The organism is Candidatus Manganitrophaceae bacterium (genome assembly GCA_016200325.1).
Classification (GTDB): Bacteria; Nitrospirota; Nitrospiria; order SBBL01; family Manganitrophaceae; genus Manganitrophus.
Map to the genome: position 1 here is coordinate 115,344 of JACQEZ010000019.1, position 230,686 is coordinate 346,029.

The 230,686-nt window shown below is 57.4% G+C and carries 213 protein-coding genes and 3 pseudogenes (1 of these 216 running past the window's edge); 97 read left to right on the forward strand and 119 right to left on the reverse strand.

Annotated elements, in window-relative coordinates:
- Positions 1-335: 335 nt before the first annotated feature.
- The 5 genes from HY282_15485 to HY282_15505 form a co-directional block, all read right to left on the reverse strand.
- Positions 336-1,010, reverse strand: coding sequence for a response regulator transcription factor (locus HY282_15485; GenBank protein MBI3805151.1), 675 nt, complete (start codon positions 1,008-1,010; stop codon positions 336-338).
- The gene (locus tag HY282_15490; GenBank protein ID MBI3805152.1) at positions 1,010-3,673 is read right to left on the reverse strand and encodes a GAF domain-containing protein; all 2,664 of its coding nucleotides are present in this window, start codon (positions 3,671-3,673) and stop codon (positions 1,010-1,012) included. Before HY282_15490 ends, HY282_15485 begins: the two co-directional genes overlap by 1 nt.
- 290 nt (positions 3,674-3,963) lie before the next feature.
- Positions 3,964-5,040, reverse strand: coding sequence for a response regulator (locus HY282_15495; protein MBI3805153.1), 1,077 nt, complete (start codon positions 5,038-5,040; stop codon positions 3,964-3,966).
- Between the two features lie 215 nt (positions 5,041-5,255).
- Positions 5,256-5,636, reverse strand: a complete 381-nt coding sequence (locus HY282_15500; protein ID MBI3805154.1) for a c-type cytochrome — start codon at positions 5,634-5,636, stop codon at positions 5,256-5,258.
- A 79-nt stretch (positions 5,637-5,715) separates the two neighbouring features.
- Positions 5,716-6,159 carry a c-type cytochrome gene (locus tag HY282_15505; protein MBI3805155.1) on the reverse strand — a complete coding sequence of 148 codons (444 nt, stop codon included), beginning with the start codon at positions 6,157-6,159 and terminating at the stop codon, positions 5,716-5,718.
- Positions 6,160-6,446: 287 nt separating this feature from the next.
- Here HY282_15505 and HY282_15510 point away from each other — a divergent pair, with 287 nt between their 5' ends.
- The 4 genes from HY282_15510 to HY282_15525 are packed head-to-tail and all read left to right on the forward strand — an operon-like array spanning position 6,447 to position 10,430.
- The gene (locus HY282_15510; GenBank protein MBI3805156.1) at positions 6,447-7,259 is read left to right on the forward strand and encodes an SUMF1/EgtB/PvdO family nonheme iron enzyme; all 813 of its coding nucleotides are present in this window, start codon (positions 6,447-6,449) and stop codon (positions 7,257-7,259) included.
- A 21-nt stretch (positions 7,260-7,280) separates the two neighbouring features.
- Positions 7,281-8,003 (forward strand): orotidine-5'-phosphate decarboxylase, encoded by a 723-nt coding sequence (pyrF, locus tag HY282_15515; protein ID MBI3805157.1) that lies wholly within the window; start codon positions 7,281-7,283, stop codon positions 8,001-8,003.
- Positions 8,000-9,523 carry an anthranilate synthase component I family protein gene (locus HY282_15520; GenBank protein ID MBI3805158.1) on the forward strand — a complete coding sequence of 508 codons (1,524 nt, stop codon included), beginning with the start codon at positions 8,000-8,002 and terminating at the stop codon, positions 9,521-9,523. The genes pyrF and HY282_15520 overlap by 4 nt, the downstream gene beginning before the upstream one ends.
- Positions 9,524-9,578: 55 nt before the next feature.
- Positions 9,579-10,430 (forward strand): aminotransferase class IV, encoded by an 852-nt coding sequence (locus HY282_15525; GenBank protein MBI3805159.1) that lies wholly within the window; start codon positions 9,579-9,581, stop codon positions 10,428-10,430.
- On the opposite strand, the gene HY282_15530 is transcribed toward HY282_15525, so the two are convergent.
- Together HY282_15530 and HY282_15535 are read right to left on the reverse strand one after the other, a co-directional pair.
- Positions 10,397-12,589, reverse strand: a complete 2,193-nt coding sequence (locus tag HY282_15530; protein MBI3805160.1) for a GAF domain-containing protein — start codon at positions 12,587-12,589, stop codon at positions 10,397-10,399. The genes HY282_15525 and HY282_15530 overlap by 34 nt on opposite strands.
- A gap of 225 nt (positions 12,590-12,814) precedes the next feature.
- Positions 12,815-14,143: an HlyC/CorC family transporter gene (locus tag HY282_15535; GenBank protein ID MBI3805161.1), complete on the reverse strand. Its 1,329-nt coding sequence runs from the start codon at positions 14,141-14,143 to the stop codon at positions 12,815-12,817.
- A gap of 131 nt (positions 14,144-14,274) precedes the next feature.
- On the opposite strand from HY282_15535, the gene HY282_15540 reads away from it, so the two are divergent.
- The 8 genes from HY282_15540 (at position 14,275) to HY282_15575 (ending at position 22,306) form a co-directional block, all read left to right on the forward strand.
- Positions 14,275-14,736: an Rrf2 family transcriptional regulator gene (locus HY282_15540; protein ID MBI3805162.1), complete on the forward strand. Its 462-nt coding sequence runs from the start codon at positions 14,275-14,277 to the stop codon at positions 14,734-14,736.
- Positions 14,737-14,811: 75 nt separating this feature from the next.
- On the forward strand, positions 14,812-16,527 hold the full coding sequence (locus tag HY282_15545; protein MBI3805163.1) for an adenylyl-sulfate reductase subunit alpha: 1,716 nt from the start codon (positions 14,812-14,814) through the stop codon (positions 16,525-16,527).
- A gap of 56 nt (positions 16,528-16,583) precedes the next feature.
- Positions 16,584-16,970 (forward strand): 4Fe-4S binding protein, encoded by a 387-nt coding sequence (locus HY282_15550; GenBank protein MBI3805164.1) that lies wholly within the window; start codon positions 16,584-16,586, stop codon positions 16,968-16,970.
- Positions 16,971-17,075: 105 nt separating this feature from the next.
- Complete coding sequence (sat, locus tag HY282_15555; protein MBI3805165.1) at positions 17,076-18,248, forward strand: sulfate adenylyltransferase; 1,173 nt, start codon at positions 17,076-17,078, stop codon at positions 18,246-18,248.
- Between the two features lie 108 nt (positions 18,249-18,356).
- Positions 18,357-19,274: an Mrp/NBP35 family ATP-binding protein gene (locus HY282_15560; protein MBI3805166.1), complete on the forward strand. Its 918-nt coding sequence runs from the start codon at positions 18,357-18,359 to the stop codon at positions 19,272-19,274.
- 51 nt (positions 19,275-19,325) lie between these two features.
- The gene (locus tag HY282_15565) at positions 19,326-20,039 is read left to right on the forward strand and encodes a PCP reductase family protein (GenBank protein ID MBI3805167.1); all 714 of its coding nucleotides are present in this window, start codon (positions 19,326-19,328) and stop codon (positions 20,037-20,039) included.
- Between the two features lie 21 nt (positions 20,040-20,060).
- Positions 20,061-20,747, forward strand: coding sequence for an iron-containing redox enzyme family protein (locus HY282_15570; protein MBI3805168.1), 687 nt, complete (start codon positions 20,061-20,063; stop codon positions 20,745-20,747).
- Positions 20,748-21,010: 263 nt separating this feature from the next.
- A complete protein-coding gene (locus HY282_15575) occupies positions 21,011-22,306 on the forward strand; it encodes a hypothetical protein (protein MBI3805169.1) in 1,296 nt (431 codons plus the stop codon).
- Between the two features lie 80 nt (positions 22,307-22,386).
- On the opposite strand, the gene HY282_15580 is transcribed toward HY282_15575, so the two are convergent.
- Complete coding sequence (locus HY282_15580) at positions 22,387-23,562, reverse strand: anhydro-N-acetylmuramic acid kinase (GenBank protein MBI3805170.1); 1,176 nt, start codon at positions 23,560-23,562, stop codon at positions 22,387-22,389.
- Positions 23,563-23,678: 116 nt separating this feature from the next.
- Here HY282_15580 and HY282_15585 point away from each other — a divergent pair, with 116 nt between their 5' ends.
- The 4 genes from HY282_15585 to HY282_15600 all read left to right on the forward strand — a co-directional run bounded on the left by HY282_15585 (position 23,679) and on the right by HY282_15600 (position 26,847).
- Positions 23,679-24,029 (forward strand): 4a-hydroxytetrahydrobiopterin dehydratase, encoded by a 351-nt coding sequence (locus HY282_15585; protein ID MBI3805171.1) that lies wholly within the window; start codon positions 23,679-23,681, stop codon positions 24,027-24,029.
- Positions 24,030-24,113: 84 nt separating this feature from the next.
- Positions 24,114-25,088, forward strand: a complete 975-nt coding sequence (locus HY282_15590) for a zinc ABC transporter substrate-binding protein (GenBank protein ID MBI3805172.1) — start codon at positions 24,114-24,116, stop codon at positions 25,086-25,088.
- Positions 25,088-25,915 (forward strand): metal ABC transporter ATP-binding protein, encoded by an 828-nt coding sequence (locus tag HY282_15595; protein MBI3805173.1) that lies wholly within the window; start codon positions 25,088-25,090, stop codon positions 25,913-25,915. Before HY282_15590 ends, HY282_15595 begins: the two co-directional genes overlap by 1 nt.
- A gap of 104 nt (positions 25,916-26,019) precedes the next feature.
- The gene (locus HY282_15600; protein ID MBI3805174.1) at positions 26,020-26,847 is read left to right on the forward strand and encodes a metal ABC transporter permease; all 828 of its coding nucleotides are present in this window, start codon (positions 26,020-26,022) and stop codon (positions 26,845-26,847) included.
- A gap of 59 nt (positions 26,848-26,906) precedes the next feature.
- On the opposite strand, the gene HY282_15605 is transcribed toward HY282_15600, so the two are convergent.
- From HY282_15605 to HY282_15630, 6 genes are all read right to left on the reverse strand, one after another.
- Positions 26,907-29,042, reverse strand: a complete 2,136-nt coding sequence (locus tag HY282_15605; GenBank protein MBI3805175.1) for an alkaline phosphatase D family protein — start codon at positions 29,040-29,042, stop codon at positions 26,907-26,909.
- A 123-nt stretch (positions 29,043-29,165) separates the two neighbouring features.
- Positions 29,166-30,653, reverse strand: a complete 1,488-nt coding sequence (locus HY282_15610; GenBank protein MBI3805176.1) for a hypothetical protein — start codon at positions 30,651-30,653, stop codon at positions 29,166-29,168.
- Between the two features lie 507 nt (positions 30,654-31,160).
- Positions 31,161-33,854 (reverse strand): HDOD domain-containing protein, encoded by a 2,694-nt coding sequence (locus HY282_15615; protein MBI3805177.1) that lies wholly within the window; start codon positions 33,852-33,854, stop codon positions 31,161-31,163.
- A 233-nt stretch (positions 33,855-34,087) separates the two neighbouring features.
- Positions 34,088-35,518: an NAD-dependent malic enzyme gene (locus tag HY282_15620; GenBank protein ID MBI3805178.1), complete on the reverse strand. Its 1,431-nt coding sequence runs from the start codon at positions 35,516-35,518 to the stop codon at positions 34,088-34,090.
- 27 nt (positions 35,519-35,545) lie between these two features.
- Positions 35,546-36,352 (reverse strand): prohibitin family protein, encoded by an 807-nt coding sequence (locus HY282_15625; protein ID MBI3805179.1) that lies wholly within the window; start codon positions 36,350-36,352, stop codon positions 35,546-35,548.
- 114 nt (positions 36,353-36,466) lie between these two features.
- A complete protein-coding gene (locus tag HY282_15630; GenBank protein MBI3805180.1) occupies positions 36,467-37,051 on the reverse strand; it encodes a methylated-DNA--[protein]-cysteine S-methyltransferase in 585 nt (194 codons plus the stop codon).
- 119 nt (positions 37,052-37,170) lie between these two features.
- On the opposite strand from HY282_15630, the gene HY282_15635 reads away from it, so the two are divergent.
- Positions 37,171-37,929, forward strand: coding sequence for a hypothetical protein (locus tag HY282_15635; protein MBI3805181.1), 759 nt, complete (start codon positions 37,171-37,173; stop codon positions 37,927-37,929).
- 4 nt (positions 37,930-37,933) lie between these two features.
- On the opposite strand, the gene HY282_15640 is transcribed toward HY282_15635, so the two are convergent.
- The 5 genes from HY282_15640 to HY282_15660 all read right to left on the reverse strand — a co-directional run bounded on the left by HY282_15640 (position 37,934) and on the right by HY282_15660 (position 43,954).
- Positions 37,934-39,307 (reverse strand): dihydrolipoyl dehydrogenase, encoded by a 1,374-nt coding sequence (locus HY282_15640; protein ID MBI3805182.1) that lies wholly within the window; start codon positions 39,305-39,307, stop codon positions 37,934-37,936.
- 214 nt (positions 39,308-39,521) lie between these two features.
- Positions 39,522-40,688: an ABC transporter permease gene (locus HY282_15645; protein MBI3805183.1), complete on the reverse strand. Its 1,167-nt coding sequence runs from the start codon at positions 40,686-40,688 to the stop codon at positions 39,522-39,524.
- 76 nt (positions 40,689-40,764) lie between these two features.
- Positions 40,765-41,937: an ABC transporter permease gene (locus HY282_15650; protein MBI3805184.1), complete on the reverse strand. Its 1,173-nt coding sequence runs from the start codon at positions 41,935-41,937 to the stop codon at positions 40,765-40,767.
- The gene (locus HY282_15655) at positions 41,937-42,524 is read right to left on the reverse strand and encodes an ABC transporter ATP-binding protein (protein ID MBI3805185.1); all 588 of its coding nucleotides are present in this window, start codon (positions 42,522-42,524) and stop codon (positions 41,937-41,939) included. Before HY282_15655 ends, HY282_15650 begins: the two co-directional genes overlap by 1 nt.
- A gap of 206 nt (positions 42,525-42,730) precedes the next feature.
- A complete protein-coding gene (locus tag HY282_15660; protein MBI3805186.1) occupies positions 42,731-43,954 on the reverse strand; it encodes an efflux RND transporter periplasmic adaptor subunit in 1,224 nt (407 codons plus the stop codon).
- Between the two features lie 832 nt (positions 43,955-44,786).
- On the opposite strand from HY282_15660, the gene HY282_15665 reads away from it, so the two are divergent.
- The 4 genes from HY282_15665 to HY282_15680 all read left to right on the forward strand — a co-directional run bounded on the left by HY282_15665 (position 44,787) and on the right by HY282_15680 (position 47,821).
- On the forward strand, positions 44,787-45,542 hold the full coding sequence (locus HY282_15665; GenBank protein ID MBI3805187.1) for an alpha/beta fold hydrolase: 756 nt from the start codon (positions 44,787-44,789) through the stop codon (positions 45,540-45,542).
- 190 nt (positions 45,543-45,732) lie between these two features.
- Positions 45,733-46,362, forward strand: a complete 630-nt coding sequence (locus HY282_15670) for a superoxide dismutase (GenBank protein ID MBI3805188.1) — start codon at positions 45,733-45,735, stop codon at positions 46,360-46,362.
- Between the two features lie 375 nt (positions 46,363-46,737).
- Positions 46,738-47,244, forward strand: coding sequence for a urate hydroxylase PuuD (locus tag HY282_15675; GenBank protein MBI3805189.1), 507 nt, complete (start codon positions 46,738-46,740; stop codon positions 47,242-47,244).
- Between the two features lie 85 nt (positions 47,245-47,329).
- Entirely contained in the window at positions 47,330-47,821 is a 492-nt protein-coding gene (locus HY282_15680) for a urate hydroxylase PuuD (protein MBI3805190.1), read from the forward strand.
- Positions 47,822-47,830: 9 nt separating this feature from the next.
- On the opposite strand, the gene HY282_15685 is transcribed toward HY282_15680, so the two are convergent.
- From HY282_15685 to HY282_15710, 6 genes are all read right to left on the reverse strand, one after another.
- Positions 47,831-47,989 carry a carbohydrate porin gene (locus tag HY282_15685; GenBank protein MBI3805191.1) on the reverse strand — a complete coding sequence of 53 codons (159 nt, stop codon included), beginning with the start codon at positions 47,987-47,989 and terminating at the stop codon, positions 47,831-47,833.
- Positions 47,964-48,134 carry a hypothetical protein gene (locus tag HY282_15690; GenBank protein ID MBI3805192.1) on the reverse strand — a complete coding sequence of 57 codons (171 nt, stop codon included), beginning with the start codon at positions 48,132-48,134 and terminating at the stop codon, positions 47,964-47,966. The genes HY282_15685 and HY282_15690 overlap by 26 nt, the downstream gene beginning before the upstream one ends.
- Positions 48,131-49,099 carry a superoxide dismutase gene (locus tag HY282_15695; GenBank protein ID MBI3805193.1) on the reverse strand — a complete coding sequence of 323 codons (969 nt, stop codon included), beginning with the start codon at positions 49,097-49,099 and terminating at the stop codon, positions 48,131-48,133. The genes HY282_15690 and HY282_15695 overlap by 4 nt, the downstream gene beginning before the upstream one ends.
- 160 nt (positions 49,100-49,259) lie before the next feature.
- Complete coding sequence (locus tag HY282_15700; GenBank protein ID MBI3805194.1) at positions 49,260-50,036, reverse strand: hypothetical protein; 777 nt, start codon at positions 50,034-50,036, stop codon at positions 49,260-49,262.
- A 126-nt stretch (positions 50,037-50,162) separates the two neighbouring features.
- Positions 50,163-51,002 (reverse strand): ATP-dependent Clp protease proteolytic subunit, encoded by an 840-nt coding sequence (locus tag HY282_15705; protein ID MBI3805195.1) that lies wholly within the window; start codon positions 51,000-51,002, stop codon positions 50,163-50,165.
- 82 nt (positions 51,003-51,084) lie between these two features.
- Positions 51,085-51,822: a rhomboid family intramembrane serine protease gene (locus tag HY282_15710; protein ID MBI3805196.1), complete on the reverse strand. Its 738-nt coding sequence runs from the start codon at positions 51,820-51,822 to the stop codon at positions 51,085-51,087.
- Between the two features lie 767 nt (positions 51,823-52,589).
- Between HY282_15710 and HY282_15715 the strand changes: the two genes are divergently transcribed.
- The 7 genes from HY282_15715 (at position 52,590) to HY282_15745 (ending at position 58,555) form a co-directional block, all read left to right on the forward strand.
- Positions 52,590-53,051: an ester cyclase gene (locus tag HY282_15715; GenBank protein MBI3805197.1), complete on the forward strand. Its 462-nt coding sequence runs from the start codon at positions 52,590-52,592 to the stop codon at positions 53,049-53,051.
- A 40-nt stretch (positions 53,052-53,091) separates the two neighbouring features.
- Entirely contained in the window at positions 53,092-53,553 is a 462-nt protein-coding gene (locus tag HY282_15720) for an ester cyclase (protein ID MBI3805198.1), read from the forward strand.
- Between the two features lie 120 nt (positions 53,554-53,673).
- Complete coding sequence (ygiD, locus tag HY282_15725) at positions 53,674-54,453, forward strand: 4,5-DOPA dioxygenase extradiol (protein ID MBI3805199.1); 780 nt, start codon at positions 53,674-53,676, stop codon at positions 54,451-54,453.
- Between the two features lie 64 nt (positions 54,454-54,517).
- Entirely contained in the window at positions 54,518-56,050 is a 1,533-nt protein-coding gene (locus HY282_15730) for an aldehyde dehydrogenase family protein (GenBank protein MBI3805200.1), read from the forward strand.
- A gap of 38 nt (positions 56,051-56,088) precedes the next feature.
- Positions 56,089-56,643 carry a DoxX family protein gene (locus HY282_15735; protein MBI3805201.1) on the forward strand — a complete coding sequence of 185 codons (555 nt, stop codon included), beginning with the start codon at positions 56,089-56,091 and terminating at the stop codon, positions 56,641-56,643.
- Between the two features lie 64 nt (positions 56,644-56,707).
- Positions 56,708-57,652, forward strand: a complete 945-nt coding sequence (locus HY282_15740) for an NADP-dependent oxidoreductase (protein ID MBI3805202.1) — start codon at positions 56,708-56,710, stop codon at positions 57,650-57,652.
- A 321-nt stretch (positions 57,653-57,973) separates the two neighbouring features.
- Positions 57,974-58,555 (forward strand): NAD(P)-binding domain-containing protein, encoded by a 582-nt coding sequence (locus tag HY282_15745; GenBank protein MBI3805203.1) that lies wholly within the window; start codon positions 57,974-57,976, stop codon positions 58,553-58,555.
- Positions 58,556-58,597: 42 nt separating this feature from the next.
- Here the strand turns inward: HY282_15745 and HY282_15750 are convergent, their stop codons facing one another.
- From HY282_15750 to HY282_15760, 3 genes are all read right to left on the reverse strand, one after another.
- The gene (locus HY282_15750) at positions 58,598-58,795 is read right to left on the reverse strand and encodes a hypothetical protein (GenBank protein MBI3805204.1); all 198 of its coding nucleotides are present in this window, start codon (positions 58,793-58,795) and stop codon (positions 58,598-58,600) included.
- A gap of 41 nt (positions 58,796-58,836) precedes the next feature.
- Positions 58,837-59,262 carry a hypothetical protein gene (locus HY282_15755; GenBank protein ID MBI3805205.1) on the reverse strand — a complete coding sequence of 142 codons (426 nt, stop codon included), beginning with the start codon at positions 59,260-59,262 and terminating at the stop codon, positions 58,837-58,839.
- Positions 59,263-59,474: 212 nt separating this feature from the next.
- Complete coding sequence (locus tag HY282_15760; GenBank protein ID MBI3805206.1) at positions 59,475-60,128, reverse strand: Crp/Fnr family transcriptional regulator; 654 nt, start codon at positions 60,126-60,128, stop codon at positions 59,475-59,477.
- 478 nt (positions 60,129-60,606) lie between these two features.
- Here HY282_15760 and HY282_15765 point away from each other — a divergent pair, with 478 nt between their 5' ends.
- On the forward strand, positions 60,607-69,207 hold the full coding sequence (locus HY282_15765; GenBank protein MBI3805207.1) for a cyclic beta 1-2 glucan synthetase: 8,601 nt from the start codon (positions 60,607-60,609) through the stop codon (positions 69,205-69,207).
- Positions 69,208-69,390: 183 nt separating this feature from the next.
- Positions 69,391-69,672 (forward strand): hypothetical protein, encoded by a 282-nt coding sequence (locus HY282_15770; GenBank protein MBI3805208.1) that lies wholly within the window; start codon positions 69,391-69,393, stop codon positions 69,670-69,672.
- Here the strand turns inward: HY282_15770 and HY282_15775 are convergent.
- On the reverse strand, positions 69,669-70,196 hold the full coding sequence (locus HY282_15775) for a GNAT family N-acetyltransferase (protein ID MBI3805209.1): 528 nt from the start codon (positions 70,194-70,196) through the stop codon (positions 69,669-69,671). The two genes, HY282_15770 and HY282_15775, sit on opposite strands and share 4 nt — an antisense overlap.
- 61 nt (positions 70,197-70,257) lie before the next feature.
- Positions 70,258-71,166: an SDR family oxidoreductase gene (locus HY282_15780; GenBank protein MBI3805210.1), complete on the reverse strand. Its 909-nt coding sequence runs from the start codon at positions 71,164-71,166 to the stop codon at positions 70,258-70,260.
- 197 nt (positions 71,167-71,363) lie between these two features.
- On the opposite strand from HY282_15780, the gene HY282_15785 reads away from it, so the two are divergent.
- Complete coding sequence (locus tag HY282_15785) at positions 71,364-71,861, forward strand: peroxiredoxin (GenBank protein MBI3805211.1); 498 nt, start codon at positions 71,364-71,366, stop codon at positions 71,859-71,861.
- On the forward strand, positions 71,854-72,414 hold the full coding sequence (locus HY282_15790) for a thioredoxin domain-containing protein (GenBank protein ID MBI3805212.1): 561 nt from the start codon (positions 71,854-71,856) through the stop codon (positions 72,412-72,414). The genes HY282_15785 and HY282_15790 overlap by 8 nt, the downstream gene beginning before the upstream one ends.
- A 92-nt stretch (positions 72,415-72,506) precedes the next feature.
- Here the strand turns inward: HY282_15790 and HY282_15795 are convergent, their stop codons facing one another.
- From HY282_15795 to HY282_15830, 8 genes are all read right to left on the reverse strand, one after another.
- Complete coding sequence (locus HY282_15795) at positions 72,507-73,220, reverse strand: FKBP-type peptidyl-prolyl cis-trans isomerase (protein MBI3805213.1); 714 nt, start codon at positions 73,218-73,220, stop codon at positions 72,507-72,509.
- A gap of 211 nt (positions 73,221-73,431) precedes the next feature.
- A complete protein-coding gene (locus tag HY282_15800; GenBank protein ID MBI3805214.1) occupies positions 73,432-74,343 on the reverse strand; it encodes a transglutaminase domain-containing protein in 912 nt (303 codons plus the stop codon).
- A gap of 229 nt (positions 74,344-74,572) precedes the next feature.
- Positions 74,573-75,061 carry a cupin domain-containing protein gene (locus tag HY282_15805; GenBank protein ID MBI3805215.1) on the reverse strand — a complete coding sequence of 163 codons (489 nt, stop codon included), beginning with the start codon at positions 75,059-75,061 and terminating at the stop codon, positions 74,573-74,575.
- A 31-nt stretch (positions 75,062-75,092) separates the two neighbouring features.
- A complete protein-coding gene (locus HY282_15810; protein MBI3805216.1) occupies positions 75,093-76,076 on the reverse strand; it encodes an isopenicillin N synthase family oxygenase in 984 nt (327 codons plus the stop codon).
- 6 nt (positions 76,077-76,082) lie between these two features.
- Entirely contained in the window at positions 76,083-76,505 is a 423-nt protein-coding gene (locus HY282_15815; protein ID MBI3805217.1) for a VOC family protein, read from the reverse strand.
- A 51-nt stretch (positions 76,506-76,556) separates the two neighbouring features.
- A complete protein-coding gene (locus HY282_15820; GenBank protein ID MBI3805218.1) occupies positions 76,557-77,567 on the reverse strand; it encodes an AAA family ATPase in 1,011 nt (336 codons plus the stop codon).
- 105 nt (positions 77,568-77,672) lie between these two features.
- Positions 77,673-78,626, reverse strand: coding sequence for a formate/nitrite transporter family protein (locus tag HY282_15825; GenBank protein ID MBI3805219.1), 954 nt, complete (start codon positions 78,624-78,626; stop codon positions 77,673-77,675).
- Positions 78,627-78,687: 61 nt separating this feature from the next.
- Positions 78,688-80,649 (reverse strand): ATP-dependent helicase, encoded by a 1,962-nt coding sequence (locus HY282_15830; protein MBI3805220.1) that lies wholly within the window; start codon positions 80,647-80,649, stop codon positions 78,688-78,690.
- Positions 80,650-80,966: 317 nt separating this feature from the next.
- Here HY282_15830 and HY282_15835 point away from each other — a divergent pair, with 317 nt between their 5' ends.
- The 14 genes from HY282_15835 (at position 80,967) to HY282_15900 (ending at position 93,611) form a co-directional block, all read left to right on the forward strand.
- Positions 80,967-82,334 (forward strand): sigma-54-dependent Fis family transcriptional regulator, encoded by a 1,368-nt coding sequence (locus HY282_15835; protein ID MBI3805221.1) that lies wholly within the window; start codon positions 80,967-80,969, stop codon positions 82,332-82,334.
- A gap of 388 nt (positions 82,335-82,722) precedes the next feature.
- Complete coding sequence (locus HY282_15840) at positions 82,723-83,406, forward strand: Crp/Fnr family transcriptional regulator (GenBank protein MBI3805222.1); 684 nt, start codon at positions 82,723-82,725, stop codon at positions 83,404-83,406.
- A gap of 87 nt (positions 83,407-83,493) precedes the next feature.
- Positions 83,494-84,480 (forward strand): NTP transferase domain-containing protein, encoded by a 987-nt coding sequence (locus tag HY282_15845; protein ID MBI3805223.1) that lies wholly within the window; start codon positions 83,494-83,496, stop codon positions 84,478-84,480.
- A 129-nt stretch (positions 84,481-84,609) separates the two neighbouring features.
- Entirely contained in the window at positions 84,610-84,978 is a 369-nt protein-coding gene (locus HY282_15850; protein ID MBI3805224.1) for a response regulator, read from the forward strand.
- Between the two features lie 46 nt (positions 84,979-85,024).
- On the forward strand, positions 85,025-85,225 hold the full coding sequence (locus HY282_15855) for a hypothetical protein (GenBank protein ID MBI3805225.1): 201 nt from the start codon (positions 85,025-85,027) through the stop codon (positions 85,223-85,225).
- A gap of 663 nt (positions 85,226-85,888) precedes the next feature.
- Positions 85,889-86,851 (forward strand): thiamine pyrophosphate-dependent dehydrogenase E1 component subunit alpha, encoded by a 963-nt coding sequence (locus tag HY282_15860; protein MBI3805226.1) that lies wholly within the window; start codon positions 85,889-85,891, stop codon positions 86,849-86,851.
- Between the two features lie 66 nt (positions 86,852-86,917).
- Positions 86,918-87,898 carry an alpha-ketoacid dehydrogenase subunit beta gene (locus tag HY282_15865; protein MBI3805227.1) on the forward strand — a complete coding sequence of 327 codons (981 nt, stop codon included), beginning with the start codon at positions 86,918-86,920 and terminating at the stop codon, positions 87,896-87,898.
- Positions 87,899-87,914: 16 nt separating this feature from the next.
- The gene (locus HY282_15870) at positions 87,915-89,330 is read left to right on the forward strand and encodes a 2-oxo acid dehydrogenase subunit E2 (protein MBI3805228.1); all 1,416 of its coding nucleotides are present in this window, start codon (positions 87,915-87,917) and stop codon (positions 89,328-89,330) included.
- Positions 89,331-89,369: 39 nt separating this feature from the next.
- The gene (locus tag HY282_15875; GenBank protein MBI3805229.1) at positions 89,370-90,224 is read left to right on the forward strand and encodes an ABC transporter ATP-binding protein; all 855 of its coding nucleotides are present in this window, start codon (positions 89,370-89,372) and stop codon (positions 90,222-90,224) included.
- Between the two features lie 49 nt (positions 90,225-90,273).
- Complete coding sequence (locus HY282_15880) at positions 90,274-91,233, forward strand: ATP-binding cassette domain-containing protein (GenBank protein MBI3805230.1); 960 nt, start codon at positions 90,274-90,276, stop codon at positions 91,231-91,233.
- Between the two features lie 100 nt (positions 91,234-91,333).
- Entirely contained in the window at positions 91,334-92,269 is a 936-nt protein-coding gene (locus HY282_15885) for a sigma-54-dependent Fis family transcriptional regulator (GenBank protein ID MBI3805231.1), read from the forward strand.
- Positions 92,270-92,513: 244 nt separating this feature from the next.
- A complete protein-coding gene (locus HY282_15890; GenBank protein ID MBI3805232.1) occupies positions 92,514-92,894 on the forward strand; it encodes a hypothetical protein in 381 nt (126 codons plus the stop codon).
- A 52-nt stretch (positions 92,895-92,946) separates the two neighbouring features.
- Entirely contained in the window at positions 92,947-93,114 is a 168-nt protein-coding gene (locus HY282_15895; GenBank protein ID MBI3805233.1) for a hypothetical protein, read from the forward strand.
- 242 nt (positions 93,115-93,356) lie between these two features.
- Positions 93,357-93,611, forward strand: coding sequence for a hypothetical protein (locus tag HY282_15900; protein MBI3805234.1), 255 nt, complete (start codon positions 93,357-93,359; stop codon positions 93,609-93,611).
- A gap of 299 nt (positions 93,612-93,910) precedes the next feature.
- Here the strand turns inward: HY282_15900 and HY282_15905 are convergent, their stop codons facing one another.
- Positions 93,911-94,303 carry a hypothetical protein gene (locus tag HY282_15905; protein ID MBI3805235.1) on the reverse strand — a complete coding sequence of 131 codons (393 nt, stop codon included), beginning with the start codon at positions 94,301-94,303 and terminating at the stop codon, positions 93,911-93,913.
- Positions 94,304-95,056: 753 nt separating this feature from the next.
- Here HY282_15905 and HY282_15910 point away from each other — a divergent pair.
- The 4 genes from HY282_15910 (at position 95,057) to HY282_15925 (ending at position 97,284) form a co-directional block, all read left to right on the forward strand.
- Positions 95,057-95,299, forward strand: a complete 243-nt coding sequence (locus tag HY282_15910; protein ID MBI3805236.1) for a BON domain-containing protein — start codon at positions 95,057-95,059, stop codon at positions 95,297-95,299.
- 7 nt (positions 95,300-95,306) lie between these two features.
- Complete coding sequence (gap, locus tag HY282_15915) at positions 95,307-96,308, forward strand: type I glyceraldehyde-3-phosphate dehydrogenase (protein ID MBI3805237.1); 1,002 nt, start codon at positions 95,307-95,309, stop codon at positions 96,306-96,308.
- A 37-nt stretch (positions 96,309-96,345) separates the two neighbouring features.
- Positions 96,346-96,540, forward strand: coding sequence for a hypothetical protein (locus tag HY282_15920; GenBank protein ID MBI3805238.1), 195 nt, complete (start codon positions 96,346-96,348; stop codon positions 96,538-96,540).
- 441 nt (positions 96,541-96,981) lie between these two features.
- On the forward strand, positions 96,982-97,284 hold the full coding sequence (locus tag HY282_15925; protein ID MBI3805239.1) for a hypothetical protein: 303 nt from the start codon (positions 96,982-96,984) through the stop codon (positions 97,282-97,284).
- Between the two features lie 14 nt (positions 97,285-97,298).
- Here the strand turns inward: HY282_15925 and HY282_15930 are convergent, their stop codons facing one another.
- Positions 97,299-98,507, reverse strand: coding sequence for an FAD-binding oxidoreductase (locus tag HY282_15930; GenBank protein MBI3805240.1), 1,209 nt, complete (start codon positions 98,505-98,507; stop codon positions 97,299-97,301).
- Between the two features lie 617 nt (positions 98,508-99,124).
- Between HY282_15930 and HY282_15935 the strand changes: the two genes are divergently transcribed.
- Entirely contained in the window at positions 99,125-99,583 is a 459-nt protein-coding gene (locus HY282_15935; protein MBI3805241.1) for a type II secretion system protein, read from the forward strand.
- Between the two features lie 15 nt (positions 99,584-99,598).
- The gene (locus HY282_15940) at positions 99,599-102,499 is read left to right on the forward strand and encodes a PD40 domain-containing protein (protein ID MBI3805242.1); all 2,901 of its coding nucleotides are present in this window, start codon (positions 99,599-99,601) and stop codon (positions 102,497-102,499) included.
- A gap of 40 nt (positions 102,500-102,539) precedes the next feature.
- On the opposite strand, the gene HY282_15945 is transcribed toward HY282_15940, so the two are convergent.
- The gene (locus HY282_15945; protein MBI3805243.1) at positions 102,540-103,079 is read right to left on the reverse strand and encodes a type II secretion system protein; all 540 of its coding nucleotides are present in this window, start codon (positions 103,077-103,079) and stop codon (positions 102,540-102,542) included.
- 86 nt (positions 103,080-103,165) lie between these two features.
- The gene (locus HY282_15950; protein MBI3805244.1) at positions 103,166-105,769 is read right to left on the reverse strand and encodes a hypothetical protein; all 2,604 of its coding nucleotides are present in this window, start codon (positions 105,767-105,769) and stop codon (positions 103,166-103,168) included.
- Positions 105,770-105,908: 139 nt separating this feature from the next.
- Between HY282_15950 and hemL the strand changes: the two genes are divergently transcribed.
- A complete protein-coding gene (hemL, locus tag HY282_15955; protein MBI3805245.1) occupies positions 105,909-107,192 on the forward strand; it encodes a glutamate-1-semialdehyde 2,1-aminomutase in 1,284 nt (427 codons plus the stop codon).
- 1 nt (position 107,193) lies between these two features.
- The gene (locus HY282_15960) at positions 107,194-107,589 is read left to right on the forward strand and encodes an ATP synthase subunit I (protein ID MBI3805246.1); all 396 of its coding nucleotides are present in this window, start codon (positions 107,194-107,196) and stop codon (positions 107,587-107,589) included.
- A gap of 138 nt (positions 107,590-107,727) precedes the next feature.
- Here the strand turns inward: HY282_15960 and HY282_15965 are convergent, their stop codons facing one another.
- From HY282_15965 to HY282_15990, 6 genes are all read right to left on the reverse strand, one after another.
- Positions 107,728-108,369 carry a hypothetical protein gene (locus tag HY282_15965; protein MBI3805247.1) on the reverse strand — a complete coding sequence of 214 codons (642 nt, stop codon included), beginning with the start codon at positions 108,367-108,369 and terminating at the stop codon, positions 107,728-107,730.
- 97 nt (positions 108,370-108,466) lie between these two features.
- Entirely contained in the window at positions 108,467-109,234 is a 768-nt protein-coding gene (locus HY282_15970; protein MBI3805248.1) for a slipin family protein, read from the reverse strand.
- 9 nt (positions 109,235-109,243) lie between these two features.
- On the reverse strand, positions 109,244-110,554 hold the full coding sequence (locus HY282_15975; protein MBI3805249.1) for a nodulation protein NfeD: 1,311 nt from the start codon (positions 110,552-110,554) through the stop codon (positions 109,244-109,246).
- Positions 110,555-110,740: 186 nt separating this feature from the next.
- Positions 110,741-111,211: a 50S ribosomal protein L9 gene (locus tag HY282_15980; GenBank protein MBI3805250.1), complete on the reverse strand. Its 471-nt coding sequence runs from the start codon at positions 111,209-111,211 to the stop codon at positions 110,741-110,743.
- A gap of 67 nt (positions 111,212-111,278) precedes the next feature.
- Positions 111,279-112,241: a hypothetical protein gene (locus tag HY282_15985; protein ID MBI3805251.1), complete on the reverse strand. Its 963-nt coding sequence runs from the start codon at positions 112,239-112,241 to the stop codon at positions 111,279-111,281.
- Positions 112,234-112,935, reverse strand: a complete 702-nt coding sequence (locus HY282_15990; GenBank protein ID MBI3805252.1) for a 7-cyano-7-deazaguanine synthase — start codon at positions 112,933-112,935, stop codon at positions 112,234-112,236. Before HY282_15990 ends, HY282_15985 begins: the two co-directional genes overlap by 8 nt.
- Before the next feature lie 241 nt (positions 112,936-113,176).
- Between HY282_15990 and HY282_15995 the strand changes: the two genes are divergently transcribed.
- Entirely contained in the window at positions 113,177-113,908 is a 732-nt protein-coding gene (locus HY282_15995) for an SDR family oxidoreductase (protein MBI3805253.1), read from the forward strand.
- Positions 113,909-113,942: 34 nt separating this feature from the next.
- Positions 113,943-114,344, forward strand: coding sequence for a 6-carboxytetrahydropterin synthase (locus HY282_16000; protein ID MBI3805254.1), 402 nt, complete (start codon positions 113,943-113,945; stop codon positions 114,342-114,344).
- Between the two features lie 6 nt (positions 114,345-114,350).
- Here the strand turns inward: HY282_16000 and HY282_16005 are convergent, their stop codons facing one another.
- Both HY282_16005 and HY282_16010 read right to left on the reverse strand, forming a co-directional pair.
- Complete coding sequence (locus tag HY282_16005; protein ID MBI3805255.1) at positions 114,351-114,785, reverse strand: GNAT family N-acetyltransferase; 435 nt, start codon at positions 114,783-114,785, stop codon at positions 114,351-114,353.
- Complete coding sequence (locus HY282_16010; GenBank protein MBI3805256.1) at positions 114,786-115,253, reverse strand: phospholipase; 468 nt, start codon at positions 115,251-115,253, stop codon at positions 114,786-114,788.
- A gap of 93 nt (positions 115,254-115,346) precedes the next feature.
- Between HY282_16010 and HY282_16015 the strand changes: the two are divergent.
- From HY282_16015 to HY282_16025, 3 genes and pseudogenes are all read left to right on the forward strand, one after another.
- Positions 115,347-119,891: pseudogene (locus HY282_16015) on the forward strand (DEAD/DEAH box helicase).
- Between the two features lie 33 nt (positions 119,892-119,924).
- On the forward strand, positions 119,925-120,134 hold the full coding sequence (locus tag HY282_16020) for a hypothetical protein (GenBank protein ID MBI3805257.1): 210 nt from the start codon (positions 119,925-119,927) through the stop codon (positions 120,132-120,134).
- A 137-nt stretch (positions 120,135-120,271) separates the two neighbouring features.
- Positions 120,272-120,475 (forward strand): zinc ribbon domain-containing protein, encoded by a 204-nt coding sequence (locus tag HY282_16025; protein ID MBI3805258.1) that lies wholly within the window; start codon positions 120,272-120,274, stop codon positions 120,473-120,475.
- A gap of 76 nt (positions 120,476-120,551) precedes the next feature.
- On the opposite strand, the gene HY282_16030 is transcribed toward HY282_16025, so the two are convergent.
- The 6 genes from HY282_16030 to HY282_16055 form a co-directional block, all read right to left on the reverse strand.
- Positions 120,552-120,923 (reverse strand): peptide chain release factor-like protein, encoded by a 372-nt coding sequence (locus HY282_16030; GenBank protein ID MBI3805259.1) that lies wholly within the window; start codon positions 120,921-120,923, stop codon positions 120,552-120,554.
- 23 nt (positions 120,924-120,946) lie between these two features.
- Positions 120,947-121,498: a dCTP deaminase gene (locus HY282_16035; protein MBI3805260.1), complete on the reverse strand. Its 552-nt coding sequence runs from the start codon at positions 121,496-121,498 to the stop codon at positions 120,947-120,949.
- Between the two features lie 85 nt (positions 121,499-121,583).
- Entirely contained in the window at positions 121,584-122,693 is a 1,110-nt protein-coding gene (locus HY282_16040; protein ID MBI3805261.1) for a KamA family radical SAM protein, read from the reverse strand.
- A gap of 46 nt (positions 122,694-122,739) precedes the next feature.
- Positions 122,740-122,976 (reverse strand): glutathione S-transferase N-terminal domain-containing protein, encoded by a 237-nt coding sequence (locus tag HY282_16045; protein MBI3805262.1) that lies wholly within the window; start codon positions 122,974-122,976, stop codon positions 122,740-122,742.
- 39 nt (positions 122,977-123,015) lie between these two features.
- The gene (locus HY282_16050; protein MBI3805263.1) at positions 123,016-124,455 is read right to left on the reverse strand and encodes a hypothetical protein; all 1,440 of its coding nucleotides are present in this window, start codon (positions 124,453-124,455) and stop codon (positions 123,016-123,018) included.
- A 65-nt stretch (positions 124,456-124,520) separates the two neighbouring features.
- A complete protein-coding gene (locus HY282_16055; GenBank protein ID MBI3805264.1) occupies positions 124,521-125,261 on the reverse strand; it encodes a glycerophosphodiester phosphodiesterase in 741 nt (246 codons plus the stop codon).
- A 167-nt stretch (positions 125,262-125,428) separates the two neighbouring features.
- Between HY282_16055 and HY282_16060 the strand changes: the two genes are divergently transcribed.
- The 3 genes from HY282_16060 to HY282_16070 are packed head-to-tail and all read left to right on the forward strand — an operon-like array spanning position 125,429 to position 127,852.
- Positions 125,429-126,550 (forward strand): DNA recombination protein RmuC, encoded by a 1,122-nt coding sequence (locus HY282_16060; protein ID MBI3805265.1) that lies wholly within the window; start codon positions 125,429-125,431, stop codon positions 126,548-126,550.
- A gap of 30 nt (positions 126,551-126,580) precedes the next feature.
- Entirely contained in the window at positions 126,581-126,898 is a 318-nt protein-coding gene (locus tag HY282_16065; GenBank protein MBI3805266.1) for a DUF3467 domain-containing protein, read from the forward strand.
- Positions 126,899-126,901: 3 nt separating this feature from the next.
- The gene (locus tag HY282_16070) at positions 126,902-127,852 is read left to right on the forward strand and encodes an alcohol dehydrogenase catalytic domain-containing protein (GenBank protein MBI3805267.1); all 951 of its coding nucleotides are present in this window, start codon (positions 126,902-126,904) and stop codon (positions 127,850-127,852) included.
- A 335-nt stretch (positions 127,853-128,187) separates the two neighbouring features.
- Here the strand turns inward: HY282_16070 and HY282_16075 are convergent, their stop codons facing one another.
- Entirely contained in the window at positions 128,188-129,327 is a 1,140-nt protein-coding gene (locus tag HY282_16075; GenBank protein MBI3805268.1) for a hypothetical protein, read from the reverse strand.
- Positions 129,328-129,671: 344 nt separating this feature from the next.
- On the opposite strand from HY282_16075, the gene HY282_16080 reads away from it, so the two are divergent.
- The 3 genes from HY282_16080 (at position 129,672) to HY282_16090 (ending at position 130,899) form a co-directional block, all read left to right on the forward strand.
- Positions 129,672-129,857 (forward strand): hypothetical protein, encoded by a 186-nt coding sequence (locus HY282_16080; GenBank protein ID MBI3805269.1) that lies wholly within the window; start codon positions 129,672-129,674, stop codon positions 129,855-129,857.
- 123 nt (positions 129,858-129,980) lie between these two features.
- Positions 129,981-130,247, forward strand: a complete 267-nt coding sequence (locus HY282_16085) for a hypothetical protein (protein ID MBI3805270.1) — start codon at positions 129,981-129,983, stop codon at positions 130,245-130,247.
- A gap of 166 nt (positions 130,248-130,413) precedes the next feature.
- Positions 130,414-130,899, forward strand: coding sequence for a hypothetical protein (locus HY282_16090; GenBank protein MBI3805271.1), 486 nt, complete (start codon positions 130,414-130,416; stop codon positions 130,897-130,899).
- Between the two features lie 95 nt (positions 130,900-130,994).
- Here the strand turns inward: HY282_16090 and HY282_16095 are convergent, their stop codons facing one another.
- The 5 genes from HY282_16095 to HY282_16115 all read right to left on the reverse strand — a co-directional run bounded on the left by HY282_16095 (position 130,995) and on the right by HY282_16115 (position 138,225).
- Positions 130,995-133,967: an ATP-dependent helicase gene (locus tag HY282_16095; protein ID MBI3805272.1), complete on the reverse strand. Its 2,973-nt coding sequence runs from the start codon at positions 133,965-133,967 to the stop codon at positions 130,995-130,997.
- A gap of 282 nt (positions 133,968-134,249) precedes the next feature.
- Entirely contained in the window at positions 134,250-134,528 is a 279-nt protein-coding gene (locus HY282_16100; protein ID MBI3805273.1) for a hypothetical protein, read from the reverse strand.
- Between the two features lie 274 nt (positions 134,529-134,802).
- On the reverse strand, positions 134,803-135,033 hold the full coding sequence (locus HY282_16105; GenBank protein MBI3805274.1) for a hypothetical protein: 231 nt from the start codon (positions 135,031-135,033) through the stop codon (positions 134,803-134,805).
- Between the two features lie 238 nt (positions 135,034-135,271).
- Entirely contained in the window at positions 135,272-136,672 is a 1,401-nt protein-coding gene (locus HY282_16110) for a sigma-54-dependent Fis family transcriptional regulator (protein ID MBI3805275.1), read from the reverse strand.
- The gene (locus HY282_16115) at positions 136,669-138,225 is read right to left on the reverse strand and encodes a HAMP domain-containing protein (protein MBI3805276.1); all 1,557 of its coding nucleotides are present in this window, start codon (positions 138,223-138,225) and stop codon (positions 136,669-136,671) included. The genes HY282_16110 and HY282_16115 overlap by 4 nt, the downstream gene beginning before the upstream one ends.
- A 317-nt stretch (positions 138,226-138,542) precedes the next feature.
- Here HY282_16115 and HY282_16120 point away from each other — a divergent pair, with 317 nt between their 5' ends.
- Entirely contained in the window at positions 138,543-140,405 is a 1,863-nt protein-coding gene (locus tag HY282_16120) for a chloride channel protein (protein ID MBI3805277.1), read from the forward strand.
- A 42-nt stretch (positions 140,406-140,447) separates the two neighbouring features.
- Here the strand turns inward: HY282_16120 and HY282_16125 are convergent, their stop codons facing one another.
- The 6 genes from HY282_16125 to HY282_16150 form a co-directional block, all read right to left on the reverse strand.
- On the reverse strand, positions 140,448-141,173 hold the full coding sequence (locus HY282_16125) for a DUF481 domain-containing protein (protein ID MBI3805278.1): 726 nt from the start codon (positions 141,171-141,173) through the stop codon (positions 140,448-140,450).
- Between the two features lie 69 nt (positions 141,174-141,242).
- On the reverse strand, positions 141,243-141,692 hold the full coding sequence (gene mscL / locus HY282_16130) for a large conductance mechanosensitive channel protein MscL (protein MBI3805279.1): 450 nt from the start codon (positions 141,690-141,692) through the stop codon (positions 141,243-141,245).
- 110 nt (positions 141,693-141,802) lie between these two features.
- Entirely contained in the window at positions 141,803-142,948 is a 1,146-nt protein-coding gene (locus HY282_16135) for a polymer-forming cytoskeletal protein (protein ID MBI3805280.1), read from the reverse strand.
- Positions 142,949-142,964: 16 nt separating this feature from the next.
- Positions 142,965-143,117 (reverse strand): hypothetical protein, encoded by a 153-nt coding sequence (locus HY282_16140; protein ID MBI3805281.1) that lies wholly within the window; start codon positions 143,115-143,117, stop codon positions 142,965-142,967.
- A gap of 212 nt (positions 143,118-143,329) precedes the next feature.
- Complete coding sequence (locus HY282_16145; protein ID MBI3805282.1) at positions 143,330-144,652, reverse strand: VCBS repeat-containing protein; 1,323 nt, start codon at positions 144,650-144,652, stop codon at positions 143,330-143,332.
- Between the two features lie 196 nt (positions 144,653-144,848).
- Positions 144,849-146,177 carry an MATE family efflux transporter gene (locus HY282_16150; GenBank protein ID MBI3805283.1) on the reverse strand — a complete coding sequence of 443 codons (1,329 nt, stop codon included), beginning with the start codon at positions 146,175-146,177 and terminating at the stop codon, positions 144,849-144,851.
- Between the two features lie 178 nt (positions 146,178-146,355).
- Between HY282_16150 and HY282_16155 the strand changes: the two genes are divergently transcribed.
- The 5 genes from HY282_16155 to HY282_16175 all read left to right on the forward strand — a co-directional run bounded on the left by HY282_16155 (position 146,356) and on the right by HY282_16175 (position 153,542).
- Positions 146,356-147,141, forward strand: coding sequence for an inositol monophosphatase (locus HY282_16155; protein ID MBI3805284.1), 786 nt, complete (start codon positions 146,356-146,358; stop codon positions 147,139-147,141).
- Complete coding sequence (locus tag HY282_16160) at positions 147,138-148,424, forward strand: MFS transporter (protein MBI3805285.1); 1,287 nt, start codon at positions 147,138-147,140, stop codon at positions 148,422-148,424. Before HY282_16155 ends, HY282_16160 begins: the two co-directional genes overlap by 4 nt.
- 243 nt (positions 148,425-148,667) lie before the next feature.
- A complete protein-coding gene (locus tag HY282_16165) occupies positions 148,668-149,852 on the forward strand; it encodes a hypothetical protein (protein ID MBI3805286.1) in 1,185 nt (394 codons plus the stop codon).
- A gap of 11 nt (positions 149,853-149,863) precedes the next feature.
- Positions 149,864-152,062: a hypothetical protein gene (locus tag HY282_16170; GenBank protein MBI3805287.1), complete on the forward strand. Its 2,199-nt coding sequence runs from the start codon at positions 149,864-149,866 to the stop codon at positions 152,060-152,062.
- The gene (locus HY282_16175; GenBank protein ID MBI3805288.1) at positions 152,055-153,542 is read left to right on the forward strand and encodes a response regulator; all 1,488 of its coding nucleotides are present in this window, start codon (positions 152,055-152,057) and stop codon (positions 153,540-153,542) included. The genes HY282_16170 and HY282_16175 overlap by 8 nt, the downstream gene beginning before the upstream one ends.
- A gap of 33 nt (positions 153,543-153,575) precedes the next feature.
- On the opposite strand, the gene HY282_16180 is transcribed toward HY282_16175, so the two are convergent.
- The 3 genes from HY282_16180 to HY282_16190 form a co-directional block, all read right to left on the reverse strand.
- A complete protein-coding gene (locus HY282_16180; protein MBI3805289.1) occupies positions 153,576-154,544 on the reverse strand; it encodes a site-2 protease family protein in 969 nt (322 codons plus the stop codon).
- 8 nt (positions 154,545-154,552) lie between these two features.
- Positions 154,553-154,720 (reverse strand): hypothetical protein, encoded by a 168-nt coding sequence (locus HY282_16185; GenBank protein ID MBI3805290.1) that lies wholly within the window; start codon positions 154,718-154,720, stop codon positions 154,553-154,555.
- Positions 154,721-155,011: 291 nt separating this feature from the next.
- A complete protein-coding gene (locus HY282_16190) occupies positions 155,012-155,314 on the reverse strand; it encodes a hypothetical protein (GenBank protein MBI3805291.1) in 303 nt (100 codons plus the stop codon).
- A 194-nt stretch (positions 155,315-155,508) separates the two neighbouring features.
- On the opposite strand from HY282_16190, the gene HY282_16195 reads away from it, so the two are divergent.
- From HY282_16195 to HY282_16215, 5 genes are all read left to right on the forward strand, one after another.
- Entirely contained in the window at positions 155,509-156,324 is an 816-nt protein-coding gene (locus HY282_16195; GenBank protein MBI3805292.1) for an outer membrane lipoprotein-sorting protein, read from the forward strand.
- A gap of 174 nt (positions 156,325-156,498) precedes the next feature.
- Positions 156,499-159,138, forward strand: coding sequence for a PAS domain S-box protein (locus HY282_16200; protein MBI3805293.1), 2,640 nt, complete (start codon positions 156,499-156,501; stop codon positions 159,136-159,138).
- Between the two features lie 2 nt (positions 159,139-159,140).
- The gene (locus HY282_16205) at positions 159,141-160,109 is read left to right on the forward strand and encodes a hypothetical protein (GenBank protein MBI3805294.1); all 969 of its coding nucleotides are present in this window, start codon (positions 159,141-159,143) and stop codon (positions 160,107-160,109) included.
- Positions 160,110-160,173: 64 nt separating this feature from the next.
- On the forward strand, positions 160,174-161,277 hold the full coding sequence (locus HY282_16210) for a DUF763 domain-containing protein (protein MBI3805295.1): 1,104 nt from the start codon (positions 160,174-160,176) through the stop codon (positions 161,275-161,277).
- A gap of 96 nt (positions 161,278-161,373) precedes the next feature.
- Positions 161,374-162,033 carry a DUF4412 domain-containing protein gene (locus tag HY282_16215; protein ID MBI3805296.1) on the forward strand — a complete coding sequence of 220 codons (660 nt, stop codon included), beginning with the start codon at positions 161,374-161,376 and terminating at the stop codon, positions 162,031-162,033.
- Between the two features lie 97 nt (positions 162,034-162,130).
- On the opposite strand, the gene HY282_16220 is transcribed toward HY282_16215, so the two are convergent.
- Positions 162,131-162,391 carry a hypothetical protein gene (locus HY282_16220; GenBank protein MBI3805297.1) on the reverse strand — a complete coding sequence of 87 codons (261 nt, stop codon included), beginning with the start codon at positions 162,389-162,391 and terminating at the stop codon, positions 162,131-162,133.
- Between the two features lie 172 nt (positions 162,392-162,563).
- Here HY282_16220 and HY282_16225 point away from each other — a divergent pair, with 172 nt between their 5' ends.
- From HY282_16225 to HY282_16250, 6 genes and pseudogenes are all read left to right on the forward strand, one after another.
- Complete coding sequence (locus HY282_16225; protein MBI3805298.1) at positions 162,564-162,884, forward strand: zf-TFIIB domain-containing protein; 321 nt, start codon at positions 162,564-162,566, stop codon at positions 162,882-162,884.
- A 17-nt stretch (positions 162,885-162,901) separates the two neighbouring features.
- Positions 162,902-163,732, forward strand: a complete 831-nt coding sequence (locus HY282_16230) for a hypothetical protein (GenBank protein ID MBI3805299.1) — start codon at positions 162,902-162,904, stop codon at positions 163,730-163,732.
- A gap of 38 nt (positions 163,733-163,770) precedes the next feature.
- Entirely contained in the window at positions 163,771-163,917 is a 147-nt protein-coding gene (locus HY282_16235; protein ID MBI3805300.1) for a hypothetical protein, read from the forward strand.
- A 256-nt stretch (positions 163,918-164,173) separates the two neighbouring features.
- Positions 164,174-167,074 (forward strand): annotated as a pseudogene (locus tag HY282_16240) (oxygenase).
- A gap of 159 nt (positions 167,075-167,233) precedes the next feature.
- Entirely contained in the window at positions 167,234-168,298 is a 1,065-nt protein-coding gene (locus HY282_16245) for a hypothetical protein (GenBank protein ID MBI3805301.1), read from the forward strand.
- Positions 168,295-169,353 carry a hypothetical protein gene (locus HY282_16250; protein ID MBI3805302.1) on the forward strand — a complete coding sequence of 353 codons (1,059 nt, stop codon included), beginning with the start codon at positions 168,295-168,297 and terminating at the stop codon, positions 169,351-169,353. Before HY282_16245 ends, HY282_16250 begins: the two co-directional genes overlap by 4 nt.
- Positions 169,354-169,462: 109 nt before the next feature.
- Here the strand turns inward: HY282_16250 and HY282_16255 are convergent, their stop codons facing one another.
- Both HY282_16255 and HY282_16260 read right to left on the reverse strand, forming a co-directional pair.
- Complete coding sequence (locus HY282_16255) at positions 169,463-169,870, reverse strand: hypothetical protein (protein ID MBI3805303.1); 408 nt, start codon at positions 169,868-169,870, stop codon at positions 169,463-169,465.
- Between the two features lie 299 nt (positions 169,871-170,169).
- Complete coding sequence (locus HY282_16260; GenBank protein ID MBI3805304.1) at positions 170,170-172,152, reverse strand: DUF11 domain-containing protein; 1,983 nt, start codon at positions 172,150-172,152, stop codon at positions 170,170-170,172.
- 331 nt (positions 172,153-172,483) lie between these two features.
- Here HY282_16260 and HY282_16265 point away from each other — a divergent pair, with 331 nt between their 5' ends.
- Complete coding sequence (locus HY282_16265; protein ID MBI3805305.1) at positions 172,484-173,479, forward strand: ParB N-terminal domain-containing protein; 996 nt, start codon at positions 172,484-172,486, stop codon at positions 173,477-173,479.
- 124 nt (positions 173,480-173,603) lie between these two features.
- Here HY282_16265 and HY282_16270 read toward each other — a convergent pair whose 3' ends face one another.
- Positions 173,604-174,725: a HAMP domain-containing histidine kinase gene (locus HY282_16270; GenBank protein MBI3805306.1), complete on the reverse strand. Its 1,122-nt coding sequence runs from the start codon at positions 174,723-174,725 to the stop codon at positions 173,604-173,606.
- A gap of 769 nt (positions 174,726-175,494) precedes the next feature.
- On the opposite strand from HY282_16270, the gene HY282_16275 reads away from it, so the two are divergent.
- A complete protein-coding gene (locus HY282_16275) occupies positions 175,495-175,971 on the forward strand; it encodes a DUF2231 domain-containing protein (protein ID MBI3805307.1) in 477 nt (158 codons plus the stop codon).
- 306 nt (positions 175,972-176,277) lie between these two features.
- On the opposite strand, the gene HY282_16280 is transcribed toward HY282_16275, so the two are convergent.
- Positions 176,278-176,490, reverse strand: coding sequence for a cold-shock protein (locus HY282_16280; GenBank protein ID MBI3805308.1), 213 nt, complete (start codon positions 176,488-176,490; stop codon positions 176,278-176,280).
- Between the two features lie 160 nt (positions 176,491-176,650).
- Entirely contained in the window at positions 176,651-177,454 is an 804-nt protein-coding gene (locus HY282_16285; protein MBI3805309.1) for an alpha/beta hydrolase, read from the reverse strand.
- 148 nt (positions 177,455-177,602) lie between these two features.
- Here HY282_16285 and HY282_16290 point away from each other — a divergent pair, with 148 nt between their 5' ends.
- Both HY282_16290 and HY282_16295 read left to right on the forward strand, forming a co-directional pair.
- Positions 177,603-178,046, forward strand: a complete 444-nt coding sequence (locus tag HY282_16290) for a DoxX family protein (protein ID MBI3805310.1) — start codon at positions 177,603-177,605, stop codon at positions 178,044-178,046.
- Between the two features lie 114 nt (positions 178,047-178,160).
- Entirely contained in the window at positions 178,161-178,574 is a 414-nt protein-coding gene (locus HY282_16295) for a hypothetical protein (GenBank protein MBI3805311.1), read from the forward strand.
- A 167-nt stretch (positions 178,575-178,741) separates the two neighbouring features.
- Here HY282_16295 and HY282_16300 read toward each other — a convergent pair whose 3' ends face one another.
- The 3 genes from HY282_16300 to HY282_16310 form a co-directional block, all read right to left on the reverse strand.
- A complete protein-coding gene (locus tag HY282_16300) occupies positions 178,742-179,617 on the reverse strand; it encodes an MBL fold metallo-hydrolase (GenBank protein ID MBI3805312.1) in 876 nt (291 codons plus the stop codon).
- A gap of 153 nt (positions 179,618-179,770) precedes the next feature.
- Positions 179,771-180,310 carry a peptidoglycan-binding protein gene (locus tag HY282_16305; GenBank protein MBI3805313.1) on the reverse strand — a complete coding sequence of 180 codons (540 nt, stop codon included), beginning with the start codon at positions 180,308-180,310 and terminating at the stop codon, positions 179,771-179,773.
- Positions 180,311-180,598: 288 nt separating this feature from the next.
- Positions 180,599-181,408 carry a peptidoglycan-binding protein gene (locus HY282_16310; GenBank protein ID MBI3805314.1) on the reverse strand — a complete coding sequence of 270 codons (810 nt, stop codon included), beginning with the start codon at positions 181,406-181,408 and terminating at the stop codon, positions 180,599-180,601.
- Between the two features lie 584 nt (positions 181,409-181,992).
- Here HY282_16310 and HY282_16315 point away from each other — a divergent pair.
- Positions 181,993-182,925: a glutathione S-transferase family protein gene (locus HY282_16315; GenBank protein ID MBI3805315.1), complete on the forward strand. Its 933-nt coding sequence runs from the start codon at positions 181,993-181,995 to the stop codon at positions 182,923-182,925.
- 120 nt (positions 182,926-183,045) lie between these two features.
- On the opposite strand, the gene HY282_16320 is transcribed toward HY282_16315, so the two are convergent.
- The 12 genes and pseudogenes from HY282_16320 to HY282_16375 form a co-directional block, all read right to left on the reverse strand.
- Positions 183,046-185,181: a PKD domain-containing protein gene (locus HY282_16320; protein ID MBI3805316.1), complete on the reverse strand. Its 2,136-nt coding sequence runs from the start codon at positions 185,179-185,181 to the stop codon at positions 183,046-183,048.
- Positions 185,182-187,277: 2,096 nt separating this feature from the next.
- Positions 187,278-188,789 (reverse strand): sigma-54-dependent Fis family transcriptional regulator, encoded by a 1,512-nt coding sequence (locus HY282_16325; protein MBI3805317.1) that lies wholly within the window; start codon positions 188,787-188,789, stop codon positions 187,278-187,280.
- 255 nt (positions 188,790-189,044) lie between these two features.
- Positions 189,045-190,031 (reverse strand): ABC transporter ATP-binding protein, encoded by a 987-nt coding sequence (locus HY282_16330; protein MBI3805318.1) that lies wholly within the window; start codon positions 190,029-190,031, stop codon positions 189,045-189,047.
- Between the two features lie 87 nt (positions 190,032-190,118).
- The gene (locus HY282_16335) at positions 190,119-190,940 is read right to left on the reverse strand and encodes an ABC-2 family transporter protein (GenBank protein MBI3805319.1); all 822 of its coding nucleotides are present in this window, start codon (positions 190,938-190,940) and stop codon (positions 190,119-190,121) included.
- Entirely contained in the window at positions 190,921-191,709 is a 789-nt protein-coding gene (locus HY282_16340) for an ABC-2 family transporter protein (GenBank protein MBI3805320.1), read from the reverse strand. Before HY282_16340 ends, HY282_16335 begins: the two co-directional genes overlap by 20 nt.
- A 439-nt stretch (positions 191,710-192,148) precedes the next feature.
- Positions 192,149-192,883 (reverse strand): hypothetical protein, encoded by a 735-nt coding sequence (locus HY282_16345; GenBank protein MBI3805321.1) that lies wholly within the window; start codon positions 192,881-192,883, stop codon positions 192,149-192,151.
- Entirely contained in the window at positions 192,873-193,346 is a 474-nt protein-coding gene (locus tag HY282_16350; protein MBI3805322.1) for a tyrosine-type recombinase/integrase, read from the reverse strand. The genes HY282_16345 and HY282_16350 overlap by 11 nt, the downstream gene beginning before the upstream one ends.
- Positions 193,343-193,606: a hypothetical protein gene (locus tag HY282_16355; GenBank protein MBI3805323.1), complete on the reverse strand. Its 264-nt coding sequence runs from the start codon at positions 193,604-193,606 to the stop codon at positions 193,343-193,345. The genes HY282_16350 and HY282_16355 overlap by 4 nt, the downstream gene beginning before the upstream one ends.
- Before the next feature lie 149 nt (positions 193,607-193,755).
- The gene (locus HY282_16360) at positions 193,756-194,748 is read right to left on the reverse strand and encodes an MBL fold metallo-hydrolase (protein MBI3805324.1); all 993 of its coding nucleotides are present in this window, start codon (positions 194,746-194,748) and stop codon (positions 193,756-193,758) included.
- Positions 194,749-194,811: 63 nt separating this feature from the next.
- Entirely contained in the window at positions 194,812-195,564 is a 753-nt protein-coding gene (locus tag HY282_16365; GenBank protein ID MBI3805325.1) for a hypothetical protein, read from the reverse strand.
- Positions 195,565-195,676: 112 nt separating this feature from the next.
- Positions 195,677-195,823 (reverse strand): annotated as a pseudogene (locus tag HY282_16370) (transcriptional regulator).
- The gene (locus HY282_16375; GenBank protein ID MBI3805326.1) at positions 195,795-196,052 is read right to left on the reverse strand and encodes a hypothetical protein; all 258 of its coding nucleotides are present in this window, start codon (positions 196,050-196,052) and stop codon (positions 195,795-195,797) included. Before HY282_16375 ends, HY282_16370 begins: the two are co-directional and overlap by 29 nt.
- A 179-nt stretch (positions 196,053-196,231) precedes the next feature.
- On the opposite strand from HY282_16375, the gene HY282_16380 reads away from it, so the two are divergent.
- The 4 genes from HY282_16380 (at position 196,232) to HY282_16395 (ending at position 199,575) form a co-directional block, all read left to right on the forward strand.
- Positions 196,232-196,552, forward strand: a complete 321-nt coding sequence (locus HY282_16380) for a helix-turn-helix transcriptional regulator (GenBank protein MBI3805327.1) — start codon at positions 196,232-196,234, stop codon at positions 196,550-196,552.
- Between the two features lie 11 nt (positions 196,553-196,563).
- Complete coding sequence (locus HY282_16385; GenBank protein ID MBI3805328.1) at positions 196,564-197,088, forward strand: ImmA/IrrE family metallo-endopeptidase; 525 nt, start codon at positions 196,564-196,566, stop codon at positions 197,086-197,088.
- Between the two features lie 93 nt (positions 197,089-197,181).
- A complete protein-coding gene (locus HY282_16390) occupies positions 197,182-198,831 on the forward strand; it encodes an Eco57I restriction-modification methylase domain-containing protein (protein ID MBI3805329.1) in 1,650 nt (549 codons plus the stop codon).
- A 3-nt stretch (positions 198,832-198,834) separates the two neighbouring features.
- Positions 198,835-199,575 (forward strand): PaeR7I family type II restriction endonuclease, encoded by a 741-nt coding sequence (locus tag HY282_16395; GenBank protein ID MBI3805330.1) that lies wholly within the window; start codon positions 198,835-198,837, stop codon positions 199,573-199,575.
- Between the two features lie 307 nt (positions 199,576-199,882).
- On the opposite strand, the gene HY282_16400 is transcribed toward HY282_16395, so the two are convergent.
- The 11 genes from HY282_16400 to HY282_16450 all read right to left on the reverse strand — a co-directional run bounded on the left by HY282_16400 (position 199,883) and on the right by HY282_16450 (position 211,629).
- A complete protein-coding gene (locus HY282_16400) occupies positions 199,883-200,398 on the reverse strand; it encodes a hypothetical protein (protein ID MBI3805331.1) in 516 nt (171 codons plus the stop codon).
- Positions 200,399-200,645: 247 nt separating this feature from the next.
- A complete protein-coding gene (locus tag HY282_16405) occupies positions 200,646-201,182 on the reverse strand; it encodes a phospholipase D family protein (protein ID MBI3805332.1) in 537 nt (178 codons plus the stop codon).
- Positions 201,183-201,388: 206 nt separating this feature from the next.
- Positions 201,389-201,805: a hypothetical protein gene (locus HY282_16410; GenBank protein ID MBI3805333.1), complete on the reverse strand. Its 417-nt coding sequence runs from the start codon at positions 201,803-201,805 to the stop codon at positions 201,389-201,391.
- 229 nt (positions 201,806-202,034) lie between these two features.
- Positions 202,035-204,545 (reverse strand): PxKF domain-containing protein, encoded by a 2,511-nt coding sequence (locus tag HY282_16415; protein ID MBI3805334.1) that lies wholly within the window; start codon positions 204,543-204,545, stop codon positions 202,035-202,037.
- A 10-nt stretch (positions 204,546-204,555) separates the two neighbouring features.
- Positions 204,556-206,097, reverse strand: coding sequence for a hypothetical protein (locus HY282_16420; protein ID MBI3805335.1), 1,542 nt, complete (start codon positions 206,095-206,097; stop codon positions 204,556-204,558).
- A 206-nt stretch (positions 206,098-206,303) separates the two neighbouring features.
- Positions 206,304-206,738: a helix-turn-helix transcriptional regulator gene (locus tag HY282_16425; GenBank protein ID MBI3805336.1), complete on the reverse strand. Its 435-nt coding sequence runs from the start codon at positions 206,736-206,738 to the stop codon at positions 206,304-206,306.
- 177 nt (positions 206,739-206,915) lie between these two features.
- Positions 206,916-208,493, reverse strand: coding sequence for a DHA2 family efflux MFS transporter permease subunit (locus HY282_16430; GenBank protein MBI3805337.1), 1,578 nt, complete (start codon positions 208,491-208,493; stop codon positions 206,916-206,918).
- A gap of 28 nt (positions 208,494-208,521) precedes the next feature.
- Entirely contained in the window at positions 208,522-209,652 is a 1,131-nt protein-coding gene (locus HY282_16435) for an HlyD family secretion protein (GenBank protein MBI3805338.1), read from the reverse strand.
- A 100-nt stretch (positions 209,653-209,752) separates the two neighbouring features.
- Positions 209,753-210,163, reverse strand: a complete 411-nt coding sequence (locus tag HY282_16440; protein ID MBI3805339.1) for a hypothetical protein — start codon at positions 210,161-210,163, stop codon at positions 209,753-209,755.
- A gap of 15 nt (positions 210,164-210,178) precedes the next feature.
- Positions 210,179-211,138, reverse strand: a complete 960-nt coding sequence (locus HY282_16445; protein MBI3805340.1) for an NADPH:quinone reductase — start codon at positions 211,136-211,138, stop codon at positions 210,179-210,181.
- Between the two features lie 44 nt (positions 211,139-211,182).
- Positions 211,183-211,629, reverse strand: coding sequence for a VOC family protein (locus HY282_16450; GenBank protein ID MBI3805341.1), 447 nt, complete (start codon positions 211,627-211,629; stop codon positions 211,183-211,185).
- Positions 211,630-211,962: 333 nt separating this feature from the next.
- On the opposite strand from HY282_16450, the gene HY282_16455 reads away from it, so the two are divergent.
- Positions 211,963-212,679 carry a 5-formyltetrahydrofolate cyclo-ligase gene (locus HY282_16455; GenBank protein MBI3805342.1) on the forward strand — a complete coding sequence of 239 codons (717 nt, stop codon included), beginning with the start codon at positions 211,963-211,965 and terminating at the stop codon, positions 212,677-212,679.
- A complete protein-coding gene (locus HY282_16460) occupies positions 212,676-213,749 on the forward strand; it encodes a hypothetical protein (GenBank protein ID MBI3805343.1) in 1,074 nt (357 codons plus the stop codon). Before HY282_16455 ends, HY282_16460 begins: the two co-directional genes overlap by 4 nt.
- 12 nt (positions 213,750-213,761) lie before the next feature.
- Here HY282_16460 and HY282_16465 read toward each other — a convergent pair whose 3' ends face one another.
- Entirely contained in the window at positions 213,762-214,298 is a 537-nt protein-coding gene (locus tag HY282_16465) for a macro domain-containing protein (GenBank protein MBI3805344.1), read from the reverse strand.
- A gap of 153 nt (positions 214,299-214,451) precedes the next feature.
- Between HY282_16465 and HY282_16470 the strand changes: the two genes are divergently transcribed.
- Together HY282_16470 and HY282_16475 are read left to right on the forward strand one after the other, a co-directional pair.
- Positions 214,452-214,820: a hypothetical protein gene (locus HY282_16470; GenBank protein MBI3805345.1), complete on the forward strand. Its 369-nt coding sequence runs from the start codon at positions 214,452-214,454 to the stop codon at positions 214,818-214,820.
- Positions 214,801-215,436, forward strand: a complete 636-nt coding sequence (locus HY282_16475; GenBank protein ID MBI3805346.1) for a 2'-5' RNA ligase family protein — start codon at positions 214,801-214,803, stop codon at positions 215,434-215,436. The genes HY282_16470 and HY282_16475 overlap by 20 nt, the downstream gene beginning before the upstream one ends.
- A gap of 44 nt (positions 215,437-215,480) precedes the next feature.
- Here the strand turns inward: HY282_16475 and HY282_16480 are convergent, their stop codons facing one another.
- Positions 215,481-216,566 (reverse strand): saccharopine dehydrogenase NADP-binding domain-containing protein, encoded by a 1,086-nt coding sequence (locus HY282_16480; GenBank protein ID MBI3805347.1) that lies wholly within the window; start codon positions 216,564-216,566, stop codon positions 215,481-215,483.
- 240 nt (positions 216,567-216,806) lie between these two features.
- On the opposite strand from HY282_16480, the gene HY282_16485 reads away from it, so the two are divergent.
- On the forward strand, positions 216,807-217,766 hold the full coding sequence (locus HY282_16485; protein MBI3805348.1) for a carboxypeptidase regulatory-like domain-containing protein: 960 nt from the start codon (positions 216,807-216,809) through the stop codon (positions 217,764-217,766).
- 56 nt (positions 217,767-217,822) lie between these two features.
- On the opposite strand, the gene HY282_16490 is transcribed toward HY282_16485, so the two are convergent.
- The 13 genes from HY282_16490 to HY282_16550 form a co-directional block, all read right to left on the reverse strand.
- The gene (locus HY282_16490) at positions 217,823-220,312 is read right to left on the reverse strand and encodes an EAL domain-containing protein (protein MBI3805349.1); all 2,490 of its coding nucleotides are present in this window, start codon (positions 220,310-220,312) and stop codon (positions 217,823-217,825) included.
- A 44-nt stretch (positions 220,313-220,356) separates the two neighbouring features.
- Positions 220,357-220,812, reverse strand: coding sequence for a response regulator (locus tag HY282_16495; protein ID MBI3805350.1), 456 nt, complete (start codon positions 220,810-220,812; stop codon positions 220,357-220,359).
- Complete coding sequence (locus tag HY282_16500; GenBank protein ID MBI3805351.1) at positions 220,805-223,333, reverse strand: PAS domain S-box protein; 2,529 nt, start codon at positions 223,331-223,333, stop codon at positions 220,805-220,807. Before HY282_16500 ends, HY282_16495 begins: the two co-directional genes overlap by 8 nt.
- Positions 223,334-223,728: 395 nt before the next feature.
- Positions 223,729-224,124 (reverse strand): DoxX family protein, encoded by a 396-nt coding sequence (locus HY282_16505; protein ID MBI3805352.1) that lies wholly within the window; start codon positions 224,122-224,124, stop codon positions 223,729-223,731.
- A gap of 148 nt (positions 224,125-224,272) precedes the next feature.
- The gene (locus HY282_16510; protein MBI3805353.1) at positions 224,273-224,905 is read right to left on the reverse strand and encodes a PEGA domain-containing protein; all 633 of its coding nucleotides are present in this window, start codon (positions 224,903-224,905) and stop codon (positions 224,273-224,275) included.
- Between the two features lie 55 nt (positions 224,906-224,960).
- Complete coding sequence (locus tag HY282_16515; GenBank protein MBI3805354.1) at positions 224,961-225,974, reverse strand: hypothetical protein; 1,014 nt, start codon at positions 225,972-225,974, stop codon at positions 224,961-224,963.
- Between the two features lie 261 nt (positions 225,975-226,235).
- On the reverse strand, positions 226,236-226,442 hold the full coding sequence (locus tag HY282_16520; GenBank protein MBI3805355.1) for a cold-shock protein: 207 nt from the start codon (positions 226,440-226,442) through the stop codon (positions 226,236-226,238).
- A 514-nt stretch (positions 226,443-226,956) separates the two neighbouring features.
- Positions 226,957-227,304 carry a translation initiation factor Sui1 gene (locus HY282_16525; protein MBI3805356.1) on the reverse strand — a complete coding sequence of 116 codons (348 nt, stop codon included), beginning with the start codon at positions 227,302-227,304 and terminating at the stop codon, positions 226,957-226,959.
- Between the two features lie 23 nt (positions 227,305-227,327).
- Positions 227,328-227,567 (reverse strand): type II toxin-antitoxin system HicA family toxin, encoded by a 240-nt coding sequence (locus HY282_16530; GenBank protein ID MBI3805357.1) that lies wholly within the window; start codon positions 227,565-227,567, stop codon positions 227,328-227,330.
- Entirely contained in the window at positions 227,560-227,790 is a 231-nt protein-coding gene (locus HY282_16535; GenBank protein MBI3805358.1) for a type II toxin-antitoxin system HicB family antitoxin, read from the reverse strand. The genes HY282_16530 and HY282_16535 overlap by 8 nt, the downstream gene beginning before the upstream one ends.
- 266 nt (positions 227,791-228,056) lie before the next feature.
- Positions 228,057-228,419: a VOC family protein gene (locus HY282_16540; protein MBI3805359.1), complete on the reverse strand. Its 363-nt coding sequence runs from the start codon at positions 228,417-228,419 to the stop codon at positions 228,057-228,059.
- 63 nt (positions 228,420-228,482) lie between these two features.
- A complete protein-coding gene (locus tag HY282_16545) occupies positions 228,483-228,758 on the reverse strand; it encodes a hypothetical protein (protein MBI3805360.1) in 276 nt (91 codons plus the stop codon).
- Between the two features lie 48 nt (positions 228,759-228,806).
- Positions 228,807-229,355: a YaeQ family protein gene (locus HY282_16550; protein ID MBI3805361.1), complete on the reverse strand. Its 549-nt coding sequence runs from the start codon at positions 229,353-229,355 to the stop codon at positions 228,807-228,809.
- Between the two features lie 204 nt (positions 229,356-229,559).
- On the opposite strand from HY282_16550, the gene HY282_16555 reads away from it, so the two are divergent.
- Positions 229,560-230,009, forward strand: a complete 450-nt coding sequence (locus HY282_16555; protein MBI3805362.1) for a DUF2267 domain-containing protein — start codon at positions 229,560-229,562, stop codon at positions 230,007-230,009.
- A gap of 36 nt (positions 230,010-230,045) precedes the next feature.
- Here the strand turns inward: HY282_16555 and HY282_16560 are convergent, their stop codons facing one another.
- Positions 230,046-230,686: the 3' portion of a 16S rRNA (uracil(1498)-N(3))-methyltransferase gene (locus tag HY282_16560; GenBank protein ID MBI3805363.1), read on the reverse strand. Its footprint extends 124 nt past the window's final position; only the last 641 of its 765 coding nucleotides appear in the window; the start codon falls outside the window, past its right edge; it ends in the stop codon at positions 230,046-230,048.

Here is a 230,686-nt window from a genome sequence, read left to right on the forward strand (position 1 = left end):
ATCCGAGGGGGGACACACTTGGAAACCGAAGGGGCGGAAGTGAATCGGCGACGATCCTTGTTTGCGTCCGCAATGATTCGATCACATCTGGTTCGCTCAGGATGATCTTCCGTCTTCTGCAACAAACGCCACCTCGGGTATAAAACGGACGACCTTCTTTCCGGACCGGATTTAAAAAAGGACTGCCCTGAATTCGATAATGGGATATTCCGATAAAGGGCAAAACAGCTAATATTTATAACTGATTGCGTCCGCTTTGTAAATCGGGGGGTTCCCTGACACGCAGTTGATGAGGGGATTCTTAGGGGGGTGCGGCCTCGGAGGGGAGCGATGCGTTACGATTCGGCCGACGGGGCGATCCCGACCCATCCTTTTTGGATGGCATACCGGATCAGACCGGCGGCATTGTGGATGTTCAGTTTTTGCATGATGTGCGATCGGTGGGTCTCAATCGTCTTGGAGCTGAGAGAGAGGCGGCCGGCGATGCTTTTGCTGGTGTGGCCCTCCGCAATCAGGCGGAGCACTTCCCGCTCACGGGTGGTCAATGACTGCGATTTCACGGCGGTCTGGGCCCTGACCCCTCGGCCGGTGACGTAGCTTTCGATAATCGACTTGGAGACCGGCGGGCTCAGATACGATTCTCCCCGATCGACGGCGCGGATGGCGGTCACCAGCTCCTCGATCGGAGAGCCCTTGAGAAGATAGCCCGACGCCCCCGACTGGAGGATCTGAAAGATATATTCCTTCTCAGCATGAACGGTCAGGATCACGATCTTGATCGCCGGATATTTTTTCTTGATTTTCCGGGTCGCCTCCAAACCGCTGAACCCCGGCATGCTGATATCCATGATGACGAGCTCGGGGGCGAGCCGCTCGGCCGCCGCCACCGTCTCATCTCCATCCTGCGACTCCCCCACCACTTCCAAATCGGGATAGCCTTCCAGCAATCTCCGCATCCCTTGGCGAACGATGGTATGATCATCGGCGATCAAGATCTTTATCCGTCTCATCAGGACCCCCTTTTTACGATGGGAACCTTGATTGAAATTCGGGTTCCCTGCCCCGGATCCGAGTCGATAAAAAATGTTCCTCCCGCCAATTCTACCCGCTCTTTCATTCCCAAAATACCGAGTCCCCGCCGGCCCATCGGAGAGGATGAAAAATAGCGTTTGACCTCAAAGCCTTTTCCGTCATCGGTGATGTACAGATGCACGTGGACATCCTTTTTTTCTAAGGAGAGAACCACCGATTCGGCCTCTGCATGCTTTGCGACGTTCGTCAGTGCTTCTTGGATGATTCGATAAAGAAGGATCTCCGTTTTTGCCGACAGACGCTTCTGCAGACCGCTCGTCTGGAGATGAACGGCGGTGCGGGTCCGTTTGTTGTATTCTTCGATATACCATCGCAGTGTTGGGACCAAGCCGAGCTCGTCGAGAATGGCGGGCCGCAGATCGTAGGAGAGCCGCCGGAGCTCCTCCATGATCTTTCCCACCTGGGTTTTCACCGCCTCGATCCGCTCTTTGATCGCTGTTTCGGCCGGGTTGAGCTCCTTTTCGACCCATTCCAGATTCATCTTGATCCCGGTCAGCACCTGTCCCGCCTCGTCGTGAAGCTCTTGGGCAATCCGCCGGCGCTCTTCTTCCTGGATATTGACGATCGCCGACGAGAGGGTCTGGAGGCGCTCCATGTGCTTCGTCACCGCTTGATAAAGCGTGGCATTCTCGATGGCGATGGAGACCTGGTTGGCCAGCGTGATGATCTTTTGAATTTCCTCTTGGGTGAACTGCCGGAAATAACGGGTCTCATCGAGAAGAAGAACCCCGATCACCCGCTCTTTGATAATCAGCGGGACCGACAGAAGCGATCTCGATTTAAACAGGTCGATCCATTTCTTGCTGACCCGCGGATCTTGCGGCGCATTCTCGATCATGAACGAATGCTGCTCCCGCGCCGTCAGGGGGATAATCGCATTCTCGTTCATCTTAATCTCGACCTTTCGGACCGCATCGGCTTTCTGGTCGGAAGCGGCGACGCCATAGAGCAGATTTCTTTTGTCGTCGACCGAGAAGATGTAACAATTGCTCGCTCCGATCATTTTGGTGAGGCTGTTGGCGACCGAGGAGAGGAGCTGATCGAGGTGGAGGCTCTTTGTAATCGATTGGCTCACCTCGTTCATGATCGTCAAATCTTCCACCCGCTGGCGGGCCTGGTCGAACAGCTTCATGTTCTCGATCGCAAAACCGATCTCTCTTCCAATGAAACCAAGGATCGCCAGATCCTCGTCGGTAAAAAGGCGCCTTCGGCTGAACAGCGAGAGGGTCCCCCAAATCTGTCCGGACGACTGGATTGAAATCCCCATGTAAGACAGGAGCCCCTCTTCCCCGACCAGCCGCTTCTTTAAGGAGGCCTTTGGGTCGTCGGAAATAAAGAGGGTCGGTGATTTCTTTTCGATGATCTTTGCGATAATATTCTCACCGACCTTGATCCCCTGCTTCTCCAACCGCTGGGCCTTGTCGCCGGAGAGCCCCTTGTGCGCCACCAACGAGAAGCGTTGCTTCTTCTCTTCAAATTGAAGAAAATAGCCCCCCTCCACATTCGTTAGAGAGAGTATCTTTGCGAGAACCGACTGGAAGAGGTCTTGTTCTTTAAAAGACCGACTCAAGCTCGAAAAGAGCGACTCCAAGAGCTCAAGCTCGATTTTCTTGTCGGAGAGCGCCTTCTCAAAAACGCCGATTTCAGTGGCATCTTTCGCCGAGATCTCGACCCCGGTCATCCTCCCCTCTTTCAAATAGGGAGAGAGCTGGGCGTTCAAGACCCTTTTCGACTCGCCCCGCTTCAGCACCTCCAGCTTGATGGAAGGGAGGTTCCTTTGACCCGATCGGAGCGCTTCGACCTGCTCGGAATAGGCGGAGACGGCGGAGGGGGTGAGAAACTTGGAAAGCGGAACCCGATGCATCTCCTCTTTTTCATAGCCCAGAAACCGGTTAAAATCGGCATTGCTCGAGACGATTCGCCCATTGAGATCGACCCCAATGGCAAGCTGAGGCGCTTCCGCAGCCGCCGGCGCGGCCACCGGCTGCGAGGAGGGCAAGACAAAAGGGGTGATCAGATTGGCGATCATTGAAAAGAGCGCCTGCTCTTTTTGCGTGATCGCGTGCGGCTTTGCCATTCCAATCGAGAGCGATCCCAAGACCTTTCCCTCCGATTCCAGCGTCGCCCCGGCGAAGGATTGAATATTCATCCCGCGAATGATCTGTCCGATAAAAATTGGATCTTTGGAGATTTCATGCGAGAAAAGACGCGGGCCGTGCTGAAGCACAATAGAGGGAAGCGACTGCCAAGCGCGGGGGATAAAACCGTTTTTTCCAAAATCCTTCGGCATCCCGCGATGGAAGAGAAGGGTCCACTCTTTGGTCGTCTCATCGCGGCTAAAAAGAAGGAGAACATCCGCGCCGGTGACTGTAACGACTTCGTCGAGAAGGAAGCTTAAAAATTTAGGCAGATCGCGGACCAACAGGGCATGGTTGGCCATGACTTGTAATAGGGGGGCTAACTTTTCAGATGGAGAAGGTATTTCATGAATCTCGGCGGGAGGAGGTTCATGACCGGTCGGCTTAGTGAAAAGCTCTCCTCTCTCCTCCCCCATGGGAACAGGCATTTGTTCTTCGGACATCCTTTAATCCTTACTCGCTCACACCCTTGACCCTTCTCAATTCAATAAATGTATCTTTGGTAGTAAAGGGATAGAACCTTTTCTCATGGCTTAAATTTAAGTGTTAAATCGCTTGGAACTTGACTCAACCTAGGGGACTAATTGGAGGTTTCATGGGCCGGCGCCCACTCTAACACAGGGATTAAAGAATGTCAAAAAAATTTGAGGAACGGGCCTTCACAGCCCCGGTTCACCTTCATTTATCTATCGAAAGCTCCCGCGCGAAAGCTCCCGCGAAAACTCCCGACCGATCAGGCCACCTCTTTTTCTTCTTGATAGAGAAAGGAGCGCTCGCGCGCCTTTAGCCACTGCTCTTTCGGAATAGAGGTGAAGATCCGAACGATCTCGGGGTCAAATTGAGCCCCGGCGGCACGGATGATCTCGGCTCGGGCCGCCTCAAACGGGAGTGCTTTTCGATAAGGACGATCGGAAGTCATGGCATCGAGGGCATCGACGATCGCAAAGACACGCGCGCCAAGCGGGATCTCCTCCCCTTTTAGGCCTCTGGGATAACCGGTTCCGTCATACCGCTCCTGATGGCTATAGACGATCTCGGACGGCTCTCTTAAGAAATCAATTCGGGAGAGGAGTCGTTTTCCCAGTTCCGCATGGGTCATCATGATCTCCATCTCCTGCTTGGTCAGCTTTCCGGGGCGAAGGAGAATGTCATCCGGGATTCCGATTTTCCCGATATCGTGGAGATAGACCCCACGTTCCAAAATTTCAAGATCATGCCCAGGCATGCCGAGCGCACTTCCCAAAAGGAGCGCATAATGAGTGACCCGCTTCGAGTGGGCGTGGGTGCCGATATCCCGGGTATCCAGTGCCGAACCGAGCGCTTCCAGGGTGGCGCGATAACTCAGTTCAATTTTCCGAAGCGCCTGTTGGAGCTCCTGGGTTCGGTCCTCCACCATCTTTTCCAGATGGAGCTGATATGCTCTGTTCTCGATTACCAGCCTGCGGCGGTGAAGCGCTTTCTCGACGCTGAGAATCACCTCATCCAAATTAAACGGTTTAATAAGATAGTTATCGGCCCCCAGCCGCATCGCCTCAATCGCGGTCTCGGCGGCATGAACGGCGGTGACCATCACGAAGGCCAGGTCGGGGTCTGCCACCTTCGCTCCCTTTAATAAGCCGATGCCCGAGAGGCCCGGCATTAAGATATCGGATAAGACCAGCTGAAACGGCCGCTGCTTTAGAAGAGCGAGCGCCTCCTCGCCCCCTGCAGCGCGCTCACATTGATATCCTTCATTGGAGAGGACCTCAAACAAAATGTCGCGAATGTTCTCTTCATCATCCACGATTAAAATCTTTCCTTTTTTACCCATATCCCCAAACCGAAATTACGTTAAATTATAGAACATGCTGATATTTTAGAATAAAAGAAGATCAACTGTCAAATGACCGGAGCGTAACAGCGACCCAATGATCCTTCTTAAAGGGTTTAAAAGCGCCAAGGTAACAGGCGATTTTTAAAATAGGGATTAAAAACAAAAAAGGGAGCTTTCGCTCCCCTTTTTTTGCTCCAGAACAGGCTGGAAATCTACTTTTTTCGCCCAAGGCTTCTCTCATAGAGAAGCACCAGCCATGCTTCGTCTTCGGTAATCACACTTCCAACCATCGGCATCATCGCTGTTGCGGGACTTCCGTGTTTGATCACCCAAAAGAGTTCCCCATCTGTTCGCATTGCGTGAAAAGCGGGGTTGGTGAAGTTACGGGGAGGGGGGTCGAGCCCTGCGGCTGCGAGCCCCTCCCCGTTTCCTTCTTTTCCATGACAGGTGAAGCAGGTTGCTTTTCCCTCGAAAAGGGTTTTCCCTTTCGCAACATTCTCCGGCGTCGCCTTAAACGGATTCTTAAGACTTTGCGCTTCCTTCAATCGATCCGAAGGAACCCTCGGCTTTGACAGCTGCTCTTCGGCCGCCATGACCGAAGAAACAATCAAAGCTAAAAACAAAAGAATCGGAAAAAGCTTTCTAAACACGCTTACAACCCGTCAGACAGACTTATGGCTGGGTCGCGAGGCTCCGCTCGTAGAGGATCACGAGCGCCATTTCATCTTCGCTGATCACCCCAGGAGCATACGAGATCATTCCGGTGCCGGGGCTGCCATTTTTGATTACCCAAGCCATTTCACCTTCGGTCTTGGCGGTGGGGAATTTCGGATTGTGGAAGTTTCTGGGTGTGGGATCGAGGGCCGCTCCGGCCGGTCCATCTCCGCGTCCTTCATTTCCATGACAGGTGAAACAGGTTCCCTTTCCGGTAAAGATTTCTTTCCCCTTGGCGATATTCTCAGGAGTCGCCTTCTGGGGGTTCTTCCAGGCCTTTGCAGCTGCCATCTGGTCTGCCGGAACCCGGGGTACGAGGGGATCTTTCTCTGCCGCGGAGCCGACGCTCACGCTAACTGCTGCTGCAACGAGCACTGCCAAACCGATCCGTCCAAATTTCATCTCTTCCTCCTTATTTTCCTTTTATCCACTTCCGAAATAACTGACATCCACATTTTAGAGATTACTGACTTCTTCGGTATTGCTTGCTGGGCTATCACATTGAGTAGGAACATGAGAACACTCACTCTCAGCGCCTTTAGCAAACTCCCGCGGGGAGAGACAAGTGACCTTTTTGGAATACAAGCGATAATATATCGATTGGCACCGGGAGTGTCAAGTATTTTTTGCATGCTTGACACTCCTTCGCCGATTCAGTAAGATCGGTTCGCTCCAAATAGGACCGACCGATGCGCTCGCTGCGAAACACGATTCTTCTCATTCTTCTTCTGTATTTCCTTAAGGCCTGCTCTCACCGTCCACCGGAGGGGATGGTCCTCGTCCCGGCCGGCGAATTTATGCTCGGCACCGACGAAATCGACGAGACCCACTATGCGGAAGAGCAGGGGATCGTCAAGCCGTGGTTGGTGGATGAAGGACCGGCGCACAAGGTTTATCTTCCCTCGTACGACATCGACCGGACGGAGGTCACCAATGCCGACTATGCGAACTTCGTCCGGACCGCCCACCATCCTCCCCCCAACTATTGGGAGAATGGCGCCTATCGAAATGGGAGCGATCGTTATCCGGTGGTGATGGTCCGCTGGCAGGAGGCCCAAGATTACTGCCACTGGAAGGGAGGACGTCTGCCGACGGAGGCGGAATGGGAGAAGGCGGCGCGCGGCACCGACGGCCGGCGCTATCCCTGGGGGAACGACTTCGATCCGAAAAAAGCGAACGTCGGCGGACAATCGCAGGACCTGGCCCCGGTCGGAAGCTACCCCGACGGCCGGAGTCCTTATGGGACCCTCGACATGATCGGAAATGTCTGGGAGTGGACCGCCGATTGGTACCGGCCCTATCCTGGAAGCCGCCATCAAAGCCGGGAATATGGCCGGCCGCTGCGGGTCATTCGCGGCAACTCCTGGTCGACCATCGGCCACTATCCTCCGGAGGTTCAAAAAGAGCTGGTCAAACATCACTCGACTGCCACCTTCCGCCTCTTCGCCCCCCCCGATTCGACCATCGCCGACGTCGGATTCCGGTGTGTTCGCCCCGAATAAGTGAGTCTCAGGAGAAAAGAGATGACTGCGCGCGACCGACTGATCCTCGCCCTCGATCTCCCCGATCCGAAGGAAGCGATCCAACTTGTCGATGCCCTCTCCGGACAGATCCGACTCTTTAAGGTCGGATCGACCCTCTTCACCGCCGCCGGTCCGGCGCTCGTCCAAGAAATTCAGAAACGGGGAGCGGCCGTTTTTCTCGATCTGAAATTCCATGACATCCCAAATACGGTCGCCGGAGCGGTCCTCCAGGCGGCGCGGCTCGGCGTTCGGATGCTGACCCTCCACACCCTCGGCGGAAAGGAGATGATGCGGCGGGCCGTCGATCAACTTCGGGAGACCGCCCAGCGCGAGCAGACGGCTCCCCCTCTTCTGCTCGGCGTCACGATCCTCACCAGCTTCGATCCGCCGACCCTTCAAGAGACCCTCAGCACCCCCTCCTCCGTCGAAGAGATGGTCCTTCATCTGGCGCGGTTGGCCGAGGAGACGGGAATGGATGGCGCGGTCGCCTCGCCGCAGGAGCTCACCCTCCTTCGAAGCGACCTCCCCCCTTCTTTTCGGCTGGTGACCCCCGGCATCCGTCTCTTATCCGGCGCGCACCACGATCAGAAGCGGCCGGCCACCCCGCAGCAAGCGATTGCAGCGGGCGCCGATTATATCGTGGTCGGCCGGCCGATTCTGGAATCAAAAAATCGAAGCGAAACGATCGAGGCCATTCTTCGTGAGATGGAGCCGCCCCGATGACCGGGACCCGCCCCGTCGACCCGATCGAAGCGAAGGAAAAACGCGCCTCAAATCGGCCGGCGCCCCTTCTCATCGAGACGATTCCCCTGGAAGGGAGAGAACCGCGCGCGCTGTTCGATCGGTTGCTTGCACAGACCGGGTGGAAAGGGAGTGCCGCCCTCTTGGAAGGAATGCCCGGCGGGTGGTTTGACGGTCGATTCTCTCTTCTCGCCGGCGACCCTTTTGCGACCTTCGAGAGCAAGGGGAACGTTGCGCGATTCACCCCGCTTGAGGAAGAGGGAGAAGCGGTGGTCTACCGGTCGGGAGAGGTCCTTGCGCATCTGCAGGGATGGCTCGATCGATTCCATTCGTCCAAACCGGAAGGGGCCCTTTCGGAAATTCCCTTTGCAAACGGCGGGACAATCGGTTTCTTCAGCTATGACCTGATCGCTCAATGGGAGCGGATCCCAGCACCGCAATCCGAAAACCGGTCCTTTCCTGACCTTTTCCTCCTTTTCATCAATCACTTCGCGGTCATTGACCATGAGACGGAGCGGATCTACCTGGTTTACAATCCTCAGCCCGATCTGGCGATGGGAAGAAGCGCGGCATCGGCGGATAAGAAAGGCCGGGAGAAATTAGCACACCTTCGAGCAAGGCTGGCAGGCTCGCTTCCGACCGGAGAGCGGGACCTCCTCCCTGCTTCACCGGTCATTCAGCACGATCTCTCCCGTGACGATTATGTCCGGCTGGTGATCCGGGCGAAGGAATATATTGCCGCGGGAGATATTTTTCAGGCGAATCTCTCCCATCGTTTTCGGGTCGCCTCCGCAGCACCTTCCGTCTTTTCTCTCTATAAGAGGCTTCGACAGATTAACCCTTCCCCTTTCTCCGCCTATCTTGATTTGGGGCAAATCGAAATCGCCAGCGGCTCCCCGGAACGGTTGGTCCGGGTCACCCCGGTTGAAGGAGAGAGAACCGTCGAGACCCGACCGATCGCCGGAACCCGCCCTCGGGGCCGCGATCCGGAGGAAGACCGTCAGCTGGTCGATGCGCTCCGTCGCAACGAAAAGGAGCGGGCGGAGCATTTGATGCTGGTCGATTTAGAGCGGAATGATCTCGGGAAAATCTGCCGATACGGATCGGTCCAGGTCGACCGGTTGATGGGAATTGAGAAGTATTCGCATGTGGTCCACCTTGTCTCCAACATCGTCGGCGTGCTCCGATCGGAAGTCACGACCGCCGAGGTGATCAAGGCGCTCTTCCCGGGAGGAACCATCACCGGGGTCCCCAAGATCCGCTGTATGGAAATCATCGCTGAACTCGAAAAGAGAGCGCGCGGCCTTTACACCGGCGCAATCGGATACATTGACTTTGCCGGGGAGATCGATTTGAATATCGCCATTCGGACCTGGGTTCGACAGGGAGAGGAGCTGAGTTTTCAGGTGGGCGCCGGCATCGTCGCCGACTCCGACCCGGAAAGGGAGTACCGGGAGACCCTTCAAAAAGCGGCGGCCCTTCTGAAGGCGGTTGAATCGTGAGGTCGCGAAGCAACGTCCCCCTTTGCCTTGCTGCTTCCGCCCCTCGGATCTAACCATGTGGATCTACCTTCAAGACCGGTTCGTTCGAAAGGAGGAGGCAAAGGTCTCGGTTTTTGACCGCGGCTTTTTGTATGGAGACGGTCTCTTTGAAACCTTCCGTGCGTACCACGGGCGGATCTTTCTCCTCTCGCAACATCTGGAACGGCTTGCGCAGGGGGCCGATCGTCTCGCCCTCCCCCTTCCAACCCCCTCTGAAATTGAAACGATCCTTTATCAGACGCTGGAGAAAAATGGACTCGAAGAGGCGCTCCTCCGCTTAACCCTGACCCGGGGCGAGGGGGAGGGCGGATTCGACCCGGAGCGCTGCGAGCATCCGACCCTTTTGGTGACGGCGCGCCCGTTTACCGGGCATCCCCCGGAACGCTACCGCAACGGGGTTACGGCCGCCATCGTCCAGATCCGGAGGAATGCGCCGGCGACGCTCGACCCGGCCTTAAAATCGACCAGCTTTTTGAACAATGTAATCGCAAAGCTGGAAGCAAAAAAAGAGGGGGCGTTCGAGGGACTCCTGATGACACTGGACGGTTATCTTTCGGAAGGAAGCGTCAGCAACCTTTTTTGGGTGCGGCAAGGGACGCTCCAGACCCCCTCCCCCGCGGTCGGACTCTTGAGAGGAATCACACGCGAGGTCGTCATCACGCTGGCGCATCAAAAAGAGATTGAAGTTGAAGAGGGTTTCTATCGACCTGAGGCGCTTCTCAACGCCGACGAAGCTTTTTTAACCAACAGCAGCTTTGAGCTGATGCCGCTGACCGAGGTGAACGGCCGTAAAATCGGCTCCGGGGCGCCCGGCCCGCTGACGCAGGCGCTTCATCAGGCCTTTAGAGAGGTCGTGAGGGAGCGGTAAACCGCCTCTTTCAGTGCGATCATGCCGAACGGCTTCGCGAGGAGGGTCTGGTTTCTCTCTTCCAGTAGACGGCGTGCTTCAGGATCGATCCCCTCCTCATACAGAAATAAAAGGCGCTCCGCCACCGCAGGATGCTCCTTTAGAATGAGGTCGTGGAAGAGCGGACCGGGCAGACCCGGAAGTCCGGCGTTGATTAAGACCAAGTCATACCGGCCCAGCCGAAGATGCTCCAACGCCGCCTGACCGCTTCCAACCGCATCGACATGGAAGCCCTCCGCCCGGAGCAGGTAGGAACACATCTCCAATACAGATTCGGTATCGTCGACAATCAAGATCTTCTTTCCGACATAAGCGCCTGGCCGGTCCGAACGACCGCTCTTTTTCCCCTCTTCCGGCTCATTGAGGGGGAAGGTCACGATGAAGGTGACCCCCTGGCCATAGAGGTTTTCGATCAAGATCTCCCCGCCATGCTCCTTCACGATCCCATAGGAGATCGACAACCCAAGGCCGGTCCCGACCCCCACCTCTTTGGTTGAGAAAAACGGCTCAAATATTTTCGGCAACACCTCCGGCAAAATCCCCGTACCGGTATCATGGAAGGAGACCGAGACATTTCCGTTGCTCAGCGTGCTGGAGAGGGTTAAACACAACGGACCGGCGCTTAACTTCTTCTTTTCCAGCAGCGCCTGATGGGCGTTGTGGATGATGTTGAAGAAGACCTGCTGCATCTGATGCGGATCGACCCAGGCGGGAGGAATCGCGTCGGAGAGGCGTTCGACCACCTCGATTCCGTCGGTCTCCAGCTGATAGAGCTTCAGCTCCAACGCTCTTCGAAGGAGGTCGTTCACATTGTTGAAACTCTTCTCTGCCGGATGCCGCCTGGCAAAGGTCAGCAGGTTTCGGATGATTTCGGAGCAGCTCATCGCCTCGCTGAAAATTTTCTCAAGAAAGTCTCGATCGCGGGGATTCGTCGTCGTCTCCAACAACAGCTGGGTGAAGCCGATGACGCTCGTCAGCGGGTTGTTGATCTCATGCGCAACGCCCGAGACCAGCTCCCCGATCGCCGAGAGCTTTTCCGTCTGAATCAACTGCCCCTGTAGTCGTCTCAGCTCCGTGACCTTCTGTTCCAGATCTTGGTAGAGTTTTGCATTGTCGATCGCGATCGCCACCTGGGAGGCCACCGTGGTCAGAAAATCGAGCCGCTCTTGGTGAATCTGTCCCGCTTCGACCGATCTCGGCGAGAAGAGGCTGAGGACCCCGATCGCCTTCCCCTTTACCATCAGCGGAATCCCGATTAAAGAGGTGATGCCGCAGAGCGCCGCCTCATCTCGATAGACCAGACGCGGGTCCTTTCCCATATCGGGAACGACAATCGGTTTTTCTCTCTGGAAAACTTCACCCAAGATCCCTTGACCCGGGCGCAAGATCAACGCATTGAGGGGAACCTGCTCGGAGAGACCCCGTGCCGCGACCATCTCTAACAGTCGCTGGGTCGGATTGTAGAGCATGATCCAGATCGCTTCGGAGTCGGTGATTTCAGCAACATGGTTGAGAATAATTTTAACCACGGCATCGATCGACAAGGACGATGTCGCCGCCTGACTCAGGTGAAAAAGGGCCAGGGCCTCTTTCTCTCTTCTCAGGTAAACCCCCTGAAGCCGGATTCGCTCCAGCGCCAACCCCATTTGGTCTCCGACCGCCTGCAACCACTTCTGCTCCCGGGGGGTGAGTCGCCCGGACCGGACCGGCCCAAATGCAAAAACCCCAAGCACTTTTCGATTGTAACGAAGGGGAACCGCGCCGCAGAAGAGCCCCTTGTCGCTCAATGGAGGCGACGCTTCGGACGACGCACCAAAGGAGCCGGGGTCACTCTGTGGATCTTGAAAAAAAGCGTTCCCGCTCTTTCCGACCGGCTCAATCACTTCGGATCCGAGTTGGGGCGCGTTCTTTTGAAACGGGTGGATTGCCTCCGGGGGAAGCTGGAAGGAGGAAGCGAGTTCGAGGGTGCCTCTCTCCTCGCTAAAGAGGAAGAGCGCGCCGATGGAAAGGCTGGGAAGATGCTCTTGAATTTTCAAAAATGCTTTTGAAAATAAGGCATCGATCTCGATCCCCTGTGTCATCAGGGCGGAAATTTCGTTAAGTCCCTCTAAATCGTCCATTGAGAGTTCGGCCTTCCTGCTGCTGAAGTGTCATCCAAAGAAGATCAACCGCCGGAAAAGAAGGACCCGGTGGGACAGAGAGGGGCGAAGGCAGCCTGGGGTTGCCCTAAAGCAAGCAAAAAAAGGCAAACCCCTGAAGAAGAAGGCTGAAGGAAATATTCGGAGATCCCGGCGTCAGGCTTTATATAAGAAAATCTATCTTATTTGTCAATCTTATTTGTAAGGTTATTTGTCAGCCGATACTTTTTGAGGAATTTTGTTCATGGCGGGTTTTTTCTCGACCTTCAACTTTGCGATCCGACGGCCATCCATGTCTACAATGGTAAATTTATAGTCACCGTACTGAATAATCTCTCCCCCTTTCGGCATGTTTTGAAGCTGGGAGAGGGCAAACCCTCCCAGAGTTTCATACTCGGCCGAATCGGGAATCGGAAGGCCATAATCGCTTCGAAGATCCCGGACGGAGAGGGAGGCATCGATCACCCAAGAGCCATCCTTAAGACGCTCCACCGGACGGTCTTCAATATCATATTCGTCCTGAATCTCCCCGACGATCTCCTCGACCAGGTCTTCCATTGTCACCAGCCCTTCCACACTTCCATATTCGTTGATGACGACCGCCATTTGGATCCGCCGCCGCTGCAGCTCTTTCATCAAGCGGCTGACCTGCATCGTCTCCGGCACGAAATAAGCAGGATGCAGAAGCTCTTTTAACTGGACCGCTTTGTTCCCCTTGTCTTGGATCATCGCCGACATCAGATCTTTAAAGTAAAGAATACCGGTGATGTCATTGATATTCGTCCTGTAAACAGGATAACGCGAGAATTTATTTTCCGTTACGTACTTTAAAATTTCGTCGAACGGGGTGTCGATCTGGATGGCGTGGATTTTCGGCCGGGGGACCATGACCTCTTTTACTGATATGTCATTAAATTCAAAGACACTGTGAATGAGCTCCTGCTCGGTTTGATCAAAAACACCCTTCTCCCGTCCCTCCTTGAGAAGATATTTGATCTCTTCTTCCGAGATGAAGCTGCCGGGAATGATCTTGCCGCCGATCGGCCTTAAGAAAAACCGAACCGACATGGTCAAAGTTTTAACAAATGGACCGAGCGCCTTCTCCATCAGCCCGAGCGGTTTCACAAGTCCCAAGGCGATCTGTTCGGGGTATTTTAGTCCGAGCGATTTCGGAACCAACTCGCCCACCACCAGGGTCACGTAAGAAATAATAAGAACCATTGTGAAAACAGAAGCGGCCTCGCTGATTCGGTCCAGCAAGGGGATACCCTCGAAAATCGGGCGGATGTACTCAACGGCAACAATACCGCCGACGGCTGCGGCAGCGGAGCCGACCAATGTGACCCCGATCTGGACCGTCGCCAGAAACCGTTCCGGCTCACTTTGAAGTTGATAGAGGAGACTGGCCCGTTGATTTCCCTTGTCTGAAAGGCTTTTGATGTTGCTCTTTCGGGCGGTGATGACTGAAATTTCTGCTGCGGAGAAAAAGGCATTGAGCAAAATTAAGCCGGCAATCAATATGATTTCAAAGACCATTAAAGAGGAACCTCCATGGGGTTAAGATAGCATAAAAGCCCTGTACGAACAAGGATAAGAATTTACTTGACAGGGTGAATCTCATCCTCTATATTTCAAAATACTTAATCCCTATCGGAATAGTCGGATTTATGATCCACCTCTCTGCAAAAAGTGAATACGCTGTTTTAGCCCTTTTGGCCCTCTCCCTCCATGCAGGACCCGGTCCGCTTCAGGTTAAAATGATTGCCCAGCGTGAGAAGATTCCGGCGCGATTTCTGGAACAAGTGATGAATCTCCTTAAAAAACATGGGTTTGTTGAGAGTGTCCGAGGACCTTATGGCGGCTATCGTTTGACCAAGCCGCCTGAACAGATCCGCCTAGGAGAGATCTTACAAGCAATCGAAGGTCCTTTTGTCGCCATCGATTCCATTTCCCGCCGGCAGAGCGATTCGCTGGAGCCACCAGAAGAGGGGGAAAACACCCTCCTCAAAGAGGTCTGGGATGAGGTCGGAACCTCGCTGAGAGAACATCTCGACTCGATTAACTTCAAAGACCTCTCCGAACGGAAAAAAGAGATGGAGAGAAAACAGGTATTGATGTTTCATATCTAACGAATTCATTTTCGATTAAATTCAATGAAACACCGGGTATTGATCAATAAATCTCGAACCACCTGAAAGGAGCTTATGGAACGAAAGGTCATCGACACAGACATCCTCATCATCGGCGGCGGAACGGCCGGCTGCATGGCGGCGGTGGAGGCGAAGGAGCGCTATCCGCAACTCTCCGTCACGATTTTAGAAAAGGCCCACATCGATCGAAGCGGCTGCCTTGCCGGCGGTATGAATGCCATCAACGCCTACCTGAACAAGGGGGAGACGCCGGAGAGCTTCACCCGTTATGTTCGGGCCGACTCCTGCGGGCTGATTCGGGAAGATCTGGTCCAGTCGATGTCCGAGCTCTTTGAATATTGTGTGAAGAAGGTCGAGAAGTGGGGACTGCCGATCCTCTGTGACGACCAGGGAAACTACCTGCCGCGAGGTCGATGGAACATCAAGATCAACGGCGAGTCGCTGAAGCCGATCCTGGCGAAAGCAGCCCGCTCGGCGGGAGCGCAGGTCTTCAATTGGGTCGTCGTCACCAACCTCCTGACCGACGGAGAACGGGTGGCCGGCGCGGTCGGCTTCTCGCTCCGAAATGGCATCTTCTATGTCGTCAAAGCCAAAGCGACGATCATCGCCACCGGCGGCGCGGCGGGACTTTACCGGCCGAATAATCCCGGCGACGCCTCCCACAAGACATGGTATTGTCCCTACAACACCGGCGCCGGGTATGCGATGGGAATCCGCGCCGGGGCCGAGATGACCTCCTTTGAAATGCGCTATGTCGCCCTTCGGACGAAAGATACCATCGCGCCGACCGGGACCATCGCCCTCGGCGTCAAAGCGCCGCAGGTCAACGCCAAAGGGGAACAGTTCATGAAAACCCGCTACGCCCACCTCGGCGGCGACGGCGCGCCGACCCCCTATCGGACCTATGGCCCGCTGATGGAGATTAAGGAGGGACGCGGGCCGGTCTATCTCGACACCCGCGGCCTCACCGCGGAGCAGGTGCGCGAGCTGAAGTCAGCGTATCTCGATATGTATCCTTCGATGGTCCTTTACTGGGCCGCCAACAACATCGATCCATCAAAGGAGCCGATCGAGGTTCAAACGACCGAGCCGTACATCGTCGGCGGTCATTGCCAGGCCGGTTATTGGGTCGACGGCGATCGCCGGACCACTGTCAAAGGGCTTTATGCCGCGGGAGATGTCGCAGGCGGCGCTCCGTATAAGTTCGTCTCCGGCTGCTGGGCGGAGGGGGTTCTTGCCGCCCGGGCCGCCGGGACCGATATCGCTGGCCTGCCGCCGATCGCTCTTTCGGAAGAACAGATCGCCGCCGAAGAAGCGCGCGCTTTCGAACCGATTAAAAGACAAGGGAAAGTCCGCTATCCGATCGCGCCCACAGACATGGAGGCGCGCCTTCAAAAACTGCTGGAGCAATACGCCGGCGGCGCCTCCACCTATTATGAGATGAACGAAGAGATGCTCCAGATCGCGCGGCAGCGGCTCTCCAAATTCCCGGAGGACTTCGACAAGCTCGTCGCAAATGACCTTCATCAGTTGATGAAAGTCCATGAGATCATCGATCGGGTCGATGTCGCCCAAACGCTGGTCGAGCACCTTCTCCACCGGAGAGAGACCCGCTGGCCTTCCTACCAGACAAGAACCGACTATCCGGAGCGGGATGATGTCAATTGGCTCAAATTCGTGAACACCCGACGGGACCCCAAAACGGGGAAGATCGAGGTGCTGACCCGCCCCTACGAGCAGTTGATCCCTGGAGATCGGTATAAGCCGTAGCGACCACGCCGATCGGCAGAATCGTTAGATCATTTATTGATGTTAAGGAGGTTGAAATGCCGGTTTGGGTAGATCCAGAGAAGTGCAACGGCTGTTATGGCGCCAGCCAGCCCCCCTGTCTTCGAATGTGTCCGGGCGACCTGATTGTAAAAGACCATACCGCCAACAAGGCCTATTTAAAGTATCCGGAAGATTGCTGGGACTGTCTCCCCTGCGTCAAGGTCTGTCCGGAAGAGGCGATTGAGTTCCACCTTTCTTATCAATTTGGCGGAAAGGGGGCCAAGCTGATCCCCCATATCCATAAAACGCACGATCAGATCTCCTGGGAGCTGATCGATACGCAAGGGAACAGCGAAACCTTTACGATCCGGACAAAACTGATGCCGGTGGCGCTCGATGAGAAGGTCGAGGGAGGAACGCAGACGCTCGATTTTTCAATCTAACGGAAGCATTCAACATTCAGCCATCATTGGAATATTCTGAACTTAAACTGAAAACAGACGGCTGAGCGCTGACCGCTTTTTCATCCATCATTAAGGAGTCAAAGAATGGCGATATCCGTTCCGCATGGCGGCAGGTTGATCAATTGTTTTGTCGATTCGAAAGAGGTCGACCGGCTGACACAGAAAGCCTCCCAGCTGAAAAAAATCGAATTGACCCCGCGCGAGATCTCCGACCTGGAATTGATCGCAGCCGGCGTCTTCTCCCCGCTGGAGGGGTTCATGAGAAGCGCCGATTATCAGAGTGTGCTTGATCGGATGCGGCTCGCGAACAATCTCCCCTGGAGTCTTCCGATCACCCTTTCCGTCACTGCCGCAGAGGCTGCGGGGCTGAAAGAGGGGATGGAGGTCGCACTCGTTCAGGAGACCGGATTAGCGCTCGCCATTCTGAAAATAGAGGAGATTTATCCTTTCAATAAAGAGAAAGAGGCGGTCGCCGCCTATGGGACGAACGACGCAAGCCATCCCGGCGTCGCCTACACGCAGACGCTCGGCGATTTCTATCTCGGCGGGAAGATCGAAATGCTCCGCCGCTCCCCGATTCAACGCTTTCATGAACACCAGATGGACCCGGCCCAAACGCGCAAGCTCTTTGAGGACAAAGGCTGGAAACGGATCGTTGCCTTCCAGACCCGAAACCCGATTCACCGTGCCCACGAATATATTCAGAAATGCGCGCTGGAGATCACCGACGGTCTTCTCCTCCACCCGATCGTCGGTGAGACCAAGAGTGACGATGTCCCCGCCGACGTACGGATGCGCTGCTACAAGGTCCTTCTTGAGAACTACTATCCGAAGGACCGAACGATCCTGTCTGTCTTTCCGGCGGCGATGCGCTACGCCGGTCCGAAGGAAGCGATCTTTCACGCCATCTGCCGAAAAAATTACGGGGTCACCCACTTCATCGTCGGCCGCGATCACGCCGGCGTCGGGAACTTCTACGGCTCGTTCGACGCACACCATATTTTCAACAAATTCGCCGAGGGTGAACTTGGCATCCAGCCGCTTTTCTTCGACCATACCTTTTACTGCAAGCGCTGTTTGGGAATGGTTTCAGCCAAGACCTGCCCGCACGATGCTTCGGAACATATCGCCCTCTCCGGGACCAAGGTCCGCGAGATGCTCCGGGCCGGAACCAAACCTCCCCCGGAGTTCAGCCGCGCCGAGGTTGCCGAGATCTTAATTGAAGCGATGTCGGATCAGGCGAAAGCGGGGAAATGATGAATCGGCGACGCCCGGGACACGGCTCCAGGGTCACGATTTAAACCATTTGACACCCCAATGCCATTATTATAAGATCAGTTTTACCTTCGCTGGGAGAGTCCCTTAATGGCACCCGAGAAAGACCTAAAAACCATCCTCAAAAAGATTCATTTCACCGATGACGCCCAGGTGATGAAACAGCTGGTCGACCAATCGTTGCAAGTGAAAATCCGGATGGGCCAAATTCGTCGAAAAATCGTCATCATGAGCGGAAAGGGGGGGGTCGGCAAGAGCATGACGACCGCCAACATTTCACTCGCCTTTGCCCGGCAGGGCCACAAAGTCGGCATCCTCGACGTCGATTTAAACGGCCCCTGCATCCCGAGAATGCTCGGCGTCAAAGGACGGTTTGAGTTTACCGCCGAAGGGGCGATTCCACCGGCCGGCCCCTACGACACCAAGGTCGCCTCGATGGACTTCTTTCTCCGCCAAGAAGACTCGCCGGTCCGCTGGAAGGGCCCGATGGAGCTCTCACCGGTCTGGCTGGGCTTGATGGAAATGAACGTCATCCGCGAATTCCTCGGCGACGTCAACTGGGGCGAGATCGACTACCTCTTCACCGATTTGCCTCCCGGCGCCGCCGCCGACAAGCCGCCGGTCATCGCCGGATTCATCCCGGAGCTCGACGGCGCGGTCGTCGTCACCACCCCGTCGGAGGTCGCCAAAACGGTCGTGAAGAAATCAATTGTCTATGCCCGCGATCTCGGCATTCCGGTGATCGGATTGGTTGAAAACATGAGCGGCGCCCTCTGCCCCGAGTGCAAGGCTGCCGTCCCCTTCTTTGAAGGAGGATGCGAAGACCTCTGCGAAGAGCTCGACGTGCCGCTCTTGGGCAAAATCCCTTTCGACCGCGAGATGTCGCATGCCTGCGATTCAGGCAAGCCGCTCTCACCGGAGCACCCGATTTCGAGACGCTTTGATGAAATTGCCAATCGGATTCAACAGCTGTTGGATTTTAAAAAGATCGTTGCCGACAAATTGTAACGCGCCACAAAATCGGAGATTTCGTGGCGTGCCCTTTTACGGAGGAACCCTATGAAGTTCGTTTGTATGAAATGTGAAAGTTTCATGACCTTTGAGAACGTCCAAACGCCGGGAGAACAGTCGCTCGGCGTGACCTTCGCCTGTCCCACCTGTAGCGCCAAGGTTGCGATGGTCACCAACGCGGGAGAGACAGCGATGGTCCAGGCGCTCGGCGTAAAATTGGGCGGGCGCACCGCTCCGGCCGAGCCGATGGAGCTGACCCGCCAGACGTTGAAAGAGGCCCCCGACAGCTTCAGCAAACCGGCCCCCTCTCCGGCGGCTCAGAAAGAAATGCTTGCCGCCGAAATGGCCAAAGCCTCTTCTACCGGGGGGGGAACCTGTCCCTTCTCCAGCATGGTGGCCCAAATGCAGGGAGGCGCCAAGGAAGAGTCGATCGGTGAATTGACCTGGACCAAAGAGGCGCAAGAGCGGATCGAGAAGGTTCCTTCTTTCATGCGTCCGATGATTCAGATGGGAATCGAGAGCTATGCCCGGCGAAACGGCCTCTCGACCATTACAGAACAGGTAATGGATGCCTCCAAGAACGATCAGGGAGAAATGGTCTGGTCGAAAGAGGCCGAACAGCGCCTCGACAACATCCCCTCGTTCATCCGCCCGATGGCGAAGAAAGAGATCGAGCGGATCGCGAAAGAGCGGGGAGAGAAAGAGATCTCCGCCGCGCTGATGGAGGAGGCCAAGTCCAAATTCATCGGCATGGGCTATTAAAAAATGAATTCCTCCAACGTCATGGATGCGCAGGCTTTCATCCACTCCCTTGAGGAAGAGATCCTGCATCACGAAGCGGTGCATCATCCCTTCCTCAAGCGCTTTGCCTCCGAAAAGTTGACGGTCGAGCAGATCCAGACATTCGGCTTACAGCATTATCAGCTCGTCAAGATCTTCGTAAATTACATGACCAATCTGCTGCCGAAGATTCCGGATAAGGATGCGGCCGATCTCTTCCGGACCGTCTTCGACGACGAGTTCGGCCAGCACACGATCTTCCGAAGCCACCCCGCCCTTTATCGACATTTCCTGAAGACGCTCGGCCTGCCGGACGAGGCGTGGGGACGGGTTAAGCTCCTCCCCGAAACCGCCACCTTCGTGGAGGGCCACAAGGAGCTGACCCGGGGAAAAGATTTCCTCTTCGCCCTCGGCGCCATCGGGCCGGGACATGAGTTCTCCATCCCGACGATGTTCGCCTACCTGATCGAGGGGATACAGAAGAATACGAACCTGACCGATGAGGATGTCGAATACTTCTCCCTCCACATCGTCGAAGATGTCGAGCATGCCGTCGTCTTCAACAAGCTCATCTCCCGACATGTCGAAACCGAAGAGGGCCAAAAACGCCTTCGCGACGGCGCCCTGCAGTCGCTCGCCTACCGGAAAACCTTCTGGGACGGACTGCAGCGGGCGGTCTTCGGTCGATAACTCTTTTCTTCCGCCCCCACAGGCCAATCTCTCCTTAACACTCTCCCGTTTGAGCTTTTCTTGACCACCTCGCGGAACCCTCTTCAGAGAAGCGTTCCTCTTTTTCCCACGTTCATTCCCGCTCATCAAGCCATCATCCTCATCGATCGAGATGGAGGACCTCTTTAAAGATTTCTGTAAGGCACCCATCTTGCTGTTCAGACCGGCGTTACATCTAAACCTCTCAATTTAATAAACCGACTTTGAATAGTAAGGAGCTTGATATGGCAATGAATCCATTCAAAGAGAAGGGAATCCCTTTAGAAAAGCAGATCCGGAATTGGAAGCAGATCGCGGTGCTTCCTTATCGGAAGCAGTTGGTCGATGCCTATACCCGCTGTCGAATTATTTTAATGAACGGCATCGAGAATGAGTCGTTCATCTTCTCCCACTCATTCGCCCGGAACATCGACAACATGGAAATTAAAGGACGTCTGGCAGAGGTGCGTCGGATCGAACAGCAGCAGCAGACGACCATCAATTGGCTCAATCCGGCCGATCAGACCGTACTGGAGACGAGCATCGGCTATGAGCAGGTCGCTATCGAGCTGACCGCCTATCTCGCGCGAACCGAGCCCGATCCTTATGTCAAAGAGGTCTTTGATTTCGGCCTCCTTGAAGATTTTGATCATATGTTCCGTTTTTCCCAAATGCTCGACCTCATCGAGGGAAAAGATCCGGAGGAGATCACCCAGGGAAGGACGACGATCTTTCCGGGAAGGCCGACGCAAGACCACCATAATGATCCGATATTGCGGCTGCGGAGGCATTATGAGAAAAATGAAGCCGATCCGATTTCAAAGGCGAATATCCTCACCCTGCTCTCTGGAGAGCAGCAGACCTATAACTTTTACAAAAATCATGGACTGCAGTATGGGAGCCCCGATTTGAGAGAGCTCTATGCTGAAATCGGCGAGGTGGAAGAGGAGCATGTCACGCAGTATGAATCGCTGATGGATCCGAATGAGACCTGGTTCGAGAAGTGGCTGCTTCATGAATTCGTGGAGTGTGCAAATTATTATACCTGTTATACCACCGAAATCGAACCGAAGCTGAAACCGGTCTGGGAGATGTTCCTCGGTTTTGAGCTGGAGCATCTGAGGATTGCAGGAGAGATGTTCAAGAAGTATGAAAAACGAGATCCGGAAGAAGTGGTAGGGACCACCCTTCCTACCCCCGCGACCTTTGAGGAAAATAAAGCCTATGTCGCGGAGGTCCTCATCAACACGGTGGATAAGCGATTGATGCCCGACGGAGAATTTGCGAGGCTCAACGAGCTCCCGAAAAATTGGCCGAGCTATGCTTATCAGCGGATCGTCAATGCGTCCGGCTCCCCCTCGGAGGAGGTCGTTCGTTTGAGGATGGAATCGGTGGGCCAAGAGCTGTTGCGCGCCGATGAGGCGTTGGCCGGGCGGAGCGCCGAGTTCCGCCTGAAATCACTCGACGCCGAAAAAGCCCCCAACACGGCGCCGGAGAGCGCGGAAGAGATCCGGCCTCAGTACATCGCACGGGCCGCGTAAATACGGTTTCGACAATGAAGAGCGTCGTTTGAACGCCGCTGCCGTTTCCAGCAACTCGGGACGGCAGCGGCTGAAGCGGGTTATCTCGATTTGGAGAGGGCCCCGGGGATGATTTTCCCCAGGAGCACCGGATGCCGGGCCCCGGTGACGGAAGGAATATTGGTCGGCTGTAAATGTAATGTCTGATAGGCGAGCAATGCGAAGGTCATCGCCTCGATCGCCCGGCTCTCCTGATTGACCGCCTCGAACGGTTCCACCGGGATTGGATCGAGCGCTTCGGCCAAGCGGCCCATCAAAACAGGATTGCGGACCCCGCCCCCGCCGACGATCACCTCATCGAGCCCTCCCTGGCTGAGAAGAAAGCGTTGAATGTTCTCCGAGATCGCCGCCGCGGTGAAGGCGGTTGCGGTCGCGATCAAATCCTCCGCAGGAATGCGCTGCCGCCGGCTTGCCTGGAGAATGAATCCGACCATCTCTTGCCCAAACATCTCCCGGCCGGTGCTCTTCTGCGGCTTCCTTCGGATAAACGGATGGCGCATCAACTCGGACAACAGCGCGGTATCGACTTTTCCCCGCCGCGCCATCGTCCCCCCTTTGTCGATCTCCTTCCGCCCGCCGGTCAAGGTCCGAACCAGCCCGTCGATCAGCATGTTGCCCGGCCCCATGTCGAAGGCGAGCGTCTGATCGAGCGACGCCCCCGCCTTGAGATAGGTCACATTGCTGATCCCGCCGATGTTGACGATCGCCCGGGAGCGCTTTGTATGAGAAAAAAGAAGCGCGTGAAGGTACGGGGTGAGCGGCGCCCCTTCTCCTCCGGCCGCCATGTCGCGCGGCCTGAAATCGGCGACGGTCGTGATCCCGGTCCGCTCGGCGATGACCGACGGCTCGCCGATCTGGAGGGTGGAGCGGATCTCTCGCTTCCCCTCCCGCTTCGGAACCGGAAGATGGTGGACGGTCTGGCCGTGCGAGCCGATGAGGGCGATCTTTCGAAGAGAGATCCGATATTTTTTGGCAATCTCGCAAGCCGCCTCGGAAAACAACTCACCGACGTAGAAGTTTAAATGACAGAGCGCGGCGACCGAATGCGGGAAGCCGGAGGCAAGATCGATCAGTTGCCGCTGGAGCGATCTCGGATAGGGATAGACCTCAAAGGCGAGAAGCTTCATGTCGATCCGGCCGCGCCGCTGTCCGATATCGACCAAGGCCGCATCGATGCCGTCCGACGAGGTTCCGGAAATCAATCCGATGACTTTCATGAGGACGAAGGCTAATTGATTTATACAAAAAGGTCAAGCAGCTTGCTCTGCCGAGAGCCGCCATGTTATCTTGGTCCCTGTCCACCACTGAATCTGAATCACGAAAAGAGAGGTCGATGATGGCGAGCGAATTGGCACAGAAGGAGTGTATCCCCTGTAAAGGGGGGGTCCCCCCTTTGAAGGGAAAAGAGCTGACCGATCTTCTCGATCAGTTAGACAACGGCTGGAAGGTGATCGAGGCGCATCACCTGGAAAAGGAGTATTCGCTCCCCAACTTCCGGCAGGCGCTCGACTTTACGGTTCGGATCGGCGAGTTGGCGGAGGCGCAGTTCCATCACCCCGATATCGCTCTCGCCTGGGGAAAGGTCAAGCTGACGATCTGGACCCACAAGATCAACGGGCTGACGGAGAGCGACTTTGTCTGGGCGGCCAAGGCCGACCAAGCATTCGAAAAGATGCCGAAGTAAGATTCGCCAAAACCGGTGCAGGATTGGACCGGCAACACCCGATTATAAATTGACTTACTCTTCCCTTTAATGTATTTATTTTGGATGCCCCTTGCCTCTCGCGACAACCGCGACAAATGGATGCGCCTGACCGTTCTTTTTTTCCTCTTAATCGGCCTTCTCTGCTTTTCCGCCGCGCTTTATGCCGAGGACAAAATTCCGATCGTGGTCACCCTGCCGGTCCTCAAAGATTTCGCCGAGCAGGTCGGCGGCTCCCATGTCGAGGTGAAGTCGCTGATCACCGGCCTCGAGAGCGAGCACACCTATACGCCGAAACCGAGCGACATTCTTGCGGTGAAACGGGCCGGCTTGTTGATCAAAATCGGGTTGGGGCTGGAGGTCTGGGTAAACGCACTGATTAAAAATGCCGACCGCCCCGATTTGAAGGTGGTAACCACATCGGACGGGGTGGGGCTCATCCGAGACCACCGGGAGCGGGAGGAGCCGAATTTTTTTGAAAACGACCCGATCGACCGTCAGCACGCTTTTAAAGAGCAGCACACGATGGGAAATCCCCATATCTGGCTTGATCCGGAAAATGCTAAAATAATGGTCAGGCATATCACGGAAGGTTTGATCGGTATCGATCCCTCTCACAAAAGCGACTACATGGCCAATCAATCGCGCTATATCATGGAGTTGGAATCGCTCGAAGCGGAAATGAAGCAGAGGGTCGCCCGGCTGCCAAACCGGAACATCGTCACCCACCATCCCGCGTGGCCCTACTTCGCCCGCCGGTTTGGATTTGTGATCAAAGGAGACATTTTGACCCAGGTCGGCGCGGAGCCTTCGGCCAAGCACATCGGCGACTTAATCAAGCTGGTCCAACAGGAGAAGGTCAAGGTGATCGTCTCCGAGCCGCAACTGAATCCAAAAGTTCCACAGACCCTGGCCGAAGAGACCGGCGCGAAAGTCGTCGTTCTTTCACCCCTTCCGGGAGCGATCCCCAAAACAGACACCTACCTCGACCTGATCCGATACAATACCGAGACGCTGGTTGGGGCGCTGGGGGGGTCGTGATGGCCCACCCCGCCTCGCAGGTGCCGTCTCCACCGGCGGCCACCAAGCCGATCATCCACTTCTCTCATGCCACCTTCGCCTTCGCAAATCGGGTCGCCCTGGAAGACATTGGTTTCGACCTGATGGAAGGAGAATTCGCCGGGGTGATCGGACCGAACGGTTCGGGAAAGACGACGCTGCTGAAGGCGATCCTGGGGCTCGTCCATCCGACGTCGGGGACGCTCCAAATCTTTGACTGCGCCCATCAAGAGCTCCGCTGCGAACACCGGGCGCGGATCGGATACCTTCCCCAAAAAGAGCTGGTTGATCCGCACTATCCGATCACCGCCTGGGAGACGGTGATGATGGGGCGGTATGCCGCCATCGGGCTCCTCCGCCGCCCCTCGAAGATCGACCGGGAGATCACCCTCGAATCGCTTCAAGCGGTCGGGATGGAGACGTTGAGGGAAGTTCCCCTCGGAAGCCTCTCCGGAGGCCAGCAACAACGGGTCTTCATCGCACGGGCGCTGGCGCAACGCCCGCAGATCCTTTTGCTCGATGAGCCGACGACTGGCCTGGATGCGACCTCCCAACACAACCTTATCGATTTAATCCGGCGGCTCCATCAAGACTTCGGCCTTTCGATCGTCTTTGTCACACATGACATCAACATGATCAGCCCCTTCGTCGATTCACTCATTCTCTTGAAAACCCGTCTCTACGGAAAGGGACCGCCCCGTCAAATTCTCCGGCAAGAGATCCTCTCCGATGTCTACGGAAAGGAGATCATCCTTGCCGAGCGGGAGTCGGGACCCTACGTCATCATGAGCGATCACCACCACGGATAGAGGACAGGAGCCATCGGGGGAGGACGCCTTCCAGCATTCATCCTGATATCCCTTCTAAATTATGACTTCAATATCTGGACCCTTTGTAGAATCGGATTGCCATCATGTTTGAAATGTTCACATACGGCTTCATGCAGCGCGCCTTCATCGCGTCGTTTTTGATCGGACTGGTCTGCTCTGTAATCGGGGTCTTTGTCGTTTTGAAGGGGCTCTCGTTTATCGGGGCGGGGACGGCGCACGCCGCCTTTGCCGGCGTAACGCTCGCTTTTTTGATCGGCGTCAACCCGCTGCTGATGGCGGTGATCTTCGGCCTCTCCACCGTCTGGGTCACCGGTTTTTTGCAGCAGACCGGGAAAATGAAACCTGATGTCTCGATTGGAATCTTCTATACGCTGGCGATGGCGCTCGCCATCCTCTTCATCGGGCTGATGAAGGCGTACAATCCGGAAGTCTACGGCTATCTTTTCGGAAGCATCCTCTCGGTGACGCAGACCGATTTGAAGGTGATCCTCATCCTCTCCTTCGGCATCCTCCTGACCATCTTTCTCTTTTTCAAGGAGTTTCATTTCATCTCGTTCGATCAAGAAATGGCCGAGGCGAGCGGCATTCCGGCGAAAAACCTCTTTTTCCTGCTGCTCAACCTGATCTCACTGACGATCGTCATTTCGCTTCAGGCGGTCGGCGCGATCCTCGTCTTTGCACTGCTGGTGATCCCGGCGGCGGCGGCTCAACAGTGGGCGACGAAAATGCGAACGATGATGGCGATCTCCATTCTCATCGGCATCTCCTCCTCCTGGGCCGGGGTGATCCTCTCCTATTGGTTTGACCTCCCCTCCGGCTCGACGATCGTCCTCCTGGCGACGTGCCTCTTTATCCTCTCCGTCCTCTTTTCTCCAAAGCGGAGAAAAAGCCGGCCGGCGAAAGCAGCCTAAAACGAATTCATCGGCCCTTTAGATGTAGGTCCCGCCTACAGAGAAAGCGCCGCTAATCGTCACAACGGAAACGGAGGCTCCCCATCTATTAAGGGATCCGATACCTCTGCCTGTCCGAAAGGGACAGTAAAGTTCGCCGACGTCCGGATGCCGGGCGGGACACCGGCGGTCTCCTTGTTAATGCCGGAGATCGTGACCAGTTTCACCGTGATCGCTTCCGTCCCCACGCTCACCCATCCGAATCCATGCCCATCCGTGTCGGCGTATTTCAGATGCCGGTTCACCTCGGGACTTTTCGCCGCCCCGATCGCCGCTCTGGAATGGGTCTCGGCCGCCGCGAGACCGGCGGCGACGCCGTTGAGGAGCGTATTGTTCAGATTGTTCACGATCGGATTTTCGCCCACCTGATCCATCGGGGTCGCATCATAGCGAATAAGCGTTTGCAATAATTTTTCATCCGCCGTCGGATTCTCCCTCTCCGAAAGCTGTCTGCCGACGGCGAAGAGGGAGACTGAGCTGATTCCGCCGCAGACAAACTCGGTCATCGCCGGCGACCCGGTTTCAGGCGGTTTCACATCATAGTTATCGAGGACCGTTCCGGCGAAGTGGGCATGATAATCTCCGGAGAGCGAGACGACATTCTGAATATGGTTCGAGCGAAGAAACGCCATCAACTCATTTCGCTCGGAGGCATACCCGTCCCAGCTGTCGGTCGACAATACGACATCGGGCAAGCGGGTTCCGAGCGCGCTGAGATTAATAAGAAAACGCATCAACGGGACCGAGTTTCCCCAGATTTTCCAACGGGCCTCCGACTGCAACCAAAGCGCCTTCCACCAGGCTTTCTGCTTTTTCCCCAATATCGTACCGGGCGGCCGGTTAAAGCGCGGATTGATCAGGAGGCTTCCCGCAAAAATAAAACTGTTCGGATCTCCGCCGTTGGCTGTTTTGCCGGCATCGAGCAGGTTGACCAATTCCAGCGGCATCACCATCCGAGAGTGGACGAAGACCGACCGGTCGGAGGTAATCTCTTCCGGCGCCGCATGGTCGCTTCGGTAGGAGCGATTGTCGGTCACCGCCAGCTCCAGCATCATTCCAAACCGAAAACTCCGATAAATTGAAATTGTATCGATCGCTTTGATATTCTCTCCATTGTCAGCAAAATTGGAGTCATCGACATGGACGTTCGGCGTCTCGTGAACCTCCGCGAACTCAAATGCTTTCGTCTCCCCCAGGTCGGGATCAATGTCACCTTGGTGCAGGAGATTGACCGGCGTATATTCAAACCACGCCTGACTGGCCGCCACCCTTCGCGGCTGAGAAGGCTCGTCGGTGCTGCTGGCATCATTGTAATTCGCTTCGCTCTCCCAGCAGTCGTCTGAGAATTCATGATCGTCCCAGATATAGATAAACGGCCAGCGGGCGCGCGCCTCCTGCAAATCGGGATCGGCCATATACTCTTGATAGACATGGCGATAGTCCGCCACGGTCCGCGCATAGGCGATGCCGTCGGGCGTGGTACCCCCATCCGGAAAGGGACCGACTCCCCGTCTTTGTCCATTTTGATCAATCAGGCCGCCGTCGATTCTATTAAAAGTAGAATTGAGCGGCCGCATTAATGGATCATTGCTGGTCTCATAAATAAAATCGCCCAAATGCAACACGAAACGGATCCGCTTCTCGACCGGCTCCTTCCGATCCTCCTCGATCATCTGGCGATACGCGCCGTAGAATCCATGCTCCCGATTCTGGCAGCTGACAAACGCAAATTGGATCTCCCGGCTGTCATCGAGGGCCGGCGCCGTTAAGGTTCTCCCGGTCGGAGACACCTGCCCGGTAGTATGAATAAACCGGTAGAAATAAAACGTATCGGATTTCAGATTATTGACGACGATCTTGAGCGTGTAGTCGCTCGCGGCGGAGACATCAAACGTTTTCTGAAGGACCAGCTGGGTGAACGCTTCATCGAGCGAGACTTCGGCCGTCACCTGCTGCTTTTGCTGATTTTGAATCGGCAGCGCACGCGTCCAGATCACGACCGATTCAGGCCGCGGATCGCCCGAGGCGACCCCTTGGGGAAAACCGTCAAAATCGGCGCCACTTTTATGGCCGGAATGGCAAGCGGTCAGCAAACCGGGAAAGCCGGCCGCGGCAAGAAAAACACCGGAGAGTTTTAAGAAGTCCCGTCTTAACACAATGACAAATTAACAAAAACCCAAATAAAAAACCGCGAATCGAAGTCTCCCCCAGCAAAGCTGGAGGAGACCCGATCTTCTCAATCACCAGGAACAACGACTTACCTGCCAACACAGGTGATCTTATTTCTTGCTACCACTGCTGGGACAGGGCGTATCGACAATGGATGCCCCTAAATTTGGTGCCAAAGTGAAACAGGTATTCTCTGTATGTGTAAGATTTACCGAGCCAAACTCCCCCGTGCTGGTGCTCGTGACCGAACCACTACTGACCTTAAATAGAGGCGATCCGGTCGTGCTGTCGAGAAGAGTCCATTTGGCGGCTGACGGTATTAACACATCATAGGTGCCGGTCTTCCCGTCGACCAGCCCAAGCGTATCCTTCTGGTCATAATGCCGGTGGAACGCTTGGTCGAAGGTGATGCTGCTATCCGCCCCATTGATTGTCACCCCAAAGGTATCGAGCGAGAGTTTAAAATCGGTATCGGGCGATTCGGTTGCATCCAGAGTCGCCGGGACGCCGCCGATGCCTAAATTCGTGACGATCAGCTTGTCCGGGGTTAATTCTGCGTGCAGGGTCAACTGATTCAGATTCAGTTTCGTTGGATGCTTTGCTAAATCCGAGCCATCCAGAGGGAACCCTGCAGCAAGCGCGCCGAGATTAATGGAGGCAGACCCCGTCCCGGCAGGACCATCCGCGATCAGGTCAACCACGTTCTCTGCGGCAGCAAGGGTGATATTGATGTTGGTCGCAGCATCTACAATGTTAATTGCTTGCTTGATCGAAAGGGCGATCTCGCCATGGTCCGGGCCGAGATCTGTAAAGGTGGTCCTTACAATTCCTTCCAAGGTCTGTGGAAGACCGGCGGGAGGAAGATTTGCGGTATCAATAAATCCCTGCGCCACCAGGGCTGAAGCGATGACTTTTAACTCCGCAAGATCAAATTGAATGAAGGCGGTGCTGGGAGCATACCCGATTGTCACCAGAACGTGCCCATCATACGTGATATCAAGGGTGCCGTCATCCTGTGTGCTGCCGGGTGTCAATACCGCTCGGACGTGGCTATAAAAATCGACACACTTTCCCGTTCCGAGGCTGTCCAATGCCTGCTGAATCTGACTGAGTACTGGATCACCGCAGAGGGCTGCTTCATCCGGGTCGAATGTGACAGTATTTCCGGTTTGAGTCCCATTCGTTAAAATTAATGGGATGGCGGTGTCTAGTTGTTGACCCAGTTGGGCCGTCGGATCGGTGCCGGGGTCCGGCGGCGTCATACCGAGCGCCTTAAGAACGGACCCACTCGCCGACGAGTTGGCTGCAACTTTGCCGAGGGCGCCCACAATGCTTTTTGAAGTTCCCCCAATATTTTTAACCGCGCCCGCTTTGGCCTGATCCGGCGTTTGAGGCGTCGGATTTGGATTGTTACCCGCCTGGCCTCCCCCCCCTCCGCTGCCGCATGCCACGAGAATTCCGGCGACGACGAAAAATAAAAATCCGAGCAGGTCCCGCCGCAGAGAGGGTGACCCCAGCCGGTCCCAGCTGCCGCTTGATCGCTTTACGCTCTTTTCCAGATCGATTGAATCTTTCTTTTTATCGGTTCTCCAAAACATGATTGTCTTCCTTTCTCGCTATTGTCAACAGTTGAGGTGCCTGTGCTCCCACCCTCCCAATGCAGCCCGGAGCCGGGTTGCGTCATCTTAATGATCGAATCCAAGATCCTTTCACTCATTCCAAAACAGGTCGCATCCTTGCTGACAAAAGCGGCAATCACTTTCGTTCCTAAGCCGAAAACGAGGGTCTCGGTCCCCTGAGCACCCTCGATGATCGGCTAAAACGCCCTTTCTTTGAGTTGCAGATTGAGCGGTATATCTTAAAAAATGGTTCTATACCAAAATGGTTTTTCAGGGGGCTTATTCTATAGAGGTTTCCCTTGACAGAGTCAACCCCCTCTTTGGAGGGGGGGACGCTTGACAAGAACGAGGGGTGCGATGGGAAGGAGAAAAGCGGCTTTCATAGGCCAACCAGACGGTGGGTCGAAGTCGATTTCTATTCGAGTTTTATTGCGACCGAGCGCCATCTGAAAATGGCTTCGGCTAAGACGTCGGCGGGAGCTGCTCTCAGGAGGTGGACCCCAGGAACATTCGTTCAAGGCCGATATTCGCATGAAAGGCAAAATGCAGGAACAATTGATAATCTTCCTGGCTGATCGTGTCGTGGGTGACGGCCTTGTCGGCGTAGAAAAACCCGATGACATTCCCCTTGGCGTGAATCGGGCTGATCACGAAGGAGCGGGAGCCGAAGAAAGCAATGAAGCGCTTGGAGATCAGCGGTCGCGTCGGATCACTGCCGACATCTTGGACGAAGACCGCCTTTTTATCCGAATAGACCTTTCCGAAAATATTATCGGCGGGATCGTTGGGAAAGCTCAACCGACTCGCCAGATCCTGAGACATCGCGCCGAGACCGTACCGTCCCATAATTTGCGTTTTCGAAGGATTACAGAGGATGAGAAGCGCCCGATCAAATCCGATCCCGCGATGAATCCCCTCTAGAATCGCGCTGAAGAGAACATTGATGTCTTGGCTTTCGGCAATGTGGTTGGAGATGTCTCGCAGGAGTTTCAATTGAAGCGAGGGCCGGTCGATCTCTTCCGGCTTCTCCGGCGCTGCTGTTTTCCCCGTCTCTTTCTTCTCCGTCACTTCCGGCTCAGCCGTCGCTTCTTCCACCTGCGCGGGAGCCGCCGGCGCCGCCGCCTCGGCCGCCTCGGGGGCTTGGAAGATCTCTCCCAGACGCTCCAGCAAATCGCTCCGGGGGGAGGCTTTCGACTCGGACGTAATCACCGGCGGCTTGAATTTCTCCGCCTCGATCTCAAAGCTGTCTGAAACCTCCCTGATATTTTTATAGGCCTTCTGGATCAGACCGACCCCCTCCTCCGGCGGAATATTCAAGCAGACTTCCATCTGTTGCATCAATCCGTCCATCTCTTCTTGGGTCCCTTTTTCTTTGAAGAGATTGCCGACCACTCTGTTTGCGAGGTACGCCACCGCCCAGAGCTGCTCTCGAGGGGTGTGCGCCGGAGAAAAAAGGATCTGGTCGGAGGCGGCCAACGGCTCCACCAGATGATCCGGAACCCGGCACTCTTTGGCCATGGTGATTCCGAGCTGGTTGACGGAGGCCCCCAAGACCTGTTGTTCCGCTTTCCACAAAGGGAGCCCCGACTTTTCCACCAGCTCCTGGATCTCAAGATGCGATTCGGGAAGATAATAGGCGAGCGAGATCGGCCCGAGGTTGTAAAAGAGCGTCGCGAGAAAGAGCTCTTCCTGTTTCGGATAGTGAAGGCGCTCCCCCAATTCTCTCGCCAAGGTGGCCGCGATGAAGGAGTCGGCAATGATCTTTTTTAAATCGACCTTCGGGTGCTGTTTCTGGAAGAGCTCCACGAAGGAAAGCCCGAGGCTGACCGAGCGGATCATGTCGAGCCCCAGCACCACGACGGCCCTGGAGACGGTGAAGACCTCTCCATATCCGGAATTGAAGTAAGCCGAATTGGCCACCTTCAGGACCTTGACGGCAAATCCCTGATCCTGCAAGATGCTCCTCGCCACATCGGCGGCGCCGGACACTTTGTCTTCCGCCGCCCGAAGCGTCTGAATGACCGTATCGCGCAAAACGGGAAGATCTCCTCGGGCCTGAATCCGCCCTTGCAACCTTTCGAGGATCGGTGTCTTCGGCGTGGAGACCGGCTCTCTCTTCGGAACCTCCGGTTTGGGACGGGCGGGGGCCGCTCTTAAAGAACCCAAAGAAGAAGATCCGCCATTGCGTGGGACCGGCGCTTTTTCCGCGGTGGCCAAGGCGGCCTTTTTCATTCGGGCCCGCTCTTTCTCAATCTCCTCGGTAAAAAGTTCATGGAGCGTTTGCGCCAGCGCTGTTTGAATCTCGCTGAGCGGCTTCGACAAACAGCGCTCCAGCTCCTGCTGCATCTGCGCCGCTGAGGGATACCGATTCCCCGCCTCCTTGGCGAGCGCCTTCGACATGACCCTTTCAACCGGCTCTGAGATTTCAGCATTGAATCGGCGCGGCGGATCGAATTTCGCTTCTCGAACGCGATCGAGCGTGTTGATTTCGCTCTCCCCCTTAAACAGCCGCTTGCCGGTTGCACACTCGTACAAGACGATGCCGAGCGAAAAAAGATCCGAGCGATGATCGATCCCCTTTCCCCACGCCTGCTCGGGCGACATGTAGGCGATTTTTCCTTTCAGGGTTCCGGTCCGGGTCTCGTTCTCTTGAAGGGCGACCTTCGCGATTCCGAAGTCGACCAGCTTGATCTCTCCATCGTAGGAGATCAAAATGTTTTGCGGGCTGATGTCGCGGTGAACCAGGTTCAGCTCTTTTCCGTGGAGATCTTTCTTCTTGTGCGCATGCTCCAACCCGCTGCAGACACGGCTGACGATGAAAAGGATCTGATCGATCGAAAGGGGCCGGTTGCGCTTCCGGCTCTGCTCCAGGATGGTCCGAAGGTCCCGTCCGGTCACATATTCCATTCCGATATAGAGCGACGCTTCGACCTCGCCGAAATCGAACACCTGAGCGATATTCGGATGGGAGAGCTGGGCCGCGACCTTCGCTTCGTTGATGAACATTGAAACGAACTCGGCGTTTTCGGTAAAGTGCGGAAGGATCCGTTTGATCGCGAGTAGCCGCTCGAACCCCTTCGATCCGGTCTGCTTGGCGAGGAAAACTTCGGCCATGCCCCCTTTGGCAATCTGATCGATGAGGAGATATTTTCCGTATTGCGCGGGGAAATCGGCCGGCATTTCGGGTCGCCCTCTATTGATGGTCGGGATACGCGTTATGAAGCGTTGAGGAAAAAAGGAAAGAAGATCTATAAGCAAGTAAATCGTACGGTGCCGAACTTGTCAAGGAAAGGGCGAACTGAAGGAAGGGGGTCGCGTCCGCGAAGCGATCGAAGACGCCGAACAAATGAAGTCATCGATGCGCCCTCAGGCTGGACGCTGAGGGATTTTTCAACCGCTTGCTCACGCGGGGTCTATTCCGGGTCGTTTGTAATCTTCTTTTCCCGACGGGCCACCCCGGTCTCGGTCGCCGCTGTCGCCACTGCCTGCGCCACCGCCTTTGCGACCTTGTGATTAAAGACGCCGGGAACGATATAATCTTCGGAGAGTTCATCCTTGCGGATCACCGAAGCGATGGCGTGCGCGGCGGCCAAATTCATCGCATCGTTAATTTCGGAGGCGCGGACATCGAGCGCGCCGCGGAAGATGCCGGGGAAGGCGAGGACGTTGTTGATTTGGTTCGGATAGTCGGAGCGGCCGGTCGCCATAATCCGGACGATCCCTTCCGTCTCCTCCGGCATGATCTCCGGGGTTGGATTGGCGAGCGCGAAGACGATCGGATCGCGCGCCATCTTCTTTACCGCCGCGGCGCTCAAGGCGCCAGCGACTGAAACACCGATGAAGACATCGGCCCCCGCCAACGCATCATCCAGCTTTCCCTTCAGCCGATTCGGATTGGTCTTTTTTGCATAGTCGCGTTTGACCGGGTTCATATCGCCCCTCCGGCCGGCGTAGATGATCCCGGCCCGGTCGCAGCCGATGATCTTCTTCACCCCGGAGGAGAGGAGGATCTCGCTGATGGCAACCCCGGCCGCTCCCACCCCGTTGACAACCACCTTCAGATCTTCCATTTTCTTTTTGACAATCTTCACGGCGTTCAGCAGGGCGGCCAATACAACAACCGCGGTTCCATGTTGATCGTCGTGAAACACGGGGATGTCGAGCGTCTTCTTGAGGCGCTGCTCCACCTCGAAGCAGCGGGGCGAGGAGATATCTTCCAAATTGATCCCGCCGAAACCGGTGGCAATCCGCTGGACCGTCTCGACGATCTCGTCGGTCTCTTGCGTCGCCAGGCAGATCGGGTAGGCATCGATTCCGCCGAACTCTTTGAAGAGCATCGCCTTCCCCTCCATCACCGGCATCGCCGCCTCCGGCCCGATGTTGCCGAGCCCCAAGACCGCCGAGCCGTCGGTGACGACGGCGACGCTGTTCTTCTTGATCGTCAGCGAAAACGCCTTGCTCTTGTCTTCATGGATCGCCATGCAGACCTGCGCCACCCCCGGCGTGTAGACCCGGGAGAGGTCGTCGCGGGTCTTGATCGGAATGCGGTTGGCGATCTCGATCTTTCCGCCGAGATGAAGCAGGAAGGTCCGGTCGGAGAGATGGACGACTTCGACCGCCGGGATCTGCTTGACCGCATCGACAATCCGGGCCGTGTGCGCTTCATCCCGGGTGCTGACGGTGAGGTCCCGGGTGATCACCCCGCGATCGACGCTGACGATATCGATCGCGCCGATATCGCCGCCGGCCTTTCCGATCGCCGACGTGATCTGGCCGAGCATGCCGATCTGGTTTTTGAATTTAAGCCGGAGGGTGACGCTTCGACTGGCGCTGGGATAAACCATCTTTGACCTCTATCCTTTACTTTGCCTTTATTTTGCTTTCAGCCCATTGATATCAATAAACGGCGTTGCGCCGCCGGAAACCTGCGGCAGCTTGCCGTCCCACTTTTCGATCGCGCGAAGCTGGAGCAAAATCGGCGTCAGGGTCTCCCGCTGCAGCCGCTGGCCATCCGCCTCGGCCCGCGCCTGGGTCACCCGCTGCTCCGCTTCGATTCGAATCCGATCCAGATCGCGCTTCGCCTTCAACGCCGACTGCTCGGCGGTCTGCTTCGCCTCGATGGCGACATTGAACTCGTGCGAGAAGTCGAAATTGACGATCGAAAATTCATCGACGATGATATTGAACTTCACCAAACGCTGGGAGAGGTTTTCTTTGATCGCATCCTTCACCTCGGCCCGCCGGGTGATCAGCTCTTCCGCCGTGAAGTGGGCCGTGACCGACTTGACCGCCTCCTGCACCGCCGGATCGATTACCCGCTCCTTAAAGCTCAGTCCGATCTCCTGATAGACCTTCTGCGCCCGGCTCGGATCGAGGTGGAAATTGACGGCGATGGTGGAGGAGACGTTCTGAAGGTCTTTCGAGGCCGCCCGTGCATCGGTCTGAGACTTTTGTACTTTGACATCGATCGGAACAATCTCCTCGATGAACGGAATCTTGAAATGGAGCCCTTCCCCGAGCTGCACATCTTTGACCCCGCTCAGCTTGCTGAAGACCACCCCCCGCTCCCCCGCGCCGACCACCTGAAATGAGCTGAGCAATATAATAAACAAAAAGAGAATCACCGCGGCTGTAACGATCAGGCGGGGCAGCCGGGAAAGCCCGGGCGGAATCTTCATTTCATAAATATCAGCCATTTATTTTATTATCCTCCGTGGAGTTGAACACGCATCGCGCATCGCATCCCTCGCAATTTGTTGCGAGGTGAGACGCGCGAGTATAAATTGAGTCTTCTATCTTCTCGGGTCGAAGCCCCCCCGCCGCAAGCTGCGGGGAGCTTCTATGCGCTCTTGGCGCTCTTGGGTCCAGTATACCCGCTCAATCGCCAAGAGTCTCCTCTTGATGTCGATTCCCCCGGTGTAACCGCCGAGGGTGCCATCTTCGTGGACCACTCGATGACAGGGGAGGATGATCGGAAGCGGATTTCGACCGCAGGCATTTCCGACGGCGCGCGCCCCCCGCCCGAGTCCCAATCGATCGGCGATCCACTGATAGCTTCGGACCTCGCCATAAGGGATCTCGGTCAATGCCTTCCAGACGCGCCGCTGAAGCAGGGTCCCCGTCAGCCAGAAGATCGGCGCATCAAATTCCGGTTTCTGGCCGTTGAAATAACAGTCGATCTGCCGGCGCCAGGGCGCGAACCGCCCGGGATGCCGCTCCGGGAGCGCTCCGACGCGGCGCGCGATTTCGTTCAGGAGGTCTGACTCGGTGTCGCTCCGGAGAAGATAGGAGAGCCCCTCCGGATGGGCCACCCTGCCAAGCAGACCGAGGGGAGAGCGGGTGATGTCATAGAAAAGCGGCTGAGAAATCTCTTTCATCGATTGACCTCTTCTAACACATTCCCCGGTCGATGGCAAGAATCGCCCAAGGAACTTTGAGGATCTTCATTGACTGGAAGCCCGAATCTCGCTATCATAGAAAGCAACCGGAGAGACCGATGACACGAACGATGCTCAAACTCTTTTTGCTCTTTTCCCTACTCCTCTCGATCACGCTGGCAGAAGCCCAAGAGGGAACCCCGATCCAGAAGATCGAGCGCTACTTTCCTGATGAGGTTGGAATGAAGTGGAGCTATCGCGGATCGGTCGCCGATCAGGTCCAGCGGGTCGCCTCTTATGTCAACAATGCCGCCGTGAAAGGAACGGTGGAGAAAAAAGGGGTGCAGGTCAAAGTCTTCACCGAGAGCAATCAGTCAAACGAGGGGCCGGCCGAGAGCTATTTTTTCCGGGACAAAGAGGGGATCAGCTATTATGGAGGCGATCCGACGACCCCCTTTGAGAGCCAGCTCGTCCCCTACCGCGTTATTCGATTCCCCGTCTCCCTTCAGAAGCCGTTTTCACAGCTCGATAAAAAAGTGTCGTTTGGAAAAGATCTGGATGAGGACGGCACCGAGGAAGAGGCCGAGGTCCACGCCGAAATCATCGCAAAAGGATTCGAGACGATCTCCGTCCCGGCGGGAACGTTCAAAGACGCCCTCAAACTGGAGGGGACGATGCTGATCCACATTACCCTCTCCGGCAGCCACAAAGTCGTCTTGATGACCGACAAAACCACCAACTGGTTTGCCCCCGACGTCGGGATGGTTAAGGGAATCGAGCGAACCGAGTTCCCCTCGATCGACGGCGGCAATCCGACCGGGACGATCGTTACGGAAGAGCTGACCGAGTTTATCAAGGATCGGTCGTCCTCACATTGACCCGCTACTCTTTTCCGACCATCTCATCGACCAAATAGAGCATGATCTCCGCCAGTGACGGATGAATGTGGCTGATCTGGGCATACGCTTCCAGCGTTGATCGGAAGTGCATCGCCACCGCCGCTTGGTGGATGAGGATCGACGCCTCCGCCCCGACGATTTCCGCGCCTAAAATCTCCCCACTTTTGGGGTCGGCCAAGATCTTGATGAACCCTTCGGTTCGGTCGGTAATAATCGCCTTCCCGAGATCGCTGAAGGGAAATTTTCCGACCCGCACCGCAATCCCCTGTTCCCGCGCGTCGCGCTCGGTCAGACCGACCCGGGCGAATTCCGGATCGGAGAAGATCGCGCGGGGGAACACCCGGTAATCGGCCTTTCGGACCGGTCCCTTCATCATGTTCGTTCCGGCCAGATCCCCTTCATAGGTCGCCATGTTGACGATCTGCGCGCCTCCCGTCACATCGCCCGCCGCGTAGATGTTTGGGTTTGTCGTCTGAAGGAAGTCGTTTGCGACAATCCCGAGCGGGTGGGTCTCCACACCGGCCGCCTCCAACCGCAACCCGTCGACATTCCCGGTCCGGCCGGTGGCGATCATGATCAGATCGGCCTCGATCCGCTCGACCCGTTCGTTCTCTTCAAAAGAGATCCACTCCCCTTCCGAATCCCGCTCGATCATCACCTCGCGAACGCCGGTCCGAAGGTCGATCCCATCTTTTCTCAGAATCTCCGCCAGCGCTTCGCTGACATCTTCATCCTCGTGGCTTAAGATCCGCTCGCTCCGCTGCAGAAGGGTCACCCTCACCCCCATCCGAACGAAAAACTGGCCGAACTCGGTCCCCTCGACCCCCCCGCCGATAATCACCATCGATTTGGGGAGCGATTCCAATGTGAGCGCCTCATCGCTGGTGATGTAGCCGGCCTCCTCCAAGCCGGGGATCGGCGGAATCATCGGCCGCGATCCGGTGGCGATGAGAAACTTCTCGGCGACGTAGTGCTCCTCGCCGACCTGAATCTCTTTCCCCGACAGGAAGTGCGCCCGGCCGGAGAGGAGGGTGATGTTCGGATGGCGGATAACTCCTTGATAGGCATCATCGGCCATCTCCGCGATCAGCTTGTCTTTCCGCTTTTTAATCTGATCGAATCGGATGTCAACCGGTTTTCCCGGATAGATGCCGACCTCCGGCGCTTTCTTGAGCAGCCCCATCAACTCGGAAGAACGGAGATAGGCCTTCGTCGGCATGCACCCCTTCAGAATGCAGAGTCCCCCGAACGGTCCGGTCTCAACCAGTCCGACCTTCGCCCCAAGCTTCGCCGCCGCCTTGGCCCCATACCGCCCCGCGCTCCCGGCTCCGATGACCATGACATCAAATTGTTTCATACTGAACGTATGATACCTCACTTTCTCTGTGACCTCAAGAACGTCCGCCGATCGCGGCGTCTTCTCATTCTCATACAGTAACTGTCTAAGGTCGTGGGGTTTCGCCCCACGACCTTAGACAATAGGTTTGGGGCAAAGGCTCATTCCAAAGGTGCATATGGCACATAATGATTATGCGACCCCGACGCGGGTCGATCAACCACTTCTCTCACAACTAAGACACCCGAAACGCATCAACCACTTTTTTTCGAGAGGCCTGAACCGCCGGAAGAAACCCGCCGAACAAACCCATCACAAGGGAAAAAAGGAGCGATTCAACGATGATCGACGGCGAGAGAATAAAACGAAAGGCGATTTCGGCAAAGGTGGCGAAATTGGTGGTTGAGATCGAGAAAAATTGGAGAACGGACGCGAGGAGGATGCCGACCCCGCCGCCAACGAATGCGAGGAGGAGCGACTCAAACAGAAAAGCAACGAGGATGCTCCGCCGGGGAAAGCCGAGCGCCCGCATCGTCCCGATCTCGGTCGTTCGATTGGCGACCGAAGCATACATCGTAATCATCGCCCCGATCATCGCACCCAAGCTGAAGATCACCGTGACGAAAAGGCCGAGCACCCGGATGAACGTCGCCATCATCTCCGACTGCTTGGCATAGTATTGCTTCTCCCGCTCCACCGCCACCGTCAGCCGCGGATCGGACTCCAGGCGCGCCTTGAGCGACAAGAAATCGCCGGCGCTCGCCAAGCGGACCGTGATCGAGGAGAAAACCGGCCGCCGGAACGCTTGAACGAGCTGCTCGGCGTCGGTCCAGATCTCCGATTCGAACCCCGCCCCTTCCGCCTCGAAAATGCCGACGACCGTCCAATCACGCATCCCGAAGCGGACCGTCTCCCCGAGGGCAAGCCCCTGGAAGCGCCCCGCCACGGCGCGTCCGACGACGACCTCGGAGAGCCCCGGCCGCCAGAGACGCCCCTCCACCAGCTTGACCTGCGTGCGCATCGAAAGCGACTCGGGGGCGACCCCGCGGATCTCGATATGAGAGGGCTTGTTCGTCCCCCGCTTCAGCAGATTGATCAGGACGACGACCTCGGCGGCGGCGAGCCGCTTCCCGTCCCGATCGGCGGCGATCTCCGGCTGGCTCTTGATGATGTTGACCGCCGTCCGGTCGAGCATGCTCATAAATTCCGAATCGGCGCCCCGCCGGACGACGATCGCATTTTTATCCGACCCGGTTCCGACCAGCGTCTTCTCCAACCCGTTCGCCAGCATCAACACCGCCGAGAAGACGAAGATCACCAACGCGATCCCCCCCGCCGTCAAGAAGGTGGTCGTCCGCCGGGTCCAGAGATTCCGGAAGCTGTAATTGAGAGGAATAATCATGGCAATTTCGGAACGCGGAATGCGGATTGCGGAATAGACAGCAAAAGGTTTTTTCGGTTTTCAATCCGCAATCGGTTCACCCCACCCTCCTCAACCCATCCACAATTCTCACCTGCACCGCCCGCCAAGTCGGAAAGGCGCTGGCGGCGAGGCCGACGGCTACCGCCATCAGGGCACAGAGGATCTGGGTCGTCGTCGCCACATCAAATGCCGGGAAGATCGCCCCCATTGCATCTCCCATCGCCCGCTCGAACCCTTTCGCCGCCGGATAGGTGATCAGAATCCCGACGAGCCCGCCGGTCGCGGCGATCAAAAGCGACTCGCCGACGATCAGGAAGACCAGATGCCGCGCCCCGAAGCCGAGCGTTTTGAGGACGGCATATTCGGAGAGGCGCTCGCGCGCCGTCATCGCCATCGTGTTGGAGAGGACGAGGAGGATCACCCCGATGATCACGAGCGAGATGATCCGAAGGGCCACCAGGATCGTCTCGCTCATCGAGATGAAGCCGAGGACAAACGCCCGCTCCGTCTCGGTGAGGGTCTCCGCAAGGGAATTCTTGAACCGAAGATCGATCGCCTCGGCCACCTCCGCCGCCTGTCTCGGGTCTTTCACCTTCACGACATACCAGCCGACATTCCCCGCCCGCCACGGCTCGGTCTGCTTGAGCTTCTCGTCCAAATATTGGTAGTGAAAAATAAACTGCGTCTCGTCAGTCGACTTCTGCGCCCCGGTGTAGATCCCGCGAATCGTAAACTCCCAATCGCCGGGAAAGATCATCCCCCGCATCTGGATAACGTCGCCGACTTTCCAATTAAAGCGCTCCGCGAGCTTCCGCCCCACCACCGCGGCATTCCGCTGCTGTTTAAAGACCGCTTTCTGCTCGGGGGGGAGTTTAAACTCGGGATACATTTCGGAGAAGTTCGTCGTATCGACGGCGAACTGAGGAAATTGAGAGTGCTTCTCGTCGATGTAAATCCCACCGAACCAGTGGGCGTAGGTCACATCGACGACCCCAGGAATGCCGCGGATCGCCTCCCGGTAGGCGACCGGGAGCGAAAAGCCGAGCGAGACGGCATTGCGGGTGATCAGCCGGTTCGGCGCCGACGCCTCCACCCCCGAATACCAGGCGCCGATCACCGTCCGAATCAATCCAAACGCACTGATCGCAATCGCAATCCCGAAGACGGTCAAGATCGACCGGAGCGGATGGCGCATGGTATTTTTAAGGATGAGGCGGAATAATTCCATCAGGCAAACGTTCCTTTATCGAGTTGGACCACTTTTCTCGCCCGCTCCGCCGCGCGGGGATCGTGCGTCACGATGACAATCGTCTTCCCATATTCAGTATTCAACCGGCCGAGGAGATTCATGATCTCTTCGGCGGAGGTGCGGTCGAGGTCGCCGGTCGGCTCGTCGGCGACCAATAGCGGCGGATCGGTGACGATGGCGCGTGCGATCGCCACCCGCTGTTCTTGTCCGCCGGAGAGCTGTTTGGGGTAGTGCTGGAGCCGCTCGGCGAGCCCGACCAGCTCCAGCGCCACGGCGGCATGCTCTCGGCGTTGCTGCTTTGAAAGCGGGGTTAAAAGGAGCGGCAGCTCCACATTTTCGAGCGCCGTCAAGACCGGGAGCAGATTATAGAATTGGAAGATGAAGCCGATCGTTCGGGACCGCCACCGGGCCAGCTCCGATTCGGTCAGTGCGGCGAGCTCGGTCCCGGCGACGCGAAGCACCCCCCCCGTCGGCCGATCAATCCCGGCAATCAGATTCAGGAGGGTGGTCTTTCCGGAGCCGGAGGGCCCCATCAGCGCGAGGAACTCTCCCTCGGGGACGGTCATGTGGATGTGCTGAAGAACGGGGATCTCGAGCGCGTCGCGGCGATACGATTTGGAAACGTCGATTAATTCAATCAGCGGATCGGCCAATGCAATTTCCTAACCGCCTCAAAGGGCGCTGTCTACCTTCGACGTCGCTTCGACGTCGGCCAGGGTCAACAGCCCTTTCCGCCGTTCGTGCCGAGCCGGTCGAAGCAGACGACGATCTTTTATTGTTGAACCTGAACCCGATCGCCGGGGGCGAGATTTTCCGAAGGGTTGAGGACGACCCGGTCGCCGGGGGCGAGCCCCCGCTTCACCTCGACCTGGCTTCCGATCGGATCGCCGGTCTCCACCGGGATTTCCTCCACCCGATCTCCCTGGATACGAAATGCCACCTTCCGGTCTTTCCGGGTGACGATCGCCCCCGGCTGGACCGTCACCCTCGGCTTCGCCCCCTGATCGGCCTGCGGCTCCGAGAGAAAGGCGACCTTCGCACTCATCTCCGGAAGGACCCGGTTGTCGCGATGGACAAAGCGGATCTTGGTCAAGACCGTCGCCTTGGCCCGGTCGGCGGTCGGAACGATCGTTTGGACCACCCCTTCATATTTCGTTTCAGGATAGGCATCGAGCGCGATCTCAGCCCGCTGATTGAGATGGATCTTCTCGATGTTCGATTCGGAGACGTCGGCTTCGACCTGAAGCGACGCCATGTCGGCGATGGTGACGACGGCCGCTTTCACCTGCGTAGACGAACCGAACGGCGCCACCACCTCTCCGACTTCCGCATTTTTCGTCAAAACGGTTCCGTCGAACGGCGCCCGGATGAAGGTATTCTCCACATCGACCTCGGCCGACCGGACCGCCGCTTCCGCCGCCTTCACTCCCGCCTCCCCCGAAGCGAGCGATGCCTTGGCACGCCGAAAGCGCGCCTGCGCGATCTCAAAATCGGCCTGGGGGACGAGTCCCGCCTCCTGCAAGCTCTTCCGCCGCTCGAAATTGGAGGTGGCATCATCGAGCTCCGCCTTCGCCTGATCGTTCGCCGATTGCGCAACGTTGAGGTTCGCTCTCGCACGGGCCAACGCCGCCTCCACATCGGCACTCTCCAGCCGGCCGATCATCTCTCCCTTTTTGACCGGGTCCCCCTCCCGTACCCGCAGCTCCACCAGCCGTCCGGTCCCCTTGGAGGCGACGGCGGCGCGCCGTTGCGCGACGACATACCCGCTGGCGTTGAGGAACGGAACCGATTGGGAGGGGCCGATGGAGGAGACGGTCACCCCCTCTACCACCTTCGCCGCGCCGCTGAACGCCCGAACGCCGATGACGGCCGCCACCGCTCCGACCAGGAGGAGGGCAATCCAAATTACGTTGCGACTTCGACGGGGGGGAGATCCGGCCCCGGTATTTTTCCAGTCGATCTTAAGGCGAGAGAGATCGGAGGGTTTGGTTTCGATGATTGCGTCCTTTCATTTCGACAATATCGTCCCATTGTAATGGCAATGTGAGAATTCTTCAAGGTACGATTTGTTTGGGGCGGCTTTAAAGAGGATCAAGCGCGAGGAAATGGTAACGGCACTCAATCTTCCCTGCATAGGGTCGTGGGGTTTTACCCCACCCCCCACCGTAGGGGCCGACTGCCCCGCCCCCTCCGGCCTCCCCGTGCAGCGGGGGTTACACCCCCTGCCCCCCCACGGTCACAACTTGTACCACACGCGGAAGAGCACCGCGGATGGTACTTCGACACGGTGACCTAAAGCGGTCGATGAACCGTCTGATACAAAACGCGTGGAATAGCGGGCACAGGACGCCCATGCCGCGCAGGCGCTTACGACAAGAGTACTGGATTTAATCTCCTCGGAGGGGAGATGCGCCGCAGCGGAAGGGCCCCACTGGGGGATGGGTGGAGCGAGGACGCAGCTCCCCTCCGCTATGATGAAAACGTTCCACCTACCAAATCAGGTCACCCGTCGCAGCAGTCCGCGCGGCTCTCTGCGCGGTCGCTGCAGCGTGTGACCGTGGGGGGGCAGGGGGTGTAAACCCCCGCTGCCCTGGGGAAGCCGAAGGGGGGTGGGCACGCATCCCCCGCGGCGGGGCGTGGGGCGGAACCCCGCTCCAATGCTTCTTTAGCCTTCTATCTCCCCTCACATCCTGCCGGGGCGCAGGCAAGGGAGGGGGGAAATTGGAACCCCCATCAACCCCAAATCCAGCCCACTACTATTCAGTTGATTTGAATCTCCTCTTCTCCTATGATTCTCCAGATCAGATGCTTATCCTCAACGAGATCCGATGGCACGACTGAGCCTTCCCAACAATGAACACCTCGACTACATCCTGACCGCCCCGGCGCAACCGACCGACACCCTCTTCATCTATATTCATGGATTCGCCTCGCATCAACACGGAGAGAAAGCGCTCTACTTTCGGGATCGGGTGGTCGAGCGGGGGTTTGCCTCCCTCGCGGTCGACTTGAGAGGGCACGGAGACTCGAGCGGAACGATTGAGACGATGACCCTCACCCGCGGGCTGGAAGACCTCGCCGCGCTTTTGGCCGGACCGGCCGCGCCTTATGAACGGATCGTCTTCATCGGCTCGTCAATGGGAGGGCAGCTTGCCGCCTGGACGGCGGCGCGCCATCCCGGGCGGATCGCCGCCAATTTCCTCATCGCTCCCGCCTTCTCATTCTATGAAAACCGGCTGCGCGACCTCGGCGAGGCGGATCGGCGACGGCTCGATCAGGGGGGAGACCTTCGGGTCAAGAATGAATGGATCGATGTGACGGTCGGACGCCGGCTGATCGACGACGCGAAACAGTACCAGATCGGTCGGCTCCTGCCGACTTATCGGACCCCGACGCTGATCGTCCATGGGACCGCCGACACCACCGTCTTCCCGGAAGGGAGCCTCGACTTCGTCCGCCGCGCCACCGTCCCGCCGGTCGATCTTCTCCTCATCGCCGGCGGCGACCATCGCCTCACCCGGCAGAAAGAATACCTCTTCGAGCTGATGCTCGCCTTCCTCCATCGAATCGGTTTTTTATCTTAACCTATTTCCGACGAAGTGCGCCCCTTTTGCCACCTGACCCACACGCCACGGGAAAATATTGCACGAAATAAGAATAAGGAAATGCCGGAGTCGGTCTAGCAAGCGCTCTATGTAGAGGTTGGGCTGAGGTCTTGATCTTGCACCGTATGTCGGTTGGGAAGCGTTCAATATCCAATGGGAGGGAAGAACGATGATTCAATTCCAAGCCGAATTTAAAAAAAACTTGAAACCAAAACCGATACCGGGACTCTCCGACAAACAGCTTAACGACCATTTCGACGTCAAATACAAAGGGTACGTCACCAAATTCAATGAGATCCAAAAACAGCTGCAAGAGGTGAACAAGAGCAAGGCGAATCCGAACTATAGCGGTGTTCGCGAGCTGCTGGTCGAGCGGCTCTACTGTCACAACTCGATCAAGCTCCACGAAGCCTACTGGCAATGCCTCTCCGGCGAGTCCGATCCGCCCGATCAGATCAAGCAGATGATCTCGGAAGATTTCGGCTCCTATGACAGCTGGAAAGAGGAATTCAAAGCGTGTGGTCTTTCGGCCCGGGGCTGGTCGGTCTGCGCGTTTGATCTCGACAGCGGCCGCATCTTTAATTTCCTCACCGACACCCACTCAATCGGCGCCTGGAACGCCACCCCGCTCATGATTATGGACATGTACGAACATGCCTACTACATCGACTACGCCTCGTCGGTCAAGACCTATGTCGAAGAGGGCTTTCTTCCGAATATGAGCTGGAACTATGCGGCTCAGGTCATTGAACGATACCGCATCACCGATCTCCGCACCTCTCTGGGAAAAGCGGCGTAAACGGCGAAAAAACGTGTAAATGAATCAGATGCGGGGTGGGAGAGAAGCAGGCATCCACCCCGCATCGACCGCCGGGCGCCATTTTTTATATTGACGAACAATCCCCCACTTGTGTATTCTCAATTTTTAGTTCTTCTTCATCTGAAACCGCCTGTTTGTCGCCGGTTCAGTCCACTCAAAAACCCAATATTACTGAAGACCTCAGAATCAAGGAGAGACGCAATGAAAAATCCTCTCGATACGCTGACGGGCACCGTGACCGCCGGATTTGTGCTGACGCTGATTCTCTATTTCATCGTTCGGGCCATCGTATAACCCTGTCACCCTGCGACCGGACTGATCACTCTACTGAATAAATGAATGAAAGGAACGAAAATGAACCCAATGGCGCTTGAGCTCTTCTTTCGGTGGGGACACTTCCTCGCCGGGATTATGTGGATCGGACTTCTTTATTATTTCAATTTTGTCCAAGGGGCATTTATGAAAGCCGCCGGCCCGGAAGCGAAAGCCGACGCTTCCAAACACCTCATCCCGCGCGCCCTCTTCTTCTTTCGCTGGGCCGCCGCGCTCACCTGGTTCTTCGGAGCGGCGATTCTCGGCTCCAGAGGGATACTGGGCGATGCGTTCATGCTCCGTGGCGCCGCCGCGATCATCGGAATGGGCGCTTGGCTCGGCACGATCATGCTCTTTAATGTTTGGGTGATCATCTGGCCGAATCAACAGAAAGTCCTCGGCCTCGTTCAGGCAGCACCCGAGCAAAAGACCAAAGCGGCGCGGATTGCCTTTCTCGCCTCGCGCACCAACACGATGCTCTCGATCCCGATGCTCTTCTTCATGGCGAGCTCCAGCCACGCGCCGGCGAGCCTCTTCGGCGCAGGTTAATAATCAGATCGCGGCGTGACCCTGTGGGAGAAGGGAGATCACTCTTACCCTTCAACTCGTCGGGCATGCCATGGGAACGGAAAGTATGGTCAGTTCGGAAACGATTCTTCCCCTTCTGTTTCGCTGGATCCATTTTGTCGCCGGGATCACCTGGATCGGCCTGCTCTACTACTTCAACCTCGTCCAGGTCCCCTTCATGAAAGAGACCGACGCGACGACGAAAGGGGGGGTGGTGTTGAAGCTCGTTCCCCGCGCCCTCTGGTGGTTTCGTTGGTCGGCGCTGGTGACGGTGCTGGCGGGCGTTTTCTTGCTGATGACCGGCCGGATCTTCAACACGGCGATCATGATCGGCGGGACCCTCGGCGTGATCATGTTCCTGAATGTCTGGCTGGTGATCTGGCCGAACCAGAAGGTGGTCATTCGGATGACCGGCGACGCCGTCGCGACCAAAACCGCCCCGGCGCCCGAGATGGCCAAACACGCCCGGATCGCCTACCTCGCCTCCAGAACCAATTTTTACCTCTCCTTCCCGATGCTCCTCTTCATGGGGATGTCGGCCCATTTCCCGCAGTTTTAGCCTGCCCCATTAAAATTCCAAATACACCCGCGCACCGAAGATCGAGACCGGTCCGCGGGCCCGGTTGTAGGCCGGATGCGCGACAAACTGATCGTCGAGCGCGGCCTGCAGCGCCGACCGAATCTGAACATTGTAATAGGTTTCAAGAATGTGGGGGATCGTTCGCATACCCGTTGTTGTCGAAGAGATCCTTCACATTCATTTTTCCAACCGTGATCGTGATCCGGGAGATGGCCCGCTCTCCCGCCAATTGAAGGGTGACCGGAGGCGCGTTCTGAAAATGCCCGGCCTCTTCTTTACAAATCCAGCTCACTCTTCATCGTCCGCTTCGACCGGGAGGCCCGACACCGTAAACGGTGGGGTGCTGGTCGCGAAATCGGCGTTCACCACCAGATAGAGGTCCCGTGCGCGGGCGATCGTGGAGGGTCCCCGGAGGGTCGGGTCGGTCCGTCGCGCAACCACCGTGCCAGCGAGTCCTCCTTGCCTCAGTTGGACGAAAGCGAGGGTCGGCGGGACCCCTTGGATGACGATCAACCGGCCGCGGTCGAGAAGGAGACCGTCGCCGCCGACCAGCGGCTCGACATTGATCGGCTGAATCGTCCGGCCGGTCGGGGTGCCGGGTGTGATGTCGATGCGGAACAGCTTCCCGCTGCTCGTCTGGACGACAATCAGCTCCCTTCCCCCCTTCTGCGCGACAATCCCGTTGAGGTTAAACGCGCCGGCCTCGTATTGAATTTCCGGCCCGACCGGAATCGCCTCCGGCGTGCCGCTCCCCGCAGCCACCTGCGCCGCGGTCACATGCCAGAGGGTGGGGCGGAATGAATCGGTAACGAAGACGTCGCCGGTTTTTGTGACGACGAGGTCATTGAGAAATCCCCCCGCGCCGGTATCGAAAGAGGCGATCGGTTGCTTCGTCGCGAGGTCAAAGACCGAGAGGATGCCGGTGGCGGCGCCGGCGACATACAATTTTCCGTGGGACACCTTCATCCCGGCGGCCGATTTTCCACTGGCGCCCGGGATAAAAGGGGTCGCTGTCGGGTGATCGAGCGTCCCCCGGTAGATCGTGCCGTCGCCGACCGTCCCGACGAAAAACGCCCCAGTCCGCCGGTCGAAGGCCACCCCCTCCGGATTGCCATGCGTCGACGGCTCAAGTGTAAAGACAACGGGGTCGGTCTCGACCGCCTCCGTCGCGCCGACGGCAACCGACCCTCCCCCCTCAAACAGTGCAAAAATAAAAATGGCGACAAGCATCCTTACCGAAGATATCCCCCGCTTCATATCGGCCCTCCTCTGAATGTAATCCCTCTTAGGATAAAAGAATCCTGGGCCGCAATGCAATCGTCCGGCAGGTCGGTCGCACCCGGACCGGTCATTCAAGAAATGGAAAAGGGCCCGGCGCGTCTCGGAGGCCTTGCATCCCGCTCTCCCGTCTCTCTTTCTATCCGATCGCCAACAGAATCCAATAGAGTAAAACCGGAACGGCAAACAACAATCCGATGGAAAGGGCCGCCCTCCCCCACTCTGATCGAATTTGAAACAGGGTGCCGGTCAATATTTGATAGACGACATAGAGAAGCGGGATCAATGTCAAAAAAGGAAGGACGATATAAAGGAGGGAGAGAAGATGGAGCATCGTCTCGGCATACCCGCCTCCGAGCCAATGATAGGAGAGCGCCTCCGCAAAATAGGGAAGCCAGGAGGCGATCATCTCGGCATAGATAAAAAAGGGAAAGAGGATCCAGAAGAGATGTCTCGGATCAATCCCGAAGACCGTCGTCTCCGGGAAATACGCTCTCTGCACCCGCTCGCCAAACTTTCCCCCGTAGGCGGCGATCAGAATCGTCAATGGGATCGCCGCCAGGCAGACCGCGCCGGAGCCGAGCGGCCCGGTAAAGAGGGAGACAAAGAACATCTCCGTCCACCACAACGTAAGCGGAATCGCCCCCTGGGCGGCGACCACCCCGCCGGGGCGCTTTGCAAGGGCGCCGGCCAGGGTGGCGGCGAATGCGGTCGCCATCAAGCTCAGGAGCAGAAATGAAAAAGAGCGATAATCCCATTGGGGCCCCTCTAAACGAAGGACCGACGGCGAGGGGGGTGCGAGGAGGTCGAGATGGAAGGTCTGGGGAAGCGATTGATAAAACGCAACGAGGATGCAAAGCAAATAGACATTGAATGCACCCAATGCCGCGAACTTTCCCCGCATAGGAAACGCCATCGTTAACCGGTCGCCGACCGACCGAAAGGGACCTTTTTCATGCCTGGCTCTCCTGTATAGTTCAGTCCGTTCAGGAAGTCAACATCCGATCTGTAAGGGAGGGAGCCGGCGGCTTTTTCAATGCGGCTACTGCGACGCTCCCCGCGCCGAAGGTCCGGCGCGGCGGGGGGCCGGGAGGTATTCCACGCCGGGTTGGCGCCGGACCGGCTGTGGATAGAGACTCATCAGCTGCAAGATCTCGGAGGGCATGTCCGAGTGGACAGGGAGTCCCAGCTGCTGCGCCCCCTCCAACGTAATCGGATAGTCGTGGGTCCAGGTCCCCGTGGTGAGGAGACAGGAGATCTCTTCGGCTTTCTCCAACGTCAAACTCCGCATCAGCAGCCCCTTGGCGCTGTCGCGAACTTGGTTGATCGCCTTCTCCGAGATGTCGGCGAAGATAATCGTCTGGTCATCGATCCGGGCGATCGGCTTTTTCTCCACCACCTTGAGCAGCGAGGCGGCCGGGTATTGTCCGAGTTGTGGGTCGATCGGCCCCAGCACCGCATGCGGCGACATCACAATCTCATCGGCCGCAAGCGCAATGAGCGTTCCGCCCGACATGGCATAATGCGGGACAAACACCGTCACCTTTCCCTTCCGGTTGCGCACGGCGTGCGCGATCTGGAGCGCCGCCAAAACGAGGCCGCCCGGCGTGTGAAGCACCAGGTCGATCGGCACCTCCGGATCGGTCAGAGCACAGGCCCGCACGACCGCCTCGGAGTCGTTGATGTCGATATAGCGCATGATCGGAAACCCGAGCAGGCTCATCGTCTCCTGTCGATGGACGAGGAGGATCACCCGCGAGCCGCGCCGGTGCTCGATCTGCGCGAGGAGCCGCTGCCGGGAATTTTCAAGGAGCCGCTGCTTCAATACCGGCTGGATCGCCGTAAACATAAAGAAGAGCCAAAAAAGATCGCTGATTCCCATCCTCCCCTCCTATGTGAAACCGAAAGAGCTCCCCTCGTTTAGATGCGGAATTGAATCGAGTCGCCCTGTCATTTTCATCGCGTCATCGCGCCCAGCTCCCCTCAATCCCCACCTCATCCCGCTCGAACCGCCGCGGTCCATCTCGATCGGGAAGCAAAAAGAAACGATAGAGGAGCATTCCCGAAGCAAACCCGCCGACATGCCCCCAAAAGGCGACGCCCCCCACCCCCCCGGGGCCGATTCCGGCGAGGGTCCCGCCAAGCAGCTGGCTCAGATACCAAAAAAGGAGATAGAAACCGGCCGGCAACTCAAAAAAGAACGGAATAAAAAAAATGGGAAAGAGAACAATCACCCGGGAGTGGGGGAAGAGGACGAAGTAAGCGCCGAAGACCCCCGCGATCGCCCCCGAGGCGCCGACCGTCGGCATCGTCGAATGGATGTTCATCAACCCGTGAACGACCCCCGCGATCATTCCTGTGAGAAGATAAAAGGCCAGAAACCGCCTCCGCCCCATCTGGTCCTCAATATTGTCGCCGAAGATCCAGAGCGCCCACATGTTGCCGATGAGGTGAAGCCATCCCCCATGGAGAAACATGCTGGTGAGAAAGGGCCAGTAGTCGTCGGTCGGCAATCCGACCAGCCGCGCCCAGTCGGGATGGCTGAAGCGCGCCGGAACGAGGCCGAACCGATAAAAGAGCGCCTCCAGCTCGGCCGGGCTGAGGCTTAACTCATAGAAAAAGACGGCGGTGTTGATGGCGATCAGCGCCCAAGTCATCACCGGCGTCGTCCGGCTCGGAATGGTATCGCGGATCGGAATCATCTTTGAACTCCTCCGATGTGATCGGATCGATTTTAGTTACACCCGTACCTTATTTGAAGAGATCGATTGCTTAAAGTCGTGGGGCTTCGCCCCAGTCCCTTCACCCTCCAGGTACAGGCGGCCTTCCCGTGCAGCGGGGGGGAGACCCCCTGCTCCCCCACGGTCACACGCTGCAGGGACCGCGCAGGAGAAGCGCGGACTGCTGCATCGGGTGACCTTCTTTGGTCGATACTCCGTCCTATTTGTATTTTAATAGGATCTAAATCGAATCCACTTAGACTCCACAACGAAGGTCGCAAGAGATCAGCGCGTCCAGGGCCTGCTATGCCCGCCATTCTGCGCGTTCTAAATCAGACGTTCCACCTACCGCTTCAGGTCACCTTTGTCGAAGTGCCATCCGCGGATCTCTTCCGCGCGTGGTACAAGTTGTGACCGTGGGGTCTGGGGTTCCACCCCGGTGTCCCTTGGGAAGCCGAAGAGGGTTGGGCAAGCAACCCCCGCGGTGGGGTGTGGGGTAAAAACCCCACGACTCTAGGCAATGCCCCATCCCATCGCCCAATCTTTACTAGATCCAGATTACAGACTACAGACCAAATACCCGTGCAGTCCGTTTTCTCCCTCACCGTAAGCGCCCTCTCTTCTCCCAAAGGATTATAGACAGGCGCCGCCATCGGGCGCTAGGATGATCACGTGTGCGACCTGCGGCGACAGGCCCTGTCTAGGCGCTTCAACGATGGGAACACGATTTTGACAAAGGGGAGGTTCCGATGGACAAAGTTGAGAGAAACATGCAGTTAATGAAAACGTTGGACGATGCGTGGAACGCCCAAGATTGGGCGACGTTCGAAAAGCGCCATGCGGAGAAGGTCGCCGTCTACTGGCCCGGCAAGCCGGAGCCGACCCGCGGCCGACATCCGCATGAGGTAGAGTCGATTGAATTCTTCAAAACCTTTCCCGACAACCACATCGAGAACAATCCATATAAAGTTCTTTTCGGACAAGGCGACTGGACCTGTTCGGTCGCGAAGTTTACCGGCACCATGAAAGGACCGATGAAGACCCCCAACGGCAACGTCATCCCTCCGACGAATAAAAGATTTGAGGTCGAGTTTTGCACGGTCGCCCATTGGAACGACAACGGAGAGATCGTGGAGGAGAAGCTCTTCTATGATTTAGTCGGCTTAATGCAGCAGATCGGTCTGGTCGGAGATAAAGCAAAAGCGGCGTGAGGTCTTGTCCGTCTAAGAAGAAACTCAAGAGGAGATCCAGATGAGCAGCGTCGATGAGAATCTTGAAATCGTTAGACAGATCGATCGGGCCTGGAACGAACGAGACTGGAGCAGCTTCGGGCGGCTTCATGCGGAAGATGTCTTCGTCCGGTTCAGCAACCCGAAGGGGATCACCGGCCGCGTTGCCCATCTCGCCGAGGCGCAGAATTTCCTCTCGGCATTCCCCGATCATCAAATCGATTTCCCTTATCTTTATCTTTTCGGAGAAGGAGACCTCGTCTGCTCGGTTTTCAAATCGAGCGGGGTGCAGTCCGGACCGTGGAAACTCCCCGACGGCCGTCTTATTCCAACCACAGGAAAGCGATTGGAGATGGAAATGAACATCGTCTCCCGAGTGCTGGACGGCGAGGTCGCCGAGAAGATCGTCTCCTATGACATGCTGGGGCTGCTGACGCGGCTCGGCGTCATCAAGCTGACCGAAGGAACGGTCAAGGCGGCGTAACGAACGTCCGCAGGTTTCATCGGAATGGAGTCCCCGAGGAACGGCCGAACCGCCAAGCCGAAGCGAGAATAACGGCTTCATGCGTTAATTGCTCTTTCAACAGGAGTCTGCGAGGTCCAAATGCCAGAGCCGATGCCGGTCTTTTTCTTCGGACATGGAAACCCGATGAATGCGCTCCAACGAAACGCCTACACCAAGGGCTGGGCCGCGATCGGCAACGAGATTCCGCGGCCGCGCGCCATTCTTTCCATCTCCGCCCATTGGTACCTTCCCGGCACCGCCGTGACCGCCATGCCGAACCCGCGAACGATCCACGATTTCGGCGGCTTCCCGAGAGAGCTCTACGAGGTGCGCTATCCCGCCCCCGGCGATCCGGTCTTGGCCAGCCTCGTTCAAGCGTTGCTCACCCCCCTTCCGGTCGCGCGTGATAACGACTGGGGACTCGATCATGGGACTTGGTCGGTCCTCTGCCACCTCTTCCCGAAGGCCGATCTCCCGGTGGTCCAACTCCAGATCGACGAGACGGAGCCGGCCGCCTTCCACTACAAAATGGGACAGCGGCTCCAACCACTGCGGGAGGAGGGGGTTCTCGTGATCGGCAGCGGCAATCTCGTTCACAATCTCCATGCCTATGCCTGGGGTCGGCATGTCCCCGAGCCGTATGACTGGGCGGTCCGCTTCGAAAAAAGGGCGCGCGAGCTGATGCTGGCGGAAGCGGACGGTCCGCTGATTGACTATGAGTCGCTCGGAGGCGACGCGCGGCTCTCGGTGCCGACCCCCGACCACTATCTGCCGCTGCTCTATATCCTCGGGCTGCGCAGACCCGGCGAGCCGGTTCACTTTCCGGTAGAGGGGGTCGACGGCGGCTCGGTCTCGATGCTCACCGTCCGAATCGGATGAATACCGATTTGGGGAACGGCCAAGAGGGACGCAAATATTTAGCGCGATTACTTAGGAGGACGCTATGGCACCGAATACCGGCACACTCACCGCGCCCCACCCCTACACCCATCTCGACGCTCAATACATCAACGGTCATTGGCGGCCGGGCCGCCATCAAGGTGGCCTTGGAACCGATCTGGATCCCTATACTGGCGATACGCTGGCCGAGATCGCCCTGGCCGATCGGAGCGACCTCGACGAAGCCTACCAATCTGCGGCAAAGGCGCAGCCGGCCTGGGCCGGCGCCCTTCCCGGAGAGCGGTCCGCGGTGATGCGCCGCGCCGCGATGATAATGGAAGCGCGCCGGGAAGAAATCGTGAGTTGGCTTATCCGGGAATCCGGCAGCACTCGAATCAAGGCCCGTCTCGAATGGGAAGCGGTGCACGCCGTGATGCTGGAAGCGGCCACATTGGTCTACCGCGTCGAGAGCCGCATCCTTCCGAGCGATATTCCGAGCAAGGAAGGTCGCGCCTATCGCAAGCCGGTCGGCGTGGTGGGGGTGATCAGCCCCTGGAACTGGCCGCTGCAGCTGAGCGCACGGTCGGTCTGCCCGGCGCTGGCGGTCGGCAACGCCGTCGTCGTCAAACCGGCGAGCGACACGCCGATCACCGGCGGATTGCTATTGGCCAAAATTTTCGAAGAGGCCGGCCTGCCGGCGGGGGTGCTGAGCGTCATCATCGGCCCCGGAAATGAAATCGGCGATGCGTTTGTCACCCATCCGATTCCGCGGGTGATCTCGTTCACCGGCTCCACCCCGGTCGGACGCCACATCGCCCGATTGGCCGCCGAAGCGCCGATCATCAAACGGGTCGAGCTCGAATTGGGCGGAAACGGCCCTTTTGTCGTCCTGGAAGACGCCGACCTCAACCATGTGATCGACGCCGCGGTCTTCGGCAAGTTTCTCCATCAAGGGCAGATCTGCATGATCGTCAACCGCTTCATCGTCGACGAGCGTCTTTATGACGAATTCGTGGAGCAATTCACCGACCGGGTGCAGCATCTGAAGGTCGGAAACCCGGACGAGCCCGATACCATGATCGGTCCGATCATCAATCAGAAACAGCTCGATGGATTGATGGAGAAAATTCGTGAGGCCCGCGCCTCGACCGCGCGGCAGATGCTCGGCGGCGAGCCCGACGGACTGACCTTGCCGCCGCACATCTTCTCCGAGGTGACCAATGAGCAGCGGCTCGCCCGCGAGGAGATCTTCGGACCGATCGCTCCAATCATTCGCGCCCGCGGCGAGGAGGAGTCGCTCCGGATCGCGAACGATACCGAGTACGGTCTCTCCAGCGCCGTCTTCACCCGGGACCTCCATCGCGGCGTTCAATTTGCGCAGCGGATCGAGGCCGGCATGACGCATGTGAACGACCAACCGGTGAATGATATGCCGTACAATCCGTTTGGCGGCGAGAAAAACTCCGGCATCGGCCGGTTCAACGGTGATTGGGCCGTTCAGGCCTTCACCACCGATCACTGGATCACCCTGCAGCACGCGCCGCGGCGTTACCCGCTCAATGCGAATGAGATCGGAGGACCCTGGGCGGGAGGATAGTGGTGATGAAATCACTGCCGACGAAAAGGAGAACGCGGATGAAAGATCTCGGTCTGCTGGTCCTGCGATTCACCGCGGGGGGATTATTGGCCGGGCATGGCGCACAAAAGCTCTTCGGCCGGTTCGGCGGAGATGGGTTGGACGGAACGGCCGGCTTTTTAGAATCGATCGGGTTTAAGCCGGGGCGTCCCTGGGCAATCCTGGCGGGTCTCTCCGAGCTCGGCGGCGGGGCCCTGACCGCGCTCGGCCTCGGCGGCCCGCTCGGTCCGATCGCCACCCTTGGATCGATGGCAATGGCGACCGCCACGGTGCACCGGGGAAAACCGATCTGGGCGACCGAAGGGGGGGCGGAGTTGCCGGTGATGTATATGGCGGCGGCGACCGCCGTCGCCCTCTCCGGACCGGGCCGGTATTCGCTTGATCGTCTCCTCCGCATCAACAAGGTGCCTCGACGGCTCAGCTTCCTGGCACTGGTTGCGACCGCGGCGGGGATCGGATTCGGCCTGGCCCGTCAGCGGAGGTCCGCGATGGCAGACAAACAGAGGGCGCAGAAGCAGCCGAAACAGGATACGCAGAAACGGCGGGCCGCCTAAAATAAAGTTCAGGGGTGAGAGACCACTCTCTGTTTCAACTCACGAATGTAAGGAGGATCTTACCATGCGTGCAATTGCAGTCGACCGATTCGGCGATACGCCGACGCTCCATGATTTGCCTCGACCGGAACCGGGCGAAGGGGAAGTACTGATCGCCGTCCGGGCGGCCGGAGTCAACCCCTTCGATTGGAAGGTGATCCAGGCACCGATGGGAGATCATTTTAAGTACCACTTCCCTTTTATCCTCGGGGTCGACACCGCCGGGGTGGTCGAGCGGGTCGGGCCCGGCGTCAACGACCTGAAGGTGGGAGAGGCCCTTTTCGGGATGATCCGAAAGCCGGTTTTCGGCGAGGGAACCTACGCTGAGTATGTCACCGCCCCCGCTTCGGTCGTTGCCAAGAAGCCGGCGTCGCTCACCTTCGAGCAAGCCGCCGCCGTCCCGATGCCGGCCCTCACGGCGTTGACCTCCGTCGACACACTTCAGATCGGAGAAGGAGAGACACTCCTGATCGTCGGCGCCACCGGTGGGGTCGGCAGTTATGCCGTGCAGCTGGCGGCGCGCCGCGGCGCCCATGTGATCGCGACCGCGCTGACGGAGGATGCGGAGTACATGCGCGATCTCGGCGCTTCCGAAACGATCGACTATCGGTCAACCGATCTGGTGGAAGCGGTAAAGGGGGCGCATCCCGACGGCATCGACGCCCTCCTGGACCTCGTCAGCGACGCCGAAAAATTCAACCGGATCGCCGCAACCCTCAAGAAAGGGGGCCGCCTCGCGACGACCCTCTACGTTGCCGATGAGGAAGCGTTCGCCGCCCAGGGAATCACCGCCGCCAATATTGCCAATCAGCCGTCGCGCCCCCTGCTCGAGCGATTGGTCCAGATGATCGATGCCGGCAAGCTGACGGTGCCGCTTCAGAAAATCTTTCCGCTTGAGCAAGCGCCGGCGGCGATCGAGCAGAGCCGATCGGGTCATGTCCGGGGCAAGAGGGTGCTGAAAATCGCATAACCTGCGGAGGGATCGGAGGACGCCGTCGCCGGCCATCTGATCCGGAAACCGGACAACCGCGCCCTGGCGGTCATCGATCTATTCGGCTCGAAAACGGCCAGTTCGTCGAGCGTTGGGATGTGATCCAAGAGGTGCCTGAAAAATCGGCCGACAACAACACGATGTTTTAGGGATGCCCTGTTTGTCTTTCAACGTCGCTCAATGTGACCGGCCTTCTAGATACAATCATCTCCTCCGGTCCTGCTGACCCTGTCGAAGGATCGCGTCGGCTCGGAGCGAGCATCAAAAAAGCGGCTTTATTCTTTCAAGGGGAGGACCTGCATGAAACCTAAAATTGGAATTATTGGAAAGGGGAATGTCGGCAGCGCGCTCGGGCGGGGGCTGGAGCGGGTGGGCTATCCGGTGCAGAGCGTCGGACACTACTTGAAGGAGGTAGAGGAGACGGCCGCCTGGGGCGAGGTGGTCATTCTCGCGGTGCCGTATGCCGCCCTCGACGATACCTTGAATGAAATAGGAAAGAACGTAAACGGGAAGACGCTGGTCGACGTGACGAACGTCGTCACCCCCGATTATCAGCTGGCGCTCGGCTGCACAACCAGCGGCGCGGAGGAGCTACAGAAGAAAGTCCCTTCTGCAAAGGTGATCAAAGCATTCAATACGGTGTTCGCCGAAAATATATCCCGTGGAAAGGTCCTGGACGAGCCGATCACCCTCTTCGCCGCGGGGGACGATGGAGAATCGAAGGCGACGGTCCTTCAGATGGGACGAGACATCGGGTTTGATCCGGTCGATGCCGGCCCGCTGCAGAACGCCCGGTGGCTGGAGACATTGGGCTACTTTCATATCCAGCTCGGCTATACGCTGAAAATGGGACCCGAGGTTGAGTTCAAGCTGATTCGATAGCAGCGCGCCTGCGCTTCATAAAAAATCAAAAATCCATTCGCCTCAGTCGACTTTTTTGAGGCGAGGCATCTGTCCCGACCCCGCCGCGCCGCGCCGACCGCCCCGCTTTCGCGCTCTGTTCTTGAGGATAACCTGATCGGTCGAATTCCCACAGCCGATACATCGCCAGACCATCAGCATGCCTTGGGTGGTGTCAATCCGTTCTCTATATTGAGGAAATCCACATTTTGGACATTTCATGATGGTATCCTACGCTGGGTCTAACGTTTGGGCGGCGGGCATCACGAAAAATGAAGCCGTGAGGAGACCGCTTCAATTAAAATTAACAGGAATGGCGTTTCCGAAGGAGCCGCCGGCGACCGCAATGGAAGCGCCCGGAAGCGGTAGCGGTTTCCCGCATCCCCATTAAAACGGTTCGGGACCGGAGACGAAAGACCCCCTGGAGCGCTTCCTCCGTAGGGATCGATCCATTGTTTAAAGTCGACATAGATCGCAAATACGATTTGGGAGAAGGAAGAAAGATCGGAGGAGCAGGCTGAGGAGCGCTTCCAATCAAGCGCTTGGCTGATTCTCCGGGCAGCGAGATTTTGATAGACGACCTGGCCGCCACGACTTAAAACGAGGATCCCCGGCTGCGCGTTTGGGACGAACGGTTTATCTCCCTGCTCTTCTTTTTTTGTTTCATGCAGCGCGTTCCGCGACGGCATTTGCATTGTTCTCATCGATCGGAGCATTTAAACGGGATACACTCCCTTTCTAACCACTTCAGCGGTCATTCATCAGCCGATCCTACAATGGATCAGTGTCGTTCTGCGGATTTCATCGGTTCCATTATGGCAGCCGGAACGCGTGCGGTTCTGGTCAAAATTGCTCAGTTTTGAAATCGGCAGAACCAAAGAGGAAGAGATAGAAGGGGATCCTAATCGTGCAGGACGATATTCAGCAGAGAGCTGTGGACATGCAAACTGCCGTTGTATTTAATAAAGCCGAGCTTCTTGAACTTGTTCATAAAGAAGCTGACCCTCGACCGGGTGGTGCCGACCATTTCGGCGAGCATCTCCTGGCTGATCTTTGGAATCACCGGCTCCGCTTTACCGTCTTTTCCAAAATGGGCGAGCAGAAGGAGAATCCGAGCGAGGCGCTTCTCGCTGGAGTTGAAAAGTTGGTCGACCAGATCTTCCTCAATCCGAATGTTGCGGGAGAGGAGATACGAGATAAAGAACTCCGAGAAGGTCGGCTCCTCATGCAGCACCCGGATCATCGTCTCTTTTTCAATCCGGATCACCGTGCATTCATCCATCGAGATTGCGGCAGCCATCCGAACGAGCTGCCCTGCGAGACACCCTTCGCCGAAGAAGTCCGACCTCCCCAGCACCGCAATGACCGCCTCTTTCCCCTTCGGGGAGACGACGGTCAGCTTTACCTTCCCCGTCTGGATGTAAAAGACGGCATCGGCCGGATCCCCTTGAGAGAAGATGTTCTTTTTCTTTTGTATCTTTAGAACTGTTTTTCCGCTTCCGACCGCAGCCAGAAAGGTCTTGGAATCGAAAGAGGGAAGTTGTTTACGCGCCATACCTAGCACGCTACCGGGATAGGACCCTTTTGTCAAGACGTATAACTTAAAGATAAGTAGAACAGCTTTATTCCGAAGCACTTGAAGGCTCGCGAAGGCTCGCCGATCGATCGGATGAAGGGTCCTTCAGCCAAGGGGTCGATCGCGCCGGTTCTCACCCGTTGCGCTGGGACCTGGTCATCGGATCCCGGTTCGTGGTATGCTGATTCTGGGCCAGGAAGCATCGGCAACCCAGGTGACCCCTTCCGGCTCACAGCAAGAGAGCCCTGCAACCCGCCCTCATTCCGAGAAAGTCGTTCAAAACAACCGATCGCGATCGCTCATAGGGCGCTTCAGAAAGAGATGAATATTGAAAGAGATCGACACGATCCTCGGACCTTTTCTCCGGTTAAAGACCCGCCTTCGCAGACGCAACGTTCCACGAAAATACCCCAACGAAGAGCCGCCGCTGCGATCGGATTTGTTCAGCGCCGATCAGATGGAACAACACGGCAAGCGCCTTGCCGCCGCGCATCAATTGACACCGGGACGCGCGCCGGACCAGCTTCTCACCCGACTTTCTGCGAATGAAGCGCTGTTGATCGATGTTTGCAATCTGCTGACCGGTGCGGTCACAGCCAACCAGCGGATCACGCCGGCGGCGGAGTGGCTGCTCGATAACTTCTACTTAATCGAAGAGCAGATCCGCACGGCCAAAAAACATCTACCCACAGGGTACAGCCGGGAGCTTCCTCGCCTCGCGCACGGCCCTTCGGCCGGGCTTCCCCGCGTCTATGATATCGCGCTGGAAACGATTTCGCACGGCGACGGACGGGTCGATCCGGAGATTCTCAGCCGATTCGTGGCGGCCTACCAGACGGTCACCCCCCTCACGCTAGGAGAATTGTGGGCGATCCCGATCATGCTCCGCTTGGCGCTGATCGAAAACCTCCGCCGCGTCGGCGCCCGGATCGCCACCAGCAGAATCAACCGCGACCTGGCCGACGCCTGGGCCGACCAGATGATCGAGATCACCGAAAAAGACCCGAAGAGCCTCATCCTGGTGATCGCCGATATGGCCCGGTCGAATCCCCCCATGGTCAGCTCGTTTGTGGCCGAGCTGACCCGCCGACTGCAGGGACAGGGAGCCCCCTTGGCGCTGCCGCTGACCTGGATGGAGCAGCTTCTCTCGGAGTCGCAGCTGACGATCCAGCAGTTGGTTCAGTCGGAGACGCAGCAGCAGGCGGCCGACCAGGTCTCGATCAGCAACAGCATCGGCAGCCTCCGATTCCTCGGGGCGATGGATTGGCGCAAGTTCGTCGAGACGATGAGCAGGGTCGAGCGGATCCTCGATGAAGATCCCGGGGGCGTTTACGGCAAGATGGATTTCACGACCCGCGATCGCTACCGGCATGTGGTTGAGAAAACCGCAAAGCATACGGCTCTCTCCGAAAGCGAGGTGGCGCGCAAAGCGATCGCCCTCGCGCAGGAGGGGGCGGCCCGGGACGGACAGGGAAGTCGGACGGCGCACGTCGGTTTTTATCTCCTCGACCGTGGACTGTCTCAGCTCGAACAGGCGGTCGAATTGACGCTGCCGACCTCCAAGGCCCTCCGTCGCACGCTCTCCCGGCATCCTTTGCTCCTCTTCCTCGGCGCAATCGTTGCGATGACGGCCCTCTTCACCGGAGGGCTCCTGTTCCAGGCCGATGCAACCGGCTGGGACGGCTGGCCGTTCGCCTTGATCGGGATTCTCTCCCTTCTCTGCACGAGTCAGCTCGCGGTCGCGCTGGTGAATTGGCTGACGACGCTGCTGGCCCCGCCGCATTTGCTCCCGCGAATGGACTTCTCGGAAGGGATCGCGCCGGAATCACGGACGCTCGTGGTCGTGCCGACCCTGCTGACCACCGCCCGGAACGTCGAAGCGCTGATCGAAGGGCTGGAGGTTCGCTTCCTGGCAAACCGCGATCCCCACCTCCATTTCGGCCTATTAACCGACTTTCGAGATGCGCCGGAGGAAACCCTCCCTCAGGATGCGCCGCTGCTGCAGCTCGCCCGGATGAAAATCGAGACGCTGAATGAAAAATACCGTCGCCCCGAGACCCCGGGCGACCCCTTCTACCTGTTTCACCGGCCGCGCCGGTGGAATCCGCAGGAGCGGATCTGGATGGGGTATGAGCGAAAGCGTGGAAAGCTCGCCGACCTGAATTCACTCCTGCGCGGCGGCCCGAAGGACGCCTTCTCAGAGGTCGTCGGGAATACCGACCTGTTATTGAACGTCAAATATGTCATTACCCTCGACACCGACACACAGCTGCCGCGCGATTCCGCGCGCCAGCTGGCCGGGACCCTCGCCCACCCCCTGAACCGCGCGCGCTATGACGAACCAAAAGGGCGTGTCACGGAGGGATACGGCATCCTTCAGCCGCGGGTTGCGGCGAGCCTGCCGGGCTCCAATGCATCGTATTATGCACGGCTTTGCGGGAGTGAGCCGGGGATCGACCCCTATACGCGCGCCGTCTCCGATGTCTACCAAGACCTCTTCCATGAAGGCTCGTTTATCGGCAAGGGAATCTATGACGTCGATGCATTCGAACAGGCGCTCAAAGAACGCTTTCCGGAAAACCGCATCCTCAGCCACGATCTGCTGGAAGGCTGTTATGCCCGCTCCGGTTTATTAAGCGACACACAGATCTATGAGGAGGACCCCTCCTCCTACGGCGCCGATGTCAACCGGCGCGCCCGCTGGATTCGCGGCGATTGGCAGATTGCGGGATGGCTTCTGCCGCGCGTTCCAGGACCCGGCGGACGCCGGCAGGCCAATCCGCTCTCCCTCCTGTCGCGATGGAAGATCTTCGACAACTTGCGGAGGAGCCTCATCGCGCCGGCACTCACCCTCCTCTTATTGCTCGGCTGGACCGTCTTGCCCTCCCCCTGGTTTTGGTCTTCGGCGGTCATTGGAATGATCTTCATCCCGTCGTTCATCGCCTCTCTCCTTCATCTCTTCCGAAAACCGGACGACGTTCTCTGGAGGCAACACATCAATGCGGCGATCCGGTCCGCAGGCAACGCGTTTACGCAGGCGGCGCTGACGCTCGTCTGCCTCCCCTACGAGGCCTATTTTAGTCTCGATGCCATCGTTCGGACCGTCGGACGGATCTGGATTACCCACCGCCGGCTTCTGGAGTGGACCTCCTCGGCCGAGGTCAATGGCGATCGGCGGTCCGACCTCCGCGCCGCCTTCCGATCGATGTGGATCGCCCCCGCGGTCGCCCTTTCCGTCGGGATGGCCTTGATGCTGTCGCGGCCCGGCGCGTTGGCCGTGGCGGGACCGATCCTTCTCTTATGGCTCCTCTCCCCCGCCGTCACCGGGTGGATCAGTCAACCGCTGGTTCAGGGGGACCTCCAGCTGACCGGCGAGCAGACCTTCTTCCTCCGTAAAATCTCCCGGAAGACCTGGGCCTTCTTCGAAACCTTCGTCGGTCCGGAAGACCATTGGCTCCCCCCGGACAATGTCCAGGAGTACCGCGGCACCGTCGTTGCGCATCGGACATCGCCGACCAATATCGGGCTGGCGCTGCTCGCCAACCTATCGGCCCACGACTTCGGCTATCTTCCGGCGGGAGGCCTGATCGAGCGGACGGAGAAGACGCTGCGCACCCTCGAAAGTCTGGAGCGGTATGAAGGGCACTTCTATAATTGGTATGACACCCACTCTCTCAAACCGCTCCACCCGCTTTACGTTTCGACCGTCGACAGCGGAAACCTCGCCGCCCATCTGCTGACGTTGCGTCCGGGACTGATCGCCCTCTCCGATCAACCGATCCTGAGTGACCGGCTCTTTGACGGTCTCCACGACACGCTTATGCTCCTGGTGGAGGCGGCCGAAGGGAGGCTTCCTCCGCCGCTCGCCCCCCTCCAGGCCGATCTGGACTCGGCCCTGGCGTCACCGCCGACCACCCTGACGGGGGCGCACCGGACGCTCGATCGCCTGACCCGCTGTGCGGCGGCGTTCGCCGCCGATGGAGACCGGTTTTCTGAGACGGTCGGCGAGTGGGCCGAGGCGCTGGCCCGGCAATCGCGCGCCGCCCTCGACGAGTTGACCTTTCTCGCCCCCTGGCTCTTGTCGCCGGAGCGGCCGACGGAGGAGAGCCTCTTGCCCGATCTCGTCCCGATTCCCTCGCTGCGCGCGCTGGCCGGCCTTGCGCGGCGGGTACATCCCGCCCTCGAACAGCGGCTTGCAACGGAGGGAGCCGCGCCGGAGCGCCGGTGGCTGAATGCGCTGCAACCGCTTCTGATCGAAGCGGGCCGGCGGGCCGAGGAGCGGATGACGACGACGGCGCGCCTTGCGCTTCTGTCGGGCGAATTGGCACAGATGAACTATGACTTTCTCTTTGATAAGACACGGCGGCTCCTGGCGATCGGATACAACGCGGGAGAGCGCCGGCGGGACGCCAGTTATTATGACCTGCTCGCTTCGGAAGCGAGGCTCTGTACGTTTCTCGCCATCGCACAGGGACAGCTTCCCCAGGAGAGCTGGTTTGCTTTGGGACGGCTGTTGACCGGCAGCGGCGGGGAGCCGGTCCTCTTGTCGTGGAGCGGCTCGATGTTCGAGTACCTGATGCCGCTGCTGGTGATGCCGACCTATGAGAACACCCTGCTCGACCAGACCTATCGGGCCGCCGTCGACCGACAAATCGACTATGGACGGCAGCGCGGCGTCCCCTGGGGAATGTCGGAGTCGGGCTACAATACCGTCGACGTCCATTTCAACTACCAGTATCGGGCGTTCGGTGTTCCCGGCCTCGGCCTCAAACGCGGACTCGCGGAAGAGCTGGTCGTCGCGCCGTATGCATCGGTCCTGGCGTTGATGGTCGCGCCGGAGGCGGCCTGTCAGAATCTGCAGCGACTCGCCGTCGAAGGGATGGAAGGAAAGTTCGGCTTTTATGAAGCGGTCGATTACACCCCCTCTCGCCTCCGCCGGGGGGAGTCGCGCGCGATCATTCGGTCCTTCATGGCCCATCACCAAGGGATGAGTCTTCTCTCCTTGGCTTATCTCCTCCTCGACCGGCCGATGCAGAAGCGCTTCGAGTCGGACCCTCAGTTCCAGGCAACGCTGCTGCTTCTCCAAGAGCGGATTCCGAAGGCGACCGCATTTTATTCGCATACCGCCCCCTCCGCCGGCCTCCGGACCCCTTCCGTCGACTCGGAAATGCCGGTGCGGGTCCTCGACAGCCCCAACACGCCGATCCCGGAGGTGCAGTTGCTGTCGAACGGCCGATACCATGTCATGATCACAAACGCAGGGGGGGGCTACAGCCGCTGGAAGGAGCTCGCGGTCACACGCTGGCGCGAAGACAGCACCTCCGACCCGTGGGGGACCTTTTGCTACATCCGGGACGTCGCGAGCGGCGCCTTCTGGTCCAATACCTATCAACCGACGCTCAAACGGTCGGAGAGCTACGAAGCGATCTTCTCCGAAGGACGGGCCGAATTTCGCCGCCGCGACCGTGATTTTGAAACGTATACCGAAATCGTTGTATCACCGGAAGATGACATCGAACTGCGCCGGGTCCGGATTACCAATCGCTCCCGGACACGCAAAACGATCGATGTCGTCAGCTATGCGGAGGTGGTGCTCGCCCCTCTTCCCGCAGACGCGCTCCATCCGGCCTTCAGCAATCTATTCGTACAGACCGAAATCATTCAGCGGAGGCAGGCGATCCTTTGTACCCGCCGACCCCGCTCTCTCAATGAGCAGGCGCCCTGGATGTTTCATCTGATGGCGGTGCACGGCGGGGAGAAAGGACCGATTTCCTATGAGACCGACCGCGGGCAGTTCATCGGTCGGGGAAACACCGTCGCCTCCCCTCAAGCGCTCGGCGATACGGCCGCCCTCTCCGGGAGTCAGGGCTCCGTGCTCGATCCGATCGCCGCCATCCAGCACCGAATCACCCTCGGTCCGGACCAATCGACCACGATCGATCTGGTCTCGGGCGTCGGCGAAACCCGCGACGCCGCTTTAAGCCTGGTCGAGAAATACCAAGACCGGCGGCTGGCGAATCGGGTCTTCGATTTGGCCTGGACCCATAGCCAAGTCGTCTTACGCCAGATCAATGCCACCGAGGCCGATGCGCAACTCTACAGCCGCTTGGCCAATTCGATTATCTATGCGAATTCGTCGCTGCGGGCCGAGGCCGGCGTTCTGATCAAAAACCGTCGGGGCCAGTCGGGCTTGTGGGGCTATGCGATCTCCGGCGATTTGCCGATCGTCCTGCTGCAGATTGCCGACGCGGGGAAGATCGATCTGGTTCGCCAGCTGGTCCAAGCCCACGCCTATTGGCGCTTAAAAGGACTCGCGGTCGATCTGGTGATCTGGAACGAGGATCACACCGGCTACCGCCAGCTGCTCCAAGAGCAGATTATGGGACTGATCGCCGCCGGGGTCGAAGCCAACATCATCGACCGGCCGGGCGGAATTTTCGTCCGACCGGCCGACCAAATTTCGAGCGAGGATCGAATTCTGCTCCAGTCGGTCGCGCGGGCCATCCTCACCGACACGCGCGGAACGCTGGCGGAGCAGATCAACCGCCGCGGCCTCATGGAGGTGCGCGTTCCCCGGCTGACGCCGACCCGGACCCATCGACCGGCCGCCCGGCCCGACGACCTTCCCCGCCGCGATCTGATCCTCTTCAACGGGCTGGGGGGCTTCACCCCCGATGGAAGCGAGTATGTGATCACAACCACCCCCGGAAAGGGGACGCCGGCCCCCTGGGTGAATATATTGGCGAATCCGCAGTTCGGCACCGTTCTCTCGGAGAGCGGCGCGGCCTATACCTGGAGCGAGAACGCCCATGAGTTCCGCCTGACCCCGTGGCACAACGACCCGGTCGGCGATCCGAGCGGAGAAGCGATCTACCTTCGCGACGAAGAGAGCGGCCACTTCTGGTCGCCCACGCCGCTGCCGAGAAGGGGAGCGGGCGCTTATGTGAGCCGGCATGGTTTCGGCTACAGCGTCTTTGAGCATCATGAGGACGGGATCCACTCGGAGCTCTGGGTCTATGTCGCCCTCGATGCATCGATCAAGTTCTCGGTCTTGAAAGTACAAAACAGCTCCGGCCGGTCCCGTCGCCTCTCGGCCACCGGTTATGTCGAATGGGTGCTGGGGGACCTCCGGCCGAAATCGGCGATGCATGTCACCACCGAGGTCGACGCCGCCGGGGTATTCTATGCCCGCAATCGGTATAATACGGAATTCGCCGATCGAACGGCGTTTTTCGATATCGACGATGCGACCCGGACCTTCACAGGCGACCGCACCGAATTCATCGGGCGAAACGGCACCCTTCGCGCGCCGGCCGCCCTGACCCGCTCGCGGCTTTCCGGAAAGGTGGGGGCCGGCCTCGATCCCTGCGCCGCGCTTCAGCTCTCCTTCGAGTTGGCGGACGGGGAAGCGCGGGAGATCACCTTTAAACTCGGCCTCGGGCGTAACGCCGACGATGCGGCCGATCTGGTCCATCGCTTCCGGGGCGCCGCGGCGGCCGCAACCGCGCTCGAGACGGTCCGTCGGCATTGGAAGCGGACGCTGGGGGCGGTGCAGGTCGAAACACCGGACCTCTCCCTCAATGTGCTGACCAACGGCTGGCTGCCGTACCAGGCGCTCGCATGCCGTCTCTGGGCGCGAAGCGGATTCTATCAATCGGGAGGGGCCTTCGGCTTTCGCGACCAGCTCCAAGATGTCATGGCGCTCATCCATGCCGAACCGCGCCTCCTCCGCGAGCAGCTGCTCCTCTGCGCGGGCCGTCAGTTCCCGGAGGGGGATGTGCAGCACTGGTGGCACCCGCCGCTCGGCCGGGGGGTGCGGACGCACTGTTCGGACGATTTCCTCTGGCTCCCCTTGGCGGCCTCCCGTTATCTCGCCGCAACCGGCGATACCGGGATCTTGGATGAATCGATCCCTTTCATCGAGGGCCGTCCGGTCAATCCCGATGAGGACTCCTACTACGATCATCCGGTCCGGTCCGACGTCTCGGCCAGCCTATACGAACACTGTCTGCGCGCTATTTTGCGGGGCCTTCGATTCGGCGGGCACGGCCTCCCGTTGATCGGCTCGGGGGATTGGAACGACGGGATGAATACGGTCGGCGAACAAAATAAAGGGGAGAGCGTTTGGCTCGGCTTCTTCCTTTATAAAGTCCTCACGGAATTCACTCCGATCGCCCGCCTTCGCGGCGATCTCCCCTTCGCCGAGCGCTGCCAGAAAGAGGCCGCCCAGCTCCGCCGGAATATCGAGGCGCATGGCTGGGATGGGGCGTGGTACCGTCGCGCCTACTTCGACGATGGGACACCGCTCGGCTCGGCCGAAAATCCCGAATGCCAAATCGATTCGATTGCACAAAGCTGGTCCGTTCTCTCCGGCGCCGGGGAGGCCGCCCGCGCCCGCCGGGCGATGGAGGCATTGGATCAACGCCTGGTACGGCGGGATCATTCGCTGATCCAGCTTTTGGACCCGCCGTTCGACAAGTCGAACCTGAATCCCGGCTATATCAAGGGGTATGTGCCGGGGGTCCGGGAAAACGGCGGCCAGTATACCCATGCGGCGATCTGGGCGGCGATGGCGTTCGCCGCCTTGGGAGAGAACCGGCGCGCCTGGGAGCTGCTCGACATCATCAACCCGGTCAACCATGCACGGACGCCGAAAGAAACGGCGATCTACAAGGTCGAGCCGTATGTCGTCGCAGCCGACGTCTATGCGGTCTCACCCCACACCGGCCGCGGCGGATGGACCTGGTACACCGGATCGGCCGGCTGGCTGTATCGTCTCATCGTGGAATCGCTCCTCGGGCTCAGGCTTGAAGGAGATCGATTACATTTCGAGCCCTGCCTTCCGGAAGATTGGACGGCGTTCAAGATCGATTACCGTTATCGGGAGACGCGCTATCAGATCTCCTTCGTCCGCTCCCGCGGCATCCGGAATCAACCGGGGGAAGAGATCCGGGTCGCCGTCGACGGCGTCGAGCAACACACGCCGGCCATTCCCCTGGCCGACGACCGTCAAGATCACACCGTCGAGGTCCGAATTCAGAGCGCGCCCCCGATTTAAGCCCGGGCGAAACGCGGGAGAAGCGCCGGCGAACGATCGAGGACCCCACCCGACGCTTCGATCCAATTCGAGACCGGATGAGAACCGGTCGATCTTAATTTTGCCGACTTGCATTTGTAAAATGGGATTGAACTTCTTCCCCCTCCAATGGTACCCTTAGCCGTTGTGTCGGGGAGAAGGAGAATGATTCTGAAAGAAGAGCTCAGCGAAGCGATCGAGGAATTGAATCGGGCCTCGGCGGCGGTCGAAAAACAGACCCAAGCCGCCGACCCGGAGGAGATGAAGCAAGCGGAGTGGCGGATCACCTATCTGCAGGCGATGGTCCGGTATCTCCTCGCCAACTGCCGCGTGGAGAACCTGCTTCGGGAGAGTCTGGCCGACCGGGTGAAGGCGCTCGAAAACGAGATGAAGATTTTCAGGAATGGCGCCGGCCCGCATCCGCCCCCCTCCGACCCCCCTTCCTAAGGAGCGGTCTCTTCCAAGTTCAGACGGTAGCCTTTGACGATTAAATCGGCCGAAGGATAAAAGTCAAGCGCCGGCGCCCGGACAAACCCGATCCGCTCATACATTTCCATCGCCACCCGCATCATGTCGGTGGTATGGAGCGTCAGCGCCGCGGCGCCCGATCGGCGCGCACGCCGAATGCATTCCTTCATCAGCGCCGCCGCAACCCCTCGGCCCCGCGCCGCCGGGGCAACCGCCAAGAGACGGACCTCCGGCGAAACCCGGGTCATCGGCGGGCTGTTCGGAGGAGAGAAGACCGATCCGGCCGGATATAAAAGGACGGCGCCGACGATCGCCCCCGCCGCTTCGGCCACGATCTGCTCGGCCGGCTGGACGTCGGCCAACGTCCCCAAAATCCCCTGCCGGTAGCTCTCCCAATGTTCCGGCATCTGCGCTGAATATTCCTGATAAGCCGAGAGGGTCACCTCCCGAATCCCATCGCGATCGGCCTCCTCCGCGTCGCGAACCTGCACTCCCTTTGTCATTGAACCTCCGGTGCTCTCGATAAGGAATCGGCCATCCGTTTGGGCCGTCCGGATCTTCATCCTATCGCGATGGCTTCTCGGCGACGTTCTCCTCGAAATACTTTCCCCAATTCGGCCGGCTTCCGTCGATGTCGGTAAAGCCATACTCTTGCGCCAACCCCCAGGAGCTGAAGAGCCGGCCCGATTTCTTCATCACCTCCGGGTCGGAGGCCAAGGCCGCGACGGCACGGCCGACATAAAACGGCGTCTCGGAAGCGATGAAGTGCCGGTCTTTCTTCGCCCCCTCCCGCCAGTTCGCCTCGGTGACGCCGAAGTGCTCCAGCATCGCCTCGGAGCGAAGGAAGCCGGGGGTCACGGCGAGCGCCGCGACCTGGTGCGGGCGGAGCTCTTCCGACATCCCATAGGCGAGCCGGATGACGGAAAGCTTGACCAAATCATAGAAGAGATTGCCCCGATAATGAAAGTCGTCGCCGTCGGTGATTTCGACGATCAACCCTCGGCCGGACCGGATCATGAATGGCGCGGCGTAGCGGCTCGTGATGATGTGGGTCTGGACGGCGCGTTGGAGCATCAACCATCCCTTTTCCAACGTCAGCTCCCAGAACGGTTTCCCCCACTCGGCCAATTCATCTCCGCCCCAGACATCGTTGACCAGCAGGTCCAACCGTCCCTGCTCGGCTTCGACCCGATCGAAGAGTCGCTTCACCTCCGCTTCCACCGTGTGATCGACCCGGACCGGGATGCCGATCCCGCCGCACGCCGTCACCTTCTCAGCGGACTCCTCGATCGTCTCCGGACGCGCCGTCAGGTCGAACGGGGAGTTCCCCGTTCGTGTCGGGGTCCGGCCCCGGCTGCTCCGCCCGGTACAGTAGACCGTCGCCCCCGCTTCGCCGAGCATGCAAGCGATCCCCCGCCCGGCCCCCCGCGTCGCCCCTGCGACAACCGCCGTTTTTCCCTGAAGCTGCTTCATCGAGACCTTTTGCGAAACCTGTCGGACGAAACCTGTCGGAATCGATTGGATCGATCCGGATTCCCGGCCGCCGTTACGGCCGCGCCCGCGGTACCCTCCGAGGGGTTGTCCCCTCGGAATCCATCGGCGTAGAATGAAAATATATACATACCTGAGTGACCAGGTCCAGAATAATCTATAGCGCAAAGGAGGGTTCTATGGCCACCCCGTCACCGACAAATGCGCCGGCCCCCGACTTCACCCTTCCGAACGGTGAAGCGGAACCGGTCCAGTTGAGCCACTATCGCGGCAAAAATGTCGTCCTCGCCTTTTACCCCGCCGATTGGTCGCCCGTCTGCACCAGCGAATTCGCGCTCATTCAAGAAGTGCTCGGCGAAATCCAAGGGTACAATGCGGAGGTCCTGGGGATCAGCGTCGACAATGTCTTCTCGCACCGCGCCTGGTCCAAAGATCAGCGCCTCACCTTCCCGCTGCTGAGCGACTTCTGGCCGCACGGCGGGGTGGCCCGGCAATATGGGGTCTTTCGCGAGAATGATGGGATCAGCGAGCGCGCCCTCTTCTTCATCGACGCGGAGGGGGTCCTCCGCGACCGCTGGGTCTCGAAAGACCCGGCGATCGCGCCCGGTCTCAACATCATCTTTGATGCGCTCGAGCAGATTGCCGGCGCCCGGCCGAAGGAGGCTCACCATGCTTGACGACACGATTCAGAAAACCGTGATGACGAAAGACGATTGGACCCTCGGCGCGCCCGACGCGCGGGTCACGATGCTGGAATACGGCGACTTCGAATGCCCCTACTGCGGCATGGCCCGCCCCGTCCTGGAGAGTCTGGTGGAGGAAGAGCCCGATACCGTCCGGCTCGTCTTCCGGAATTTCCCCCTCACCAACATCCATCCCCACGCCCTGATGGCGGCGGAGGCGGCCGAAGCGGCCGGCGCGCAGGGGCAGTTCTGGGAGATGCACGACATGCTCTTCGACCATCAGGATGCGCTCGAATACGATCACATCGTTGCCTATGCCGCCGCGCTCGGGCTCGACGTAGAGCGCTTCGATCGGGAACTGCGGGGAGAGGTCTACCGGGAAAAAGTGAGGGAGGACTTTCGGAGGGGAATTCAGGACGGCGTCAACGGCACCCCGACGATCTTCATGAACCGGATCCGCTACGACGGCCCGCGCGATCGGGTCTCGATGCGCGCCGCCATCGCCGCGATCCTGTCGGCGGAACCGAGCCGACGGCGCGCGGCGTGAAAGATTTCAACGGCTCCTCGAAAAAGAAAAAAGGGTTCGGCCAACGAAGGCCGAACCCTTCTCTTTCATCCAACCGATTCGATACGCGGGATTTAAGGCTTCGGTGTTTTGGCCTCGTCCTGAATCGAGAGAAGCTCCACTTCGAAGATCAGCGTCGCGTTCGGCCCGATCTGCGGTCCGGCGCCCCGGGGGCCGTATGCCAACGCCGGCGGAACGACGAGCTGCCACTTGGAGCCGACCGGCATCAGCTGGAGCGCCTCGGTCCAACCGGGGATGACCCCTTGGACCGGGAAACTCGCCGGCTCCCCTCGCTTGTAGGAGCTGTCGAACTCAGTCCCATCGATGAGGGTCCCTTTATAGTTGGTGGTGACGGTGTCGGTCGCTTTCGGCTTCTTTCCGGTGCCGGCGGTGATGATTTTATACTGCAGGCCGCTCGGAAGGGTGACGACCCCCTTTTTCTTCTTGTTCTCTGCGAGGAACGCCTCGCCCTCTTTCAGATTTTTATCCCCGACCACCTTGGCCTGCTCGGTCGCCTTGGCCTGCATCTCTTTCTGAAAGGTCATCATCACGGCCTGGACTTCCTCTTGGGTGAGCAACGGCTTTCCACCCGAGGTGGCGTCCTGAATCCCTTGCGCTAAGAATTTCGGGTCGATCTCGATCGACTGGCCTTTCAATTTATTTCCGATATCCAATCCGATGCTGTAGCTGACCTTGTCCTTCTGCGTTTTCAGGTCGGCCTTGTCCGCCGCGTAGGCCGATGTAACCAGAAATCCGAGACCGAGCATAGCGATGAGTCGAAATAACATAAACACTCCTTTGTTTTGATCATGATCTGATCGATAGGGACGCTTCTTTGATTCGCGTTTGTCCGACGGCGGGTGAATGACGGGTGATTTTATCGAACCCGCATCGAGCCGGCCGCCGGTCGCAACGGTTCCTAAAATACTCCTTCTGAGCCGAATTGACAATCACCCCGCCCGGCAACCGACTTCTCTCCGGAACGCGATCCGGTTCTGTTCATTCTATTCTCCCTTCAACTCGGATCTCTTCCGGGCGGTTGAGGAGGGCATTGAAGACGGTCGCCGGCACCCGCACGCCGTCCTCTTCTTCGTAGAGCCGGCGCAGTTCATCGAAGGAGGCATCGGGCGCTTGCGTGAGCAGGGCCAGCTGATCGAAAAAGGCAAGCGCCTCCTCGTCCAGCGGCGCGTCGGGCGAAGGGATGGCGCCCCAGACATCCCACGGCAGCATCTCCATGTTGTTGAGCGCCGCGACATCGCGCACCAGGTCCCCCGCGATGAACCAGAGCCCGCGCCGCGCCCTCTCAAAAATGCCGAACTTTAACGGATCGGCCTTGCCTGTACGGCCTTGCACCCAGGCGTCGCCGGCGACCAAGAACCGGTCGCGCGGCAGATCGAGAATATCGTGTTTGATCTTCAGCTTCGTCCGCCACACCTCGTCGAACTGCGGATCGGCGAGCGCCCAGCGTCCGTCTGCATCATCCCAATATTCACAGACCCAGTGCTCCTCGAAAGTGCCAGGATTAAAATAGGCGCCGAACCCGCAGCGCGCCCGGGCCGGAATCCCCTTGGCCCGGAGCATGGCGACGAGAAAGAGGACGAAGTGATGGCAGACGCCGACGAGACGCCGCTCGGCCGGCCGCGCGACCGAGAGCGGCGCGTCATCGAGGGCGAGGAGGCGATCGATCATCCCCTCCACCGGGCGAAGATGCGCCTCGCTCCGGCGCGCGTCGGAGATCGCGACGCCGTAAAACGAGGAAGCGACCGATTCATGGATCACCAGGCCCTGGACGATCTGGGCAAGGACGTCGGCATCGCGCGGCAACGCTTCCAACAAAGACGCATGTCGGCCGCCGGAGGTCATTGTCGCCGGCTGTAAATAGAAGTCGAGAATTTCCTGGTGCGTCGTCATGATTTGTTTCTCCTTGCTCAAAGGTGCCGGATCTCAGATCGATGTCGCCTCAAACCGGACGGCTCCACAGCAGCAGCTTCCACGATATGTTTTCTTCGCTTCTAAATCTCCTACCGGTCTTGTTATTCAACAGAATTGAGTCGAGGGGGTCGGAAAGGTAGAGGAGGCCCCCGCTCAATAATGACAATGCTATTTTAGCGTTAAGTGACCAGAGCCTTTATGATTGAATTTATTCTTCGTCCTCATGGTAATCCATCTCCTTGGAATTAGCCGGTCGGATCACCCTTCGCTCAGGTGAGCGGACAAGCCATTTCTTGCTATCCGGATAATAGGCCGACTCGCCGATTGGATTGTCCGCAACAACATAGAGAACCAGATCCTCAGAACTATGGTTGATCAGCTGGTGCGGCTGGTCCGGCTCGAAGAGAAAGGCATCGCCCGCTTCAATTGGAGTCGTCCCCTCCTGATGGCGGACCTGTCCCGTTCCTGAGATCACATGATAAAACTCCCACTGCGCGCTATGCGAATGATAAGGAGAATGAATCTTTCCCGGAGGGATGCGGCAGAGCTCCACATCGAAGGGATGCCGCTCCTTTAAGTCCATGGAATTCGGCTTGCGTCCCAATGCGACAGAGATCTCTTTGCTCGCGCCGCCGAACTTCCCTTTGGGCGACGACCAACTCTCATCAGGAATATCTTTCAGATTCACCTTACGCATCGTTTTCTCACCACAATGGAAAAGGGGATTATTAAAGAACCTTACGACGTAACTCCGGGAATACCTTTGAGACCTTACTCAGCAGATAATCACCATAAGTTCCTTGAAAGGCGTGGACGCTGGCGCGATCCCAACGCGCTTCCTTGTTGTCATTGACTTCGCCGGTCTCGATCGGCCGGATCTCCGCGTTGAAGTTCGGATCGAAGAAGAATGCAAAGGATAACCGATCGTGCCGCGCCGGGTTCTGGACCCGATGCGGCGTCGACAGGTAGCGCCCCGCAGTCAGACGATCGAGCATGTCTCCGATATTGCAAACAAACGCGTTGGGAATCGGCGGGGCGGGAATCCAGTCCGATTTCACCTTGATCTGCAACCCGCCCGACCGGTCTTGTTTGAGGATCGTGAGCAATCCATAGTCGGTATGCTCCCCGACGCCGAAGGGTGCCTCCGTCGCCGCGCCGAGTGACGGCGCCGGATAATTGAAGATCCGGAACAACGTCAGCGGCTCGGAGGTGTACCGGTCGGTGAAGTACGACGCTTCCAGACCGAGGCTTAAGGAGAGGCCGGCCATCAGCGCCTGTCCGAGCCGGGTCAAGGCGGCCATGTAGTCGAGAACGGTCTCCCTGAATTGCGGCGGATGGGCCGGAAAGAGGTTCGGCCCATGGAGCGGTGTGCCGGCGCTCACCCGCGGGTGATCGGCTGCCAATTCCGCACCGAAGTAAATCCCCTCTTTGAGATCGGGCCGGCCGGAGGTGAGCTCGCCGCCGACCGGAAAGTATCCCCGCCAAACGCGGCCTCCCCGCGCCATGCCGATTTCAAGTTTGGTCTCAAGATCTTGCGCGAAGAATTGCCGGCTGACCTCCTCCAGCCGCAGCTGCAGCCGTTCGTCGACGCCATGACCGACGATGTAAAAGAATCCCCAGTCGCGGCACGCTTGGCCGATGCGTCCTGCGACGTGATGGCGCGCGTCCGTTCCGGCGACGAGCGGACCGATATCAATCACCGGGATATCCATCTCACCTCATTCTTTGACGACCCACTGGGGGTTCCAGGCGATCTCCCAGAGGTGTCCGTCTAAATCTTGGAAGTATCCGGAGTAGCCTCCCCAGAAGCGATCCTGCGCCGGGGCCGTGATCTTGGCCCCCGCCCTTTCCGCCTGCTTCATCACCGCGTCCACCTCCTGTTTGGAATTCACGATGTGGCCGAGGGAGAAGTCGGAGGGACTGCTCGGCGTGACGGGGATCTGCGCGTCCTTCACCAAGGATCTCTTCGGCCAGAGCGCCAAGATCAGATCCTCGTTCATGTTGAAGAAGGCGACGGCTCCGTCTTCGAATTCTGTGCCGATGATCCCTTCGGTCGCCAGCCCCAGCCCGTCCCGGTAGAAGGCCAATGACCGAGGCAAATCGCTGACGGCCAGGGTAATCACTTTGATTCGCGGTTTCATCTCTCCCCTCTTACCCCGGACCAAACCGACGCCGGGCATTCCTTCACAGGTTTAACGGATCAGCACCAACGCGACGGCGACCAGCGCGACGATGAGCGCGGCGCCGGCGAGCCCCATCGCGACGAAGAGCGCGTTCGGCCAGCGTGCCTCTACCTCCGGCCAGACGCCGTTCGGCTCGACCGTGGCCGCCTCCCCCTTCGCAAAAAGCGACTGCTGCATCACCGCCTTGGCTGCGAGGACCTCTGCCGTCGCCGATTCGAGATGCCGCTGGCTGATCCGCTTGCCGAAATCGGCGCCGGGCTCGCCCGCCGCCGCGGCCGCCGCCTTGAGGACGGCGTTTTTGATATCGCCTCCGCTGATGACATACCGCTCGGCCAGCCGCCGGAAATCGACGTCGGACGCCAGCGGTGTCTTCTTCGGATGGATTTGCAGCGGCCAGATCTGGGCCCGCTCCTCGACGCCGGGGATTTCAAAAAGGACATGGGCGCGGATGCGGCGCTCGAAGGCCGGATCGAAATTGGCGGCCAGGTTGGTCGCAAAGATCACGATCCCATTGAACGCTTCCAGCTCACGCAGAAGGACGTTCACGGTCAGGTTGCTCTCACGGTCATACGGTAAGAGACTCCCGCCGGCCGAGCGGCGCGTCGCGATCGCATCGGCCTCATCAAAGAAGAGAACGGCCTTTTCCTCGACCGCCGCGCGAAAGATCCCGACGATGTTTTTCGGGGTCTGGCCGACCCACATCGACTCCGCCTCGGCGTAGTTGACGATGAGGAGCTTCAGACCGAGCGCATGCGCGATCGCCTCGGCGCAGATCGTCTTTCCGGTTCCCGGCGGCCCCGCGAAGTTAAACGCCAACCCCCGCCCCGACGCATGCCGCTCGCCCAAGCCCCAGCGGCTGAAGATCAACGTGTGATTCCGAACCTGCGCCAGCGCCTGCTCCAACGCGCGCCGCGTTTGCGGCGGGAGGATGACCTCTTCCAAGGTCCGTCGCGGCGCGACGGTCTCCACCACCCGCCGCGAGCCGAGCCCGCTCAAAAATGAAATCAACGGATTGCTCATCCTAAACGAAACCTCCTGGGTCTCTCATCGTGTCGAAATGATCTAGGCCTTGTTAAAGCTTGCAAATCCGGCGGCCTCTTTATAATTCCAGCACGCCGTCGGTTTCTATGCGGCCTCCTTCCACGGAGGGCGCGGACGCGGGGTCCCGAAGGGACGCCCCCCTTTCATACTGAACAACAGCTCGCGCAGGGTGAGAACGCGGACCTCGGGATAGCGCCGTTGTGCGGTCTGCGCATAGGCGGTGAATGCGAACAACATGACGCCGCCGACGCTGTTTCCGAGCAACACCGGGAGCCAGAATTGCCGGACCAGGGTGGCCGGGCCGGGGCCGGGCGCCTGGAGAAAAACGAAGAAGAAAATATCGGAGGCGGTGGTGATCACATGGAAGAGGTCGGCCACCGCGATCAGGTAGAAGACCCCATAGACGATCACCAGCCGGGAGATCGTATCGCGCGCCGCGACATTCAGCCACACCACCCCGGCCACCAACCAGCCGGCGAATACGGCTTTGAAAAACGCGTCCCACCAGCCGGTCTCAAGCCCCCGCTGAGCGAACCGGGCCCCCGCCTCGATCGCGTCGGGGGAGAGAACATGGGTGTGGGCGAGAATAAACGCGCCGAGCGCTGCTCCGGCGACATTCGCAATCAAAACGACCCCCCATAGCCGGAGCAGCAAGGGGAGGCTCGCCAGTCGGGTCATGACGAGCATCACCGGCGACAATGTATTCTCCGTGAAGAACTGGTAGCGCCCGAGGATAATGTAAAGAAAGCCGATCGGATAGAGAAGGGCGGCGAGGAACCGGTTGCCCGGAAACTGTGCGCGACCGACCGCATGGCCGACGAATGTCAGGACAATTGCAAAGCCGGCGGTGAACCCGCTGAAGAAGAGCTCTCGAACCCCTGCGGAGATCTCTTCGTCGGCGCTCGCAAGGAGCCGCTGCTGAATCTCCTCCCATGAAAAGCGATCCCCGACCGCCCAGCCGGCGCGCGGTCCGCCGGAGGCGGCTCGATCGACGTCGCGAATTTCGGGGGCCGGCTGTTCTTCCGGGTCCGCCGCCAACTATCCCTCCTATAAAGGAGAATCACATTCGTCAAAAAGGAGGTCCGTCTATATCAATCGCTCAGCCCTCTTCCGACAACACCCACGGCTCCAGAATCTCCTCCGGAACCGACTCGATAAATCGGGACGGTTTCGAAAGAACGGCATGGCTGGCCCGATGGAAGATCCGGATCGGGTAAGAGAGATAGAGCTGTTCTTTCGCCCGGGTGATCGCAACATACATCAGCCGCCGCTCTTCGTCGAGCTCGGCCTCCTTGGTGAATGCATAGAGCGAGGGGAAATAGCCGTCGAGCGTCCAGATAATGAAGACGACCTGCCATTCCAGCCCTTTGGCCGAGTGGATCGTCGAGAGGACCAGCTTTTCTTTGTCGTGGTCGGCGGCGGCCACATCCAGGACCGACTCCTCCGGCTCCAACGCGAGATCGGAGAGGAAACGGGAGAGCTTTCGATACCGGTCGGCGATCAGGACCAGATGCTCGAGGTCTTTCATCCGCTTCGGATAGTCGTCATACTTGTTCTTCATCAACGGAAGGTAATAGGCCATCGCCCGCTCGATCTGGCCGGGGAGCGAATCGAGCCGCTCCGCTTCGGAGAGCATCTGCAGCAGCCCGCGGATGGCTTCGGCCTGCGGCTCCCGCGTGAATCCCTTCAACCCCTCCCGCCCCTCCTGCTGCACTTGGGAGATCAGCTTCTGGCTGGTGCGCGGCCCGATCCCCGGAATAAGGAGGAGCAGCCGATTCCAGCTGACCGCGTCGGAGGGGTTGGCGAGGATCCGGAGGTGGCTCATTAGATCTTTCACATGCGCCGTCTCGGTGAGTCTGAAGCCCCCCCGCTTCTCGAAGGGGAGGTTGCAGCGGGTCAGCTCGATTTCGAGATCAAACGAATGGAAGCTCGATCGAAAGAGGACGGCGATCTCGGAAAGCGGGATCCCCTCTTCCCGCAGCTCCAAGATCTTCTGCGCGACAAAGCGCGACTGCTCCGCCTCCTCCGCCGCCCGGACCAACGCCGGCTTGATCCCCCCCTCCTTCCGGGTGAAGAGGTGCTTCGGGTATTTCTGCGCCGACGCATCGATCACGGTGTTCGCCAGATCGAGAACCGCCTGGGTCGATCGGTAGTTCTCTTCCAGCTTATAAACCTGCGTCCCGGGAAAATAGTCCGGAAACCGGAGGATATTTTGGAAGTCGGCCCCGCGAAACGAGTAGATGCTCTGGGCATCGTCTCCGACCGCCATCACCCGCCGGTCGCGGCCGAGAAGCCGGACAATCTCCCCCTGGATCTTGTTCGTGTCTTGATACTCGTCGACCAAGAGATGCCGGTACTGCTCAGCCAGCGCTTCCCGAATCGATGGGTGCTCGGAGAGAAGGGCATACAGATCGACGAGGAGGTCATCATAGTCGACCAGATGCCGGTCGGTCTTATATTTTTGGTAGCGGATGAAGAGGGAGCGGATCAGTTCGGTCTGATCAAGAAAATGGCGGTACTCGTCCTCGATCACTTCATCGAGGGTCAGCAGCTTATTCTGCACCTTGCTGAAGAGGTCGGAGAGGGTCCCCTTTTTCGGAAAACGCTTCCCCTTCTCGGCCAGCCCCATCTCGCCGCGAAGGAGCTGGATCACATCCTCTGCGTCGGACCGGTCGAGGATGGTAAACGAGGAAGAGAGGCCGAGCGCCTTGCCGTACCGCCGAAGGATGGCGGCGGCCACCGAATGAAACGTTCCCCCCGAGACCTGCTTGCAGCGCTCGTCTAGTAATGCCGCCGCCCGCTTGAGCATCTCCGAAGCGGCCCGCCGGGTAAAGGTGAGAAGAAGGATCGACTCCGGCTTCACCCCGCAATGAACCAGCCAGGCGAGCCGATAAATCAGCGTCCGGGTCTTCCCGCTGCCGGCGCCGGCAATCACCAACGCCGGCCCGTCGGGCGCGGTGGCGACTTGAAACTGTTGTTCGTTTAAAGCGGACTGATACGCTTCTCGAAAGGCATCGAGCCTCGCTTGTTTCGACTCATTCTTGAGGATATATTTCTTCACCCCTCCGATTATAAGAGGGTTTAGAAAGGATATCAAGATTTCGGTCGCCCCCCAAACGCAGTCGCTTACTCTTTTGCTTGGAATGGGGTTTCTCTCCCCATTCAATTGAATGATCTAGATAGAAAGGTCGATCCACTGACCCTGCTTGAAAGGGAACCGGCGTGCCCCCGCATTTATCTCCCTATGGAATACCAATATAAAGATTGAAATTTTAGCCGGGTCTTGTTACTATTTTTACCGTAAATACCGATCCTTGACAGAGAGATGTCTATCAGAGCAGACTGGCAGAGTAGACTGGTTTAGGTGGTATAGGCCTTATGAAAATATTGATCATCGATGATGATCCTTCCAATTGCGAACTGCTGTCGATTCACTTTCAATATCAGAAATACACCGTCCAGACCGCGCTGACCGGCCGCGAAGGGCTCGAAAAGCTCAAGGCGTTTTCCCCTCAGATCATCTTTCTCGATAACCGGCTCCCCGACTTAAGCGGCCTCTCGGTCCTCAAAGAGATCCGGAAAATCGATGAGAATGCCTTCACGATCATCATGACCGCTTTCATCGACATGGATACGACGATCCAAGCGATGAAAGCCGGGGCGTTCGAATATATCAACAAACCGATCAACATCGATGAGCTCGGCTCGGTGGTTGGAAAGATCAAGGGGATCATTACACTCCGGAGCCAGTCCCCGCGGCCGATGTTCAATGAGTTCTCCGCCCCGAAGATCGGGATCATCATCGGCAAAACCGCGCAGATGCTGCAGATCTTCAAGACGATCGCCATTGCATCGGAGAGCAACGCGACCGTGTTGATTGAAGGAGAGAGCGGCACCGGCAAGGAATTGATCGCCCGCGCCATCCACTACCATGGGAACTACAACACCCCCTTTCTCGGAATCAACTGCTCCGCATTGGTCGAAACGCTCCTCGAGAGCGAGCTCTTCGGCCATGAGAAGGGATCCTTTACCGGGGCGATCCAGAAAAAAGAGGGAAAGTTCGAAATGGCCGAGAACGGCACCCTGTTGCTCGACGAGATCGGGGATATGTCGATTCACCTTCAGGCCAAGCTCCTCCGTGTTTTGCAAGAACGGGAGTTTGAACGTGTTGGCGGGAAGGAGAAAATCAAAGCAAACGTCCGGGTCATCGCGGCGACCAATAAAAACTTAGAGGAATTGATTAAAGTCGGCAAATTCAGAAAAGATCTTTATTATCGCCTGAAAGTCATCAGCATCCGGGTCCCCCCCCTTCGCGATCGGATGCAGGACATCCCGCATCTGGTTCATTTTTTGATCAACAAAATCAGCTCCAACATGCACAAGCACATCACCGGCGTCTCCCCCAAGGTCATGGATGTCCTGATGGATTATCCTTGGCCCGGGAACATCCGGGAGCTGGAGAATGTGCTGACCCGGGCGGTCGTCTTAACGCGCGGCAATGTTATTCTGGAAGAGTCGCTCTCGCTCCTCCCGCTGACCCAGCCGCAATCGAACGGGGCCCGGAACATTATCGCCCCTCTCTCGGAGATTGAAAGACAACACATTCAACACATCCTCAACCACACCCGCGGACACAAAGGGAAAGCCTGCCAAATTTTAGGGATCTCCAGACCGGCGCTCGACCGCAAAATCAAGAAGTACCAACTCTCCGATCCAATCAGTAGAACCTCTTCAGTAGAATTTTAAACGAAACGTTCTATTTTCTTTTTTGATTGAACGAATCGTTTTAATTCACTCCCCTGTCCACAGTTTGTCCACAGAAAAATCCACTTTTATCGGCCTTTTTTACGCAAAAACTCTGTTGTGACCTCCGGCACTGATCTTGCTCCTTACCGTGATCAAGGTTTCGGGGTCATCAGCAATGATCAGATTCATAAATTAAATTCAGAAGATTTAACGCATTCGTCAGCACGATTACCATGGGGTTTTCGTGAATCAGAAGTTGCAGGAATACGCAAACTTTTGCGCGCCAATGAAGGAATTTGCATTGCAGGGGATTATGGAGAAGATAGATTTTGTCCGGTTTATCCAAAGTTGTGATCCATATTCGGTACTCTCCGCTCATGAGTTGGAGATGATTCATTCCAAAGTCCGGGTGCTGATCTTTGAAAAGGGGAAATCGATCTACCTCCCCGGACATCCGAGTGATCAGATCTACATCGTCCATTCCGGGTCGGTTCGAACCGCCACGTTGATGGAGAGCGGAAAAGAATTTACCTCCTCCCTTTATCATGCCGGAGAGACATTCGGCGAGTTGAGCTTGGCGGGGGAGATGGCCCGTGGTGAAATGGCCGTCTCCTACGAGAAATCGGTTTTGGTCGCCCTTCGAACAGACTTTCTGTTCGACTTCCTCAAGCAGAATCCGCTCTTTACATTGGGCCTGATCCGGCTCATCGGCTCCAGAAGATGTGAATCGGAAAACCGCCTTCTCCAATTCTTCTACTCGCCGGTCCACTCCCGTCTTGCCAAAGTCTTGATCCACTGCGCGACCAAACAGTTAAAGTCCCCCCCTCTTATGCCCATTCAGCTTCGACTGACCCACGAGATCCTCGCAAGCCTTGCCGGAACCACCCGCGAGACGACCACGATGATCCTGAATCGTTTTCAGCGGTTGGGCGTCATCCAGAAGAGCAAGGGAAACATTTTTATCAAGGATCTCCAGTCATTGAAAGCGATCAGCTTGAATCAAGATTTAAATCAACAGAATCAACAGGCAAAGGAACCACAAAAGACGCTTACCTTAACGCATGCTGCGTAAGGGTCGCGCCTCTTCATCGTAACAACCTGAAGTGGAAATAGGTCGACGTCTGAACATTATCAAAAGCAAAAGAAGGAGGAGTATTTGATGCACGAAGGAAAACCGGAATCAGGACAGCTCTGGGGGATCGTTTTGGCCGCGGGAGAGGGAACGCGGATGAACCAATTTATTCGTTCTTCCTATGGGGTTTGTTCTCCAAAACAGTATATCGCTTTTACAGGCAAGCGCTCCATGCTCCAGCATACCCTCGACCGGGTCTCCCTGTTGATCCCGCCGGAGCGAACCCGGATCGTGGTTAATCCAAGCCACATTAAAGAGATCCGATCGCAGCTTTCCAGCTTGCCTGAAAAGACCCTGGTCTTTCAGCCTTACAACCGAGAGACCGCCCCCGGCGCCCTGCTGCCGCTTCTTTATATCTATAAGCGTGATCCAGACGCCCGCGTCGTCTTCTTTCCCTCCGACCACTTTATTCAAGAGGAAGCGCGCTTCATGCGCTTCATCTCCGCGGCGGATGAAGTGGTCCGGCACCGTCCCGAGCAGATTGTTCTTCTGGGAATCCAACCCGAAGGGCCCGAAGTGGAGTATGGTTGGATCGCCCCTGCCGCCCCCCTGGACGGCCCCTACCCGATGGAGGTCAAGCGGGTGGCGCAATTTTTAGAGAAGCCGAGCCGAGAGGCCGCCCTGAAATTTTATGAGAGCGGATACCTTTGGAATACCTTTGTCTCGGTGATGCGAGCCGACACCCTGATCGGACTGTTCAAACAGCATCTGCCGGGAATCTGGAGACGATTTGAGAGAATTCTCTCCGCCATCGGCACCGTACACGAGCTCTCTACCATTGAACGGGAGTACCGCACGATGGAGCCGGCGACCCTCTCTCGCGGGATCTTCGAGCGCTGCACCGGTCTGATCTCCGTCATCGAGGTCAAAGAGGTCTTTTGGAGCGATTGGGGAAGCAGCCACCGCGTTTTAGAAACCCTCCAACGGATCGGGAAAGCCCCCCTTTCAGCCGTCGCGGAAATCGGCATGCGGCAGGCGACCCCCTATGCGGTCGCCCAAAGCAAGGCGCTTTAATCCCGGAGAACGGACGGTCTTTATTCTCGTGGACGATCCGGCAGGGTTCTTTGTTTCAGGAAACATCCGATCGGTTCCGATCATTAGGAAATGTGACAGGCCCGATGGGGGCAGAGCGGGGTAAACGCAATGACGATGACGAAGAAGAAGATCATGATTATCAGCCAGGAAAATTATATCGGAGAGCTCCTCCGAACCGAATTGGCCGAAGAGGGTTATCAAGTCACCCTGGTCGATACCGGAGAGAAGGCCTTCTGGAAGTATCGGCAAGATTTTCCGGATCTGGTCCTGATCGATACGGTTTTATCCGCGATCGACAGCAATGATGTCTTGCGCTGCTTCCGCGAAGGAAATGCCTCCCCCCCGATCGTGGTCTGGTCGGCCTATGACCAGAGCAACGACGACAACCTCTGGTGGGATTCGGATGCCTACGTTATGAAGACACCGAGTTTTTTTAAAATCAAGAAAAAGATAAAAGAGCTCTGCCCATGCGCCTGATCCGGACGGACCCTCCGGATCGTATTCGAGGAAAAAGGAGAAACCGATGAACATTAAACAAGCCAAGATTTGTCTGGATTGCGATGAAATCTACGATCGGGAAACCGCGTTCTGCCCGATCTGCAGCGGAAGGATCGGCTGGCTTTTAAGGGATTGGATCGGGACCCTCGGGCGAGAACATCCCGAGGCGGCGCTCTCCTACATGGAATCTACCGAGGATCGCTACCTCAAAGAATACGTTTCTTGACGCGGCCGAGGTTCAACGCGTCTTTAAACAGGCTTCAAGATGATACAAAATTATAAATGGCCGGAGGATCGGAAGAACGCACCGGTCGCTGGATCGTATTGATCGTAACGGAGGGGGATATGACTTGCAGAAAATGTGGGGGATTGATGTATAAAGAGGTTATCTACACGCAACAGGGGTCGCTCCTTGTTTTTCGCTGCATTCACTGCGGCGAGATCATCGATCCGCTGATCGTGACCAATAGACGGTAGAAGCCCCGGCCGGGCCGCTCAAAACCGCCCGGCCTTTTTCAGACCGACGATTCATGGAACACCTCCCTTCCGCAGTCACACCCGGACCGGAGAGGATCAAACCGGTTTTGTGAAAGGGAATTCGTTTCTGCGCCTCGTTCTCAGGAGGGACCTCTCCTCCATCTATATTTTTTATCGTGAACGAGATGGCACCGCAACCCCAACGAAGCCTCAAGCACGGCGGCTTCCACTAACGGGAGGGTGGAGGGTCCGCTCTCATCAAAGCGCTCCGACCCACGGATCTCGCGACGCCGGCCGAAACGCCGGCGTCGCCTTTCCCTCCTGGCCGAACCGGCCTTTCCGCAATCGCCCCCCAAGATCTTCATATTCGATTTATGTTAGAATAATCTATTACAAAATAAGGGGCGTCTCCATGGAGACCAAAGAGGACCGGGAGCTCTACTTTTACCTAAAATTGACGCGCGAGTTCGAAGACCGTGTCTCCAAACTCCACCGGCAGGGAAAGATCTTGGGAGGGGTTTACTCCGGGATGGGGCAGGAGGCGATCGTGGTCGGCGTCTGCTATGGGTTGCGCCGCGAAGATTTTATCTCCCCGATCCATCGAGACATGGGAGCCTTTCTCGTAAAGGGGGTCGACCCCAAGCGGCTGATGGCGCAGCTCTTCGGGAAGAAAACCGGTCTCTCAAAGGGGAAAGACTCCTTCCTCCATGCGGGCGATTTGGAGCGGGGTGTTTTCGGATCGACCAGCATGCTCGCCTCTTCCCTTCCGGTCGCCACCGGCGCCGCGCTGAAATTCAGAATCAAAAAAGAGCCGTATGTCGCGGTCGCCTTTTTCGGAGAGGGGGCGAGCAGCCGGGGCGACTTTCACGAAGCGCTCAATTTCGCCGGGGTTCACAAGCTTCCGGTGATCTATGTCTGCGAGAACAATTTCTACGCCTACTCCACCCCGCAGAACCTTCAGATGGCGGTGGAAGACATCGCGATCCGCGCCGAGGGATACGGCTTTAAAGGGGCGGTCTGCAGCGGCAACGACCTTCATGCCGTCATGAAAACCGCGCATGCGGCGATCGACCGGGCCCGCCGGGGGGAGGGGCCGACCCTCATCGAGTGCAAGACCTATCGCTACCACGGCCACAGCGAGCACGACCAATCGTGGTACCGGCCGAAAGACGAATTGATCGAGTGGGAGAGCCGCGATCCGATCCAGCGGTTCGAAATCTATCTTGAGAAAAGAGGAAACAACGTCGATCAAATTAAGGACGAAACTGAAAAGCGGGTCAAGGAGACGGTCGACGAGGCGGTCCGCTTCGCCGAAGAAAGTCCCTGGCCCGATGGAAAAGAAGCGTTGGAAGACCTCTACGCGAATCCATTCTAACTCCCGATGAGACGCCCGCTCGCTTCGCGCGCGCCTCGTCTGTCTTAACCTTGAGAGCCTAGAGCGATGCCGACCACCTTTATCAAGGCAATCCACGACGCGATGTTCGAGGAGATGAAGCGGGACGACAATGTCTTCCTCTTGGGGGAAGATGTCGGCATCCTCGGCGGGGCGTTCAAAGCGACCGAAGGGTTTCTGCAGGAGTTCGGCGCGGAGCGGGTGATCGACACCCCGATCTCCGAGTCGCTCATCATCGGCGCCGCCATCGGCGCCGCCATCTTGGGGATGCGGCCGATCGCCGAGATGCAATTCGGAGATTTCATCACCTGCGGTTATGATCAGCTGATCAACATGGCGGCGACCCTCCGCTACCGACACGGCGGGCGGGCGCAGGTCCCGATGGTCGTTCGGGCCCCCTCCGGCGCCGGCGTCCACGGGGGGCTCTTCCACTCTCAGAATCCCGAATCGTACTTTCTCCCGGTTCCCGGCCTGAAGATCGTCGCCCCCGCCACCGCCTATGATGCCAAAGGACTTTTAAAAGCGGCGATTCGGGACAACGATCCGGTTCTCTATTTCGAGCACAAATATCTCTACCGGCGGATTCAAGAGGAGATCCCGGAAGAAGATTACATCGTCCCGCTCGGAAAAGCGGCGGTCCGCCGTGAAGGATCGGACATGACCTTTATCACCTACAGCGCCATGCTTTATCCCTCTTTGGCGGCGGCCGATCGGCTGAAGGCGGAAGCGGGAATGGAAGTGGAGGTGATCGATCTTCGGTCGCTTCGCCCGCTCGATTGGGAGACCGTCTTCCGATCGGTTCGAAAGACGAACAAGGTCGTCATCATCCATGAAGATCGGAAAACGGGAGGGATCGGCGGCGAGATTTCGGCCCGGATCAGCGAGGAGTGCTTCGATGCCCTTGACGGCCCGATCATCCGGGTGACCTCGGAAGACACCCACTACGCATTCAGCCCTCCGCTGGAGGAATTCATTTTGCCGAATGTGGATAAAATTCTCGCCAAGGCAAAAGCCTTGGCCGCGTATTAGAGAGCTGCGGAAAGAAATGGCGACCAAAGTAATCATGCCCCAGATGGGCGAGAGCGTTGTCGAAGGAAAAGTGGCAAAATGGCTGGTCCGCGAAGGGGACCGGATTGAAGCCGATCAGCCGATTGCCGAAGTGTCGACCGACAAAGTCGACGTTGAAATTCCCTCCCCCGGCGCCGGGACATTGATGAAGATCTACGTTCCGGAAGGCCAGAGCGTCTCGGTCGGGGCGGAGCTCGCCCTCATCGGCGACGGAAAAGAAGCGGAGAAGGAAGCATCGCGCCCCCCCACGGTGGAGCGCCCGCCGGCGGCGACACCGGGGCGTCCCCCCGTTGTCGAGCCCCCCCCCACGCCGCAAGGGGCGGCCGCCCCAAGCGCTCCCCCCAAAAAGGACGAACCCCGCACTCAGGACAGCGCCGAATCGGGTCAAGAGCGGGCCGACGGCGGCCGGGTCTCCCCGCTGGTTCGAAAGCTGGCGGAGGAGTATCAAGTCGACCTCTCCCAAATCAAGGGGAGCGGGATCAGCGGGAGGGTGACCAAACAGGACATCCTCCGGCATGTCGGAAAAGAGGAAGCCGCGCCGGAAACCGTTTCAAAGGAAAAGATCGTCCCGGAAAAGACAAGCCTCTCCCCGCCCCCTCCCGCGGCACGCGAGGCGGCGCGGCCCGCCGCTCCGTCAGGCCGGGCGCAGCTGGAATTCAAAGAGTACAAAATTCCGCAATATGAGCCGAAGGAGGGAGATCAGGTCGTCCCCTTCTCGCGTCTCCGGAAAATGATTGCGGAGCATATGGTTTACAGCAAGCAGACCGCCCCGCACGTCACCACGGTTGCCGAGGTCGACATGTCGAAGGTCGCGCGGCTTCGGGAGGAGAAGAAAGGGGCCGTCAAAGAGCAGACCGGGTATGACCTGACCTTTCTCCCTTTTATTGTCTCCGCCGCGATCCGGGCGATTGCAGACTATCCGGCGCTCAACGCGTCGGTGGTCGGAGAGAGCCTGGTGCTCCGGAAAGAGATTCACATCGGCGTCGCCGTCGAGACCGAAAAGGGATTGATGGTCCCGGTGATCCGCCGCGCCGAGGAGAAGTCGCTCGCCGGTCTCTCCCGCGCCGCCGCCGAACTGGCGGAAAAAGCGCGCAAGGGGACGCTGAGCCCCGACGAGGCGACCGGCGGCTCGTTCACGATCTCCAACCCAGGGAAAAAGGGAAACCTTTTCGGGACGCCGGTGATCTTTCAACCCCAAGTCGGGATTCTCCGGATGGGGGAGGTCGTCAAGCGGCCGATCGTCCTGGAGGTGGACGGAACCGACACGGTCGCGATCCATCCGATGATGTACCTCGCTCTCTCCTACGATCATCGGGTGATCGACGGCGCCACCGGAAATCTCTTTCTCCATCGAGTGAAGGAGATCTTGGAAGAAGGACATTTCTCTTTGTAGAACCGCTTCAAGAAGATGACCTGATCGATCAGGAGGCGCATGCCGGAACCGATTCTGCAAGTTCAAGAGCTAAAAACGTACTTTTATTCGATGGAAGGGGTCGTCCCGGCGGTCGAAGAGGTCAGCTTTGAGCTGCACCGGGGTGAGACGTTGGGACTGGTCGGTGAGAGCGGATCGGGAAAGAGCGTGACCGCCCTCTCGATTCTCCGGCTCGTTCCCGATCCCCCCGGCAAAATCGTCGGCGGGAAAATCCTCTTCGAGGGGCGAAATCTCCTCGATCTCCCCGAGAGGGAGATGCGGCGGATCAGAGGGAACCGGATCTCAATGATCTTTCAAGAGCCGATGACCTCGCTCAACCCGGTCTTGACGATCGGAGACCAGATTGCAGAGGGAATTGTCCTTCATGAAAAGGTCGGCAAGAAAGAAGGGATGGCGCAGGCGGTGGAGATGCTCCGGAAGGTGGAGATCCCCTCCCCGGAGCGGCGCGCGCGGGAGTATCCCCACCAACTCTCGGGGGGGATGCGGCAGCGGGTAATGATCGCGATGGCGCTCGCCCTTCGTCCCTCCATTTTGATCGCCGACGAGCCGACCACGGCGCTCGATGTCACCATCCAACGGCAGATCCTGAACCTCATCCTTAAATTGCAAGAGGAGATCGGAATGGCCGTCTTGCTAATTACCCACAACCTCGGTATCATCGCAGAGACGGCACAACGGGTGGTGGTGATGCAGGGAGGACGGGTGGTCGAGACGGCCGACGTTTTCTCTCTCTTTGAGAGACCGCAACATCCCTATACGCAACAGCTCCTGGCGGCGGTTCCGAGGCTCGGAGAGACGAAAAAGTGGTCCAAAAAGAACCGAGAATCTGCCCTGAGCGGTCTGCCGCCCGGGTAGTGCGGTAAACGGGGAGACCGCGCCCCCATAGAATTCTCATCGATTTTCCATGCTGCTAGAGATCAAAGGTCTTAAAAAATACTTCCCGCTCAAAGGGGAAGGGCTCTTCCGGCGCTCCGATCGATTTCATCCCGCCGTCGACGGCGTCGATCTGACGCTGCAAGAGGGGGAGACGCTCGGTCTGGTCGGTGAGAGCGGCTCTGGAAAGAGCACGCTCGCCCGGACGATTCTCCGGCTGATCGAGCCGACGGCGGGGGAGATCTATTTTAAGGGGACCGATCTTCTCTCCCTGCCGAAAGAAGAGATGCGAAAGATGCGGCAGAAGCTTCAGATTATTTTCCAAGACCCGTACGCGTCGCTCAATCCGAGGATGACGATTTTGGATATTGTCGCCGAGCCGCTCGATATCCACTTCTCCCTCTCTCGGGACGAGCGGCGGGAGCGGGTTGTCTCGATTCTCCAGCGGGTCGGACTCGGCGCCGCGATCCTCAACCGGTATCCGCATGAGTTCTCCGGAGGCCAGCGGCAGCGGATCGGCATCGCCCGGGCGATGATTCTTCACCCGGAGATGGTGGTGGCCGACGAGCCGGTCTCCGCGCTCGACGTCTCCGTCCAGGCCCAGGTGATGGAGCTGCTGGCCGATCTTCAAGACACCTTCCGCCTCTCTTATCTCTTCATCGCGCACGATCTCTCCCTGGTAGAGAGCTTCGCCGATCGGACGGCGGTGATGTATCTCGGAAAAATCGTGGAACTGGCGAAGAGCGACAATCTCTACAGAAATCCGCTTCATCCCTACACGCAAGAGCTTCTCTCGGCGGTGCCGATTCCCGATCCCCGGATGCGGAACAAACGGGAACGGCCCGGTATTACAGGAAAACCGTTTGCCCCCTCTTGCAATCATGCGCCGGAAGAACCGACGCAGCTGGTCGAAGCGGAGTCGGGGCATTTTGTCGCATGTCATTTGAGGCCGGCCGAGCTTCGTCGGCGACCCAAGGAGGGGGTGAACTAATTCTATGGAAGCGACACAAGGTTGGGAAGGTCAGAAAGATTCGCTCGATCCGCAAGATCCGCCGGGTCCGCAGCGCAAGCTAGATGGAGGAGCTTCATCGATGAAAGAAATCATTGGTAAAAGCGAGCCGATGATGGAAGTCTTCAAGATGATTCGACTCGCGGCCGATACCGATCTCTCCGTCATGATTATCGGAGAGAGCGGTACCGGAAAAGAATTGGTCGCCCGCGCCATTCACAATGCCAGCATCCGACGAAAAGGGGCATTTATTCCGGTCAACATCGGCGCCCTCACCCCCGACCTGGTGGCCAATGAGCTCTTCGGCCATGAACGGGGGGCCTTTACCGGCGCCCACGCCCAGACCGCCGGAGCGTTCGAGCGGGCCGACGGCGGAACCCTCTTCCTCGACGAGATCGGGACGATGGACCAGAAGACGCAGGTGACCCTGTTGCGGGCGATCGAGGACAAAGCCTTTTATCGGGTCGGCGGGAAAGATCTGATCCATGTCGATGTCCGCATCCTCTGCGCAACCAATGAAGATCTGCAAGCGGCCGTCCAAAAGGAGACCTTCCGCAAGGATCTCTATTTCCGGTTGGAGGGATTTATCATCCGGCTTCCGGCGCTTCAGGAGCGAAAGGAGGACATCCCTCTCTTGGCCAGCGCCTTCCTGGAAGAATATAACGAAAAATACAAGAAGGGTATCACCGATTTCTCGAAGGAAGCGATGGATCTCTTCGTCAATTATCCGTGGCCCGGCAATGTCCGCGAGCTGAAGAATGTGATTCAGCGCGCGGTCCTGCTCACCCCCCGGAACATCATCACCCCCGAGTACCTCCCCCGCCGCTTTCAGCAGAAGAGCGTCCCGAACAATAAGATCGTCTTCGATGTCGGCACATCGCTGGGAGATGCCGAGAAAACGCTGATTATTCGAACCCTCAAAGACCGCAAAGGGAACAAAACGGCAACCGCGAAGATCTTAGGAATCAGCCGGCGATCGCTTTACAATAAAATCCAACAATTGAATATCAAGGTCTGACATCTCTTCGGCCCCCCTTCCCAAGGGGCCTTTTTTATGCGTAAATTCTTCCCCGTCTTTGGAATGGGGTGAGAAGTTATTTCACGAATCGACCCGCCCGAATCGCAATCCTTTTTTTCATTACAGACCGAATCTCAATTAGACCCGTAAAAGGCGGAGCCTTTTTCCTTTTCGCCGCGGCAGAACACAGGTACGGATATTGCTTCTTTGGAAGCACCAAGGCAATCGACGAGGAGAGAAAACAATGTATCAAAAAAACCTGATGGTGCTTGATCAGGGGAGGGAGGGATTGGGTCGGCTGACTGCGCTCGGCACAACCTACAATCTGGTGCTGATCCACGAAGCATCGGATGCGCTCTCCTTCCTTCAGCGCATTCCGGTAGATGTGATTTTGCTCAGAGATCAAATGTCGGGGATGGATGCTCTGGAGTTCCTGATGAACCTGCACGATCTTCACACTTCGGCCATGGCCGTGGTGCTCTATCACGATCGCTTTCCGGCGTTGCTGCCTGAGATGCCGGAGCTTGCGAACGTCTGTTTTCTGAGAGAGCCGATCAGCAGCGACGATCTCAATCGGCTCATCACGCAACTGGAAAGTGCCGGACAAACAGAGCGGACGCATTGAGGGGAGTTCAGCTCAATACACACACCCAAGACACATTATAAAGGAGGAACCCATGGAAAATTTCAGAAGGGTGATTTTTGCGTCAATTGCAATCCTCGCGTTCGTTGCATTTATTTTTGAATTTGTCTCCCCCTCGCCGCAATGGGAGCGCCTCTTGGAGTCGTGGTTTAAGCAGGGACGGCGCGCCCTCGACCAGGGGAGAAAAACCCTCGGTGTCTGATTTAAGCCACCTCCGTCGGCGCGGAACGACGGTCTATCTGTAAAGATCAAGGAGTCCTATGCCCGACAGCTCGCTCCGCCTTCCGCCGGTTCAATTTCCCCTGCTCGGGAACAGCGCGGTCATAGGACTCTTCAGCCTGCTCCATCTCTTTCTGGCGGGTCTCTCGGTCGGATTTTATTGTCCTGGCCTCCCTTTTTGAATATCTCGGGATAAAAGATCCGCTCTTCACGCGGCTGGCAAAGATGCTCGTGCAGTTCATCGCGGTTATTTTTAGCCTCAGCGCCACCTTTGCCGTGGTGATGCCCGAGCTTTTTGTCGGCCTCTTTCCGGTCTCGACCGTCTCTCTTTTCCGACACTTTGAGTTTCCGATGTACGTGGCGATCGCCGTCTTTTTTCTCCACATTTTCTCCCTCTATACCTACTGGTATCAGTGGGACAAATGCGGCAACGGAGTGTCGCCCGGCATATCGCCTGGGGGGCGGCCGCCGCGCTTCTGATTTTAATCTGGGGAGGACTGCTCGATGGGATCGGCTCTTATATGCTGACGCCGACCGGGCGGGCCTTCGACGACCTCCCCCGCTTTTCGGCGGCGCGTTTTTCCTTTCTCCTGAACCCCACCTGGGCGCCGTTGGTTCTCCACCGGTTTTTCGGAAGCCTGATCGTCTCCTTCTATGCGATCGGACTCTACGGCCGCAGAAAAAGAGTGGAGGGTGCCGGACCGAAAAAAAGCCCCGACCGCCGCGGCCGGCGAGAGATCGGGGCTTGGAGCCGATTCGGAACCGGCCATTTCAAACGACTAGGGAAGGGTCGGTTGTGCCCGCTGCACGGAGGCCCCTTCTCCCGTCCGCGGCAAGATCTCGATCGCCCGAAGGTCCATCACCAGATCGACCTGGTCCCCCTTCTGAAGGGTGCTGAGCTGGCCTTTGGCATCGCCTTCGACATTGAATCGATTGATCTTCCCTTCCGGCGTCCGGATTTCGATCCGGCCGGTCTGTGGGTCGACACCGACCACCTCTCCGCTGAGGCTTCCAAGGGTCACCGATCCGCCCCCTTTCCCCTCGTCCCCGCCGACCCCTTCCTGCGGCTGTTGCTGATTAAGGTCGCGGTCCGGCGGAGCGGTTGCAGCAAAGGAGGTCAACGGCAACGCGAGAACCCAGATTCCTAAAAATACGATTTTCCATCTTTTCATTTTAAGACTCCTTCCCGATAAAAACCGGTGGGCACCCACTCCACTCAACCGGAGGACCACCGCTTTATTAAAAACCACAGATGAAGATTGTTTCACCGTTTCGCGACGCAAGGAGATCGATCTTACCCCTGTCCAGCTCCGGCCGAAGATCAGTGGATAAGAGGGGACGGTATGAGAGGGAGCCTTTCTATCTGAGGCCGAGCCGCGCTCGGCCCGTCCGAAAAGTTCTTTCCCGTCTCGCTCGGTTGCGCCGTTCCTGCCAAGGCGGTCAGCGCCATGACCGTGAAGAAAATCAAAGCAAACAGGGTCGCAAAGACTGAGAGATACCGCTTCATCATACTTTTCCCTCTACACATGCACGCGCGTCGCGCTTTTCCTTCCAAACTGAACCGCCACGACCGGCGTCGCCCGGACCGGATGTGAGGCTTCCTGCTCTTTATGCTATTAGAGCAAGAAGAATGCCTTTCTATCCGGAGGACAATGGATCTTATATCGTCATTGTCCTCCTTAATTTAGGTCGCTTTCATTCAGACGTGAAAAGGTTGCTCGTTGATCCTGGCGCAAAAAAAAAGGGCGGTTATTTTTTTACATTGTCTAGGTCGGTTGGAATGAGGCGGAGAAGCTCGACCGTCCGGCGTCATACTCCGCTTTTGTTTGCCGGTACAGATATTGCTGTTACATGAATCATAAATAATTTATCAGATTATTTTCTTTATTGATCTGAGTCTAAAGCCACAGTCACAGGTGTTTCGGATGAGCGAGCCCCATCGAACCACGTCAGACGAGCAGATCCGTGCGCGGGTCGTACAAAGCCTCCAACGCCATGCCGTCATCGAATCTCCGCCGCATCTTCGGATCGTCGTCCGCGAGGGGGTGGTGCGACTCGAAGGGAGCGTCTCTTTTCCGGCAGAAAAGGCGATGATTGAAGAGGTCGTCCGGCTGACCGAAGGGGTCGCAGCGGTCGAGAACGCGCTTCGAATCATCCGGGTCGCCTGAAGGAGGGATGATGAGACGAATTGCAATCAACGGATTCGGCCGGATCGGCCGAACATTTTTGCGGATCTTGCTCCAACGGCAGGAGAAGGAAGTGGAGGTGGTCGCCCTGAATGATCTCGCCGATCCGGAAAGCCTCGCATATTCATTTAAATACGACTCGGTTCATGGTCGATGGCCGGCCCCCTTTCGGGTGGAGCGGAATCATTTTGTCACGGATGGGAAAAAGATTGCCGTCCTGAACGAAGCCGACCCCAGCCGATTGCCTTGGAAGGAGTGGGAGATCGACGGGGTGATTGAATGCTCGGGGAAGTTCACGAACCGGGCGGGGGCGCTCAAACACCTGCAGGCCGGCGCCCGAAAGGTCCTCATCTCCGCCCCCGCTTCCGACGCCGATCTCACCGTCGTAATGGGGGTGAATGAAGATCAATACCATCCCGAACAACACCAGATCCTCTCGAACGCCTCCTGCACGACGAATTGCCTCGCCCCGATCGCCAAGATCCTCCACGAAACATTTACGATTGAACAGGGCCTGATGAACACCGTTCACGCCTATACCGCCTCACAGTCGCTCCTCGACCGGCCGATGAAGAAGAAGCGGCGGGGCCGGGCGGCGGCCCTCTCTCTGATCCCGACCACCACCGGGGCGGCCGTGGCGGTCGGAAAAGTCTTGCCGGAGCTGGCGGGAAAGCTCGATGGGCTGGCGGTCCGCGCACCGGTGCCCGATGTCTCGATTCTCGACCTGGTGGTCCAGACGCGGGAAGCGGTCGACGTCGAAAAAACGCTCGGAGCGTTTCGACGGGCAGAGCAGAACCCGCGCTTGGCATCGATTCTGCAAGTGTGTGAAGAGGAGCTGGTGTCAGCCGATTACATCGGCTCCTCTTATTCGGCGGTGATTGATGCCCCCTCGACGATGGTGATGGGAGAACACCTCCTTCGGGTCCTCGCCTGGTATGACAATGAGTGGGGCTTTACCAACCGGCTGGTCGACGTCGCGAGACTGATTTAAAAAAACGAAACGGATTTAAAAACCAGAGGAGAGTAGAATGGTCTTAAGAGAAGCAATCCCGAGCACCTTGTTGAGAGAAAAACAGCTTGCAAAGGAAACCTCCTGCCTGAATCGCGGCGATGGAAGGTATTTTATTGTTCATCGGGTCAGCCAGTTTGCGAAACGAAACCCGCGAAAAGAGCTCCGCAAGCGGCTGAAGGAGATCGACCGCCTCTCCCGCTACGCAAGCTAGCGACCTTAATGCAAGCAGGATCGCCTGCGCGCGGCAGACCCCGTTTCGCCGACAGGCATCACCCTGCACGACATGGAAGCGGACGAGCTGGATCGGACCGCGGCGGCCACCCGGCCGATCTCTCCTTTCCGTATTATCGTTATTAGCCGGTCTGACCCCTGTCGTGGTACGTGGCTTCCGTCATTCTCACTCCCACGGAAACTTGTCGTAGTTTCTCCGATTGAAGCTCCCTCTTCTTCATGAGATTCCGTTTGCTGACCGCCGACCCGGGTTGGATCAGCGACGACACGTCCAATATACCTAAGAAGGCCCCGCCTGAGGTAAAACGCCGCATTCCGCCAAGTTGTATCTGAGGGGTGAAAAGACTTAAAATAGAGAGTAGGACTTTGAGCATCGGGTGAGGAGTCGGTCATGACATCTTGGAATAAAATGAGAGAAGACATGACGAGGGAAATGAAAGAAGAGGCGCCTGACGGGCGGGGGGCTTCGATCGCGTCAAAGAAGGCCGACCAGCTCGCCCAGGTCGGCAGGCTCCGGTATCAAATTTTCTTGTTCGAGCAGAAGGGAGAGAAGACCTTCTCCGAGATCGGCGAGCGGCTGTTTCAGATCGCGCAGGCCGACGGCACAGAAGACCCGACCGCCGATCCGTTGATTAAGAAGAAGCTGGCAGAGGCAAAAAAAATAGAGAGAAAATTAAGATCCCTCCACAACAAGATGGCGCAGCTTCGGGAAAAAGCGGCATAGCATTTCAGCAGCGTTCAAATGTGCAGCCCCTCCGGCACCGTCCTTCCCTGTTCAAAACGCTCCCCCGAGAGAGACGTCAAATCGAGCGTCCGATATTTCCCTTCGACCATCAGCTCCGCCAATGCCTGACCGGCGGCGTAAGATTGCATGACCCCTCGTCCTGAGAAAGAGTGCGCCTCAAAGAGATTGCTCCGTCCCGGCACCCGGCCGAGGATCGCACTTTTATCGGGGGAGACCTCGTACAGACCGGCCCATCCGCCGACATATTTTAATTTTTCAAAACCGCTTCCCCGCGCCCAAAGGCGCGGCCAGATCTCTTGAACGAAGAAATCGTACCCCTCCTCCTCGAACCGGTACCCCTGCGGCTCGGTCGGAACCGAATAACCGGCCAAGATATGATCGGCCTCAGGATGAAAGTAAAGCCCCGACGTATCGACGATCATTCCATAAGGTGAAAGATCGACCTCTTGGCTATGAGAGACCGAGACCTGCCGGCGGACCGGAACGGAGGCGATCTCCCGTCCATAGGCGGTTGCAAGGCGCGGCGCCCACGATCCGGCGGCATTGACCAGCAGGCCGACCGAAAACGCCACGGTCTCCCCGCCCACCGGCAGCACCCCCTCTTTCAAAAATTGCGCTGTCTCCTCATCGGAAGAGATCGCACGGAGGTGGACCGCTCGGACTTTATCCTGCTCTAAAGTAATCCGTTCCACGGCATGATGGTCGATCCAGACCACCCCTCGCTCGGTGGCGAGCCGCCGGTAGTGAAGCTTCAAAAGATTCGGATTGATCAAGCCATCGCGGGAGGAAAAGGTGGCTGCCGTCACCCCGTCGAGGCGGTCGAGAAAGGGATAACGCCGCTGTAGGTCGGCGGGGCTGAGCGCTTCAATGACGACCCCCCGCTCCCGCTGCAAGGCAAGCCGCCGCGACGCCCCCTCCCACTGCGCTGAATCGTAGAGCCAAAGATAACCCTTCTGCTGAAATCCGACTTCGGCAGCAACCTGCTCATAATAGGCAATCGACCGCATCCCCAAGTCGATATTGATCGGCTGCTCCCAGGTGGCGCGCACCCCGCCGGCATTCCGCTCGGTCGATCCCCACGTTCCGGCGAGATCAAGATCGACCACGCCGATCGTCCCCCCGCGCCGCTCGGACAGCGCCATGGCGATGCTGCTTCCGATAATCCCGCCGCCGATGATTAAGATATCGAATCCCCGATCCAACCGCCCCTCCTCCCTCTCTCCGTCTTATCCGCCCCTGTCGTCCCGAAGCGCTCTCTTTCATTATATCCAAATTTGACCGACGGACCAATCGGGGACTGAAATGGTGGCATCGCACTTGCATTTTTAACAACTCAATTGGAGTGACCGGCCGGTGATCGAGCCGGGTGGAATCGAGAGAAGCAGCTTCTTTTTCAATTCCACCCTGCGAGATCACCGGCTCATGAACCGATTTGTAAATTGTTCACAGTTTTTTTCCTTTGGTCGACCTGTATGCCAGGACATGCGGGAAGACCCAAGGGGAGGCCCCGCCGGAACCCCCCTTCACTCCGGCTGTTTCGGGTTCATCGAACCCATGGGGCCTCCCCTTGTTGCGATTTTTCTTCTCCTTCTCCTCTCCTTAGAGAGGCAGAAGCAGAGGGGCGGATCAACTTTAAAGCGCTAAACCGGCTCACCCAAACGGTCTTTTTCCTCGCATCCCCCTTGGCCTTTCACCTTGACCTTTTTAAACGATCCGATATAATCGCTCTCGCACTGAGATGAGATGGAGCGCAGACGCGAGAAAGCCCATTTTTCAATCCTCCCCGGCGAAACAGGACGGTTTTTCTCTCCTGGAGTTGATGGTCACCCTCGCGATCATCTTCATTCTGGCGGCCACCGCCTTGCCTCTGACGAAAAACCTGGCCAGACGGGCCAAAGAAATTGAGTTGCGCCAGCAGCTTCAGACTGTCCGCGCCGCAATCGATGATTTTCATCGGGACTGGAACCGCGACGGCGAGGCGCTGATCGGCGAGGCATGCAAAAAAAATAAGCTGACCTGCAAAGAGGTCAGCAGCGACAACGGTTATCCCAAAACCTTGGAGAACCTCCTCAGCGTGGAGCTGACGGGGGAGTTGAACAAGACGATCTGGAAATACCTTCGTAAGATCACGCCCGATCCAATCACGAAAACGGAGTGGGGCCTGCGCTGCTACGTCGATCCCCCCGACGCCGAGTTATGGTGTCAAGAAGACATCTATGACATCTATACAACCAGCAACGAGACGGCCCTCGATGGAACCCGCTATCGCGATTGGTAGAAGGGCGGAGCGTGCGTGAAGAGAAACATCTTCGCAATCACCGCTGCGATTCTCATTCTGCTCCTTATCTCGGGATGTATCCCCCTCCCTCTCACCCCGCCGAAATTCGATCCTGCGTTGGAGTGGAAGACCATAGAGAGCGCCCACTTCTCCATCCATTTCCATCAGGGGGAAGAGGAGATCGCCGCGGAGGCGGCGCGTGAGGCCGAAGAGGCATACCGTTCTCTGACGAAGCGGCTGAGGTGGACCCCCCGGGGGAGGACGCAGGTGGTCTTGATCGACAATGCCGACACCGTCAACGGACAGGCGACCCCCTTCCCCTACAATACCATCTACATCCACCCCTATCCCCCGGCCGCCGGAATTCTCACCCCGATCCGTTATCAAAACTGGATTCGGGCAATCCTCTTCCATGAGTACACCCACATCGTCCAGCTCGATCAGGCCACCGGACTCCCCGGCGCCGCCCGGTATCTCTTCGGCCGATCGATCGTCCCGAATGTCTGGCAGCCGCTCTGGCTGATTGAAGGGCTCGCCACCTTTGAGGAGGGGGAGGCGGGAACGACTGACCGGGAAAGCGGCCCCTTCTCGGAGATGATCCTTCGAACCGCCGTTCTCTCGGGCCGATTCAAATCGATCGACCAAGCCCACAGCCCCGACAGCTGGCCCGGCGGAATGACCCCCTATTACTATGGCGCCGCCTTTCACCAATTTCTCAAGACCCGATACGGCGACGAAAAAATCGCCTCATTAAGCCTTGCCTACAGCGCCAGACTCTTCCCCTTCTTTGTCGAAAGCAATGCCGACGACGTCCTCGGCGAGCGCTTCGGCACCCTCTGGAAGGAGTGGAATACCGCTTTAGAAAAGCGGTATTTTAACGAGGCAAAGCGGTTGAGAGAAGAAGGACTGACACCGGTTCGGAATCGGACCGAGTCGGGCTTTTGGAACCTCGCCCCGGTCCCCTCCCCCGACGGCAAGCGGCTCGCCTACACCGAGATCAACTCGCGGGAACATCCCCACATCGAAATCGTCGGACAGGAAAAACAGGATGAACACGATGAAAAAGATGAAAAGGGAGCGTTTTCAGTTCGGCGCAACTCCGATGTCGGCCTTTCTTGGACCCCGGACAGCCGGGCAATCGTCTTCTCGCAGATGGAGCTCGTCTCCAACTTCTCCGCCTACAGCGATCTCTACCGCTTTGAGCTGGAGACCCAAACGCTTCAACGGCTGACGACGGGTCTCCGGGCGAAAGATCCCGACGTCTCGCCCGACGGCCGCAGGATTGTTTTCGTCCGGCAGCAGGTCGATCGCAATGATCTTTTGATCTGGGAAGCGGGCGAGACCACACTTCTCCTGGCCGGGGAGAAGAACCAATTTTTCGCCACCCCGCGATGGTCTCCCGATGGCAGACAGATCGCCCTCTCCGTTTGGAAAAATGGAAACCAGGATGTCGCCTTGTTCGATCCGGCGGAACGACGGCTCGCATTATTGATGGAAGACCCAGCGCTCGACCTGACGCCGGTCTGGTCTCCCGACGGCCGCTTCCTCCTCTTCGTCTCCGATCGGGAGGGGATCTTCGATCTCTTCGCCTATGGCGTGGAGGAAGGGCGGTTCTACCGGGTGACCCGGCTCCTCGGCGGGGCCTTCTCTCCGTTCGTCTCGCACGACGGGAAGACGATCTTTTTCTCGTCATACGATGCAAACGGCTTCGACATTGCGACGATCCCCTGGGAGCCGGCCCGTTGGAAGCTCATTTCAATCGCTCCTCCGGCGACGCCGACCTCCCCCTCGCTACCGAACGAAGAAGCCGATCGACCGGCGGCGCAGGAAGCGGTCGGGCCGATTCATCCCTACTTTGAGCCGGCGACCCTTCTTCCCCGTTTTTGGATTCCGTTTTTCGGGGCAGATGAAAAGGGAGCGACGGTCGGCCTTCTGACCGGTGCGTTCGATCCTTTGGGAAAAGACAAATACCTGTTGGATCTTCTCTATGGCACCGAGAGCGAGCGGCTTTCCTATCAATTCGACTATTGGAACGATCACTTCGCTCCGACCCTTCATCTTCAGTGGCTCGACCAGGCGATCCCTCATCCGAAGCTGCTCCTCCGCCCCGACGGCGACGAGGAGACCTATTGGGAGCGGGAGCGGCGCATCCGGGTGGAGACGATCTTCCCCTTTTTGGCGTTCGATTGGCAGATGGCGCTGGCGGTCGGCTACCAGAGGGAGGAGTTGACTGCGCTGACAAACCCCTCTCCCACCCTTCGTCTCCCCGAGGAGGGGATCTTGAGCGGTCTTCGTCTCTCCTGGCTCTACAACAGCGCTCATGAGTATTCCTTCTCGATCAGTCCGGAAGAAGGGCGGCGTCTGTTTTTGATCGAAGAGATCGATCAAAAAGGGCTCGGCGGCGATTTCAATCGCCGGAAGACGACCGCCGGCTGGCGCGAATATCGCAGCCTCCCCTGGCCGAACCAGGTTCTCGCCGCGCAGATCTCCGGCGGGATCGCCCAGGGAGCGCTGTTGGTCCAGCGGAGTTTTCAGCTCGGCGGCTTGACCGCCCCCTTCGTCGAATTTGAGGATGCGCCGTTTCTTCTGCGAGGCTATCCCAATCGGGAATTCCGGGGCGAGCGGGCCCTCTCCCTCTCGATCGAATATCGCTTCCCGCTCATCAATCTCGAACGGGGGTGGGACACGCTGCCGTTCTTTTTCAGACGGCTGCATGCCACCCTCTTAAGCGATTTCGGAAACGTGTGGGACCGGGGCGAGAAAGTCCTTCCGTTGAAAAGTGCGGTCGGCGCCAGCTTCGGAACCGATCTCCTCCTCGGCTACTATCTCCCGCTCCGCCTGGAGGCGGGGGTGGCCCGGGGGCTGTCGGAGGAAGGAATCACGCAGGTCTTTTTCACCCTCGGAAACGCCTTCTAAATTTATCGGAAACGTGTCTTCATTTAAATGAAAAGCGAGACTAGGAGGGGGGCGGACTGTCGGGAGAGACCGGGGGAGAAGAAGGTGCAGGGGAAGAAAGGAAGGGACTCTGCGACCCGCCGGACGTTTTGGGGGCCGGGGCGGCGGGGGGAATGATGGCCGCTTGCTGGGGATTGTATTCGAAAACCCATTCGGAATATTTTTTCTTCCCCTCGAAACTTTTTAACACTTCGGGGAAATTTGCCGTCTTCAGCGGCTCCTCATCGCTGCTGGTTCGGACCCCTTTGACCCGTCCGCTTCCATCTCGAATCAGCACCCACTCCCCGCCGGTGATCGGGTCGGCATAGACCTTTCTCAAATAACGCCGGACCCCCGGCACGCCGGGATCTCTCACCAACTCTTCCAGCGTCCGCGGATACTGTGAAAACCCGGCCCGGCTCGTCCGGTAGTAGAGCTCGATCCCGTGCCGGATCGCCATCCCTCGGAAGAGAAGCTCCGTCTCCCGCTCCCGCTTGGCCACCGTGGTCATCTGCCGGGCGGCGACCCCGATCATCGTCCCGATCAGAACGATCGAAAACATGACGGCAAGGAAAGTAAATCCTTTTTGATCGCGGCGGAAGAGAGGAAAGAAAATTCGGCTAAGTCGATCGGATTGGATCCCTCCGATTACTGCGTCCTCCTATAAACCCCTGTTGCAACAGTACCGGCATAAACAATATTGCTCTGCTGCGGGTCTATAAGAATAGCATAAACCGGTGACGACATTCCATCGTCGAGGTGGGACCACTGCGCCCCTTCATCGGTGCTTTTGAAGACCCCGTCGGTGGAACCGACGAGGAGGGTCGCGCCGGAAGAAGGCCCGGCAGGATTGAATGAGACAAAATGAACATCGGCGGACCGGAGCCCTTCAACCAGGGACCAGTTGGCCCCTCCGTCGACCGTTTGATAAAGTCCTTGAGTCGTCCCGGCAAAAAGGACCGACGACGATTCGGGATGGATTGCCAATGCAAAGATGCTCCGGTCGGAGAGGTTCCCTGAGATCGGAAGCCAAGTATCGTTTCCGTCCAAAATCATTTTGAAGACGCCACTCTGAAAGGTTCCGGCATAAAGGATCGACGGCGTTCCGGGGAAGATTGTCAGCGTATCTATTCCGGTGCTCGTCAGTCCATTGTTGACCGGCGACCAGGAAAGATGGCCCTCCGTCCCTTTGATCCCGCGAAAAACGCCTCCCCCTTGGGTCCCGGCATAGAATCGATCGGGCTGATTGGGATCAATTACCAGACTCGTAACGAACTTGGAGATCTGTTGCGACGGCAGGTTCGGCTGATCGGCCGGTCCGTTCTCTTCCCGCCAACTCCCGCCGCCGTCCAGGCTGTTGTAAATCCCCGCCTCCGACAGGGCGGCATAAATGATCGCCGGGCGATTTGGGTCGACCACCAGCGCCTGAACCCCTTTGATTGGAAGACGCGTCGTCATCGCCGTCCATCCCTTCCCCTGATCGACACTCTTATAGATCCCCGCGGCGCCGCCGACATAAACACTCCCCCCGGCGGGACCGATTATCGCCTTGACCAGTGCGTTGGGAAGCGGATTCGTGACGTTATCAAGGCTTCCCAGATCAATCGGCATCCAGCTTCCCCCGCCATCGCTGCTCTTGAAGAGCACCCCGACCCCCCCGGCATAGAGAAGGTTTCCGTTTGCGGGATGGACCAGGATCGAGCGGATATCGGTGGAGGTGAGCCCCTGGTTGCGCTGCACCCAGCTCCCTCCTCCATCGGCACTCTTGAAGACCCCGCCGGTCGCGCTGGCGGCATAAAGGGTATTCGAATCGAGGGGGTCGATAGCAATGGCATTGACCGATCCCATCGAGGCCGCCCCGACGGCGCGCCAGGGCACGCTGCCATCCGTCGTTCCCTTAAAAACGCCCGATGGCGTCCCGGTATACAGGATGCCGCCCGGGCCGAGTGCAAGCGCTAAGACGGCGGCATCGGCGAGACCGGTGTTGTTTGCCGTCCAGCTCTCCCCGCCGTCGACGCTCCGGTAAACGCCTGCGCGCGTGCCGGCATAGAGGGTCGGCAATTGGGCATGCGGGACCGAGGGATCGAGCACCAGGGAGGAGATGTCATAGCTGTCGGGCGTGTCATCCGGGACCGTGGGGGTGGAGTCGAGTCCGGCATTGCTTGCGCCGAGGAATTCCCCCGCCGGACCGCTGGTAAAAACCCCTCCGCCGCCGGTTCCGACATAAAGGGCCGTCATCTGGCTGGGAGTTCCAGCGACTTCCGCCGAGAGAGCGGTCGGGGCGCCGCTCTCCGTCACCGCGTAATAATAGGAGGTCCCGTTATGAGCGGTTGCATCGACGAAAGTGGTGGTATTGACCCCCCCCAGGGGTGAGATTTTGGTCGACGCCGTCGTCACCCCCGGGCTCTCCTGCCGATAGACATCATACGTCACCCCCGCGGAGGTGGCATTCAAAGCGACGGTGTTCTGGTTATTTCCCACCGTCACCTTGATCCCGTCCGGAGGAGGAGTCGGACCATTTACTTTCGCTGCCGGCACGGCGGCCACCATCGACGAAGGGACCGTCTCCTCTCCGCCGACCAACGCGGTTAAGACATAATAATAAGGCGTTCCATTCGTGAGGCCGGTGTGACTGTACTGTAGCTTGGTCGGATCGGTGAGATTGATCGACGGCCATCCCCCCAGAGCAGGCGGTGAGGTGCAGGAGGAGCAGGAGAGAGAGTAGAGGCGGTAGGCGGTGGCATTCGGAACGGCATTCCATTCCAACGTATTGAGGGTGTCACCCGAGGTCACCCCCACCCCGCCGGGCGGAGCGAAGGGATGATAGGCCACCGAGAAAACGGTCTGTTGGGTCAACCCTTGGCCCACCGGCTGCCAGGACGCTGCGCCGTCGCTCGTTTTGTAGAGGTCGCCCCCGGCGACGGCGGCATAAATTTTCAGCGGATTGATGGGATCGACCAGGAGCTTTCGGACCGGCAATGCCGGAAGGCCCCGGCTGGCCGGCGCCCAGGTGGTACCGCCGTCGGTGGTCTTATAGACACTCAGCGTCGAAGTCGCGGCATAGACGACATTCGCATTGGTCGGATCGGTCGCCAACGCATAGAAAACTCCCTTGGAGAGATTGCTGTTCTGGACCCAGCCGGTGGGGGTGACGACGGTATTCCCTTCCGGTCTTCTTGGATCATTGCTGCACGCGGCATTTAAGGCAAGAAGGAAAATCGCTAAGATATTGTTTTTAAAAAGTTTTTTCATCTATTTTCCTTAGGAGCTTATTCGAAAAGGATAGTCGAGGATCGAATCTCTGTCAACTTAACGAGATCCTGTTTTGGCTTCGCTTGACTTGCCCCGCGCCTTTCCATAGAATGGACCGACATTGCGGGAGTGTGACTTTATGAAGCGAGAGAAATCGGCGGCCCTTTTTCAAGAGGCGGAGAAACGAATCCCCGGCGGGGTCAACTCCCCGGTTCGGGCATTCAAAGCGGTGGGGGGAAATCCTCTCTTTATTAAGAAGGCGAAGGGAAGCAAGATTATCGATGCCGACGGAAACCGGTTCATCGACTATGTTCTTTCTTGGGGACCGATGATCGTCGGCCACGCCCATCCGAAGGTCGTCGAAGCAATCCAGAAAGCGGCGGCAAACGGAACCAGCTTCGGCGCGCCGACCGCTTTAGAGGTCGAGCTCGCCAAATCGGTTCAAGCCCATTTCCCATTGATGGAACGGATTCGGTTCGTCAACTCCGGCACCGAGGCGACGATGAGCGCCATCCGCCTCGCGCGCGCCTACACCCGAAGAAACAAAATCATCAAGTTCGAGGGGTGCTATCACGGCCATGCCGACTCCCTTTTGGTCAAGGCCGGATCGGGCGCCACCACCCTCGGCGTTCCCGACTCTCCCGGTGTCCCGCCCGATCTTGCGCGGGACACGATCACCCTCCCCTTCAATAACCTGAAGGCGATCCAGCGGACACTCGAGCAGGAAGGAAATCAGATCGCCTGTTTGATTGTCGAGCCGATCCCCGGCAACATGGGGACGATCATTCCGGAAGACGGTTTTCTTCCGGGATTAAGAGAACTAACGCGGCCGTTTGGGATCGTCCTGATTTTCGATGAGGTGATGACCGGATTTCGCGCCGCGCCGGGCGGCGCGCAGGAGCGCTATGGGATCCGTCCCGACCTGACCTGTCTTGGAAAGATCATCGGCGGCGGTCTTCCGGTCGGCGCGTATGGCGGGAAGCGAGAAATCATGGAGATGGTCGCTCCGGTCGGGCCGGTCTACCAGGCCGGCACCCTCTCCGGCAATCCGCTCGCGATGGCGGCCGGACTAGCCACCCTCTCGCTGCTGAAAGATCCGGCCGTTTACGAAAAGCTCGACCAGCGGGCGGCCGAACTGGCCGAAGGGCTGGCCGCCGCCGCCCGAAAGGCGCGCCTCTCGGTTCAGATCAACCGCATCGGCTCGCAGATGACCCTCTTCTTCAATGCCAACAAGGTCGTCGATTATCAGACGGCGCTTCAGTCGGATCGAGACCGTTTCTCAAAATGCTTCTCGGCTCTTTTAGAAGAAGGGGTCTACCTTCCCCCGTCTCAGTTTGAGGCGTTCTTTCTCTCGACCGCCCACACTGCGGCCGACATCGAGAAGACGGTTGACGCAGCCTACCGGGTTTTCAAAAAGCTCTAAGATGCAATCGCCTCCAACCTCTCCTCCCCCGTTCGACCGAGAACGATTCCTCGCCCGGAGCAATCAGGCACTCCACCGGATTGAGCGGAACGAGTTGATTATCCTCGCCGCCGTCGGCCTGATTACCCTCCTTTTCTTCGGGATGTTCGGGGGGTCGATGATGATCGGCGGCGTCTTCGGGATGTTCAACTTTCGAAGCCTGCACCGGATGTTCCAACGCCGACTTCTCGATCCCTCTCGCCAAAAAAAAGAGCAACTCGCCTATAGCTTAAAGGTGTTTCTCATTGTCGGACTCTTCTTCTATATCATTCAATGGCAAACGATCAGCATCGCCGGGATTCTCATCGGCTTCTTCATGATCACCAGTGCCGTCGTGATGGAGACCCTCCGGAAGTAACCTGACGCGCATCTCGCGCATCTCGGAGGAAGCTTCTCTCTCCGCCGCGCCTTTCCCCACGTCTCTTTCTCCTTCAAGAAATCCAGAACAAAAAAACCGGAGGGCGACCCCCTCCGGTTCGCTTGCTCCTTCAGAATTTTATTTCTGGGGCTCGACCGATTTTGCCTTGAGGGTCAGCGTGACCGTCACCCGGTCGCCCGGCTGAACATTCTTCAGTTTGGCGCCCCGGTCCTCATCGAGCTCAAGACGGTTCACCCCGCCATTGGCGGTTTCAATTTCCAAGACCCGCTGGGATGAATCATAACGGACCACCTTGCCGGTAATCGCCCCGGCACCGTTCTGCACCTCACCCGGCTGCGAAGCCCCGCCGGAGCCATGGTCGGTTTGGCTGTCTGGCGAAGCCCCCGCACGATCGGTCGGCTCGACCGCTTTCGCCTCAATCGCCAGGTCGAGAAGGACCTGATCGCCCGGCTTAATATTATTTAATTGTCCTCTCGCCTCCCGGTCCAATTGGATCCGGCTGATTTTTCCGCCGGTTGTTCGAACGCCGATCGTTCCCTTGGCCGGGTCAACATCAACTACATCACCGAAGAGCTTGCCGGCATTCCCCAAAGGGGTCACCCGACCAGATGAATTTCCGACCTCTTGATCGGGCTGCATCTGATTTTGATCGGTCTGAGCGCCGGTCTCTCCCCGTTTGATTGGCCCTTGTGGATCTGCGCCGAACGAGACCCCCGACAGAGAGAGCGAAACAGCAAGTATGAATATGAGCTTTTTCATCACCTTTCTCCTTTTTCCCCCATCAGCTTCAAGTATAACTTTTCTGAAAAGAGGCAGGCAAGATCCTCGCCTGTGAGCAGGAGAGAGGCAGCGCGCCTTAGCTCTTCTTGAGAAAGGCCGAGATCATGTCGATCGGAAGGGGAAAAAGGATCGTTGAGTTCTTCTCCGCTGCAATTTCGGTTAAGGTCTGAAGATACCGAAGCTGCAGGGTCGCCGGCTCGGTGCCGATGATCCGCGCCGCATCGGCGAGCTTCTGCGCCGCTTGGAATTCTCCTTCCGCATGGATCACCTTCGCCCGCCGCTCCCGCTCGGCCTCCGCCTGCCGCGCGATCGCCCGGAGCATCTCTTGGGGAAGATCGACATTCTTTACTTCCACCGCCGTCACCTTCACCCCCCATGGCTCGGTCTGCTGGTCAATAATTTGCTGAAGCTGAACGTTGATCTCTTCCCGTTTCGAGAGGAGCTCATCGAGCTGGCTCTGGCCAAGGACACTTCGGAGGGTCGTCTGAGAGATCTGCGAGGTCGCATAGAGATAATTCTCCACCTCCAGAATGGCCCTCTCCGGGGCGATCACCCGAAAATAGAGGACGGCATTCACCTTGACGGACACGTTGTCGCGGGTGATGATATCCTGCGATGGGACATCCATCGTCACCGTTCGGAGGCTGACCCGCTCCATCTTGTCGATGATCGGGATGAGGACAATCAGGCCGGGACCGTTCCCTCCATAGAAGGCCCCTTCTTTAACATATCGACCGAGACGAAAAATCACGGCCCGTTCATACTCTTTCAAAATGCGGATCCCGTTGAAGAGAATAAAGAGCACAATCAGAATCAACACGACCAATGGGAATGTCAACATCATCCGTTCCTCCTACTTTTTAACTTTCTTCACACGTAATCGTAACCCATCGACCTTGACCACTTCGGCTTTTTCTCCCGCCGCAACCGGCTCGTCGCTCTCGGCCTTCCAGAGCTCTCCATGAACCTGGAGCATCCCGCTCGGGGAGAGAGCGGTCTGCGCCACGCCGATCGCTCCGATCAGCCCCTCCGCGCCGGTCACCGGCCGGCGGCGTTGAGAGCGCCAAGCCGCCTGCACGATGAAAAGGAAAAAGAGGGCGGTGATCAACACCGAAGGGATGATCACCTGCAGTGAAATCCGAAGCGAGGGGACGTCGGTGTTGATCAACATCAATGAGCCGAAGAACAATGCGATCACCCCGCCGGCGCCGAGGACGCCAAAACTTTGAACCTTGATCTCCGCGATAAAGAGGATGAACGCCAGGAGAATTAAGAGGAGCCCGGCGTAGTTGATCGGCAACGTCTGAAAGGCATAGAGGGCGAGGATCAATGAAATCGCCCCGACCACGCCGGGAAGAACCGCCCCCGGACTGTAGAGCTCGGCGATCAGACCGGTGATTCCGAGGAGCATCAAGACATAGGCGACATTCGGATCGGAGATCGCCTTGAGCAGTCGCAGTCGAAGGCTGATCGGATTCTGGATCACCTCGGCGTGGGCGGTCGACAGCAGCCGCTTCCCTTGGGCGGTTGTCACCGACTGCCCATCTATCTTCTTGATCAAATCGGAAAGGTCGGCCGCGATCAAATCGACGATCTTCAACTTGACCGCCTCTTGCTCCGTGATCGAGACCGACTCCCGGACCGCTTTTTCGGCCCATTCGGCATTCCTTCCTCGCCGCTCCGACAGCGACCGGATATAGGCCGCCGCGTCGTTCTCCACCTTCTTCTTCATCTCTTCATCCATCTGTCCCCCGCCCATCGCAACGGGGTGGGCCGCGCCGATGTTGGTGCCGGGGGCCATCGCCGCCAAGTGAGCCGCCATCGTGATGAAGACCCCGGCCGAGGCGGCCCGGCCGCCGCTCGGCGCGACATAAACGATGATTGGAACCTCTGAAGCGATCATCGCCTTGATGATATCCCGCATTGAAGTATCGAGACCGCCCGGCGTGTCGAGCTGGATGATCAGCGCCTCGGCGTCTGCCTGCTCGGCCTGCGCAATCGCCGTGGTGAAGAGCTCGGATGAAACGGGGTTGATCATCCCTTCATAGGTGATCACATAGATCGGTTTTGCTTCTGCTGAAACAGAAAGGGAAAAGAGGAAAAGAAGGGTGACCCAAAATCGGCAAAATTGGCAAAATTGGATGGATCGGAAGGACCATCTCATATCGATGATCCTATTCCTTTACAGAGGAGGAGTCAAGGAAGCGGGGCCGCGCGAACGATTGCACGGAGCGCACCGGCTCTCTCAGTCAGAGCCGTATCAAATCGGTTCGTCAAATATAAAGAGGCCGACCCAACAGGGCCGGCCTCTTTATAATCAAAATCCGATTCGATCTGCTCGGCGCGAAAACTACTTCGTCTCTTCCGCCTGCGGCTCTTCCGCCTTCACAACCTCCACTTTGATCTCGGCCGTCACGTCGTGATGGACCTTGACCAAAACGGTAAACGTCCCGACCTCTTTGATCGGCTTGTCGAGGACGATCTTTCTCTTATCGATCTCTACCCCCTGGGCGGCCACCGCATCGGCGATGTCTTTGGATGTCACCGAGCCGAAGAGCTTTCCTTCTTCTCCGACCTGAGCCGGGATCGAGACGGAGAGGGCGCCGATCTTTTTCGCCTCTTCTTCCGCCGCCGTCTTCTCCTTCTTTACCCGGTCCGAGATGACCCTCTTTTGATGCTCGACGGTGCTGATATTCCGCGTCGTCGCCACCGCCCCCAAATTTCGCGGGAGCAGAAAGTTGCGGGCATATCCGTCCGCCACGTTGACCAAATCGCCCATCCGCCCGAGCTTCTCGACATCTTCCTTTAAAATAATCTTCATTGATCTCTTCTCCTCAACCACTCTCACTGACGGATCCCGACGTCGCGCCGGGCCGAATTTTGCTATTTTATTGGAGCGAGACCCGCTTGTCAATGTCTATGTCGATTCTCTGGAGGTCCTGTTTTACAACATCATAGAGAACCAATCCCTGCCGTGAAAGGGTCATCACGACCTGCCGCTTCCGAAGGCTCTGCTCGATGTCGATGCTGGAGGGGGGCTCGTTGACGCCGTTGTGGAAGTGGAAGAGGGCGACAAAGTGCTCTCCGAACGGCACTTTCCCCAGCGCTTCTTTAAATTGATAGGGAGAGAGAAGAAAGCGCGATTCGGAGAGCGCCTCGAACGTTTCGATGAAGTTATCGACCAAGGTCATCTTCACCTTATCCGCAAGTCGATCGTTTCGGAGCAGGCGGGTTAAGTCGGTCACCCACCGCTGCTGCAGACCGACCTTCTCAAAGATATCCTGGTTCGACGAGAGAGAGATAAAATCGGCAAAGCGCAGGATCGATTGCCGCATCTCCCGAAGTTGAGCGAGATAAGCGCTATTCAACGAAGGTATTTCATAGAGATGGACTTCCGGTCGTCCCTCTCGATACGAAAGGGTTAAGATCCCTCCCAGCTCGCTCTGGCGATATTGACGCGAGGCCGCAACCCGATCATAGATTTGCTGTCCGGTCTTCGGGGCTTCCAGCGCCGACCTCAGCTCGTCGTGGGGAACCTGCAAGAGATTGAGTTGGTAGAGCCCGTAATCGGCAATTTCCGAGAAATGTCCGATCAGCGTGTAGGGAAACGCCTGGGTGGTAATCTTATAAAAGACAGGGATTCCTTGAAGGAAGTTTTTGTTTCCCTTGTAGAGCCGCTCCAAAGGGGGCTCCGCGGAATAGATAAATTGGGTCGAGAGCTGCAGATAACAGAGCAGAAGAGGGATGAGCCAGTAATCGTTTAATTTTCGGCGAAGCCGATTCCGGAAGCTTCGGTTTCGGCGCTCCCAGCCGGGTGACTCTGAGGGAAACGTTGCAGCATAATCAGACATGACTCTTTCCTTTCAACCGGGAAACCGACCGATATTTTGTCGGATCGGAAAGGCCGGCGGCCTGAAAGGCGCGCATCCGCTCCGCACACTTGTTACATTTTCCGCAATGCGCAAGGCCCTTCGGAGAGATGCAGGAGAAGGTGAGTGAAAGGGGAAGGGTGCGCCCCCGCTCCAACACCTCCCGCTTGGAGAGCTGCGCATAAGGGGTGATCACCGTCAGGGGGGAATGAAGCCCCTCCGACAAGGCCGTTTCCAAGGTCCTAAAAAAAAGAGGGGTGCTGTCGGGAAAGGGATTCCCCTTGAGGATGCCCGAGGCGATGAACTCCACCCCCTGGAGCGCGGCATAGACGGCGGCTTTCGCGAGGAGGATGATGTTTCTTCCGGGAAGATAGACCGCCGCGTCCTCGGAATCAAAACTCGGGATCTTTTTTCCGGTGAGGCTCCAATGGGAGGGATAAACATCCCGAAGCGGAAGATCGATCACCTTCAACGGGGCGATCGCCTTGGAGGCGATCTTTTTCAGATACCGCCGGAGCCAATGAAGCTCCACTTTTTCCCAGGTGAATCCGTTCCGGATGTAAAAGGGGATCACCGATTCATATTGACCCGACAATTCCGACACAAGCACGGCGCTGTCGATCCCGCCGCTGACCAGCACAAGCACCTTTCCGGTTTTCCCGCTCTCTTTTTTCACTCTCATACCATTTTGGTCTTTATGGAGAGTTGATTCTAACAAACTGGCCCGGGCAAATCAATTCCGAAATTGCCACAACCCTGTCGGATACCGACGGAAAACTTTACAGCCGATGAAAACCGATTGAAAACCGATTCGGAAGGTCGATTCGAAAGACTGCTTGGACCGGCAGATCCCTCCTTGATCTTTTTCGCCCTGCATACTATCATAGCGAAATTCACCGAAGGGGAGCAATGCGCGAATGAACCTACAGGGCAAAACGGCGATGGTCACCGGCGCCGGCCGACGGGTCGGCCGATCGATCGCGCTCGCCCTCGCGGCGCGGGGGGCGCAGGTCGCCATCCATTATAATCGCTCTAAAAAAGAGGCCGAGTCGGTTGTGCAGGAGATCGAGCGGCAGGGAGGGCGCGCCCACCCGGTTCAGGGAGACCTCGTCCGGCCGAGCGACTGTCGTCGAATCGTTCAGGAGACGGTCGCATTTTTCGGCCGCCTTGATGTGCTCGTCAACAATGCCGCGGTTTTCTTTAAGACGCCGCTCTTTGAGGTGACCGAGGAGGCGTGGGATATCACGCTCGACAGCAATTTGAAGGGAAGCTTCTTCTGCGCCCAGGCGGCCGCAAAGGCGATGCAGGCAGAGGGGGGAAAGATCATCAATTTCGCCGACTGGTCCGGCTTTCGCCCCTATCTCGACTATCTCCCCTACTGTATTTCCAAGGCCGGCGTGATCGCCCTAACAAAAGGCTTGGCAAAGACCCTCGCCCCGAAGATTGAGGTGAACGCCATCGCGCCCGGCCCAATCCTCCTTCCCGAAGATCTCGATTCGGCGGAACGAGAAGAAGTCTTTCGGGGAACACCCCTAAAAAAGACCGGCTCCCCACAGGATATCGTGAATGCCATTCTTTTTTTAATTGAAGGAACCGACTTCATGACCGGTGAGACGATCGTGATCGACGGCGGACGGTTGATTGCCTGACTTTGATGTCGATTTGATACTGAAAGGATGAGAGATGTATAAGGTTACCCGCGAAATCCACTTCTGCTACGGCCACCGTCTTTTAAATTACAGCGGCAAGTGCCGCCATCTCCACGGCCACAATGGAAAAGTCGAAATCGAGCTCTATGCGGAGAAGCTAAACGAACTCGGAATGGTCCGCGACTTCGAGGAGATCAAGCAGGTCGTCCAGGTCTGGATCGACGACAACCTTGACCACAACATGATCCTCTGCCGCCGCGACCCGCTGATCCCCGCGCTGGAAGCGGGGAAAGAAAGGTACTACCTCATCGACGAAAATCCGACCGCCGAAGCGATCTCGAAGCTGATTTATGATTATGCCATCTCCCAAAAGCTGCCGGTCTCCGAGGTGCGTCTCTGGGAGACGCCGAAGTCGTTTGCGAGCTATAGCGAATAGATGAGATTATGCCAGCGGGTCGGAGATGATCATTTTGCGGAAATGGTAACTGCTCCGCTCCATCCCCTCTCGTTCATAAAAACGATGGGCCTCCTTTCTTTGCACCCCGGAATCAAGGTGGAGCTGCGCGCAGCCCTCCTTCTCCGCCAACGCAACGAGCCAGGAGAGAAGCGTCGCTCCGTATCCGTGAGAGCGGTCGGTTGATCGGGTGACGAGATCATCGACATAAAGAAACCGTCCATAGGCAAGATTCTCCGAAAACCGAAACCCCGCCACAGCGACGGGGTCGTCCCCTTTCTCAATATAAGCAAGCCGATACCCCGACCACTCCTGCGCCCTGACCCGTGCGAGAAAAACATCCTCACCGACATGCGGCCGTAACTCACGCATCACCGGATAGCAGGCCGCAATCTCTCCATCTGACGTTGCGATTCTAATCATTTACTTTCCCCTCGCAAAATGGAGCGTTGATTCAACCAACCCGGCCAAGACCTCGATTTCATCCTCGTCCCTCGGCGCATAGACCATGCAGACATTCGCCGGGATCAGCCCCTGTTTTGCGATCGGGTGCTGTTCTCCCCACCCTTGCCGGATCACCTCGTCGGCCAGGTCGGGCGGAAGCGCCAGGTGGAGGCTGCCGTCCGGCAACGGATGGACGTGGGCGAACTCCGTCGAGACCATAAACGCCTCGCGCGGCCCGCGCGCCTCCTCCGGACGGAGCCAGAGCGCGCGGGCGCCTGGAACCGAGACCATGGATGGCCCCTCGACGACGCCAGGCAATGTGAAAAGGCGCGTACAGAGACTGTCAACGATGGGTGTGGGAGGATGTTGATCGACCTGGGAGTGTGGATGGGTGTCTGTGGTGCGCGGTCGTGGACCGGGACGCCGGGGAAGTGCGCTTGGATTCATGGGGCCTCCAGCTTTGCTTAAGATCGATTCATATTATTCTGCCGAAATTTCCCCTCTTTTACAATCTTTCTCTACAGAGTATAATAATTGCCTATGCCTTTAGCCCATCTTCATCCGATCATTTCAAGCTGGTTCAGAGAGAAATTTGGCGAGCCGACCGAGCCGCAAAAACTCGGGTGGCCGCATATTCTCGCCGGCGAAGACACCCTGATTGCGGCGCCGACCGGGTCCGGTAAGACGCTTGCGGCATTTCTCTGCGCCATCGATCGGCTGGTCCGAGAGGGCATCGCGGGGCGGCTGGCGAATGAGGTGAAGGTCATCTATGTTTCGCCCCTCAAGGCGCTGAGCAGCGACATCCAGCGGAACCTTGAGACCCCGCTTGAAGAGATCCAAAAGCGCGCCGTTCAGCAGTGGACCAAGCTGCCGCAGATCCGGGCGGTCGTCCGGACCGGCGATACCCCCTCGTCGGAGCGGCAGGCGATGCTCCGAAAACCGCCGCACATTCTGGTGACGACGCCGGAGTCGCTCTACCTCCTCCTCACCGCACAGAAGAGCCGAGAGATTTTGCGGACCGTTGAGACGGTCATCGTCGATGAGATCCACGCCGTCGCGCGCGACAAGCGGGGATCGCACCTCGCCCTTTCGCTCGAGCGGCTCGAGGCGCTCTGCAACAAACGGCCGGTCCGGATCGGACTGTCCGCCACCCAGCGGCCGATGGACGAGATCGCCCGGTTTTTGGTCGGGACCAGACGGGTTGACCCCGATGGAACGCCCCGCTGCGCGATCGTCGACGTCGGGCACCAACGCAATCTCGACCTCGCCGTCGAGGTGCCGCCGAGCGAGCTCTCCGCCGTCTGCTCCAACGAGCAGTGGGCCGAGGTCTATCATCGGCTCGCCGAGATCATTCAGCAGCATCGAAGCACCCTCGTCTTCGTCAACACCCGCCGGCTCGCCGAGCGGATCACCCACAATCTCACCGACCTCCTCGGTGAAAACGCCGTCTCCGCACACCATGGCAGCCTCTCCAAGAAAATCCGGTTGCGCGCCGAGCAACGGCTGAAAGCGGGAGAGCTGAAAGCGGTTGTGGCGACGGCGTCGTTGGAGCTCGGGATCGACATCGGCTTCATCGACCTCGTCGTGCAGGTCGGCTCCCCCCGGTCGATCGCAACTTTCCTACAGCGGGTCGGCCGCTCGGGACATGCGCTCGGGTTGACCCCCAAAGGACGCCTCTTCGCGCTGACGCGCGACGAGCTGATCGAGTGCGCGGCGCTGATCCGGGCGATCCGCCACGGCCGGCTCGACCGGATTCACCCGCCGGAGGCGCCGGTCGATATCTTGGCGCAGCAGATCGTCGCAGAAACCGCTGACCGGGAGATGGACGAGAAAACCCTCTTCGAGTTGAGCCACGGCGCCTGGCCGTATCATCACCTCACGCGGGAGAAGTTCGACGAGGTGGTCCTGATGTTGAGCGAGGGATTCGCCACCCGCCTCGGCCGAAGCGGCGCTTACCTCCATCACGATCGAGTGAACAAAAAGATCAAAGCGCGGCGCGGGGCGCGACTGGCGGCGATCACCTCCGGCGGCGCCATCCCGGAGTTGGCTGACTATCGAGTCGTGGCGGAGCCGGAGAAGGTCGTCGTCTGATCGGTCGATGAGGACTTCGCCGTCGAGAGCCTCTCGGGCGATGTCTTTCTGCTGGGGAATACCTCGTGGCGGGTCATTCATGTTCGCGGCGGCGATGTGCTCGTCACCGATGCGCACGGCGCACCGCCGACGATTCCGTTTTGGCGGGGGGAAGCGCCGGCCCGGACGATGGAGCTCTCCGCCGAGCTCTCCGATCTGCGGGACGAGCTCTCCGATCGGGTCGACCGGCCGGACGAGGCGGCCACCTGGTTGATGGAAGAGGCGGCGCTCGATGAATTCGGCGCGCGCCAAATGGTCCACTATGCCGCGGCACAGAAAGCAGCGATCGGCCTGCTCCCGACCCAACGGCATCTCCTTTTTGAGCGCTTTTTCGATGAGTCGGGCGGGATGCAGCTCGTCATCCACTCGCCGTTCGGCGGACGGATCAACCGGGCCTGGGGGCTCGCCCTCCGAAAGCGTTTCTGCCGGACGTTTGATTTCGAGCTACAAGCGAGCGCCGACGACAATGGGATCGTCCTCTCGCTTGGGCCGCAGCAGAGTTTTCCGCTCGAGCAGGTCGCCAAGATGCTTCGCTCCGACGCTGGGAAGGAGATCTTGGTCCAGGCGCTCCTCGCCGCGCCGATGTTCAACACCCGGTGGCGTTGGAATGCCAACCGGGCGCTCGCGATCCTCCGGCAGCGAAACGGCAAGCGGGTTCCGCCGGCGCTCCAGCGGATGAAATCGGACGACCTTCTCTGCTCGGTCTTCCCGCAGCAGATGGCTTGCCGCGAGAACCTACCGGGAGAGGATATCCCGGTGCCTGATCATCCCTTGGTCGAACAGACAATCCTCGATTGTCTGCACGAAGCGATGGACCTCGACGGCTGGCTTGACCTGCTGAGATCGATCGAGCGGGGAGAGATCGAAATCACCGCCGCCGACACCCGCGAGCCGACCCCCTTTGCCTATCAGATCTTGAACGCGAGCCCCTATGCTTTCCTCGACGATGCGCCCCTGGAAGAGCGGCGGGCGCGGGCGGTGGCGACGCGGCGGACGCTGACCGTCGAGTCGGTCCGCGACATCGGCCGGCTCGATCCGCTCGCCATCGAGCAGGTCCGGAAAGAGGCCTGGCCGCTCGTCCGCGACGCCGATGAGTTGCACGATGCGCTGTTGCTGATAGGGATGCTCCCCGCCGCCGAGGGGGAGGCTTGGGCTCCCTTTTTCCACACCCTCCGGCTGGCCGGCCGCGTCGTCGAAGCCCGCGATTCGGAAGGTCGGACTTTCTGGACCGCCGTCGAACAGTGGCCGATGGTTCACGCCGCCCGGCCCGACCTCATTCCCCAGTCAACACCGGCGATCCCGGAGGGGATTCGCCAAGATTGGTCGGCCTCCGAAGGCTGGGTGGCGCTGGTCCGCGGCCGCCTCGAAGTCGTCGGCCCGACAACCCTCCGACACCTCTCCGCTGATTTAGGGATCGATCCGCATTATGTCGAATCGGCCCTTGGTGCGTTGGAAGCCGAAGGTTTTGTCCTACGCGGAAGATTTACTCCGGAGGAACCAGAAAGCGAGGATCCGGCTCTGCCGGTCCGAGCGCGGGGCGTGGGGGCACAGGGTGGAACACTGGATGTCTCGGAGGACCTTTCTCCTTCTTCTCCGGACGGGCCCCCACCTATAATAGAATGGTGCGCGCGAAGGCTCCTGGCGAGGATTCACCGGCTGACGCTCGACCGGCTGCGGCGTCAGATCGAACCGGCCCCGGTCGAGACCTTCGTTCAATTTCTCCTGCAATGGCATCGGGTTCTCCCCGGTGCGCAGCTGCACGGCCGCGAGGGGCTCTTCTCGATCATCGAACAGCTGCAAGGATTTGAGATTCCGGCTGTCGCCTGGGAGCGGGTCATCCTCCCCGCCCGGATTGCCCGCTATAATCCGATCTGGCTCGATGAGCTCTGCTTAAACGGCGAGGTCGCCTGGGGACGACTGACTCCGCCTGCTGCGAAGAAAAGCAACGGGGACGAGCCGGGCCGACCCAAACAGGCGACGCGCAACCTTCCCATCTCGCTGATGGCGCGGGAAGATTTGGGGTGGCTTCGATCTATTCCCAACGAACTCCCCTTCCTGAGCGAGAATGCGAAGACCCTCCTCGAAGTGCTTCGTCGGCAGGGGGCCTCGTTTGTCTCCGACCTCCTCTCCGCAACCCGTCTTCTGCCGGCGCAAATCAACGACGCCCTCTGGGAGCTGGTCGCGGTCGGGCTGGTGACCGGGGATGGCTTCTCGGCAATCCGATCGCTCACCGATCCGAAGCGGACGGAGCAAGCCGGCGCGTCCCGCCGACGCCGCGGCTGGAAGCGCGCCCCTCGCCCGCGCGGGAGCGGTCGCTGGACCCTCCTCCCCGATATTCCGAAAAATGAAAGCGAGCGACCGGCTTTGCCGGCGCGAGCGCGGGGTGTGGAGGCATCGGAGGATCCTTCTCCCTCTCATCCGCACGGGCCCTATGAAATAGAAGAACAGACCGAGGCGTGGGCCTGGCAGCTTCTCCAGCGGTACGGCATTCTTTTCAGAGACCTGCTCGGCCGTGAGGAGGGAGCGCCGGCCTGGTATATACTTCTCCCGATTTTAAGACGGTTGGAGCAGCGTGGAGAGCTCCGCGGCGGCCGATTCGTCCTCGATGTCGGCGGCGAACAGTATGGTCTGCCGGAGGCGGTCGAATCGCTCCGCCACCTTCGGCAGAATCCACCGGAGCCGCAGATGGTCTTCCTCTCGGCGGTCGATCCGTTGAATCTGATCGGGATTCTCACGAGCGGCCGGCGGGTGACCGCCCAGCCTTCCAACGCGGTTGTATTCCACGGCGGCACCTTTGTCGGATCGCGCGACGGCCGGGAGATCTGGATTTCCGAGAAGCTCCAACGGGAGACCGCCCGGCAGGTGGAGCGGACGCTGACATCGGGCCGCCTGCTGACACTGGAAGCGCCGGAGACGGGAGGAGAAATCGAACAGATCGGATTGCTGATGGAGTGACAAATGGACGGGTGGAACAGTCGATTCGGTCGGATCTTTTCTCTTTGCTTGTTCTTGCTGCTCTTCGGATGCGGCAACCCGGAAGCGAAGAGCAAAGAGCTTTACGGCACCGCACAGTTTGAAGAACAACAGCGGAACTTCAAACATGCCCGCCAGCTTTATGAGCAGATCGTGAAGGAATATCCGAACACCGAGACCGCCAAGCAGGCCGAGACCCGGCTAAGGGAACTGGAAGGAAAATAGTCTTTTCAGGCTGCGGCAAACAGGATAGGTGACGCTGAAATTTATTTCGGATTTACTTCAATATAATAGAGAGGCGATGGAGAAGTCTGCCGGATCGGGCGCCTTGACGAACACCACGTGCGTGATACAGTTTTGGTATGGAATGTCCCGCATGCAAGGTCCGGAATGGAAATCATCGCTCGTTTTGCTGGAAATGCCGGTTTCCGATGGCGCTTCACTGTCCCCACTGCGGATCGGCCAATAAAACGGGAACTGCGCTTTGCGGGGGGTGCGGGAAAAACCTTCTGGATCAATCGCACCCGGTCCTCGCCCCCCGGAACCCGCTTCCCTATCCTCCCTGACCGTCCATCACACACCCAGTCACAAAAATCCGCTCTCTTGCAAGGGATCACGCTCTAAAGACAGTTTCCGTGTGGCTTACATCATTTCAGCGAGGGGCTCGTTGGCTTGTCGAAGGCGTTTCTTCTCGGCGAGCTTTTTCTTGGCCTCGACCATCCGCGCCTTCGATTCTTGAGAAATCTGCATCTTGATCCTCGGCTTCGGAACGCGATTTAAGTCGACCAGTTTTCGTTGTAGACGCCGGAAGGCCAAGACGCGATTTTGAGCCTGGGAGCGCTGCTCGGTCGCGATGATGATGAGGCCGGAGGGGGTGTGGTGCAGGCGGACGGAACTCTCCGTCTTGTTCTTCTTTTGGCCGCCTGGACCGCTGCTCTTATAGAATGCGACCTCGGTCTCCCGCTCCAGGGTCCTTAAATCGGTCGCATAGGGTCTTTTTCTCATGTTTCCCATCAGAGGCACCTATACTAGAGAGGTTAAATCTTGGGAAGTGTGATCCCTACCTGGGATTGGTACTTCCCCTTCTTGTCGGCATAGGAAATCTCGCACGGCTCGTCCGATTCGAAGAAGAGGACCTGGGCAATCCCTTCATTCGCATAAATCTTCGCCGGCAGCGGCGTGGTGTTGGAGATCTCCAGTGTGACGAACCCTTCCCATTCCGGCTCGAACGGCGTGACATTGGTGATGATGCCGCAGCGGGCGTAGGTCGATTTCCCCACACAGATGGTCATGACGTTTCGCGGAATGCGGAAGAACTCGACGCTCTTCCCCAACGCGAAGGAGTTCGGCGGGATGACGCAGACATCCCCCTTGAAGTCGACAAACGACTTCGTGTCAAACTGCTTCGGATCGACGATCGTGTTGTTGATATTGGTGAAAATCTTAAATTCATTGGCGATCCGAATGTCGTATCCGTAGGAGGAAACACCGTAGGAGATTCCACCGGCCCGAACCTGTTTTTCCTCGTAGGGCTGAATCATCCCGTGCTCTTTCGCCATCCGCCGAATCCACCGATCGCTCTTGATCATGCCAACCCTCCGATTAAGGACATTTTTCTGCTATTTGGGAATGGCGATACGCTACCATAAAACGGAGATTCTTTCAATGAAAACCCTAATCGGTGTCGTGCGGAACAACCCAAAACGAGGCGGCATTTTTCCCGACCTCTTTCGGGGCGTTCGGCTGCGGGTAGTTAAAGGTCTTCTCCTCGTAGTTCTTTACAATGGCCTGGTCGTCGTCAAGGTAGAGGAGGGTGTCCTGCGGTAGGATCGCGACCTTTCCGCCGCCGCCGGGGGCGTCAATGACGTAGTGGGGCACCGCCATGCCGGAGGTATGACCGCGCAGGGCGGAGATGATCTTCAATCCCTTTTCAACCCGGGTCCGGAAATGGTGGGTTCCTTTGACCAGATCGGCCTGGTAGATGTAATACGGCTTCACCCGAATCGCAAGGAGCTTCTGCATCAGCCGCTTCATCACCTCCGGATCGTCGTTCACCCCGTCGAGCAGGACGGTCTGGCTTCCGAGCGGGATCCCCGCATCGGCAAGCATCCCGCACGCCTTGGCCACCTCGGGGGTAATCTCATCGGGGTGATTGAAGTGCAAATTCATATAGAGCGGGTGGTACTTCTTGAGCATGTTGCAGAGGTTCTCGGTGATCCGGGAGGGAAGGGTTCCCGGCACGCGGCTGCCGATCCGGATGATCTCCAGGTGCGGAATTGCGCGGAGCGCCTTTAACACCCGCTCCAGGAGCAGGTCGACGACCATCAGCGGATCGCCGCCGGAGAGGATAATGTCGCGGATCTCCGTGTGGGCCGAGATATAATCGACCACCTGCTTTAAATTCTCCGGGGTAATCGTCCCGGGCGATCCGACGAAGCGCTTTCGGGTGCAAAACCGGCAGTAGATCGGGCACTGGTTTGTGATCACCAGCAACACCCGATCGGGGTAACGATGGACCAGGTTCGGCACCGGGCTGTCTTTCTCCTCATGCAGCGGATCTTCGGAGTCGCAGGCGGCGTCGGGGTGATCTTCCTCGGCGGTCGGGACGACCTGCTTCCAGATCGAATCCCCCTTCTCTCGGATCAATTTAAAAACGTGCGGGGTGATCCGCATCGGATATTGCTCGACCACTTGACGGACCTCTTCCGCGGGAACGCCCAACACTTTCTCTAATGTTTCAACATCATCGATGCTTTCTTTGATATCTTTCTGCCACTGTTCCACAGCACTCACTCCCTTTCATCATCGAATCAGGAAGACCGGTCCCTCGTCAGGACCGCTGTCCGTACTTCTCGTCGAGGTAAGCGATAATCTCATCTTCATCATCCAGAATGACTCCCTGGTCGACCAGCACCGGGACCAAATATTGGCCCGATACCTCGAAGACCTCTTTCCGACTAGACCGATGGGATGGAACCTCGACCTTTTCATATTCCAGTTCAAGATCTTCTAACTTATCTCTCACCATTTTGCAGTAAGGACACGATTCCAAATTATAAAGCTTCATCTTCCCATTCGTTTCATTTGATTGTTCTAGACCGTCCGGCTAATGCGCAACAGCACAGGGGGCCATGACAGCATCGACCATTCCATGAATTAACTTCTTTTCAGTCGAGACGACGGTCGCGAGAATTCCGCCCAGCCGCGCTTCTTTTCCATCGACGAAATAATAGGGAGAAAGCCGCGCGCGCCCCTCCATCGTGACCGTTTGCTCCCCCTCAAAATCATAGTAAGAGACAGTCACTTTCTTCCCCTTGCGGAACTTTTGAAGGATGTAGGGGGTCGTTGAAAAACGCTGCAGCGCGTGCTCGATGGCTGCTTTCCACTCCTCCTCCGGATGATCGTGGCCGGCGATCACCCCTCGGCTTCCCCAAGCCAGCTCTGAGAAACCGGACGGTTTGAGAATGAGCTGCCGTTCCTTTTGCGTCGCTCCCCCCAACTGCCTAAAGTCGGTGACCGGCCGTCCGTCCAAGGTCAGATCGGGAATCACCGCGTGGGGAGGAACCTCCCGCGGATCGACGATCCAGGTTTTCGGAAAAATCCGCTGGAGCTGGGCCGTCGTCGCCTCTCCGAGCTGCCGGAGCCAAAACTCCTTTAGGACAGGATGGTGGAAAAGGGCGAAGAGACTTTTTTCCTCCAGGAAGGCCTTGGGCGGCGGGGTCAGAATAACCTGCTTCTTCTTGGCGGAGTAGAAGATCAGCTCCGATTTTGGGATGTTCTTTAGATCAAACAGCTCGAAAAAGCGATAGAGAAGATCGATCCGCGCCCGCCCCCCCGCTTCTCCCAGCCAGAGCCCCTCCTCGGTAAAATAAATATCTCTTGGATGGAGGACCCGCGTCCGGAGGCCCCGCCGGTTGAGCGCCCGCCCCAGCCACTCCATTTCCGGCCGGTAATCTTTGGATTCATCGGAGACGGCGATCGCCAGCAAGGGGTTCTCTGCCGCCGACTGGGAGCGGATCATCCGCTCGAAACCGGCAATCATCCCATCGCTTAATCCGACCGGGCTCTCTCCCTGGGCCGCGTAGGCCGCGGAGAGCCCCCCCAGGAGGCCGATCCCGCCCGGAACGGCGTCCAGTTCAGTGGCAATCATCCCTTCGTCGGTCGGAATGAGGTCGGGCCGGATAATCCCCGGAAGATCTTGCTTAAATCGATTCATCCGGCCATATTCGACCACCGCTTCCGGCTTTCCCTGGTCCAGATAGCCGGCCACCCACTGCGGGGCGCGACCATGCACACTGTCGAGGTAGAGTCGATTTGCCGCCTGATAAAAAGAAAGGAGCTGGTTTCCGAGTGTTTCTAGAAAGACCAACTCCTCTTTTGAGATCCAATAGGGCTCACTGGCGATCCGCCAGAGGTCGTTTCCGGCTGCCGACGTTCCTTCCGGCCGAAAGAGCCCCTCTTGAACGAGGGTACCCCGAATTGAGTGGCCCTTTTTAATTGGCTCCTCTCGGGACGAGAGGGATGGAGGCTCAGAGGCCTTGGACAACGTCACATTCTCCAAAGACAATGCTTGATGATAACACCGCGAGAAGCCGATCCGCAAGTAAGATTTTAGGAAGAGGGCTCCGGAATACCCATTGTTTTACTTAGTAAGCCGGCTAACCGATCGGGATAGTTCGTAAACAGACCATCGATTCCGATCTCTATGAAATATCTCATTTGATCGGGGTCGTTTACCGTGTAAACATAAACCTTGAATCCCGCCTGGTGCGCCTGCTCGATCAGCTCCGGGCTCATACGCTTGGAAGGAAGATGGAGGGAGACCGCTTCAAGTCGCCGCGCCTCCTGCAAGATCTTCTTTAAGGGTTCGCGGTCGATCAAGTAGCCGATCGGAAGGGTGGGGTGAAGCGTACGGAGTTTCTTGAGGAGGGTATGGTCAAACGACGAGACAACCACCCGGTCGGCCATCCCCGTCCCTCGAACCAAATCGACGATTTTCTGAGGCGCCGCCGCCTTGATTTCAAGGTTCAGGAGAAAAGGAGGGGGGATCTTGGCAATCAGCTCCTTCGCGGTGACGACCGTCTGTCCGGCGAAGTCGGGGGCAAACCACGTTCCGATATCCAATTGCTTCAACTCGGAAAGCGACAGATCGACGACCCGGCCAGCCTGTCGCGTTAACCGTTTGATCGTCGGATCGTGAAAAACGACCAACTCTCCTTCCCGGCTCTCCCGCAGATCACACTCGATTCCGTCCGCCCCCATCGCCATCGCCTTTTCAAACGAAGCGAGGGTGTTCTCCGGCGCATGCCCCGATGCACCCCGGTGGGCCCAAATGAGGATCTTTTTTTTCACGTCGTCATCCGATAAAAGGGGTTTTTTGAAAAGAAAATTAACACAGGGGGATTCGGTTGTAAAGAAGCGGACATTAAATAAACGGAAGACGGCGCGATCTACATTTTGTTTGACTTCACCTCCTAGATCCGGTACTAATTATCGGCATACCGGTTAGGAGCAGCCCCATGGAAATGGCACTTCTCGCTCTGCTTGGAATTGTGGTCGTCCTTCTGCTCGTTCTGATTGCCCGCTCGTTCAAAGCCCCTTCACAAGACGGCGGGCTGTTCCTGATGCAGCAGCAGGTCGACCAACTCCGCCAGCAACTCTCCGAAGCGCTCGCCGCCAACACCGGCCTGGTGCAGCAGCAGCTCTCACAGATCACCACCCAGGTCAACAACCAGCTTCAATCGGTCAATCAGCAGCTCACCTCCGCAACGGGCCAGATCGGCTCCCGTCTCGATAACGCCGCGCGCGTCGTCGGAGAGGTCAAACAAAATCTCGGAGAGCTCACGAAGGCGACGCAGCAGGTGTATGAGGTCGGGAAAAATATCTCCTCGCTCCAAGAGATTCTCCGGGCCCCCAAGCTGCGCGGCAGCCTCGGCGAGCTCTTCCTCGGCGAATTGCTCTCGCAGGTTCTTCCGCCGACCCATTTCATTCTGCAACACCGATTCAAGAGCAACGAAGCGGTCGACGCGGTCATCATCCTCGGCCCGGCGCTGGTCTCCGTGGACTCCAAGTTCCCCCTTGAAAATTTTAAGAAGATGATCGAGACAAGCGTGGAGGAAGAGAAGAAGAGCCACCGAAAGCGCTTTCTCACCGACGTGAAAAAGCATATTGACTCGATTGCCGGAAAGTATATCTTGCCGGATGAGGGAACCTACGACTTCGCGCTGATGTATATCCCCGCCGAAAATGTCTACTATGAGACGATCATCAAGGATGAGGCGTTTGGAGACGAGAAAAGCCTTTGCAGCTATGCCCTCACGAAGCGGGTGATCCCGGTCTCCCCCAATTCATTTTATGCCTATCTGCAGGCGATCGTCCTCGGCTTCCGGGGACTGCGGATCGAGAAATCGGCGCAGGAGATTCACCAGCGGCTCCAGCGGCTGTCGGGAGACTTCTTCAAGTTCAAGGAAGATTTCGACGTCATCGGAAAGCACCTCTCGAACACACGCGGCCGGTATGAGGAAGCCTCGAAGAAACTCGATCGGTTCGGCGACCGGCTGATCACGATTGATCATGAAGCTGCAGAGCCGAAGGTCGCTCTTCCCAAAGAAGAGCTGGCCCGGCCAGCCCTCTTCGATTAATCACCTTCAATCTTTCATAAGGACGTTTTCATGTCGAACGGACAACCCACCCAGCCCCCCGTGCAGGTCCAGGTTGAAATTGACGACGCCGTCGCGCAAGGGATCTATACCAACCTCGCGCTCTTAACACACAGCGAGACCGAGTTCGTCATCGACTTCATCTACATCCAGCCCCAAGCGCCGAAAGCCAAGGTGCGGGCGCGGATCATTACCAGCCCCGCCCATGCCAAACGGTTTCTCGCCGCGCTTCAAGAGAACATCCAGCGGTATGAGCAGCGCTTCGGTACGATTAAGAGCGCCGGCGGCGAGCCGGACAAGAATACCCCCTATCAAGGCCTCTATCTTTGAGCGATGCAGGGACTCGCATTTAAGAAGGCCCTGACCTTCCGCAAAAACCTCCCGCTCCCCGCCCTCCCCGGCGAAGCCCGGATTCAGGTCTCTCTGGCCGGCATCTGCAGCACCGACTTGGAAATTGCAAAAGGGTATATGGGGTTCCACGGCGTCTTGGGGCATGAGTTTGTCGGCGTCGTTGAATCGGCCCCCGATCCGATCTGGATCGGGAAGCGGGTCGTCGGCGAGATCAACGCCGCCTGCGGCGAATGCTGTTTCTGCGCCCGAGGAATGCGAAACCACTGCAATCAGCGGACGGTCCTCGGCATTCTCGGAAGGGACGGCAGCTTTGCCGAGCAGCTCTCCCTGCCGATCCAAAACCTCCATCTTGTTCCGGAAAATCTCACCGACGAAGAAGCGGTTTTCGCCGAACCGCTCGCCGCCGCTTTCCGAATCACCGAGCAACTCTCGATCCGTCCCGAAGACCGCGTCACGCTGCTCGGCGACGGCAAGCTTGGTCTTCTGATTGCACAAGTCTTGAAGGGGCGCTGCAGGTTGGTCGTCCTCGGACGACACACAGAACGAAGAGAACTCCTAGAGCAGTGGGGCATCCAATCTCTTTCCCCTGACCAAACCATCCCGCTCCAGCATCTCTCCGACATCGTGATTGACGCCACCGGCTCCCCGAAAGGCTTCGACCTCGCCCAACAACTGGTCCGCCCCCAAGGGACCATCGTCCTGAAGACTACCTGCGCCGGCCGCCCCAAAGTGGATCTGGCGAAAATGGTCATCGACGAGGTCACCGTGGTTGGTTCCCGCTGCGGGCCATTCGAGCCGGCGCTCGAAGCGCTTGCTCAGAAAAAGGTCGATGTTCGCTCGTTGATTACAGAGGTGTTCCCGCTGAAGAAAGGAAAAGAAGCATTTCGGAAAGCGGCAGAGCGCGGGGCGTTGAAGGTGTTGCTCCAGCCCTAAAATAAGGGTGACAGCCACGATTTATTGTGGCGATCTTGGAGCCAGGGACCCAGACGGAGCATTCGTCTCACTCCATCGAGGAGTTTTGGCTTGAAAATAGATTGAGTGTCTTAGAGCTGGTTTCATAACTTCTTTCTATTGCAGCCGGCTGCAAACGCTCCAGGCCCGCGTTCTCGGCTCCAAATGTCCTCAACGTACTTTCCAAGTACGCCTCCGGGCATTGGAGCCTGCGGCTTGCGACCCTCTTTAGGCACTACGATAGAGGAAGTGCCCGAAGGGCGCCTGAAACGTTTCGCTCGGCTTCATAAGGAAATCAGTTATGAAACCGGTTCTAGTCATGGCTCTTTTCCTTTCTGTCTTATGCTTCGGTATTGCACCTTGGTCCAATCCCGTGCTTGCGGACGTTGTTGCCGGCGCAGAAACGCATACGCCAGAAGGATCGTGACCAGAACCACCCCATACCCCACCGCAAACAGCACCATCAGTCGCGCAAACACCCGGTCCACGAGGGCCAACCCCGTCTTTTCAACATCAATTTGCAGCGCGAGGGGCTGAGCCCGCAACTCGGCGAGCGTCGCCTTCCGCATCTCTTCGATGCCTTGCAAGATGATTCTGCGTTCCTGGCGGATCGCTTCGAGCGTAGCCAGCCGCTGCCGTTCGATGTCGGCCAGCACCGCTTCCCGCTCGGTCTTGACCCACTGAAAAGCACTCGTGAGTTGTTGAGCCACCAACCGGCCCGCAAGATCGGTTGCCATAAGTTCGGCCTGCCACCGGGCCTGCCGCGGGAGTTGATCCATCTGCAGCGTCAGTCGGCCCTTCAAATCGGCTATCTCTGCTGGCATCGAGTTCAGCGTCTGAAACGGCCCGGCCGTTCCGTCCGGAAAAATCCGGGCCATTATCGAAATGATGGAGGTTCGTGCGAACTGATGATTTTCCAGCGGATGTTCCTCGGTCCACCGAGCAATCCCCTCCCGCGCCGCCACAACCGATTTCGGCCGCAGGAGGTCCGTCGCCATCGCCATCACCTCGGTCTCGAGTTGCCGCACGGTCGTTACCGCCACCCCCTGCTGGTCGCCAAACAAATCCTTGCCTGCGCCAGAGGCGAAATAGGCGGTTTGCTGCGCGCACAACGCCCACAGGTCAACCAGGATGGCCACCGGATCCTGGTGCACGATCGCCAGGAACGCAGCCGGGACCGCGTGGAGCTTCCACAGCAGCGATTGATACTGGACTTTCGGATCGGAGGTCGCCTCGGCGATCTGGTCCGCGGCAAATTCGATACGACGCGAATACCGGGCCACAAAGTCGAAAAGCTGGTAGTTGATCTCTTTGCGGGTTACTTCCGCCTGCTTGGTCTCCGCCATCAACGGGGCCGGTTTCGAACGGGTCGCGCAGCCCGCGGCCAGCATCATCCACAAGCCGAGCATCACGGCTTGCGGCCATGGCTTAAGTCGTTGGGTGATCGGCGGGTTCATCGGACATGGCCCGCTAACGTCGGCGGAAAGCTGCAGGCCGGAGTGAGGTGAAGCCTGTGCTATCAAGCACAAACGAACACCGCGGAGGACTGCCCGCTTGACCGCCCTTGTTAGAGCTAAACTCATTCTCTTGCTTCATTTAATTCTTGGCACCTTGGGGTTGCCACCCTAAAATTAATTTTAACTTGGTTTTGCGTTCGCTTGCCGTAAGCCACGACACCTTCAAAATTGTCCTTTTTTTCTATTTATAGACACTCTTCAATGCATGAAACCGACCCAAAGCTCTTCGCAATCGTTTTGAAACGACCTGCGCCGGCAGACCGAAAGTCGATCTCGCGAAAGTCGTGATTGATGAGGTCACCGTCGTCGGCTCCCGCTGCGGCCCGTTCAAACCGGCGCTGGAGGCGCTCGCTCAGAAGAAGATCGATGTCCGACCGCTGATTACGGATGTTTTCCCGTTGAAAAAAGGGAAAGAGGCCTTTCGGAGAGCGGCAGACCGGGAGGTGTTGAAGGTACTGCTCCAACCCTAGATTGCTTCTCTCATAGAGATGCATGTCCGGATGCCAAGGCAAATTCCGAACCTCTGATTTGACCCGCGCGCGCGAAATCCGGTAGAGTAGGAGGTAGAAGGTCATGCAGATGAGGAGGCGCTGATGGAACCGCAAAAACAGAAAGAAGTCGAGCAACTCAAGGCATCTCTACCGGAGGTGGTAGAGGAAATCTCTCTTGCCACGGAGGAGGATACCGTTTCTGAAGAGGTCGAGAAAGCCAAAGGGGTCGTCGCCGGATTCATCACCAAATATGACGATCTGATGAAACAGCTGAGCCCGAAAGATCAGAAAGAGCTGATGCGAACGATCGGATTAAAAGTCGAAGAGATCGAGGAGAAGCTGACGGAGCTGCGGCAGGCACCGGAGTAAGGCCGGTGATTGCCCTGCATCCTTGAGCGACCTCGCAAGCAGATCGATGATCTATCAATTTAGAAGGCCGCCTCCAGGGCGGCTTTTCTATTTTGTAGCCCAATCGTCGTTTCCACGCTTCAGTCATTTGTAATTTAAAGGAACTCTGTCCAGGGGAGGTCACATCATGAGGCGAATGCAACCGATCGTCACGGTGTTTTTTATTACGGCGCTGTGGATGAGTGGCGGCCCGCATGCTTTTGGGCAAACCACCCCGGGAGATGCGGGGGGCGGAGGGACCGGTCCGCTCCCGCAAGGGAGTGCCCCCGGTGTCGGCGTCGACCAGGATCAAAGGGGAGGGATCCGTTGTCCTCCCGGCGCATCGGATCCGCTCGGCAAAAGGCAGGAGTCTCCCGGTCTGAAAGAGATCCCTCCCAATTCCTCAAGCAGAGGAACGACCCCTTCCTGTCCACCGGATATCGCGGGTATCGGCGCCGGAAGCGGAGCGACCGGCGGGATTGTTGGAACCGGACCGAGTAACAATGGATCCAATAACAATGGCGCAGCGGGGAATGGATCTGCCGGGGGCGGAACCGCCGGCTCTGGGAACTCAGGTGGCGGGGTGCCGGGCGGGCCTGCCGGCGGTGGAAGGGCCGGCGGAACGGATCGCTAAGCGGCGCGGGGTTAATGCGCCTTCGTTCTTCAATCGTTTGGCCCGGGCTCGGCGGGCATTGGCCGATCTGGAATGGCTCGAATGGATAGACTTTCTTATTCCGCTCCGGCGGTATTCGGACAGATGTCCTGATAGGCGCAGTACTGGCAGGCGATGTAGGTGGGGCGCGCCTCAAAAATTTCCCTTCGAATCCCCTCCGCCACCAGCCGAATCCGCTCTTGCAACTTCTCGATCTCTTTTTCTTGTTTGACCGCCGTCCCGACCAGCCCCGAATCAAGGAAGTGGAGCTCCACCCGAACCGGTAACGACCCGAACCGCTCCCGGTAGGCCCAGGCGTAGAGGGTGAGCTGAAGGTTCTCCTTCGCCTTCTTGTCGGCCGTCTTCTGGTCGTGCACCTCGGCCGTTTTGTAATCGATGACCACCCCTCCCATGTCGGTCTCGTCGACCCGGTCCCATCGCCCCGCAATCCGATTGCCGTCGAAGGTAAACGAAAACTCCTTTTCGATGTAGGTCGGAGGCCTTCCGCCGCGCTCCTGCGCTTCGTAGAATCGCCTCAGCGCCGCACGGCCCGCCGCGAACCGCTGCTCTTCATGTTGGCGGCTCAAAAACCCTTCGCTGCGCCACGCCCGCTCGAAGACCGCCAAGACCGCCTCGAGCGGCAACGCCTGACGGGGGGTCGCCTCATTGTCCAGGCCGTCGGTCATCTTCGCCGAAAGGTAGGCCGCCACCGCCTGATGCATCGCGCTTCCATAGAGGACGGCGTGGTGCTGATAGATCGGCACCCTCAGAATGTGGGTGAACTTATATTTCAGCGGACAGGTGGAGTAGTCGTCGATCTGATAGTGGGTGAGATAAAGCGGCTCATTTGAAGCCGGCGCCCGCCGGGTGAAGAGGTCGGGCTGCTCCACCGCGCCATGCCGGGCGATCGCCTCTAACGCGGAGGCCTTGGTCGTCGGAACCGCCTGAATCGGCAGGTTGAGCGCCTCCAGGACGAACGGGCTCACCTTTCGCTCGCGCACCCCGCCGATGTCGCGGGCGCTGGTGAGATAGAGGCGGCGGCGCGCGCGGGTCATTCCGACATAAAAGAGCCGCCGCTCTTCTTGGATGTGGATGTCCCCCTCCGGGATTTCTTCCTGGATCAATTCGACCGGCAGCTCGATGCTCTCACGCCGCTCCCGGCTCGGAAACTTTCCATCGACCAGGCAGACCATGAAGACCGTATCGAACTCCAGCCCCTTCGCTTTATGAAAGGTCAATACGGAGACGGCCGAGGCATCGACTTCGGCCTCCGCCGCGGGGGGATCCTCTCCCGCCTTGATCAATAGATCGAGGTAAGCGACGACATCGTGCAGCGCCGAGGTCGGCGTCAGCTGCTGGAACCGACGGATCTCCTCGAAGAAGCGGGCGACATTCTGAATCTTCACCTCCTGCGCCGCCGTCATCCGCTCGGCATACTGCTCCAACAGCCCGCTTCGCCGGATGAACTCATAGAGAACCACGCCGGCATCCACCTCGCGCGCCCGCTGGAGCGAGGCCTGCAGATCTGCGAGCAGCTTCTGAAGCGTTGCCGCCGCTTCCGGCGAAAGGGGTGTTCCGTCGGTCTCAATCTCCTTGAAGATTTCATAGAGACTCTGGTTCTTCCGGCGGGCCAACGCATTGCAGCGGGCGAGCGTTTCGTCCGGGAGACGGTAGAGTTCCGAAGTCGCAAGATAATAAAGGCTGCTGCTGTCGTGAAAGTCGGCCACCGCCCGCATAAAGGCGATCAGCAGCCGGATCTCAGGCCGCGAGTAGAGGCCGCGGTTGCCGGTAAACCGATAGGGGATGCCGCGGACATTCAGCGCCCTTAAAAATGGATCGGCATCGGCGTTCGCCCGCACGAGGATGGCAAAATCGCCGAGGTTTCTCCCCCCTTGCTGTTCTTCAGAGATGATCCGGGCCACCGCATCGGCCTCGGAGGAGAGGGTGTCGAAGTGAAGGTGGACGACCGGCAGATCGAGAAGCGACGGCACGGGATCTTCGACCTGAGAGACCAACCGCTTGTCGATCTCCTCCTGGATCTCCAGACGGTCGGGGTTGTTCTGCTGGATCAGACGGTAAGAAGCGTCGAGAATCGGCTGGACCGCCCGGTAGTTCTCGGTCAGAACCACCCGCTTTGCGTCGTGGTACATCCTTCCGAAACCGAGAATGTTCGAGATCGCCGCCCCCCGAAATTTGTAGATGCTCTGGTCGTTATCCCCCACGACGGTGATGTTGTTGTGGCCGGCGGCAAGCAGGCGAACCAGTTGGAACTGGGCGAAGTTGGTATCTTGAAATTCATCGACCAAGATATACCGGAATTGAGATTGGATCTTTTTGAGAACATTCGGGTGCTCTCGGAAGAGGCGGAGCGTCATAGAGACTTGATCGCCGAAGTCGATGCACCCCTCCTCCATCAACAGCTGCTGATAATGCCGGTAGGTCTCCGCCAGTTCTTTTTGGAACGCCGCTTCTTCCAACAGGCTTGGATCCTCCGGCGTCGCCAGCGCCAGGGTGAACTGCCGATCGGCATGGGAAAGATAGGCTCCCGGACCGACATCTTCATCCTTGGCGCGGGAGAAGAGGGTCAGGAGCGCTTCGATATGCTTGGTGGGATTCCCGAGGGGACGGAAGGTTTTCAGCGGAAAAGCAAAGAGATGCTTTCGAAAGAAGATCACCTGCTCCGGCCGCGACAACACCCGAAAATCGGGGGTCAATCCGAGCCGGAGTCCATGTTCCCGCAGGATCCGGTCACCGAACGCATGAAAGGTGGAAATCGTCACCCCGGTATAGCCATAAGGGACCAGCAGATCGACCCGCTCCTCCATCTCCTTCGCCGCCTTTTCGGTGAAAGTCAGCGCCAGAATTTCGTGCGGCTTCGCTTGCTTGGTTGCAATCAGGTGGACGATCCGGCGGGTGATGACGAGCGTCTTGCCGGTCCCCGCCCCGGCGATGATGAGGAGCGGCCCTTCGCCATGCGCCACCGCCTCTTGCTGCTTCGGGGAGAGGGGACGCGTGCCGGCTTCCGATCCAAGGGTCGATGAGGGCTCCATCAAAGCGGTACTCCATCCTGCAGCGGGAAAGCGCTATCCTGGATAAAAATGTAATGAAACCGGCGGGGGAAGTCAATGGAAATTAAGGAAGCGTTTTTATTTCAGCAGGTTAGATCGGAGTCCTGCGCTCCGATCGGTGAGAAGCGTAGTGGCACGCGGGGTACGCAGGGAAGCATCCCCTGGAGTTAAGTGGACCATTCCGGAAAGAGAACAAAAAAATGAGGGTATCGATTCTAAGGGAAGAGCGGTCGAGGAGCTCTCGTTTATTCTTAAAGAGGTCGCCTAAAAGCGTTGGAGGCGTGATCGCATCCGAAGCCGCCAAGCAATCCGGGCGAGCCAGGCCATCCAGAGAAGGGTCAACGGAATGGCAAGCATCAATCCGATAAAGAAAGCGGAAATCAGAACGCCGATAAAAATCGTCAGCGCAAGAAGCGCCATCAAACCGAATTTCAATCGCTCCAGCCGGCTCAACGGACGGAAAACCGATCCGTTCCGCCAGGTACGCCCTTCGGTCGTCATTCGGTGAATGGCTCTCTCTTCCTCCGGGAATTTTTCCAACATGGAACCCTCCCAACTAAAGCTTTTATTTTTATCCTATCACACTTGAAACGCGGATGTCACAGGGCCGCGAGTGAACGATTTTGGATGATAAAGAGGCTTCGGAGATAAAAACAGACGGCCGTCTTTTCACAACCGTTTTGGAGAGTCGGTTGATCGAGACGGCCGTTGCGCCCGAACAGAAATGGATCTCACGGAAAATGAACTTGTGACGATTTATTGAAAGGCGGTGATCCCCTTAGGCGAGAGGTGCAAACCGTTATGCTTAAGCTTGACGCTATTTAAACTTTGAACCGCTGAAATCAATCGACCACATGAACCAGAAAAAGAGAATGACCGATGTGAAAAGTAGGATAGGCAGACCATATCTGTAAATAAATTCATAAAATTGATCCAGTCCCGGCCCGATGATATAGGAACCGTTATTCGGCTCCCCCAATCGCGACTCTTTTTTTCTCTCTTCCGAATAGACATTCGTCCGAATATCAGTTTTCGTAGATCCAGCCATTCCCCAGCCTCCTTATTAGAATTCCTGTGGACCTCTCCCGAAGATGCCTCAAACGGGTCGCATCATTACTTTGCAGGACCGGTGCCGGAAATTCAAAGGGCGGAGAAAATCGGGACGACCTCGGTAGCGGATGACTTTTCAAAGTAAATGAGTGATCTGAACAACAAGGAAAGCGAAAATGAGAAAAAAATTGGGTGAGTAACAAGCAAAGCTGCCACAACAGTGGGGCACATTTGCACTATTCGGAATGTCCCTCTTCTCCTTTCTCCTCGGCCAAGGAGATCCCATGCCGCCGGGCCATTCGGTAGAGGGTCCTCCGGTCGATCCCCAGGATCCGCGCCGCTTCGGTTCGATTGGAAACTTCCTGCAAGACCCGGATCAGGTATTGCCGCTGCAGCTCGTCGAGCGACATCAACGGGAAAGGGGGAAGACCCTCTTCCGAGGCCGGACCGTCCCGGACCGACAGCGGCAGATCCTCAGGGAGAATGACGCGGCCGGTCGTCAACACCACCGCCTGTTCGATCGCGTGTTGCAGCTCACGGACATTTCCCGGCCAGGCGTACCGGCTCATCGCCTCGAGCGCCTGGGGAGTAAATGCCAGATCGCGCTTCTTCGTCTCGGCGGCATATCGTTTCAAGAAATAGTCGGCCAGCAGCGGGATATCTTCCCGCCGGTCGCGCAGCGGCGGCAGCGGGATCGTCACCACCCGAAGGCGATAGAGAAGGTCTTCGCGGAAGCGTCCTTCTTTTACCCGCTGTTCGAGCGGCTGATTGGTCGCGGTGATGATCCGGACATCGACACGGATCGGATCGTTGGCGCCGACCCGCCGGATCTCCCGCTCTTGAAGGGCCCGCAACAATTTTGCCTGAAGGGCCAGGCCCATCTCGCCGATTTCATCGAGAAATAGGGTTCCCCCCTCCGCCTCCTCGAAGAGCCCCTTTTTGCTCGCAATCGCGCCGGTGAAGGCCCCTCGAACGTGGCCGAACATTTCACTCTCCAACAGCGGCTCCGGGAGCGCGGCGCAGTTGACGACGACAAACGGCTTCCCGGCGCGGGGACCGTTGTAGTGGATCGCCCGGGCGATCAGCTCCTTGCCGGTTCCGCTTTCTCCCAGGATCAGGACCGTGCTGTTCCGGTCGGTGATCATCGCCACCGTTTTATAAATGTCGGTCATCAAACGACTATGCCCGATGATCTGATTAAGGCCATAGGTCCGGGTGAACTCTTGCCGGTATTGTTCATTCTCCTTTTGCAGGCGTCGCTGGTCGAGCGCACGGCGGACAACGATTTTGATCTCGTCTTCCCGAAACGGCTTGCTGACGTAGTCGAAGGCACCCGCCTTCATCGCATCGATCGCCGATTCCATCGATCCGAACGCGGTCACCAGGATCACCAGCGTCTCGGGACTCTGCTCCTTATAGCGCCGAAGGACCTCCAGACCATCCACCCCCGGCATCTTCAGATCGGTGATAATTAAGTCATAAAATTCTCGCTCGAGGTGCGCCACCGCCTCCCGACCGCCGGAGGCCGATTCGACCCGATATCCGTCGTCCGATAAGATTTCGGCGAGAAGCTGGCAAGCGACGGCGTCGTCATCGACGGCCAAGATTCGGGTTGAGGTGTTGTCGGCTCGTTTCATCTCCGTCCTACCGGAAGGGTAATGACCCAGGTTGTGCCGGCGCCGACACGGCTCGAGACATCCATTTCGCCCCCATGCGCCTTGATGATCTCTCGGCAGAGGCTCAGCCCCAAGCCGGTCCCTTTTCCTTGCTCTTTGGTTGTGAAAAACGGCTCGAAGATTTTGGTGAGATCCCCCGCTGCAATGCCGACGCCGGTATCGGCAACCATAATCCGAATCTCTCCATCAACCGACCGGGTCTGCAAATGTAAGAGCCCGCCGTTCGGCATCGCATCCATTGCATTGGTCAGCAGATTGAGGAACGCCTCCTGCAGATCACCGGGATCTCCAGCCGCGGTCGGCAAACCCTCCTCGAAAAGGGTGCGGACCTCGATGCCGCGCAGAGAGATCCCCGGCATCACGAGGTCGAGAAGGCCTTTCAACAACAGATTAATCTCGACCGGACCGGGACGCGAGGTCGGCTTTCGGACCGTTTCGAGCACCTCTTGGATGCTCTGGACCATCCGCTCCAGCTGAGACTCGATGATCTTCAGCCGCTCCTCTCTCTTCTCGGGGGAGACGTCCCGTTTTAACCGCTGGAGGTGGCCGAGGGTGGAGTGAAGCGGGGTGCCGATCCGATGGGCGAACGCCGCCGCCATCTGCCCCGCGGCCGCCAGCCGTTCGCTGTGGGCGAGCCGAAGCTGCATTTCGGAGAGGCGACGGTTGACCCGGGCCAGCTCCTCATAACGCCGATTGACCTCCGACGTCGCCTGCTCGATCCGTCCCTGTAATGAATCATTCAGTTGTCCGACCGCCTCGGTCCCCTCGCGGATCCTTAGGATCATCCGGTTGAATTGCGCCGCAAGCGCACCGATTTCATCTTGGGATTCGACCGGGACCTGCCTCCTGAGGTCGCCTGTCTCGACGTGAGCCATCTCCTTCAAGAGCGAAGCGATCGGCTGGCCGATCCTTCGACGCAGATACCAGACCAAGAAGAACAGAATCACAACCGCCACTATCACCGTCACCAACACGGCATGTAAGCGATCCCGGGCCACCAACGCTTCAAAGCGCTTCAGAGAAATTTGGGCGAGAACCAAGCCGGGAACCTTCTGGGGGCCGATCTGCACCGGCGCCTGGATTTCCCAAAAAAGCTCCCCATCCAGTTCTGCCAGATGCGCGAGCGGCTCCCCGTTCCGGCTTGTTTCAATCTCCGAGGCACTGGGAAGGGCGTTCAACCGGCTCACCGCCGCCCCGCTTCGGGCCGTCATCTGAGGAGAATCTGGCGTTAAATCAAAAATCTCTATCAATACAATCTCCGGATCGATCTCTCGGAGTTTAGCCAATTCGCCCTCCAACACCGACCGATCCCGAAGCTCCTCCAGCGTCCCGATGCCAGCCCCGATTTGCTTGACGAGAGTGATATATTCCGATCGGAGAAGCAAGCGGGCCTGTCTCTCGATGATGAGCCTGGAAACGGTGGTGGCAAGGGAGAGAACCGAGACGACGATCCCGATTACGAAGAGTGTAATTTTGGTTTGGAGGCCAATGTTCCATCGGGACAAATCAACCATCTCACAACCTTGTAAGGAGAATGTAGAATGAGGAGGATCATACCAAATCTAACCGCTCACGCCAAGGAGTCCGGGATGAGGGCGGCGGGATGAAGAAGGTCTCAAAGAGAGCGAACCGTTTGTAGAATCGGTTCTGGGCGGCGCCCCCTTCCTGACTTGGATTCCCGAGGACGTTACGCTCCGATTCAATCGAGATCGCCGGACCGTATGGTTCCTATCGACGGGATAGAATGCTGAGGATGATTGCACATCTTCGACGAACTGTGATAATTTCATTAAATAGAAAATCGATCCTATAAAAAATAAAAGATGAGTCTATGGATCCGATATTGAAATCATCGACAACGGGAGGGCTGCCGATTTCCCCCTCACTTGAGCCCTCCCTCGAAGCGGCCCATGTCCCCCGCCGGACGACGATGGTCGACCGACGAGTCGTTCAGGTAACCGTCGTCGCGATCTTAATCGCGCTGGTCGCGGGGGTGGTGGCACAAGGTCTCACCCGTCTGATTAATCTGATCACCCAAATTGCCTTTTATGGTCGTTTTGTATGGACACCTGCCTCACCGGCGGACAATCAACTCGGCCTCTTTGTTCTCTTTGTTCCGATCGTCGGCGGGATCTTAGTCGGTCTGATGGCGCGTTACGGATCGAAGAGCATCCGCGGACATGGCATCCCCGAGGCGATGGAGCAGGTCCTGATCAATCAAAGCCGTATTCCGGCGCGGATGGCCTTTCTCAAACCGATTTCCGCCGCCATCGCGATCGGGACCGGCGGGCCGTTTGGAGCCGAAGGACCGATCATTGCAACCGGGGGTGCGCTCGGATCCGTGGTCGGCCAGTTGTTGAAGACGACGGCCGACGAACGGAAGATTCTTTTATCGGCCGGCGCGGCGGCCGGGATGTCGGCGACCTTCGGCGCCCCGGTCTCCGCCGTCTTGCTGGCGATTGAGCTGCTATTGTTTGAGTTTCGCCCCCGCTCCTTTATTCCGGTCGCTCTGGCAAGCGTCACCGCGGCGGCGGTTCGAATGAGTTTCGTCGGTGCGGCGCCCGCCTTTGCCATGCCTGATTTGGCCCAGCCGACCGGCGCCGCAATTGCCATTTATATTTTCCTGGGAGGGATCGTCGGCGTCGCCTCGGTCTATATTACCCGTGCGGTCTATGCCATTGAAGATGGATTTGAGCACCTCCCGATTCATTGGATGTGGTGGCCCGCGATCGGTGCGGTGGCCGTGGGCGTCATCGGATATGCGGTCCCCCGCACCCTCGGAATCGGGTATGACAATATCGAGCAGATCCTTTCGGGTCAGATCGCCGGCGCCGCGCTGATCACGCTCTTTACATTTAAATTTATTTCGTGGGCGGTCTCGCTTGGAAGCGGGACCTCCGGCGGAACCCTCGCCCCTCTCTTTACGATTGGGGGAGGCCTCGGCGCGGCGCTGGGGAGCGCGATCCTTCTCGTTTTTCCTCAGCTGGGGGTCGACGTACGAATCGCGGCGCTGGTTGGGATGGCGGCGATTTTTGCAGGGGCCTCCCGGGCGCTGTTGGCCTCGGTCGTTTTTGCCTTCGAGACCACTCTTCAGCCGCTCGGCCTTCTTCCGCTTCTCGGCGGATGCAGCGCCGCCTATTTGGTGTCGAGCCTGCTGATGAAGAATACGATCATGACCGAGAAGATCGCCCGGCGCGGGGTGCAGGTTTTAACCGAATACTCGGTTGATTCTCTGGCGCAGACGCTGGTCCGGGACGCCGCGTCGTACCCGGCCGTGTCGCTTCAAGCCGCGATGACGGTCGAGGAAGTTCGTTCCTGGATCGCTTTAGATCTCCCCGAAAGGCATCATCAAGGCTTTCCGGTCGTCGATGAAGGAGCGCAACTCATCGGCGTCTTGACCCGACGGGATCTGTTGGATCCCGCTATTCCGGTGACGCGTTCGCTGAGAGAGCTCATCAAGCGACCGCCGGCGGTCGTCTTTGAAGATCACACCCTTCGTGAAGCGGCCGACCTGATGGTGGGAGAAAACATCGGGCGGCTCCCTGTGGTCAGCCGATCCGACCGAACCAAAGCGGTCGCCATACTCACCCGAAGCGACCTTCTCCTGGCGCACCGCAAACGACTTGAGGAGGCGCATCAGATGCAGCAGAGCATCCGCTGGCGAAAAGAGGTAACCCCTTCGAGATCTGTTTGATTCGGCCGTGAATTTTCTTTCGTTCCTTCCTTCTATACCTAATTAAAACGTGTAAAGCAATGCCGTCTTAAAAAGGCTGTCGGTCTTCTTGAATCCCGGCGGGGGAAGATGATCATAGTAGACCGCATAGGAGATCTTGAAGGCCAGGTTCCCCATCAGGTTTGTGATGAAGGCGGTCTCTTCATTCATAAGATAGTCCCTGGCCTCTTTCAAGTTCGGGAGGTATTCAACCGTCTGCTCGAAACGGGTCTTCTCGGTGAAGGCGTGGGTATAACCGCCGAAGAGGCGAGCCGAGGGGAACCCACGGTCGTCGAGGGGGGCGATCGGATTCTCGCGCGTGTAGCCGGCTCCGGCCTCTCCTTTGAGCGTGTCGGTGGTGGTCTTTACAAAATAGTGACCCAAACCGAGCATCGAAATATATCGGATCTCAATCCCCTTCAGCGTGTTTCGCTCGACCGTCTCCGAAAGAAACGCATAGGTCAGCTCGGTGATGTTCTTGTCGTATTTAAGGGTCGCGAACCAGCTTTTGTCGGAGGCAACGCCGTGACTCTCTCCATAGAGCGCTTTCACCTCTCCCGACAATTTTGAATCGACAAACGCACGCTCGGCCTTGCCGGCCGCCACCAACGTTTGCGAACTCGTGTTCCCGGAGGTCTCCACATAAGAAAATTCCAAATTTCCCTTCCAAGGGGGCGGCTCCTCGGCATGCGAGGGAGCGACAACGGCTATTAAAAGGCAAAACACGATTAGGGGGCAGAACGGTTTCATCGATCTTTTCTCCTTAATAGACTTAATGGAAAGTGGAAATACCGATTTAAGGTTGACAGGTTGTACGACTCAGACCGCCGCTTTCAGTTCGGAGGTGCAGTGGGGACACCGGCTTGCCTTAAGCGGAACGGCGAGAAGACAGTAAGGGCAGTCTTTGGTGCTCGGCGCGGGCGCGGCCACCGTCTCTGACCGTCGCTTCATCGCGTTGATCTGCCGAATCAGCAGAAAGATCACAAAGGCAACGATCAGAAAATCAATGACGCTGTTGAGGAAGAGGCCGTAATTCACGGTCGCGGCACCGGCCGCCTTCGCCTCGGCCAATGAGGCAACCGGCTTTTCGGAGAGGTTAAAAAAAAGGTTGGAAAAATCGACCTTGCCGAGGAGCAGTCCGACCGGGGGCATCATAATGTCATTTACGAAGGAGTTGACGATCCGGCCGAAGGCGGCGCCGAGGATAATCCCCACCGCCATGTCGAGCACGTTTCCGCGCATGGCGAATTCTTTAAATTCCTTAAACATCGTCACTCCTCCTTTCAAAGAATAGGGTCGGTCCGATTCTTCCCGGAAGAGACATGATATGCTGACCGATTATTCCATGTCAACATACAAAAGCGGCGTTAAGATCGGTCTCACGCCGTGCTGTATTTTGCCCTCAAGGTGAGGAGGACGGCGCCGAGGCCGAAGAGGATGACGAAGAAGGTTATCAAGCCGCCGGGGCCCGGAATCAGCGTCACAAACGCATAGACAAAAAGCCCGATCAGCAATCCCCATCCCGGATCTCCTCTCTTCCCCATCCGTTCCAGGAGGGCGGTGCCGGCCCAGAGGAGGATGACAATCCGAGCCAAATAGAGGCTGATTAAATAGAGGGGGAATAGAATGAGTGCGAGCGGAATCCCGACGACCGTGACCAGAAGGGTCAAGAGGACGACCGGGGTGACGATCAGCCAGATCAGTCCCCAGCCCAATGAGGCCATCGGATGCTCCTTGAGCGTTGAGACAACGGCGCGGCTGAATCCCGGAAGGAGAAAAATCAACAGCAGCCCCATGATCAAGGTCGACACAAGACTGATGATCTTAAAAAAGAAGAAGAGACCCGCCATCATCCCGACGATTCGGCCCGGGGAAAAATCGGACATCGGAGACGGCGTTCGCTGCATCACCATCCCTTCGATTTTCGCCCCCGGCTCGATCTTCGCCGGATCTCGGCTCCGGTAGGTCATGTCGCCGACGACGACGGCGGTCGGCGTCAGCCGGACATCCCCCGCCATCGCTTTTAAGTTCCGATCGATCTTGCCGGAGACCGTTACATTTCCCGCAGCAGAGGTCACATTCCCATGGACGACCGCGGCCTCGGTCAAATCAATTTGACCGCCGGCGAGCGTCAGGTTTTTCCCGACCTCCCCCCTTACGCGGACCTCTCCTCCCATTAACCGAGCATCCTGTCCGACCCTCCCGGCGAGATCAATTTTCCCACCGGCCGCGAGAAGATCCCCGTCGACCGTGCCGGCCACCCGGATCTCCCTGCCCGCCGCATAGAGATCGCCATGGACCGTTCCCAAGATCTCGACGACATCCCCCCAGGCAAAATAGTCTTCGTTAATCACCTGGTCGCGATCAAGGGTGATGATTCGCTTGGAAGCGTCGTCCCGCGACGCCGGCTCGGCCATCGCAGCAGTCGCCTGCAGCAAACCCATCACCAAGATCATAATCATCATGAGAGGCAGCATCACCCCTGCCCCTCTCTGTTGAATTTCTTCTTCTCCTTCGACCCTCATCACCCTCCCTCCAAAATCATTGATTCGGCCGTTGACCTCCCATGAGAAATCCGATAAGGAACCCGATGATCAGCACAAACGTCGGCGGCCCCTCTCCACCTCGTTGCTCAATGGCCTCGCTCGGACCTTCCCGCTCCATTTCATCCGCGCTCTCTCGATCTCGCTTCAAGAGACCCCCTTTCAGTAGATGCCCTCATCAAACCGCACAATACCACCCGCGCCCCGAACCTTCCCTACCTCCTCCATTTTGATCAGGATTGAGGCGGAGAACAATCCCCCTTATGGGGCATTTTTTCGAGATCAGGCTGGGCCGTGACGCTATAGAGCGAGCGGTGGGTGGTTCAATGAGAGCATTTCAAAGTAAAGCTGGGATTAGTAGGATTAGGAAGTGGTGTTGCTCAGGAGATAAAACCGATTTTGAGAACCGTTGATGTAGGCAAAGCCGATGCTTTGGATGCCCCGCGTGGCTTGGGAGGTGAAGAAGCCGGGAACCAGCGCGATCGGCGGCGCGTCTGTATTGTAACCGAGGTTGCCGATAAAATTTCCGGCCCCATCGCCGAATAACAGGAGGACTTTGTTCGAGGCCGGAAGCGAGACGGCGAGATCGGCCTGCTTCCCTTGCTTGTTCAGATTAAAATCACCCGAACTGATCGACGTCGGCGCCGATTCTACCGGCGTGAATTGCGTCGGCTGAAAGGTGCCGTCTCCCTTTCCGAGGGATATTGAGATTTGACTGGTGGAAGGATGGGTCGCAGCCAGATCGGCTATTTGATCTTGATTGAATTGGCCGATCGCAATAGACGTGGGGGGCGAAGGGAACGTAACCGAGAGGGGGGCTGAAAATGCGCCGGCGCCATTCCCCAGCAAGACCAGCACATCGTTTGCTCCTTCGCGCAGCACGGCGAGATCGGTCAGATTGTCCCCATTGAAATCGGCCGAGACCATCTGAATCAATTTTCCTCCCAGCGCGACGGGAGCCTGGGGAGTGAAATTCCCCGATTGGCGGTCTTGAAGAAAGAGGATCACCGATCCGTCTTCGGTCCCGACAACGAGGTCGGAATTGCGGGTGTTCACGTCGCCGTGAAAGCGTCCGACGGTCAGCGCCGAGGGGATTTTTCCTGAAAGAGGATTTGAAGCGGGATCCGAGAGCGGAAGCGGGATCGCCGTGCTCGTGAAAGGATCTTGCGCACGCCCCTTTTGTCCACGAATCAGTTTAATTTCGGACTCATTTCTTCCGGCAATTGCAACATCGGCGGTAAAGTCGGCCGTGTTGAGAAAATCGCCGACGCTGATGGCCACCGGCTGATTGATCGAAACCTGCGCCTGCTTCTGGAAAAGACCATTGCCGATCCCAAGGAAAATCGTCACAAGATTGCCGGAAGGGGTCGCCGTGATGAGATCCGGAACGCCATCATCGTTTAGGTCGATGACCTGGCCGCCCGGAACCGAATATCCTCCGATCACCATCAACGTGGAACCGGCCGGAACGACCTCTCCCGGCAATTTTGAGAAGGCGGTCGTCGTCACAGCCGCATTTCCAAATCTCGACGGATCTTCTTGGCTCACCGCCTGAATGGTCGTGGTCCCCGTGATGTTCAGCGGGGCCCGGTAAAGGCCGGTGGTCGGGCTGATGCTCCCCGGGCCGGTGATCTGCCAGATCACCCCCTTGTTTAACGTTCCGTCTACGCTGGCAGAGAATTGCACCTCTCCGCCGGCAGGAACCGCGAAGAATGAGGGCGCGACTGTGATTTGCGCTTCGCTGCTCGAATGCTTCTGTCCACAGGCGAAGAGCAACGATGTCAATGATAGAAGGGATATCAAAAGAAGTCGGCTTAAAAATGTCATGGAGAAACCTCTCATTAAGAATACTGCGAAGGGTCTCATTTGGCAACCAAGCCGGTCATCGCTTTTCCTGTTCGACGACCCGGATCTCCTGCCATTTTTCCGAGCGGTAGCGGAGCAGAGTCAATGTCATCCGCGTAAACCAGTCGACGACCATCACCCCCCAGACATAGAGGATCCCGGCCGGCCGGACGAATGAAAAATAAAGGGCGAGAGGAACCCGGATCAACCACGCCCCGATGAAGGTGACCGCCAGAAGAAAGCGGGTGTCTCCCGCCCCTCTGAGCGATCCGGAGAGGACCATCGTAATGGCCAAGGGAATCTGAATGAGCGCCACCACTTTCAGGAAGAGGGTTCCCAAGCGGATCACCTCCGCATCCTCGGTGAACAACCGGAGCAAGAGATAGGGGAAAAAGAAAAAGAGAATTCCCATCGACGCCATGACCAACACCGCCAAGCGATTTGCTTCCCAATTCTCCATCTTCGCTCGCTGATATTGCAGCGCGCCGATGCTCTGTCCCACTGAAGTGACGGCGGCCACGGCAAAGCCGCTTCCGGCCATGAATGAGAACGCCTCAATCGCAAGCCCCACCTGATGCGCCGCATAGGTGACGGTGCCATAGACGAGCACCGCGCGGGCATAAGAGATCTGCGCCAGCTGTTGGATGATCCGATCGAAGCAAAAGGGGAGACCGACCCGAACCACCTGCCGGATCAGGTCGGGCCGAAACGGGGTTCGGCGAAGAAACCCTTTTTGAAAAGCGCGGACCAAGAGGTAGACGGAACCGAAGATCTCCGAGATGCCGACCGCAATCGCCGCCCCCTGCACTCCCATCGCCGTGAAGCCGAATTTTCCATAGATAAGGGTATAAGCGATCCCCAGGTGGAGCAGATTGACGCCGATAATGCCGATCATCGGGGTCCGTGTGTCGGCTCGCCCATGCATGATCGCCGAGAGAAGGTCGACGCCGACGCTGAACGGCAGGAAAAGAAAGATATAAAAAAGATAGGCGTCGACCAAGCCGGCCACCGCCGGCTCCGCGCCGAGGAGGGAGCCCTGCCGGCGAAGGAGAAGACCTGCGGCGGCAAGAAGCACGCTTAACCCAATGCCGACCCAGAGGGCGCTGAACGCCGCTTCCGAAGCGCGCTGTTTGTTGTCTGCGCCGGTCAACTGGGCGACGATGACCGTCGTCCCAACCGACAATCCGGCGATCACACTCATCAAGAGGACAATGACCAATTGGGAGAGGCCGACCGCCGCAATGGCCGAGGCCCCCAGCCCGCCGACCAGAAAGATATCGGCCGTGGTCACCGCCCGTTCCAGAAGGCTGCTCGCCACCACCGGAAGGGCCAGCGCCAGGATCTGCTTTCGAACCGCTCTTCTCATTCGCGCGCCGGACCCGGGTGCCGAGGGATGAACGACGCGGAAAATCGGAAAAAATGGGAGGGGATAAAATAAAAATCTTTTTCGCGCATAGGACGTTGAGATTATATCCGGTTTATCCTGGAACGGCAACCGGCCACCCGATTTTTACCTTTCCGATAAAACATGTTATCATGCCGTCATGATCAATCTGGCACCGTTTCGAGAGGTTGCCCTTCGCGCCGCCAAAAAGGCCGGCCGCATTCACATTAAAGGGCATCAAGGAGAGCTCCAAGTCTCGTATAAAGGAGACCTGAATCTGGTGACGAACGTCGACACCCTCTCGGAGGAAGCGATCGTCGCGCTGATTAACCGCCACTTCCCCGACCACCAGATTTTGGCGGAAGAAGGACACGATCGCACCGAGCCTTCTCCCTATCGCTGGATCATCGACCCGCTTGATGGGACCACCAACTACGCCCATCATTTTCCCTTCTTTTGTGTCTCGATCGCCCTGGAGATCCGGGGGAAGATCCACCTCGGGGTGGTCTTCGACCCTTCTCGCAATGAGCTGTTTTTCGCCGAACGCGGGAAGGGGGCCTTCCTGAACGATCGGCCAATCCACGTTTCCTCCGCCGCCGCGTTGGGAAAAAGCCTTCTGGTCACCGGCTTCGCTTATGATGTCCGAACCGATCCGGTCAATAACTTTAATCACTTCATCAATTTCAGCATGAAGGCGCAAGGGGTTCGACGGACCGGCTCCGCCGCGCTCGACCTCTGTTATGTCGCCTCGGGACGCCTCGACGGCTTCTGGGAGCTCAAGCTTCACCCGTGGGATACCGCCGCGGGAAGCCTGATTTTGGCCGAAGCGGGCGGAAAACTGAGCGACTTCTCCGGAAAGCCCTTTTCGATCTACGACGAAGAGCTCTTGGCGAGCAATGGGAAGATCCATCAAGAGATGATTGAAGTGATTCAAAGAAAGAGATGAAGGCAACCGCCCCGCCGCCGGTCACCCGGCGAGAGCAGATCAGCTGGTGCCTTTACGATTTTGCGAACTCGGCTTTCACGACGGTGATCGTCACCGTCGCTTACAGCGTCTACTTCACGGAGGTGGTCGCTAAGGAGGGGGGCGCCACCCTCTGGGGAAGGGGGATCGCTTTCTCGATGCTCCTGGTGGCCCTTCTCTCGCCGATCTTAGGGGCCCTGGCCGACTACTCGGGGAAGAAAAAGCGCTTTCTCTTCTTCTTTACCGTCGTCTGCATCTTGTTTACCGCGCTCCTTTATTTTGTCCGCGAGGGGGAGTGGTTTCGCGGCCTTCTCTTCTTCACGATTGCAAATGTCGGCTACAATGCCGCCCTCACTTTTTATGACGCATTTTTAAAAGAATTGACCTCCGATGAGCGGATGGGCCGGCTCTCGGGGTATGGCTGGGCGGTCGGTTATATCGGCGGCTTCTTCTCGCTCCTGATCGTCGCGCCGCTCATCCGGGGGGGGTTCGACGAGGCGTCGCTCCCCGCTTTCCGCTTTTCATTTGTCGTGACCGCCCTCTTTTTTCTTCTTTTCTCCCTCCCCCTTTTTCTCTGGGTTCGGGAACGGCTCCCGCCGCAGGGGCCGCCCCGAACCGATTCTTATCTAAAGATCGGCTTTAAAAGAATGGCAAACACCTTTGTCAGCATCCGGCGCTTTCGAGAGCTGATCAAGTTCTTCATCGCCTATCTCTTTTACAACGATGCCATCAATACGGTGATTGTTTTTTCATCGATCTTCGCCCGCCAAGTTCTTCAGTTCACCCCTTCCGAACTGGTGACCTATTTCATCATTACGCAGGTCAGCGCCGCCGCCGGCGCTTTCCTCTTCGCTCCGCTGACCGACCGGCTCGGCCCGAAACGGACGATCTCCATTACCCTGGTCGGCTGGATCCTCGTTGTGATCTGGGCTTATCAAGTCGAGACCCGCCTCGGTTTCTACGGCGTCGGACTTTCGGCAGGGAGCATTCTCGGGGCAACACAGTCGGCGAGCCGAACCCTCCTCGCTCGATTCGCGCCCCTCCAAAAGAGCGCCGAGTTTTTCGGTTTTTTTTCACTGACCGGAAAGATTTCAGCCTCGATCGGCCCGCTCTTCTACGGTGAAATCGTCCGATGGACCGGCAGTCAGCGCTGGGCAACCCTCTCCCTCACCCTCTTCTTTTTGATCGGTCTGATCCTCCTCCAAATGGTGAATGAACAGAAAGGGATCCGCTCCGCCGCCGATTGGCAATCCGGCCCAGAGTGACATTTTTTGTCCACTCATGGGTAATTCTCGTTATGCTCCTCCGATCTAACCTTTTTACCACCATTCTTAATACCGTCTAAGCCTTTGATTTATATAGCTCCTCATCATTTCTTACATTATACAGCATTGGTATGGAAATTGCTCTCATTCTAGCTATCTATTTTCCTCATTTTCCCAATACTTAGACCCTTTCCATCAAGGCGGGCAATGACCCTAGGGATATCCCAGAGAGGAAAGACCTCCGTGTTTAAAATGGCGATCTCTTCCCTCAGCCTGCTCATTGCCACCCTCCGAGACTTTTTAATCTTATGGTCCCCTCGGTTTATCGTTCGCCTCTTCATTCGTAAAGGGGATTATGCCTTCCTGATCCATCCGAGAGATCTCTCCGATGTCTCTCGAAAGTATCCTTTTTCTTCATATCTTCCCTCCCGGTGGGTGGAGGCCATCACGCGGATGATGTGGCCGATCATCGGATCCCGTATCACCGGCCTCCGGTCGATCAAAACGGGGGAGGAGAAAACCGGCTATATCGTGATCTGTCCCCTCACCCCGGAGCAGATGCACTACAATCAGCGCCTCGCAAAAAAAAGGATCCTCCAGACAACCCGGCTGGCGGAAAAACTCGGCTGCAGTGTGATCGGTCTGGGGGCCCTTTCCACCTCCATGAGCATGGGAGGAGAGTATCTCACCGGCAAGACGGCGATCGGGGTGACGACGGGACATGCGTATACCTGTTCTGTCATTCTACAGATGCTCGATGAGGTGGCCAACATCCTCGGCGTCGACCTGCATCAAAAGACGCTGGCGATCGTCGGGGCAGCCGGCTATATGGGAGTTCCCTGCACACGGATTCTTTCCGAGAAAAAGAAGGTAGGGAAGCTCCTCATCGTCGATCGTCCGTCAAAACGTCTCGTACTCGACCTGATGAAAAGAAGAATTCAAGTGGTGCCGATTGAGGTGGCGACGACGCTTCAAAGCCTTCGCCAGGCCGATATTGTCATCGTCGTCACCAACTCCGTTGAAGTCCTCATCAAACCGGAACATTTAAAACCGGGCGCCGTCGTCCTGGACGATACCCAACCGCGAAACACGTCCAGAGATCTTCTTTGGGAAAGGCCCGATGCCCTCATCCTCGATGTCGTCGCCCAGGCCCCCGGGGTCAATACCCATTTTCCATTCGGCTTTCCACAGAAAGAAGATATTTTTACCTGTTGCGGCGAAGTCCTCCTTTTAGCGGCTTATGATTGGAAGGGGAATTTCGCGGTCGGCCCCTTCGAAGATCAATTGATTCATCAGATCACGGAATGGAGCCAAAATATGAATTTCAAAATCGCGCCTCTCAGAAGCTTCAATGAACTCGTCTCACGGGAAAAGCTGGAATACATCAAGACCTTTCATCAGCCGATCACCGCAACCTTTCCGAAATAGAGCCGGTGTGAATGGATATTCAAAATAGTCTGAGCTTCCTGGCAGGAATCACGAACCTCGCATTGGGGTTTGTGGTCTGGTCGCGCGGACACAAGAACATGATCAATGCCTTTTATACCTTGGTGGCGCTCAGCGTGGCCTCTTGGTGCTTGGCCGTCATTCCCTTCAGATCGGCGGTCGATCCGCACATCTCGCTCTTTTGGTGCAAGATTTTATACCTCAGTCCGGTGGCGATCGTCACCTCGTTCTTATTTTTCAATTTTACCTTTCTCGCAGAAAATCCGACCGCCCCTTCTCTTCGGATTTTTCCGCTCCTCCCTTCCTTCGGCATATTCGGACTCATCCTCTGGCCGAACATGGTCATCCGGGAGGTCCTCCATTCCGCACCGGGCGAAAAGCGGATCGTCTTCGGACCGGCTTACCCGATCTATTTTATTTTCATCATCGCCTACTTCAGCTGGTCTTTTATTATCCTCAGCAAACAATACTTCAGCTCCGGCGGAATCAGTCGGATGCAGATTCGTTATGTCTTTTTCGGAACTTTTCTCTCGGCCAATCTCGGGATGATCACCAATCTGGTTCTTCCGACCCTCGGCATCTTCTCCCTCAACTGGCTCGGCCAAACGTTAACGATCATCATGAGCAGCTTTATCGCCTATGCGATTGTCCGTTACCGATTGATGGACATCAAGATCATTCTCAAGCGGACGATCGTTTATTCGCTGCTTCTGATCATCGCCCTCTCGATCTATGCGTTTATGATCCTTCTCTCCCAAAACACATTGGGAGAGAGCACCGATCCGACGTTCCGCATGTTCCTCTCCGCCCTTCTGGTCGCCGTCGGTTTCGAGCCGCTAAAACGCTTCTTCCAAAAGTCGACCGATCGGATTTTTTTCAAAAACGAGTACGATCAGAAGATCTTGCTCACCCGGATCTCCGCCATGATCAGCAACACCATCGACCTCGAGAAGCTTTGCAAGGAACTGACCGTCACGTTGATGACCCAACTCGCCGCAAAAAAAATGGCGATCCTGCTGGTGCAGGAGGAACCGCCGTTTGTCAGCATCGCGGCACAGGAGGGCTGCGAGGGGGATCTCCTCTCTCTTTCCTCAAATAATCCGCTCATCGAATATTTTAATATTCAGGGGATACAAAAAGAACTTCTGGTGTATAATGAGCTGAAAAAACAATCCGAGGAAGATCCGAGCGACCGGGACTTGTCGGTCTTAACGCGGGAGATGGAAGGGCTCGATGCGACGCTGGTCGGCCCCATCTATACCAAAGGACACCTGACCGGGCTCTTTCTCCTTGGAGAGAAGCGATCGGAAGACATCTATACCGAAGACGAATTCTCGATGCTGGAGATCATCTTCTCCCAGGCCGGCACCTCGATTGAGAACGCACGACTCTACAAGCGGGTCCAGGAACAGATGGAAGAGTTGAAAAGAAACCAAAGCGAACAGCTGATGCAGTCGGCAAAACTCGCCTCCGTCGGCGAGCTTGCCGTCAGCGTCGCGCATGAGATCAATAATCCCCTCACCGGGATTCTCGGCTTTACCAGCCTGCTCCTCTCCGAGATGCCCCCGGACGACCCACGGGTAAAAGATCTCCGGGTCATCGAAAGCGAGGCGCTCCGCTCGCGGCAGATCGTCAGAAACCTGCTCGATTTTTCCCGCTCCCACGGCTCGAAAAAGGAGCCGATCGATATCAATGGGGTCATTCGAAACACCCTCACCCTTCTTCAATATCAGGCGAAAACGTCGAACATCAACATCGTCGAAAAATATTCCAAGCACCTTCCCCTCGTCCATGCAGACAGCGACCAGTTAAAACAGGTCTTCATCAATTTGAGTAAAAACGCCTTCGACGCCATGCTCAATGGAGGAACCTTGACCATCGAGACCTCGATGGCGCCGGACAAATCGCTCTTCTCCGGCCTTCCCCCTCCCGAGAATTCCATGGAAGAGACGGTGATCGTTCGATTCAAAGATACCGGGATGGGAATTCATCCCGATCATCTCAACAACGTCTTTGATCCGTTCTTCACCACGAAAGGGCAACAGATGGGCACCGGCCTCGGCCTCTCTATCAGCTATAACATCATCGAGAAACATGGCGGAAGGCTGGCGGTTGAAAGCGAGCTGAATAAAGGGACCACTTTTACCATTAACCTTCCGGCGCTGTCTTACCAAGGAACTCCAAATGTCTAAAGAGCGAATCCTCGTCGTTGACGATGAAAAGACCATCTTGGAATTGGGGCGCCGGTTTCTTGCGGCGGAAGGATTCAATGTCGAAATTGCCGCCCAGGGAATGCAGGCGATGAAATTGCTGGAGCAATCCTCGTTCGAGATCCTCCTCACCGACATCCGAATGCCCGGGATGAGCGGCCTTGAACTGATGAAGATGGCCAAGTCGCTCCGGCCCGAAATCATCATGGTCGTGATCACCGGACACGGCACGATTACGACCGCCATTGAGTCGCTCAAGATGGGCGCGATGGGATTTATCCTGAAGCCCTTCACCCGTCAGGAGCTCCTCTCGGCCATTCACAACGCGCTCGACAAGTGTCGGCTGCGGCAAGAAAACATCCGGATGAAGTCGCTGATGCCTCTTTTTCAGGTCAGCCGACAACTGATGATGGAGACCGAGCTGACGCCGCTGCTGAACCTGATCGTCGAGCTGATTAAAAAAGAGACGAAGGTCGATCGGGCCAGCATCATGCTCTTAAATGAGAAGACCGGCGAGCTGACCGTCAAAGCAGGCACCGGCTTTGAAAACTTCGACGAAAAGAAATTACGGAAATATGTCGGGGAGGGGGTCGCCGGGTTGGCGGTGGAGCGGAAAGAGCCGATTCTGATTCAGGGAGGCATTGAGCAAAATCCCCATCTGGGCCGGCTCCTCGACGACAGCAAAGTCGTCTCGGGACTGTCGGTTCCGATCATGATTCGGAAGAAGGTCATCGGCGTCTTAAACCTCTCCAAATTTAATCCGGGCCAGCCGCTGGGGGAGAGCGATCTCGGCCTCATCTCCATCTTCTGCGGGCAGGCGGCCGTCGCCATCGAAAATGCGCGCCTCTACCGCGATATCAAAAACGCTTATTTTCGGACGCTGCAGGCGCTGGTCTCCGCCATTGAGATTAAAGACGAATTCAGCAAGGGACATTCTTCCGGGGTCGCTCAATATGCGGCGCTGATCGGAAAGGCGCTGGATCTGCCAAAGGCGCAACTTCGAGATCTGGCGATCGCCGCCGTCCTCCACGACATTGGAAAGATCGGAAGCAGCGACGACATCCTTCGTAAAGGAAGCAAGCTCTCGGAAGAAGAATTCGAGATGATGAAATTCCACCCCGCCAACGCAGTCAAAATCCTCGAGACGATCGGCCTCTCCCAGGAGATCCTCACCGCCATCCTCCATCACCATGAGTGGTGGGACGGCAGCGGCTATCCCAAGGGGCTTTCGAAGGAGGAGATTCCCCTTTTCTCCCGGATCATCACTATCGCCGACACCGTCGCCGCGATGACGAGCCACCGCCCCTACCAGCAGAAGGTCACCCTTGCCGAGGCGCAGAAAGAGATCCGCCTGTATCAAGGACGGCAATTCGACCCACACCTGGTCGACCTCTTCCTCAGAATTGAAGAGAAGACCTTCCTCCACCCTCATTCCTTCGACGTAGAAGGACTCTCCGACTAGAGAAATGCGCGCGACCGATCTTTTTCGGGAACGTTAGCTGACTTTGAAGGGAGCCGGCATGAAGGTGACGATGAAGAGGGCGATGGAAGCCCATCCGATCAGTTGATGTTTGAAATCGAGCGGTGCCTCTTCATCAACGATCGGCGGATGTCGAATCCCGAGAATCGAGGTCAAGATCGCCCAGACGTACCATCCAGACCATCCCATCGCTCCCAAGAGAATTAAAACCAGAACCATCGCCATGGAGAGAAACCGCTGCTTCTTTCCGAGCAGGGCATACATGATGTGCCCCCCATCCAGCTGGCCGATCGGTAGCAGATTCAGCGAGGTGACGAACAGGCCGAACCATCCGGCAAACGCCATCGAGCTGAGCGCCACATCGTAGCCGGCCGGCGGAACCTTCCCGAGAAAATAAGCCATGAATGAAAAGATGAGGGGATCTCCCAATCGGATCAGGGCGTTCCCCTCCTCTATCTCAACGATCTTCGAGGTATAGAGTCCGATCCCCACGGCGACGATTGAGACGACAAATCCGGCAATCGGTCCGGCCGCACCGATGTCGAGGAGCGCATTCTTTTTGAGAATCGGCGAGCGCATCCGGATGAAAGCGCCGAAGGTTCCGATGCCGAACGGTAACCAGGGGCCGGGAATAAAATAGGGGGGGGTGGTCTTGATACCGTATCGCTTTGAGGTCACATAATGACCCATCTCATGAACGAACAGAATCGACATCAGGGTGAACGAGAAAGCGATCCCCCGCGCCAGATCGGCCGGATGACGGAAGGGATCTCCCCCCTCCAGATAACTTCCGGCGATCAGGGTCGTGAAGACCGTCCCGATAAAAAGGAGAATCGGAACGGTGAGCCGCGTCTTCTCTTCCGCTTCCTCCGAGACCGCCCAGGCCTCCTGCTGAATCGGAGGTGCTATCCCATTCCCCGCAGAACCGCCCTGGAATATCTCTCTTACCTCTGGAATTTTCGGTCCTTCGCTTTCAGGCTCCATCGGTGCTTCTATGCCTCCCGAACGTCGGTGATTTCTTCCATCGGTAAGGTCACCCAATCGTTTAGGGTTTGGAGATAAACCTCGGTGTCACTCGCGCCGACGAGCTTGCCTTTATACACAATCCCTTGATAGATGACCTCCACCTCTTTTCCCTGAAGCATTTGAAGGCGATCCATCTATCTTAAATTCCTGCTCATTCCCTGTCGGCGCGTCGAACAACTGTAATTCATTATAATCCCCTCTTCTTTCCGGTGGCAAGCCGTATCAGCCGTCTATTGTAAAGGGGTAACGGGGGAAGGCAGTCCATCTTTACCCTCCAGATTTGCCCTCGGTCACTCTCTCATCTTTCGCTTCCCCGCTCCCGTAATCAGCGAGGTTCCTCCAGTTTACCAAAGAATCCCCATTTGAGATATGGGGAGACCGATTTCCCGTTAAAAAGGGGCGGAAGAGGTCAACCGTTAAGATTGTTATAGCGCCGAGAGGGCGGCGTTTTTCTTCTTGGCGGATCGATCCGCATCATAGACTGACAATCCCCAGAAAACGCCGAGCATAAGCAGTCTGAAAAGAAGATCGCCGGTCATTTTCACCTTCATCAGCAAGATATCAAGATAACTTTCGGGAAGGAGAAAGGCCAATAGGAAAAAAAAGCCGACGAAAAAGAGGATCCCTTTCAACCAATCCTCATTGTAGAACTGTCCCAGTCCCGGCTGGATCCCGGAAAGAAGGAGAGCGATCTGGTTCGATTTTCGTTTTCCCGATCTCTTGGTCATGAATCGGCTCCAGATAAGGTTCTCCGATCATAATGAGAAAACGTGACCGTGTCAATCTGAACAAGAGGGGAAAACCCGCGACAATTTCAAGAAGTCAGGCGGGGAAAGGAAGATTGACGGGTCAGACAGTTTTTGATACCCTTCCCTTCGGTCGTACCGGAGAGGAGCCGTTGCGACGGGGAAAGGACAGCGGAATGTTAAACAGGCGTCTTTTGATTTTGTTTTTCCCATTATTCACCCTACTGCTTCTACTCGCTTCGCCCTCGGCGGCGGAAGAAGCGCCCCCTAAGCCGGCCCCTTCCCCCGAAGCGATCCTCAAAGCGGCGTATAAACGGATGTATGGGATGAAAGACGAAACGGCGCAAGTGGTCTTCCGCGTCGTTGATACCTCCGGCGCCGAGAAAAAGACCCTCTTCCGGCTTTACTGGAAAAACTATTTTGGTCAGGACGGTCTCAACAGCAAAAGCCTTTTGGTCACGGAAGCGCCGGCCCACGATAAGGGAGAAAAGTTCCTCCTCTGGGAGCGGACCGATGAAAACAAAGCCGATCTCTGGCTCTATCTTCCGGAGCTGCGGCAGGTTCGGCGACTGCAACCGGGACGCCACCACCATCACGAGGCGGAACCGGAATCGGATCTTTTTTTTGAGGACATGCAGCAGCGCCCGGTCGATCGGGACGAACACCAACTCCTCTCGGAAGAAGAGGTCCGCGGCGAGGCCTGTTACGTCATCGAGAATCGCCTCAAAGGAAACCCCCTTTACGGCAAAACCATCGTCTATATTTCAAAGACCGACGGCACCCTTCGAAAGGTAGATTACTTCGCCGCCGACGGCAAACAGGTCAAGATGCAATGGATCGATTGGCAGCAGATCGACCAAGCGTTTGTCTGGAAAGCCTCGCAGGTCGTCAGCACCGAGTCCTCCCGGAAAACATTCGTGGAGGTCACCGACGTGAAGGTCAATGTCGGGCTGCAGGACGACCAGTTCTCCGAGCGTGCCCTGCGGCGATAATCGCCCTCTCGTGCGTCGTCTCAAACGGCACCTCCGAGCAATCGATTTCAATCGGATCTCAGTAAGGGTTCACCGTCGTAGACCCGGCCCGAAAGTCGTGATATGATGGGGCGTTTTTTTATCCGATCTTCCAGGACTGCAAACCGGCCGATTCCGGCATAAAGGACGGTTCCATTGACCGAGCGATTGAAGCCTGAAGAGGCGCTCCAGCATCGGATCGGCATCGAAAAGCAGATCACCGCGATCTCCACGCACTTTATTAACCTTCCCCCCGAGCAGACCGACTGCGCCATCAATTGGGCCCTCAAAGTGATCGGCGAATTCGCCGGCGAAGACCGCAGCCACCTCTATCTTTTCACCGAGCAAGGAACCCAAATCGACAACTCCCACGAGTGGTGCGCGGAAGAGATTCCGTCGATCATCACTGCGATGAAAGGCCTCCCGGTCAGCGCCTTTCCGTGGTGGATGGATCAGCTCCGGCGGAGCGAGAGCATTCACATCCCCCGCCTTGCCGACCTTCCGCCCGAAGCGGCGGCGGAAAAAGCGATCCTGCGGCAATATGACGTAAAGTCGGTCCTCTCCGTCCCGGTGACCTACGGCGGAAACCTCGTCGGCTTTATCGGCTTCGATTCGGTCCGCGCCGAAAAGAGCTGGGCCGAAGCAGACATCCGCCTCTTGAAATTGGTCGGAGAGATCATTTATGCCGCACTCGATCGCAAGCGCTTGGAGGAAACCCGGCAGGCGACCCTGGTCTACATGGAAGGAATGCAGCAGATCTCCGAAGTCATCGAGCAGACGACCGACCTGGAGGTGATGATTACCCAGGTCATCGAGCGGATTCGCCAGATCTTTCGCTCCGACCGCGCCTGGCTTTTCTATCCTTGCGATCCGGACGCCTCCTCCTGGCGCGTTCCTGTGGAGAGCACCGTTCCGGAATATCCCGGCGCGTTCGCTAAAAATGTGGAATTACCGTTCGATGACACGGTCCGGGAGATCTGCCGCGCCTCGCTGGAACAGGGAGAGCCGGTCACCTACGGTCCGGATCACCCCATCCCCGGCAATCCGGGATGGCAGCGCGACTTCTCCATTCAATCGCACATGTCGATCGGACTTCGGCCCAAACTGGGGAAACCCTGGATGGTCGGCCTCCACCAATGCGCCTACCCGCGCATCTGGTCTAAAAACGAGCGGCGTCTTTTCAAGGACCTTTCTCGAAAAATCGCCGACGCGCTCGATAATCTGATCCTCTATCGCAATCTGCGCCGATCCGAGGAGCAGTACCGCTCGGTCGTGGAAAATGTGAAAGAGGTCATCTTCCAAGCCGATACCGATGGCCGCTTCCAATTTCTCAACCCGGCCTGGAAGACGATGACCGGCCTTTCGGTCGATGCCAGCTTGGGCACCCCTTTCTGGAAATATGTCCATCCCCCCGACAAGCGAAAAAACGAAGAGCATTTCCGCGCTTTGATCACCGGCGAAAAAGAATCGGTCCGCTATGAGACCCGCTACCGCACCACCGAAGGGCATGTCCGATGGATTGAAGCGTACCTCCAGACCGCCCGCGATGCCAAAGGAGCGTTAACCGGCCTCTTCGGAACGTTGAATGACATCACCGAACGAAAGCAGCTCGAAGAGCAGCTCAGGCATGCCCATAAACTCGAGGCGGTCGGCCAACTCACCGGCGGGGTGGCGCACGAATTCAACAACCTCCTGACGGCGATCACCGGGAACCTGGCGCTGGCCCTCGACCAGCTTCCCCCCGGAAGCGATCTCCACACCCTGATCGACCCCGCCCAGCAGGCCGCCTGGCGCGCGGCGGGGCTGACGCAGCAGCTCCTTTCGTTCAGCCGGCGGAATCCGATTGACCTTCGGCCCCAAAATCTCGGCACCGAGGTCAAAGAGGTCGCCCGCCTTCTCCGGCAGGCGATCGACCGCCGGATCCGAATGGAGATCGAAATCGACGCCAATCTCTGGCCGATCCTCGCCGATACGGGACAGATGAACCAGCTGATCATGAACCTCTGCGTCAATGCACGCGACGCCCTGTTGGAACGGATTGAAGTCGAGGGAGGCCCCTCTGCTTCCAAGGAGTGGGAGCCCCGCATTATAATCCAGGTCGAAAATGCTCATGTTGACGATGCGCACCACAGGGTCCATCCGAACGCCAAAAGCGGCAAGCACGTTCGCCTCTCCGTATCGGACAATGGGATCGGAATCGATGAAGCGCTCTATCATCGGATCTTTGAGCCGTTTTTCACCACAAAGCGGGTCGGACGCGGCACCGGGCTCGGCCTCTCCGCGGTCTATGGAATCGTTGCCGCACACCAGGGCTGGATTGAGCTGCAAAGCGCGAAGGGAAAAGGAACCACCTTTTCAATTTATTTTCCGCTCACCAAGCAGAGTCCCGCCTCCACAGCGCCTCCCTTGTCCGAGAAGCCGGCCCTGCATGGCGGAAAAACCATCCTCTTGGTCGACGACGAAGAGGCGATTCGCCACCTGGGAAAAACGATCTTAGAACACAAAGGCTATCGGGTGCTGACCGCCGCGGATGGACGGGAGACGATCGACCTCTTCTCCAAAAAGAAGGATGAGATCGATCTCATTATCCTCGACATGACGATGCCGCATCGATCGGGCGGAGAGGTGCTTCAGCAGCTCCGCCAAATCGATCCGAAGCTGAAAGTCATTGTCTCCAGCGGACATCGAAGCGGTCAGACGTTCGATCTCACCGATGTCACCTTCCTCCCGAAACCATACCGTCCCAACGACCTCCTCCGAACGGTCATGGATGCCCTCCGGCAAACCTCGGAGTAAGCATGCTCCACATCCGGCCCGGCGACGACATCCTCCCCAAACTAAAAGAGGCCGGCCTTCCCGGAGAGTTCATCCATTGGGCGGACCCTCTCTGCCAAGGTCCGACCCCGGCGGGATTGTCCCAAGCGGCCTGGCGGGAGCGCCGCGCCCGATTCGCCGCCGACAATGATTTTCTTCCCTTCGATGCAGCCCTTCGTTTTCTATCCGAACAAAATCAAAATCTCGAGCGCTTTCGCGATCACGACCGGGTTGTCCTCTGGTTCGAGCACGACCTGTTCTGTCAGATCAATTTGATTTATCTCCTCGATTGGTTTTCCCGGCACGATCTCGGAAAGACAAACCTCTTTTTGATCTGCATCGGAAAACACCTGGGCCATTTGGAATCAACCGAATTGGCGCGGCTCTTCGGAACGGAACACAAGGTCACCGATGCGGAATTCGATCTCGCCCGCCGCGCCTGGAGCGCCTTCTGCGCCCCCGACCCGACCGGAGTCGAAAGAATCATTCATGACGACACCGCTTCACTCCCCTTCCTTCAAGCGGCCCTCCTCCGACATCTCCAAGAATTCCCCTCGGTCCACAATGGGCTGAACCGAACGGAGCAGCGGGCGCTGGAGATCCTTGCATCGGGAGAAAACCGGCCCGATCGCCTCTTTCGGGAGGTGAATCATCGAGAGGAGGTCTTCTGGATGACAGACCGAATGTTCTACTCCTCTCTCAAACGGCTGACCGCAGGAACCTCGCCGCTCCTCAACGTCAATGGCTCCAATCGATGGCCGACGGGCGACTGCCCGACCACAGAAGTCACCCTCGGGATCACCCAAACCGGCCGAGCCGTCCTCGGCAACGGAACCGATTGGATCGGACGCAACGGAATCGACCGCTGGCTGGGCGGCGTCCATCTTCATGGCACTGAATCGATCTGGCGATGGGATGGCGAGAACAGACGACTCGTCGGACAATCCTACTAAAGGATCAAAGCGCTAAGGCAGACCCTCTCCTGCTTCCCGATCTAAAATGTTATAATGACCTCCTATGAAACGAACCGGCATCGCCTCCCTTCCCCTCCATGGCGGCAAAGCGCCGCGCTGGCTCATGATGTTGATGACCCGCCTCTCGCGCGAGATCGTCCGTGTGATGGCGGAGGAGTTCGGACCGCGCGAAGTGCTGGTCCGGCTCTCCGATCCGCACTGGTTCCAGGCGTTCGGCTGCGTGCTCGGATTCGACTGGCACTCCAGCGGCGTCACCACCACTGTCTGCGGCGCGCTGAAAGAAGGGCTGAAGGGAATCGACAAAGAGATCGGCCTCTTCGTCGCCGGCGGCAAAGGGAATGCCTCCCGAAAAACGCCGTCCGAGCTGGAGGAGATCGGCCGGATCACCGGGCTCGACACCACCCGTCACATCTACGCCAGCCGGATGAGCGCCAAGGTCGACAACACCGCCCTCAAAGACGGCTATCAGCTCTATCACCACACTTTCTTGATTACAACAGAGGGAAGCTGGGCGGTGATCCAGCAGGGGATGAATGCATCGAACCGGTATGCCCGGCGCTATCACTGGCTGTCGGATTCGGTCACCGATTTTGTCAGCGAGCCGCACGCCGCCATCTGCTGCGACCGGACGGAGCGGACATTAAACCTCGTCGCGCAGGAGAGCGCCGCGAGCCGAAAGATAATCACCGAGCTCTCGCACCTCTCCCCCGCGCAGACCCTCACCGAGATCAAGAAAATCCAAACCTTGCACCTCCCCTCCCATCATGCGGTCGATGTCGATGACATTCACCCCGACCGCCTCCACAAAGCGCTCCTCTCCACCTATGAGCGGCAGCCGGAGAGCTTCGAAGCGCTCCTTGGGATTTCGGGGGTCGGGCCGAAGACGGTCCGCGCGCTGGCCCTGATCGGCGAGCTGCTCTACGGCGCCCCGGCGAGCATCCGCGATCCGGTCCGATTCAGCTTCGCCCACGGGGGAAAAGATGGACATCCCTATCCGGTCGATCGACCGACCTATGAGCGATCGATCGAAACGCTTCGCCGCGCCGTCGACTCGGCGAAGATCGGCCACACCGAAAAACGCAATGCGCTGAAGACCCTCTACCTCCTTTCCGAATCAACCCCGGCGGACCGAAGCGTTCCTCATTGAAATCTCCATCCCAATCATCTATGATTTCGATAGACAGACATCGATGTCGGAGGGATCACTCCGCGCAATCTTACTTATGATGAAAGAGGAAATGAAATGAACTTCGTTAAGCAGACCCTCCGCGCCCTGCTCCTCACCTGGGTCTCCTTCGGCGCCTCCTGGGCCGCCGAGCTGCCGGAGCCGAAGGTGGAGTATTCCGCCGACAGCGTGGTCGAAGCCGAACAGATGACCCTGAAGGCGACGATTTATCACGCGCTCGACAAAGAGCGGCGGGAGCAGGAGAAGGGGAGCATGAAACAGGTGCTCATCCTGCGAAAAGACAAGAACCTGGCCTGGATGCTGATGCCGGAGCAGAAGATGTATATGGAGATGCCCTCGACCCAAGCCAAAAACAAGGAGATCGATCTCTCCAACTATAAAATTGAGCGGACGGAGGTCGGCAAGGAGGTCGTCGAAGGGGTCGACACGACCAAGAGCAAGGTGGTGATGACCGGAGCCGACGGCGCCAGCTTCGACGGGTTTCTCTGGACCACCCCGGAGGGGATTACGATGAAGATGGATGCCGTCGCCCAGGGGAAGGGGGAGAAGTCGCAGATCAAGATGACGCTGAAAAATTTAAAGATCGCTAAACAAGACCCTGCCCTCTTCGAGATTCCCGCCGGCTACCATAAGATGCCGGTCAATCCGTTCGGCGGCATGGGAAAAGCCCCGGGAAGCGGCCATGACCTGGATGAACGGATGAACGAGAAAAAATAGACCGGAAAACCGGTTCCGCCCTAAAAAAAGGGCCTGTCGAGTCGCTCCACTCGCAGGCCCTTTTTTCTTAGATGGCCCCTGTCCGATAGACAGTCGACTATTTCTTCTCTTTCACTTCAATCGTGGTGGCGGTCATCCGATACTCCACCGTCACCTTGGAGCCGACCTTTAGATCGCCCTTCACCTTCGTATCTTTGTCCCGCGCAATCTCCCACTTCTCTTTTCCCTTTTCAACGGTGATCATGTCGTCCTTCAGATCCAGAATCGGACCGGTCACCTGATAGCTCTTCGGCGCCGCCGCCATCACCAAGGGGACCGCCATCAAAATCAATACCGCAATGACCAGAAATCGTCTCATCCTATCCCTCCTTCGGTTGTCGGTTCGTCGGTTGAAATGCGCTTCTATTATAATTCGATTTTTCGAGAACGCAACAGAGCTTCACCTGATTTTCTATCGATCGAGCTGTTTGCAAATCGTGAGGAGCCAGGTATAATTTGTTCCGAAGATGAATACAAAGGAGGTTCCCGGAATGGAACAGGACGTACGGAAGCTCGGTTACAGCCAGGAAGAGGAATACTTTTATAGAAAGAACAAAGAACTGATTGAGAATAGCCGAAAAGAGCGTGATGCCGAGCGGGCCGCGCAAGAAGCGCGGGCGCGGAAGCAGGCCCACTGGATGAAGTGTCCGAAGTGCGGCTCGGACCTCCAAGAGATCGAACATCTTGGAATCAAAGTCGACCGGTGCAGCGGCTGCTCCGGGATCTTCTTCGACAAGGGAGAGTTGGAAACGCTCCTGCAAACGCACGAGCCGAATGGCTTCTTGGGCGGCCTGCGCAAAATCTTTAAATAGCGCCGCCGCTCCTTCCCATGCGAACGACCTCAGCCTCCTTCTCACTCTTCCTTCTCCTTTTTCTTTCCGGATGCACCCCCTTCGGGATTCCTGCCCTTTATGAAAAGCCGGCGGCCCATTTCGAAAACCGCGCCATCGATGAGTCGTCGGGTCTCGTCAAGAGCCGCCGGCTGGAAGAGGTTTTTTGGACCCATAACGACTCGGGAGACCGCGCGCGGATCTTCGCCGTGACGCGAGAGGGACAAGATCTCGGCACCGTCGAGGTCCGGGGCGCGCAGAATGTCGATTGGGAAGACCTCGCCATCGACGATGCCGGATTTCTCTATCTCTGCGACATCGGCGACAACCGCGGCCGCCGACACGACCTGGTGATTTATAAAATTCCGGAGGTCGATCCGCGCCGCGTTCAGGAGACGACGGTCGCCGCCCGCTTTCCCTTTCACTATCCCGATCATCCGCCGATCGACGCCGAAGCCTGCTTCTATGCCGGCGGGGCGTTTTACGTGATGACCAAAGAGCGCGCGGTCAACGACACCACCCTCTACCGCCTCGACCTCTCCCGTCCCGATCAGGACCAGGCGGCCACCTTTGTTGGGAGAACATCGATAGAAAGTCTCGTCACCGGCGCCGACGTCACCCCCGACGGCACGCTCTTGGCGGTCCTCTCCTATCCATTCATCGATCTCTATCGAAAGCCGGCCGACAATGACAACTACCTCGCCGGCCCCCATCGCCGCACCTGGATCTACTTCGGACAGGCCGAAGGGATCGCTTGGGATGGAGCCGACCTGCTGATCTCCGATGAAGAGGGAAACCTCCTCCGTCGGACCGGCCTACGGCGTCCGTAATCGCCCCCGCACTTTTCTTCTTCCAAGCCGATCTGCCGATGCTCTATGCCGCGCTCCGCCCGAAAACGCTGGCGACCATGCACGGTTCGACGTTCGTCGGCGACGGTGAGCAGGCGCTGCGCGATCTGGCGGCGGCGATGAAAGCGGTCTTGGGTGGATCGCCGAACGGGCGCCTCTCTTTCTAACAGACCACCCTTCCAGAGGCGTTCGCCCGCGCCCAAGACCCCGGGACCTTCTATTCCATTCACCTCATCGAACCGGACCTAACCGCATCGAACACCGATCGACCGCCGCTTCCCCTCTCCACCTTTTCTATTGAATTGATTCGGTCTGCATGCTATACCAGGCTTCGATGAGCCTTTCGAGATAAACCGGTCGGTTGGAAAAAATATCCCGCTCTCGGCCGTATGATCGAAGCGAGCATGCGCACCAGGAGGATTGATGAGACGGTCGATGAAACGCGTGGTCTGTTCCGCTCTGTTGATGGCGATCGTGATGAGCGGCTGCTCCGGTTTGAAGAAGCGGCTTGCGTCGGAGCGGGATCTCGACGACTGCGCAAAGATGGCGGCGACCGGATTCCGCCCCGTGGCGGGCGAGCGGACCGAGCGCTTTCTCGGTAAGGTCCGGGAAGAGACGGCCCGCTGCCGCGGCGGCGAGAAGGCGGCCTCCTTCCGAGGCGCCTCCTGGGTCGATTGGTCGAACTACTGGGCGACCGGCGACCTCCGCAGCCGGGCGACCGGCTTCGGAGGCGACACCCGCCATCTCGATCCGAACGGCCGCGGGATCGACGGCGCGCTGCTCGATCTCGAATACCAACGGATGGAGCTGATCAAATTCAACCTCTTCGACAACAGCGGCACCTACCCCGACTTCGTGCAAGGACGGAGCGGCGTTCAGGGAGCGGCGCTGAAAGTCTGGGACACCCTGCGTCTGCCGAAGGAGAGCCCCTTCTATCAAGCGGTCGGCGGCGACGGCCCGCAGCTCTGCCGCGATGAATTGATCCGCTTTCGCAATCTGACCGGGATCTGCAACGACCTTAAAAACCCGGCGATGGGATCGGCCGGCATGCCGTTCGCCCGAAACGTCCAGTTCGAAGCGACCTTCCCCGACCTCGGCAAAAACGAGCTGGCGAGAAACCGCCACGGCGATCGGCTCGGTCCGCTGACCCCCGATCCGCAGGTGATCAGCCGGAAACTCTTCACCCGCGCACAATCGCAGCCGGAGAAATGCCGCGAGGGTCAAGGACTCCCCAACGACTCCCCCGACGCAAATTGCGATTATAAAAAAGCGCCGTTCTTTAATGTCTTGGCCGCCTTCTGGATTCAGTTCATGACGCACGATTGGTTCTCCCATTTGGAAGAGGGTCATAATCAATCGGAAATGATGGCGGTCGGCTGCGCGACCCAGCGGGTCAGCAATGTCGAGACGCCGCTGACGCCGGAGGAGATCGCAAAGCTCGGCTGCCGTCCGGATGACCGGATGGAAAAGCCGCTCATCGCCGAGGAGAGCGATCCCGCCACCTTCTTCCATAAAGGGAAGGAGATTCCGACCCGCGCCTATAAAATCACCCGAAACACCAACACCGCCTGGTGGGACGCCTCCCAGCTCTATGGCTATGATGAAACGTCAAGACGGCGGGTCAAACGGGATCCGGGCGATCGGGCCAAGCTGCTGTTGGTCGGGATTCCGCAGCGGACGTCGGCCGGCGAGCAGACCGGTTATCTCCCGCCGTTCGCGCCGGGCGATCCGATCAACCCCGCCTGGTCGGGACAGGAGGCGGCCGCCTTTCCCGACAACTGGTCGATCGGCATGAGCTTCTATCACAACCTCTTCGCCCGCGAGCACAATCTTTTCGTCGAGGCTTTCCGGCAGCGGACGGCGAAGATGCCGGGGGCCGACGCGGGCCTTCGCAACCCCGCCCGGCCCGACGCCGTCATTCTCTATCGAGATGTCTCCGACGACGAGATCTTTGAGGTGGCGCGGCTGGTCGTCTCGGCCGAGATCGCCAAGATTCACACCACCGAGTGGACCCCGCAGCTGTTGTATGACGAGCCGCTCTTTTTGGGGATGAACTCCAACTGGCATGGGCTGATCCACGACGATAATTTCGTCTCGCGGGCGTTGGAGAAGATCGTCATCGACAATTTCGGAAAATCAAAAGAGGCGAAGGAAGCATCGCAGTGGTATTAGGTCTTCGCCTCCGGACCCGGCATTTTCGGGCTCGGCAGCCGGGTCTATGACGATGACGCGATCTTTGCCAAATTCGATCCGAAGAAGACCGACATCTGGAGCCTCTCCAACCCCGACCATGTCAACGGCGGGGTGAATCACTTCGGCTCGCCGTTCAACTTCCCGGAGGAGTTCGTCACCGTCTACCGCCTCCATGCGCTCGTCCCCGATCTGATCGAATACCGAGAAGTCGGCCGCCCCAACACCATTCGGAACAAAATCCCGATCCTCGCCACCTTCCGCGGCCAGGCGACCGACGCGATGGAAAGCCGCGGGCTGGCGAACTGGGCCCTCTCGATGGGGCGCCAGCGTCTCGGGCTTCTCACGCTGCAGAACCAGCCGCAGTTTCTTCAGAACCTCCCGATGCCGCGGCTCCAGACGGCGACGAACAAGCTCGATGTCTTAGCACTCGATTTAATCCGCGACCGCGAGCATGGCGTCCCCCGCTTCAACGAGTTCCGGCGGCAATATGGTCTGAAGCAGCTGACCGGCTTCGATGACTTCATCGACCCGCATCTTCCGAAAGATTCGTCTGAACGGGCAGAGCAGGTCCGCTTGGTCGGGCTGCTCCGCGAGGTCTACGGCCAGCACACCTGCGACGCCTCAAAGGTGATCACCGCCGCGCAGGTGAATGACGACGGCACCCCGATCACCGACTGCCTCGGCCATCCCGACAAGAGCGTCGTCGACAACATCGAGGATCTCGACACGATCGTCGGCTGGCTCTCGGAATTCACCCGCCCGCACGGTTATGCGATCTCCGAGACCCAATTCCAGGTCTTCATCCTCAACGCCTCCCGGCGGCTCTTCAGCGACCGCTTCTTCACCTCCAGCTTTCGCCCCGAGTTCTACACCCACCTCGGCGTCGAATGGGTGACGAACAATGGACCGGAAGGGAAGGTAATGGAAAAGGGGACGCCGAATGGACATTCGGTGGAGGTCTCCCCGTTGAAGCGGGTGCTGCTCCGAACGACCCCGGAGCTGGCGCCGGAGCTGGCGAACGTGGTGAACGCGTTCGATCCATGGGGACGCGATCGCGGCGAGTATTACTCGCTGGAATGGAAACCGCGCGCGGGGGCGGAGGGAGATGAGGCGTTCAAGGGAACGAAGTAGGAACGCCTTTCATACCGTTGATATTTTCCGCGGCTGATACTTTGTGGGAATGACATCCGGACTTCACCCTCTTTTTTGAAACCCTCCGTTTACCCTGAGCGGGTCGAAGGGTGAACGGAAGTCCTGTCATACCCGGCCAATAGGGGGAGATAAAAACCAATGCCGAAACAGCTGCTTTTTTTAATTCATGGGATCGGGGTTCATGACACCGATTGGGCGGAGGAGGTCGACGGTCCCATCAAGACCCTCCAAAAGGTCAGCCAACAATATGCTTCCTTTCAAGCGAAGCCGCTGGAGGATCGGATCGAATTCGTCCCGATCCATTATGATGAGATCTTTCAGGAGATCGCCTCGCAGTGCCAGCACGACACGGAGCAGATCCAACAGCTCGATCCGACCGGAACCTTCTCGAAGAGCCTCTCATGGATGGCGTCGGCGGGGGAGAAGGAGAAGAACTTTCTCTGGTCGCATGTCGCCGACATTGCCCTGTACCGCTTTTGCGCCACCTACCGGGAGCGGGTCCGAAGCCATGTGATCGCCGAGATCGCCGACCGGATCGAGAAAGCCTTCGCCGCCGACGGCAACGCCACCGCCTCGGTGCTTGCCCACAGCATGGGGACGGCGGTGGCGCACGATGCCCTCCATCTCCTCGGAACGGTCCGGTGGGGCGATCGAACCAATCCGTTTAACCCCGCTCATTGGCGGTTCAATCAGATCTTCATGATCGCCAACACCAGCCGATTTCTCCAAACCGAAGATCGGGAGATGAAGGGGGCCTATGAGTCGATCGTCCGGCCGGGACCGGTGGAAGATCCCACCTCCTACTGCGCCGCCTACTGGAACGTCCGGCACGAGGCCGACCCGGTCCCCTTTCCCCGCGCGTTCGATCCGGTCGGCTGGAAGAGCTACGGCGCCATCCCGGTTCGGCACTACTACGAAAAAAACATCCACAACCTGAGCCACTACCTTCTCAACCCCGCCGTTCATATCCCGATTCTCAGAAAGCTGACGACCCCCAAAGCGGTCACCCCCGAAGAAGAGATCGCCGCGGTCAATCCCAACCGCTTCCCCCAGTTCGGCGGAGAGCTCGCCTTTATTCAGAAGGCGAAGTTGATGGCGCTCCAGCTGGAGGAGATCAAGCGCGCCCTCGGCGACAATCCGGAGCCGTCGAATTGGATCCGATCGCTTGTCCAATTTTATCAAGTGGTGGAGGCCGCCCGATGACCCGCCGTCTCCTCCTGACGATCGTCTTTTTATTCTCCCTGGCACCACCGCTCTTCGCCCTCGATCCCTTTGAATGGAATCCGAAGCCGGCCGACCCGCGCGCCTACGCGCCGGTGCGGCAAGCGCATCAGCCGTCGCTTGCCGCCTGGGATTATCCGACCGTCTTTCGGAAACTCCAAGCCGACCTGGAAACCGCTCCGCAATGGAATAAAACGGAGCCGGCTTATCAGCGTCTTTTGCAGGCGCTTCGGGTGTTGAATGAACGCTTCTCCCACTTTGAGTCCGACTTGGCGAGGGCCGATAAAAACGGTGAGACCCTCGATGCCTTTCTCGACCGAACCCCGACCGGCCTTTTTCAATTCCCCTGTCCCGACGGGGTCTGCTTTTCAGGAACAGCCTATGCGCTGACCTACGATGAAATCGGCGCCCTTCCCGACCCGCAGGCTGAAGACCTGCTCTACCGGATCGACACCGTCAACCGCCTGTTGACCGACTTCAAAAAACCGGCGATCGCGCAGACGACCCGAGCGATCGAGAATGCCAAAACGCGCTGGGAGATTTACATGCGGGAGGGGATGTCGCAGTTTCCGTGGGAGGCGGCCTTCAACAGCTGGACGATCGGCGCCGACAACATCCAATATCCGCCGATGCGGCAATGGATCCTGGCGCACCCGGAGCTGGGGGTCGAAGTCAGCACGAAGAGTCTGAAAGAGATCACCGCGAAACAGAGCCTTTCGATCGAACTCATTGGGCAGGTCTGGTATCGGTGGAAACGCCTCGACCATCCGGAGTCGGGACTCGGTTGGTGGGGAATTTCCGCCGCCGCGTCGCTCCGCGACGACCTTCGGCCGGGGATCGGACTGATCGCCCATTATGGCCGCTTCGTCACCCTCGGGGTCCTCTGGCACGATGTCAACCGGGACGGACGTTGGTTTAACGACCCTCCGTTTATCACGATGGGGATTGATCTCTTCCGGTTCGCGGGGGATCGCGCACCCGCTTATCAGAAAAAGTGGGAACGGGCGCTCGAGGTTCGGGAGCGATTTCTTCAGTAGAAGGCGACGAACGGATTGTCCGACAGGGAAAATCGCTCGGCTGAAAATGGATAGGCCGTGGTCAGGGGCATCCGACCACGGCCTATCAACGAACCTTTTAAAGTCCTTTTTAGTGGCTGGGCGTCCCGCTGCTGCCACCCGGTGTGGTTCCACCGGCGCCGGGCGCTCCTGACATTCCACCGCCGGAGCTGGAGCTGTCACCGCTGGAAGAGCCGCTGCCGGAAGAGCCGCTACCTTTGCCCGATCCCTGGGCGCAGGGGTCGGTGGCCGAGCCGCTCTTGCTGGAACCGGAGGTCGAACCGCCGGCGGAGAGCCCCTCCTTAGAAGAACTCGAGGAGCTCGATGAACTTCCGCCGCCGACCGAAGGACAGTCGGTGGTCGATCCACTCTTGCCGCTGCTCATTCCCTTGTTGCTATCGGTGCTGCCTGCGCCCGATTCGGCGAATGCCGGCATCGTCCCATAAACCATCAATGCAATAAGAAAAGACGCGATTCCGAACGCTTGGATTTTTTTCATTCTCTATCCTCCGTTTATGTTGTGTATGTGAACAGGAACTTCGGTGTAATTGATCGACCGGCAACTTTCAATCTGTCTGGGCAGCCTTCCCGGGTGGTTAGGAAGATCACAACGGCCAACGCTTCTGTCTGACAAATAAAAGCTTAGAAGATTAGTAGAGCTTGGGTCAATTAGCCGAAAGGATTACTCTGTCAGGAGTAGATAAAGTGAGCGTGGGTAAGAGAAATGTCACAGGGTCGGGTCAAACGAGAAGGGCGTTCAGCGGCTCGATCTATTTCGCCGCAGGAAAAAACGAAGCGTTAAGAAAAAGAGAGCGGAAGATAAAAGAACCGGCAGGGTGGCATCTTTTCTCTGTCAAAACCGATCGCGCACCCCCCGCCGCCTCCCCCTTGGACTGCAGCGGCTTCGGACCGATCATCGGTCCGGTTCGCCTCCGGAACACCCTGTGGACCGGGGCTCGGGGCCTCATGGATGACCGTCGCGGTGGTGGTGCTGTTGTTTATCGTATTCGGATCGGAGACCTCTCCCGCCACCTCGGCCTTGGCATTCGACGTTCCGTTCTCCAACGGGGTGACGACAATTCGGATGGTCGAGCTTCCCTGATTGTCAATCGTCCCCAATTCGCACCTGATTTGGGTCGTCGTTGTGCAACTCCCTTGGCTGGCGATTGCGGAGCTGAAAGCGAGGGTCGGCGGGAGTTCCTCCGTGACGATCACATGAGAGGCGGCATGGGTCCCATTGTTCGTCACGGTGATTACATAGATCATCGGCTGACCGATCGTCCCCGAGTCGGGCGAAAGGGCCTGGGTAATCGAGAGGTCGGCGGCCGCCGCTGAGGGGGCGATCGCCTCGGCACTTTTTTCCGAGGTATTGTCGGCCGGATTCGGATCGGGCTCGGCCGCGTGGATCTCCGCATGGTTGATCATCGTTCCTCCGGAGGCCGGGGTCACGACGATGGAAACCGAGGCGACCTCCCCGACCGAGAGCCGGTCAAAAGCACAGCTGACCCTGCCGCTCGACTGAGGACAGCTTCCCTCCGACGCCGTGGCCGATTGGAACGTCGCCCCCGCCGGAAAGATGTCGGTGAGCATCACACCGGAGGCCGGCGAAGGTCCATTGTTGACGACCGACACCGTATAGGTCACCTCGCTTCCCGTAATCACCGGACCGGACAGATCGGATTGGCTGACGGCAAGATCGGCCGTCGGCGCGACCGGGTGGACCGCATTAAAAACGGCCGTGCAGGTTTTGCCGACATCCATGGTGATGGTGCCGTCGGCGCAATCGTCATCGCCGCTCCAGCCGTCAAAGGTCGATCCGGCGGCGGCTGTCGCGGTCAGGGTGATCTCCACACCGAGATTGTACGGCTCGACGCAATCGGCGCTGCACTGAATCCCCGCCGGATGGCTGGTGACGGTGCCGGCGCCGGTCCCGAGGTGGGTCACCCTCAAGGTCGGATAGGGGTTCAAGTGGATCTGCTCAAAACCGCTCAACTGCGCCATGGCGAGGATATCGAGGGCGGAGAGGACATTCCGCTGATCCGAGCCGAGCCCCGCCATAATCGCATCGCTCGCGAAAGCGGCATCGATATGGCTCGTCACGCCGAAGTTGTTAAATGCGAGGGGGATCGAGGTTCCGGGCAGCGGCCGGGGGGGGGCGATGTCGATATCGCTGTCTTGGCTTTCATCGGCGAAGGTGTCGTCGCCGATGCTCATCCCCATCGCATGGCCGATCTCATGAAGCGCCGCGGAAAGGAGATCGACCCGGGTTGATCCGGTGTTGGCCTCTCCGGTCGCACCGGAAAAAAGCCGTCCGTTGTTGATCTCCCCTCCCCCGAAATCGTGGGCCGTTTCGGAATAGGTGGTGTACTCTTCGTTGAATTTCGGCGTCGGATCGAGATACCACTGAAGATGCCCATCCGCGTCGTCGTTGTTAAACAAGATCGTCCCTTCCGTCTCTCGATTCGGCGTTCCCCCCTGGGTGATCAGCTGATGCGTCCCTCCGGTAGCCGATCCCCACCCGAAATGGAGCACGATCGTATGCGGATCTTGGATCGCCGCCTCCCATTGGTCGGCCGCCGCATTGAAAATGTCGATCAGGTTTCCCTGACCGACCGGATTCGCCGGCGGGGTTCCTCCGATAAAATCGCGGATGATCGTCAAGGCCCAAAGATTGGACAAGGCGGAAAAGAAGGTGAGAAAGAAGACGAGCGCGAAGAGCGGCGGCCGCAGCAGAAGGGAGCGCCGGAGAAGACAAGATCGGTTTTTAACTGTTTTGGCCACGGGATGTTTAAACTTAAGATGGACCGATTCACAAGCCGGTTTACTTATAGCATATCGGTTTTAGTATACCGGATTTTTTAATTCCGGCCATGGGGGGTCGATCGGTGGAGGAGAATCAGAGAAGAGAGGAGGGAAACGCTTAGGTGAGAATGACGTGAATGGGAAGAAGACGGACGGGCCTGCTCCCCCATTCATTAAAGCAAGGAAAAAGGGCCGGCTTTGCCTCTTCTGTATTCGCTCACAGGTGCAACCCCACAATGAAGGCAAACGGGACTTCCTTTTTGATCTCGGCTTGATTATGATAAAGCCATTCTCTTCCAGAGGGAGGACGATGCCGGAGAAAAAAGTGAAGAAGCCGCGTGCGGCGGGAACGGTTCGACGGCGGCGGAAGCCGGCGGGGGTGTCGGTCGGGTTGGGCGCCACCGAGCTGCAGGCTGCGAAGCCGCCGGGAGAGGTGATCACCCTTCATCAGCAGATTGAAGCCGACCGCGGGCAGGTCTTGTCGGTCTATCGAGAGCCGTACGGCGGACGGTGGCTGGTCCTGGCCGCCCTTCCGATCGACAAAGTCGCGCCGACCCCTTATCAACGAAATCTCTCCGAGACGCATGTCCGCAAGTTGGAGCGGGTGATCGGGAAGATCGGAAGGTTCTTGGACCCGATCATCGCCGTCCGGACCGACACCGGCGGCGCGGTGAAATATTGGACACCGAATGGACACCATCGCCTCTCGGCGATGCGGACCCTCGGCGCCAAGAGCATTATCGCGATCGTGGCGCCGGAGCCCTCCACCGCCTATCAAATCCTGGCGCTGAACACCGAGAAGGCGCACAACCTCCGCGAGCGGGCATTGGAAGTCGCCCGGATGTATCACGAGCTCGTTCGCCTCGGTGACGCCACGGAAGAGACCTATCAGCTCGAATTCGAAGAGCCGGCATTGATCACCCTCGGCTTCTGCTATGAAGCGCGCGGCCGATTCGGCGGCGGCGCATATCACCCCATCCTTCGGCGCGTCGATACCTTCATCAAGAAACCGCTCGATCAGGCGATGCCGATCCGGCAAGAACGGGCCGACGCCCTCCTGCAATTGGACGAAGCGGTCGGCGCCCAGGTGGACTCTCTCAAATCCCGCGGCCTCACCAGCCCCTACCTCCGCAGCTTCGTCGTCGCGCGAATCAATCCGCTTCGCTTTCGGCCCAAAGAGGCCGAGCCGCTTTCGTTCAATGAAACGCTGGAGCGGATGAGCAAGGCAATCGCGAAGTTTAATCCGGAAAAGATTAAGATGGAAGATCTGGCGAAGACGGGCGGGGGGGTGGAGGAAACAGAATAATTAGGTCTAGAGCAACCTCGGAATGCGGTTTGGGTGTGACCCGAAGCATCGCAACCACTGTCTCCGGCAAAGCGCCGGAGATTCGCCTTAAAAAAAGCTCACTGATCTCTTTATAGGGGGTGGGTCACTTTACTCTTCCAGGCAGGGTAAACCGAAATGTCGAGCCGATCCCTTCCTTGCTCTCGACAGAGACCTCTCCGCCATGCGCCTCGACGAATGTTTTGACGATGGCGAGACCGAGCCCCAGCCCTTCTTCTTTTTGAGGATCGGTCTCGAATTTATCGAACACTTTTGCAAGCCGCTCCGCCGGCACGCCGGCCCCGTTGTCGCTGACGGAACACTCCGCGGCCCCCTCCTCATCGGTCGCTTTTGCCGTAATCATGACCTCTCCGCGCGGCGTGTAGGTGAGCGCGTTGGCGACCAGATTCTGAAAAACCCGCCTCAAGAGACTGGCGTCGGCATAGACGAACAACCCATTCGGGACCTTGTTCGTAAGCCGGGTGCTGTCGGTTCCTGCGATCGGATGGAGGTCGTGGATGAGCCCCTCGACGAGCGGCCACAAATCGATCATTCGTCGCTCCAGTTTCACACCAATCTCAGTGATGAGGTTCATGTTCTCTTTGAGGACCTTATCGATTAGCTCATTGAGGTTTTTGACATTGCGGCGCAAGATCTCCAGCATCCAGGCGCTTTCGTCCTCTCCGCTTCCCGAGGAAAGGGCTCCTGCCAATGCCCCCGTGGCAAGCGAGATCGCATTGAGCGGCGTCCTTAAGTCGTGCGCCACAAAGGTGAGGTACTCTTCCCGGCGCTGCTTGACCTCCAGCGCCTGCTGCGTGGCGTAAGCCTGTACCGCCGATCCGATCGCCCCATCCAAGACCCGGTTCAGAATGTGGAAGGGCTTCCCCTGCAGGACCAACCCTTTTGAATCGGCGAGGTCATGGAGACAGCCGCGCAGGATGTTGTACTCCGCCACGACCTCGACCAGATCAAATCGTTCCTGAAGCCGCTGCAGACCATGGGCCGGCGGGCTCGATTCCTTGAGCGCTTCCGGGATGGTCTCGCCGGAATGTAACCGCAGGGCAACCGCCAATTCATCGATGAGCTGGGGAAGATGATCGTTGAGCGTCGGGACATCCAGCCCCTTCGCAGAGGGGAGCTCTCTCACCTGCTCGCGCCATCGCGAGAGCAAGGCGACGCGCTCCTGCCTTATGAGCGCCGCCATTTTGTCGACAACATTGATTTCCATTTCCGCTCCCGCAACTCCATTGTGGTATCGTGCACCTCGGCCTGGTGATTCCAGAGGGGACGGCTAGATCTAAAACAATCCATTTAAAAGAGTGAGCGTAAGTGAAAAGAATGGAGGAAGTCAAGGCAGCGCTTTATTTTTCGAATCGGATGGGAGAGGGATCGGCTGTGACCCACTCTCTCTGATAAGGTTATTTCGTAAACTTAATGAAGGGGATCTGATAGAGGCAAAAGCTGCCGAGGAAGATCCGATCCCTGCTGGAAAGCCTCGAAGAAACCCTCAATCCAGAGGCTGAAGCGGCGTGGGAAACAGCCAAAGGATACCGAGGAAGCCCGACGGTATCTGCTCCATCGCTTTCATTTCTTAATGATCTACCGCAAGCAAAGCATGACAATACAGGTTGTCGCGGTGGCGCATGGCCGCGAAGGCCCGGTTCTTTAGAAGGAACGATCGCACCCAACCAGGTCTCTGAAGAAACATCCGCCCTCATGCCACCCTCGCCATTATTTCGAAAGTAAATCCCGCCAACGGCTCAACGAATTTCCCCTTTTCACGCTGGAAGAAAAGATATGACCCTCCTCTATCGTTACCTAAGTGACCTCCATTTTCCTCAGTAAATTGAGACTCGATTTTTCTAAAAGGTGACGTACGCATCAATACAAAACACCCCCTTTGGGGGAGAGCAACCAGCGGTCGGATTGGGTAGAGTGAAGTTGACGGGAAAGCGTTGAGAAATCATCCCTACCCGCGACAGAAAGGAGTGCACCACATGACCCATCCAATCCATCCCATGTTCGTCCACTTTCCCATCGCCCTTTTGTTTGCCTCGGTTCTCTTTGATCTAATCTTTTTCTATACCGGACGGGAAGACTTTAAAAAGGGGGGCTTCTGGCTGTTGATCCTCGGCTGGATCGCAGGGCTCGCCGCCACCCTTTCCGGAACCTGGAGCGAGGACATCGTCGAGAAGGCCGGGGTGCCGAAAACGGCCATCGAGCTGCATGAGAGCTTCGCGCTCACCACCCTCGCGCTCTTTGCCGGGTTGATGCTGGTTCGCTTTTGGGTCAGAAAGCGCTGGTCTTCCCGAGATCGGCTTCTCTATACGGGGATGGCGTTGATCGGGCTTTCCCTTTTGGCGACGACCGGATTCTGGGGAGGCGATCTGGTCTACCACTACGGGGCGGGGGTTCAATCCAATTCGCCTGCCGTGATTTCCACCCCGAATCTGGATAAAGGGCAAACAGGATGATAAGCCTCTCCTGAATACCCACCCCGGTCAAGGAATCGATCGGCCCGTTTGATCGATTCCTGCATTCAAGCCCCTCCTCCGGTAGTCTAGGATTCGGATTGAGAAGAAAGAGGTCGTTGGACTCAGAGCCGAGGGAAGGGCTTTTCGAATAGCGTATGGAAGAGCGGGATTGAGATATTTTAATACGTCATGCCGGCAGGCGGGCGTCCGAGCTTTAGGTCACTGGATTTCCGCCTGCGCGGGCATGACACCCAAACAATAGAACCAAATTCAGTCACTACCCGGTTTTCAGTCCCCTTACAAAGCTCAGGCCGCCTCGGAGATCCGTCGAACGTTCGTCGCCTGGAGACCCTTCGGCCCTTGGGTCACGTCGAACTCGACCTCTTCCCCTTCATCTAAATTCTGATACCCTCCGCCGCCGAGCGCGGTGTAATGGACGAAGACATCGTCCCCACCGTCCTGCGAGATAAAACCAAACCCCTTCTCACGGCTAAACCATTTTACACGTCCCCTTGCCATTGATTCCTCCTTACAATTCTATTTTTCGTCCGCCTCTCCAGCCGGCCGACACCGGATGAAGTCTCACGGGCGATTACATCATGCACATAATTTTAAATTAGCATTCCAGCGGAAAAAGAATCAATACCACAACGCACCGCCGGGCCTGACCTCCGCTGCTTTAGGTCACCTTCACAACCTTCTCAAAAGCAAACCGCGCCGGCTCCTCGGTCAGCTTCTCCTTCTCATCCCAGAAGATCGCATGGTTGCTCTTCTCAAAGCGGACCCGTTCCGCTCCCCGCAGCATCCGCTGCTGCGCCTCGGCGGCGACGAAAGGGATGACCTGATCATGCACGCCGTGGAAGATCCGCGTCGGGGTTCCGATCCGTCCTATCTCGGCGCTCAGGTCCTGCGCCAGCATCTCTTCAAGGCCCCGCACCTGTGCATGGAGCGAGGCTCGCATGGCGATCTCTTCGAGCCATCGGACATACTGCACGCTGACGGCGGTGTGGAAACCGGCCACGATGAAATCGTGAACAGACTTCGCAGGGTCTGCAAGGAGCGTCCGGATCGACTTTCTAAACAGCTTTTGGCGTGTCAGGTCGGGCGCCAGGGCAGGAACCGCTGCGGAGAGGAGAACCAGCTTTGTGATGGAGGGCTCCCGCTGCGTCGCCGCACAGTGCGCGGCGATCGCCCCGCCCATCGCGTAGCCGACGAGCATGACATTGCGAAGATCAAGCGCCTGGATGACTTGAACGACATCGCGCCCCCAGGTGTCATCATCGTTCCCCTCCCACGGCTGGTCCGACTCCCCGAAACCGCGCACGTCGATCCCAACCACCCGATAGGCATCTGCCAAAGAGCGCATCGAATACTCGAAGATTCGGTGGCTGAACAGCCACCCATGGATGAAGACGATCGGCTCGCCTGCTCCCCAATCCTGCACGAAGAGTCTCACCCCGTCCGACATTTGGATCGACGGCATCTCTTTCCCTCCTTAAAGTTTAATTCAATGTTTATGGCCCGCCTCTCCTCCGGCCTCCTCCGCCCATAGAACTCTTCGGCGCGGGTGTGTGATAATTTAGGAAAAGCGCTGTAATACGAAAATAGAGCCTTTACAACGGAGGTGGTCGATGGAACGATTCTTAAATAGATACTCTCCCGATGTCTATGCCCTGCTGAGAATCATCGCGGGGTTGATGTTTGCCCTGCACGGCATGCAGAAGCTCTTCGGCTGGCCGGGGGGGAAACCCCCGGTGCCGATCGCATCGTTGATGGGTCTGGCGGGGCTGATCGAGGTGATCGGCGGGCTGATGATTGCGTTCGGCTTCCTCGCCGGATCGGCCGCTTTCATCGCCAGCGGTGAGATGACGTTCGCCTACTTCATCGCCCACGCGCCGCACGGTTTCTTCCCCATCCTCAATCAAGGCGAGGTGCCGGTCCTTTACGCATTTCTCTTCCTCTACATCGCCACACAAGGCTCGGGGATCTGGAGTGCCGATGCACTGATCCGGCCGAGATCGGCGAACCACCGGCCGCCGAATATCAGACCGCTCCGCTCCCAGCGCTCGGCTTAGATGCGGGACGCCCGCCGGCGGAGAGAACGAAAAAGCCGTGGCCGGAATCACCCCGACCACGGCCATTGGTTCGCGGCCAAACTCGATTAACGGGTCCCGCCGCTGGAGGAACCATTGGAGCTGCCGCCCATACTGCCACCGCTCGAAGAGCCGCCCGACATGCCGCCGCCGCTGGAAGAGCCGCCTGATCCGGAACTTCCGTTGCCGGTGCTGGCACAGGGATCGGTCTTACTCGAGCTCGATCCGCTCCCGCCCGACCCGGACGAGGAGCCGCTTCCGCCCGAGCCGCTCATACCGCCGCCGGAGGAGCTTCCGCCCATGCTACCGGAAGAGCTACCATTTGATCCGGAAGAACTTCCACCGGAAGAAGAGCTCCCTCCCATGCCCGGAGGGCAGTTGGTGCTCCCGCCGGACCCTTTATCCATTGAGCTTCCGCCCGACGAAGAACCGCCGCTCGAGGTTTGTCCAAAAGCGGCCGGCCCGCTGAAGGCGACCAGCGCCAGGATAGAGAACGCAATTCCAAACTGATATACTTTTTTCATGATGTAACCTCCTTCATTCTGACTTGAGTGGTCTGCTGCTTGTTGTTTCCATGAACCGTCGCACATCCCCCCTGATGCGACATTCCGGCCGATGATCCGCCCTATCATTAATGATATCAATGTAACCCAGGACGGTCCCCTGTTCGAACGCCTCTACGCTGCTTTTTGAATTCGACTTGCAGGTACCTGAAAACGGTATGTCTCGCCGTGTTCGATATATTTCACCCGGCTCTCCAACCCGGCGGCGGTGACCGCTTTTTTAAAATCCGCCAGGGGAGACTTAAATACACCATAGTCGTTGTAATGAATCGGAACAACCTCGCGCGGCTGGATGATCCCGATCGCCTTCACCCCTTGCTCGGCATCCATCGTCAGCAGCAGCCCCATGATCCGCGTTCCGCCGAGATGAAAGACACCGAGGTCAATTTCAGGATATCGCTTTGGGATTTCCTTCAGGTCGTCAAAGAGAAGCGTATCCCCGGTGATATAGAGACGAAGAGCGGTCTGCCCTTCATCCGGCTGAAACTCCAGCAAGCTTCCCATCACCGACGGGAGAAGATTCTCGACTACCGGCGGACCATGCCGGCCCGGCATCGAGGTAATCTTCACCCGCGCGCCGTGCTTCTCCACCGCCACCGCCTCCCATGTGTCGAGCGCCGTCGGCGCCTGGAACCCTTTGTCCCTTAATTTCCCGGCGGCTTCCCGGGTGGTGACAATCGGCAGATCTTTTCGAAGCTTCTCCTCGGCGACCTGGTCAAAGTGGTCGCCGTGATAGTGCGACAGGATGCAGAAGTCGATCGGCGGCAGATCTTCGATGCGTATCGCCGGCTCGGTCAGCCGCTCGGCGGTCAGGCCATAGCCGAGATGGACATGGTCTCCCGCATGAACGAAGTTGGGGTCGGTCAGGATGGTAAAGCCGGCATAACGTAGAAGAACGGTGGCGGTTCCGATGAAAAAGAGCGAGCCCTCGGTAAAGTCGAGAGGGGTCTCTTGAGATGAAGCAAGGTGGATTTGATTGAGGTCGGGCATCACACTCCCTTTGAGATAACGTTGCAACGATGATTTAAGCTTGGATGCGTCTCTGGGATCTTAAAAACTTTTCACTCATTTATCCTGAAATGAAGGAGAGAAGGCTGCTCTCCAGCCCTCTCTCCTTCGGGCTTCGGGGTGAGAGAGTCCCCTTTACTGACCCTGCATTCCATTCTTCGGGCTGCTGCTTCCCTGCTGGCTTTGAGCACCGCCGCTGCTCCCGCCGTTGCTCGATGATCCGCCATTTTGCTTGCCGCCTCCCATGCCGGGGCTCGACGAGCTGCTTCCCTGCGTCCCGCCGGATGAACTCCCACCGGAGGCGGCGCCTCCTTGACCGGAGCCCTGTCCTTGAACCCCCAGGGCGGCGAGCGTCTTCTGGTCCACCTGCCCGGTCGGCTGGATGCCCTCTTTCTGTTGAAACTTGCGCAGAGCCTCTTTTGTTTTCGGTCCCGACTTGCCGTCGACCGGACCGGCATCATAGCCTTGATCGTTCAATTTCTGCTGAACCTGCTTGATGGAGGAAGAACCGGTCGCGCCGCTCCCCTTCATCCCGCCTCCCCCTTGATCTCCGCCACTTTGGCTTCCTTGCTGACTGGGGCTGGTCGAGGACTGGGAGCTCGCTTGCTTTGCATAGACGGAGGAGACGAGGAACATTCCTGCGATCAAACTGATCGCGATTGTTTTGACCTTCATAAGATACCTCCTTCTTATTTCTAGAAAGGACCCGGACGCCTGTCTTGGGGTTGGCACTCTGTGTTGCTCTTCCACTTCTTTGGATTATTTGGAATGAGCGCTGTTGAGTATTGGTATGAGTTTACCAAGCGGTCTCTTCGGCAATCAATACAACCTGAAGTATTAATCACTTTGCAGGTAAGCGTTCTTACTGTGATGAAAGATACAATGGAGAGATGATGAAGCGCGGGCAAAAAAAGAGAAGGCTAAAAGCCTTCTCTTTTTAAAAAGATGCATTTGAATGACTGCTTACTGAGCGGAGCCGGACGATCCGCTTCCCTGGCCTGCATCTCCTTGCGAACTGCCGGCCGAAGGAACCTGACCGGAGCTGCCGCCGATGCTGGAATTTGGATCACCCCCTTGAACGCCGCTATTCGGCTGGCTGCTCCCCAGATCGGAACCGGACGAACTGCTTCCTGGACTGTTTTGAATCGCGCCGCCCCCCATATCTGTGTTCGGCGGGGTCGCTCCCGGCTGAACACCGCCTTGGGATCCACTCCCCTGATCAGTGCTTCCCGGCTGACTGGCGCCGCCCCCTTGCTGGCTGCCGCTTTGGCCCTGGATACCGAGGGCCACCACGGTCTGCTGATCGACCTGTCCGGTCGGCTGGATTCCTTTTGCCTGCTGGAATTGACGAAGCGCCTCTTTCGTTTGAGGACCGAATTTGCCGTCGACCGGCCCGGCGGGGTAGCCCTGCTCATTCAGTTTTTGTTGAATCTGTTGCACGCCGGCCAAGCTGGCCCAGCCGCTCTCTTTATTCTGGCTGCCGCTCTGCATTGTCCCCGAGTTCGGGCCTTGCTGGTTGCGTCCCGCTCCGGAGCCCTGATCGGGGGTTGACGATCCGACACTCGGCTGGCTGCCCATGTCGGAGCCTTGCGGAGTGCCGCTTTGGATATCGCTGCTCGATTGGCCGCCGCCCATGTCACTTCCCGGCCGACCGCTCTGCTGCTGGTTCAGCCCTTGTTGGCTATTCCCCGGGTCGACACTCTGCTCGGCATAGCCCGAAGAAATCAAAAATCCGCTTGCGATCAATCCGACCGCAACTGTTTTCAGTTTCATAATCAATACCTCCTTCGCTTACAAAAAATGGTCTTCTAAATTGTCTTCTATTGATAATGCATGATCCCGCGTGGTGCGGGTGGTGTCCAACCGGCCTATTGAAGACTTCTCAGAATCAAGCCGGCTGTTGGTGTTTATTGATGTAGTGCTTAACACACGCCACCCCTCTTCATTACTGTAAGTTTAACAACATGCCGAAGACCAATCAATTAACCCGAAAGAGGGGAGCCCACCCCCAATGGTGGTAGAAAGAAACCGGTGGAAATCGCCCGGACAAGATCTCTATCATCACGTCAGGGTTGGGTCTCCATTGGGCATAGCGAGGGGAGGAGGGAAATATGAAAATTGCCGACGCTAGACGATCAGGAGCACTCCTCGTTCCAGGCATTCTCTTGCCAGGCATTTTCTTGCTTGAGTGAAAAGGACAATAAAAAAGGTGGAACCCCTGGGCCGTTATTGAACGAACATCCGCTCATCATTCAGAAAATCAAAAATATTTGACTTTCCGTGGACCATCTCGTTATATGTATTATGAGTACGCCCATCCTTCAGATGAATGTGCAGATGAATGTGGAGAGATAGAGATGCCTTTTCCCAAAGAACAAAACAAACAAGGCGAGTTCGTCCGGCAAGAAGATCGGTTTCGAGAGTGGGTCACCGCCGACGGCTCCTCCGGATACCCCGCCGAGCCGGGCCGCTACCATCTTTACGTCTCGCTCGCTTGTCCCTGGGCGCACCGAACGGTGATTATCCGGAAGCTCAAGCGGCTGGAGAATGTCGTCGGGATGACTGTCGTCGATCCGGTGAGAGATGAAAAAGGATGGGCATTCCGCAACGGCCCCGGCTACTCCGAAGACCCGGTCAACGGCTTTCGCTATCTGAGCGAAGCGTATAAAAAGATGGACCCGACCTTCAACGATCGCGTCACCGTCCCGGTCCTCTGGGATAAGAAGAGCGGCCGGATCGTCAGCAATTCGGACGACGATATTTTAAGGATGCTGAACAGCGCGTTCAATGCGTTCACCGATGTGAAGGAAGATTTCTATCCCGAGCCGCTTCGCGCCGAGATCGACGAGATCAACGACGTTATCTATCCCAACATCAACGACGGCGTCTACCGGGCCGGCTTCGCGTCGAATCAAAAAGCGTATGAGCGGGCGGTTCAGAAGCTTTTTGCTGCCCTCGATCAAATCGAAGCCCGGCTTTCAACGCAACGCTACCTGGTGGGACACCAGATCACCGAGGCCGATTGGCGACTCTTCACCACGCTGATTCGTTTCGATGCCGTCTACGCTGTTCACTTCAAGTGCAACCTCCGCCGGATCGTCGATTACCCGGCGCTCTGGGGATATCTGCGGGAGCTCTATCAATATGATGGAATTGCAGAGACGGTCGATTTCGACCAGATCAAACGCCACTATTATATGACGCACGAAGATATCAACCCGACCCGGATCGTTCCGGTTGGACCGGTGCTCGATCTCACCTCGCCGCATGGACGGGAGGGGCTGAAATGAAATACCCATTGGGTAACGATAAATGGGTCCATCCTGCGCTGCCGAATTGAATTATGACGATGTAAAAGTGGTGGCCCGGAGCGGATCGTCCGGGCTCACCACGGTGAATTCTCCTATTCTCTATTTTTTATAAATGTTGAAGTAGTCATACTTCACATCGGCATTGTAGGCTTCAATCCCTGCCCCTCCGGACGCGATCTGTCCGGTTGAGCTATCGTCATAGTTGATCCTTTTTGACCCATCTAACCACACTTCCAGATGGACCGGGTTTGTCCCCTGCACGACCAACTCGACGGCATAGGCCGTACCCGACACAATCCCGGCCGCGTAGGGCGTTCCCAAAACGGTCCAGGTCCATCCGTTTCTTCGATAGAGGTAGACTTTTCCATCCGTGGCAATCTGGGCCGAATAGAGGTCCTTATCGAAGTTGAGCGAATCGTTGCTGCGGGCGACGATTCCGCTATAGAGAGAGCCGGGCGGAATGATTAAAGAGGACTTCACCGAATAATCATTCGTTCCCAGCGGTGGGACCACCGACGCCCAGTTTCCGTTGCTCGGAGGCGTTCCGGAGGCCGCATAAATGCCGTCGGTGGTGAAGCTTCCATACCAGACCATCCAATTGGTTCCAAGACCGCTGGTTCGATTGAAGTTGTCGCTAAAGATCGGCGGTGGGACCACTGCATTGAAATTGTCGAACCAGGTGGTATATGCCGCTGAGGCGAACGATTTGATTCCGGCAAAACTGCCCGTAGAGAGAGACGAATCTGTAACGGCGATCGATGCTGTTGGTTCACCGTTAAAGAAGAGTTGTATCGTTCTCCCTTGCACCACCAATCGAATTGAATAGTAGGTGTTATAGGAGACCGTCTTGATTGCCTCACCCAACTTCGTTGCGGCGCCGCCGACCTTTTTGTAAAGGAAGACCTTTCCTAACCCGACGTCTAGAAAGCCATAGTAAAAATTATTGCCATCCGACCATCGGGCCATGACCGTGCAGTTATTCCCGCTCGCAGTGACTTTACACTGGCTCGAGACATCCTGATCCAATCCGATCGGCGTAAGATACTGTGCTTCATTTGCGCCGGCCGCGGTGTTTCGGACTTCATTGTTGGAAATTTCAAAACCGCCTACATATGAACCCCAACCCGACCCTAAGCTGGGACCCGGCCTCTGAAAACAGTCGGTCACGGGACAGGGGGCGGACGCAGCCACAGCGTTGAAGTTGTCGAAGGAGGTGATGAAAGCGACGTCGTTGTACGATTTAATTCCAGCGTAACTTCCGGCCGAGAGGGATGAATCGGTCGCAGTAATTTGCTGGCCGTTCACATAAGCGGTTAAAGAGGTTCCGCTCACGACAAACCGCAAGGTATAATCGGCCCCCCAATTCAGAGCGGGGCTTGCATTTTCGTCCGCACCGGCCAGCAGCGTCACCGTGCCGCCTACTTTTTTAAGAATGTAAATACCCTGCCGTCCCACGTCGATTTGAGTATAATAATAATTGTTTGGGTCGCTCCATCGTGCCATGACGCCGCAATTATTGCCGGTTCCCTGACCGCCCGAAGCGATATTGCATGTCACAGAAACATCCTGGTCCGTACCGATCGGCTGGGTAAATTGCGCCTCGTTCCAGGAGCCATCTGCGTTTCGAATCCGATTGCCGAAAATCTCAAGCTGAGGGACATATTCATTCCAACCCGACCCCAGATCGGTATTATCGGGCCGATTAAAACAATCGGAAACCGGGCACGGTGGGGGATTCCCGACGGTGATGTTTGTCTGCTTCGAGCCGGTCGCACCTTGATTGTCGGTGACCGTCAGGGTCACAGTATAGGTGCCATCGGCGGCATAGGCATGATCAATCGTCGCGCCGGTGCCGGTTCCCGCGTCACCGAAATTCCACGCATAAGCGGCGATCGTCCCATCCGGGTCGGAAGAGGCGCTTCCATCGAAATGGAAGGTCCGTCCGGAAACCAGGGTTGACGTGAACTGGGCAACAGGAGGTTGATTGGTGATAACTGGATCCAGCTCGTCTGCCAGTCTCGCACGGGCATTCAGGATCCCCTTAGGGCCTGGGGGGCAATTCGTGCTGTTCGGATCTTTATTCCAGACAAAGGTATAAAACCTACATTGGGTATCACTAATATAGGGAGTAAAAATGTTATCTTGGATCCACGCTTTTCCGTTTGTCCCTTGCCCGTTTTTTTTCGCTTCGACAAGGGCCATATACTCATAATCTTCGACCGCTTCGCGAAGCATCTTCAGACGGATGCTGGGAATCGCAATGTCGTGACTTCCTCCTATTTTGGCGACCGTGCCGGGATAGAAAAGGGTCCCATCCCCGTTTCCGCCGAAACAATAATTAGAAGCCCAGGGATCAGGGTGGACCGGAGCACATTTGCCTTGTTCATCTAAATAGTTATAGACGGTCTCATAATAAAGCGTGGCCAGGGGCCCTGGCTGAGAATAAAACTGCGGATCGTCTGCGATTCGCCCGATCCGGTATTGAAAGGTAAGCCATTCGAACATCCGGCTGAACAGGTTCGGAAGGTCGGCCATGGGGGTTGCAAAATCGGTCTCTGAACCTTCGCAGCCGTGTTGAGTGCAGCCATGATACCACCAGAGCTCTTTGCCCAGGGCTGAAAGGATCGAATCATAGGATCCCCGATTGTTCGTCCCCGATTTATCATGCATAGCGCTCTCCGGAACAACCCAGGTATCGATGTAGGTGTGGGAGTCGGCTACCGAATGACCATTCGCTTGGAAACAGCTTTCCGCCTTTTCCTTGCTGGTCGTAACCATCATTGGGATGTCAATTTGATTGTCCTTGAACCATTTTGATTTTGTGTAGAGTATATTTTGCCACTCGGTAACGTTACAGTTAGACGAAGGTTCGTCGACAAGGTAGTAGAACATAGACGACTTCCAACCATAGCGCGTAAACACATTCACATAATCATTGTAGTAGCTGGCGGAAGCGTGGCCGCTATTAAAGCTAAATCCATCCCGTACCCGGGCGAGTTGAACCTTGGCCCCCGGCAATTTTCCATTGGGAAGATCGGAACGGGTCGGATTGCTTGAATCTCCGCCGGTCAAAAAGTCATCATAGCGCTCATTGCAGTGCGGTGGAGGATTCTGCACGAAATTGGTAATGACTTTCTTGCTAGGATCATTCGGGTCGGGACCGAAGGTCGGCACTCTCCAGACAACCTGTTCATTTGACAGACGATGCAGAAGCAGCTCCTTCGTATACAGGCAGACGAGTTCGGTCTTTCTTAGATCGGTCGGTTCGGTAGTGCCGTCATGTCCGTACCATAAGGGAAGCGTCCCGACCGCCCAGGCCGTTTTAAGGGAGGGGGTGGAGGGAAGATCGATACTGCGCACGGTGAGCTGAATCGGGATGGTTGCTCTGCTTGTCCCTCCCACCGTCACGTTGACCGAGCCGGTATAGAGTCCTGCGGGTGTCGCGGGAGGCACATAGAGATCAATCCAAACCCCCTGCATTTGCCCAGACGGAACATCGAACGGAAAAGCGAAACGACCATTCGGGTCCCCCGGCACCTTGCGGGCCTCGAAGCTGTACTCATCCACTTTCGGCACCAATGCATCCGGCCAGAGTCCGGCTGATCCCTGAGTCGAGGAGGGATTGGTAATGTTAAGATAGTGCTCGCGGTAGATCATGACATTCTTCGGCGTTCCATTCGTATTTAATGCTGCAATGGTGTTGCCCCCACTGATCAGATCGGTCACTGTCACATCAACCGAACTGGCGGGACCGGCAATGAAAATTTGAAAAGGCTCGAATTCATTGCGAGCCGAAAAAAGCTTAACGGCTCCATTCGTACAGCCGCTCAGGTCGCATGAATTGCCGGGAGGAGGATCTGTTTTTTTAAGTTTAGCCAAGCCGTTATCCCACCAAACCTGATCGGCGTGGGCAACCGTCACGACGAAAAAAGTCCAGCTTGCCATCAAAAGGGAAACCCATCCATTCCACTTTTTCATCGAATTCTCTCCATTACACTTCCAGTTGTTAGACGATCAGAGCCTTTGCCCTAATCAAAATTGGCTGGTTCCAGTGCAATGTCGAGACCGAGAGTTCACAGCTTCTTAATTTGGAATGAACGGATTCTTAATAAATCTATAAGCAACGGTAAAATCTGCTTTTATTTAGAAGGAGATCTGAACCGGTGAAAGATGGGATCGCCAAAGTCGATTCGTGGGATACCGGAAAAATATTTCCGATCGATTTCAAATAAGGGGTATTAAAGAAGAGGGAGTCCACTCGATTAAATTGATTTTATAAAGGGATATATAACGTCGGAAAGAAACGAGACCGGCTGGAATATTTTTGCCGATTAGAGCGAGAGAAATTTTTCCGGGTGAGCGGATGGGTTTTCCGAAGCCGCTCGGATGTTAATTTGAACCGGAGACTCTAATTTCGTGGGGCCGTGCCGCTGCATCTTGTTGAAGAGCGTTCGGAGCGTCACTTTCAATAGGGCAGCCATTTTAGAGCGCTGGCCTCCCGTTTCCTCGAAAGCCGCTTTTAAGAGCATTCTTTCACACAATCCGATTGTTTCTTGAAAGGAGAGGCCGGACTGAATCTTACCAAAGAGAAACCGTTCAAATGCTTCTTCCTCTTCCCAAAGAGAAGGGCCTACTGTATGCCTTAACAGCTCTGGGGGAAGGTCGACCATCTCAATGATTTCACCGTCACTTTTTCTAAATAAAATTTTCCGAACGATATTTTCAAGCTCCCGCACGTTGCCGTCGTAGTTGAGCGTTTGAAGCAATTCCATCACGCGGGGATGGACCTCTTGGATTTGGCCTCGGTAGCAGCTGCGATGTTTTTTGAGAAAGAAGTAAACCAGGGGGCGGATATCCTCTTTTCGCTGTTTCAGCTCCGGAATCTCCAGCGAGAGGACATTGAGTCTTTGAAAGAGATCCATTCGAAAATGGCCTTGCGCGACCGAGGCCGGCAGATCCTTATTCGTTGCGGCAATGACGCGAACATCAATGAGCTGCTCGCTCTCTTGCCCCACCGGTAAGATGCGTCGTTCCTGAAGGACCCGAAGCAACTTGGGCTGTAATTTCAAATCCAATTCGCTGATTTCATCTAAAAAGAGCACCCCCCCTTCCGCCGCACGGAACAGGCCGAGCCGGTCTCGATCGGCTCCGGTAAAAGCGCCGCGTCGATGACCGAAGAACTCACTCTCAGCCAGCATTCCTGAAATAGCGCTGCAATTGACCGCAATAAAAGGGCTGCCACTTCGTTTCGGATCCATCTGGTGGATTGCGCGGGCGATCAGCTCTTTTCCCGTCCCGGACGCGCCGGTAATCAAGACCGGCAGGTCGCTGAAAAAAGCCGCCTTTCGAGCGGACTCCCGGATGCGCCGCATCGCCGCACTTTGTCCGACCAAACCGAGCCCCTCGAAGGAGACCCGCCGTCGATCCTCGGCGGCTTCGGGGCGCTCGAGCACCGATTTGCAGACGGCGCTTTTTAAGCGATTCATAAATGCAGGATCGGCCTCATCTAAAAAAGCGATTGCTCCTTTTAAAAAGGGGTAACAGTATTCGGAATTCAATAAAGTGTGCAGCTGATCATCAAACAGAATCAGCTTCAAAGGAGAGGTTGATCCTTCCAATTGATCGACGAGGGTGAAACCGAAGCTCTTTTCGGGTATTGAATTTTGGGAAGAGGGCCAGCGCAGGGGAAGGATCACCAAATCAGGTCGCTGCTTCCTGATGAATCGGATCATTTCTTGCGGATCTGTGACCTGCTGGATGAAATAGTCGGCATCAAAGAGTTTTATGAGCTGTTGCGCCCGCTCCGCTTTCCAATCGCTAATTAGAATAAGTGACTTACTCATACGGCGAGATGACCGAAATCAGCCTCTTCGGTATTTATGAAAAGGGGTTGGAACTCCGTTTTGGTTTTCTATTTTGGCGTGCCGACTCAGAAATCAGACCTAAAGCTTACCTATAACCGTATTATAGCTAACAATGAGGGTCTAAAAAAATAACCATCGCGTATTATATAAATCTATGTACAAAATGCACCGTTGAATTAATTATAGAAGGCCACTTTATACTGATATGGCCTCGTCGGCCGAGGGTCTACTGATCTATGTTTTCGACGGCTGCTCTTCAAAAATCCGGCGGATCACCTCTTCGACTTCGACCTCTTCGACCGCCAGGTCTTCGACCGGAAGCTGACCGAGGAGCCGATGGGTGACCTGGGCGACCTCCTTTTTCTTCACTTTCAATACCGCATGGTGCTCATCGAGCTCCACCACCCCCTCTTCTCCGGAGAGCGCGGCGGCCGCTTGCGGTGAAGCGAACCGAATCTTGATCACCTTGTGATCGACGTATCGCTGCGAGAGGTCGTCGAGCGAGCCGTCGTAGACGACCCGGCCATGGTTGATCACCAAGACCCGCTTGCAGAGCTGCTCGACGTCGCGCATGTAGTGGCTCGTCAGGAGCACCGTCGTCCGCTTGAGCCGGTTGTATTCCTGAATGAACCCCCGGATCTTTTCTTGGGAGATTACGTCGAGCCCGATCGTCGGCTCATCCAAGAAGAGGACCCGCGGCTGATGAAGGAGCGCCGCCACCAGCTCGCACTTCATCCGCTGCCCCAACGAGAGCTGCCGGACCGGCACATTGAGCAGCTCTTTGAGGTCGAGCAGCGAGACCATTTCATCGAGGGCCCGCTGAAAGGTGGTCCGGTCGACCTCATAGATATCGCGGTTGAGCGCGAACGACTCCGCCGGCGGCAGATCCCACCAGAGCTGATTCTTCTGCCCCATCACGATCGCGAACTGCCGCTGATAGGCGCGGTTTCGCTCCCAGGGAACAAATCCCAAGACCCGGACCTCCCCGGTGGTCGGCGTTAAGATGCCTGAGAGCATCTTCAAGAGGGTCGTCTTCCCGGCGCCGTTCGGGCCGAGAAAACCGACCAGCTCTCCCTCTTCCAACGAGAAAGAGACCGACTTGACCGCCTCATTATAAAACGCCTCGCGCCAGAAGAGCCCCTTGATCGAGCCGACCAGGCCCGGCTCTTTCCGATGGGTCTTAAACGTCTTGGTCAGATTTTTGACATCAATCGCAGGCATCTGAAATACAATTCCTCTAAATAATATATTTTATGACCGTCCCGTCATTCCCGCGAAAGCGAGAACGACGGCCTCCCAGAAAATGATCTAACTGCTTGCCGAGCTGTAGTGCTGCAGGCTCCAATTCCAGATCGCCAGCCCCAGCGACAGCAGGACCGCCGTCACGCAGAGCGTGAGGGCGATCAATCCAACATCGGCCCGGCCGGTGAGGATCGACGCCGGCACCGTCGCGATCAGGCTGCTCGGGACAACGAAGGTGAAGAAGGCCTTTCCCAAACCGCGGTAGATCTCCCGCGGGTAGCGGGCGGTGTCGATGAAATAGTAGACGACGGTGTTCAGCTCTTGCGACTTCACCAGCCAGAAGACGGCGCTGTTGATGATCAAACAAAAAGCATAGTAGAGCAAAAGCGAGTTGATCAACATCACCAGATACAAAGGGATACTGCTCAAGGCGGCATCGGGGAGATGGATAAATCCATACACGACGAGTGCCAGCCCCATCAACCCTTCGCCGAGGCTCTCGGTGAGCGAGACATGCCGAAAGGCGAGGTGGGCATTCGCCGCCATCGGCGCGGTCAGCATCGCGTCGAACCGCCCCGTCCGAATATATTCTCCGAGCTCGAGAAACCCTTGTCGAAAGGTAAGGTAGGCGATTTCGCGGACCACGCCGACACTCCCGACCAAAACCATCGTTTGATGGAAGCTCCAGCCGCCGATCGTCTCGACGTTGGCATAAAGGATGGCGAAGAAGACGACGTTCACCCCCATGAAAAAAATATCCATGATGACGGCGATGACGAAGTTCGCCCGGTAGATCATCTCATTTTTCAAATTATGGGCGAGAAAAGAGCGGTAGAGGAAAAGATACCGGGAGATCTGCGCCGAAACCTTACTGACCCACGGCTTCATACCGCGCAATCCCCCGCTTTAAAATGAACTGAAGGAGAAAATAAAGGCCGATGACCCAGACCGCCGCCGCAACGAGCCCTTCGACCGGGTGCGGCTCCTTTTCCAGAAAAACCTGAATCGGGAAGAAGACCAGATACCGGAACGGCAATACCCGGGCAATCGTCTGAAAGAGCTGTGGGAAAAGGTCGAGCGGCAGGAGCGCGCCGGCGAAGAAGAAGATGATGTATTGAAGCATGTACTTGAACGCGTTCGCCTGGACCAGCCAGAAGGCGAGGAGCCCGATCGCAAAATCGAATGCAAACGAGAGAAGCCCCCCCAAGATCAACGCAAGGATAAAAAAGAGAACCGTCTCGGGCCGGGAGGGAAGCGTGACGTAAGGAACCAGGAAAAACGAGAGGGCGCCGACCGCCACCAAGATCATCGCCCCCTCGAACAGCTTCCAGGAGAGGTTGATCGTAAAGGAGTAGTGGAGATAGTTGACCGGGCGGATCAGGAAGTTCGAAAAGGTCCCTTCCCGGATCTGATCGACGATCTCCCAGCTCGCATAGGAGAGGACAAGGCTGTTCATCACCATCTGGATCAGATAGTAGGTGATCAGGTCCGACAGATTGTACGCGCCGAGCCGTCCCTCCCCCTGGTAGATGGCATTCCAGAGGTAGAGGAGAACCGAAACACGGAGGATGTTTCCGAGGATCGAGATAAACGTCGGCCCCCGGTATTGCAGGGCATTCTGCCAATTTACCCAAAAAACGGTCCAATATTTTCGCATCGCGCCATTATAGCCGATTGACGAGGTGAGGTCTACGGCAGATGCGGATGTTTTATACTAGAACGATACAAGGCAGCTTGAGTACCGCCACATCAGGGAAGCCGCCATAGAAAGGGGGCAAAGAAAAATAATTGGATCCCCTACCGAACATGAAGAAAGATGAAAGCCAAGTTAGAGAAGACCCCGCCCCCTGAAGACGCAAAGCGTATCTGGACTCTTTAGATGATAGGTTGCTAAGGGGCGCTGCCCATCGCGTGGTCAAGGGCGCGCCCTTCGGGTTTTGGCTCCCCGCTTCGCGGTCCCCCCAAAAAAGTTGCAGCGCAACTTCGCTAACCCTTGACCGTGCTACCCCCGCCCTCGCCGGGAGCAGGGTTGCAGCTGCAACCCATTTTTAATTTTATAAAATGTAAAAGGCGCGGCGGGTAATCGCCAGAAGCAGTTATCCTCCAGCGGCCTCTGAAAGCTTCAGCACCTTTGGCAGCAAGGAAATTTCAATATTACGGAATGAAAGCTCTATTGCTTCAATGAGAAAAAATCCCCCAAAAATATAATTGAAAAGGGATTTTCCGGGGATTGGTTTATCAGAGAGATTAACCGTCCAAGTGTCTTTATCTACCTGATAAAAGTGGGTGTGTCCGTAGCAGTTTGGATGGCAGAATTCGCATAGAAATTCGTAAAGACCTAAGATGCCCTCCTCTTTTTTCTTGCCTAATTGTCTATCTAATTTTTCAATCAAACTTATAGCATTGACGGCTTTGCTGCCCCCAGTCAAATCTTCTAGGCGGGTGGCAAGGGCTGTTTCCGCTATAAGTTCCTCAATTGCGCTCAGGTCGCCTTCTTCGCACAGCTTCGATAATTCTGTTTCAAAATTATCGAAATAAGCGGTCGTTTCGATAATTGCACGGGCGCAGAGAGCGGCCGCGAGAGGGTTGTCCGCATTCCAAGCATCGGCGCACCCATCGGCCAGCATCACCGTACGGTATAGAACGCCTTGTTGAAAGCATTTGATGTTAAACACCGCTGGGAAACGGTCTGCCCCTTTTCTTTGGATAGCAGGCAGCCGATGCTTTTTAAGGCGTTCTAATATCCGATTGGAAACCTCGACCTTGGCCCAATCTTGGCCCGCCGCTTCGACGGCTTCGCGGCTAAAACCGATACCTATCTTAGATTCCAATGCTCTCCACCTCGCCCAGGCTCACGTTATCCCCGCGCCGGTCATAGAGTCCGGTGGTTTTAGCGTTGGAGTGTCCCGCCATCTGTTGCGCGACCTCGATACGCCCGCCGTTGGTCAAATAATCGGTGATTCCGGTTGCCCGGAAAGTATGACAGCCTATGGCGGTATCAATCTCCGCGTCCCCTGCCCGCCTTCGCACCATATACCAGACATCGGTGCGCGACATGGCCGAGCCGGAGAGCCGCCCGGTTTTCCCCACCGCCGCGCGGAAGAGCGGCCCCTTTTTATCATCCGCGATTCCCGCCGCCTCGATATATTCATCTAAAAATTGTTCCAGGCTGTGATGACACGGCATTTCATTGACCTTGCCGTTTTTTTCCCAGGCCGCGCGATCGCCCGCGCTGGAAATCAACGCCGGGATCCCCGGCACGGAAGGACTTTCTATGACGGCCAGCTCATTCATCGGTTTGGGCTCTTTAACTTCTGAATCTTTTCCGCAATGGACAGATAGTTGGAAGTAGACGACGTCAGCCCCATTCGCACCGTCGAGCCGTGTAAGTGCTCCGCAATCTTCGATGCGGGCGCGCCTTCCAGCACCAATTTGAAGACCTGGGGAACATAGCTGTCATATTCATCCCTGGGCATACCCGCCCCGATAGGGTTCCAATCCTCCCAGAGGATTTTATTAATCGCGTTGTATAATTCAACTTGCTCCGGCGACATGCGCTTTCTCATCATCTCCCCGAGACAGTACCGCTTTCCGATTCCGCAGGTCAAGGAATTTACTACAACATAACGTCCTTTATGTTGTAGTAAATTGCATCCGTTGTAGCCGCACAGGCACTCGGCCAAAGTGAGCACCCGACGAATAATCACTCAGCAGTGTTGTTAATGCGCCTAAGGTATATATATCCCTGTGCATTTGTTTTTAAACAATCTGCTTTGCACACTTCTGCAAAGACCGCATTTTCCACGTAAACATCTAACGCCTGATCCGCAACTTCCAGAACGATATTGCCGGCCTGGTTGCTCGTAATAACCGCCAGCTTGCGTTGACTCCAAGCGTCATAGGCAAGGTGTTCTGATGGAGCGCACCCAAACAGAGTCAATTTAGGTCTTATTTGATCAAGGAAATCAAAAGATCGATCCGAGCCGCGGCCGTGATGTGGGGCAATCATCACCGAACAATTAGCAACGTCAGACTCGTAGTGCTTCAAAACATATTCCCATGTTGCATCATGAGCATCGCCGGGTATAAGCACGCGGCCGCCGGCAGATCGATACAACAATACGTAAGAGCCATCATTAATATCGCCATCATCTGAAGCGGCTGCAACCAGGGCATCATCTGGCGCTAGAATATATAAACCATCCCCGCCGCCTTCGGCGTTTTCAATTCGATTAGCGAACTGAAAATATACACCAGCAAGATGTTTCAAGGTATTTACACCAGACTCCCTGCCATCGCGAAGACTCTCATAACGATTCCAATCCGCCTCGTTATAAGGACAGCTTGAAAAGTCTGGGGCTTCTCGCTGGACTCCAGTGTGCCAGAAGTTGGTTATGCCGATCTCATCGGCTAATACATCCAAACCGTCCATATGATCCATATCTGGATGTGTCAGGATAAACCGAAAAATTCTAGTAATCCCAAGTGATTTTGCGTAAAGAATCGGGTTTGTCGGATATTTGCACATCCTAAAATTACCGAGCAGTCTCCTCAGCGCAGCTTTTTCCAGGATAGCTTTTCTCGGTTCCTCTTTTATGTTCCCGTCGCAAATATCAATCATGGACACGCGACCGCTTACATGACGAATAATTGTGCAATCTCCGGGGGCAACATTTAAAAAATGAACCGATGCCATTGGCGCTCCTTTTATTATCATTTATTCTTTTCTCAAACGTGCTGCAGGCATAAATACAGTGGGTTAAAGATGGTCACAGCTCTGTAGCAGACGCTCTGCGTATGAAAAACCCGTACGCTTGAGTGCGCCCTCGTTCAACAGGAAAAGCCATGCAATGAGCATCATCGCCGAAACGCCTAGTGTGATCATCTCAGCGGGCTCAAGAGTCAGCATCGGATTGCTGAAGAAATAAGGTGGCGTCACCATTAAAACTTTCGCATGGAACAGAGCCCACGCGATACAAATGGCGGTCATAGCTATACCATAGCACCGGAGCCCTAGGCAATTCCGCTGAAATCCAAAAGCGACATTTTCCTTAAACACCAAAGGGAATTTTTTTGTGTCGCGCGTTTGGGCGATGAGCCACACGGTCGCGGCTCGATATAATTCGTCGGCCGCCGCCGGATCGGCTCTTTCAGCTTCGGCAGCAGGCAGAGGCTTTTTGAGTCCCTGTGCAAGTACACCGTGGAAACGCTCCTTGGTATACACGTCAATGCTTGTGTCACGATATCGAAGCAACTGTGTGGTGGGAGCGCCGCCCCATTTTCTGAATAACTTGTCTTGAATACGCTTGCCTGCGTCTCTGGAAACACGTCCAAGGGCATATCCTGCACCGCAGAAACCTAAAATGGACAACACGCTGGAGACAATGATGTGTGCTGTCCCATAAAGACATACCAGCAGTACCGCTATTGGTAAGAAGACCAAAAGTCCAGGATACAAGCGAGCTGGCCGATCATATGGATCCAGCAGAAATTTGGGAATAAACGCACTCATTTTTGCACCATCCTTTGCCCCGCGATCACGACACTCAGCGGGCCAGAATGCGCCGCCTCCCAAGTGAATTTACGATTTTACGATTAATCGTAAAATCGTTTTACTTCAGGTTAATCTCCTTCGCCTTCAACGGCTCGACCGGCGGCATGCATAGACGATCGAATTCACGCAGCGTGACCTGATCCATAATGCCCGCTTCGTGCAATCCGCTCGCCGTCTCATGGACGGCCTCAAGAATCCCCGATTTTCTTTTCCTCATCGCGGCACCTTTTACCTAGATAACGCACCATGCGGATATAGGCCTCTTGGCTATCTAACAACTCCGCCGTGGACATACCCAAAGCTTCTAAAGCAGCCTGGGCAGCTGTGCGAAGGCCAGTGACATCGCCTGGCGTCAAACCTAAACTTGCGCAAAATTCTTTAAAAATTTCCCTCCTTAAATCAATTTCAGAATGAGATAATGCCCGGATCGGTTCAGATTGGTTCATATCGGGTTCCTCCTCATCTATAGGGTACTGCGTTAGCCAAGCCATGGCCTCAAAGAAAAAGGTACCACAGCCTCTGCATTTTGTCAAAACGGCATACGATATAAATATTAATGTTTGTCATATTGACTATATATGTCAACCCTGTTGACATCGTATTGTTAAGCGTGTAGTATCTTGACATGGATTATTTTTATCGTGAGTTCGGGCGCATCTTGCGCCAGCGGCGCAAAGCAGCTGGTTTTACTCAAGATGAGGTATCAGCCCGTGTTGGCCTTTCCCGTACTTCAATCACAAATATCGAACAAGGACGCCAGCATATCTCATTGCACATGTTATATGAACTTGCGGATGCAATTGGTTCTACGCCTGGTGAACTACTCCCCGACCGCTTGAGTTTGGTACAGCAGAGCTCTGAACTTGAAAAGAAACTTGGAAAGCTATCTGTACCAGAAGATGAAAAAGATTGGATTCGGCGGCTAGTATCTAAGACAAACGTTTGAGGAGAGAGTTTATGGCAAATCTTATCCCAGTGCGGGAAGCTCAGAGGCTATTAAAAGAATCTAAAATTACTCAGGCTCCAGTTGATATTGAAGCAATCGCTAAAAAGTTAGGTGCGGTTGTGTCCTATGAGGTTTTTAAAGAAGACCTCTCTGGAGTGCTCGTTAAGGAGAGCTCCCGCACAGTGATTGGAGTCAATTCGGTTCATTCTAAAACCCGCCAGCGTTTTACTATTGCCCATGAGATTGGTCATCTCATCCTAGAACATGAAGGAGAAGTATTTGTAGACCAAACGGTTATGAAGCGAGATGAGCGCTCATCACAGGCAATTGATATTCAGGAGATCGAAGCAAACAAATTTGCGGCCGAGCTGTTGATGCCAGAGAGCTTGATCATGGCTGCCGTTCAGAATCTTCCGTCTAAGAAGCCCGATATCTCTTCAGGTCAACTCATCGAAGAACTTGCGAAGGCGTTCCAGGTTAGTTCCCAGGCAATGGAATATCGATTAACAAACCTCGGAATGTTCATCCCACAATAAACTACCCCGGATTATATGAGCCGTCCTGCATCTCCATTCATAACTGCCAGGAATACCCAGCATCTATTTGCCCTCGCGACTGCGATGGAAGAAATGGCGAATGCGAGTATTGAAAGCCGTGGTGCCATTTACACACAGGAAGGTGTAGTGGAGTTTATTCTCGATCTTGCCGGCTATACCTCAGACAAATCACTGCATAAACAATGCCTTCTCGAGCCGGCTTTCGGCGAGGGTGATTTTCTGCTGCCAGCGGTTGATCGACTCTTCAAGGCTTGGGTGCGCGACACCGGCAATAGTGGAAACATCATCAAGGATCTAAGTCCTTGCATCCGTGCGGTCGAGCTCCACAGCGCAACCTTCATACGCACTCAGCAGGCAGTTATTGATCGTCTAATACAGTACGGGATCTCGGCAAGCGTCGCGTCCAGGCTCGCGGCAGCTTGGCTTGTCCAGGGTGATTTTCTGCTGACAGAACTCTCGTATAATTTTGATACTATCGTTGGAAACCCTCCTTATGTACGACAAGAGCGAATTGCTGATGCCCTGATGAAGATTTACAGGGAGCGTTTTAGTACACTCTACGATCGTGCTGATTTGTATATTCCTTTTATTGAACGATCCTTGCACCTGCTAAAGCCTGGCGGAAACCTGGCATTCATTTGTGCCGATCGTTGGATGAAGAATCGCTATGGTAGTAAGTTACGGCAGATGATTGCTGACAGCTTTCATCTAAAAGTCTATGTGGACATGGTGGATACTCCAGCTTTCCACAGTGACGTTCTGGCCTATCCCGCCATCACCGTGATTGCTCATCAGCCGGCCGGCATGACCCGAGTTGTGCATCGTCCAGAGCTTACTAAAAGAAACCTCGCCGCCTTGGCGGAAACTTTGGCTGCGCCGAATCTTCCAGCTCGTCGCGCCCCTATCCGAGAAATTCACAGTGTGCTAAATGGGGCAGAACCCTGGATCTTCGAGTCTGCTGATCATCTAGACGTGGTGCGGCGTCTAGAACATACCTTCCCCACCCTGGAGGAAGCAGGATGTAAAGTTGGCATCGGTGTGGCGACAGGTGCTGACAAGGTCTTTATTGCTCCAATGGATGAACTCAACGTCGAGCCAGATCGGAAGTTGCCACTTGTAATGACGCGAGATATTATGACCGGGAAAATTTGCTGGCGTGGACTTGGGGTTATTAATCCCTTCGCTGCAGATGGCGGATTGGTCGACCTTGCCCATTACCCACGTCTGAAACGATTCCTGGAGAAACATAAGAGTGAAATCATAAGACGCCATTGTGCCAAAAAAGCACCTGCTAACTGGTATCGGACGATCGACCGCATTTATCCAGAGTTAGCTACTCGCCCGAAGCTTCTTATCCCCGATATTAAAGGTGAAGCGCATATCGTGTATGAACCAGGCGAATTATACCCTCATCACAATCTTTATTACATAACCTCTGACAAGTGGGATTTGCAGGCCCTTCAAGCCGTTCTGAGATCAGGCATCGCCCACCTGTTCGTCTCAACCTATTCCACCAAGATGCATGGCGGCTATCTGCGATTCCAAGCCCAATACTTGCGTCGCATCCGTATTCCATACTGGTCTCAGATATCCCCAGATGTCAAAAAAGAAATCATCAGATCTGCCAAACATGGTGATCAGAGAACTTGCAATGGCATTGTCTCTACTCTCTATGGTCTGACCCGGAAAGAAATTGAAGTCATCCAGGGGAAGGACAATTAAATCATGGGAATCGACCTGGTCGACTATGAGCGCAAGGCCCGCGAAGCCACTATGGCCTTTTGGGGTAATCGCGAAAAGGCAAAACAGAAACAGATAGAGGCGGGCACTGTCGACCAAGGCGAACGCGCCGGTGTGACGGCTGGCAAGAATATGGACGGATTTATCGCCTTGGTCATTGATCTAGTCAAAGCAAACGGTCTTGCTCATGCTGATATTCATCAGCAACGTACCTTATTGACCCTTCCTGGGTACTTCCGGCCGACCAAACTTTGGGATCTTCTTGTTTTACATCAAGGCCGGCTGGTCGCCTCCATTGAACTCAAAAGCCAGGTGGGGCCGTCATTCGGAAACAACTTTAATAATCGGACTGAAGAGGCTATTGGCACCGCACATGATTTCTGGACGGCTTACCGCGAGGGTGCTTTCGGTGAGCAGCTGAGGCCTTTCGTCGGCTGGATAATGATGGTTGAGGATGCGCCGGAGTCAAGAACACCGGTACGCGGCCGATCGCCACACTTTCCAGTATTCCAGGAATTTCAGGGCGCTTCTTATTTAAAACGCTATGACATTTTGTGCCAGAGGCTGGTACAGGAACAGCTTTATACTACCGCTTCAATTATTGCCTCTCCCCGTTCAGCCATAACAACGGGCGATTACACAGATCTTTCAGAGATGACGAGTCTAAAAGCGTTCGTTACTTCGCTTGCCGGACATATAGCCGCAGAGTCTGCCAGAAGTCAGTAAATGAAAGTGTTGGCATATAAGCTTGTTTACAAATTTACTTGTTAACACGAATTATTGATCCAGAGAAAACAGGATCAGATCAACACGGCTTGCCCGTAAGTGGTTGCTACGCGTGCCAGGCTTCCTCGCTTGTCCCACCGGCCCGCCCGCTCGCCGTCGCGTCCGGGAAGATGCGTCCCTACCGCGACAGCGAAAAATCCCGCCGCCCCCATGGGACTCCCCGCCGCACGACACCCAGCGGGCCAAGGACGCCCCCGCAGCCTGTCGAAACGCGCCGCCTCCGAAGTGAAGAGCGGTAGGATGGAATTTACTTTTCCGCAATAATTTTTGGCAAAGCCTGAATAATATTCGTAGGCATATCAGCTTGACCGCTGCTGCCTTTCGTATAACCCGTTTCCTGGGGCGAGAAGATACAGGCAGCCGCATAGGTCAGCACTACATCCTGTGGAGCCTGTCCGCCTGCTGCGTTTACAAGAGCGTTGAAGGTTAGCAAGGCGTTCTGCCGGTGTTTGTTCACAATGGCATTGTGTTTGTGAGAAAGGAAATTCCGCGCTGATAGAAAGAGCAAATAAGCCAATACCGAGAAGACTAAAATCTTGCTAAGGCCAAGTTGATATCCTTCATAGGTATCCTTTGGCTCAATCCAGTCCCATTTATGCAAGGTTGCAGATATAGCCGCGTAAAGAATCAAAATGACAGCAACTCCTATTGTCGCCTTTTGCCAATTTTCTGCCTGTTTGTTATGCTCAATGCTCTCATTCTGAAAATAAATTGCCTGTTGTGATACCCCCCGTTCGGCGGCAGAACGGCGTACCTCTTCCAATATACGTTGCGCGTCCTGCTCGTGCTTCTCAAGGGCTTACTCGGATTCATAGCTTCTCTATTACATGAAGAGCAGACATAGTGAATTCGCCTGATTATGACTTCATCATTGTCCAATTTAATTTCTCTTTTGTATTTTCATTCCGGATATGAGACGGTTCTTTGCTTGATTTCTTTTGGGGCCTGGAAGACCACTATCTTCCATGTCCTCTCTTTTTCAATCTGAATTTTAACCGCCCACCGATTTTCTATTTACCTCGATAAATTTCAGAGTGCTTTTGGTGAAGATGCCAATTGTCCGAATATTGCGCGGCCAAGGCCTTATCCCGAATCACTAGCAGATTCTCCGCATTCTTCTCCTGAGCTGCTTTTGTAAAATTAAAGGAACCGGTAATGACGGTTTCGCCATCGATTACCATCACCTTGTTGTGGGCGATCGCGTGTTCAGTGTCGATATAGGTCAAAATGCCCGCATGAGCCACAAAATCAGCCGAGGTGTATTTCTCCTTCCGTTGACTCTTATCAAGAATGACTTCCACGTGAACGCCTCGCTTATGTGCTTCCGTTAATGCCTTTGCTATTGGAGCGGAGGTAAAGGAGTAGGCTTGCACCAGAATCGAAGAGCGAGCCTCTCTTAAGCCTTTCACAAGGGCCCCAGTACAATTCTCCCCTGGGGTAAAGCAGACCTCTAAAATGGACGATTCTGCTAAAGGGGGAGCAGGGGAAAGCAGCAACCCTAGCAGAAAGACAAATAAGAAAACTATTTTCTTTAATTGGATCCCCATAAAAGGGAAATCTATCAGACTGGCTGGAAAACTACAATTGGAATTGAAGAAAGGTAGTGCCCTAATTCGAAAGTAATTCCTCCCAGCTCCAGATATGATTTGTGATTCCTGCCGCCATTGCTGGGGTCGTCTTTCAAGAAGAACTGATTTTGAAACCCTGGATGTCGGCTTCAGAGGGCAGGATGCCTTCATGTCAAACTTAGGAGTTACCGGCGGTAGTGCAATAAAATGGAGAGCAGGAGAGAAATAAGCAGAACCCAATAAAAGAGATTGAGGAGGCGGAACGTCCTTGCATCCTCAGTCCGCTCCTCCCGCGCTTCAGCCAGCGTTTCACGTCGCAGCGGCATCTCCCGCATCGGGGCATTTACCGCCAAGAGCAGGGCGAAGAGCAGCCCCGTGGCTAAAAACGGAAGCCAATTCACCCCCCAGGCGCGCGGCCCCACCGGGACAACCCAGATTCCTCCGAGCCAAGCGGCGACAAAGACCAACAGGAAGAACCAGAAGAACTCCGTCAATTCGGCGGCCCAGGCCAACCGCCGGTCGGGCGTCCGAAAGAGCGGCCAGAAGATGACGCTCAGAATCAGACCGATCCCAAGCGCAACAAAAAAATCGATCCACAACATCGACCTTCACCTCTTTAAGGTGAAGATATCGCGTTCCGGTGGGCGCTGTCTATCTGGCTCAAAGGGAGTATTCAGTCGGGAGCGCGAATCAGATCCGAAAGGGAGAGAACCGACCAGACCAAGGGAAATAAAGAGTCGGCCGGCTGCAGTTGAGTCCGCACCTTTGGGACAGTTTTTCACGAGGGATCTAGGGCAGATCCTGTCTCAAAAGATTATCATGATTTAGAATTTATTTCGCTTTCAGCCCGATCTGGACGGAGCGCGTTGATCCGTCATTGAGCACTGCCTGAAGCCGCCAAGTTCCCACCGAGAGCGGCCCCGTATCCAGATTGAAGATATATTGGCTGCCATCATATCGGAAGAGATTGCCGGAGTCGGCCGCACTGTTGGAACTGGCGTCGATCGGGTCCCCTGTCGGTTCGGCTCCTGAAAGCTTCTGCATAGACAAATGGGCAACGGCAGTAGAGACCGACGCTCCATTGACATCGGTGAGCTTGAACTTCGTCGGCAGGGTCCTCCCCAATTGATAGATGTCATTCTCGTCGACGGGCGGAAGGAAGCCTCCGAAGCCGTAGAGCACCGAGAAGGGGCGGCTTTGACTGGCACTGTTGCCTGCTTGATCGGTTGCAGAGAGTGTAAAGGTGTTGGCCCCCACTTGGGTCAGCAGCACGCTGGCGCCACTTGAGACCGAGGCGCCGTTGAAAGCGCCCGCGAGGGTGCTCACCTGCGAGAGAGAATCGGAGGCACTAAAGGAGAGCGGGAGACTGCTGTTGAGCAGGTAGCTCGCAGCAAATGAAGGGAGGGTCAAGACCGGCGCGGTCTTGTCGATCTTGTAAGAAGGAGAGCTGAGGGTTGCCTGGTTCCCCGCTTGATCGATGACGGTGACACTCAAGGTGACGGCGGTCCCTTCCGCCGAAAGAACAAGCGGGCTGGAGATACTGCTTCCGGCGATACCGGAACGCTCATCCTGAGTGGTGAATGGGACGGAGACGTTGGTATTATTCCATCCTGCCGCATTGGGAGCGGGAGTCCCAGTGCCAAAAGTGAGCGTTGGGGCAATCGTATCCCGGTTGACCACAGGGCTGGTAAAGGTGGCGCTGTTGCCGGCTTTATCAGTCACAGTGACACTCCGGGTCATCCCGGTTCCGTCACTATTAAAGACAAGGGGGCTGGATGCAGGTTGGGTGGATAAGAGACCCGAGAGGGCATCGGCCGCCGAGAACCCAACCGTGACATCGCTGCGATTCCACCCGGCCGCATTCGGAAGGGGGCTGAGGGAACCGAAGGTGAGGGTCGGCGCCGTCTTATCCAAGCTGACGCTATAGGAAGCGCTACTACTGTTTCCTGCCTGATCGCGACAGGTGGCGCTGATCGACTGATTGGCCCCTTCGCTGCTCACCACAAAAGAGGCAGGGGTGCAGGTGGTGTTTCCGGAGAGGGAGTCGGTAGCGATAAACGTGACGGTCACATCTGCATTATTCCATCCTGCGGCATTGGCAGGTGGGTTTGCGGATGTGTTAATAATGGGCGGAGTTTTATCTATTTTAATTGTGAGGGTCTTTTCGGCTTCGCTGTTTCCCGCCTGATCAACCGCGTGGTAACGGAGCGGCGTTTCACCCTCGGTGGTCACAGGAACCGTCACTGAAGCCCCTACGGTGATGACTTCGGCACCAGATCCGAGACTGTAGCGGATCTCTTTAACTCCCGATCCCCCCTCATTATCAGCAGCAGTGAGGGTAATAATCGTATCGGTCTTATTCCATCCGGCTTCATTCGCGACCGGAGAGGCCTCAGCAGTTGTAACAGGAGCAACGCTGTCTGCTGGCAGTTGCTGGAAAAGTTGATCTCTCAGATAGATGGCATTGAACTTTAAGAGGGCATATCCCTCAGACGTGAGACCTATGTTTTTTTGGCTCTCCACCTCATTGATGAAATCAGTAATGCTAGAGTATGCAATGGCATTGTCGCCGGCGATAAGACTGTTTTTAACCGTATTTAGTTTAGAGTCAAGCGCAGGAAGAATATCGGGCTGAAGAATCCAACGTTGCGCTTGGGATTCTCCCCGAAGACTGATAATATAATTGGTGAAATCAAGCGCGACAAAATTCTGGGGCGGTGCTGTGGGGCCGATCGTTTTTTGCTGGACGACGATTGATCCCTCAATCTGTTTTATTCTCTCCAAATTTTCCGACGTTGCTTCATCTACTGGCGTCTGTTCAAATTTTGGTTTAATTAATATTGAGCGAATGCCGGGCAGACCATGGCTAGTAACCTTGAATCCGGAGAGAGACTGGCCCGGCTGGATTCGGAAAGGTGAATCAAAACTTCCCCATGAGATCGTCCCATCCATTGTTAACCCAGAAGTCCAGTTCTCCGGAGATGAGGAGCCAACCGGAATTAAGGTGCTCCCAATTGCGGAGAGGATCATCTCAGAGCTGTTCTCAGTATAGCGAGGACCGTTTACAAGCCCGCTGCGATTAAGCTCCTTGCTCCCTGCAGGCTTTTTGATATCAATACCGGCCAGCCAGATTCTGCCTGTGTTTAACTGAGGATTTGTAATTTCATAGCTATAGCTGTAAACAAGATTATCCTCCAAGGTCACATCGGCTTTTACCTGAACATCTTTTAATATTGGCACCTGTTCACCCGGTAACAGTGTCAAATTTTGTGACATCGCCTCGCGGGTAAGAGCCAGACTAAATGTCACAATCACAAAAGTCATCAATCGGCCAATTCTCATTTAGCCCTCTTTATGGAAAATCATAATGGATTCGAGCTGTATCAGGGGGACCGTCACAGGCGAGCGGTCCCTTGGGTTTCTCGACAGTTCGACTCCCCCCAAAGTCACTTGCCCCTCGATCAAGCAGATCCTGTTTGACCTTTGTTTGCGCGCATCGATCTATATCGACACTTTTCCCCTCTCGGTGAAGGACGTGTCCGGGGTCGGGACTCCAATTGGCGTTTACATCAAATAATCCACCCTTCGGGAGGCTCATATCATTAATACCAATACTCTCATGGTTGATATTATAGTAATCTTTAGCCATCGCTCGTATCATTGCATTGGTTCCTGCGGTTCCGAAGTGATTACTAGAATGTGAACCAGTCTTTCCCGTCAGCCGCCAAATTGGAGGCGCTACACTATCGGTCAGCTCTCCTAAGTCAGGTATCGCTATATTAACTAAGGTTTGGCCCGTGACCAGGGGATCTGATAAGGCTGTCGCGATGATGAGTTCCTCACCTGCGAGGATTGATCCAGTATATGTCCAGCAATTGGATTTGGGAGGCTTGCAACCGACTTTAAGAGTGCCGGGCGGGCGGCTTAAATCTGAATGATCATGCCCACCGGAAAACGCAATAGGCTGGATGTTTAAGTTTGCGTCATATCCGGCAAGGGGTCCATAAGTTCCTTCCAGTCCATCAATTGCTTCAAGGCTGATGCTGCTTATACTCTCCGGATAACCTGCCGGCCACACATCCTTGGGATTGGCCGTCAAGGTCAAGCTCGCCTTAGGCACGTTTATTGTGTAAGTAAGATTGGCTGACTGTTGGTTGTTACAGAGAGAACAAATGATAAGAACGTTATAATTACCATCTTTATTGCCAACTGTAAAAGGGAGGTTTACTTCGGATGGACTCCCTCCAACAAGGGCTGCCGCGGAGCCGACGCGCTGACCAGTCGCTCCGGCCGGAAAAGCGCTGACAAGCCCAAAAGTACCAAGGTCTAAATTCCCGCCTTCCAACTCCTGCCCCAGGCGTGTAAATCTCACCCTAATAAGATAGGGAATTTTAAGCAGAGTATTAATCCGCCCGGACTTTGTACCGGCCACTTCCTGTAGACCAATTGGAGGAGTTGTTCTATTTTCACTAAAGCTTCCATGATATTGCTCAATCCAAGAAGCTCCCGGGCTGCCATCATAATAAGCCCCAATGTTAACAGTAACGCGAGTTCCGACCGGAGCAGCGCCCTGCAAAAGCGGGGCTGTAACATCCATGTTTTTGCTCGTCGTTCCGACACCGAAAGGGCATGGGCCAGCCCCCGCAATTGCCAATCCGCATACGAAACGGCCTAGCCCATCCGCATTAATTTCAACCGTCCAGAATTGGAATTCTTTTCCATCGCGCGTTTGGGGAACCCCGCCCCAACTGACTTGAAGGCTGCCACCTGCAAATTCTACTTGGACTGGAAGTGAATCGGTTGCAAAGACAAAGGAAGAATCGATCAGAAGGTATGGGATCATCAGAAAGAGGCTTAATAGCGCAGTTCTATAATAGTTGCGGAGATGGGCCATCTCTTCCTCCTAACTCTGCTTTAATAAAATGATGGGTGTGTAAGTAGTAAAGACGGACTAAAGCTTTTCAAATAAGATGCTCTAGAAATACAGGAGCGTATCGTAGCATTTAATACCAAACTTGCAACCGAAAAGAGGTGTCAAAAACAGACCTTTTGTTCCGGTGAAAGAAAGCAGGATCGATCGGTTATTTTGGACGTGAGAGGTCAGATATGGAGGAGTACTCTGATGCTGTTCTTGGACGGGGCTGAACGCGTCTCTCTATAAAGGGTAGGAGTGGACCCCATCCATTTCTTAAATACTTTGCAGAAAACCTGTGGATCGCTGAAACCGCACTCGTAGCAAACCTCTTTAATATTTTTCAGAGAATCTCTCAGGAGAACACACGCCGCCTCAAGTCGCTTACGAAGAAGATAATCATGAAAGCGGATTCCCGTCTCGGCCTTAAATCGCCGGCCTAAATAATCGGGATGAATCCCCATGAGCAAAGCGACTTCTTTGAGGGTGAGACCTTGAGCGTAGTGGTGATTAATGTAGGCAAGGGTTTCAGCAATTTTCGAACCGAAAGATTTTTTCAGAATGTTCGATTGGATCGAAGCGACTACAAAGGTGATCGTTGGCCTTTGATGGCTGGGGGGCATCAGAGACTTCCTATTCCCGCTTCTTAATAACTCAATGAATGCCTCACACGGTATAGAATTGAATGATGTTTGTCAAGGAATACTTAGTCATTCTTCACCTCTGATCCACTTAAAAATATACCCTCGTCAGGGATCTATATCCTTCATGCTCGTATTATGCTGACAGGCAAACTCCTCTCAATGCATCGCCGGCGCCTTGCCTCGCTCGATCCGCTTTAGAAAGAATACCAGCGGGACGATTGCCAAGAAGAGCAGACCGAGCAGCCAGAAGTTGTCGATGTAGGCGAGCATCGTCGCCTGCTGGTCGACCATCCGGTAGAGAATCGCTTCGGCGCGGCGGGCGGCGTCGACGGCGCCGACGCCGGCGGAGATGAGCCGCGCCACGAGCCGTCCGAGGGCCGATTGGTAGCCGGGGTCGTATGGCGTGAGGTGGCTGACCAGCTGCGCCTGGTGGAACTGGGTCCGTTGCGCCAGGAAGGTGGTGACGATCGAGATCCCGAAGCTCGCCCCCATGTTGCGCGAGAGGTTGATCAGCGCCGACGCGTTGTTGTTCTTTCCCGGCGGAAGATAGGCGTAAGCGGCGGTGTTGATCGGCACGAAGAGAAAGGAGAGGCTAAACGCCTGGAAGCAGCGGGCCCACATCACCGTCTGAAAATCCATCTGGAGGCTAAACCGGGTCATGTAGAAAAGCGAAGCGGACTGCAGGACCAGGCCGACGAGGACCATCCATTTCGGCTGCACCTTCGAGACGAGAAGGCCGATGACCGGCATCATCACCATCACCACCAACGCCCCGAGCGAGAGGACCATCCCCGCCTGCTGCGCCGTATATCCCATTTGGGTCTGAAGCATCTGCGGAAGAAGGACCGAGCTGCCGAAGAGGACGAAGCCGATCATGAACATCAAGAGATTGGCGATGCCGAAGTTCGGTGTCCGCAGCAGCCTCAGATCGACCACCGGCCGTTTCTGCCGCAGCTCCCAAATAATGGCGACGGCAATCGCGACGAAGGCGATCACCCCCAAGGTCCGGATGAGGGGAGACTGGAACCAATCCTCCCGTTCTCCTTTGTCGAGCATGATCTGGAGGGCGCCGAAGCCGAGCGCGATCAGCCCGAGCCCGATATAGTCGATTCGAAATCCTTCTTTAAAGCCGACCGCTTTGGCATGCGGCGGATCGTGGACCAGCCGGGAGGTGAGGAAGAGGGAGAGGAGGCCGATCGGAATGTTGATGTAGAAGCACCACCGCCAATTGTAGTTGTCGGTGATCCAGCCGCCGAGCGTCGGGCCGATCGAAGGGGCGGAGAGCATCGCGATCCCGGCGACGGCGAAGGCCATCCCCCGTTTCGCCGCCGGGAAGGTATCGACCAAGATCGACTGCTCGCTCGGCTGCAGCCCGCCGCCGCCGAGCCCCTGCAGCACCCGGAAGAAGATCAGCCAGCCGAGGCTCGGAGCGAAGCCGCAAAGAAACGAGCTGGCGGTGAACAGCGCCACACAGCCCATGTAAAAGCGCTTCCGTCCGAAGACCGACGACATCCAGCCGCTGACCGGCAAGATGATCGCATTGGAGACGAGATAAGAGGTGAGGACCCAGGTGCTCTCATCGAGGCCGGCCGAGAGGCTGCCGGCGATGTGGGAGAGGGCGACATTGACGATCGTGGTGTCGAGGACCTCCATGAAGGTCGCCATCGTCACGACGATCGCGATGATCCAGGGGTTGCGCGCGGGCCGCGCCGCGGCGGCGCCGTCGCTGCTCATGGTCGGAGGGCCGGAGGGCCGGGGGGGCTCACCGCAGCCGCACCTCCGGCCGCACCGACATCCCCGGCGCGAGGAAAGCGCCGGCGTCGTTCGGCCCATCGAAGACGATCTTCACCGGAAAGCGCTGAACCACCTTTACGAAGTTGCCGGTGGCATTTTCAGGGGGGAGGAGGCTGAACCGCGCGCCGGAGCCGGCCTGAATGCTGTCGATATGGCCGTTGAAAATTTTTCCGGGATAGGCGTCGACGCGGATCTCCACCGGCTGGCCCGGCCGCATCCGGTTGAGCTGCGTCTCCTTGAAATTCGCCACCACCCAGACCTGCTTGGGAACGAGCGCCAAGAGCGCCTGCCCCGGCTGAACGTACATCCCCGGCTCCACGCTTCGGCGGGTGACCCGTCCTTCGTCGGGGGCGAAGATCCGGGTGTAGGTCAGCTCCAGGTCGGCTTGCTGAACCGCAACCACCGCCTGCTCAACCTCGGCTTGGGAGGTTTGAACTTGGGATTCCGCCGCGGCGACCTGCGCCTCCGCCCCCGCCGCCCGTCTGCGGGCGGCGACGAGCTGGGCGCGGCTCGTCTGAAAAGCGCTGTTCGCCTGATCGAGCTGCTGCTGGGAGACGAGCTCACCGAGCTGCTGAAGCCTTTTTAAATCGGTTTCCCGTAAATCGGCGGTCGTCTGGGCCACCTGGACCTCCGCCTGCGCCTGTCCGAGGTTCGCCCGCGCCACCGGCAGCTGCGTCTCCGCCTGCTTCAGCTTTCCCCGCGCGGCGACTTCTCCCGCGCGCGCCTGCGCCAGACGCACCTCGTAGTCGCGCGGGTCGATCGCGACGAGCCGATCTCCTTTTTTGACCTCCTGGTTGTCCCGCGCCGACACCTCGATCACATGTCCCGCGACCCTCGGGCTCACCTGGACAACATGCGCCTCGATGTAGGCATCATCGGTCGATTCGATCCCTCTGGAATGAAGATAATAGCGGAGGCCGAAGATCAGCGCGATCAGCACCACCAAGAAGAGGAGGATGAAACGGGGCCGCTGATAGGGAGGCCGGCGGGGCGCGCCGGAGATCGCTTCGGGCCGGACCGCCGCTCGCACCGGCGGCGGGCCCTCCGCTTCCGAACCGGGCCGATCGGGCTGCAACTCCTCATCTGCGCGTCTATTCACTGCCATCTCGTTACTGCCATTTCATTTATCTCATTTATCCCGCATCCGCCCTGAAACCCAACGTCGGCTCCGGACCGCCGGTCCGCGCCCGTTTTCGTGGCTATGAAAAGGTCCGAAGCGCATTGCGGAGGGTGGTGTGGCTGATCACGACGTCGGGGCTCGACTGAAGAAAGGCGAGGTACCGCTCGGAGGCGATCATCCCCTCGATCCGCTCCCGGAGACCGGCCATCCGGATCGGCTCCAGCGGCGCCTCCTCTTCGAGGAGCTCGTCCATCTCCACCATCACCTTCGACATCGGGCGGAGCCAAGAAAAAAAAGGATCTTCCATCAATAAACGGAGAAGCGCTCCGGGCCCGGCGATCGGTCCATGCTCCCGCTCATATTCGCTTTGAACGGTGCGGATCAGCAATTTATGAAGGGCGCGGAGCGCTTGATTCACCTCCAGCATCCGCTGCCGCGCCCGCGCGTCAAAGGCCGAACGCGCTCCATTCTCTTCCGGTATTCCTCCCACCCGACGCTCCCTCCTTCAAGGAATCAGAACAATTTTTCCGTAAGCCCCCGAGGCCATCACCGCCTGATGCGCCTGCGCCGCCTCGGACAGGGGAAGCCGCTGGCCGACCACCGGACGGAGCGTGCCGTTTTCCAGACCGGCCCCGAGCGCGGCATGGATGCTCGCCTGCTCCCGATCGGTCGCATTAAAGAGCATCACGCCGAGAATGTCGGCCTCCCGGCTCATCGCATCGCGCGGGTTGATCTCCACCGTCCCCCGGTTTCCAATCACCACCACCCGTCCCCGCTCCGCCAAGACCTTCAGATCTTCTCCGAGATTCACATTGGCCAACATCTCGAGAATGACATCGATGCCGCGCCCCTCGGTCAGCGCGAGCGCCTGCTTCAGATATCCCGGCGCATGATGATCGAGCAGGTGATGCGCCCCCTGCGCCGCCACCCGCTCCCGCCCCTTCGGGCTGCCGCCGGTGGCGAGGATGACCATCCCCGCCGCCCGGGCCAGCTGCACGGCGGCCAGTCCCACCCCGCCGGTGGCGCCGTGGACCAGCACCACCTCTCCGGGAACGGCCCGGGCCCGCTGGAAGAGGGCGCGATAGGCGGTGGCATAAGGGACCCCGATCGCCGCCCCCTGCTCGAACGTCACCTGCGCCGGCAGCGGATGAACCTGCGCTTCGGTGCAGAGCGCCGCCTCGGCATACGCGCCGGTCAACGTTCCTGAGGTATAGACCCGATCGCCGACCTTAAACCGATGGATTCCCTCCCCCGCCGCCTCGACGATCCCGGCGGCATCCGAGCCGGGGGTGTAGGGGACCTTCAGGTCGGGATTGGAGCCGGACCGGCGATAGGTATCGACCGGATTGACCCCGATTGCTTTGATCCGGACCCGCAGCTGTTGGGGACCGGGCCGAAGATCGGGCAGCATCTCCAGCTGGAGCACCTCCGGGCCGCCGAATTGATGAACTCGAATCGCCTTCATCTCTCCCTTATTTTCCTCTTTAGGCTCTTTGCGGATCGTTCACGCTACAGACGAAGCGGACGGACCGGGGCGAGGAATGCGTCCGGGCGCTCCCGCCAGACCTCCGGCTGCACGTCGATGTAGAGCTCGATCTCATTGCCGTCGGGATCGGCGATGTAGACGCTGTGGGTGACGCCATGGTCGGACATGCCGACGATCGGCACCCCGGAGCTCCGCAGCTGATCGATCGCTTTCCGGAGCTCATCATCGCTCTCCCCGACCTTCAGACCGAAGTGGTAGAGCCCCACGCGCGGGCCGTCGGGAATCGGCTCCGCCTCCGCGCCGACCTCGATCAGCAAGAGCTCATGATGGGTTCGACCCGAAGAAAATGCGACCGCCCAGCTCCCCATTGCGCCGATCTCCCGCCAGCCGAGGAGATCCCGGTAAAACTTTCGCGAGCGCTCCAGATCGCTCACATAGAGGACGACATGCCCCAGCTCTTTAATCTCCATGCAGAACCTCCTTCGCTTCTGATCGGGTTTTCCACCGACGCTCACCGGTCCGACAACCGATTCCGCTCGCCATACCTCCTTCAACAATAACTCAGGGGGCAATCTTGTTCAAGCGCGAAAAGAGGGGGTGAAACGACCGAGAGAGGCTTCGGGAAGATTGTTAAAAATTGGCGAATTAGTTTGATTTTTCAGAAGAGAGAATGGTATGCAGAAGGAAGGGCGCCGGATCGGATGGCGTCGGGTCCATTGCAGCGGGATCGAATCCGTCCCTTTGATTCTGAAGGAATCCGGTCAACGCAGGCAGACACCTTCTTAAAGGAATCCCGGAGAACAATGTCTCTACAGGAGAAGAAACAAGCGATCCGGGAGAAAGTGTGGAATCTCCTTGAAGCGAAGGAGGCGGCCCGCTTTCCAGGCGCGCAGGGGCGGATTCCGAACTTTGTCGGGGCGGAGCGCTGCGCCGCACATCTCGATCAGCTGAAGGTCTGGCAGGCGGCACGGGTCATCAAGATCAATCCCGATGCGCCCCAACGGGCGATCCGCTACAAGGCGCTCCGGGACGGAAAACGTCTCTACATGGCGGTGCCGCGGCTGCGCCGGCTGGAGTGCTTCATCGAGCTTGACTCCGATCGGATCGGTGAGAAGAAATGGTGGGAAGCCTCCAGCATCGTCGGGGCCGGCCACTGGGGTCGGACAGTAACGGTCGAAGAGATGGAGCCGATCGACCTCATTTTTTGCGGATCGGTTGCGGTGAGCCGGGACGGCGGGCGGATCGGAAAGGGGGAGGGCTACTCCGACCTCGAGTATGCGTTGGCGACCGAGGCGGGGAAGGTCCGGCCCGACACGCCGATCGTCACCAGCGTCCATCCGCTCCAGATCTTGGATCGCACCTTCCCCTGGGCGGAGCACGACATCCCAGTCGATTTCATCCTCACGCCGAGGAAGGTCATCGTCTGCCGCAGCCGCTACCCGCGGCCGAAGGGGGTCGAGTGGGATCTGTTGACCGAGGAGAAAATCGAGGCGATTCCGGCGCTGAAGGAGAAGCGATGAGGCGCCCTCTATTTAGACCGACACCCGCCGGACCGACCCGCCGCGGCCTGATCGGACTGCTCTTTCTCTTTTTGCTTTTTTTGCTCTTTTTGCTTCTGTCCGTCGCGGTGAAACCCGATCCGATCGGGCGTGCCCTCGCGCAGGCCCCCTCGTTCCAGCCGCTCCTTCTGGCGTTCGACCCGACCCAAGACCGGCTCTTTGCAACGACGGTCGGCGACGACCGGCGCGGCTCGCAGCTCCTCGTCTTCCCGCAGCCGGGCAAAAAGGGAACCCGCCCCGGCGCTTCGCTCGACCTCGCCAACGTCGTTTCCGGACTCTGGTATGATCCCGACGCGAAGAGCCTTTTTGTCTCCGACGCCACCGACCATGCGCTGCTGATCTTTGATCGGTTCGATCCCCGCTCCACGACCCGCGCCAGCCGGGTCCTCCGGCGGTTTAACTTCCCGACCGGCATCTACGCCGACCGCGGCCGTCTCTTTGTCGCAGACGCCCACCCCGGCGCCCTGCTGGTCTTCGAGAAATCGAAGGAGATCGAGGGGGAGCGCCGTCCCGACCGGACGATCGGCCCGGAGAAGAGCGGCCTCAACGGCCCCTTCGCCATGGCGGCCGATCTCGACCGGCGGCGCCTCTATGTGTCGAACTTCGACGGGGTGCTGATCTTTCACCTCGACGACCTCACCGCGCCGCCCGAGCGCGTTCCCCTCCCGAAGGGGACGCTTGCCCGCGGCCTTGCGTTCGATCCCCGCGCGAAGCGCCTCTATATCGCGGCGCCGATGCTCCGCTCCTATTTCGTCTATGACGGAGAGCGGTTGGAGCAACTCCGGATTCAGGGAGCGACCGGCGCCTTTCCCTTTTCCATCGCGGTCGATTCCGAAGGCAACCGGCTCTACCTGGCGGGGGTCGCCGCCGAAATCGGGGTGATTGAAGCGGCGAGCGGCGGCCCGGGGGGAAGAGAGCGGACGATCGATCGGTGGATTCGGTGGGGTGAGGAGTCGCCCCCGGCCGACGCGCCCGAACCGGCGCCGGGCGGTCCGGGTTTTGTGCGGCAAGATCGCCGGACCCCTTCTTGAGGATTTAAAAGATCATTCGCCCGATATAATAGACAAGGCCTTTTCGTGGATGTCGAGGTCTGGGTCGGAAAAGAGAACGAACCGGATCTGCTGAACCGATTGAAGCGTGGGGATCTTCTCTTGGATCGTCCGAAAGGCGACCTCCGCCGCCGCCTTCATCGGATAGCCGAAAATGCCGGTGGAGATCGCGGGAAAGGCGATCGCGGCGATCTGATGCGCCTCGGCGAGATCGAGCGCGCGCGAATAACACCGGGCCAACAGCGCCGCTTCCGGTTTGTCTCTTCCATAAACGGGACCGAGGCAATGAATGACATACCGGTTCGGCAGTCGATGTCCGCCGGTGATCACAGCCTCCCCGGGGCGAATCGGCGCCAGCGGCCGGCCCTCTTCCGCCAGCCCCGGACCGGCCGCCCGATGGATCGCCCCCGCAACGCCGCCCCCCATCGTCAGCTCGGCATTTGCCGCATTCACGATCGCCGCAACATCGGGCTGGGCGGCGATGTTCCCTTTGATGCACTCGACCGTCACACCGGAAAGAACCCGCTTCATCGCTCCGCCTCCTCCTTTGAATGCTTTTAAACGATCCCTTTTGGCAAGACCGTTCCATGAAAATGGAGCGCGCAGGCCATCACGGCCGGTCCCTTGCTTTGGACCCTCTTCCTCTTTATGATGATCGCTTCATCTACGTGGAGGAGAAGACGCATGCCTTACATCGCACCCCATGCCAGAACCGAGTTTGATCCTTTAATCGACGCGCTCGCCCGGCGGATCGCCCTCCAGGCCGAAGCCGATGGACAGGACGGCGCCTTTGCCGGCTCGCTCAACTATTGCTGCACGCGGCTCGCGCTTCAGGTGGTCCGGCTCCGGTTCGGGAAGATGCGCTACTGGCTCATCGCCCTGATCACCGGGACCTTCCAGAATATCTCCGAGGAGTTCTATCGCCGCGTGGCGATTCCCTATGAGGAGAAGCAGATCGAGAAGAACGGCGATGTCGATCTCTACCGGCACTTTGTCGACGAGATGGGAGATAACCTCCGTCCAGGAGCCGGCCGTGACCCGGATCGCGTGTGACATCGTTCTGCTTCCCCCCCGAGAGATCGCGGAGGCGGCCCTTCGGCTCAATCGGGCGCTGCTCGGACGCTTTGATCCGAAGATCGTGCTGAATCAAAACGACTGTCTGCCGCATCTCTCCCTCGCGATGGGGGCGCTCCGGGAAGAGGCGCTCCCCGCCGCGGCCGACCTCTTGGCGGAGGTGGCATCGCACTTTCCGCCGATCTCCCTCACCGTCACCGGGATCGAAGCCGGGGGGATCGCAACCGGCGAGCCGGTCTCCAGCTTGAAGATCGAGCGGACCCCTTCGCTCCAAGCGCTGCACGAGACGGTCCTCCGCCGGATGAAACCCCTTTTCCTAGAGGCGGCGGCGGACGATTTCATCGGCTTTCCCGAGGTCCAACAGACGAGCGTCGACTGGGTCAACCGCTACGCCGCGGCCGCCGCCTATGACCGCTTCTCCCCCCACATCACCCTCGGCGTCGGGACGCTCGAACCGGACATCCTGCCGCTGCCGCCGCCGGGAATCGCCACCCGGCTGGCCCTCTGCCACCTCGGCAATTACTGCACCTGCCGGAAAATCCTTTTCGAAATTGAACTCCCCGGAGAAACCGCGCAATCCCGCGCAATCCGATAGAAGATCAGACGCGATCGGTCTCCCCGGAACGGTCACCCTAACGATCACCCTATATCACCCGATAGATGATCGATCAATTTGGTTCCGGGGATCTGCAGGACGAAGCCGGAGCCAAAGGCGCCGGCGGGGGTACAGGCGCCGTGGCAGACGGCGGCCGGCGGCCGGTCGAGCAGCCGCTCCACCGAATGAACCGCCGACATCGCGGTGAAGTCGTACGCCTCCGCCGTCGTGAGCCACGCTTCGGCGGCATTCCCTTTTTCATCCGACGCCCGCGCCCAGAGGGCCGACCGTCCCAGTCGCCGCGCGTCGGCGTCCGGCCCTTTGATCACGGCGTGCGCCACGCGCGCCGCCATCCGCCGGATCGCATCGGTCGCCAGGAGCCGTTCGAGGAGCGGCCCGGTCCAACGCATCAGGCGGATCACCGGCGCGGGAAGGGCCAGATAAGTTGTGATGTTCGGAATGCCGGTCGTCCAGTAGGCGGCGGCCAGCTCGCCGAGGCTCGCCGGCGCCACTGTCCGGATCCCGCCGGGAAATCGAATCCGCCGCGTCCCCTCGCCCGTCGGCAGGGCCGTCAGTCCGCCGTCGCGGCGGACCCGTGTTCCGCGCGGGAGCTGCTGCAGCATCGTCTTCGCCGTTCCGGGACTGACACCGGTCAGCGCCGCGACGGCAAGCTCCAACCGGGTCGCCCCCGGCACCTTTTCGAAGACATACCTTGCAAGACAATCTCCCGGAACGACATCGAACCCCGCCCCCGGCAGCAGCGTGATGCCGCGCTGCTTCGCCTCCGGATCGCGGGCGAAGAGCGCCTCGAAGACCCCAATCTCGCCCGTGATGTCGACATAGTGCGTCCCCCCGGCGAGACACGCCTCGGCCATCGGGCCGCTCGTCTCGACAAACGGCCCCGCCGCGTTGAGCACGAGGGAGCATTCGGCCACCGCTTTGGCCAATGTGGTTTGGTCTGTTAACTCAAGAACGAGCGGATCGAGTCCGAACCGCTTTGCAAGGGGGATCAGCCGTGTGGCCGACCGGCCCGCCACCACCGGCCGATGTCCGCGCCGGACCGCCTCCGCGGTCATCAGCGCTCCGGAATAGCCATAGGCCCCATAAATCATCCACCGTTTCTCCGGCATCGCCGCCTCCCTCTTTTATGACGCAAACCCTCAGGGCGCCACCTGATTCACTTTGATTATAGATCGGAGAGACTTGAAGAAGGAAGAGCGCTATGCTGTAATATTGGAAAGGGAAGCAGAGACTCCCGGCGGGCATTCCGGCCGCTTAGATCGCGCAAAAGGGCGATTTTCTGGGCTTCTCTTTAGATGAATTTCGCGGTTGACAGCTTAACCTAAACCCTTCATTATTATAGAGAGAGCATGGCGCTGATGAAGAAGCAAATCGACATTTTCAAATGGACCCTCCTCATCCTTCTCTGCCTGGTGGTGAGCCCCGTCTTTGCTTATGACACCGCCCCGGTAGAACAAGGGGGAACGATCACCGGGAAGGCGGTCCTCAGCGGTCCGATTCCCGAACCCCGCACTTTTCCGATGGTGCTTTATCCGTTCGGCGACTTTTGCAAGAAGATCTCCGACGGACAGGGGCTCGTCCTCCTCAAAGAATTCAATGTCGACCCCGCCGGGGGACTCCAAGATGTGGTCGTCGCCGTCCAGAATGTGACGGGCGGAAAAGGATTTCGCTCCAACGAAAACAAGCTCGTCACGGTCAATTGTATGTTTCACCCCTCCGAGGTCACGGAGGACGAGCAGTTCGATACAAAAGACGGAAATCTGATTCACATCCATCCCTTGGTCAGCGTCATGCGGAACCACCATCTCCTCTCGGTGGTCAATCGCGACCCGGTGATCCACGATGCGCAGATCTATCAAAAAGAGACCGGTCATCGGGTGGTCCGCTTTCCGATTCCGGTCACCAACCGGCCCAACCGCGGCTGGGTCGATCTCGACGCCGGAAAAAAGATCGCCCAGATTATCTGCGGCATGCACGAATATATGCAGACCTGGGTCTGGGTCGTCGACAATCCCTATTTTGACAAGACAACCCGAACCGGAGAGTTTTCCATCGACCGGCTCCCCCCGGGGACCTATAAGGTAACCGCGTGGCACCCCCACATGAAGCCGATCGAGAAGACGGTGACCGTGCCGCCCAACGGCCAGGTGGAGCTCAACTTCGAGTTTGACGCCCGCCAGGTGATCCGACCGATTTATGAGACGCAGGAGGCATTCCGTATCCCCCCGGAGATGGAACAGAATCTCGACATCTTCGGATGTGAGGGCCCTTACTGCGTCAAAGGCGAGCATCACCATCACGAGGATTAAAAAGCCCCGTAAATCGCCGCCCCTCTATTTTCCGTGCGTTTTTGAATAGACTGGATTTAGGCGGGTGACTGCCCTTTCTTAAATCCCCACGGCGACCGGTTGAGCCAGAAAGAGAGCTCCTCCGGGGGAAGGGGCCGGCTGATATAATAGCCCTGGAGCTCATCACATCCGAGGCGGGATAACTGCTCCCAGAGGGTTTCATTTTCGACCCCTTCCGCGATGACCTTTAATCCCAAATTATGCGCCAGATCGATCGTCGAGCGGACGATGACCGCATCGTTCTCATCGGTCGCCATGCCGAGGACGAACGATTTATCGATCTTGATTTCGTCGACCGGCAGCCGCTTTAAATAGGCGAGCGAGGAGTAGCCGGTCCCGAAGTCATCGATCGAAAGCCCCACCCCCCTTTCGCTCAGCCGGGTCAGCACCTCCCTCGCCAAATTCGGATCGGCCATGATGGCGCTCTCGGTAATCTCCAGCATCAGACGGCCCGGCGCGACCTCGTTGCGTTGAAGCGCCTCCAAGACCCGCTCCACCAATCGCGACTCCTGGAGATTTCGGGTCGAGAGGTTGACGGAGATTCCGATCTCCATCCCCGACCGGCTCCAGAGACGGCACTGCCGAAGCGCCGCTTCCAAGACCCACTGGGTGAGCGGCCGGATCAGTCCGGTCTTCTCGGCCGACCCGATGAATTGATCGGGAGGAATAAACCCCTGTTCCGGATGTTGCCATCGGACCAATGCCTCGACCCCGATCACCCGCTGCGTCTTGAGATCGATCTTCGGCTGAAAATGAAGCCGCAGCTGCTCCTGATCGATCGCGTTGCGCAGCTCTCCCATCAAGGCGAGACGACGATGGCTGTGTGGGTCATATTGGGCGTCATAGAGGAGATGGCTGCGGCCGCGTTGCTTCGCCATATACATGGCGACATCGGCCCGCTGCAGCAGGCTCTCCGGATTCTCGCCATGATCGGGGTAGAGGGCGATGCCGATGCTCGCCTCTACGGCAATCGGAAGTCCTTCGATGATGAGCGGAGCGGCCAGCGCGTCTTGGATCTGTTGGACGACCCTGTAAACCTCCTCCGCCGTCGCGATCTCCGGGAGAAGGATGGCAAATTCATCCCCGCCGAGCCGCGCAACCAGATTGGGCTCGAAAAGCACCCCCTTGAGGCGCGCCCCCACCTCATGAAGGAGAATATCCCCCCGATGGTGTCCCAGGGTGTCATTGATCTCTTTGAAGCGATCCAAGTCCATCAGGAGCAGAAAGAACGGCTTGCCTCGATGCGCATCGGTCCGGAGGGTATTCAGGATCCGATCATAGAGGTTGTTGCGATTCGGGAGGCCGGTCAGCGTATCGTAAAAGGCCATATGCTGAATCAGCTCTTCCGCCTGTCGCCGCTCGGTGATGTCTTGGGTCACCCCGATCATTCGGATCACCCGGCCGCCGCCGTCCCGATAGGCCTGGCCCTGCGTCTCCAGCCACCGGACCTCGCCGTCCGATCGAACAATCCGAAAATCATTCCGGTAGGGGACGTTTCCTTGAACCGAGCGGTCGAGGACCTCCTGAAATTTTTTTCGGTCCTCGGGATGAACCCGCTCCAAGAACGATGCATAGCGGGTCTCCGAGACCGGCCACTCGGGACCATACATCTCCTGATGGTGCCCGCTTCGGATCAGCCGGCCGGTCCGAACATCCCAGTCCCAGGTGTACATCCGGGCCGCATTGATCGCCATCCGAAGCCGCTCTTCACTCTCCTTCAGCGCGAGCCCCGCCTCCCTCCGCTCGGTGATATCCCGGGCATTGATGATGCCGATCGCGGCGCCGGAAGGGTCAAGATGGGCTCTCCCCATCGATTCGAGGACGCGCCAGGATCCGTCCCGGTGCCGAAAACGGAATTCGATCAATACAGTTTTCTCCGGCGCCTGCGCCCCTTGCGTGATGCCGGCCATCAGCAAAGAGAGGTCGTCGGGAGGAACATACTGAAAGAGGTTTTTCCCCGCCAGCTCCCCCTGCCGATAGCCCAAGATCCGCTCGATCGACGGGCTGTCATAGAGGATCAGCCCCTTCATATCGATGACGGTGATCAGGTCCGATGAATTCTCGATCAACGACTGGAAATATTCCTCCTTCTGGTGCAGCGTCTTCTCCGCCTGCGCATGGTCCCGGCGCAGGGCGACCTCCCGCAGCTCCCGATCGATCGCCGGAAGCAGGCGCTTCATGTTTCCTTTCATGACGTAATCTTTTGCCCCGCTCTTCATCGCCTCGACCGCCCTCTTTTCGGCGATCGTGCCGGAGACAAAAATAAAGGGGAGGTCGATCCCCCGCTCCTTCAATAGCTTCAGCGCGGCCACGCCGTTGAAGTGGGGCATCGAGTAATCGCCGAACGCGATGTCCCACGCCTGGCGGTCGAGGGCCGCGTTGAGTCCGTCGGCCGTACAGACCCGCTCACAGGCCGGCTCATACCCGCCGCGACGCAGCTCCGCAATCAACAGCTCGGCATCTTCCGCCGAATCTTCAACGATCAACACCCGAAGTGGTTTTTTCATTCCCCTTCTCTCGCCTTCAACAGATAAACGACTCACTACCAGGCTTACTTCGTCTTTTTGATGCTTCCCGGCGGCCGCTCGTTTAAAAGGGCCCAGAAGATGCCGAGCTGTTTCACCGCCTTGATGAATTCTTGAAAAGCGACCGGCTTGACGACATAGGCATTCACGCCGAGCTTATAGCTCTCGGCCAGATCGGGCTCCTCCCGCGAGGAGGTCAGCATCACAACCGGAATCGTTTTCAGCGCCTCGTCTCCCTTGATTGTCCTTAATACCTCCAATCCATTGACCTTCGGCATTTTGATATCGAGGAGAATCACGGCCGGATTTCCGGCCGCCCGCGCCTTAAATGCTTCGCGATAATACAGATAGTCCAATGCCTCGGCGCCGTCCCGGGCGACCACCACCTCGTTGGCCAAATTATACTCGGAAAGCGCTTCCAGCGTCAGCTCGACATCTTCGAGGTTGTCCTCGACCAGCAAGATGCTCTTGAAATCACCCATCCCTTTTCTCCTCCCCCCTTGGCCCCCTCGGCAATGAAAAGTAAAAGACGGCGCCGCGATCGAGTTGCCCCTCGGCCCAGGTCCGCCCGCCATGGCGGTGAATGATCCGACGGATGTTCGCCAGCCCGATCCCGGTTCCCTCAAATTCTTCCGCACGATGCAACCGTTGAAAGACCCCGAAGAGCTTCCCGGCATACTGCGGGTCGAATCCGACCCCATTGTCTCGGACAAAAAAGAGGTGCTCTTTCGGATCGACGCGGCCGCCGATCTCAATTTCCGCGCGAGCGCGGGTCCGGCTGTATTTCACCGCATTGCTGATCAGATTGACCCAGACCTGCCGCAACATCGCCGGATCTCCGGCCACCTTGGAGAGCGTCTCGATTTTCCAGACGATCTCCCGATCTCCGATCTCGGGCTGCAGCTCTTTGGCCACCTCCCGAATCATCGCATTGAAATCGACCCTTCCGATCCGCATCTCGGTCTTCGCCATCCGTGAGAAGACGAGGAGATCGTCGATCAGGTTCCCCATTTTTTTGGAGGAGTGGACGATGGTGTTCAGGTAATGCCGGCTTTTCTCATCGAGCGCAAGCCCTTGGTGTTCTTTCAGCAGCTCGACGAATCCATTGATATGGCGCAACGGCGCCCGCAGATCGTGCGAGACCGAATAGCTGAACGCCTCCAGCTCTTTGTTGGCCGCCTCCAGCTGTGCGGTCAGCTTACCCCGCTCCGCTTCCGTCCGCTTCCGGTCGGTGATGTCGCGGATCGCGCTGATGGTCCATCTCCCCTCTTCCGTCTCCAGCGGACTGAGACTGATCTCGACGGGAAACTCGATGCCGTCGCTTCGCCGCCCATAGAGCTCCAGCCCCGCCCCCATCGCACGCACCCCGGCCTCTCTGAAGTAGCCGGCCCGGTGATCCGGATGTTGCCGATGGAAACGCTCCGGCACCAGGATCTCGACCGGCTGGCCCAGCAACGCCTTCCGGTTGTAGCCGAAGATCCGCTCGGTCTGGGCGTTGACGACCATAATGAGCCCGTTGCGGTTAACGATGACGATGGCATCGGGCGCCGATTCCAGCAATCCGCGAAACTTCGACTCCGCCTGTTTGCGCTCGGTGATGTCTTCCGAGATGCCCAAAAGATAGAGCGGCTTCCCCTCCCGATCGTGGATCGGGATCTTTTTGGTATGGAGCGTCCGCGTCCCGAGGTGGCGGGTTTCAATCGGCTCTTCCGGAATATCGACCAGCCTCCCCTCCGTTAATACCTGCCGATCTTTGGCGATGAAAAAGTCGGCCTGCGCTTTGGGGAAAAAATCATAATCGTTCTTGCCGATCAGGTCGTCCCGGGAATAGCCGAGGAGCGCCTCCCCCTCCCGATTAAATTGCACGAACCGGAGATCGCGCGCCTCTTTGACGAAAATCATCGCCGGAATGTTTTCGATAATTGAATTTAAAAAGGCATCCTTCCGACGTAATTCCTCTTCCTCCCGTTTGCGCCCGGTGACATCCCGAAAAACGACGACCCCGCCGCGAAGCGCCCCGGCCGCATCTCTCAACGGCCGGCCCGTCACGCTCAGCCAGACCCCCTCGGGGGCTTTCGCGTTACGCAAGAACTGCTCATCGGCATCGACCGATTCGCCGCGAATCGCGCGGGCCAGCGGGAGCCGGTCGGGAGGATAAGGGGTGACTTGATCGGGCAAAAAGACCCCGTACCGCTCCGACCACGCTTCCACGCCGACCTCCAATTTTCCAAGCTCGATGATCTTCTCCGCGGCGGGATTCCAACTGACGAAGCGGCCGTCCAAGCCGGCGACCACGACCCCTTCTCCAATGCTCGCCTGGATCGATTGGAGGAGATCGGTCTGTTTTGCCAGCCCCTCCTCCGCGCGCCGCCGCTCCGACATCTCTCGATTCAGGAGATAGAAAACAGTGCAGAAAATCGTGAGACCGATCACCCCGTCGAGCCACAAGAACTGCATTGTCTTTTGGGCCTGGACCGCGGACTCTTCCTCTCGGGTTTTCAACAGGAGATTCTCTTCCCCCTTCATCTCGGCGATGATCCGCCGGATGGCATCCATCTCCTCTTTCCCTTGCCGCATCTGCGCCGACTGATCGGGGGTCAAAAATCCCTGGCTCTTTCGCAATGCAATCAGCGCTTTGAAGCGATTTTCCTTTTGGGCAATCAGCGGCGCAAGGAGGTCGAACCGCTTTTGCTGGTTCGGATTGTCTGCGGTGAGTCTTCTGACGCTCTGGAAGGCCCGATCAACTTGGGAGACCGCCGCGTGATAGGGCTCCAGGAAGATCTCATCTCCGGTAATGAGGTATCCCCGCTCCCCGGTCTCGGCATCCTTCAGGGTGGAGAAAAGCGCTTCGATCTGCTCCAGAACCTGTCGGGTATGCGAGACCCACTCGGCCGTTGCGCTCAACCGGACCGTGCTGCGATGGGAGACGGCGGTGGTGACGATGAAGATCAGGACGGTCAGTCCCAATCCAATGTTGATTCGCCTTTGGTTCGAAGGCTTCATCTATTGATACATTCTCGCGCGATACGTTCTCACGACACGTTCTCGCTCGGGACGCGTTCTGATTGATCGGTTCGTCTATTGCGCTCGGCCTCTTCTTGAGATCGTTCCAGAAAGAGGAGATCGGAACCGAGGCTCATAAAGTCTTTCGGCAGAGACGTAGAGATATCGTAAAGGATTTTAAAAAAGGGCCAATACAGAGATTTAACGAGAAGCAAGCCGCGCGGCCTTTTGAGAGACGGCCTCACACTCGGCTGAAACGGAGAGCCTCTCCGGAGAAAGTATACCGGTGGATCGCTTCACCGGCAAGCGAGAATTGCACCGGGTCACCGCGCCAAAGAGGTCGAAAGGGGATTCTTCAAGGTCGGTTGATGGAAAGGGAATGGCCGCCGCTTCGTCTACTCCCGGCGCAGCGCCGCATCGACACTCCAGAGGCCGCCGCCGGCGGCGGAGATGTATAAAAAGACGAAGCAGTAAAGGGCGGCGAGCTCTCCGTGGTTGATGATCGGAAAAAGCGCCTGCGTTCCATGCATCATCCAATAGGCCGCCGCCATCAGCCCGCTGCAGAGGAATGCCGCCCCATGGGTGAAGAGGCCGATCATCACCAGCGTCCCGCCGATCAGCTCGATCGGACCGGCAATCGCCACGATGAATCCGGGAAGCCCCGCCGGCGCCGCGACCGGAAAGCCGAGCAACTTCTGGCTGCCATGCCACAAAAAGAGAAGTCCGACGGCGATCCGCATCAAGGCATAGGTTTGGGGCGCAAACGATTTCATGAACATCGATCCCTCCATTGAAGGTTGCGGGGGCAGCCCCAAAGGGAGGATAAGGGATCAACCGCTTTCTGTCAATCGGGCCGCCGCAGGCCGATCCATTTCTGACACCCTCCGAAGCGGCGCAACCCACCACAGCCGGCGCATTCGGCTCTCTCATTCAAATGCCTTAATGAAGGCGGGCTTCCAAAGCGTGGTAGAAGTCGACCCCATCCTCTTGAGAGAGGAGCGCTGGGGCCGCGTCTCGGAGCCGTTGGAGAAAAGCGTCATACCGCTCCGGCCGCCGGCGGATCTGATAATAGGCCGAGAGGTACGCTCCTCCTCCCCGGGCAATCTCCTCTTTAAACCGGTGGTGGTTCGAGATGACGAAAGCGGCCCGGCTTCTCCGGTGGTCCTCCAGAAGGTTTGACCGCTTCTCTTCCGGCTCGAGGTCAATGTAGTAGGAATTAGGATCGTACTTCGTCATCGCCCCCGTCATCGCGTCGATGCCCCAGCTGGTCGCTCCGCCGGTGGTGGTAAAAAACCCAAAATTAAAGAGCGCCACCGGCTCCACCGTCCGCATCAACGGAAGCTCCTTTGTTTTGTACCCTTCCTTCCGGATATTGAGATTTTTCTGCTCGAAGGTACTCCGCTTAAAGGTGCGGGTCAGCGGCGTCGTCCCAAGCGGCTCGACCCCAAGATAGACCTCGGCCCCCGGCGGCTCGGTTTTAATCGTGACGGTATCTTCCCTTTGGGAAAACATCGTCGCACAGCCAGCAAATAAGAAGAAAAACAATAAGACGAAAGCGATCAATCGATCCATCCCCATCTCCTGTCAAAAAGGGATTAAAAATCGGCAACAAAACCCTCGACCTCTTTTAAACCGTATACCGGCTGCCGTCGAAGACCGTCTCTCCATCGATCTCAACCCGCTCCACCGCCGCAAAAACATCGACATGAAATTTCCCGCTTTTCGGAAAACCGGGCTTGGTATAAAGGGAGTGCTTCGCGCCAAGCGAGAGGTGGATTCCGAGCATCCGCTCATACGCGCCGATGTCGCTCAGCCGCCGGGTGCGGGTCAGCGCACGGTTCATCCCAAAGCCGAGCTCGCGCACCCAGACCGTCCGCTCCTCGGCGCGGATCCGATCCAACACGGCCTGAAACGCCGGGGGCGCCTCGGGCGCCTCGACCAGGATTCCTTCTTGAATCGTGACGGAGAAGGGTTCCTCCGGCGCGTGGACGGTAAAGTCGGTGTCTCCGAAGGCGAAGATCTTGAGCGCGCCGTTCACCCGCCGGACCTCCTTCGGCTCGGAGAAGACCTCTCCGATCGGGAACTGCCCCCCGGTATTTTTCATCTCCCGGTAATCGCCGATGTTCATCTTGGCGGTCTCAAAGGAGGAGTCGTAAACCAGCGCGGTCCCCGGGCAGATCACGTCGATCCGGGCCGCCCGATCGATCCGTCTTTTCAACGCCGGTCCGACCGACCGGTAATAGTCCGGATCATACGCCAGCGCGTCGATGTAGGTCGCAAGCTCCCCTTCCGGAATCCGCCCGAGATGCGGATGCTCGATCACCTTCAACCCCCGGCTGAAGAGCTCGACCCGAAACCGGAATTCATTCAGGCGAAAGCTGGTCGATTGAATCAGCGCCACCAGCGCCTTCGGCGGCAGCGCATTCACCGCGGCCAAGATCTCGCTCGCCGTGACCTGGTCGAAATTCAGCACCGCGGCATTCGGCAGCGCCGCCCGATAGGCGTCCGCAAGGAGCTTCGACAAATCCGACTGTGCATCGAAGACCAAGAGGGCGGCAGCCTCGGGCGGGTGCGCTAAGGCGAGGGTCAGGGTGTCCCGAACGTGGGCGTCGGCGCGCGCAAGCAGTGAAGCATCGGTCATCGGGTCCCTCTCTCCTGAATCCTTTTTACGCCGGCGGATGGCGCGAGTGCTTTGTCTGATTCCATCCTTCGGAACGTCGATCTTTCTTCTTTCAATCTTCCGCCGAGCGCTTGAGAGTATATCTCTTTTCGTGGCGCGCTTCCAGCCGGGGATCGGACGATTCGGGGGGCGATTCAGCGGAAAGAAAAGCCGATCAAAATAAAACTGCCCCGACCGGAGCAGGTCCGGGTCGGGGCAGTTTTCGTGCAAAAGAAATTCCGCTTAGGAAATCAGTCTCACGTTGGTGGCTTGAGGGCCCTTCTGGCCTTGGGTCACCTCGAATTCGACTTCATTTCCCTCTTCGAGGGATTTGTAGCCTTCTCCCGCGATGGCGGAAAAGTGGACGAACACATCCGCTTCGCCGTCGTTGCGCGTGATAAATCCGTAACCCTTGCTGCCATTGAACCACTTCACTTTGCCATTGATCATTTGTGTTTCTCCATATGGTTTGTTTGAGCCCACTGCCACAACGTGTGTGAAATAAAAAAAGCCGCCGTCCTTTGAGAGGGCTGCGGCTTTCACTTACTTTGATGCACCATCTACAATGAGCTGTCTGAACTATACAGGGATCTAAAAATAAAGTCAACCTGGATTTATAAGAATTTTCAGCTCCCCCTTCTCATTTGTATGAAGCGACAAAAAAAGGTATAGTGGAGCATACTTTCACAGGAGAAAGGTCAATCATCGATATGGATAGAGAAGAGCGGCTTAGAAAAAACTGGGGCAACAAACCTTGCAATCATTCCGAAATTCAAAGAGAAAAACACGATCTCGGCGGCGCAACCGGCGACTATGTCTGTGTTCAGTGCGGGAAGGTCTTCATGGAAGGGGAAGAGTGGGAGCGAAAAAAATCCAATGAGGGAAGGGCCGATCACCCAGGAAGTTAAACCTATTTTGTTTCAATCCCCGTTTCACATTCTCATTCTCATTGCGTTCCCTTGAGTTATCCGCCGGCGCGTTTAACCGTATAGCCTTTCTGCCGGAGGGCCGCTTCCACCGCGTCGCGGTGATCGCCTTGAATTTCGATGATCCCCTCCTTAACGGTCCCGCCGCTCCCGCACGCCTGCTTCAGCGCCTTCGCCAAGGTTTTGAGCCCCTCCGGGTGAAGCGGCACCCCCGTAATCAGGGTGACCCCTTTCCCCTTGCGACCTTGGGTCTCCCGCGAAACCCGGACAATGCCGTCCCCTTTCGGCGCCGTCTGCTTTTGGCGGCAGCGGCATTTCGCAATCGGCGCGCCGCAATCGGGACACATCTTTCCCTGCTCGGTGGAGTAGACGATTCCGGAGGTCATGCTTAGCCCCTATCGGACCTGCTTCATGAAAAGAATTTGGGATGGAGTTGCTCTTCTGGTATAAATCGGGACGCCTGCCGGATAATCGCACGAAGCGTTCCGACATCGAGTTCCCGGTGCTTCGGAATGGTGAGGGTCTGATGACCGGAGGAGATCATCCGACGAAGTTTAACATGACTTCCACGTTGGGCTTGGACCATGAAACCAAATTGGACAAAAGTTGCAATCACCTCTTCGCCGGAGAGTCGCTTCAACTTAGGCATGAAGCGATTCCAGCTCCATCGTCATAATCAGTGTCGGATGCGGCGCGAGCCCCAACTCGGTCAGATTCTCCCCTTCAAGGTGCAGTTCGACGGCTTCTTGGAGATTCCGAACGGTTTCGTCCAGTGTCTTGCCCTGCGTCACGACTGGAATCTCAACACATTCGGCAACGTAGTGCGATTCGCTCTTTCGAACAATCGCTTTAATGGTATGTTGAAGATTCATCATTCCCCCTTTTTATCAAAGAATAGGTGAAGGACAGAAGCAAGTCAAGCCTCAGCGGCCGCCTAAAGCGGTCCAGACCGGTGACAGTCTCTCTTCCCCTTTATTATTTTGCAAAAACAATTCAGGGGATTCGGCTCGACAAAAGCGATGTAACCCAAAAAGATCAGGTCGGCCGCCATTTCTACACCGAAGAGGGATCGATCTCTTCATGATCTCCACGCTCTACGGTTGCAATCCTAGAAACAATTCGACGGAAGGGGGGCCGCCTAGGACGAATGAAACGCGATCCGGTTTCCTTCGCTGTCGTCGACGACGGCGCGGAATCCGTGCGGCGCGATCGACTTCTTCGGCTCGACCACCTTTCCGCCGTTCGGCGCCACCGCCGCCACCGCCGCGTCGAGGCGGCCTTGGACATTGAGGTAGATCCGGGGGCCGGAGAGAGACGGTTTGTTCTCGTCGGCGACATAGAGACAGGCGCCGACCTCCCCCTCCCCGAACGGCAACAGCCCGAGCGATATCTCCCCCAAGGTTGCTTTTTTGACCGGCGCGCCGAGGACGGCGGCGTAAAACCGGATCGCCCGATCGAGATCTTTGACCGGAATATCACACCAGACAATTTGATGCGCCATCGCATCCTCCTTTTTTATTCGAACGACCGGGCCCCTTTTCCTTCAGGCGATCCGCCGGTTTTTCTACCGCGACGCCGGATCTTTTTCGGCCTGCTTCTTTTCAAATGCGGCGGCGCAGGCGGGGCCGCAGAAATAGTGGGTCACCCCGTCTCTTCGGACCGCCTGCGCGGCGGTCCTGGAAACGTACGTAAGACAATGGGGGTCTTGCACCAGCGTGTCGCTCGAGCCGGCCGGCTTGGACTTCCCCGCCGCGCGGCGGTGCCAAAAGTTTCCGGAGATCCGGCCCAACAGAAAGGTGATGGCGGTGAGCAGCAGAAAAATAAAAATCAAACGGGGCATTCTCGGCGTCCTCGTCTATTTGAATTTAGGTTGAGGGATCGGAATGAATCAGCGTTCGGCGCCCTTGAGCGCCGTTAACGCCAGCTGCACGGCGCCTTTCCCGTCCCCGATAAAAATCTCCCCTTCTTGAATCGTGCATTGCAGCTGCATCGTCCGTTGCGCCAGCTTCTCCAGGGCGCGGCTCCCCTCCAACGGGAGATTCATCACCGCCAGGTTCTTCAGCCGTTCGAGGGTCGACCGGTTCTGCTCCCACCACCGCTCCGCGATCCGGCCGCCATAGGTGTAGAGAAATACCTGTTCGGCGCGGCCGCACGCCTGGCGGATTTTTTTCTCATCAGGTTGGCCGACCTCGATCCAACGCTCGATGACGCCGGTCAAATCCTTCCGCCAAAGATCGGGCTCCTCTTCGGCGCTCAGCCCCCGGCCGAACGACAACGCGTCGTCCGCATGCAGCACAAACGCCAGGAGACGAACCATCATCCGCTCGTCGGTCTCGGACGGGTGGCGGGCGAGGGTGATCGCATGGTCGTGATAGTAGTGGCGATCGACATCGGCGATCTGGAGGGTCGCTTTAAAAATGGTGGCGTTCGAGGCCATGCGCTCATCACTCCATTAATGGGAAAAGCGATTATACTCCTCCCGGTCGAAACAGGGAAGAGCGCTCCGGCAACCTCCTTGCTTTTGAGCTACTTAAATCGAAGGGGTCCAACGCGGTCTCTCACTCATCCCTCCCGGTTATTGACTCCGGAGCCCGAGTGCGCCTATACAGAACCAAGGGATCTTTTCGTGAGGAGGAGGGCGATGAGCATAACAGGTCTGGATGTTTTCGACAGGACGGTGCAGAAAACCAACCACTGGCTCCACCGTCTCGGCGCGCTGCTCGGCTGGGAAGACCGGCACCAGAGCTATCTTGCTTTGAGAGCCACGCTGCAGGCGCTGCGCGACCGGCTGACGGTGGAGGAGGGGGCGCAGCTCAGCGCACAGCTTCCGATGCTGATCCGCGGCTTTTACTACGAAGGGTGGGACCCTGCCCATACGCCGCAGAAGGTGAGGAATCGAGCGGAATTCCTCGCCCGGATCGATCAGCAATTCAAAGCGGACGACGCGGTCGACCCCGAGCAGGTGGTCCGCGCCGTCTTCACCCTCCTTGAAAACTGCATCACCGCGGGCGAGATCAAAGATGTGAAGAGCGTCTTGCCGGCCGAAATCCGCGACCTTTGGCCGGACGCGCCGCGCGCACGCGCCGCGTAAAGGTTCGGCGTCGTTCCTCGCTGCCTCCCCCGCCCTTCATTCTCCCTGCATCGCATCCATTGCACCCATTGCATCCATCGCATTATGGATCAGTGCCAGGAGCGCGACGCAGGCGGTGTCGGTGCGCAGCGTCCGGGGCCCCATGCCGACCGGCTGGAACCGATGCTTCTTCAGCAGCTCTCTCTCGAAATCGTTCCACCCCCCCTCCGGCCCGACCGCCAGCAAAATCGGTCCTTCCCTCGCCGCCCGCACCGCCGCGCTCGCCGGCTGCGCCGCCGCAGGATCGGCCATCAGACGGAGTCCATTTTTAAAGAGGCGGTCGAGGCTATCTTCAACCAGCACCCGGAACTGCCGATGGATCGACACGGCCGGCAGCCGGGTGTCGCGCGCCTGCTGCAGCCCTTCAATCAAGAGCGGCCGGTAGACGTCCGGCGCGAGCCAGTGGGTGTCGAAGTAGTTGCGCTCCACCCGCCCCGCGTTCGTCAGGAGGATCTGCCCGACGCCGAGGGCGGCGACCTGGGCCCAGATCCGCCGCATCACCTTCGGCCGGGGAAGCGCCAGGAGCAGGTCGACCCGCGGCCGGGGCGGAACGGCTCCGTCGAAGGCGCAACGCAGTCGAACGGTCCCCTCGCCGACCGACTGCACGGTGCCGACGCCGCACGGACCGTCGAGGAGCC

Excerpts from the sequence above, each read along its gene's own strand:
- HY282_15485 (MBI3805151.1), bottom strand. The coding sequence starts at position 1,010 with ATGAGACGGATAAAGATCTTGATCGCCGATGATCATACCATCGTTCGC.
- HY282_15490 (MBI3805152.1), bottom strand. The coding sequence starts at position 3,673 with ATGTCCGAAGAACAAATGCCTGTTCCCATGGGGGAGGAGAGAGGAGAG.
- HY282_15495 (MBI3805153.1), bottom strand. The coding sequence starts at position 5,040 with ATGGGTAAAAAAGGAAAGATTTTAATCGTGGATGATGAAGAGAACATT.
- HY282_15500 (MBI3805154.1), bottom strand. The coding sequence starts at position 5,636 with ATGGCGGCCGAAGAGCAGCTGTCAAAGCCGAGGGTTCCTTCGGATCGA.
- HY282_15505 (MBI3805155.1), bottom strand. The coding sequence starts at position 6,159 with ATGAAATTTGGACGGATCGGTTTGGCAGTGCTCGTTGCAGCAGCAGTT.
- HY282_15510 (MBI3805156.1), top strand. The coding sequence starts at position 6,447 with ATGCGCTCGCTGCGAAACACGATTCTTCTCATTCTTCTTCTGTATTTC.
- pyrF (MBI3805157.1), top strand. The coding sequence starts at position 7,281 with ATGACTGCGCGCGACCGACTGATCCTCGCCCTCGATCTCCCCGATCCG.
- HY282_15520 (MBI3805158.1), top strand. The coding sequence starts at position 8,000 with ATGACCGGGACCCGCCCCGTCGACCCGATCGAAGCGAAGGAAAAACGC.
- HY282_15525 (MBI3805159.1), top strand. The coding sequence starts at position 9,579 with ATGTGGATCTACCTTCAAGACCGGTTCGTTCGAAAGGAGGAGGCAAAG.
- HY282_15530 (MBI3805160.1), bottom strand. The coding sequence starts at position 12,589 with ATGGACGATTTAGAGGGACTTAACGAAATTTCCGCCCTGATGACACAG.
- HY282_15535 (MBI3805161.1), bottom strand. The coding sequence starts at position 14,143 with ATGGTCTTTGAAATCATATTGATTGCCGGCTTAATTTTGCTCAATGCC.
- HY282_15540 (MBI3805162.1), top strand. The coding sequence starts at position 14,275 with ATGATCCACCTCTCTGCAAAAAGTGAATACGCTGTTTTAGCCCTTTTG.
- HY282_15545 (MBI3805163.1), top strand. The coding sequence starts at position 14,812 with ATGGAACGAAAGGTCATCGACACAGACATCCTCATCATCGGCGGCGGA.
- HY282_15550 (MBI3805164.1), top strand. The coding sequence starts at position 16,584 with ATGCCGGTTTGGGTAGATCCAGAGAAGTGCAACGGCTGTTATGGCGCC.
- sat (MBI3805165.1), top strand. The coding sequence starts at position 17,076 with ATGGCGATATCCGTTCCGCATGGCGGCAGGTTGATCAATTGTTTTGTC.
- HY282_15560 (MBI3805166.1), top strand. The coding sequence starts at position 18,357 with ATGGCACCCGAGAAAGACCTAAAAACCATCCTCAAAAAGATTCATTTC.
- HY282_15565 (MBI3805167.1), top strand. The coding sequence starts at position 19,326 with ATGAAGTTCGTTTGTATGAAATGTGAAAGTTTCATGACCTTTGAGAAC.
- HY282_15570 (MBI3805168.1), top strand. The coding sequence starts at position 20,061 with ATGGATGCGCAGGCTTTCATCCACTCCCTTGAGGAAGAGATCCTGCAT.
- HY282_15575 (MBI3805169.1), top strand. The coding sequence starts at position 21,011 with ATGGCAATGAATCCATTCAAAGAGAAGGGAATCCCTTTAGAAAAGCAG.
- HY282_15580 (MBI3805170.1), bottom strand. The coding sequence starts at position 23,562 with ATGAAAGTCATCGGATTGATTTCCGGAACCTCGTCGGACGGCATCGAT.
- HY282_15585 (MBI3805171.1), top strand. The coding sequence starts at position 23,679 with ATGATGGCGAGCGAATTGGCACAGAAGGAGTGTATCCCCTGTAAAGGG.
- HY282_15590 (MBI3805172.1), top strand. The coding sequence starts at position 24,114 with ATGCCCCTTGCCTCTCGCGACAACCGCGACAAATGGATGCGCCTGACC.
- HY282_15595 (MBI3805173.1), top strand. The coding sequence starts at position 25,088 with ATGGCCCACCCCGCCTCGCAGGTGCCGTCTCCACCGGCGGCCACCAAG.
- HY282_15600 (MBI3805174.1), top strand. The coding sequence starts at position 26,020 with ATGTTTGAAATGTTCACATACGGCTTCATGCAGCGCGCCTTCATCGCG.
- HY282_15610 (MBI3805176.1), bottom strand. The coding sequence starts at position 30,653 with ATGTTTTGGAGAACCGATAAAAAGAAAGATTCAATCGATCTGGAAAAG.
- HY282_15615 (MBI3805177.1), bottom strand. The coding sequence starts at position 33,854 with ATGCCGGCCGATTTCCCCGCGCAATACGGAAAATATCTCCTCATCGAT.
- HY282_15620 (MBI3805178.1), bottom strand. The coding sequence starts at position 35,518 with ATGGTTTATCCCAGCGCCAGTCGAAGCGTCACCCTCCGGCTTAAATTC.
- HY282_15625 (MBI3805179.1), bottom strand. The coding sequence starts at position 36,352 with ATGAAGATTCCGCCCGGGCTTTCCCGGCTGCCCCGCCTGATCGTTACA.
- HY282_15630 (MBI3805180.1), bottom strand. The coding sequence starts at position 37,051 with ATGAAAGAGATTTCTCAGCCGCTTTTCTATGACATCACCCGCTCTCCC.
- HY282_15635 (MBI3805181.1), top strand. The coding sequence starts at position 37,171 with ATGACACGAACGATGCTCAAACTCTTTTTGCTCTTTTCCCTACTCCTC.
- HY282_15640 (MBI3805182.1), bottom strand. The coding sequence starts at position 39,307 with ATGAAACAATTTGATGTCATGGTCATCGGAGCCGGGAGCGCGGGGCGG.
- HY282_15645 (MBI3805183.1), bottom strand. The coding sequence starts at position 40,688 with ATGATTATTCCTCTCAATTACAGCTTCCGGAATCTCTGGACCCGGCGG.
- HY282_15650 (MBI3805184.1), bottom strand. The coding sequence starts at position 41,937 with ATGGAATTATTCCGCCTCATCCTTAAAAATACCATGCGCCATCCGCTC.
- HY282_15655 (MBI3805185.1), bottom strand. The coding sequence starts at position 42,524 with ATGACCGTCCCCGAGGGAGAGTTCCTCGCGCTGATGGGGCCCTCCGGC.
- HY282_15665 (MBI3805187.1), top strand. The coding sequence starts at position 44,787 with ATGGCACGACTGAGCCTTCCCAACAATGAACACCTCGACTACATCCTG.
- HY282_15670 (MBI3805188.1), top strand. The coding sequence starts at position 45,733 with ATGATTCAATTCCAAGCCGAATTTAAAAAAAACTTGAAACCAAAACCG.
- HY282_15675 (MBI3805189.1), top strand. The coding sequence starts at position 46,738 with ATGAACCCAATGGCGCTTGAGCTCTTCTTTCGGTGGGGACACTTCCTC.
- HY282_15680 (MBI3805190.1), top strand. The coding sequence starts at position 47,330 with ATGGTCAGTTCGGAAACGATTCTTCCCCTTCTGTTTCGCTGGATCCAT.
- HY282_15685 (MBI3805191.1), bottom strand. The coding sequence starts at position 47,989 with ATGCGAACGATCCCCCACATTCTTGAAACCTATTACAATGTTCAGATT.
- HY282_15695 (MBI3805193.1), bottom strand. The coding sequence starts at position 49,099 with ATGAAGCGGGGGATATCTTCGGTAAGGATGCTTGTCGCCATTTTTATT.
- HY282_15700 (MBI3805194.1), bottom strand. The coding sequence starts at position 50,036 with ATGGCGTTTCCTATGCGGGGAAAGTTCGCGGCATTGGGTGCATTCAAT.
- HY282_15705 (MBI3805195.1), bottom strand. The coding sequence starts at position 51,002 with ATGGGAATCAGCGATCTTTTTTGGCTCTTCTTTATGTTTACGGCGATC.
- HY282_15710 (MBI3805196.1), bottom strand. The coding sequence starts at position 51,822 with ATGATTCCGATCCGCGATACCATTCCGAGCCGGACGACGCCGGTGATG.
- HY282_15715 (MBI3805197.1), top strand. The coding sequence starts at position 52,590 with ATGGACAAAGTTGAGAGAAACATGCAGTTAATGAAAACGTTGGACGAT.
- HY282_15720 (MBI3805198.1), top strand. The coding sequence starts at position 53,092 with ATGAGCAGCGTCGATGAGAATCTTGAAATCGTTAGACAGATCGATCGG.
- ygiD (MBI3805199.1), top strand. The coding sequence starts at position 53,674 with ATGCCAGAGCCGATGCCGGTCTTTTTCTTCGGACATGGAAACCCGATG.
- HY282_15730 (MBI3805200.1), top strand. The coding sequence starts at position 54,518 with ATGGCACCGAATACCGGCACACTCACCGCGCCCCACCCCTACACCCAT.
- HY282_15735 (MBI3805201.1), top strand. The coding sequence starts at position 56,089 with ATGAAAGATCTCGGTCTGCTGGTCCTGCGATTCACCGCGGGGGGATTA.
- HY282_15740 (MBI3805202.1), top strand. The coding sequence starts at position 56,708 with ATGCGTGCAATTGCAGTCGACCGATTCGGCGATACGCCGACGCTCCAT.
- HY282_15745 (MBI3805203.1), top strand. The coding sequence starts at position 57,974 with ATGAAACCTAAAATTGGAATTATTGGAAAGGGGAATGTCGGCAGCGCG.
- HY282_15750 (MBI3805204.1), bottom strand. The coding sequence starts at position 58,795 with ATGAAATGTCCAAAATGTGGATTTCCTCAATATAGAGAACGGATTGAC.
- HY282_15755 (MBI3805205.1), bottom strand. The coding sequence starts at position 59,262 with ATGCCGTCGCGGAACGCGCTGCATGAAACAAAAAAAGAAGAGCAGGGA.
- HY282_15760 (MBI3805206.1), bottom strand. The coding sequence starts at position 60,128 with ATGGCGCGTAAACAACTTCCCTCTTTCGATTCCAAGACCTTTCTGGCT.
- HY282_15765 (MBI3805207.1), top strand. The coding sequence starts at position 60,607 with ATGGAACAACACGGCAAGCGCCTTGCCGCCGCGCATCAATTGACACCG.
- HY282_15770 (MBI3805208.1), top strand. The coding sequence starts at position 69,391 with ATGATTCTGAAAGAAGAGCTCAGCGAAGCGATCGAGGAATTGAATCGG.
- HY282_15775 (MBI3805209.1), bottom strand. The coding sequence starts at position 70,196 with ATGACAAAGGGAGTGCAGGTTCGCGACGCGGAGGAGGCCGATCGCGAT.
- HY282_15780 (MBI3805210.1), bottom strand. The coding sequence starts at position 71,166 with ATGAAGCAGCTTCAGGGAAAAACGGCGGTTGTCGCAGGGGCGACGCGG.
- HY282_15785 (MBI3805211.1), top strand. The coding sequence starts at position 71,364 with ATGGCCACCCCGTCACCGACAAATGCGCCGGCCCCCGACTTCACCCTT.
- HY282_15790 (MBI3805212.1), top strand. The coding sequence starts at position 71,854 with ATGCTTGACGACACGATTCAGAAAACCGTGATGACGAAAGACGATTGG.
- HY282_15795 (MBI3805213.1), bottom strand. The coding sequence starts at position 73,220 with ATGTTATTTCGACTCATCGCTATGCTCGGTCTCGGATTTCTGGTTACA.
- HY282_15800 (MBI3805214.1), bottom strand. The coding sequence starts at position 74,343 with ATGACGACGCACCAGGAAATTCTCGACTTCTATTTACAGCCGGCGACA.
- HY282_15805 (MBI3805215.1), bottom strand. The coding sequence starts at position 75,061 with ATGCGTAAGGTGAATCTGAAAGATATTCCTGATGAGAGTTGGTCGTCG.
- HY282_15810 (MBI3805216.1), bottom strand. The coding sequence starts at position 76,076 with ATGGATATCCCGGTGATTGATATCGGTCCGCTCGTCGCCGGAACGGAC.
- HY282_15815 (MBI3805217.1), bottom strand. The coding sequence starts at position 76,505 with ATGAAACCGCGAATCAAAGTGATTACCCTGGCCGTCAGCGATTTGCCT.
- HY282_15820 (MBI3805218.1), bottom strand. The coding sequence starts at position 77,567 with ATGAGCAATCCGTTGATTTCATTTTTGAGCGGGCTCGGCTCGCGGCGG.
- HY282_15835 (MBI3805221.1), top strand. The coding sequence starts at position 80,967 with ATGAAAATATTGATCATCGATGATGATCCTTCCAATTGCGAACTGCTG.
- HY282_15840 (MBI3805222.1), top strand. The coding sequence starts at position 82,723 with ATGATTCATTCCAAAGTCCGGGTGCTGATCTTTGAAAAGGGGAAATCG.
- HY282_15845 (MBI3805223.1), top strand. The coding sequence starts at position 83,494 with ATGCACGAAGGAAAACCGGAATCAGGACAGCTCTGGGGGATCGTTTTG.
- HY282_15850 (MBI3805224.1), top strand. The coding sequence starts at position 84,610 with ATGACGATGACGAAGAAGAAGATCATGATTATCAGCCAGGAAAATTAT.
- HY282_15855 (MBI3805225.1), top strand. The coding sequence starts at position 85,025 with ATGAACATTAAACAAGCCAAGATTTGTCTGGATTGCGATGAAATCTAC.
- HY282_15860 (MBI3805226.1), top strand. The coding sequence starts at position 85,889 with ATGGAGACCAAAGAGGACCGGGAGCTCTACTTTTACCTAAAATTGACG.
- HY282_15865 (MBI3805227.1), top strand. The coding sequence starts at position 86,918 with ATGCCGACCACCTTTATCAAGGCAATCCACGACGCGATGTTCGAGGAG.
- HY282_15870 (MBI3805228.1), top strand. The coding sequence starts at position 87,915 with ATGGCGACCAAAGTAATCATGCCCCAGATGGGCGAGAGCGTTGTCGAA.
- HY282_15875 (MBI3805229.1), top strand. The coding sequence starts at position 89,370 with ATGCCGGAACCGATTCTGCAAGTTCAAGAGCTAAAAACGTACTTTTAT.
- HY282_15880 (MBI3805230.1), top strand. The coding sequence starts at position 90,274 with ATGCTGCTAGAGATCAAAGGTCTTAAAAAATACTTCCCGCTCAAAGGG.
- HY282_15885 (MBI3805231.1), top strand. The coding sequence starts at position 91,334 with ATGAAAGAAATCATTGGTAAAAGCGAGCCGATGATGGAAGTCTTCAAG.
- HY282_15890 (MBI3805232.1), top strand. The coding sequence starts at position 92,514 with ATGTATCAAAAAAACCTGATGGTGCTTGATCAGGGGAGGGAGGGATTG.
- HY282_15895 (MBI3805233.1), top strand. The coding sequence starts at position 92,947 with ATGGAAAATTTCAGAAGGGTGATTTTTGCGTCAATTGCAATCCTCGCG.
- HY282_15900 (MBI3805234.1), top strand. The coding sequence starts at position 93,357 with ATGCTCGTGCAGTTCATCGCGGTTATTTTTAGCCTCAGCGCCACCTTT.
- HY282_15905 (MBI3805235.1), bottom strand. The coding sequence starts at position 94,303 with ATGAAAAGATGGAAAATCGTATTTTTAGGAATCTGGGTTCTCGCGTTG.
- HY282_15910 (MBI3805236.1), top strand. The coding sequence starts at position 95,057 with ATGAGCGAGCCCCATCGAACCACGTCAGACGAGCAGATCCGTGCGCGG.
- gap (MBI3805237.1), top strand. The coding sequence starts at position 95,307 with ATGATGAGACGAATTGCAATCAACGGATTCGGCCGGATCGGCCGAACA.
- HY282_15920 (MBI3805238.1), top strand. The coding sequence starts at position 96,346 with ATGGTCTTAAGAGAAGCAATCCCGAGCACCTTGTTGAGAGAAAAACAG.
- HY282_15925 (MBI3805239.1), top strand. The coding sequence starts at position 96,982 with ATGACGAGGGAAATGAAAGAAGAGGCGCCTGACGGGCGGGGGGCTTCG.
- HY282_15935 (MBI3805241.1), top strand. The coding sequence starts at position 99,125 with ATGGTCACCCTCGCGATCATCTTCATTCTGGCGGCCACCGCCTTGCCT.
- HY282_15945 (MBI3805243.1), bottom strand. The coding sequence starts at position 103,079 with ATGTTTTCGATCGTTCTGATCGGGACGATGATCGGGGTCGCCGCCCGG.
- HY282_15950 (MBI3805244.1), bottom strand. The coding sequence starts at position 105,769 with ATGAAAAAACTTTTTAAAAACAATATCTTAGCGATTTTCCTTCTTGCC.
- hemL (MBI3805245.1), top strand. The coding sequence starts at position 105,909 with ATGAAGCGAGAGAAATCGGCGGCCCTTTTTCAAGAGGCGGAGAAACGA.
- HY282_15960 (MBI3805246.1), top strand. The coding sequence starts at position 107,194 with ATGCAATCGCCTCCAACCTCTCCTCCCCCGTTCGACCGAGAACGATTC.
- HY282_15965 (MBI3805247.1), bottom strand. The coding sequence starts at position 108,369 with ATGAAAAAGCTCATATTCATACTTGCTGTTTCGCTCTCTCTGTCGGGG.
- HY282_15970 (MBI3805248.1), bottom strand. The coding sequence starts at position 109,234 with ATGATGTTGACATTCCCATTGGTCGTGTTGATTCTGATTGTGCTCTTT.
- HY282_15975 (MBI3805249.1), bottom strand. The coding sequence starts at position 110,554 with ATGAGATGGTCCTTCCGATCCATCCAATTTTGCCAATTTTGCCGATTT.
- HY282_15980 (MBI3805250.1), bottom strand. The coding sequence starts at position 111,211 with ATGAAGATTATTTTAAAGGAAGATGTCGAGAAGCTCGGGCGGATGGGC.
- HY282_15985 (MBI3805251.1), bottom strand. The coding sequence starts at position 112,241 with ATGTCTGATTATGCTGCAACGTTTCCCTCAGAGTCACCCGGCTGGGAG.
- HY282_15995 (MBI3805253.1), top strand. The coding sequence starts at position 113,177 with ATGAACCTACAGGGCAAAACGGCGATGGTCACCGGCGCCGGCCGACGG.
- HY282_16000 (MBI3805254.1), top strand. The coding sequence starts at position 113,943 with ATGTATAAGGTTACCCGCGAAATCCACTTCTGCTACGGCCACCGTCTT.
- HY282_16005 (MBI3805255.1), bottom strand. The coding sequence starts at position 114,785 with ATGATTAGAATCGCAACGTCAGATGGAGAGATTGCGGCCTGCTATCCG.
- HY282_16010 (MBI3805256.1), bottom strand. The coding sequence starts at position 115,253 with ATGAATCCAAGCGCACTTCCCCGGCGTCCCGGTCCACGACCGCGCACC.
- HY282_16025 (MBI3805258.1), top strand. The coding sequence starts at position 120,272 with ATGGAATGTCCCGCATGCAAGGTCCGGAATGGAAATCATCGCTCGTTT.
- HY282_16030 (MBI3805259.1), bottom strand. The coding sequence starts at position 120,923 with ATGGGAAACATGAGAAAAAGACCCTATGCGACCGATTTAAGGACCCTG.
- HY282_16035 (MBI3805260.1), bottom strand. The coding sequence starts at position 121,498 with ATGATCAAGAGCGATCGGTGGATTCGGCGGATGGCGAAAGAGCACGGG.
- HY282_16045 (MBI3805262.1), bottom strand. The coding sequence starts at position 122,976 with ATGAAGCTTTATAATTTGGAATCGTGTCCTTACTGCAAAATGGTGAGA.
- HY282_16060 (MBI3805265.1), top strand. The coding sequence starts at position 125,429 with ATGGAAATGGCACTTCTCGCTCTGCTTGGAATTGTGGTCGTCCTTCTG.
- HY282_16065 (MBI3805266.1), top strand. The coding sequence starts at position 126,581 with ATGTCGAACGGACAACCCACCCAGCCCCCCGTGCAGGTCCAGGTTGAA.
- HY282_16070 (MBI3805267.1), top strand. The coding sequence starts at position 126,902 with ATGCAGGGACTCGCATTTAAGAAGGCCCTGACCTTCCGCAAAAACCTC.
- HY282_16075 (MBI3805268.1), bottom strand. The coding sequence starts at position 129,327 with ATGAACCCGCCGATCACCCAACGACTTAAGCCATGGCCGCAAGCCGTG.
- HY282_16085 (MBI3805270.1), top strand. The coding sequence starts at position 129,981 with ATGGAACCGCAAAAACAGAAAGAAGTCGAGCAACTCAAGGCATCTCTA.
- HY282_16090 (MBI3805271.1), top strand. The coding sequence starts at position 130,414 with ATGAGGCGAATGCAACCGATCGTCACGGTGTTTTTTATTACGGCGCTG.
- HY282_16095 (MBI3805272.1), bottom strand. The coding sequence starts at position 133,967 with ATGGAGCCCTCATCGACCCTTGGATCGGAAGCCGGCACGCGTCCCCTC.
- HY282_16100 (MBI3805273.1), bottom strand. The coding sequence starts at position 134,528 with ATGTTGGAAAAATTCCCGGAGGAAGAGAGAGCCATTCACCGAATGACG.
- HY282_16105 (MBI3805274.1), bottom strand. The coding sequence starts at position 135,033 with ATGGCTGGATCTACGAAAACTGATATTCGGACGAATGTCTATTCGGAA.
- HY282_16110 (MBI3805275.1), bottom strand. The coding sequence starts at position 136,672 with ATGAAACGAGCCGACAACACCTCAACCCGAATCTTGGCCGTCGATGAC.
- HY282_16115 (MBI3805276.1), bottom strand. The coding sequence starts at position 138,225 with ATGGTTGATTTGTCCCGATGGAACATTGGCCTCCAAACCAAAATTACA.
- HY282_16120 (MBI3805277.1), top strand. The coding sequence starts at position 138,543 with ATGGATCCGATATTGAAATCATCGACAACGGGAGGGCTGCCGATTTCC.
- HY282_16125 (MBI3805278.1), bottom strand. The coding sequence starts at position 141,173 with ATGAAACCGTTCTGCCCCCTAATCGTGTTTTGCCTTTTAATAGCCGTT.
- mscL (MBI3805279.1), bottom strand. The coding sequence starts at position 141,692 with ATGTTTAAGGAATTTAAAGAATTCGCCATGCGCGGAAACGTGCTCGAC.
- HY282_16135 (MBI3805280.1), bottom strand. The coding sequence starts at position 142,948 with ATGAGGGTCGAAGGAGAAGAAGAAATTCAACAGAGAGGGGCAGGGGTG.
- HY282_16150 (MBI3805283.1), bottom strand. The coding sequence starts at position 146,177 with ATGAGAAGAGCGGTTCGAAAGCAGATCCTGGCGCTGGCCCTTCCGGTG.
- HY282_16155 (MBI3805284.1), top strand. The coding sequence starts at position 146,356 with ATGATCAATCTGGCACCGTTTCGAGAGGTTGCCCTTCGCGCCGCCAAA.
- HY282_16160 (MBI3805285.1), top strand. The coding sequence starts at position 147,138 with ATGAAGGCAACCGCCCCGCCGCCGGTCACCCGGCGAGAGCAGATCAGC.
- HY282_16170 (MBI3805287.1), top strand. The coding sequence starts at position 149,864 with ATGGATATTCAAAATAGTCTGAGCTTCCTGGCAGGAATCACGAACCTC.
- HY282_16175 (MBI3805288.1), top strand. The coding sequence starts at position 152,055 with ATGTCTAAAGAGCGAATCCTCGTCGTTGACGATGAAAAGACCATCTTG.
- HY282_16180 (MBI3805289.1), bottom strand. The coding sequence starts at position 154,544 with ATGGAGCCTGAAAGCGAAGGACCGAAAATTCCAGAGGTAAGAGAGATA.
- HY282_16185 (MBI3805290.1), bottom strand. The coding sequence starts at position 154,720 with ATGGATCGCCTTCAAATGCTTCAGGGAAAAGAGGTGGAGGTCATCTAT.
- HY282_16190 (MBI3805291.1), bottom strand. The coding sequence starts at position 155,314 with ATGACCAAGAGATCGGGAAAACGAAAATCGAACCAGATCGCTCTCCTT.
- HY282_16195 (MBI3805292.1), top strand. The coding sequence starts at position 155,509 with ATGTTAAACAGGCGTCTTTTGATTTTGTTTTTCCCATTATTCACCCTA.
- HY282_16205 (MBI3805294.1), top strand. The coding sequence starts at position 159,141 with ATGCTCCACATCCGGCCCGGCGACGACATCCTCCCCAAACTAAAAGAG.
- HY282_16210 (MBI3805295.1), top strand. The coding sequence starts at position 160,174 with ATGAAACGAACCGGCATCGCCTCCCTTCCCCTCCATGGCGGCAAAGCG.
- HY282_16215 (MBI3805296.1), top strand. The coding sequence starts at position 161,374 with ATGAACTTCGTTAAGCAGACCCTCCGCGCCCTGCTCCTCACCTGGGTC.
- HY282_16220 (MBI3805297.1), bottom strand. The coding sequence starts at position 162,391 with ATGAGACGATTTCTGGTCATTGCGGTATTGATTTTGATGGCGGTCCCC.
- HY282_16225 (MBI3805298.1), top strand. The coding sequence starts at position 162,564 with ATGGAACAGGACGTACGGAAGCTCGGTTACAGCCAGGAAGAGGAATAC.
- HY282_16230 (MBI3805299.1), top strand. The coding sequence starts at position 162,902 with ATGCGAACGACCTCAGCCTCCTTCTCACTCTTCCTTCTCCTTTTTCTT.
- HY282_16235 (MBI3805300.1), top strand. The coding sequence starts at position 163,771 with ATGCTCTATGCCGCGCTCCGCCCGAAAACGCTGGCGACCATGCACGGT.
- HY282_16245 (MBI3805301.1), top strand. The coding sequence starts at position 167,234 with ATGCCGAAACAGCTGCTTTTTTTAATTCATGGGATCGGGGTTCATGAC.
- HY282_16250 (MBI3805302.1), top strand. The coding sequence starts at position 168,295 with ATGACCCGCCGTCTCCTCCTGACGATCGTCTTTTTATTCTCCCTGGCA.
- HY282_16255 (MBI3805303.1), bottom strand. The coding sequence starts at position 169,870 with ATGAAAAAAATCCAAGCGTTCGGAATCGCGTCTTTTCTTATTGCATTG.
- HY282_16265 (MBI3805305.1), top strand. The coding sequence starts at position 172,484 with ATGCCGGAGAAAAAAGTGAAGAAGCCGCGTGCGGCGGGAACGGTTCGA.
- HY282_16270 (MBI3805306.1), bottom strand. The coding sequence starts at position 174,725 with ATGGAAATCAATGTTGTCGACAAAATGGCGGCGCTCATAAGGCAGGAG.
- HY282_16275 (MBI3805307.1), top strand. The coding sequence starts at position 175,495 with ATGACCCATCCAATCCATCCCATGTTCGTCCACTTTCCCATCGCCCTT.
- HY282_16280 (MBI3805308.1), bottom strand. The coding sequence starts at position 176,490 with ATGGCAAGGGGACGTGTAAAATGGTTTAGCCGTGAGAAGGGGTTTGGT.
- HY282_16285 (MBI3805309.1), bottom strand. The coding sequence starts at position 177,454 with ATGCCGTCGATCCAAATGTCGGACGGGGTGAGACTCTTCGTGCAGGAT.
- HY282_16290 (MBI3805310.1), top strand. The coding sequence starts at position 177,603 with ATGGAACGATTCTTAAATAGATACTCTCCCGATGTCTATGCCCTGCTG.
- HY282_16300 (MBI3805312.1), bottom strand. The coding sequence starts at position 179,617 with ATGCCCGACCTCAATCAAATCCACCTTGCTTCATCTCAAGAGACCCCT.
- HY282_16305 (MBI3805313.1), bottom strand. The coding sequence starts at position 180,310 with ATGAAGGTCAAAACAATCGCGATCAGTTTGATCGCAGGAATGTTCCTC.
- HY282_16310 (MBI3805314.1), bottom strand. The coding sequence starts at position 181,408 with ATGAAACTGAAAACAGTTGCGGTCGGATTGATCGCAAGCGGATTTTTG.
- HY282_16315 (MBI3805315.1), top strand. The coding sequence starts at position 181,993 with ATGCCTTTTCCCAAAGAACAAAACAAACAAGGCGAGTTCGTCCGGCAA.
- HY282_16320 (MBI3805316.1), bottom strand. The coding sequence starts at position 185,181 with ATGCTTCGCGAAGCGGTCGAAGATTATGAGTATATGGCCCTTGTCGAA.
- HY282_16325 (MBI3805317.1), bottom strand. The coding sequence starts at position 188,789 with ATGAGTAAGTCACTTATTCTAATTAGCGATTGGAAAGCGGAGCGGGCG.
- HY282_16330 (MBI3805318.1), bottom strand. The coding sequence starts at position 190,031 with ATGCCTGCGATTGATGTCAAAAATCTGACCAAGACGTTTAAGACCCAT.
- HY282_16335 (MBI3805319.1), bottom strand. The coding sequence starts at position 190,940 with ATGAAGCCGTGGGTCAGTAAGGTTTCGGCGCAGATCTCCCGGTATCTT.
- HY282_16340 (MBI3805320.1), bottom strand. The coding sequence starts at position 191,709 with ATGCGAAAATATTGGACCGTTTTTTGGGTAAATTGGCAGAATGCCCTG.
- HY282_16350 (MBI3805322.1), bottom strand. The coding sequence starts at position 193,346 with ATGAATGAGCTGGCCGTCATAGAAAGTCCTTCCGTGCCGGGGATCCCG.
- HY282_16355 (MBI3805323.1), bottom strand. The coding sequence starts at position 193,606 with ATGTCGCCGGAGCAAGTTGAATTATACAACGCGATTAATAAAATCCTC.
- HY282_16360 (MBI3805324.1), bottom strand. The coding sequence starts at position 194,748 with ATGGCATCGGTTCATTTTTTAAATGTTGCCCCCGGAGATTGCACAATT.
- HY282_16365 (MBI3805325.1), bottom strand. The coding sequence starts at position 195,564 with ATGAGTGCGTTTATTCCCAAATTTCTGCTGGATCCATATGATCGGCCA.
- HY282_16375 (MBI3805326.1), bottom strand. The coding sequence starts at position 196,052 with ATGAACCAATCTGAACCGATCCGGGCATTATCTCATTCTGAAATTGAT.
- HY282_16380 (MBI3805327.1), top strand. The coding sequence starts at position 196,232 with ATGGATTATTTTTATCGTGAGTTCGGGCGCATCTTGCGCCAGCGGCGC.
- HY282_16385 (MBI3805328.1), top strand. The coding sequence starts at position 196,564 with ATGGCAAATCTTATCCCAGTGCGGGAAGCTCAGAGGCTATTAAAAGAA.
- HY282_16390 (MBI3805329.1), top strand. The coding sequence starts at position 197,182 with ATGGCGAATGCGAGTATTGAAAGCCGTGGTGCCATTTACACACAGGAA.
- HY282_16395 (MBI3805330.1), top strand. The coding sequence starts at position 198,835 with ATGGGAATCGACCTGGTCGACTATGAGCGCAAGGCCCGCGAAGCCACT.
- HY282_16405 (MBI3805332.1), bottom strand. The coding sequence starts at position 201,182 with ATGGGGATCCAATTAAAGAAAATAGTTTTCTTATTTGTCTTTCTGCTA.
- HY282_16410 (MBI3805333.1), bottom strand. The coding sequence starts at position 201,805 with ATGTTGTGGATCGATTTTTTTGTTGCGCTTGGGATCGGTCTGATTCTG.
- HY282_16415 (MBI3805334.1), bottom strand. The coding sequence starts at position 204,545 with ATGAGAATTGGCCGATTGATGACTTTTGTGATTGTGACATTTAGTCTG.
- HY282_16420 (MBI3805335.1), bottom strand. The coding sequence starts at position 206,097 with ATGGCCCATCTCCGCAACTATTATAGAACTGCGCTATTAAGCCTCTTT.
- HY282_16425 (MBI3805336.1), bottom strand. The coding sequence starts at position 206,738 with ATGCCCCCCAGCCATCAAAGGCCAACGATCACCTTTGTAGTCGCTTCG.
- HY282_16430 (MBI3805337.1), bottom strand. The coding sequence starts at position 208,493 with ATGAGCAGCGACGGCGCCGCCGCGGCGCGGCCCGCGCGCAACCCCTGG.
- HY282_16445 (MBI3805340.1), bottom strand. The coding sequence starts at position 211,138 with ATGAAGGCGATTCGAGTTCATCAATTCGGCGGCCCGGAGGTGCTCCAG.
- HY282_16450 (MBI3805341.1), bottom strand. The coding sequence starts at position 211,629 with ATGGAGATTAAAGAGCTGGGGCATGTCGTCCTCTATGTGAGCGATCTG.
- HY282_16455 (MBI3805342.1), top strand. The coding sequence starts at position 211,963 with ATGTCTCTACAGGAGAAGAAACAAGCGATCCGGGAGAAAGTGTGGAAT.
- HY282_16460 (MBI3805343.1), top strand. The coding sequence starts at position 212,676 with ATGAGGCGCCCTCTATTTAGACCGACACCCGCCGGACCGACCCGCCGC.
- HY282_16465 (MBI3805344.1), bottom strand. The coding sequence starts at position 214,298 with ATGAAGCGGGTTCTTTCCGGTGTGACGGTCGAGTGCATCAAAGGGAAC.
- HY282_16470 (MBI3805345.1), top strand. The coding sequence starts at position 214,452 with ATGCCTTACATCGCACCCCATGCCAGAACCGAGTTTGATCCTTTAATC.
- HY282_16480 (MBI3805347.1), bottom strand. The coding sequence starts at position 216,566 with ATGCCGGAGAAACGGTGGATGATTTATGGGGCCTATGGCTATTCCGGA.
- HY282_16485 (MBI3805348.1), top strand. The coding sequence starts at position 216,807 with ATGGCGCTGATGAAGAAGCAAATCGACATTTTCAAATGGACCCTCCTC.
- HY282_16490 (MBI3805349.1), bottom strand. The coding sequence starts at position 220,312 with ATGAAAAAACCACTTCGGGTGTTGATCGTTGAAGATTCGGCGGAAGAT.
- HY282_16495 (MBI3805350.1), bottom strand. The coding sequence starts at position 220,812 with ATGGGTGATTTCAAGAGCATCTTGCTGGTCGAGGACAACCTCGAAGAT.
- HY282_16500 (MBI3805351.1), bottom strand. The coding sequence starts at position 223,333 with ATGAAGCCTTCGAACCAAAGGCGAATCAACATTGGATTGGGACTGACC.
- HY282_16505 (MBI3805352.1), bottom strand. The coding sequence starts at position 224,124 with ATGGAGGGATCGATGTTCATGAAATCGTTTGCGCCCCAAACCTATGCC.
- HY282_16510 (MBI3805353.1), bottom strand. The coding sequence starts at position 224,905 with ATGGATCGATTGATCGCTTTCGTCTTATTGTTTTTCTTCTTATTTGCT.
- HY282_16515 (MBI3805354.1), bottom strand. The coding sequence starts at position 225,974 with ATGACCGATGCTTCACTGCTTGCGCGCGCCGACGCCCACGTTCGGGAC.
- HY282_16520 (MBI3805355.1), bottom strand. The coding sequence starts at position 226,442 with ATGATCAATGGCAAAGTGAAGTGGTTCAATGGCAGCAAGGGTTACGGA.
- HY282_16525 (MBI3805356.1), bottom strand. The coding sequence starts at position 227,304 with ATGACCTCCGGAATCGTCTACTCCACCGAGCAGGGAAAGATGTGTCCC.
- HY282_16530 (MBI3805357.1), bottom strand. The coding sequence starts at position 227,567 with ATGCCTAAGTTGAAGCGACTCTCCGGCGAAGAGGTGATTGCAACTTTT.
- HY282_16535 (MBI3805358.1), bottom strand. The coding sequence starts at position 227,790 with ATGAATCTTCAACATACCATTAAAGCGATTGTTCGAAAGAGCGAATCG.
- HY282_16540 (MBI3805359.1), bottom strand. The coding sequence starts at position 228,419 with ATGGCGCATCAAATTGTCTGGTGTGATATTCCGGTCAAAGATCTCGAT.
- HY282_16545 (MBI3805360.1), bottom strand. The coding sequence starts at position 228,758 with ATGCCCCGTTTGATTTTTATTTTTCTGCTGCTCACCGCCATCACCTTT.
- HY282_16550 (MBI3805361.1), bottom strand. The coding sequence starts at position 229,355 with ATGGCCTCGAACGCCACCATTTTTAAAGCGACCCTCCAGATCGCCGAT.
- HY282_16555 (MBI3805362.1), top strand. The coding sequence starts at position 229,560 with ATGAGCATAACAGGTCTGGATGTTTTCGACAGGACGGTGCAGAAAACC.